Raw genomic sequence first — 170,370 nt, 5'->3', positions numbered from 1 at the left:
AGTTTTATCTTGCTCTCTAGTCAGAAATACCCTTAAACGGCTGCCCATATCGCTGTTACCTTTGTAGACACATTGTACGTATTTACTTATCTTTACATAGTTTGGTTTTTTCACCTTGTTCTACTTAGTGTTTAGTGAAGCGGTGTATTTAATTCACAGGCTTGTTTGTAATCGCAGTTTTCATGGCTTGAAAGATATGACTTTGGTCAACCACACCCCGAACACCAGGGACACTGTAAGTTCCAGAGCTATCTGTAATCTGGAAGCCTTGTCCTAGCAATCGAGTCAAAGCTGATGCGTAAGCACCTTGGTAGTAAACAGGTACAATCCGGCGGGTATGGCTACCCCAGAGGTACTTATAATTTGGATCAGACCCCCAGAAGTGACCAGCATCGGTAGTATTGTGCTTCACGAAAGTGATGTCTTTGGCGTTATATTTCAAGCCTCTAGACTGATTGGGGTCAGGATTGGGAGTTAATTTAGAGGCAAAGTCATTATTTAGAGTTAGGTAATGGTCATGGTCAGCAGTAACCAGTAGCAGGTTCTTGCTCCAACCACCATGATTATCTACCCAACTAATTACCTGCTGGACTGCCTTATCAAAATCATTCATGGTTCCGATGAGGTTATCCATGTTGTTGTCATGAGCAGCCCAATCGATATCGCCTCCTTCAACCATCAACCAGAAGCCATCTTTGTCTTTACCTAAAACCGTTAAAGCTGCTTTGGTCAGATCAGCTAAAGTCGGATTTTCGTTAATCTCTTTAGCAATAAAGCTGGCATCAGTCTCACCGGGAGCCAGAGGACGCACAGTATCGGGTGCAGGAGCATTAGGAGCGATGGGATTACCAGCTGCATCAATGACAGGAACACAATCCCCGGCTGTACCAGTTATTATCTGACCTGATGGACAGGTAGCCACAGTTCCAGCCTTGACAACAGAGCTATAGAGGGAGAAGCTGTCCAGACCTGTCAAACTATAGTCTCCCTTAGAAGAACTAACAGGAATGTTGCCATTTTGTCCACGCGCACCATACAGACCAAATAATCTGCCTCCCTTGTTGGGGTCAATTTTAGCAGCCGTGTTTAGCAGTGTCTTAGCTGCATTAGGGCCACGTTCCAAAAAGGTATAGCCGTAACGATTGGACGTAGGATTATTCTTCAGATGCTGGTAAGTGTCTTCTGTAATGTACGTATACTTAAAGACACCGTCTGCTGTACTTGTACTTTCTCTATTTTCAAAATCTTTGGGATGACCGCCACCCAACAAAATATTGGGTTTAAAGTTCAGCAATGTCTGTTGCAAAATGCTGTCTTGGTTGGTCTTGCTGGGGTCGTAAACACTGTCATACTTACTACGACGATTTACGAAAGAAGCCGCAGCACCAGGCGTTGCATGGCTAATAGGTACGGAAGTTACCAAGCCTGTAGACTTACCTTTTTCTTTGGCAATTTCTAGGATGGTTTTCAACTTCTTCTCGTAAATGTCTACCCCCATCGCATTGTTAAAGCTCTTTACTCCTGTATACAGAGTTGTAGCTGTGTTAGCAGAGTCGGGATAACTGTACTTGATGTAATCTTTGTCATACGTACCAGAATTACCAGGGGTCAAAGGAACCCAGGGAACAGCGCCGCCCTTACTGATCTCATAACCCGCCAGATTACCATCCTCTAGGCTATTGCCATCAGCTCGATTGCCAGGGTTAAAAGGAGTGGGCTGGAATGAGAAGTTAGGACGAACAGGACTTGCACCGGTCAGTACATTAGACCCATCTAAAGCAGAGTTACCTGTTAGATGGGGCTGGTCTATTGGATTTTCTGGTGTATTTCCCTGAATTGTTGTGCCGTAAGTGGTCACCAATCCATATCCACTTAGCTTTTGGAAGCTCAGACCAGAGCCTTTACCACTTGTGTAAAAAGGAGCGCCTTTGGCAACGGCTGCCGCCCGTGCCATTTCCCAACCCATACCATCGCCAATCATGATAATTACGTTAATTCCATTACCAGCAGCTAGGGTGGGCTGAAAAACAGAATTACCAAATACCAGCAGAACGGTACAGAGCAAGCCAGCCATTATAAGGGCTAGAAATCGCTTGTACTTTTGCAAAAATGAAATCATTGCAATGTGCCTTAAAGTTAATTGAGCAAGTGTTAGCTGTTAATACTGATAAAAATTTGGTTCTAGATGACTAGCACCGAAGTCTGAGTATGTAGCAGTCACATCTGACTGAGTGGATTCTGTGGTATGACTTTGAGCAGTTGCTGGTTGTTGAGTTGATGTTGCCAAGAACAACAAAGCTGCCATAACCAGACCAGATATAAACCAAGCCAAGGCGCGTTTGTACTGTTTCAGTAACGAAATCATTTTGGATTTTTGAATGAAACTCATCATCAGGAAACCTCTTAGTAAATAACCGAGTTGCAATCAACCTAGGCGTAGCTCGTCATAGACATCGCTATGCTTTGACAATTGCAATAATGCTAATAAGCATTATGTTTAAATAACCTTTAAAAACTAAATATAGGTAGGATAAATTAGTACAAATATTTTGCTATTTATAACGGTAATTAGTAAAATTATGTATTTAGCTATGTTCTAGGGGTAAATTCATTTTATTTGCAGACAACATGAAAGCTAAATCTTGCTTAAATAAAGGATGAATTGGCAGCACTGAAGGGTTTCTACAGCTAGTTAGCTGTAAAGTTATCTCAGCAATGTTGAAAGTTTTTCGGATGTGAGCTTCTAACTTATTGAGTAAGCGATCGCGTTCCTGGATAGTTGCAGATTCAACTGTCAAATTGGCACAAAGCATTACCTTATTTAAGCTAATTGTCCAGATGTGGAGTTTTTCTACTTGGACAACGCCAGGAAAAGATTTGAGAGATATTTCCACCTCAACAGGGTTAATTGCATCTGGTGCATACTCCAAAAAAATCTTTAAACTTTCTTGCACTAAAGGTAAGGCACTTAAACCCGTAAAAGTTGCAACGACTAAACTAATCGCAACATCTGCCCACCACCAATCCCAGAGATGAACTGCTAAAGCAGCTATAATTACGCCAACAGAACTAGCAGTATCAGCAATGACATGAAGCAAAGCTCCCCGCAGGTTTAAATCGTTGTGAATGTGGGGATGAAGCAAAGTAATGTTGAGCAAATTGACGATTAAACCTAACACAGCAATTCCTAACATTGGTAAGCCCAAAATAGTTGCTGGATGTTGCCAGCGTTGAATAGCTTCCCATGTGACAAAAGTAGCGATCGCTAGCAAACCTAATCCATTCAGCAAAGCTGCTAAAACTTCGATTCGCTGATGTCCAAATGTTGCCTTTTTTTTAGCTGGTTTTTGTGCTAAAAAACTGGCAATTAGCGATATTGCTAAAGCTGCAATATCAGATAAAATGTGTCCTGCATCCGCCTGTAGAGATAGACTTTGGCTCCATAAACCCACACTCCACTCAGCAACAAAAAAAACAGCAAGTAAACCTACTGTTACCCACAAAGTTTTTGCTTTTTGCTGATTATTAAATACTTTTACTGAATCATCTGCACATCCACACAATTGAAGTGAAACCATTACTCAAAAGCCTTGTTGCAGTACAGTAGTAGCTTCAAACATACTCAACATCCGTATCTGTGGTGAGTATGTTCTCAACTTTGAATGTATATCCTCAAATATTGTCTTTTAACAGCTTATGGTTCAAGACTTTTTTTCATGCCTCTTTTATAATATTACTCACCAATCTCTTCTTAAAATCTATTTTCTAGATTCAGAAATATATGAATAATACACAAAATATATGTCTATAAAAAACCTATCGTACTTAATTTAAGAAATGGTAATGCTTTTATTAAAAATCAAAAATTAAAGCATATTAATATTTACAATTTACAATAATCATTATATTAGTCATTGGTTACTAATTACACATGATTTTATTGGTAACTAAAACTTGGAATCGACCTATTATCCTCATTGAGAGGATGATAACCATTATCTTTTAAGCTCTTACTGATATAGACAATAAACACCTTTTGGACAGGCGATATACCTCAATAAATACATATTGAGAATAAGAATCTTTTTTACTGATTTTTCTAACTTTTGAATAAAATTTTAAAGATTATGAGCTTCCAATTTGCATATTCACTTACTAACAACACGGTTCGGTGAATTATTTTCACCTGATTTGATGACAATTTGACAGTAACAATACAAGGACTAAAGTCAGGGGCTTGAAACCTTTTGATACTGTGTGGATGGGTAAAATTGCCACTTTGTAGAAAATTTATATACACGTGACAAGCTTAAAGATTTTATGATAATAATCTTTTGTTTAATATTTCTTAACCTGTACGCAGTGGTTAAAAGCTTATTTAAGTGAAATTACAGGACTATTAATTTTTTCCCTTTGGAGTATTTTCTAATGAAATTAGCTAAGAATCTTGGTATTGCTACCGTTGCAGCTGCCATCTCTGTTGCTGCTGTTGGTACTAAACCGGTGCAAGCTGCCTTGGTTAATTACGGTTTCACTGTAAATGCCACATCTGGCGATAATCCCGGTCAGTATTTCGGCTCTTTTCAATACGATGACTCGACCTTAACCAATACAGGCCTTGAGACATTAGGAGTTGAGAATGGATTAGCAGTTACATTCAACTATTTAGGTACTAATTATACACAGGTAGATGATACTGATTTCGACAGTTTTCCTATAGCTAGCTTTAATAATGGCGAAGTTTTGGGACTAAGCTATTTTGTTGCAGACCAGTTTGCGATCGGGAGTGATCCAAATACTCCAAATGTAGGAGGGAACAATTTTTATCTAATTGACCAATCAGTAAACACAACACAGGTGGGTACTGTAAGCTACGCTAAAGTACCCGAACCGTTAGCTGTTGGTGGTACGGCTATTGCTGCTGTTATGGGATTGTGGATGCAACGTAAGAAGAGAGCAACAAAATTTGTGGGTTAATAACTTGACTTTTGAACGCCAATTGCTAAAGAGCGGGAACGCTAAGAGGGTAGCTTGCTTCCCCGTAGGGGTACAAGTCGGCAGAGCCGCCCAACGCACTAGCTCCTTTTAACTTCCCCATTCGCGTAGCGTCTCGCAGAGAAGGGGCTGACTGGTTTCCCAGCCTGGAGGCTGGGAAACCATGATTGGAGGCTCGGCCTCCAATGGCTTGACCAGAGGAAGCAGCCCTCTTGGAATACATTCCTTGTAAGTAAATCACCTTAATCCTTGCCCATGTTTAGAGTCAAGAATTAAGGTGATTTAAAACTATTTAAGATACTTCGCTAAATGAATCTGTTCCTATCGTTTTTAAAGACCACCAACAACGCCACCATCATTACGGGTAATTACTACCACTGATGAACGTGGGCGACCTGATGGGCCATAACCTTGACTGTGAGGCCAATTGCTAGCGATCGTGGGATTCGAGGCATCCCCGCGATCGCCTGGGTGCTGGATGTTGATAAACATCGCTTTGCCATCAGGTGTGCTAGTAATACCAGTTACCTCACAATCCGTAGGGCTGGTTAAGAAGCGCCTAACTTGTTTGGTGTTGGGGTCAGCACACGACATGGTGTTGCTACCGATGTTTACTAAATCACCGATACCATCGCCTGAGTGGTCGGTCTGAATCCAAAGGCGGCCGAAGTCGTCGAACCACAGACCATCTGGTGAACTTAAGTCGTCACCTTTAATGTTGCCTTTGAGATTTGGTTCGGGTCTAGTTTTGTCGCCAGCTTCAAAGAAGATATCCCATTTGAAGGTAGTTGCTGTAACACTACGTCCATCTTCGCGCCAGCGAATGATGTGACCGTAACGGTTGTCAGGACGTGGGTTGGGAGGATTCACGGGAGGACGCGCACCGCCTGCTGCTGTTGTGCCGTCTGGCTGGTTGGAGGAAACTGGAGTTGTGCCCCGACGATTATTGTTGGTCAATGTGCAGTAGACTTCAATCTCTTTATATCCGCCGATGCGAGGACGCACAGCTACCCACTCTGGGCGATCCATCATGGTTGCGCCGACTCTATCCGCAGCTTGTCTTGTCTTGACAAGCACCTCAGCTTGACTTCTGAAACCGTTATTTGGTGTCAAACCACGCTGACCGTAGACCAAAGGAATCCACTCACCAGTACCATTGTCATTGAATTTGGCAACGTACAGAACACCGTTGTCAAGCAAATCGCGGTTAGCAGAACGATTTCCAGGATTTAAAGGTTGGGCACAAACGAACTTGTAGATATATTCGTTGCGCTCGTCATCTCCCTGATAGAAAGCAACACGTTTATTGTCATCAACAACAACTTGAGCGCTCTCATGCTTGAACCGACCAAGAGCAGTGCGCTTGACTGGTTTGCTTTGCGGATCATAGGGATCAATCTCAACCACCCAGCCGAATAAATGGGGTTCGAGTGGGTTGGTGCTGGCATCGAAGCGTGGATCAACCTCCGGCCAGCGATAGCTAGATGATGTTGAAACGCCGTACCGATTTTGTCCTGCCAGGATATCGGACTTTTCGATGCCTGGAATTGCAACTACATCTCGTGTAGGGTTAGCAAAGTAGCCGTTCCAGTTCTCTTCGCAGGTCAAGTAAGTACCCCAAGGAGTGTAGCCATTAGCGCAGTTGTTGAGCGTACCATAAGCGGTATAGCCGTCGTTCAGTGTCCCGGTGTCAACAGAGCCAGTTGGCGTAATGTTAAACTTTTTCGACTTTAACAGTGCATTGCCAGCCGCAGGCCCTGATACTCGCATCTCGGTGTTCCCGGTAATGCGGCGACCATAAGGCGAATTGCGATTGAAACTCCACTCATTGCCCTTCTTGGAAATTTCCACAACAGACACGCCATGAGCAGCCTGAGATTTACGTACTTTGGCAATTGTGACTACATCCAAACCATCAGGATGCAAAATTGATTCCTGGGTATATTCATGGTTCACGCACAGCAGACCAGTATTGATGGGCTGATTTACAAAGCCTCTAAGTGATCTTGCTTGTGAACTTACTGTCCGACCAACAACATTCCCTGGCTGTAAAGGGAAGTAGTGCATTCCATCATTGTGCATACCAAACTGCTTTTCTTGAGCAGCAGCATCCTGAGAAACATCTGGTAGCCAAGTCGGACCACCAGGTGCGATCGGATCTCCCCAAGCAATCAGTACTTTAGCTGTATAACCTTCAGGAACACTGACAAGATCCTTTTCCAGCAGTCCTGTAGCTGGGTTGAGTAGATTCGGTGGGATGCTCTTAAAGCCTATGCCAGCAAATCCCGTTCCTTTGGGTATTGGAGCTGCATCAACACTTTGAAGAAAGCCTCCGATGGAAACATCGCCCAGAACAGTTAGCACCGACGTACCTACAGCCGTCATGATAAACCGCCGCCGACTGAGACTAACGCGGTCAATCACATCACGAATTGACTCGTTACCAGATGGATTGAGGGTCAAATTGTTTTTAGGGTGAAAGCGTCCTTTCATTCTCTGTTCTCCATTTAAGGCTTATGAGGTTGCTAGTCAGTTCATTTCTCAATGAACATGAGTAATTCAGTAAAAATAAACTCTAAATATTTACAGAAATTACTTAGATATTTATTGGTATTTGATGCATCTTTCACAGCTAATAAATAGCAGTGAATAACAGATTAAGGCTGGCTGATGCTGCTTACGCAAAGAAGAGTTATGAAGTTTCTATTAATTTATGTACTAAGTGTTAACATCAGGTTATATATTGATTAATTTGAATTTATCAGTTGTTATTTTTTACGTAAAGATAAGCTTTCAAAGCACAAATATCTATAAGTTTCAAAGCAAAATAATATTTAATAGATATGCAAAGATATGCAAGAATTTATATTTTCAGCTTTTAAACTTGGTAAGTTTATATAGCTATTTTTAAATGTCTAGCAAATATTGCATCATCAGCAGATTGACTACTTCGGTCGCTAGAACCAGATAAGGAACAGTGTCAGCGTCGCATCTGTCCTATGCTGAAGATGGATAGTGTTGTGGGTGAGACTGTGTTTTTCAGCGTTGTGATACCGACTTATAATCGCCAACCGATTTTAGAAAAGTGCCTCCGCGCCTTGGAGGTGCAGGAGTTGAGTAAGCCAAGTGTAGTTTCTGATTACGAAATTGTCTTAGTGGATGATGGTTCTACTGATGGCACATTGGAGTGGTTAGCAGGACACAAAGAAGATTTTCCCCATGTGCGCTGGTTTCAGCAAGATCATGCAGGCCCAGCTGCGGCTCGGAATCTGGGGGTAGAACGGGCGCTGGGAGACACAATTATCTTTATTGATAGCGATTTAGTGGTGCTGGAGAATTTCTTGCAAGCTCACGCAGATGCGCTAGTGCAGGGACAGGAGAAATTGGGGAGCGATCGCTTTTTTACTTACGGTGCAGTTATTAATACTTGTAATTTCGACAATCCAACTGCTGAACCCTATAAAGTAACAGATTTTTCAGCAGCTTTTTTTGCTACCGGAAATGTAGCAATCGCTAAACATTGGCTAGAGAAAGCGGGACTTTTTGATACCAGCTTTCAACTCTATGGCTGGGAAGATTTAGAACTAGGTGTAAGGCTGAAAAAACTAGGTTTGACACTAATTAAATGTCCAGAAGCCGTAGGATATCATTGGCATCCAGCATTTAACTTAGAGCAAATTCCCCGATTGATTGACCAGGAAATTCAACGCGGACGTATGGGAGTTTTGTTTTATCAAAAGCATCCAACATGGGAGGTGCGAATGATGATTCAAATGACTTGGTTGCATCGCTTACTTTGGGGTATTTTGTCACTCAATGGCTCACTTAATGAACGGACAATGGCTCCATTGTTGCAATGGCTAATTAACTTAGGTAAACCTCAACTTGCTTTAGAAATTGCCCGAATTTTTCTCAACTGGTACAACGTGAAAGGTGTTTATGAAGCCTATGCCGAAATGCAGCAAGCATCGTGACTTTTGGCTTCATTTGGTCATCTGGATAATCGCTTTTCTACAATCTTCGGCATTTTTAATCATCTACATTTGCTGATACAGATTAAAAGCTTTTTCATAAGCAGAAATAGCATCTGAATAATGGTGTATAGACTCTAGAGCCAATCCTAAATTAAAGCAACCTTTAGCTTCAAATTCATGATCATGACTATGGTGAGCAGCTTCTATTCCGCGTTGAAGGTAAGGAATAGCTTGTTCATACTTTTCTAGCTGGCAGTATGTGTTGCCTATATTAATGACCCTGCTACTCCTTGAGGATAATGTTGAAGGAATTTTTCACACGCTACTGTCTGTGAATTTCAAGCGACCGCTGAAGTTTGACCGTAACGCTTTCCTCGCCACTTCTGGCAATGTACCTACGTTCACCAGTAGTTGGACTGTGCTTATCTTTTTCCCAACTTGGTTGCACCGATTGCAAATTGTATTCCTGCTCCAACTTGCGAATTACGCTTCACTTCTGCGATCGTCCCAACTATCAGAAACTGTAGTGCCATCTATATCTAGTAGCTGTTCATCATCAAGACAAGATAAATTAAGTCAAAATCGCCCCACCCATTAACCGTTCATACCGATACTTCAACTCTTCTTTCATCAAATACCAACGCTCTAAAGTTGCATCCATCTCTATTATTCTCTCTGCTGCTTGCCGCGCTAAAAGTAAAACTTCTTCATCTTCAACCAAGCTAGCCAATGTAAAATCTGGCACTCCAGATTGACGAGTTCCCAGTACTTGCCCAGGCCCACGAAAACGCATATCCATCTCTGAGATAAAAAAGCCATCCTGAGATTGTTCCAACACCTTCAGGCGTTGTTGAGCATCAGGACTCCTAGAACTGCTCATCAACAGACAGTAAGATTGAGCCGCGCCACGACCAACGCGCCCCCGCAGTTGGTGGAGTTGCGATAAGCCAAATCGCTCTGCATTTTCGATGAGCATTACTGTAGCATTAGGTACGTCTACACCAACCTCGACAACGGTAGTAGAAACCAAAATTTGCGTTTGGTTATCACGAAATTTAGTAATCGCTTCATCCTTCTCGGCTGAACTCATCCGACCGTGCAACAGCCCCACTTGAAAGTCGGGAAAAACGCTTTCTTGTAGCTTTTGATGCTCATCTACAGCCGATCGCAAATCTAATTTTTCTGATTCTTCTACCAAGGGTAAAACCACGTAAACTTGTCTACCTTGGGCAATTTCTCGCCGGATGAGGTCATAAGCATGGTTGCGTTGCTGACCTGATAATACTGTTGTCTGAATTTTTTGTCGTCCTGGTGGTAACTCATCAATCTGGCTCACATCCAAATCCCCGTGTATTGTCAGTGCTAAGGTTCTGGGAATCGGAGTAGCCGTCATAGTTAACACATGGGGTTGTTCGCCTTTTTGCTGCAAACGCGCCCGTTGTTCTACCCCAAATCGATGCTGTTCATCTATCACCACTAACCCTAATTGCTGGAAGTTTACGGGGTCTTGAATTAAGGCATGGGTTCCCACTAACAAAGGTAATTCACCAGTTCCTAACTGAGAATGGATTTGTCTTCGTTTAGCTGTTTTTGTGGAACCTGTCAGCAATTCCACTGGTAAATGCAAGAGATTAAACCAACTAACTAACTTGCGATAATGTTGTTCTGCCAAAACTTCTGTAGGAGCCATCAGTGCCGCTTGGTAGCCAGATTGAATTGCTGCAAGGATAGCCAGCACGGCGACAACTGTTTTACCAGAACCGACATCGCCTTGCACCAAACGATTCATTGGTACAGGTTTTTGTAAGTCGTTGAGGATATCGTTGAGGACTCGTTGCTGTGCTACTGTGAGTTGAAAAGGCAGTATTTCGTGGAATTTCTCTACAAGTTGACCTCGTGGAACGAGGATAGCGCTGGTTTGAATCGCCCTTGCTTGCTGCTGACGTTGCAATAACCCAAGTTGTAGGTAGAAAAATTCATCAAAAACTAGGCGACGACGGGCAACTTGTAGGACGGCGCTATCGCTGGGAAAATGGATGTTAGCGATCGCATCTTTCAATTCCATCAAACCATATTTCTGTCGCAAACCACTTGGCAAAGGGTCTTTCAGGTTAGCCGCAGCAGGCAAAGCAGTTATTACCGCTTGTCGCACTGTATTCGCCACCACGCCTTCAGTCAGTCCATAAATTGGCACCACCCGCCCAATATTCAACGACTCAATCGTATCTCCTGGATTTGCCAAAACCTCTAGTTCTGGATTATCCAGTGTCAAGCCGTATTTGCTTTCTTTTACCAACCCACACGCCGCTAAAATACTACCTACTGGATAACGACGTTTTAAACTTTCTTGCCAAGCGCGACTGCTAAAACGTGTACCTGCGTAAAAACGACCAATTTTGATTTGACCACTGTTATCTTTAACAACCAGTTCCAAAATTGATAATTTCTGATTTTTAGGGCTAGTAAAGCAGTTGCAACGCTTCACTGTAGCCACTATTGTCACCGTTTCACCCGCCTGTAGCTCGCGGATATTCACCTGACGCGCGTAATCAATGTGGTCACGAGGATAGTAAAAAAGCAAGTCGCGGACGGTGTGTAAACCAAGCCGTGCTAAATTATCAGCTTTTTTGAAGCCTATTTCTGGTAAATCGCTAAGTTTTTGGTCAATATTTGGTGCAAGCCTCCGACTCACCTCAGAAACGATTTTTGATTTTTGATTTTTGATTTTTGATTGATAAATTTTCCCCTGTTCTCCTGCTCCTCTGCTCCTCTGCTCCCCCTGCTCCCCCTGCTGTAATTGGGAGAGATACCTACGAGTCTCTGCTACTAAATGTTGTCTTTCTTCCAGTGCCAGATGTGGATAACTAGCAAATTGCACCGCTAGTCCTTGCCAACGGCGGCGTTCAGTTTGGGGTAAGCCTGTTGGGAATTTGCCCAAAGTTAGGCTCAGAAATTCACTGAAGCGGTATTGTCTGCCCACTAAGTCTGTAAAGCCTCGTTCGGCTTCTATTGCCAAGGCTTTGTGCAATCTTATCCAATCTGGTTCTTCATTAGTCATTGGTCAATAGACATAGGAGTGAGGAGTTAGGAATAAATAACTCATAACTCATAATTCATAACTCATAACTTTATTCAAACCAACTAGCACGCCATGCAGCTTCAGCTTCTGCGATCGCTTTTTCTCGATGTTTCTTTTGATACTCTCGTCCTAGCTTGTTTAGCTGAACTAAAATATTGCGAATCTGCCTGCGCTCAGAGGAGAGTGCCACATCAGCAAATTCAATTTCTCCTAGCCGCAGGTTAATAGCCATGATTTGCGTCAGCCCAGAATCTTCTGACTGCTGCTCATTTTCAATTTCAATTACTAAGTTTAATAAATTGGGTGGTCCTGGCATAGCCTCGGCAGATGCTTCTGATGCCGCAGCCGCCGCAGCCGCTAAAATCGGTTCTGGTAATTTTTTGGGTAATACCTCAGATTTTTGTAATAAAAGATTAGCATCATGCGAAAGTTTTTTCAGTATCTCTTGCGTGACCTCTTCTAAGTTCTGCTGCCATTTTGCCAGTTCTATAGGATTAGAGGCGGCGCTCAGAGGCTGAAAATTTGAAGTGTCGAGAAGTTCAGAAGATGTTACTTCCTTATTGGCCTCATCTTCGTCATCTTCGTCATCTCCCTTATCTACTTCAGCTTCCTGACTTTTAATACAAGCGAGCAATTGCTCCGCTGCCTCTTGACCCAACTTGCGGATAGCTTGTTGCAATTGTTGGCGCTGATTTAATGATAAATGCAGAAAGTTTTCGGGATATCCCTGTGTACAGAGATGATAACTTGCCAGAATCAACTGTTTTCGTACAGATGATCCTAAGGTGTTTAGATAACTAGCATAAGCCCTTTGTAGTTCTACTGCGATCGCCCGAATCGCTTCTTTTAGTGCTGCAATATCCCGTTCAATTCGCTCGATTGCTCTTGCCATATCTTTTCGTTCTTGTCCATATGAACTATTACATAGTACAAATGTACGAATTTATTTTATGATAACTTCCCAAAGGATTTTAGATTTTAAATTAAATGCGAAATCTCGCATCTCTACTAAAAAAAACACAGGTCAGGCTATTTGCTTGACCTGTCCTTTAACCAGTTAGGAGTTAAGAATTATGAGTGATGAATTATGAAGCTAACTCGCTATTAACTCCTAACTCCTAACTCCTAACTCCTAGTTGATATTACTTGCTGCCAATTTGTGCAGCGACTTCATCAGCGAAGCTAATCTCTTGTTTGTCAATGCCTTCGCCCAATATATAGCGGACAAAGCGAGTCACTTGAATCTCTGTGCCTAATTGCGTTTTTGCTTGCTTCAAGAGGTCTTCTACGGAAATACTCTGATCGCGAATGTAAGGTTGATCGATCAAAGTCAATTCTTTCAGGCGTTTTTCAATCCGTCCCTGAACAATCTTTTCTTTGATGTTATCTGGCTTGTTAGCCAAATCATCCTTGCCCATTTCAATGTCTTTTTCCTTTTGGGCAATTTCGGCGGGGATTTGGTCTACGCTCACATACTCAACATTTGGACAAGCCGCAACTTGCATTGCAGTGTTCCGTGCCAAGCTTTGAAACTCTGGATTAGCAGCTACTGATTCCGCTTGAGAACCCAGTTCTACTAATACACCAACTCGACCGCCAGTGTGAATGTAGCTGTCTACTACACCTGGCGTGCCTTCTGCTAGTGCAAAATTTATAAAGCGACGCACTTGGATATTTTCACCAAGCGTAGCAATAGTTTGCTTGATAAATTCTTCTACAGTGGCGCTTGGACTATCAACATACTGTTGAGCCAATAAAGACTCAACACTATCAGCAGTTGCTGCTTGTTTTGCCAGGTTCTTAACTAAAGCTTTAAAAGCTTCGTTACGAGCAACAAAGTCAGTTTGACAGTTGACTTCGATAAGTACACCTACTCGACCACCGGGTTGAATGTAAGTGTCTACTAGACCTTCTGCCGCAATGCGATCGCTTTTTGCCCCTGCCTTAGAGATGCCCTTTTTCCGTAGCCAGTCTGCGGCTTCTTCTACATTGCCTTCAGTTTCTATCAGCGCCTTTTTGCAGTCCATCATGCCTGCACCAGTTTTTTGGCGTAGCTCTTGGACGAGTTTTGCAGATATTTCCGCCATGTTGCCTCAATTCCTAACTTGACCTCGAGTTGTAATTGCTCACCTAATTTAGTGCTGAGTGCTGAGTTTTGAGTGTTCAGTTATCAATTTTATTCTTCATTGACAAATCACAACTTACAACTTCAAAAATCAAGACTCAGCACTATCCAATTTGCTGAGTCTTTCTATCTTACTAAGCACTCAGCACTGTTCACGGGCTAAACCTTAGCTTTCCGCTAACAGCACTATTCTTCTGTTTCCTCGTCGGGAATTACGGCATCAGTATATTCGGTTTCTTCGTAGTCATCGTCATACTCACTACCGTCGTAATCTTCATAATCGTCTTCAACATCTAGCTGACCGTGACGGCCTTCATAAATGGCATCCGCCAATTTTCCGACTATCAGCTTAATGGATCTGATAGCATCATCGTTTGCTGGGATGGGGATATCTACTACATCTGGGTCACAGTTTGTATCCAGCATGGACACAATGGGAATATTCAGCTTTTGGCATTCTTGAACTGCGTTATATTCCCGCCGTTGGTCTACGATTACCACGATATCGGGTACTTTCCGCATTGTTTTAATGCCGCCCAAGTATTTCTGAAGCTTCGTCATTTCCCGACGTAGCATTGATGCTTCTTTTTTGGGTAATAAATCTAGTGCGCCAGTTTCTTCACGGCGTTCTAAATCTTTCAAACGATCTACCCGTGTTTTGATGGTTGCCCAGTTGGTCAACATTCCGCCCAACCAGCGTTGGTTAATATAGTGGGAACCACAACGGCTGGCTTCTTGGGCGATAATTCCAGCTGCTTGGCGCTTAGTGCCAACAAAAAGAAACTTTTTCCCTTGTTCAGCGTGCGATCGCATATAGTTATAAGCATTATCCATCAACTGGGCAGTTTGCACCAAGTCGATAATATGCACACCATTGCGGGAAGTATAAATGTAAGGAGACATTTTTGGGTTCCAGCGCCGGGTCTGATGCCCAAAGTGAACCCCTGACTCCATCATTTGAGCCAATGAAACTACTGGCATATATTTTCTAACTCCTATTCGGGTTAAACCTCCATCCAAGTGCATTTCCCAATTGGGAAACACCCGAATTCTCAGATGTGCGAGATTAGTTAACCATACTAGGTTAGCACACGTTAACACCCTATGTTAACCCAGTAAAAGAGTTGTATATTATGGGTGAAAAATCCAGATATAGCAAATTTTCAAACCGTCTTGCAAAAGACTACACATATATCAGTTTCATGCATGGTCTAAAATACTACTCATTTCTTGCTGATACCGCTTGGGAGTTGTATGTAGCATTCGTTGAAAGACAGATGTCATGTGACTTTGGTTACCAAATCCGGCTTCTGCGGCTACCTGTGCAAGCGATCGCTTTTGGTTTTGTAAAAGTTTTTGGGCAAGTTCTAGCCGACACCGAAGGACATACTGATAAGGTGATAGTCCAGTTGTTACCTTAAATGCTCGTGCGAAATGGTAGGGACTAAATCCTACTGTGGCAGCAATCTGGTTTAGGTTAAGTTCTTGGGATAGATTTGCTCTAATGTATTCCAAGACAAGCTTTAATAAATTTGGGTCTAAAAACTCTGGTGAACGTTTAAGCCGTCCAGATAGATTTGAACGTCGGTAAATTATCTGTGCCAACACCGCCGTTGCAACTGATTCTAAGTAGAATGCACCACCAGTTTGTCCATTATAAAAAAACTCTTGCATAGCGATCGCAGCACTCAAGCCCCAATGAGTCTTGGGAATTTGCCCTGGCTGTAATTCAATTGTCTGTCCCTCTGCTTCCACTTTGACTATGCGTTCTAGAAAAGATTGGGAATATCCAAACACTACAAAACAAGAAGCATCTTCCACCGAACTATAAGTACTGCCTTGAGGCACAATATCAAAACCTCCTGGTAGCGCTTGGTAAGGTTGCAGCCGATCGGCATTGAAGGCAGCAATCCCACGAGTTTCCCCAAAACTTGTTACCACAAGGTTAAGTGGCGAACGAATATTTACTTCCAAATGTCCTGGCGGAATTATTGCTACCATCAACTCTGATGTTTCTAGCCAGTGTCCCCACTGGGGTAGAGCCTCTAGTGGGGGCTGATTAAGGGGAATTTTACGTTCTGGGGGATTAAACAAAAACTCTTTTAGCAGATTCATAGGCAAAGACAGCGAATAAGCAGGGGAGCAAGGGGAGAAACCACCCATACTCTCAACCCTCATGAGAAAAGGAGTAGGTGTGCTTTCGCCAACAAGAGGTGAGGGTTTGTATCTTTTTCCCTGTTCCCTATCATCTCAAAAAGCAGATTTCGATATTCCGCAAGAATTGAAAAGACAGGAACAATTGCAGGCAAGTATTTTCAAAGTTAAGATTTTGATTCGAGTGATTGTCAATGCCTGTTCTGATTCCCATTTCAACTTTCTTTATTGGCTGTCATGGGCTAATTGCTCTGGGTTTATCCTATCGAGTGGCAATGGAACGCACCCGTACTCGGATTTGGCATGGTGCGTCTACATCTGAGGTTGCCTCACAGCCCAATTATCTAGATCATCCGAATGCTTGGGCAGAGTTTGTGGAAAAAATGACACAACAATCTTCTGTCACGAAAAATATCGAAGACGGGGTGTTGCAGCGTACTATCCGAGCGCATGGCAACTTTACAGAATACGTACCCCTTAGCCTTATATTCCTAATTGCCCTGGAGTGTATGCAGGCTGGGAGGGGACTGTTGTGGATGCTGGGGACTCTTTTGACACTAGCTAGGATTGCCCATGCCTGGGGATTGATACAGACCTATGGCCCATCACCGGGCAGGGCGATCGGTTTTTTCGGAACTTGGTTAGTTTATATCGTCGGCAGTCTGGCTTGTCTTTACTACAGCGTGCAGCAATTTTTATAGTCTAGCGACGGTTCTAACTCAAAAATTATAATGCTTAAAGCAATTGATACCGACCTTTGGGTTGCTGAACAACCTCTAAAATATTTTGGCTTGGAAGTAGGGACGAGGATGACTGTGATTCGTCTGACCAGTGGTAAATTAATGGTGATCTCGCCTATTGAGATGGATGACGCAACTATCAATGAGCTAAATCAATTGGGAGAAGTGATTTATATTGTCGCCCCCAATTTGTACCATCATCTATTTGTTGCTGACTTCAAGCTGTGTTACCCCCATGCCAAACTATGGGCAGTATCTGGTCTGGAGTGTAAACGACCAGATTTGCAAATTGACTATATTATTAGCGATCGCAGCATTCACCAAATTAATGGAGTTGAGTATTTATTAGTACAAGGATTCAACACATTAGATTCTAGCGGATGTTCACCACTGAATGAATGCGTCTTCTTTCATATCAAAAGCCGAACTTTGATTGTCACCGATACAGTTTTTCATTTTGATGATCAATGTTCACCAAGCACAAAGTTAATAGCCAAACTTCTGGGTGGTTACAACCAACTTCGTCCATCAATATTGGAGAAATTTGCAACTCAGGATAAAGTCAAAGTCAAATGCTCAATTAAACAGCTTCTTGCTTGGGATTTTGAACGAGTAATTATGGCGCATGGCAGCATAATTGAACAAAATGGTAAATCTCAGTTTAAAGCAGGTTATGAGTGGTTTTTAGAAACCTCTTTGTAGCAATACTTAATCTATAAGTAAGTCGGCGCGATAAAATCCATGTCTAATTACACCCTGCGTGTTACTGAATAGTATCGGGGTCTACATTGAGCGATCGCAACCTTGCCTTTAACTGCTCTATCTGCAATTCTGCCTGTTCTGCTCGTTGGCGTTCCTGTTCTGCTCGTTGACGTTCTTGTTCTGCCCGTTGGCGTTCTTGTTCTGCTCGTTGGCGTTCTTGTTCTGCCAGTCCTTCTGCTTGCTGTCTTGCTAAAACTTCCTGCCGTAAAGCCTCTGCCAGTTCATTAGGAATCAGTAATTTTTCCCCCGTATTCTCTCGATAAAACCCAATTAGCCTTCCCTCAACCACCAAACGCAGTTGTAATGGTTCACTGCGTCCATCTTGTATAGGTTCGTAGATTTCTCCTCGCAGGCGATAGCCACGTAACTGTTGTTCCACCCACTCGCCTTTAGGGTCAAATAGCCAGTATTCCTTGACACCTAGCTGCTCATAAAGGGTCTTTTTGAAGATTTCGTCTTGTCCCTTAGTACCAAAGGATGTCATTTCAAAAATAACTATAGGTACTTGACCCTCTTCCCAAATTTTATAGTTGTCCCGACCACCAAGTGCAACATCAAAAATCACCATCACATCTGGAGCTACCCGTAACTTAGGAAAGCCTTGTGCATAATAAAGAAATTGATTTGCCAATACTGTTGCCTGACGATTTGCCAAATACTGTTTCAGGACTTCCAAAGTAGTTAACAAGGCATAAAGGTGGTCGTAGGTTTCTGCCACTGGTTGACCATCAGCACTAGGGTAGAAGATTTCTGATTCGACATTAACAGGTACAGTAGCCGTCATGGTTGTAAAATCAGTGCTACGAGATAACAGGTACAGTAGCCGTCATGGTTGTAAAATCAGTGCTACGAGATTATTGTAAAACAACTTTACTTCTCCCTAACTTGAGATGTGCAAGCTTTTCAAAATATAACTAGATAACTCACAAAATCCTTCGCCTTCGGCAGCGTTAGTAATAAAAGTAGGGTGATATTTCAACTGATTCAGATATTCCAGCACGTTTGCCACGCCTACAGAAATAGGAAAATAACGCCGATCAAATAAACTTTCATCATTGGGACTATCGCCCACAGTAACAATTTGTTCTGGTGAGTATTGGGGCAAATATTCGCGCAATACCTGCAACAATCCCACAGCTTTATCTTGCCCTTGGGGTTTAATGTGACACTGCACGTTGCTATAGGTAAATCCCCAACCCATTTGTTGACAAAGACTATCTAGGGTTTGTAATTCGTCTTGACGCAAAGCAGCTACATCAAAAGTCCAGTCGGTGATGCGAAAGCGATTATCAGCAGATTCTTGGATTTGGGGAAATTTAGTTTGCAAATTCTCAAAAGTCATAGCCAAGTGCTGGCGATGTTTAGCTAAATCGGGAATGGGTGTTAAAACAACTGGTTTCTGGTTTCCAGGTGGAAAATACAAACCGCCATTTTCTGCCATAGCACCTGCCACTGGCATAATCGCACTCAATCCACTCACCCACCCAGCAGAACGTCCTGTGACAATCATTACTTTAATGTCAGCTGCGGCTAAATCCTCTAAAGCTTGCAGCAGTGCAGGAGTAAATTTTCCTCGTATAGTCAGAGTGCCATCCATATCTGTGGCTATCAGACGAATATTGCTAAAGCTTGTAGATGAAACCTCAGACAGGGCAAGGATACTCTGGTGTCTGGACATACGTGGTTTTAAAAGGATGTAAAAAATATTAATGATACAGCAAGATGGCATTGAAGATTTGGGCATCCTAAACATCAGGAGTCAAGTTTTTCAGTTTTCCAACCATGCCCACTTCGATGTTTCTTGCCCAATCCCCTGGGCCAAAGCCTAAAAAAGCATCCCAGGAAGTGCCAGCAAGTAATCCTCAACTACCACCATTATTGGTGATAACCTCTGGAGGACTGGCTTTAATAGTGATTGCTTTAATTGTGTATAGTAAACTCCAGATGAATAAGCTGGAGAAAAAACTTAAGTTTGAACAATTCCGTGCGCGAGAATTAGAAAAAAAGTTTAAGCTGGCGCTGGAAACAATTCGCAAAATGGAAACTAATCCCGATTTAGTCAACTCACGGGACTTTAATTTAGATTATCTGCGAATGCGGATGTCAGAGGAGGTGTTTCATTTTGCAATCCTCAATCAAGTGAAGATTCAAATCAAAGAGAAAGTTTCTCAAGCTCTGCGGCCAAATCAAGCTCAACAAGGAACAGTCGGAATTGCTAATAGTGCTGGACGGCAAGTAGATGAAATTTTTGATGTAGAGTATGAAACTGGTAATCCAGGTAACTCTGCCAAACGAGTGCTGTTTCGTATTCAAATCCGGTTAATGAAGTTACCGACGCAAGCAACTTCTGCGACTATTAGTCAAATTATTGACTGTATAGAAACTTATCTAAGCCCTATAGAAGACGAAGATAGTTGGCAACCAACAATTCAAGGTCGGATTGCTACTATGCATTGGGATCAAAAGGCTAAACCTACGCCTCTACTGGTGCTGGAGCAATCGAATGAAGGCGTAAATGTAACTTTTCGCACTAGTCGCCAACCAAATGCTCCAACGCCACCTGGAATGAAGAAATCAGGCTCGGCGAGACAATAAATTATGGCTGTCATTAGTCATTAGTCATTTGTCTTTTGTAGATACAAATGACCAATGACAAAGAATGACTTTTACGAGTAAATAGGCTATGTTTATTTGCGTTACAGCTTAGTTATCAGTTGTGATTTCTCACTTCGGAATCATGACTGAATAGTTGTATTGGGGGAATTACGAGTTAAAAGACCATCTTCCATTTCTACGATGCGATCGGCTATGTCTAAAATGCGGTTATCGTGTGTCACTAATAAGATAGTAGTTCCCTGATTTTTAGCCAGACTCTGCATTATTTCTACAACATCGCGTCCTGATTGTTTGTCTAATGCAGCTGTTGGTTCGTCTGCTAGTACCAGGGGGGGGCGATTCACCAATGCGCGAGCGATCGCAATTCTTTGTTTTTGTCCACCAGAAAGATTGTCTGGGTAGTAATCAACTCGTTCTTCTAGCCCAACAGAACCAAGCATGGCTTTTGATTTAGCCACTGCTTCTGTTTGAGAAATATTATCATTCAATTCTACCGCCATTTGTACATTTTGCTTCGCTGTCAAGAACCCTAGCAAATTGTGAGCTTGGAAAATATAACCAATGTTGCGTCGCATCTGCACCAATTTGTTCTGATTAACCCCAAAGAGTTCTTCACCTAAAAATTTTAAACTTCCTTCTTGTACTGAGCGCAAGCCACCAATTAAGCTCAGTAATGTTGTTTTACCTGAACCTGATGGCCCAGTCATAATTACAATTTCACCTGGATAAATTTCTAGGTTTATGTCAAACAATATCTGTTTTTTCAGTGCCCCTTTGCCATAGTAGTGATTGAGATTTTTAATGGCAATTACAGGTTCTTTTCCCATCATATTTTGGTTAGTTATAAGTTAGCAATTCTAAGACTTGTAGTGCTTGTTAGAAATTAATTTTTCTTAAACATTGATTATAGGATATAACTATCAATAATATCTTTTAATTAATTTTGAATTAGCTAAAAGATATCTGCTGGATCGGCAGAACGTAATTTTCTGACTGCGATCGCACCGGAGATAATACACATTAGTATAGTTAAAATCAACACCATTACGGCGCGATCAAAACTCATAAAAACTGGTAACAGGGTTGCTTCTCTGGCGCTTTTATACATAAATAAAGCAAAAACTATTCCAGGCAAATATCCTAACACTGCTAACAGCAAAGCTTCTTGAAGAATGACGGTTAATAAATAATTTTGTGTATAACCTATTGCCTTAAGAGTAGCGTATTCAGATAAATGATCTGCAACTTCCGTATAAAGAATTTGATAAACAATCACAGTCCCCACAATGAAACCCATGACAGTCCCTAATGTGAAAATAAATCCGATAGCTGTACTATTTGCCCAATAATTTCGCTCAAAATCAATAAATTCTTGCTTGGTTAAAACATTGACCTCGCTAGGTAAATATTTTCGTAATTCTTGTGCTACAACTGTAGAATTTGCTCCTGGCTTTAATCTAATCAAACCAATATCAATTAATCCTCGTTGACGATTGTTGAATATTCGCAAAAAGTTAATATCACTTGTAATTAAATTACCATCTGCACCAAATGATGCACCTAATGTAAATAGACCTTCTACTTTAATTCGCCGTCTTCGCACTTCTGCGGTTACAGTCTTTCCTTGGTCATAACTAGCAGCAATTGGGCCATATTCTACCCTAGAAGAACGGTCATATAAAACTACATCAGGCAGTTTAAGTTTATCTAAATTTTCCTGAACTCCAGGTAAGTTAACTATGTTAGTTTCTGGGTTCATTCCAAATATCAGGATACTACGAGGGCGGCCTGTTTCAGGGTTTTTCCAGGTTGTAAAGTCTAAATATATCGGATGTACTGATTGGACTGCGGGTAACTCTAAAGCTTTATATAACCGTCTTTGAGAAAAACTCCTCATAGCCAGAACAGCGCTGGATTGACTATTGATTAAAACAATATCGCCCTGCAAGCTGTTATGAAATCTAACGTTACTATAATATAAGGCATCTCGGAAACCGAGTTGCATAAACATTAAAATATCAGCAAAGGAAATTCCTGCTAAAGCCACAGCTAGGCGAGTTTTTTCTCTGGTCAGTTGTAGCCACGACAGAGGTATTTTTTGACTCATTTTATAGGCATCCAAGCACAGTTAAGATAATTCGTAATGGGCTACGCCCCGCTACGCTAACGTAATTCGTAATTACGCTCAGATCGAATTTATAAAATGCTTAAAATTGATTAGGCAGTTTAATTAAGAGCATTTGTAATCCAAGATATCAAATAATAAATTGGTATTACTGCTCGCCAATAACTTGATTAGTTATTAATATCGACAACAACTTTGGCGTAAGTTAAACCAGAAACTTTCTGGCTATCTTCTGGAGACAGAGCAATTTTCACTTCTACGACTCTGGCATCCACATCTGCTGCTGGATCTGTATTCAGCACATCTTTTTTACCAATTTTTCTGCCAATTTCAGTGACAGTTCCTTTTAATTCGCCGCTAAATGCTCCATTATCGCTGCTGATAGTGGCGTTTTGACCAATACGCACTTTACCAATACTGTCTTCGGCGACTTCAGCAATCACAAACATTTGGCTGGTTTGTCCAATTTCAGCAATGCCATTTGCACCGATCGCTTCGCCTGATTTGGTGTAAACTTTTAAAATCTCTCCAGCGATTGGTGCTTGAACGTAGCTTAACTTTAGTTCTGCTTCGGCTCTTCTGATATTTGCGATAGCATTACTAACTTGAGCTTGCGCTATTTGCACATCAGTAGGGCTAACGTCCACAATTCTGCTTAGTTTGGCCTTTTCTTCATCGATTTGTCTTTGCAAAGTTGCTATGGTTTTGTCACGGTTAACTTTGGCCTCGATTAGCTGCTGTTGCAAAATTGCTAAATTTTGTACTTGATTAGCTCTGGCTTCGGCAAGCTGCTGTCGTAGAGTTGCCAATGTTTGCTTTAGCGTAGCTTGGCTTTCAATAACCTGCTGATTAGAAGTTACTGCACTCAAACGTCTTCTGTCCCGCTCTTGCTGAGAAATAGCACCTTCTCTGTATAAATAATCATAGCGTCCGGCATCGACTTGAGCATTGCGCTGTTCGGCTCGAATACGTGCAACTGTTGCTCTTAGGGCATCTCTTTGCCCGCTGAGTTCAGCTTCTAGGCGATTCACGGTTGCTTGTTGGACAAGTTTATCCCCACTTAACTGGGCTGCAATCCGCGCGATCGTTGCTTGTCCTGCATTCCTTTCCCCAATTAACTGCGCTTGTAGGCGAGCAATAACTGCTCTTTGGGCTTGAATATCTCTTGGAGATCCGGCTCTGACTTGTGCTAAATTCGCACGAGCTTCTTGCACTTTGGCTTTTGCCTCTTCTAGTCCCGCTATTTGGGTATCGCGGTTGTCCAAAATTGCGATAATTTGGCCTTGTTTTACCTGCTCACCTTCTCTCACCAAAAGTTGCTGAATTCGTGACGATGGTGCTAATCCTGATGATGGGGCAGACAATTTAACAACTTCGCCTCGTGGTTCCAAACGCCCTACAGCACTAACGCTATTGGTAGATGGCATTACGGGGGCAGATGTAGTTAGTTTTCTCAGTTGCTCGATTTTTGCTGTACCTAGTATCCCAGCAGCGATTACTATTGGCACAGCTACAGCGATACCCCACCAAATCTTAGGTTGTTCTTGATTAAATGCCTGCTCACTTGGCTTTGGCTTTTCAGTCACCCTTGACATAGTATGTTGCCCATTTACCTGAATTGTGCTGATGGAAGTAAAAATAAAAGGGTTTTTAATCAACAGCCAGCCGCTTAGGACAAACAACAATGGTTTAAAGCTGGATAGGGCTTAAAATCCATTGCATGATCAACGCTTAACACTATGGCTTTACAAAATGGTGTTTTCTATAGTGCTTCTCGTTTGTATGCAATACACTGACCTCACTTCCATTCCTCTCTCCTTTTAGGAGAGAAGCTTTGAATATTACTCCCCAACGCTAGTTCATAAGGGGCTGGGGGTTAGGTCTGTATTGAAACCTAGAAACGCTATAGTAGCTGGCTATTCAATAACTCTGAGTATTATTGAGACATGAGTGCAATGAACGTTAGCAAAATTCACAAGCAGTATGAATCTAGATGTATAGACGCAATGTATTGTGTCTATACACAAAATCCTAAATTGGTATGATGCGGTACTTTACTGCTACATTCACTAGGGCTATAGTTAGCCACAAAATTGAAAAGAAACATCAAAAATAGATTGTTGCCTTTGCTGGATACAATCTTGGTACAAAAGTTAGTCTTCCTTAAGTGAATCAAGGATTAATTAACTAAAAAATATCTGTCAACTTGAGCATTTCTAACATTAGAGTTTCCTTAACTTTCTGGTCAATGACTTAGCACGGCTAGTTGCTTGCACCTACCAAGACAACAAACCATTTTGTGATATTGGCTTCAAAGACCTTACTATTCTTCCTGTTGCTGTTTTAGGACTCCATTAAACTCTCGTTGAATGAATTCTACATTTATCCGTTACGCGAAAACGTAACAGAGCCTACAGATGAGGGGGATAAGAGAGATGATTAAGTAGGGAGGTCGAATAGAACTGTGGTCATGTAATTTTCTGCCCAAGCTGGGCCAAAAGCTTTTTCTAGTACGCGGCGGGTTTTATCGTTTTGCTGCTGTTTGGTGCAGTAATTATGTTGTCCAGCGAGATTTTGTGTGACTTGTTCAGGTGAAACAGGATGTGAGGCGATCGCTTGGGTGCAATGAATGTCTAAAAATTCTCGCACACGCGAGAGAAACATTGTTTCTTCTTCAGGGGAACCAGGGCGCACAAAGAGACAAAAATCTGAAAAAATATCTCCCCATTCAGGTAATTCACGGGGTTGGGAAAAGTTAAGCACTGTTAGTTGTGTCAGTGCAGAAGTATAAGATTCTGGTAAGGTACGGTCTAATTGAATAGGAGAAAGGTCTGCGATCGCTGCACTAATTTGCCCTCTACCCCCAACTAAATCGCAACCAAACATTGGCAGGTTGTATTCTGGACGGGGAAACATGACGCAGTGCAAAATATCCAGCATATTTCCGATTTTCGCCAGTTCTAAGTGCATTTTCCGAAACTGGGGCGTTTGATAGCAACGATTTTCAATTGTCAGTTTTTCGCCTTCTAGTCTACCTTCCACATACCCCAACTCATCAGGCAAATGGTAGGGCGATAGATCCAGGTGCTGATGCCAAGCTGCTTCAATACAATCAGCTAGCTGACGAATTAGGGGATGTTGTTGCTCACGCAGCGAGGGTATAGAAGTAAATGACATATTCTAGTTGGGAATGCGATCTAGTGGCCAGTCTACAACCTGTTGTGCCATAGCTGTTGTGGTCTGCAATATAAGCAAACACTTGCACTTAGCCAACGTAAATTTATAAGACAGATGCTTTTCAGAAGGATTATTTATTTTGTAGTCTAGGTTACAGAATTAATTTTAGATTAGCCCATTAGTAAAGGCTAATAGAAAGCCATGAAACTAGATTCTCGTAGACCAGATTTTGCTGTACAACCAAGAAGACAGAATCTGGAAGGTTTGCAGCGCTTAAGAGCTTCTACTTGGGTGAAGCTTTTGCAACTTCCCAACCCCTTTAGTTTTGACGAAGCACTTTTATTGTGTCCAGTTTCAGAGGATGAATGGCTAACCTGGATTCCAGATCATGGAGAGGCAATACTTAATATCAGGCAATTTAGTTATTAGTCATTGGTCATTGGTCAATTACTTTGGTTGAAAGACTATTGCCAGAAATCTGTGGCATCGTATCCCAGTTCTGCGAGCATATGCCGTAATAGGGGTAAACTGAGTCCTATTACATTGGTATGACAGCCTTCGATTTTTTCTACGAAGAAACTACCAAAACCTTCAATTGCAAAGGCTCCAGCACATTTGAGGGGTTCACCTGTGGCAACATAAGCTTTAATGGCGTGATCGCTCATTTGAGTAAAGTAAACTCTTGTAACTTGAGACTTGACTATAGTGCGATTTTGCTCAAGATCAATTAAGACATGGCCTGTGTACAAGTCGCCAAAGTTACCTTGCATTATCTGCCAACGTGCGATCGCTTCAGAGAAGTCTGCTGGTTTGCCGTAAATTTCATCATTCATGGACAAAACCGAATCACAACCCATAATCAAAGCCGATTCAAACTGTGGGGCTACAGTTTCCGCCTTGTACTGGGCAAGAGTTTTAACCAATTCTGCTGGTTCACTTAATTCAATTTGCGACTCATCAAAATCACTTGCTCGAACTATCGGTTCAATACCAACAGTTTGTAGCAAGCGGCGTCGGGCTGGGGAAGCTGAAGCAAGTACAAAAGGTGGAATTTTCATGAGATTTCAGAAAAACTTCGTAATTGGGTATTGGGTATTAATCAATAATTAATAGTTCTTCTTCCCCTGCCTCCCCTGCCTCCTCTAATCGCTACTTCTCAATTAATAAACAGAAAAAGAATTTACAACCTCATCAATCATTCGTTTAACTTTCTGCCAGCGTTTTTCAGGAATTGAGGCGTTGAGGGTAAACAGTTTACCACGGCTAACAGCGACGCTGGCAATGTTATGTCGTTGCTGTTGATTAGGGAGTTTAACCTCATACTCTAAAAGGTAGTATGTTTTTCCGTCCACTTCTCGCTGTGCAGCATTGACTAATTCAGCCGAACGACCAGAGTCAGGAGGCGCAAGAGCAGCTTTTCCCAATTTATATCCTACTTCTGTTGGCGTTCCTAATTCTGACAAAGTTTTGCCTTCTGGAACTGGGCTAATCACAACAGAAACATTTTCAGACACCTCAATTAAATCGTGGAAAACCACATCTGGCCCATTGGCAACTTTAACTTGCAGCCAGCCGTTAGGATATAAAAACTGATAGCCATCATTAGAGTCTACAAAGCTTTTGAGTCCAGCCGCAGCCGCTACAGCAGAATTACTCAGGCTGAAACTCAACACCAGTAGCAAAATTAATACAATTCGTTTCCACATTTCTAAAGATTCCTTTGGGCTGGAGACAACACCAGGCTTGCATCATTTCTCGTTATTATTCTCCCATCAACAGGGACGCTTCGGATGAGGCATTAGATGTTGACAAATACTCTCTGGTGTATCACCTTACTGATGAAGCGGTGTGAAATTATCCCCTTTGCCTCTTTGTCAATCCATTTTGATTGTCTGGTAACTCTCTCAGGGTGAACTTGTATATACACAGTAGGATTCTTGGCGAGGGTTGGGGTGGTAGGGACTTTTGCAAAAGGTCTATTCTCTCAAATACAGCGCCTACATAGCTTTTACTATTATCTTATTTGGATGACAAAAGAGCGATATTCACTAATTATCCCTGAATATAAAACTCAAAGTTACGGTTATGTCATTGGCAAAATATTCTAGATTTAAACTACTTAGATACATTGGGATTTTTCTCATTACTACCTGTTTGCTATTTGCTTGTTCTGCTTCAGCACCACCTGAATTGAAACGCCCTCCCTTGAAAGTGGTATTTGGATCTTTTATTGGCGAGTATCCAGGCATAATTGCTCAAGAAAAAGGATTTTTCAAAGCCCAAGGGGTAGATGTGGAACTAATTTATAAACGCTATACCCAATTGGAAAGAGCAAATTTCAGTGCGGGTAAATATGATGGTATTACATCGTCCTTGGGAAGTTTTATAATTTTGACTGCCACAAATCCCGATATACAAGGCGTGGTCATTATAGATGAATCAATAGGAGCAGATGTAGTAGTTGCCCAATCACAAATTAAAACCGTTGCTGACTTGAAAGGGAAAAAGCTGGGTACAAATCTAGGCGGTTTTAGCGAAGTTTTTATGGCTGAGATGTTGAAAACTGCTAATTTAACTAGCGATGATGTTAACTTGGTTAAATTAGAGGCTTTAGAAATTCCTCAATACCTGAGCAATAATGTTATTCAAGCTGGACATACTTGGGAACCTCATCTTTCTGAAGCTATTAAATTAGGGGGACATATCCTATTTACCAGCAAACAAACTCCTGGCTTAGTTTTAGATATGATTATATTTCATAATAATGTAATCCGCGATCGCCCCGAAGATATTCGTGCATTTGTGCAAGGATGGCTGCAAGCCTCGACTTACTGGAAAGCAAATGTTCAGGAAGGAAACAGGATCATCAGTAAAGCGTTAAAAATTCCTAACAGCACACTCTCTCTGGAAGGAGTAAACCTAAGTGATTTAGGTGAAAATAAAAAATTATTTCAATCTAGCAACCCTAACTCTATCTACAAAACTGCGAAGATATATGCAGACTTTTTTATTCGCTCTGGAAACGTGACGCGCATTCCTGAGCTAAAAAGTTTGTTTAATTCTTCTTTCTTGAATCCTGCCTCTTAGTTTAAAGCCATGCAGCACTCTCTTTTGGGCAGTATCCGTACAAAGTTGATCGCCTCGTTTCTCATTGTTGCTTTGATTCCGTTGCTTTTATTGGCATTTATTAACAAACAGACAACTGAAAAAGCACTAACTGAGAACGCTCAACAAGCCCTATCTGCGGCGGCTAACGAAACTAGTAACAGAATAGATGCTTTTATTGATGGAAATCTCAATGCTGTGCGCGTAGAGGCGATTTTACCAGGTTTGGCACGCTACCTCAGCCTAACTCCAAAACAGCGAGATGACAGCCCCGAAATGCAATTGGCTACAGAAACATTAATCCGTCTCAGCCGCAAAGATATGCTCAATATTCTCTCCTATGCTTTGCTCGACTTAAACGGAAAAAATGTATTGGATACATATACATCGAATATTAGCCAAGATGAATCAGTTCAAGACTATTTTAAAGAACCACTACAAACTGGATTATCCTTTGTTTCTAGCATGAAGCGATCGCCGAGAATTCCTGACATTGTTACCCTCTTTTTTAGTAGTCCGGTTCGCAATGCCAAGGGAGATATATTAGGTGTATTGCGTGTTTCATACAATGCTACTGTTGTCCAGCAGTTAGTAACTCGACAAACTGAAAGGGCTGGGGCAAAATCTTTTGCTATTCTTTTAGATGAAAATAATATTTATTTGGCACATAGCACTGCACCACAACTACTTTTTAAATCAATTGTGCCTCTGTCATTAGATGTTGTAACTCAACTACAAAGTAAACGAGATTTACGTAATTATCCTATTAAAGAGTTGACAACTAATGAGTCAAAACTTAAGCAAGCATTAGATAATGAACAATCCTATTTAATTGCATCTTTGGAAGCAACAGGTAATCAGGTCAATATGATTGCGATCGCTCGTTTAAAATATAAACCTTGGTCTGTGTTGTTCGCACAGCCCCTTGCTGTTGCCCTAGCACCTGTAGAAAAGCAAATTCGTGACACAATGTTTCTGTTTGCAATTATCGCTTCAGTAGTGACATTCATCGCTTGTGTCATTGGACAACTGCTAACAAAGCCAATAATTTACCTTACTAATATAGTTTTCCAATTTACCGCAGGTAACTTAGATATCCGCGCCAAAATTATCTCAAAAGACGAAATAGGTCAACTGGCGAAATCGTTTAATAACATGGCACTTCAGTTACAAACATCTTTTGAAACTTTGGAACAACGGGTACAAGAGAGAACAGCAGAGTTAGTAATTGCTAAAGAAAAAGCAGAAGATGCAAATCAGAAATTAGAACAACTAGTAAATCTAGATGGTTTGACTCAGGTGGCTAACCGTCGCTGCTTCGATGAACGACTGCAAGCAGAATGGAAACGCCTTGCACGAGAACAACAACCCTTGTCATTGATTTTATTTGATGTTGATAAATTCAAACTTTACAACGACTACTATGGTCATCTTAAAGGTGATGATTGCCTAATCAAGATAGCGCAAACAATGCAACAGCTCCTTCATCATCGTCCTGCTGATTTAGTAGCGCGTTACGGAGGAGAAGAATTTTTGGTACTCCTCCCCAATACAGATTTAGTAGAAGCGATCAAAGTAGCACAAAGTATTCAACAAGCGATTCAAAATCAGGCCATTCCCCATGCAAAGTCTGATATTAAAAATATCGTCACACTGAGTTTGGGTATTACTTCTGTTATACCCACTTGCGACATCAAGCCAGATACACTCATCGCTTCAGCCGATAAAGCACTGTACAATGCCAAACAAAAAGGGCGCGATCGCTATTGTACTCATTAGATTGATCATGCTGTATGCGACTTTCTCTCAAATCTAACCGATCACTTGAAACAACAACTCTAGAGAGTTTAACGAGAACACAAAAAACCCCGACTTGATAGCCGAGGTAGATGGGAGAAGTCTAAATGTCGATGAGAGATACCGATACCGAAATCTGCTTTTCTTAGCTAACACCAATTAGATCGTTAAGTTTGGTCTTTGCTAAGTTATGTAAATAAATATAACAACAATATTACAAATAGTCAACTGGACTTGACAGAAAAAGGCTGATAGCCGTTATAAGACCTACTTATCAAGAAAGGCAGAGGGCAGAAGGCAGAAGGAATACTGTTTTCTGCTCTCTGCCCGTAACCAAGAGAACTTGAGTATAAGACCCCCATCAAATTTTCAATTTGGTGGCTCTTGTTTAGGAGGGGATTCTGACCCCTCCTAAACAAACCTTCTGCCCTCTGCCTCCTGCCTTCTTCAACAGGGATAGTATGGAGCTATTTTTGAAGATGTGGTAAGTGAAGTAGGGAGAATAAAACTGGTTACCAGCTAAGATAGTGGGATGAAAATGAGAACCGATCTGCTTTGGGGAGTAGAAAAACTGAGTAATTAGCTGCATAAATCAGGGTAGTCGGAATTAAGCCAGAGATTTGAAAAGCTAGCGACTAGATCACCAAAGTCTTTACAATTCCTTTGTTGGCTCAAAAAGTATTTCTCGACCTATGACGAATCAAGCTCCTATCCCGGTTATTGTCAACGGTGCTGCTGGTAAAATGGGCCGTGAGGTGATTAAGGCAGTGGCGCAAGCGCCTGACTTAAACCTAGTGGGTGCAATTGACCACAGTTTGGAACATCAAGATAAAGACGCTGGAGAATTGGCGGGTTTAAGCGAACCCCTAGAAGTGCCAATTACTAATCAATTAGAACCGATGTTGGGGTATGTAGCTGGCGACAGACAATCTCCTCCAGGGGTAATTGTAGACTTTACTCATCCCGATTCAGTTTATGACAATATTCGTAGTGCGATCGCTTACGGTATTCGTCCTGTAGTCGGCACCACTGGGTTAAGTCCAGAACAAATTCAAGACTTGGCAGACTTTGCCGACAAAGCAAGCACTGGTTGTCTAATTATTCCTAACTTTTCTATTGGTATGGTGCTATTGCAACAAGCCGCAGTCGCAGCCTCCAAATATTTTGACCATGTAGAAATTATTGAACTGCATCACAACCAAAAAGCTGATGCTCCCAGTGGTACTGCCATTCAAACGGCGCAGTTACTTGGAGAATTCGGTAAAACTTTTAACCCTGCTATTGTAGAAGAAACAGAGAAACTATCAGGAGCCAGAGGTAGTATCGCAGATGAAGGGATTAGAATTCATAGCGTGCGTTTGCCAGGATTGATTGCTCATCAAGAAGTTATTTTTGGCGCAGCAGGACAGATTTATACTTTACGACATGATACGAGCGATCGCGCTTGTTATATGCCAGGAGTGCTACTAGCGATTCGCAAAGTCTTAGCGCTAAAGTCGTTAGTATATGGATTAGAAAAGATACTTTAAACTTTAAACACACTATTGGGTATTCATCACTAAGCACTCATGTTAGTACCACTGACTCGCCAAAAATTTGAACAAGTTGTCCCTCTAATTGCCACTGGTTTACAGTACAAGTACTACTGGGGGAAGTTCTCAAATTTTTTGCAACGGCTGTTAATTTCCGTAGTTGCGGTAGTTGTGATTTTGCTTGTAACAGTCGTTTTCAGGCTTGAGTTTGCTTCAATAGAACTTGTGCTAGGCATAACTAGCGCTTTTTTTTGGTTGTGGTATCCAGTCTTTCAAGCAAGTATGCGGAATTTACAATGCCGCCGTTATAAGTACGGCGGCTTTTTCCGTGGTCGAGTGCTAGATTGGTGGATTACAGACCAGTTGGTAGGTAAAACCGAAACAGTCAACAACAAAGGCGAATTGGTGATTGTAGAAAACCGAGAAAAACAGATTAACTTAGAGGTGGGTGATGAAACAGGATTTAGCATTGAGTTTGTAGCACCATTACGTTCTGCCTACAAAGTTATTACTCGTGGTCAAATTGCAGAAATGGTAGTTATGTCAAATCGCCCAGATTTGAGCATGATTGAAGAATTCAGCGATATATATTTTCCTAGTAGTAACCTATGGGTTAGCGATTATCCTTATTTACGGCGAGATTTCTTTAACGAAGTTAGTCGCCGCTTGCGTGAAGACAAACAACAAAGACCGCGCCGACGGCGTCGTAGCGTGGAAGAGTAAACTACTCAGCAATCAAAAGACCAGATAAATTATTAGCAAATATTTGCCCATCTTTAATTTCTGGACTGTACCAAGCATTATCGAACACCACATTATTATCTATTGTCACATAATCCGATTCAATCGTTGCAATGCCTACTCCTCCACACTTATTAATAAAAATATCGGGATATTCGGTATTTTAAAATAGTATTTGGCATAAAGGTACGATAGGTCGGCGTTTCTAACTCGCCCGATTTCCATCTTGTCCATAGGCTTGCCAAGCTAAGTCTACCAATCCATCAACGATCGCAGCAGCTACAACTGCATTACCTTTGCGGCTGTCAATTGTAATGTGAGGCACTAGAGAATCTTGTAAGCGCCCCTTCGCTTCATCAACATTAACAAATCCGACTGGAGTTGCAATTATCAAAGCAGGTCTAATTTCCTCCGCTTCAATTAAATCCACCAGTGCTGTTAGTGCTGTTTGCGCTTGACCAACTACAAAAATGCCCTCTGGATAACGCTTTGCTAAGGTTTCTATTCCCCATGCTGCCCGAGTCTTTTCTTTTTGAGGGCGTGTTAGTGCGTCCATGCTGCAATACACCGGATTAGCAAAGGTATTTTGAATCTCGTAGGCAATACCTACTTGTACCATTGGGACATCTACCACAATCGTGGTACGCGCGGCTAGCGCTGCTGCCCCTGCTTGCAAGGCACGCTCAGAGAAACGAATCAAAGACTTATACTCAAAATCAGCTGTAGAGTATATTACCCGACGCACAATCTCATACTCTGCGGGTGAAAAGACATGATTTTCAATTTCACCATCAATGATTGCTAAACTTTGAGCATCAGTTACGTGCCATTCCATCTTCGTTGAGGTTCTCAAATATTAGCTTTCAGCTTATCAGCTTCAGGGAGTTAGGAGTTAAGAGTTAGGAGTTAATTAAAAACTCATAACTCAGCACTGGCTCAATGCCCCGCTACCGCTAACATAACTCAGCACTCATAACTCATTACTGGAAGAAGGCCGACTAAAAACAGGAGATAGGTAGGCAACTAAAACACCAATAAGAAACCCAGAGATATTGCGAACTAAAGGTAGCCAGTCGGTTGTACGTGTTACCACTGGCCCAATGCCAAAGGCAATAAACAAGATTCCCCACAAAGGTGAGAAAATTAAAGCCCATTGCCAAGCGAAAATTTGTCCTTCCTCGCGGGGTTGAGCTGCAAATCCACAAATTACCCCACCAATAACTGAGGTAATTAAGGTGAGAATCCACTGCTCTCGTGGCAGTCCGGGGACAACATTGCAACCACCCTTAAGTAAACAACCTTTCACTGATTCTAGGGCTTGCAAAATGGCTTGGTCTTCGCCTTGTTCGCGGACAAAGTACAAATTACCAAAGCGGGTTTGCAGTTCTATCCAGAACGTCCGGGGTAAAAGTTCATAAACAGCATCGCCGACGCTAAAACTGAGGATGTTACCGCCACGAGAATCGGCAACTAGTAAAATGCTTTTGTCATCCAAACCCCAATATTTTATGACTGCCCGACCTGGGGTGCGGTCATATTGGGTTAATACTCGCAATTTCCAGCCCGTATCGGCTTCAAACTGTTCTAAATCTTTGACAAGCTTTTCTTCTTGCAGCACAGGCAGAGATTTTGCTAAGTCTACAACGGGAGTAAAGGTGTTAGGGAGTAACTCAGGATTGTCATAAGCTAGGGCCGGGGGAGAATGCATCACCCAAATTGACCCAGCCAGGAAAAATACTGCAATAGATACTAGAATTCGTTGCCAAAAACAAGATTGCATGGACGTTTTTATACAAATATCAACGGTAGAAGTGAACAAGTTGTTTTAAAAGAGTAGTAGAAAAATGATATTTCTTTACACTTGTTTACTTTACTCTAATCTCAGGGATCAAAGCAAAGCGTTTTCGGGAATTGGGCATTGGGGAGCAGGGTTCCTGAGATTTTATGAAAAAGTGCATTTTGTCAATGAGTTAAAATACTCAAATTTGACTAAGCTATAACGAAATTCCCAATACAATAAATGGGGAATGATTAATGGTTAGAGATTACTAATATTAATTCTGTATGAAGATGCACATAATCAGTCCCCCCTTCACAAGGAGGGACGGGCGTAGTCGGGGGGGAAATATATGCAGCTTCACAAAGAAACGGAGAAACTTCTAGCGCTCAAGAACAAGTTACATATCGCCCTGTTTCGGGACGCTCTATCCATTAACTTTATGGTCAATCTTCGTCATCGAAATTGGTAGTAGCGTCGTTGTAATCGTCATTAACGCGGTATATTTCTGCTTTGCTCCGACGATTTTCTTGCCTGAACACTTCTCGTTCTCGCAAAGTTAATGGGGGTTTTTCATTGCTTGGCAAGCGATCGCTATTTCGCCTGGCGGGTTTTTGGCGCGTGAAGTTTCTCCAAGCAGCTTTCGCGCCAATCAAGACGCTGCGTGTACCTACTTGCAGATTTTGAGCCTGTTTTTTGGCACTATCAAGGCTTTGATCAACTTGTTTCACAACTTTATTAGCACTTTTTACACCTTCACTGACATCATCAGTTAAGTCAGTAATTTCCAAACCAGTCACACGGATAGCTTCTAGAGTGGGCGGTAACTCCCGCGAGAGTGTATCAAATAGCTTTTCTGCACTACGAGCAGCGCATGCTAACTCCTGCAAAGCCGGTATTGCCGCCACTAGAACCGCAGTCAAACTTGTGGCGACTAAGAGTAAGGAAAGTCCCAACCAAAACAGGGGATCAATCACGGTAATGTCATTTATGAGCGTTCTAATTGCTGGGGAAGAGAATCTGAGTCTTCAACAGATGTTTGCCGCTTCAAGACTTGGCTTTCCCTTTGACTGGCATCTACACCTGCTGCGATCGCTTCCCGTAACCTATCTAAAGTCTCATCCCAATTTCGTAATGCGCTAGCAGATAAACGATCTGCCTGGATTTGCACACTCGTTGATAAATCTTCTGCCAATTCTGGGATAGCACTGGCAGATTTTTTCAAAATTTTACGCGTTTCGCGCCCTGTGCGAGGAGCCGCAAGCAATCCGGTCAAAGCACCGATGGTAGCTCCCAGCATCAAACCGCCAAAAAATACTCCAGAACGGTTATTAGACATCTTGTTGTTTCTCTCCTTACACCCATTTTAAATGGGTTTACTCTCCTTGTAAGACTCCACCGATTTTATTCAGTTAATCTATCGTGACAACATATCAGCTAAAAATGTTGCTTTTATTCATGAAATATTAAAACTATCAATTATTCATAATTCAAAACTCACACCGTCTCCCTTGGTCCGTGTCACCGCGTCTCTATGTCAGCCCTAATTATAAATGTTCATGTGAACTTGACATAACTCATTTTGCAACAGTTTTTTTCCCGGATGTTAAATCTAGCCTACGAAAATAACGCTGCCAGATTTGCTGTCCTAGCAAAAGTAGACTGATAATTTGCTGCACTTGTAGGATTTGCATTTGTAGCACTTGATTTTTTTGCCGTAATTTATAAATATTATCCTGGCTGATATAAATATTTTCAGGTGCTTTATTCAGTGCTATGTGGGTACAACTTTCATAAGCGGTTAACCAATCTGCTATGTATGCTAGCTGCTGTTTGAGTTGCCACATCCGCCAAGCCACATAGAGTAGTATCAGTGAAATGAGAGTATTAACGAGAATAACTAAAATTACCATTGTTTATCTTGACAGATATCAACTTTGAGAAATTGTTCTATATACTTGACTTAGCTCTTAATTTAATAATGAAGAACTAAAGGATAAAAAGTATGGTACAAAGTACAGCCGAGATTATGGCAACAAAGAACAGTTAGATAATGCTCTAAACATTATTTAAAACCTTTACTCGGTGAAAATCAGTTTAACAAAGGCTGATGGCTAAAAAATCGCCAATTGCCAATTCTGTAACAACGATATGCCCCCACCTCGTAAAACCACAGCTACAATTGCCTTATGATTCACGACTCGGTTTGCGAAATCAACCCGTATGCTCAATAAGCCCCAGCATTACTACGTTCCGCTCCTTCACATGATAATCTTAGATAATTTGCAACCTTTGTGAAATGTAAGCACAATGGTGTAGCCCCTTCAACAGAGGGTAAGAGAACTACACTACACTCTTACCGCAGGCTCGCCAGCATCACTTTTATTATTGTGCTTTTACGTCTACCAGTTTTCCACTCTACCGCGTGAAGTTAACTAATATTTCGTCTGCAAAAACCTTACTAGTGGTTTATAAAGGCAACAATGCTTGGTTTATGGTAGGAAAATCAAGTTCTTTTTTTCCTCTGCTCCACGGCAGTTGCTCCACTAGGGGAAACCCCAGACGCTCTCTACGAGAGGCTTTACGCTGTGCTATCGCTTTTAGCGTCTCCCCTTCTCCCTTAGGGAGAAGACCGCACTGCCTCCCCTGCCTGTCTCCACACGTCAGTTTTGGGTTGCAATGTACTAGTCGTTTACCAAGCAAAAATTACTGTATGTGCTGTGGGTAAAGGGAAAGTGGGAAAAGAAAGAGTTCATTAATTCCTCTTCCCTTAACTTTTATAATTTTCTCAGCCGCAGCTTTACCTATCTTCCCTTAACCTTTAATTTCTTTCTTGTTGAAAGCTTCCCCCTGGTATTTCACTAATCTGTTACTGATAATGATTATTTTTTCTATACATTCAGTAGGAGGTGAGGATGTCAAAAAAATTACCATCAACTAATTCCTTTCGAGCCATTTTTGTTGCTTTGACAATTGGATTTGTTGGGTGTGGAAATCAAGCTGCAAGAACTACATTCATTCAAACTTCCACCCAGGTAAATGATAATCTTCCTCAAGTAGTAGCAACAACGAGTGTATTATGTGACTTAACCAAACAAATTGCCGGGAATACAATTAACCTCAACTGCTTAATTGATCCTAATGCCAATCCTCAATTTTATAAACCAAAGCCGGAAGATCGTAGAGCCATTGAGCAAGCTAATCTTATTCTCTATAGTGGTTATAATTTAGAACCAAATCTGATCAAATTAATTAAAGCGACTAAAAACACTGCACCTAAAATAGCTGTTGGACAACTTGCACTGTCTAAGCCACAACAATTTCAGAAAGACGGCAAGAAGGTAACTAATCCTCATCTTTGGCACAATACCAAGAATGCTATCAGGATGGTGGAGGTAATTAATAGTAACCTAAGAAAATTAGAATCTAGCGATGCAGAGGCTTATACTAACAATACCAAAAGAATCACAAATGAACTCACTCAACTAGATAGCTGGATTAAGTCAAGAATTGCCAGTATTCCTGCCAAAGAACGTAAGTTAGTTACAACCTCTAATGCACTGAGTTATTACGCCAAAGCATACGGTATTCCATTAGCAGGGGGATTACAAAGTATGAGTAATAACGAAAACTTGACACCTACAAGAGTAAAGAATTTGGTTACAAATATTAAACGAGCTAAAGTTTCAACAATTTTTCCTGAAGTGGCAATTAACCCTAATTTGCTTGAATCTGTAGCAAGAGTTGCTGAAGTTAAAATTTCTGACAGAAAGTTGTATGCTGAAGGGCTTACTGAAACAGGAAGCGAGGCGGACACTTATCAAAAAATGATGATTGCTAATACACGCACGATTGTAGAAGGTTTAGGAGGGACGTATTTAATGTTTAAAATTAAAGCTCCTAAATAATTATATTTTCAATTAATCTGATAAACCGAGTTTTTTAGATTAGAGAAAATTCGGTTTATCAGCCCATTTTTGAAGACTAAAATTAGAGTGCTATTTGTCTTTTAATCGAATATCAATAACAGTTGCATTGAAGTTGTAGTTAAAGCCTTCCAACTCAAATGGCATTCCAATTTTAATTTTACTGTTACCCAGAACTGGGCCATTTTCAGTTACCTGGGCTTTGCCATCTAAAGTCAAAAGCAAATCTGTACTAAAATTGTTGGTTTTTGGATCTGGTAATTCTTTAACACTGCCATCAGGCTGGAAAACATTGACTGTTCTAGGTAGTTGTTGAATGGATTTAATCTCAATCTGCCCGTGGGGTTGATTGCGGATAATCACATTAGTTTTCCCACCTTTTTTTAAGCCCTTGTCAAATAATTGTTCAGGGTCACGGACATTCAAACCACGAACTAATAAGTCTACTTCTATGGGTACTGTTTTTGAACCTATTTGGGCAACAGAACCAGAAGTGCCAGGAAAGACAAAGATGCCAAATATAACTAGCAGAATTACTAGGGCAGCACCTAAATCTAAGAGGTTGATTTTGCCGAACAAGCGACCTTTTGAATCTAAAATAGCCATAAAAACTTTTCCGAGGTAATAGCGAAGTAATTGATTGTAGCAAGAAGGTTTTCGATGGGAACGGCAATTTTACCTATTTGGTAATAACTTAAAGCGGCTTGGTGTTGCGGTTATGGGACATTTCACGTGTTAGTGCGGCAGCTAAAGCTTAAATTTTTGCCCGTTAAGACTGACACACCCAGAAAGTAATATCTAGTGTTTCAGCCTATCTGTAGAGGGAATCTTTTACTCTCCGAAATACGGTAGATTTGCGTAAACATTATCTGTATTACAACTCCTTTCGTCTTGAGTTAAGAATGCAACTTAGAATACTCTAAATCCGTCTCATAATTTGTCCCATAATTTTATGTTCTCCCGAAAGAATCTTCAGAGTGTATTATGTTCAATTGGAAAAGTTTTGTTGCGAATTACCGTGCGTGGCGGCGTCGCTGGTTTTATCCCCTAATTTCGGTGGTAGTCGCCCTGAGTCTGTGCCTGAGTACACCCCTGCCTGGAAGAACTTTAGACTTCTTGCCTCTTATATTGCAGGGAGTCCAGGTACTTCAGCTTTCTAATATATCCGATCGCCAGGAAACTGATATTGGTAAGCAGATTAATCAACAAATAGTGGGAGGTCAAGTCAAACTTTACCGGAATTCTGAAGTTAATCGCTATGTCGAAGAAATTGGTCGGCGTTTAGCAGCTAATAGCGATCGCCCCAAGCTTCCCTTTACCTTCCAAGTAGTTGATGATGATGCTATTAATGCCTTTGCGACTTTAGGAGGTTATGTATATGTCCACACAGGTTTGCTGAAAGCCGCAGATAATGAAGCGGAACTCGCAAGTGTAATTGCCCATGAAATTGGTCACATTGGCGGGAAACACTTGGTTAAACAGATGCGGCAAAGAGCGATCGCTAGTGGTTTAGCAACAGCAACTGGTTTAGATCGTAATATAGCCGTGGGCATTGGTGTAGACCTTGCCTTGAATCGTCCCCGCAGTCGTCAAGATGAATTTGATGCCGATCAAAGAGGACTACGAACTTTGACACGCGCTGGTTATGCCCAGTCTGGAATGGTTACTTTCATGCAAAAGCTACTGAAAAAGGGTGGTTCTACTCCGACATTTTTGAGTACGCACCCCGGAACTAGCGATCGCATTGATGGCCTCAGACGTGCAATTAACTCTCAACCTAGTAAGGGAAATTATGGCTTGGATAATGCTAGTTATAAAGCTAATATTCGACCATTAGTAAGGTCTTGAGGTATTAGGCATCGGGCATTGGGCATTGGTTATTCCCCTTGTCTCCCTCATCCCCCTCATCCTCCTCATCTTCCCCACCTCCCCATTGATCTCGAATATTGCTTAATTCTTATTGCGGCGATCGACTTTGATTTTGGCTGGATCGACTCTGATCACTGCATCTTCTAAGGGCATAGTACGGAGATAGTTTTTAAAGATGTTAACTTGATAAACCAGGTTATTCGTGACATCCAATCCAGTCAACCAGCCACTCCGGGGATGATAAGCGCCAGTATCTATATCTAGCCATCCCTGCCCTTGTGCTAGTTTGCCAGGAGAAACACCCGGCAAAGTAAAGGTAATGGTGTGACCGATGATAATAAGCTTATCTGGAAAGTAGGGTTTTTCAATGCTATGAAATTCCTCTCGTATCCAGCAAAGTTGATCGGCAGTTTGTTCTGTCACCAACTTGGAAGGGTCAACACCAGCATGAGTTAACCAAATATCCCCCAAGTCGAGATATGTAGGCAAACTCTTGAACCAATCCAGATGATCATCAGGGATTGAAGCTTCATGGTAACTGGCTACGGTAGCTTGCCCCCCACTGTACAGCCATGCTTGCATGGTCGGCGAGGAAGTTCTTTCATTGGTCAGAATGTTTAATAACATCTGCTCATGATTTCCCAGCAAACATGAGTAGTTATGCCGCTTGACAAAATTAACTACTTGTGAGCTATGAGGACCGCGATCAATTAAGTCTCCCAGAAAATAGATTTGATCGTCTGATGCGGGGGCGATCGCCTCCAGCAATGTCATCAAACCTTCATAGTGGCCATGCACATCCCCAATTACAATTCGTCTGGGGCTAATTTCGCTCATTGTCTCTTAGCTTCAATAGTTTGGCTAATACTTCTGCTACAGTTTAAGCTGTCTGGTTTCCGTAATGGAAGGTAAAAATACTGAATAAGTTTTATTTTAATTTAATTATTCTCTCATAAATAAAATTAATTTGTGATAGCAATCAGGTAAAGTCCAGGATCTTGAGTGCTAAGAAAGAAAATCAGCAAATTTCATTCGCGTAGTTAGCTTAAAATTTAAGCTGTTGCTGTATCGTTCATTTTCTATCTCAATAATGTCTAAAGCTTTTTCTGCTGATATTAGTTCGCGCATCTGTAAGCACATGAATGATGATCATGCTGATGCCATAGTTCTTTATGCTAAGGCTTTTGGTGGTATAACAGATGCGAGGGCAGCACAAATGCTGTCAATTGATTCACAGGGCATGGATTTAACAGCCCAAGTGAATGGGGAAGCTATACCAGTTCGCATTCAGTTTGATCATCTTTTAGCAGATGCGGAAGATGCCCATCAAACTTTAATTGCAATGGTAAAGCAGGCGCGGGTGAAGCCAAAGTAGAAATTGGGCTAATTATATGACTAAATTTTTGGCTATTTTTTAGACACGCCGTTTCGCTTTATATTAGCTATCAAGGATATTGGCTGCTGCGGCATAAACCTTTGGTTGTACAATTTCAAGCTTCCAGTCTGAAGAATACTCAGGCAACTCATAGCCAACACTCTTAACATGAGCCAACATCAACTCATCCCGTTGATGCCAAACTGCAAATATTTTCTCTCTGCCATCATAAAGCGTTTCTAGATCAATTTGATAAACCTCATTTACTCGCTTTAGTTTCAAGCCCAACAAATTTAGTAGTCGGCTGAGTATTTTTATTGCTGAAACCTGCTCTTTCTCCCCGACTAAGTTAATACCCAGCGCTCTTTTAATATGCTTACTGTGCTGAAAAACAATATTTTTCAGCAATATCAAATCTGGATTAACTTCAGTAAATTCTCGTTCTGGTTCAAGAAACTGAAGCATTCCCAAAGCTCTCATCGCCTCAACCTTGAGCGTGTAAGTTTTTAAATCCGGGAGAAAAACTTTCCCTTCACCCCAAGACAATTGCTGATGCCATTCTTGCTGATCTCTGACGTGAAAATACTCGCTTTCGTGAGTTAGATAATAATGAATTAACAGTTGACGATAATATCCTTGTTCATCCTGCAATTTCAGCCAAGGAGTAACTTCTATACCATACCTTTGCCTGAGAACATACTTATTGATTTGGTTACGTTCTCCATCAGTCAGGGAATGCTTCACTAATAGCTGCTCATATTCTACATAATCAATATCTTTAGCATTAGCCACAGCAGTTGCTACTGAGAGTTGATTTTGCTGCTTAATATCTTTAATTTTACGCTTAATTTCTTTAGCTTTTTGACGACTTTGCGCCCAATCTTTTTGAACTTTGACAATTTCTAAAATTAATCTTCTGCGGGTAGCTAAATCATCAGCGTCAGTTGCCAAAAACGCAAGGCGTAAATCTCGAATAATATTATTGTGAACAGCATTACTCCGCATCTGAATTTGATGCCCATCAGCAGTCAAACCATCTTGCATCGATTGACGGTAGAGGCGTATAGAGGCATTTACCCGTGCAGATAACTTAGCCCAAGTTCGCAAATGAATCGGGTCATGAACTAAAGGTAAATCCACATCTATTTTATGGAGTGGACTAAGCAAAGCTAAGTTTTCTTTTTGATTTTCTTGATACCAATCAGATAGCAAGCGATAATTTGTACTACCACTACCAATTAAGCCAATACCTCGTTTAGCGCACCAGACAACACGCGGCACATCATCCCGCACTCTTGCTAATGCTTGTCTTGCTTCCGAGTCAGGAATTACCCCTTGAAAAATGCCATAAACTCGGTCGAAATGTTGGACATCAATACTAATTCCTGTACCAAGACTAGGAGTAACAAAAACGCCGTCATATTCAGAGATTTTTTGATTGATTGCTGTGATAAAATCAACCGCTTCGTGGCCAGGTGTGTTTGTAGTGTGGCTACTAACTACCAAAGTTTTGGGAAATTGCCTTCGTAACTTTTGTAAGCGTTCTTTGAGATAACGTTCAATTGTTTCACAACTGTAACGCCCAGCGCGACTATCGGTAGTAACATAACATTTACGTCCAGCAAGTAAATCCAATTCCAGTTGGTGAATTAGCGGTGTTGGATTCGGCGAATCATAAAAAGTTACGTCCCAACCATGCTGAGGTTTCCACTGGTTGAGAACTACCCAGGGTGTTAATTTAATTCCTGCTAATCCCTGTAAATATTCAAGTGATACATCTGATAAATCAGCATCTTGGGCAATTACTAACCCCCCAGTTGTTAAAACTGTGGAAATTAGTTGCTGGAATAACTTTAATATCTTTACACGCTTATGTTTACAAGTATTACTATTTAATAGATGCCACAAAGACTGCTCTACTTCATCCAGAATTACTATTGCTCCCCGCCAATTTTCCGGGTTAAGTTTCCAAATAGAATCAACACACAATCCAAGAGATTGCTGAGGAGAGAGTGAGCGGAGAATGGGAGGAGCAGGGGTAAGTGGTTTATTAATCCCTTTATTTGCATTTTCTTTATGTGTTCCCCATTGAATACCAATTTTCTCACACAAAAATCTTCCTAGTAAGATTCTATGAGTAATTAATAAAACGGGTTGATTTCTAATTTTTGCTTGCTGAACAACAGCTTGCAGTGCTGTGGTTTTACCTGTTCCTTTTGCTGATTTGACTCCTACTAATCCAGAAGTGGGGAAAGGTATTTCACTTATATAAGGGCGATTCAATGTGAGAGCCGCAGGAATAGTTAACTCAGTGTGGGGTTTGGTTTGAGCTAAATAAATTTCTAAATCAACACTTTGGCGATAAACTTTATCAAAACTAGTTGCACCTTTCGCAACGATAAACTCATCAACTCCTTTTTCGATTCCTGGAAGTTCGATGACTTTAACAGTGCAATTTTTTTGCTGGAATAAACAACCAAGTTGAGAAATAGCATTATTTACAGCAGCAATTGTTTTAGGTTGAGTTTCAAAATCAAAGCAAATATAAAAACTACGCTTTGTGATTGCAAACGCTGCTAAATCAGGAACTAGCTGACGACGAGTAATTTTGCCAAATTCATCTTTAACAACCCGATAACCACTAGTAATTCCGGGAATGGCAATAGCTACATATCCTTGCGTTAAAAGTGTGGCTGCTTTTTTCACACCCTCGCAGAGAATCAGGGGAATGTTATGTTGCATCACCCATTGCCAAAAGCCTTTAGCTTCACCATCAGAAGTAATGGTGATATCTTCAGGCATGACCAGATTGTAACGTGCGGCGACTTGCTGCCAGACTTGCAGCGTTACGCGCAAACAAAATACCCGCGTTGGCGTGCTAGGGGGATGCTCGTATTTGATGGACTTAGCATTGTGATTCTGCCGGGGTTGGTTTGGTTTAAAGCATCCCCATTCCATCATTTGCCAATTATTCAAAGGGTCTAGTCCCGAACACCACCAACCCCCTTCAGTAATATGAGCATAACGCTGCAACCATCCAGCTTTCACCATTCCTGTATTGGTGCGGGGGAGTAGCTCAGAAATCAATAGGTACTCATAAGCTGTTACGCCTTGGAGTGACCTAAAATTGAGTTGCACTAGGTGTAAGTCTATACCACTACTCTTGACTAATTCTTCAAGGTGTTGGGGGTGTAAATAGTGCAGATGCATAGGGAAAGACCCGAAGAGAAGACGATGAGATTAAAAGATTAGCACGCATCTGTTTTTTTTCTATAAGGGAGATTGCGAGGGTTTTATGAGCTTTTTTTTACTTCGTAATGGGAGATACATCGGTTCGGACTCCAGTAGGTTATTCTGCCTATTAGATCCCCGAAGTAATAATTTTGTATTGTGATATTTGTTCGCTATTAATTTTTATTTATCAGTAAATTTCTGCGTTAAGGAGTGCGATCGCTAGAGGGGTTGCAGCAGCGATCGCTATAGGGTAACATCTTCATCAACTTGAGCAAAAATTTCACACTGAGCATTTACCTGTTACCACGCCTCATGTTTGGGGTGTGGCATCTCTGATGAATCAAGATAAAAACCTCACTCCAAAGTTGGCTAACAAAGGTTTGAGATAGCCTTAGCTGTTAATTTTTCTTTCGCAAACAAGACTAATACAGATACCTTGACGTAACACTTTTACTCAAGTAGCACGGTAACTTCAAATTTTAATTGGAGGTAAAATAGACAACAACTTTCCAAACAAGTTCAATCTGCTTATAAACCCTTTGCTTTTAGTTCCCAATGTAGGAAATATGGCTTTATACTTTTTGAGTATACCGTGTGCTTGTTTCATTACTGGCTATTTTTTATTAAAAAAAAATAATAATGAAATTTCGCATTTAGTAGCTGTATTTGCAGCTATCAGCCTAATTTTGGGTTTAATATTAGCTCCTTGGCAGATTTTACTTCTACTGTTAATTATTATTCTTATTAGTACAAGCTATGAATACTACACAAGCAAGGTGGTAAACAGGGAAATACAATATCCGCAACAGCCAATTCCCAAATCTGAACCAGATTATAAGTTAATCTACCGTGGGGCTTCCTATAGTGCTGACCTTAATACCAAACCAGATGTAGTAACCCTAGCATTAGTAAGCCATAAATTGAGCTTTAGGGGATCTACTTATTTTGTTTGCACTGATCCTAATGCCCAATCGACTGGAATAATTACATCACAAATAAATTATAAATTGAGCTTTAGGGGAAGCACCTATTCTATAAACAGAACTGCACATAGAGAAATTAAATAGCGAAGAATGTAACGAAAGTGGCTCAAATTATTTGTAAAGTCATACCTAATTCAAAGCTGGCAAAAAAGCCTACTCTGTAAGATAGGGGCTATAAGTTACACTATTCAGTCAAAAGCGTGGCTGTAAACATGGATTCTCTCAAAGACAAGATTTTAGAGAAACTAGAACACCTCCCAAAAAATGCACAGCAGGAAGTTCTAGATTTTGTTGAGTTTTTAGAGTGGAGTAAAGAGAATCGGCAAAAATTTCAGTTATCTATAGTTAGTGAAGAATCTGATGCGGGATGGCTAGAGACTGACTTATGAAATTTGGGTAACTATGAACCTTATGATTGGCAACCTGGCGAACTAGATAAGGGTGTACCTGTTAAGTACTCACATAACAATATCAGCAGTCAACCTTGGAAGTTGATTGCTAATATTGTTAAGCTCTGAAACTATGTCCTGACAGCTTCCTTCGCGGCGTATAAAACCTCAGTTTGGTTCTCTTTGATGCAGCGATCGCAATTAATTTTCTAGGTGCTGTACTAGCTCGTTGCTGAATAGGACGTAAAACTTCTAATTCACTAGGATGAGTTAAAACCTTGCCTAATGGTTCACTGAAATAAACAACTTGATAATTAGGAGCGAGTTCTGTTTGCAGTTGTTTCCATAGACTAATTCCTTGTTCTTCAAAAGCCGCTTCAGCTTCTGCACTCAAATCTGGTGAGTTAGCAGGATCTTGCCAATTTAATGTTTCATTGTAAACAGATGCCCATTTTCTCAAATGGCTAATGGTTTCTGGACTGAGGGGCAGTCTTGCTGGATCGATATTACCAACTTTATCAGCATCTGCCCACCATAAAGGATCGCACCCATAATCAGCCATTAGTTTTATCTTTACTGCCATAGCTATTCAGGTGAAATTATGGTAACGAGGTGGGATTAGCTCCGACTATATAACCATTATCACCTATTGTCACTGCTATGTATTGTGTTTGTCCATTAAAAATTACTTCATAGATTTCCCGGCGAGGTTCTATCGTTCCTTGATAACCAAGAAATTTTCCTCTTGTTACAGCAGCCATAACAGCATCCGGAATTTCATTTTCGGAGATTCCACGTCTGGCAAAGTCCTCTTGATGTCTCTCTAAGATGTGTGCTAGTCCCCTTCCTCCTCTACCAGCTTTACCCTTTTCTAAAAATACGATTTTACCATCAGCTTGCTTGGCAATCTGCACAACCTTTTCTGGACTGTGCTTAATACCAGCCTGACACAGTGCCGCAAACAATGCCGCTTTGTCATGGTTCATATTTAATTTATTTATTTTAAATAGTTATTGAGAGAAATAATATATAAAAATTAATATTAAATCTATGATATCTCATAATTTAATTTTTACTACTAAAGCAAAAAAATGAGGGTAAAGAGTATACAGAACTCCTCACCCATCAATCTTCTCAATTAAACTCTAAACTAAGCTCCAACAGCTTCCTTCGCGGCGTACAATACCTCAGCGTTGATTTCTTTGAAACCGCGATCGCGGGCAAATTTTTCAGTATTTCGCTTCACTTTACCGCGAACAAATCCAGGAATCTTATTCAATTCTGCTTGACCATCTTTTGTCCAATTCAAATCAGAATCAGCAGAAATTCCCCTAGTAATAACTTCTTTGGTATCGTGACCACCGAAGATTTCTAACAGGTGATCTTCCATTCCCAAAGTGAAGGAATTGTAGATCAAATCTGTAATCTGATTCGTGCCTTCGTAACCCATAAATGGTTTGTAACCAATCGGAAAGTTTTGAACGTGGATCGGTGCTGCAATTACGCCGCAGGGAATATCCAAACGCTTACCAACGTGGCGTTCCATTTGGGTGCCGAAAATGGCGGAGGGTTCAACGCGAGCGATCGCATCCCCAATTTCACCATGATCTTCGGAAATTAGCACTTCATCGCAATATTCGCTAACCTGTTCGCGGAACCAGTCGGCATCATATTTACAGTAGGTTCCAGCCCAAACAACATGAATCCCCATTTCTCGCGCCAAAATCTTGGTAATGGCGGCGGCGTGAGTGTTGTCACCAAAGACCACAGCTTTTTTGCCAGTCAAGTTTTGACAGTCAATTGAACGAGAGAACCAAGCAGCCTGAGATACATGCAAGGTTTGCTCATTGATGAAGTTTTCATAGTCAACTTCTGCACCTTGAGCGTTAATAACCTGCTGAATCTTGCGAATACAACGGGCAGTTTCCACTACGCCCATTGGAGTAATGTCTATATAAGGTGTACCAAATTGTCCTTCCAGGTAACGCGCTGTGGTCAAACCGAGTTCACGGTAAGGCACCAGGTTAAACCAGGCTTGGGACATCTTTTTCAAGTCATTCACCGAAGCACCTTCGGGAATTAAAGTATTTACCTCAATTCCCAAGTCAGCCATCAGTCGTTTCAGTTCGGTGCAGTCGTGATTGTTGTGGAAACCAAGGGTAGTAGTACCGATAATGTTCACCGAGGGTTTCGCAGTTTTGCCCTCAGCCAATTCGCCCCGCCTCCGGGCTTTTTCAATGTAGTATTGGACAATTTGGTCGAGAGTGCGATCGGCAGCTTGCAATTCGTTGTAGCGGTAGTGGTTAACATCCGCCAGCATTACGTCTCCTTTAGCTTCCAACTGCGCCCGTTCGACAAAGTTGTGCAAATCCTCCTGTAAAATGCTGGAGGTGCAGGTGGGAGTTAACACAATCAAATCTGGGTGTTCCTCGACATCCTTGCGGACGATGTTATCAACCACCTTCTCTTGGGAGCCGCGTGCCAAAACGTTGCGATCGACGACACTGGTTGTTACCGGAGTAAAATCCCTCTCCCGCGATAGCATGGAGCGCATGACGTTAAAGTAGTCATCGCCAATGGGGGCGTGCATGATCGCATGGACATTTTTAAAAGAGCTAGCGATTCGCAGAGTGCCGATGTGGGCTGGGCCTGCATACATCCAGTAAGCTAATTTCATGTTTGTGTTCTCCCTTTTCAATAGAAATAACACGGAGTCCGATAAGAGTGGACTATAAGTGCTTGATTATTATTAAATCGTTTCTGATTGTCTCAAAAGTTGTATCCCTGATGAAGTGAAGACTTGTAAGTATTTTAGCTGCGCTCTGTAGGCGTAGGCATCGCTCAAACCTTGTTCCTGATTGAAATCTAGCTTCTGAATTTAACAATATTACTGTTGCTTTTTTAAAATAAATCTTAATTTTTCAGCAAATTTGTTTTCAATCTGGGGCAGCATATTATACCAATTATGTATGAAGATGCGCTAAATCAGATTTAAGTACAAGAAAGAAGAAAGAAAAACGAACCGCAATCGCGCAGCGTCTCGTTAGAGAAGGACGCAAAGGACACGGAGAAAGAAAGAAAGAAGTTAAAAGGGTATTATGCAGTGTGACAAGGAAATAGTATTAACTATCACCAATAAATTCATAAAATTTATGTACAACTTCTCAAAGAATACAAATATATTCTGAGAGGATGTTTGTAAAGGATTAGGTTGTAGTATCAATATCCCCCCTAAGCTTCCTTAAACAAGGAAAAAAGGGGGAATAACACTAGTACAACACGGCGGAAATAAACATACCATTTCAAATGGCGTAAAAGCTTGGAATACAATTCTTTTGACTTTTAACTTCCGCCTTGCGGTACTACAGAGGTGTTAATTACTGCCGAAAAATTTCTACTTTTTCTAACACTACGTCTTGATTAGGACGATCTCTAGTTGTAGGCACATTGGCGATGCGGTTGACTATATCCATACCTTCGACAACTTTACCAAAAACACTGTGTTTGCGGTCAAGATGAGGCGTTGGGCCTTCTGTAATGAACCATTGCGAACCATTAGTACCGCGTCCTGCATTTGCCATTGAGAGAATACCGGCACTAGAGTGTTTCAATTCAGGATGAAACTCATCTTCAAATTGATATCCTGGGCCACCAGTACCCCAACGGTTGGCCATATCTGGATAACGAGCCAGGGGATCGCCACACTGAATCATAAAATCAGGGATGACTCGGTGAAAGCGGACTCCATCGTAGGCAGGAGTCCCTTTCTGAGATTGACCTGTCTTAGGGTCTTTCCAGTCGATTGTGCCGGTTGCTAAACCTACAAAATTTTTGACGGTGTTGGGGGTTTTGTCTTCCTCCAAACGAACTATAATTTGACCCAAGGAAGTAATTAAACGAGCGTGCAATGTGCCATCACCGGAAATATTAATTTCTGGAAAATCCATGAGCTATCCTATGAATGAAAACTGCTAGTATTTGACCTACGATAAGCTTATCAGCATTCAAGTTACAGGTTTACAGATTATGAAAAAACTGAACTAAGGAAACTTTAGAAAACGAATATTTTACTCTGGTAAATTAATCGCTGGATTACGGCTAAAGAATCCTCTAGGGATTAGCTTAAAGCCAACTCGGTGAACAGGCATCACAGGCCAATCTTCCGATCGCGGAACATGAGTTACGCCCATTGTGTACCACAGCACGACATCTTCACCCGTCAAGGATTCATCGTCTGCAATATATTTAGGTAAACCCTGTCCTGGTTGAGTCTGGTTGGGATAATCACCGCCAGCATAGAATTCAGCAGGTTTATATTTTGTTACCCAGAGGTGGTGAGTCGCAAATTCTGCCTTTTGACGGATGTTTGAGCCTTCCACAGGGAAAAAAATGGAGTTTCCACCAGGCATCAGCATATATCCAGGTGCAGCCCCTAGCATATTTTTCTTATCTGCACTAACAATCATCCATTCTCGACTGCTTTTCATATCTAAATCGCGGACAGCAGCCGTTTCTTTTGTGAGTGGGGTTTCTGTAACTGCGATCGCATTTCCTAAAGGATTTTTCTCATCCATCGGCAAAGCTTTGACATTCATTTCCATCACAGAATTAGCCTTACCATCAACATCGAAATCCAGGCGATAATTGAAAAAGTGCTGGTGATTTACCCCCACAATGTTTTTTGCAATTAATCGACCATAAGAATCCTCAGCAGATTGGTTTTCAGAAGCTGTTCCCTGCGCCAGTATAATACCCGTTAATTCATTTTGGACTTCTAAAGTCCCATCCTGGTGAAATATCCAATTAAGACTGTAATCATAGTTGTCAATGGCCGCAGTCATAGTCATGACTAATTCTCGACTGCGACGGACATCATTGCGCTGAGTGCCAAAGTCATAGTGCTTCCAGAGCATACTGTTATTTCGCTCGTATATGCCGATTACTCCTGGGATGACATAAGGTTCTCCATCGCCATTAGCAAACACAGCATCCTGCAAAAGACCGTTTTCAGGAATTTCTTTACCTAACTCCATCGTCGTTGCTAGGGAACCAAAATTGTATTCCCCAACATCAAATGCATTCCTAAACGACCAAGTGGGATCTGGAGCACCGTAAGGCACTACCGTTTCTGATAAGCTAGCGCGGTACAAAACTGGTCGGACATTTTCCCCGTCGCTGTGTGTCACTTGGTAAAGTACTAATCCACTGCGGGGATGCATTACGTAGCGAAACTTCCAACCTTGCCAGCTAATTTCATTGCCTTTAATCTGGAAACTTGCACCATTTGGTTGGAGAATTTTTAATGCTTTAAGTGGTGAAAGTAATTTACCCAAGGACTTTATATCGTAGTTCCAGTTTTCCTTGGAAAAAGGAACTATCCCTCTATCCACGAAACTGGAAATTTTACCTGTGTTCAAATTAACGGTTCCCAATATTCCTTCAATTGGACTGCCATAATAATTCCAGCGATCGCCCTTGTAGTAGAATAAACCCCGACAAAGACGGTTTTCTGCTGTTTCTTCCTGTTTACTCAGGATTCCTGGGGCCCAACAACTGATTTTGACTTGGTTGAAATCTGTAATTCCCCGCTTTTGCATGGCTGTTTGCCATCGGGCATCGGATTTAAAAGCTTCAGTTGCCAGTTCATATTCTGAAGCGATGATCGCAGGTTGAACAAAGGGTATTTCTTTCCAAGAACTTAAGGTTTTGCTTGTTAGATCAACAATTCCTTCATAGGTTTTGTTTAGCGATCGCTCATAGATTACCAAAAAAGCATTTCGCCCAAAAGCTTTACCAGGTGTAAAATTTAGAACTTCTTCTTTATCTGGTTCTTGTAAAGCAATAAGTGGAAAAGCTGCCATTTCGCTCAAAGTTTTTTCTCTTTTGATAACCGAAACAGCTGTACTAATTTCTACCTCAGTTAGCGAAGTGATAGGATGAGAAATCGAAGGCTGTTGAGCCGTTAATATTCCCATCAGTCTTAGTGAGATAGAAACGACGACAATAATGGCAATAGCTAGCCACAAAAAACGCTTTAGCCGCTTAATCATCTTTTACATTCTTACAAAAGACGTATAGTTATCTATTTCTAAGCCTAAGCTTGAAACCCGATAAATTAAGAAGCTAAAGCCAAATTAATCTGTTAACAATTAGGGGGGCTGGGGACTAGTGAAAAGTTTATTCCCCCATGCCTCATGCCTCATGCCCCATGCCCTTAATTTAAGCAGAAACTAAACGACGTAAAGATTCAGCGCGGCGTTTAGCAATAGGGTTATTTGGAGCAAGTTTTAGTGCTTCTTCGTAACTTTGTAACGCCTGAGCAGTTAACTTTTTCTTCTCGTAAGCATGACCAAGATTATTTAACCCTGTTACGTAGTCTGGTTTAGCTTTTAGAGCTTCTTTATACTGACGAATTGCTAGGTCATATTGCTCTTGGGTAAAATAAATATAACCCAGCCCGTTGTAAATGGGAGCAATATTTTCTTCTCCCTCTTCTTGGGCAGTTTTGATAGCTTTTTGAAACAGCACGATCGCTTGGGAATATATTTTTTTTTCTGAATAAATACTGGCTAACTCATAATATTCTTGAGTCGTACCCTTTTCTTTCTCTAACTTCTTTCGCAATCTTGCAAAGGAGCCTTCAATCTTGCGAGTTTTGAAAATCTGGCGAAAAACACTCACGGCTGCAAGTGTGAGTATAGTCACAAAAATTGAGAGATAAACTACGGCTAGATTGTTATCCATTGCTGCAAATACAAATATTATAAAGTTAGTTTTGTATGTATTATCAGCCTATTGTTATTTGCCCTTTATCCTTGATTGTTCACTAATGACAAATGACAAATGACTAATGACAACCTTACGGTAAACCCCAATATTGAGAACGTTGCTGGAGCCAACCTTCTGCTAAGTAACGAGCGATAGCTTCATTCACATTTCGTCTTAACTTATCGTACTGCAATCCCTTGGGCATGACTACAGACAAAGGTTCAGTTGATAGCTTGGTTGGCAGTAGCCGATATTGGGGATATTGTTGCACCCAACCGCTCAAAACGCTAGCATCTGCGGCAAAGGCTACGGCCGCATTACTTTCTATCTTCTTTCGCGCTTCTTCATAAGAATTTACTCCTACCAACTCGGCATTTGGCACATAGTACCGCACTTGAGCAATGGTGCTGGAATTATTCAGTACGGCAATTTTTTGTTTTGCCAAATCACTAAACTTCTGCACAGAGGGATCTTTTGTAACTAATACAGTGCCATCCAAATAGTAGGGAACACTTAAACTAACTATGCGGCTGCGAGATTCAGTTGCTGTTACCCTAGCGATCGCAAAATCAACTTTCTTGTCTAAGACTACAGACAAGCGATCGCGATTCGCTACAGGTTCCAATTTTACAGCCTCTGTTTTACCAAGCAAGTCAAGTGCCAATTGCCGTGCCAAGTCAATTTCTAAGCCTTGCAAATTACCATTAGCATCTCTAAATCCCAACGGACGCAAGTTATCTTTGACGGCAACAGTTAGATAGCCTCGCTGCTGAATTTCTGGCATTTCGGCGGCAGACGCAGTTAATCCTGTCCCCACTATGGAAAAACAAGATATCCAAAAAATAGTGGCGGATAATACCAGATGTAACCGAGTAATTATTTCCCATTTGTTACATCTGTTATACATCCCTTGCCACCTTTATCCTTTAGCTTGATTTGCGAGTTCAGCAACTTTACCGAAGCTAGCTGGATCGAGGACTGCTAATTGTGCCAACATCTTGCGATTTAGTTGGATATCAGCTTTTTTCAAGTTACCGATCAACTGGCTGTAGCTCAAACCGTGTTGCCTTGAAGCAGCGTTGATGCGGGTGATCCAGAGACGACGAAAATCGCGCTTTTTCTTTTTGCGATCGCGATAGGCACTCCGTAGCGCCTTCATTACTTGTTGGTTGGCAGTTCTAAACAGAGTTGAGTGAGAACCGCGAAAACCTTTAGCTAGTTTGAGAATTTTATTGCGGCGCTTCCGAGCTACATTACCGCGTTTTACCCTAGTCATAACTTATTTCCTAAAATACTTACAAATATGGGAGCATCAAGCGCACGTTAAGTTCATCGCGTTCATGTACAAGCGCACTCTGACGCATACTACGCTTTTTGTCAGAAGATTTGTGTTCTAAAAGGTGGCTTTTGAACGCTTTACGACGGACGATTTTGCCGGTGCCGGTGGCACGGAATCGCTTCGCTGCGGCTTTACGAGTCTTTAGTTTAGGCATTGTTTAGCTTTAATTCGACACGATCCATTATTATACTAATAAAATTGCTTGAATGGTAATTAAATAAACGATTTAACCAACTACCACTGTTATAGACAAAATTAATTTCACCGATGGATGAAGTAAATATAGTCGAATATGATCCACAGTGGCAGACTTTGTTTGCACAAGAAGCCGAGCATATTTGGCAGGTACTAGGCAATAACTTAGTTGTGGAAATTGAACATATTGGGAGTACGGCAGTACCAGGAATGGCAGCAAAACCAGTTATTGACATCATGGTAGGAGTCCGTTCCTTAGTAGGTGCGAAATCTACTATTCCGGCATTGGAATCGTTGGGATACGTTTATTGGCGTGAAAACCCAGATCCTGGACGGATGTTTTTTGTCAAAGGAATGCCACCATACGGAAAGCAGCGTACTCATCATGTTCACATAGTCGAGGTTAACAGCGAATTTTGGGAACGTAAGTTATTTTGCGACTATCTGAGGAGGCATCCTGAAGAAGCGAAACGATATGAAGCTTTAAAACGCGATTTGGCAGCAAGTTTTCGGAGCGATCGCGAGGCTTATACCAATGGTAAAAATGACTATATCCGGGCTGTGATGTCAAAAGCACAGTGTGAGGAGATGGAGAAAAAAGGGTGAGTGGGTTCAGTCACTACGAGTAGAATTCTGGCAAACAGTTCAAGTGATTCTTACCGAAAACCTTATATTCACTGACGAGTCTGGTGTAAATTTATCAGTAGTACAGCACGGCAAAAATGCAGCTACCATCTCAAATTAACCCAATAAGAGAAATGAAAATCTGTCCAAGAGAATGGCTTTGGTGAAAACAATTGTCCAGCAATATTTTTAGCTTACTTTGCCCCTAGTGACATGAACCCTTGTATTAACCATTATAGGCAAGTTTAGAGAGCAGAAAGTCGAACGTAAGTGCGATTGGTGTTTGTTGTTTCGTTCCAAATCAAATCAGTACGACCATTGCCATTAACGTCACCTGTCAAAACGTCATAATTACTCCATCCTCGTTCAGAGCGATCCTGTGCTCCCAGAAATGTAAAAGTTCCATTGCCGTTAGAAAGTCCGACGTAAGTGCGATTGGTGTCTGTTGTTTCGTTCCAAATCAAATCAGTACGACCATCGCCATTGACATCTCCTGTCAAAACCTCATAATCACTCCATCCTCGTTCAGAGCGATCCTGTGCTCCCAGAAATGTAAAAGTTCCATTGCCGTTAGAAAGCCCGACGTAAGTGCGATTGGTGTCTGTTGTTTCGTTCCAAATCAAATCAGTACGACCATCGCCATTGACATCTCCTGTCAAAACCTCATAATCACTCCATCCTCGTTCAGAGCGATCCTGTTTGGGTAAAAAAGTAAAGGTACTCATAGGTTCGGTTTTTCAGTTAACTAATTTTTTTAGTCTGAAACCTTTGTTGCTACGTTCCTAAATGCCGGATCAAATAACTTGGAGTTTTATTAGCACAGTCAAAATAAGCTTTTTCTCTGTTTTTTGGTGAAAAGAGCTATTTTATTTTTGTAACTCTTTCACAGCAATAATCTCAGCCATCGCGTGGCGGCAAAATGCGTCTTGGGGACTTTCACCCCAACTTATGGTTTCAGTTACACTTTTATCTTTTATCATTACTAAGAGACTTCCAAAGAATAAGTTAATCAAATTTGACATATTTGTTACAGAAAGCGATCGCTTACATCAAATGCAATTTTAAGGCCTCTGCTTGTTGCATTTGGGCTTCAGCGCGTCGGATATCTTCTTCAATTTCTGCAAAAACCTCTTCGCCATCGACTACTTCACCGCGCTCTGAGGCTTCTATTCCTTCTTGGATTTTAGCTTTCAATTCTGCTAGACGCTGATTTCGAGTGCGTTGGCGTAGCCCGCCGCAGGCATCGCGTTCTTCTAGCAATCTCAATGCTTCACCCATCACCTCACTAACTGAGTTGTATTTCCCACTACTAACCTTATCCTTAACCAACTGCTCCAGTTCTGGGGTCAAAGATATATTCACAACTATTACCTTATTCCATTTACCCTATATCCTAACCGACAGGGGTTTGAGCAAGATTAAAATAATTCGCAATTGATAATACTAGCCTCTGGCGAGTATTACAAATGACAAATGACAAATTAGTTAATTTGCTGCTGTTTGGGCTTCTTGATAAACTATTTCTTGAAACTGGATCATATCTTTTTGCGGATCGGCGTGGCTGACTTTCACCAATATCTGTTCGCCCAACTTCACAGAACGCTTGAAAACCATTGGCAACTGTAAGCCCAAATCTTCCAACAAAATTAAAGCCAAGTTGCTGTCTTCTCGCAGCCACATCAACACTGTTACCTCCCAAGTTTCCTCTGGATGACGGCGTAAATACTCTAAAGCATAATATCTATTAGTTTGCCGTTCTACCATTGTCACTTCTTGGGTGATGCTGGTAACTGTCATCATAACTTCTTTAAGTTGATCTGCCGTAAATGGCAGAACTTCACCCCGCAAATGGGCTTTCAATTGGAAGTGGGTAAGCAAATCACTGTAACGACGGATGGGAGAGGTTGCTTGGGTGTAAGTATCCAAACCCAAACCAGCATGGCGCAGAGGCGTAATGCTCATTTCGCTCTTGGGCATACAACGACGCATAGCGCAAGCGCGAACGAATCCGGCGGGAAGTTGCAGCAACTCTTCTTCTGGGGGTAATTCTGGTTGCGGCTGACCGCGAAAGGGCAAAGGTATATTATGAGCTTTACCATAACGAGCTGCAACTTCACCGGCAACAATCATCATTTCTGCCACTACTTGCCGCGATGGGGAATCGTCCAAAATATCAATATTGATCTCATCATCTTTGACTTTGATCATCGCTTCCGGCATGGTGATGCTAATTGCCCCCTGAGCGTAACGCCAAGCTTTGCGCTTCTGCGCCCAAGTTGCGATCGCAGCAATTTCCGGTTCTGCCTGTACCCGTAATTGCAGCATTTCATCTACATCTTCGTAGGTGAGGCGATAAGTCGGCTTAATCGAACTGGTATGAATGCTGTAATCTTCTACTCCCCCAGTTGTATCTAAAATAATCCCGAAACTTAGGGCGCAACAAACCCGTCCCTGGATTAGACTCATCGGCCCGGTCGCTAATACCTCTGGAAACATGGGAATCATCCCCGTAGGTAAATAGACTGTGCTACCCCGCTTTCTGGCTTCCAAATCTAATTCATCTTCTGGCACTAACCATCGAGTCGGATCGGCGATATGCACCCACAGGCGTTCCCGCCCATCGGGTAGTACTTCCCAACTCAGACCATCGTCGATCTCTGTGGTAGTTTCATCATCAATGGTGTAGACCTTCAGGTGAGTCAGATCAAGGCGGTTTGTATCTGAGTCAATCGGCGGGAAATCCAAACGTTGTTGCGCCACTTCTAATACCTTATTAGGAAATTGGATCGGAATTGAAGAACGACGCAGGAACAAGTTTTCATAAGGACTCCAGCAACCCAAATCCACCAACAGCTGAAAGGCTCCTTGGGGTGTTGTGGGTCGTCCCAGCATGGTCATAGTTTCTAATACTGGAGCGCTTGGCGGATAAGCACGAGCCAAGGAATCATAATTGACTCCTGTCCGCACGGTGTCAGCAAGCAGTGCTGCGTATTTTTCGAGTCCTTCTAAGCGCTGGCGATCGTGACGCTGCCACTCTACTGCTTCACCTTTGAGCGCCTGCTCTACACGAGTTAAAAATTCCTGCTGTCCCTTGGCTTTTAATGCCTCTACTTCCATCTGGTGCTTCCGTTCTGCCACCTGAGCAGCTGTTCGCGGCTCGTAAGCGTCTCCTTTTTGCTTGAAATAAAGTTTGTCGTCTGATAACAAGCAATGGGCGGCGTAACAAGGAGGCGCGTCTGATTCTGAAAATAGCAGATTCGCCATTTGGTCAGGGGTGACTGTTTCCCCATCCTCAACCAGTAATTCCCAAGCTATTTCTAAGCTAGATGGGTCTAAATAAGGCTTGATCTGCTCCAAAAAGCTGGCAATCTCAGAAGGCTTGTAGGTCTGCCCGGTAACTGTATAAGTTATTTGTCTAGGCGCGAGGCTGTGGGATTGACCACGTTCGTCTACCACAAACCAGCGGGTTTTACCGTCTGGGCGTTCTACGATGCCCAGACGGCGATCGCCTTGAACCCTAAATTCAACTAGCGTCCCCTTCTCCACAACTCTCGCACTTTAATTTGGTGAACAGTTTAAATAGTTTTAAGTTAAGAGTTAGGAGTTAGGAGTTTTGATTCTTAACTCATCACTCATCACTCATAACTCATCACTCTTTTTAGCCTTCCGCATTGATAAATGGCAACAAAGCCACAATCCGCGAACGTTTAATTGCTAATGTCAACTCTCGCTGTTGCTGAGATGTAAGCCCAGTAATCCGACGTGGCAGTATTTTACCTCGCTCGGTGACAAACTTACGCAGTAAATCAACATCTTTATAATCGATTGGTTCTCCTGGCTTGATCGGAGAAAGGCGACGACGGAAATAACTCATCTCTACTTAATTTCCTTGTGAACGGTATGTTTGTTGCAGTGGGTGCAGAACTTCTTCAGTTCTAGCCGGTTAGTGGTGTTGCGGCGATTCTTGGTACTGGTATAACGGTTAACACCAGCAGACCGCTTGTCTGAATTTGTCCGGCACTCAGTACACTCTAGTGTGATAATAATGCGGGCACCTTTACTCTTAGCCATAATCTTACAAACAGTGAAGCCTGAAGAGAATTAACACAAATGACTATCTTCTCACATTCCGCCGCATATTATCAACTAATCTTTTAATTTTTATGTCAAGAGAGTAGCCACGACGCGACGAAACTATGAAAGTTCCACAATAGCGATCATGTAAAGCCTGCCGCATCTGGGCATCAGATAAGGCAGTTCCACAATCAATTGCTAGGGGAAATACTAGCAGTATAACAGTGGGATTGGCTCTAATATTGCTCAGTGCAATTGACACTAAAAGGGCACCCAAGCCGACGATCGCCTCTCGCTTCACTAGTGAGAGCAAATCTGGAATTCTTCCCACTACTTCCCCATCTTCAACTTCCAAGACTTTTAAATCGAATGCCCAACGCCCTAAACTCTGCCCTTGATTGTTGTATACCACCAGCACCCGCAAAATCAGCCAAAGTATCACAAAAACTAGGATTTGCACAAATTGAATCCCGATATCGCCGCCTCCCAGTAGGGAACTGACTAACCAGACACCAAGGAAATCAAGCCCCAATGCCATACCTCGCCGCCCAATTTCAGCCTTGGGATAGTGTTTTTGGGGAAGTCGTTCGATAGTCATACAACACAGGTATTTTTATTTAGGGGTTGGGAAATAATTGCTCCTGTTTTTAATATTAAGGTGATGGCTTGGGTTTGGCGTTTAGGCTATAACCGGATTGGCAACAGTTAAGACAATCAATCCTAACTACTGAGGATTTTGAGGGGCTGTAGAGGATTACTCCTTGTCATATTGCTTCACATTTAAATGGATAGACAGGTGAACCGAAAAGTTCTACAATCTGACTGATTGCGGTAAATTTACCTATTGCCCAATCCCCATAAGCATAGTAAAGATTTTCTAGTGATTACGTTTGATTGCGGAAGCACTAAATTAATATAAGGAAGTCTTGAGTAAAGGGCAGCAAACAAATGGATGTAAAGCTGATTTTAGCTGGATTAACAGTTATATTTACGCTTTCGTGCTTGTTTTTTGGCACGAAAAATGGATTTTATGATTCAGATAACTATCACGGCAATGGCTCTGCACATTGAAAAAAGTCTGTAGACGCTTGAGCGACTTCCTATAGGATAAGTTGGCTCAGATAGCTCAGAACTTGCAAAGAGAAAATAAACAAGAAGCTTCCTTGAGCTAGTAATTTAATGGCTTCTCGTTAGTCCACCTTTCCGAACCAGTGCGGGTTCGGTGGAGGCGTCCTCCCCAATCAAAAATCTGTATTCTCAGGGTGTAGGGGCGCACGATAAAACTTACCCCTAAGTCACAAAACCAAAATTTGTGTAATTTTTGGCTTTTGGGATATGTCCATGATGATGAGATTTGTGGGGAGGACAGCATGAAGGATAATCTGTCGGCATCCTCTCGCGTAGATGCTGCGGAAGTGGGTACTGAATTAGAATGTTTGCCCTATAGTGTCCAGCATTACGATGAGGGTGTGTGTTTATTGGTGAAGATGGGCCCACACCGTATCCTGTTGGACTGTGGTTTGGAGGATATTTCATCGCTGGTTAAGGGGCTTACTAAGTCGGTAGGTGGAGCTAGTTCGTCCCTACCGGCAGATTTCGTTTTGATTAGTCATGCCCACCCAGATCACGCCAGAGGCTTACTGGCACTTCATAAAGCTTTTCCAAAGTTACCTATTTATGGTAGTGAAGTAACCAGCAAGTTACTGCCGTTGAATTGGCTAGACCAAGATGCTGAGAAAATTTCCGAATTTTGTCATGCCTTGCCGTTGCGATCGCCTGTGGAATTCCAAGATGGTTTGGTGGCAGAATTATTTCCCGCAGGGCATCTACCGGGGGCAGTGGCAATTCTCCTTACCTACACCACAAAGCAGCGTACTTACAAACTACTGTATACAGGAGATTTTTTCCTGTCAAACTCCCGGTTGGTAGAAGGTTTGCGTTTAGAGGAATTGCGAGGATTAGACTTGGATGTGCTAATTATTGAAGGCAGTTATGGCACATCCCGGCATCCTCACCGCCGCAACCAAGAAAATCAACTAGCAGAACGAATTAATCGGGCGATCGCTGACCATTGTTCCGTGATCCTTCCCACTCCTGCTTTAGGATTGGGTCAAGAATTATTAATGCTCTTACGCTCTCATCACCACTTCACCGGACGAGATATAGATATTTGGGTAGATGGTGCTGTCGCTACTGGGTGTGATGCCTATTTAGAGCTGCTAACCCACCTTCCCCCATCTGTACAAAACTTCGCCCGCCATCAACCCTTGTTTTGGGATGAACGGGTGCGTCCTCGCGTGCGTCGTTTACAAGCAGAACATCGTTCCACTGTGGGTAAGTCTCCTTGTATAGTCCTTACCGACTCTACAGATGATTTGGGTAAGCACTGTCAACTAGACACTGGTCCTTGGCTGATCCTTTTACCAGAAAAAATTGATATAAAAGTTAATAAAGAATATTTAGCACCCACCACTGTCGAAACTTATCTCTTGGCTCAACATAGTGATGGCCCTGGTACTACGCAGTTAATTCATAATTTGCGACCCCAGCACGTCATTTTTGTTCACGGTTCTCCTGCCTACTTGGCAGACCTGACTAGCTTAGAGGAGTTGCAAAACCGCTACCATATCCATTCCCCGGCGGCTGACATTTTAGTAGAATTGCCTATCGGCGATACATTTTTACAACCGGCAGCACCAGAAACTAACTACGAAGGCGAACTGACAGAGTTGGGAACAGTAATCACAATCACCTTAGCCGATGTGATTACTGCTGATCCTCGTTGGCGGCAATTTGCTGATACTGGTTTAATCGAAGCTCGTTGGCAAGGGGAAGAACTAGTATTGAGGGGATTGTCTCAACGAGAATTGCTCAACCAAAATAGCGATCGCTATACATGGACAGATGTAGACTGTTGCGGTACTTGCCGACACCAAAGGGGGCAGCGATGTTGGAATCCAGCTTCCCCGTTGTATAACTTTAAGGTAACTCTAGAAGGTTACTGTCCTGCTTTTGAAGGTTTAAATGATAGCCAATAGTCATTAATCCGGTGCCCTTGGTCATTTTTAATTAATGACAAATGACGAATGACTAATGACTAATGACTGATTATTCTGGATTCGAGTCAGTGTAACGGTTGTGGATGCGTTCGGCTTCGGGACAGTCTTCAGTCATCAAAGGTTCCACATTACCGCGTGGTACTGAAGCCAGTTTTTGCGTTACAGCACCAATGCTCTCGAGGCGAACCATTTCTTCCCAAGAACAAACTTCGTCCTCTTCTTCTGTTTCATAACGTAGGGTCACTAAATCTCCCTCTATGTCGATGATGCGGGCGCGTTCAATCCAGCGTTGCTGGTCCCGCAAGAAAACACATACCTCGCGCCCATCGCAACAGAGTTGATAAATCTTGCGGTGTAGCATGTATTGTTTCTGCCTTTTTAAACAACGTAGTTAAACCTGTCAAAATCTGGGTTCTACCCCATTACATTACACCTTTAAGAGGTTAATTTCACCTTTCAGAACAAGTATGCTTCATAACTTAATCCCAAGACTTGCTTGTAGTTGTCAAATATTAGGAAATTTTAAGTCATAAATCAATGGTTGCTCTAGCAATGAATTCAATCTCCCTTCGGCTCATTCTACCGAATGCGTGCTTCATAGAAGTCAAACAATTCGGAACCTGTTCTAACCAGGTTCATATTTGCTGGTGAGTCCTTTTTACCATTATGTAATAAAGAATACTCCAAAACAATCGTTGATTGCGGTTGTTTAACTTGCCTAGTTTTACTCATTGGCATTACTGGGAAGTCCGGGGATTTGGCTTTACTTTTACCCATGTGTATCTGATCTTAACTCATTCTCTTGCTGACCTTGATGGTTTTCAACAATAAGACTCAAAGAGTTTTAAGTTTTTAAGATTTTCGCCTGATGATGGCTAAGGAAAAGACAACCGAGTAGGTGAAAGAAGCAGAGAGGCAAAGGAGATAAGGGGCAGAAAGTAAAGACGATAAAAAAATTACCCTCTGCTTCTTTTGGAGTATCAGCAAGATTTATACGGTAACGGAAATTCCATAAGCACGTTCGACGAAGACGCTTCTCGTTTAATTTTACCTACGCGAACTGCATCGTATAGGGCTGCGAGGGCTGACAAATCCTCTTCCTTCCAGCATTTAGTGACCAGCACTTGATGAAGTAAACCCTCAGATTCAACACTAAGATATCCAGTTTGGAAAGCAGATTCAACGAGTGTGCGAATCATCTTGGTTAGGGCAGAGTAAATAAATTCCTTACCTCAAGTGTGAAACATTTCCCTTTGCTACTCGTTGATATGGAACATGAATATCAAGTGATTATAATTACACGTAATTAGTGATTCCAATCACAACAATGGGCTATAGCATGAAATTTCGATGCATCTATCTATAGATATACGCAAAGGTATGGTTATAAAAATGTTTAGTACCAATCTTGAGATGGCACATAATTTAAAAACATTAAAATATAGAAAAATTTTTAAGCAAATATCCAAAAAATAGCCTGAAACATACGCAATCAAGCAAAAAACTGGCGAAAATCTTCATCCTTTTGACTTAATTGCACCCAGTCTAAGTTTAAGGACTGGAATTTTTGCGCCAAGCGATCGCAAGCCGGACGTTCGGTAGCGTAATGTCCGGCATCGATTAAAATGAGATTGCGATCGCGGCTTTCTTGAAACTGATGAAATTTACAGTCAGAAGTCAGATAAGCTTGGGCACCACTTTTGACGACGCCTGAAATAAAACTAGCCCCCGAACCACCCAAAACAGCAACTCGTGAAATTGTTTGCTGTAAATCATTAGTTGGAGAAAAAATCAAATTAGGGGGAGCAAGTCGGGTTTGAATAGCTGCGAGTAATTCCTGTAATGTTAGAAATGGCTCTAGTAAACCAACACGACCATATCCTAATCCTGCTTGTGTCGGTACTATAGGAGTAACTTCTTTAAGTTCTAAAATCTGAGCTAGAACGTCAGCAGTACCATCCTGCACTTGATCGAAATTTGTGTGAGCAGTGTAAATACCAATATTGTGGGTGAAGGACAACCGTACCATTTCTGCGATCGCTTCACCAGTGCGTAAAGATTTGGGGGGAGTAAAAATTAAGGGATGATGAGCAAATATTAGATTAGCATTCAGAGCGATCGCTTCCTGCATTACTGCCAAAGTCGGTGTCAAACATACCAAAACCCGTGCTTTTTCCTGCAACACTCCTGGTTCAATCTGCCAGCCGCAATTATCCCAGCTTTCACACCAAGCGGGATTTGCCCATGCTTCAAACCAAGTAATTAAGTCAGCAATTTTCATAACTATTTTTTTCAGCAATTTTTAATTTTAATTGCTAATTAGTGTTTCTGTGGTTGAATATTTAATTCTAATGCTAATTGCTGTCGTATTTCTTGGAAAGGTTTGTTCCAGACAGGGCTGGCATTCCAGTTCCACACTGCGACTGGGATAAATTGCTCCTCAGCAAGACAAGTTAACAGACGATATTCATCTTCTGGCTCACGAGAAAATGTGAAGGGATTGCGGTAACCTGTGTCACATAATTTATAAGATGTGACCTGACCGTGATTAATCCGTTGTAAAATTTCTTTACCTTTAGCGAGCAAATAATCTAAATAAACCGGACTAAAAGGCTCTATATGTGCGCGTTTTTGTGGCTCTTTTTGTACCCATCTTGCCCAGTCAAACCCATACATAAAATCGTGAACGTAACGGAAGCGGATTTCTGTTTTACTTCCAAACATTTCGATCAGAGAAACCATCTTTTCACCAAAAACCTTTAAAAAAGTAATAGCACCCTCATCTGCTACTAAAGCCTGTCTAAGCATACTACTGACTAGAAAATCAAAATCCCAAAAGATGTTTTCTGGAAAGTTTTGTAACTGAGTATGAACTATATTTTCGAGAGTTTCCTGAATGGTTAAAATAATTTCAATTTCGGTGTTTTGTTCAGTAATCAAATTTCCCAATTCTGAAAAACTAGTAATTAATGTCTTTTGGGGATTAAGTGATAACAAATGAATAGACTGTTGGGCAAGTATTTCATCAATATATTGGAAAGTATGAGTTGGTGTCAGTTCTTGCTTCATAATAATTGAAATAGCCCAGACAGCTTGCACTAAATATTAGTTTATATCGAAATAACTAGGTTTCTAAATAATCACAAATAAACTTTACTTTTTAATTTACAAATTGACACGAATTATTTGGTGTATATCTAATTAATTTTCATAACAAAGCGATCGCGGCGAAATTTACTTAATGTATATCACCGCAAGTTTATGAGATTATAGCCAAAGGGTAAGTGGGATAACCAGAGTATTTAAACTCTACAGAACTCCATTTTAAATAAAACTTGAGAGTCGGCTATCCAGAAATATGGACAACCAATTCTCTTAAATGACTGCGTTGGCGGTGTTCCCAAATATAAATTCCCTGCCAAGTTCCCAGTACTAAATGACCACGATTAATAGGGATATGTTCAGAAGTTTTGGTAAGAACTGTACGGATATGTGCTGGCATATCATCAGGCCCTTCTGCATCGTGGATGTATTTGCCTGATTCTGGGACGAGTTTTGCCATAAAGTTAGCTAAATCCACAAGAACATCAGGATCGGCATTTTCTTGAATGACTAAACTGGCTGAAGTATGGCGTAAAAATAGAGTACAAAGACCAGTTTCAACTCCCGATTCTGCAACTGTGGCTTCAATTTTCGCAGTGATATTGTAAAAAGATTTACCCGTGGTGGAAATTTTTAGTAGTTTTTGGTAGTGAGTCATCTATAATTTAATTGATTATTTACTAATAACCGTTAATTTTTTAGTCTAGATGATTTGTCTCACCATATAAATAAAGTTTATAGTGGTTCTCGTTTGTATACAATACGCACTTTGAAGTTCAATTACTGCGAAAATAATTAATTACAGCATGAGCGATCGCTTCATTACCATCTTTAGCAATTGGTTCAGATTGCTTTGGCAATTGAGGTAACTCACGCAGAAAATCCCAAGTCCCTTGAAAAAACTCAGATGGGGTAATGATTTGATGCTGGTTATAATTTGTAATGCCTTCTATTAGAAAAGTTGCTTCGGCAAAGTCCTCACGGGGGATGGTAACAATAGGTACTCCTAATAGTGCGGCTTCAGCAAAAGTGCTGTAACCAGGTTTAGAAACGACTCGCCCACAAATAGGCATAAAATCTACAGGGCGGTATTTGCGGTCATTAATTTTTACTAAATTAGGTAAATCAGGAGCAGATTGATCAAAGACAATAAATTGCCAATCAGGAAATCGCCGCAGGTTATCGTAGGCAATTTGCTGTAAACCCAAGCCACCAAAAGTTAACAAAATAGTTTTTTCTATTGGTGCAGTTATTCCCCAAAGAGAACGTAAATCATCAGCAGAGTAACGGGGGGAACCGCCTGTTAAACCGACATCTGTGATATTGTGAAAAGCTTGCATTGGTTCGTGGAAGGGAAGACGAAATAAGCGATCGCACTTTGAATACCAATCACTAATCCAATCTGCAACTGCGGTAAATTCATCTCCCCAATCTCGGTAGATAAAGTCCCAGCCAAAGTTACTTATCATCCAGCAGGGAATGTTTGCACCTTTGGCAAACCCAGGAGTGAGGAAGGGAATATCTGCCAAAATGAGATTAACGCGATTCTGGCGGATAAAATTAACCTCTGAGGCAATGAGAGAATTTTGATGCTTTTTAATATCTAGCAACTTTTCTAAAGTCGCTACTTTATCCATTGTCAAACTATCGGTTTGCACCACACCCAAATCAAATGCACGGTGACGATAGATAAAATCGCCTTCTATATAGCACTCTAGCAACCAGCGCGGGGCAGTAGTTACCAGAATTAGCAGAACTTCTGGACATAATTTTTGAATTGTCGCAGCTACAGAAGCCATGCGAGTAGCATGACCAAAGCCGTGGTTAGTTATCGCTAAGTATAAGATTGGGCGTTCCATTTTAAGTTAGGAGTTAGGAGTTAAGAGTTACAAGTTAAAATCATAATTCCCAAACTGATAACTTATAACTCCTAATTTTTAACTATTTTTGCAAAAGCTTTGAATCGCCTCAATCAATTGGTCGATTTCTGATTCTAAAGTAAGGTAATGGACGGTGGCGCGTATACAGCCAGGATCGGCAATCGTCCGAGTTAATATTCTTTGTGACTCTAAGAATTGTACTAACTTGAGATTAGCTTGAGGCTGATTATTTGCAAGTTGGAAGGAGACTATACCGCTTTCTGGTGGGGAAGTTCGTAGACACTTGACATCGGGTAATGCTACCAAGCGCCGCCAGAGGTACTCACTGTTTTGACAAATTTGCTCGTAACGTTCCTGTGAGGTTCCCCATTGCTGATGGATTGCGATCGCTTCCTTTAACCCAACATACAATGGATAAGCTAATGTAGACACTTCATACCGTCGCCCATCTGGAAGCCAATCCACAGGCTGAGATTGGCTATCCACAATAATGCCATTTAAGCCAATAAATGTAGGTTTTAAGCTTTCTCGTGCTTCTGGTCGCACATACAAACCACCAGCACCCGCAGGGCCACATAGCCATTTATGACCAGTAAAAGCATAAAAATCTACACCCAATTCAGTCAAGTTTAAAGGCAATAAACCAACAGATTGGGCAGCATCTATCAATAGAAAAGAATGATTATTTCTGCATACTTCGGCAATTTTATCAAGAGGCAAAACTTGACCAGTATTCCAGAAAACATGACTTAGTATTACAAGACGGGTATTAGGACGCAAATGCTGGGCAATAACTTTTACAGGGTCGCCCTCATTTAAAGTAGCTTTGAGAGGACAGGTAGTAACTTCCACAGCGAATCTCCGCGCAATTTCCTGTGATGTGGCAATTACGCCTGGATGTTCGCAGTCCGAGAGCAGCATATGATCGCCAGCACGCCACTCGATGCCCCACATGGCGATATTACAGCCAACAGTGACATTTTGGGTGAGAGTAATTGTTTGACTTGGTATATGTAACTCCGAAGCGATCGCTTCTCTTGCGGCTTGAGTCTGCGGTGCTATCCAGCGATACGCCTCATTGCCAAAGGGACCTATTTGCTGAACATAAGCCTGAGTTTGAGTCATAGCATCCATTGCCCTTTGGGGCATCGGGCCTTGTCCTCCATAATTGAAATAAGTCTTATTCGCTAAAGCGGGAAATTGCTCTCGATGGCTATGCAACCTGGTTTGTGCAACAGAAGTACTAGTCATACCAATTTTAGATTTTAGATTGTAGATTTTGGATTAGTCATTAGTTTCTCATCTTCCTCATTCTCCCACTCCATTATTAATTGTCTGAGTTACTGCCAGATTGTGCTAATTCTTGTTAACTTAAAAGGATGCTAATTAATGCTGAACTCGTACTGCAATACCAACGCTGTAAACGCCGGACTTTTCTAGATATCCACGGTGACAAAAGTCAGCGCGATGCTCCCAATGAGTTGCTGCAAAAACTGCAACAGGACAAAATCGCTCATCAGCTGAGTGCTTTGGCACAGATGACTTATCACCAACCAGATTATTCATACGGAAACTGGGAAAAGGCAGAGGAAGCAACTTTAGAATTGATGCAGCTTGGGGTTGAATACATTTATAAAGGAGTGCTGTTAGCAACTTATTCTGAAGGATACACCTTACTGAGTCGTCCAAATTTACTTGTAAAACAACCAGGACAGTCCCATTTTGGAGATTGGATGTATGTCCCGGCTAGTATTGAACTGGGTAAACGCCCTAAGCAAGAATATCAAGTTGTCGCTGCATTTCATGCTCAAGTGTTGGCAACAGTCCAAGGAGTTTTACCAGAAACAGCTTTGCTCATATTGCGAACGAAAAATTCCAATTATGCAGTGGATCTGTTCAAATGGACACCACGGATGCAGCAGATTCTAGAGGAGTTTATTGAAGTTTTAGAGTTACCGAATCCTCCAGAAGTGTTTATTTCTCGGCAAAAGTGCAATCTTTGCCATTGGTATAGTCAATGTTATGCTGCTGCTCAATCTGAAAAACACCTTTCACTATTACCAGGCGTAACACCTCTTCGCTACACTCAACTCCAAGATATAGCCATCAGCACACTAGAATCTCTTGCTAACACCAGTCCCAGCATCTTAGAAAACCTAGTGGGTTTCGACCGTGAAGTAGCACCTAAGTTAGTAGTGCAAGCTCAATCTGCACTGGAAAGACGACCCCTAGTTTTACCCTACCCGCCACCAATAAAAGATATTACCTTCACAGCCCCCGTAGAGCTTTACTTTGATATTGAAGCACAGCCAGATTTGGATTTAAATTATCTTTTGGGAGTTTTGGTCGTTGATAGACTTGCTAATACAGAACAATTTTATTCGTTTTTAGCAGATAAACCAGAAGACGAAGGATTAGTTTGGCAGCAATTTTTGGATTTGGTTTGGCAATATCCCGAAGCGCCAATTTATCATTTTTGTGTCTACGAGTTTGATACAGTCAAACGGTTGGCAAGGCTTTACAACACTCCTTCCTCCTTAGTCCGTCCTGTACTGAATCGATTTGTGGATGTATATGAACAATTAACGCAAAGTGTAGCATTGCCCGTAGAAAGTTATGCCCTCAAAGCGATCGCTCGTTGGTTAGGATTTGAGTGGCGAGAAAAAGAAGCTAGTGGTGCTAAATGTATTTACTGGTATGAACAGTGGCTAGAAACAGGCGATCGCACCTTACTAGAAATTATCCAAAGTTATAACGAAGATGATTGCCGCGCAACCCGCGAAGTCAAAGATTGGCTTGTAAACTTTTTTCAGGATGAATATGGTTTGCGGCTAGCTTAAGTAATTTCGTATTATATCAAGGTTGTCAATTGGCTGTAATATATATCATCAGTGTCCAGATCCCCGACTTCTCAAAGAAGTCGGGGATCTAACTTTTCACGAATGATTTAGGAATGCTATATATCTTGTTTATAATTTTCACACTTCAACAAAATATCTATGCAGCTAATTAAAAATATCTTCGCAATTCCACGGATTATTTACTTCTTTATACCAATTATAATTATCATTATTTTACTCCACTTGTTACCCATAAATGGTGTTGAAGTTAGTAGCATAGAGTTTATTGGAGAAGCCACCTTAGCGAAAGGTTTAACTTTCCAAAAAGCTGAAGTTGGAGGTTTATCTGGAATCACCTTTGATGCAAAAAATAATCTTTATTATGCTATTTCTGATGACCGGGGACAAAAAGCTAATGCCCGTTTCTACACCCTAAAAATCGACTTAAGCAAGGATTATCTACAAAACGGTAGAGTTGCCCCTATTAGCGTTACCACATTTTTAAATAAAAATGGTCAAACATTTCGCTCTAGTGAAACTGATACAGAAGGTATTGCCTTAACTAATAAAGCAAGTGTATTTATTTCTTCTGAAGGGGATGCTGCAAAATTCATTAATCCTTTTATTAAAGAGTTTTCCCTAGCTTCTGGTAGAGAAATTGCAATACTTCCTATACCAAACAAATTCTTACCAGATAAAACTTCTCAACAAGGTATCCGCAACAATTTGGCTTTTGAAAGCCTCACCATCACACCCGATAAAAAGCATCTATTTACAGCCACCGAGAATGCTCTAATTCAAGATGGCGTAGCAGCTAAACCTAACATCGGTACTCCTTGCCGAATTTTGCAATATAACTTGCTCAACAACCAGCCAGAAAAGGAATTTCTTTACCAAACAGAAGCAGTTTCGCCCTTTTTAAATATCACTGGCAAATTCGCTAGTGGATTACCTGATTTACTTGCTCTCGATAATCAAGGACACTTTCTAAGTTTAGAACGGTCTTTTACTGGTTTAGGATTTGCTATTTCTCTGTTTCAGGTTTCTTTAGAAGGAGCTGATGATATTTATAAGATAGATAGCCTTTTAGCCATTGACATCAAAAATATTAAGCCAGTTCAGAAAAAACTTCTATTAGATTTAAGAACCCTAGATGTACTGCTAGACAACATCGAAGGCTTAACTATGGGCCCTAAACTACCCGATGGTCAGCAATCATTAATTCTCATCAGTGATAACAATTTTAACTCCCTGCAACGTACCCAGATACTAGCTTTTAAAATTAAAATTGAAACACCACTAATCAGATTATTACGCCGTTTGCTCCCGAATCTCAACCGTTAACGGTACAGACTGATCGCGTCTTTAGTGCCATTGACTTTTTCCTGTGTATTCACGGAATCTACTAGCCAGCTTTATCTAGCTTATTTATAGTTTCAGTGTAATTTCTCAACCGTATTCATTAATAAATATGTTACACAATATTATAAGAAAATGTTCAGAGAGATTAACCATAATTACAAGATATGATTAATTTTCTAGAAATTGTGATATTTTCTAAATTCAAATTTAATGGTTATCTAAAGTTGTTAGAGTGCTTTGCCAACAATATTTTTCATAAATGAGTTTTATGTTACCCAATAAAATTGAGAATATGGTAGGGCAAAAAGCAGAATTAGATTATTACATTGGGCAATTTTTAAATAATCGCTATTTAATCAGAGATTTAATTGGCAAAGGAGGGATGAGTAGAGTTTATTTAGCAGAAGACACTGCTAAAGGAAGTATGCTGATTGCAGTCAAAATATTATCATTTAATTTGGCTAATCAGCATATGTCTCAACGCTTTGCCAGAGAAATTTTTATTGGCGCTCAATTAGGTCGTAAAAGTAAAAATATTGTTCGTATCTTAAATTATGGGTTTACCGAGGATAAAACTCCATTTTATGTAATGGAATACCTGCAAGGAAAAAATCTAAAACAAATTCTCAAAATTCAGCCTTTAATAATATCGAAATTTGTGGAGATTTGTAATCAAATTTGTTTAGGCTTACAATGTGCCCACCAAGGTATCAGTCTCAAAGGAGAAATTTATCCTATTGTTCATAGGGATATTAAACCAGAAAATATATTCATTGTTGAAGATACTAAACAAAGAGAAATTGTCAAAATACTCGATTTTGGTATTGCTAAGTTTTTAACAGAGCGAAGTGGCATGACGCTGACAGATTCTTTTATTGGCAGTTTGCCTTACTGTTCTCCAGAACATATGGAAGGGCGCAAATTGCTAGATGTGCGTTCTGATATTTACAGTTTAGGAGTACTAATGTTTGAGATGCTGACAGGAAAGCATCCATTTCAAACAAAAAGTAACTCTTTTGGTACTTGGTATCAAGCGCATCGCTTTCAAATTCCACCTACGCTTGAGGAAGTAAATCCGCAAGTCAAAATTCCGCAGGTGTTAGAAAAAATGGTGATGAGTTGTTTAGCTAAAGAAGTAAGCGATCGCCCTCAAAATATTAACCAAATATTAGAAATATTAGAAAAAGTAAATACTCAGATTAATGAAATTACTCCTAGTAATAATAGTGATATTATTAAGCTTTCAATTCCCGTTCAACTAGTCCCTGCAACTTCATTATCAGAAAAAGAGTGTTTACAGAAAAATTGGCCTAAGAATAAACCAATTGCCCCAATTGGGTTTCCCCATTTATTACAAACAACTCATAGAGCTATACCTACTTTTTGGGCGATGTTACCCAAACAAGAAATTACACAATTTTTCGATAAGATACATAACACTGAATTTATTAGTAAAATGGATGTTTACCCGATGCTATTGTGGGTAACATTGCTATACGATTCCCAACCTTCAATGGCTAAGTGGCTACCTTATTTTTTGGATTTAAAAGATAGTAAAGGACAGAGTATAGCACGTAGTTTGGCAGAAGTGGGGTACTATCATCTACTATTTTTTACCCTAGAAGATCCAAATCGCTGCTCTCATGTAACGACTTTAACCCTCACGGCTAACCAGCGACAGCAACTTATAGATTGCTTAGAGATGAACCAAAATTCAAATGAATCAATTTTGTCTAATCAAGCCAAAAATCTTCTAAAAACAGATTACGAAAAGCTGAAATTAGAAATTTTACAAAAGTTAAGCGTACATTATAAAGCTGAAAAAGAAGGCTTAAAAAATTGGATAGCTAATTTATTGGAGGTTTTTTTTAAATTTTTATCACGTTCTTGAAAGTCTACGATTAAAATCAAAATCCTTGCTACCAATTACCTAGTGATATTTTTATGCGTGTATTGCTAATTTTAAATGAACTCATCAGCAGAGGTAAAGACAGTGAATCAGAGCTTATTTACATCTCCAAGTCGTACGGGCTTGCTTGCCAATCGTTATCAACTCAAGCAATTAATTGGCAGCGGTGGCATGGGTGAAGTTTTTTTAGCAAATGATATTTTGTTAGGAGGTATACCAGTTGCTATCAAGTTTTTGACTCAGACTGTAGTTGACAGCAAAATGCAACAAGATTTTGTTCGTGAAGCTTTAATGAGTGCAGCTTTGAGCCAAAAAAGCTTACATATAGTGCGGGCGTATGATTATGGTGTGAATGAAAAAGGAAAACCATACTATGTTATGGAATATCTGTGTGGTAAGAGTTTAAAGGATTTTATTCCGCTCTCCTTGCCCATGTTTTTGACTCTCTCCCGCCAAATTTGTTTGGGCTTACAGTGCGCCCACCAAGGCATTAATATTGATGGTAAAATTTGTCCCTTGGTTCATAGAGATATTAAGCCTGCCAATATATTAATTATTCCCGATCCAATATTGGGTCAGTTAGTTAAAATTCTCGATTTTGGGATTGCTAGATTTTTAGATTATGCATCAACGTCTAGTACAAGTAGGGGATTTAATGGCACTTTACCCTACTGTTCTCCAGAACAACTAGATGGGGAAAAGTTAGATAGCCGCTCTGATATTTATAGCCTGGGTGTGATGATGTTTGAAATGCTCACAGGCAAAAAACCCTGGCAACCAGAAACTGATTACTTTGGCGCTTGGTATAAAGCACATCACTTTGAGCAACCAAAAGCGATCGCAGATGTTAAACCCACCCTTAAAATACCTCAGAAGCTAAATAACTTAATCATGTCTTGCCTTGCAAAAAAATCTTGCGATCGCCCACAAACTATCGCTGAAATTTTGCAAGTCTTAAACAGCTTAGAACAGCTAAATTGTCCTACTTTACCTACAATACCCTCTAGCTCCATCCTTAGCCGTCCTTTAGATTCTGGATTATCAATCATAGTAGAACAAAGCTGCCGTCAACTTTTGTGGCCTGAAAATAAACCAATTCAAGAAATTGTTTTTCCCCAGGTTCTAAACGCTGCCCAGGGAGGGATGGCAGCATTATGGTTAATGTTGCCTAAACAAGAAATCAAAAACTATGCAGTTTCTACCCGTTACAACCAATTTATCTTCATAACATCCCCTCACCCAATGCTGTTGTGGGTGACTGTACTCTACAATCGAAAATTGGCTCCTAAGTGGCTACCGTGCTACTTAGATATGAAAAATCCCCAAAATCTTAGGCTGGTAAGTTTTCTGGCTGAAAATGAACACTATCCTTTGATTTTCTTTACTTTAGAAGTACCACATTCCTGCACCAACGTTCTCAGCAGTCGCATCGAGCCAACTCAGCGACAAATGTTGAGAAACTGGGTACAACAGAGTTATCGTCTACCACCCGCTTCTGCGCCCCAGGTGAGCAAACAGCTATTAAAGCAGCAGTATAAACAAATGCAATCCCGGATGTTGCAGCATCTTGAATCAGAGCCACAGGTCGTATTATCAGGATCTATTTAAGGAAAAATTTGCACATTGGAGAGGCAGGACAAGAATAATTTCTAATTTTCAACTCTAAAACACTTGACAAGCAGAAAAAAAATAGTGATAATAGCAAAGTTGCCAAACAAGGGACTGTAGTTCAATTGGTTAGAGCACCGCCCTGTCACGGCGGAAGTTGCGGGTTCGAGCCCCGTCAGTCCCGTTATAAATTTATGAAAAGTGAATCACCGAACTAAACTTCGGTAATTTTGAATTTTGAATTACCCAAAGGGATGACTCAGAATTCAGGGTTTGAATATAAGCTACATTTATCATGCTTTGCGAAAGAGAGAATCAACTGTGACCGTTAGAGTCCGTATTGCGCCGAGTCCAACTGGAAATTTACATATTGGTACAGCTAGAACGGCTGTATTTAACTGGCTATTTGCTCGTCACCACGGCGGTAAATTTATATTGCGAATAGAAGACACAGACCTAGAGCGATCGCGTCCCGAATACACCGACAATATTCTTGAAGGACTGCGCTGGCTAGGACTTAACTGGGATGAAGGACCATTTTTCCAATCCCAACGCCTGGATCTTTATAAAGAAGCAGTACAAAAACTGCTAGATCAAGGATTAGCCTATCGCTGCTACACTACTTCCGAAGAACTAGAAACTCTAAGAGAAGCTCAAAAAGCTAGAGGCGAAGCTCCTCGCTATGACAACCGTCATCGCAACCTTACGCCAGAACAACGCGCCGCATTTGAAGCAGAAGGTCGCTCCTCTGTGATTCGCTTCAAAATCGAAGATGGGCGGGAAATTGTCTGGAACGACCTAGTAAGGGGAAAGATGTCTTGGCGAGGTAGCGATTTAGGTGGTGATATGGTCATCGCCCGTGCCTCAGAAGAAGGTAGCGGTCAACCTCTATACAACTTTGTAGTTGTAGTGGATGACATCGATATGCAAATCACGCATGTCATCCGGGGAGAAGACCACATCGCTAACACTGCCAAACAGATTTTACTGTATGAAGCAATGGGTGCAAAAATTCCAGAGTTTTCTCACACACCGTTAATTTTGAACATGGAAGGGCGCAAGCTTTCTAAGCGGGATGGAGTTACTTCCATTTCTGACTTTAAGCAAATGGGCTTTGTTGCCGAAGGTTTGGTGAATTACATGACATTACTGGGTTGGTCGCCACCAGATTCAACTCAAGAAATATTTACCCTAGAAACAGCAGCCAAAGAGTTTGGTTTTGAGCGTGTAAATAAAGCGGGTGCAAAGTTTGACTGGGACAAGCTAGATTGGTTGAACAGTCAGTATATCCACAATACGCCAGTAGATAAACTGACAGATTTACTCATACCTTATTGGCAAGAGGCTGGGTATAACTTTGATGGTGGAAGAGATCGCCCCTGGTTAGAGCAACTAGTAACTTTAATTAGCCAAAGCTTGACTCGTTTGGTAGATGCAGTACCTCAAAGCCAATTATTTTTTACCGACATAGTTGAATTTAGCGAAGAAGGCAGTACACAGCTGAAGCAAGAAGGTTCTACTGCTGTCCTTGAGGGGATTGTCACAGCTTTAGAAAATCAGCCGCAACTGTCAGAAGCCGCCGCCCAGGACATCATTAAACAAGTGGTGAAAGAGCAAAAAGTCAAAAAAGGCTTGGTAATGCGATCGCTTAGAGCAGCTTTAACTGGAGATGTTCATGGCCCCGACCTGATCCAATCTTGGTTACTACTAAATCAGATTGGTTTAGACAAATCGCGCTTGAATCGGGCAATAGCAGAAGCTAATTAGCGATTAATTCCGGATTTTAGAAATCTTTGAGATTATAGGGGCGCACAAATGTGCGCCCCTATCCATAAAGTAAAGCAACTATAAGAACAAAAAATCATTGGTTAATTACTAATGAATTATTCCTAATTTCAAATCTAAAATAGGTAGTCAATTCTCCTCACTTTGGGAACTTGGTGTGTAAAATTCATGTCTTCAAAAATACTTAGAAGCGAACGTAATTATAATGCTGACAAAAGCGCTCAATAGAGGGATGAGATTATCGTTCATAATAGTTACACTCTTCATCACATCGACAGTTAATGCTGGCGTTGATGCTCAGGAAGCGCCAACAATATTTGGAGATGTCACCATTAGCCCTCAGTTTTCGCCAGACCCCCTGACAGTTCGCGGCATGAGCGGTGGTTCAATATCTGGCAATCAAGTAGGTGGGAGAAGCGAAACAGCCACTGGCCCTTGTACCGGATTTGTTGATGAAACACCAGACCATACATTAGCGCTAACAAGTAAATTTGACTACCTAAAGTTGCAAGTACAAAGTCCTGAAGACACCACCATCATTATCAAGGGACCCGGTGGTACTTGGTGCAATGATGATTTTGATGGCAAAAATGCTGGCATTAGTGGTGAATGGCTGCCTGGAAGTTACCAAATTTGGGTTGGTTCCTACGAAAAAGGTAAGTATCTTCCTTACACTCTACAAATTACAGAAGTTAAGTAGAGAATCGGGTATTGGGCATTGGGCATGGAAAAGAGGCAGAGGGGAAAACTCTTCTCCCCTGCCCCCTGCCCCCTGCCCCCTGCTCCCTGATGATGATTGTCAAGGGCTAAAACCACACGAGGAGCATTGTGAAGAAATTCTCCATAGCTTTGCATCCCGTTGCCTCCCTTTTCTCGTGCGATATTGTATTAAAATTAAGTTAACTTTGATTAAGATTCTTGTTGGCATTGCCATAATGCGTCAATCGCTCTATGGCAATGCATATAAGAGATCCAATTAAACAAAATGGATTTATAGACATCCGTTTAACAGCTTAAAGTGACAGAGTGATTCACATTCAGTTGCTAATGCTAACGATTTGTATAGGCATCTAGAGGCAAATTAAAATGAAATTCTCTTGGAAAGTTGTAGTACTCTGGACGTTGCCGGCTTTGGTAATTGGCTTTTTCTTCTGGCAAGGGGCCTTTGCAGGCGCTCCTACTGACATGAGTAAGAATGCAGCCAATACCCGCATGACTTATGGTCGATTTCTAGAATACTTGGATGGCGATCGCGTCACCAGCGTGGATCTGTACGAAGGTGGTAGGACAGCAATTATAGAAGCCCGCGATCCAGACATCGAAAATCGTGTCCAAAGGTGGCGTGTGGATTTGCCTGTTAACGCTCCTGAGTTAATTAGCAAGCTCAAAGAAAAAGACATTAGTTTTGATGCTCACCCGATGCGGAATGATGGCGCAATTTGGGGATTGTTGGGCAATCTGATATTCCCAGTTTTATTGATTACCGGACTGTTCTTTTTGTTCCGGCGTTCTAGCAACCTCCCTGGCGGGCCAGGTCAAGCGATGAACTTCGGCAAATCCAAGGCGCGTTTCCAAATGGAAGCGAAAACCGGGGTCAAATTTGATGATGTAGCCGGGATTGAAGAAGCTAAGGAAGAATTGCAAGAAGTTGTCACCTTCCTCAAGCAGCCAGAAAGATTTACTGCTGTAGGCGCAAGGATTCCCAAGGGAGTGCTGTTAGTTGGACCTCCTGGAACTGGTAAAACTTTACTAGCAAAAGCGATCGCTGGTGAAGCAGGCGTACCTTTCTTTAGTATTTCCGGTTCGGAATTCGTGGAAATGTTCGTTGGTGTGGGTGCATCCCGCGTCCGCGATTTATTTAAGAAAGCTAAAGACAATGCCCCCTGTATCATCTTCATCGATGAAATCGACGCTGTTGGACGGCAACGGGGCGCTGGTATCGGTGGCGGTAACGACGAGAGAGAGCAAACCCTTAACCAGTTGCTCACCGAAATGGACGGGTTTGAAGGTAACACTGGCATCATTATTATTGCTGCTACCAACCGTCCCGATGTACTAGATTCAGCATTGTTGCGTCCCGGTCGCTTTGACCGACAAGTAACAGTAGATGCACCCGATATCAAAGGGCGTTTGGAAATCTTACAAGTCCATTCACGCAACAAGAAACTAGACCCTAGTGTATCTTTAGATGCGATCGCTCGCCGCACCCCTGGATTCACTGGTGCTGACTTAGCCAACTTACTCAACGAAGCAGCAATTCTGACTGCTAGAAGACGCAAAGAAGCTATTACCCTCCGCGAAATTGATGATGCAGTGGATCGGGTCGTCGCTGGGATGGAAGGCACTCCTTTGGTGGATAGCAAGAGCAAGCGCTTAATTGCATACCACGAAATTGGACATGCTTTGGTTGGGACTTTATTAAAAGACCATGACCCAGTACAGAAAGTTACCTTAATCCCAAGAGGACAAGCGCAAGGTTTGACTTGGTTTACTCCCAATGAAGAACAAGGGTTAATTTCTCGTTCTCAGTTGAAAGCCCGGATTACTGGTGCTTTGGGCGGTCGCGCTGCTGAGGAAGTGATTTTTGGGGCTGCTGAAGTTACAACTGGCGCTGGTGGAGACTTGCAACAGTTATCGGGAATGGCGCGGCAGATGGTGACTCGTTTTGGAATGTCCGACTTAGGGCCACTATCCTTAGAAAGCCAGCAGGGTGAAGTATTCTTGGGTCGTGACTGGACAACTCGATCTGAATATTCCGAATCTATTGCCTCTCGCATTGATGGACAAGTCCGAGCGATCGTGGAAGAATGCTACGAAAACGCTAAGAAGATTGTCCGTGACCATCGCACTGTCACAGATCGCTTAGTCGATCTACTCATTGAAAAAGAAACCATTGACGGCGAAGAATTCCGCCAGATTGTGGCTGAGTACGCTGAAGTCCCTGAAAAGCAACAGTACGCACCGCAATTGTAAGCTGTGAAAGAAAAATCTTGAGCTATTGCTCAATTTAAATGGGGATAGTTAAAACTATCCCCATTATTCTATGTAAAAGTTATAATACAAAAATACTACCAAAATCTACGTATTGACAAAAAACACAAGATGTGAGCCAAGTTAAGAACCATATCTTTCGTAAGGGTACAGCATCGTCTATTTATGATCGCGGGATAATTAAGAAAAGCCTGAAAACTTCCTGAAGCTCGTTAATTCACATCACAATGCATTTGTACAGTGCGTAAGTCCTAACTACTAGCCCTTTCAAGGTGGTGAAATTTAGAAGGAGAATTGGTTATTTCAACCTTCAAAAAGCCCAAAATCTGAGCGGAGGATTCAAGATGGTAGCACTGAAACAACGTATCTTCGTTGGTCACCTTGAAAGGGCTAGTCCTAACTACATAACTTTTTAGTCTAGGAGTGAATTGTGCCAACAACAAAAGATCCTCGCCTCCTTTGCGCTCAACATTCCCTTGAAGGTTTATCGGTGGGTGATGCTTTTGGAGAGCGATTTTTTCTCCATCCAGATGTGGCAGAAAGTCTGATTGTCGCCCGTGCCATCCCAGCATCACCTTGGTACTATACCGATGACACCCAAATGGCGCTTTCGATTGTGGCAATTCTTCAAGAATATGGAGAAATTAACCAAGACAGGCTAGCAGAAAGCTTTGCCAAGCAATACGACAGCCAACGAGGTTATGGTGCAGCAATGCACAGGCTGTTAACACAAATACGCAATGGCGAATCTTGGCAGAAATTGGCAAGTAGTCTGTTTAACGGACAGGGTTCCTATGGAAATGGGGCGGCAATGAGGGTTGCACCCATAGGGGCATTCTTTGCTGAGGATCTGGATTTGGTTGTTAGTCAAGCTCGTTCTAGCGCCGAAGTAACTCACAGTCATCCAGAAGCGATCGCCGGTGCAATTGCCGTAGCAGTTGCTGCTGCTTGGGCGGCAAGATTACAAGGTTCTATACCTAGTAAACAAGAGTTTCTTAACCTTGTCTTACCTTATGTACCCGAAAGTGAGGTAAGTTCAAAAATCCGCCTTGCTTGTGATTTGTCGGAGAGAACACCAGTGCAATCAGCAGCTACTCTGCTGGGAAATGGCACTTATGTCTCAGCACAAGATACAGTCCCCTTTGCACTATGGTGTGCTGCCCAGCACCTTGATAACTACGAAGAAGCACTGTGGTTAACTGTAAGTGGCTTGGGAGATAGAGATACTACTTGTGCGATCGCGGGTGGTATTGTGGCGGTATCTACAGGTGTGTCAGGTATTCCCACGGCATGGCTGCAAGCACGAGAACCTTTGCCCAAAGGTGATAGAGAAACAATCACACTTTTCCGTCCTACTGGGCCAAAAGAACTGGCTTTGATTAAAAAAAGTGGCGATCGTGAATTTCCTCCTCGACTACCTGAACAGCCTATTTTCTACCCGGTACTTAACGAAGAATACGCCGCACAAATTGCCCGTAACTGGAATGCGGCAAGTACTGACACAGGATACATTGGCTATGTAACACGTTTTCAGGTGCGTGCAGAGTTTTTAAGCCGCTACTCCGTAAAAACTGTAGGCGGTTCCATACATCAGGAATATTGGATACCTGCGGAAGATTTACCTGAATTCAACCGCAATATCGTTGGTTTAATTGAAGTAATATCAGAATTTCGCCAATCACCAACTTGAAAATCCGAAACTGTTAGCCCAGGTGATGTATACAAAAATCTACCCACTTTTATTTGCACAATTTATGAATACTAAGTTATTGACTCTTGCTTCTTTAACGTTGGCGGTTTCTTCTCTAACTGTTAGTACAGTTGTAGCAAAGGCGAAACTGACAAATCAGGCAAAATTGTTTATCAATGGAATCGGCACAGTAAGAGTTGGGATGACTGTTTCCCAAGCGGCAAAGGCTGCTGGTACTAAGCTAGTGGGTGATTCACCCAATAACAATTGCTACTATGTTAAGCCACAAAATGAACCCAAAAATATTTCGTTCATGGTCACAAAAGGTCGCATTTCTAGAGTAGATGTGCGGCAGAATACCCAAATTACTACCCTCAAAGGTGCAAAAATTGGCGACACCGAAGCGCAAATTAAGTCTCTTTACCCAGAACAAATTCAAGTCACACCTCATAAATACGTCCAAGGCGGACACTACTTGACATTTATCCCCAAAGACCGTGCTGACCAGAACTATCGCGTTGTCTTTGAGACTGATGGTAAGTTTGTTACTCAGTTTCGCTCAGGTAAACTACCAGAAGTTGAATTTGTCGAGGGTTGTTCTTGATTTAATAACTTTCTGTTATTGCTCCTAGTGCCAAAAGTGATGATCGCACAGATTCCGTCAAACCAACGGCTCCTGTAATATTCATGCCTTCATAGGGTCTAGGAGTTCTGAGAATTTTCAAACATTCACCTGTTTCGATATTCCATAAGCGGATGGTTTGGTCTTCACTGCTGCTGGCAATAATCGGACTTTTAAGCGGAGAATGAATAAATGCGATCGCAAAAACCCATCTTGTATGACCTGTGAGTATTCTCAAGCACTCCCCAGTTTTCATATCCCAAATTCTCACGGTTTGGTCGGTTCCTCCACTTGCCAGTACACAACCATCGGGGCTGACAACACTAATTACAGCGCGAGTATGTCCTTCAAAGGTTCTCAGACATTGGCAAGTCTCGAAATCCCAAATTTTGATAGTTGCATCTTCACTGCTACTCACTAAAGTTTGCCCATCTGGAGTGAATTTAGCTGACCAAACTCCGTTCGTATGTCCACGAAAAGTTTTCAAGCATTCTCCTGTAACTACATCCCAAGCCCGAATTAGGGCATCTGCACAGCAACTAATTAGCATTTTGCCATCAGGACTATAGACAAGTGAGGAGACAATATTGGTGTGATTACACAACACACTTAGACATTCCCCAGTTTTGACATCCCAAATCCGTACCTGTTTGTCGCTACCACCACTGGCTAGAGTCTTTCCGTCTGGACTAAAGGTGACTGAAAGCAGCCAGTTCATGTGACTCCGTAAGATTTGCAAACATTCTCCTGTCTCTACGTCCCAAATTCTCACCGTTTCATCAGCACCAGCACTAGCAATAGTTTTACCTTGAGGATGGAAAGCCACAGTTCGTATCCAATTAGTATGACCAGTCAAGGTTTTAATGCACTTACCAGTTTGAATATCCCATAGTTTAACTGTTTGGTCTTCACCACTAGCTAAGATTTGATTGTTAGAGAAATCGTTAAGTGGAGAGGTAGCTAATGCCCACACACCGCTACCATGTCCGCGAAACGTTCTGAAACACTTTCCTGTGCGAATATCCCAGAATTTAACAGTTTGGTTGTCATCACTGGCAATCAAGGTTTGTCCATCTGGACTAAATGTTAATGAGCGAACAGTGTGGGTATGTCCTTGCAATGTTTTCAAACATTCTCCAGTGTGAATATCCCAAAAGCGAATTGTTGTGTCACCACTACCACTAGCTATTGTTTTACCATCGGCGCTACAAGCCACACACCAGACATGGGCTGTATGACCGTGGAGAGTATATAAACACTCCATTACTTCTAGATTCCAAATCCTAATGGTGTAATCAGCGCTACCGCTTACCAGTATTTTCTGATCTACGCTAAATGCTACAGACCAAACAATACCCGTGTGCCCTTGCAGGGTTTTTCGGCACTCTCCTGTATTGACATCCCAAATTTTGATAGTATGGTCAGCGCTGCCACTAGCTAAAGTTTGACCATTTTTACTCAGAGCGATCGCCCAGATCCAATCTGTGTGTCCTTCAAGACTTTTCAGACATTCCCCTGTCTGGATATCCCATAATTTTACCATTTGATCCATACCACCACTGGCAAGGACTGAATAGTTTTGTTGCCGAGCCTGAGCTACAGACCAAACAAAGCCTTTGTGCATACTGCTGAATACTTGTAAGCATCGACCTGTGAGATCCCATTGTTTAACAGTTTGGTCATCACTGCCACTAAATAAGGTTTGACCGTCACTACTAAACACAATGGAACGTACCCAACCTGCGTGTGCTTCCCAGGTTATGCGTTGCTGTCCGTCTGTTGTTTGCCACAAAGAGATTTTACCGAGGGTATCTCCAATTGCCAGAAGACTGCTATCTGGACTAACTGACAGTGTAAAAGTATAGCTGAGATTTGCAGTAAAGGTAGATTTAGTTAAATCTGAGTAGGCAAAGTTGGTTTGGTGTAAGTTTACACCTTTTAAATCAGCTTGCCAAATCGTCAAACTAGAAAAGTTGCGATCGCTTAAATCTACTTGCAGCTGATGAAGTAAATTAATCGTGTTTCCACCCACATAACCAGCATCCATTGGTTTTTTGCCACGAAGTGATGCCAGAATTTTCATCAGTTGAGCTTCAATCCGATTTGCAGTTCCAAACAAAGAAAGCAACTTTTTAATTACAGGGTGGAGAATTAGATAAATTTGAATTTCTTTGATATAGTCTTTCGCCGTCGCTTTCATCAGTGCATGGCTTTTGAAGAGAGAAATATTTTGAGTTTCGATTTCAACACAAACCTCTTGAATCAAACGACTGGTAATGTATTCCATCAACACAGGCTGTAGTGTGAATAAAGCACTACCTTTCTCAATCAGGCTGCGCCTTTCTAAAGCTGACAATGCTTCTAGGAGTTGAGAAGATGCAATCAAGGGTAATAAATCAGCCTGTATTTCGGCAAAACTTACAGGTTCGCGGTTGATTGCCAACCAGTACATGACTGATTTTTCTAAAACTGATAAACGTTGAAACTGTTGTTCTAGCAAATCTTGAATATCGCCGAAGACAACAGTGCCTTGAGCAAGAAAATTAGTAATATTACTATCAAATAAATCCCGGATGGTGGTTGCTACAATCTTCAGCGCCAGTGGATTACCTGCATAGGATTGAATTAGAGTTTGCCATTCATCAACCGATCCAATAAAGCTACCTTTGCAGCTAAAAATTGCTTGTCCATCAGCGATTGATAAACCAGATAATTGCAGAGTTCTAACAGGTAACTTTTCGCCCTCAAGTACCGCTACCTCTTTAGGCTTTTCTCTACTCGTCAGCACTAAACAGCTTTGATGGCGAAACTCACCAATTCGCTTAAAAAGCTCACCATACCCTTCGTAACCAGAGCGATATTGACCTGTTCGACCCTCATTGCTGGTTAAGATTGTCTCTGCATTATCGAGAATTAGCAGACAGCGATGTTCTTGGAGATAGGTAAGCAGCCGAGAAATGCGATCGCTGACAGATTCGGGTAAATCTCCCTGCTGTTGGTGAGAGAGAACTTGAATCAAGCTAGTGAGTAGCGCTTCAATAGTAGGGGCGTTATAGAGCGATCGCCAAATTACATACTCAAAGTTTCCCTGAATTTTCTCCCCCAACTTCACAGATAAAGAAGTTTTACCAATCCCCCCAATCCCCAATAGTGCCACTAACCGACAATGATCTTGGATAATCCACTGCTCTAAGGTGGCAATTTCTTGGAAACGTCCGTAAAAAATAGAAACGTCGAGCGCTTCACCCCAGTCTTGATAGGTTTTTGCTGGATTATCAGACTTGATTTCTCCAGTATTCTTTTGACGAGAACACCATCTTCTCAAAGACGAATGGAGGTTATCTTTAGTAACTTTCTCACCCATCGCCTTGGAAAGCATTTTCCAAAGTCGAAAGCCAACAATTTTGATGTAGTCGGCATCATAACCAAACTTTTCAGCAATCTCTGGATATGTTTTCTGTTCCCATGACTGTCGAAAAATAATTTCTTGCAAGTCATTTAGAGATGTCTTTTCCAGAATGATTTCAACAATGGCTAAGGCTTCTTCGACGGTCATTTGCCCAGAGGTTGCTTACTAAAGTTAACTTCAACTTGTAACTTTCAATAACTATTAGTTACTGCAAAGATTCAGCAACTTTTTTAAGATGCTATCAGTTGTTGATTCCCAACGAACAACAACTTTAAATCATCAACAAAATCATTGAAATTATTCTAAACTATGACTACTACCTTACAAAGACGCTCTAGCGCCAATGTCTGGGAGCAATTCTGTGAGTGGATTACAAGCACCGATAATCGTCTATACATCGGTTGGTTTGGTGTTCTGATGATTCCCACCCTGCTAACAGCTACCACCTGCTTCATCATCGCCTTTATTGCTGCGCCCCCCGTAGATATTGATGGTATCCGCGAGCCTGTTGCTGGTTCTTTAATTTATGGCAACAATATTATCTCTGGTGCGGTTGTTCCTTCTTCAAATGCGATCGGTTTACACTTCTACCCGATTTGGGAAGCAGCTTCCCTGGATGAGTGGCTTTATAACGGTGGGCCTTACCAGCTAGTAATTTTCCACTTTTTAATAGGTTGCGCTTGCTACATGGGACGGCAATGGGAGTTGAGCTACCGCTTGGGAATGCGCCCTTGGATCTGTGTAGCTTACAGCGCACCTTTAGCTTCTGCTACCGCAGTATTCTTGATTTACCCCATCGGTCAAGGCTCCTTTTCTGATGGCATGCCTTTGGGTATCTCTGGAACATTCAACTTCATGTTGGTGTTTCAAGCTGAACATAATATATTAATGCACCCTTTCCATCAGTTAGGAGTTGTGGGTGTATTTGGCGGTGCTTTAATTTCCGCAATGCACGGTTCTTTGGTGACCTCTTCTTTGGTGCGCGAAACCACAGAAAATGAATCTGCAAACTACGGTTACAAATTTGGTCAAGAACAAGAAACGTACAACATTGTTGCTGCTCATGGTTATTTGGGACGGCTATTCTGGCAATATGTCAGCTTCCAAAATTCTCGATCGCTGCACTTTGTCTTAGCAGCTTTGCCTGTGATTGGTATCTGGTTTACTGCTTTGGGTATCAGCACAATGGCATTTAACCTCAACGGATTCAACTTCAACCAGTCTGTCATTGATGCTCAAGGGCACGTAATTAACACTTGGGCAGATGTGATTAACCGTGCCAATTTAGGTATGGAAGTGATGCATGAGCGTAATGCTCACAACTTCCCTCTAGATTTGGCTGCTGGCGCTGCTTCACCGGCAGCTTTAACTGCCCCTGCTATCCAGGGCTAAGGTTTAACTGTCATTTTTTATAAGTGCTTACCCCGGCTTACTTTGTTGAAGCCGGGTTTTCTAACGTCTCCCTATCTGGGAGAGAGACTTTGAAATTAGCTCCCCTTCTCTCACTTTTTTATCGTGAATTCGATAAACCTCTCCCTGCCTTGAACTAAAGTTCAAGCCTGTCCCTCTCCGAGTCGGAGAGGGATGGTTTTACGTAGTAAAACCAGGGAGAGGTCTTTTTATCTTTCCACTTCATCTACTTCCTTGGGAACTCCCGCAGTTAACACCTCATGTCCATTAGATGTAACTAACACATCATCCTCAATGCGAATACCAATACCAACCCATCGAGGATCAGTCTCTGGTTGGTCTTCTGCTAGTTTGGTGTCAGGCACAATATATAGTCCTGGTTCCACTGTCAAAATTTGGCCTGGTTGCAAAATCTGCGGTTTGTCTTCACCGTGCTGATAAACACCCACATCGTGGACATCCAAACCTAACCAATGACTGGTGCGGTGCATATAATATGGCTTATATTTCTCTTCTTCAATTAACTTATCAATTTCACCTTTGAGGATGCCAAGTTCAACTAAACCTTCCGTGAGAACGCGCACTGCTGTATCATGAACTAATTTGAACGGATTACCTGGTTGCACTTGAGCGATCGCTTGTTTTTGTGCTTCTAATACAATCTCATACAGTGTCTTTTGTTCTGGCGTAAATTTACCCCCCACAGGAAATGTCCGCGTAATATCCGAGTTGTAATAACCGTAAGCACAGCCGGCATCAATTAGCAGTAATTCTCCATCCTGCATTTGACGATTATTTTCAATGTAGTGGAGTACGCAAGCATTCACACCGGAAGCCACAATCGAAGGATAAGCTGGCCCCATTCCACCCCGGACTCGAAAGATACGTTCCATCTCCGCCTGTATTTCGTACTCATAACATCCGGGTGCGGCGATTTCTTGGGCGTAATTGTGGGCTTCAGTGGCGATCGCAACTGCTTGACGCATCAACCCCAACTCAGGTTCACTTTTGATTAGTCTCATGCTGTTGAGGACAGGGCCAGTATCTTCAATAGCGATCGGTCCAGTACCGCGTTTAGGATAAGTCCGCAGTAAGCTTTGGTAATGTCCCAGGATTTGGTCATTGAAGGCGCGATCGCGTCCTAAGTGATAGTAAATGCGGCTAGCTTTTTCCAAATACTGCGGCAACTTTTCATCTAACTCGCTAATAGGGTAAGCTTCATCAGCACCATAAATTTCCTTCGCTGCATCTACTCCAGAAAGATAACCAGTCCATACTTCCTTTTCGCGATCCTTCGGTTGGACAAACAGCACAAACCGATGTTCTGAATGATGCGGTGCTAACACTGCTACTGCCTGTGGTTCGTTAAAACCAGTCAGGTAGAAAAAATCACTGTCTTGGCGATAAACATACTCGACATCGTTATGCATCACTGCCATTGGCGCACTGCGAAAAATGGCTGTGCCATCACCGATTTTTGCCATTAACTGCTCACGACGTTGCCGATATTCTGCTTGCATAGCTGATGTATTTATAAAAGTATTATGTTATTTTACACTTTATACAACTAGAGAATGCACAAATCATGCCTCTTAATAGTTGCCAATCTAAGTTATTCTAACCAATATTTGTTTCAACTCAAGTCGTAAATTATTGGAGAATAATCAATTTTCTTCAAAAGTTAAGATACCCTGCCTTTCAAAGAATCAAGGTATCTTATTATTCATCAATATTTTAGACTTGCTATACAAGTTACTATGTATTCACATTAGGGCTACATAGTGTAAATAGTTTCATGTAATCAAGTAAAAATTACAGGAATATGTATGTTTTAATCGAGAGTTTAAAATGTCAAAGAAAGCAGACAAGCTAACAAATTTTATCTATAAATTATATATAAAATACAAAATAATATTGGGTAATTGTTTGTATAGAGCTGAATTTTTCATAATCGTCGTTTAATGTCAACTGATATTTATCTTTAAAAAATATAGTTCTAAAAAAATATTGAAAACCTAGTAAATGTTATTTGGTTACAGAAAGAGGATTCCAAAAAACGTTAAAAAAATATGACAACCAATCATAAAAACGCACCATGTTTGGAAAGGCAAATTCCTCATCCTTATCTTTGAATACAGCTGCATGGGCAGAAGAATCTTTCAAAAAATCAGAAATTTTGACATCTTCTATTGAGAATTTAAATTCTGATTTTAGATTTGGGGGTAAAAGTTCCTCACTAACATTACAAAATGAACAGTCAACCCAGCCTATCAAAACGTCAGTAAATCCTAATCCTAATCCTTACTTAACCAGTGCAGCGATTGTTCCTGACTTTAATGCTGATGGCAAAACTGACAAACTTTGGGTTAATACTCAAACCGGTGAAATTATCGTTCGCCTGATGGATGGGACAAGAGTTATCGAACAAGGTTCCCTGGGTCAATTTGACCTAGCCGCCTATGATTACAAAATTGGCGAGTTCAACAATGATGGCAAAACCGACTTCTTATTACGCAATAAGACAACCGGTGAGAATAGCATTGTCCTCATGGATGGTACAAGAGTTGCTAATGCAGCTTCTCTAACTAGCGTTGATGCAGCCTGGAATTCTCAGATTGGCGATTTCAACGGCGATCGCAAAACCGATATCTTCTGGCATAATGCTCAAACTGGTGAGAATGCTATTTGGGAGATGGATGGCACAACGGTTGTCACTGCAACTGTTCTAGACACCACAGACGTAGCACTAACTCCTACCATTGTTGATTTCGACGGTAATGGCAGAAGTGATATCTTCTGGCGCAATCAGACAACTGGCGATAACAGCGTTTGGTTTATGGATGGTACGCAAAAGAGTGAATTTGCGTTGCAATCACAAGACGCAGCCTGGACTTATACCGTTGGCGATTTCAACGGCGATTTAAGCACAGACCTGCTGTGGAGAAACGCCGAAACAGGTGAAAACAAGATTTGGACGATGAATGGTATCTTAGTCACAGAAGGTGCTTTGGGTACACTTGACTCATCTTGGACTTCAAGCATTGGTGATTTCAACGGTGATGGCAAGACTGATATCTTCTGGCGCAATGGAACCACAGGTGCAAACACCGCTTGGTTGATGAATGGTACAACAGTTGCTACTGAAGCTTTTTTACCGGCTAATAACGCGGCTCTGACAGCATCCCTTGGCGATTACAACGGCGATGGCAAGACCGATATCTACTGGCGCGATCAGACAGGAAGTGCAGACAACATTTGGACTATAAATGAGACAACAGCTGTTGAAACTCCTATCAGCGAAGCAGATAAGCTTGGCCCAGAGTGGTATACATTTTAAAAGCTAGGAGTTAGGAGTTAGGAATTGTCTCTCCTCATCTCCCCCTGCTCCCCCTGCTCCCTCATCCTCTCATCCCCTGCTTCTCAGAACTTGTAAGTCAAAACCTGAATTTCGCTATTTTCCGGTAATTTACCAGGGTTAATGGACATACTATCTCCATTACTACGCCGCACTGTCATACCTTGCATCAAGGTCAAAAAATCATCCAGTGGCGAAATATCGCACGCAGCAGCATCAGCGGCCTGTGTGCGGTAATGGGTTGGAATCACCAACTTAGGATTTAAGATTTGAACAGCCTGCTTTGCTTCTTGAGCATTGTAGGCTTTTGCACTGCCTCCCACTGGAATGAATGCTACATCTGGCCGCCCCATCAAGATTTTTTGCTCAATGGAAATGGGTGCAGCGGCTCCGCCTAAGTGGAGGATATTAACTCCGCCTTGCTGCCAACTCCAAGCAGTATTTGAACCAAACTGTCTACCACCTTTGCGATCGTGGTCTATGGCAATTCCTTGAAACTTAATGCTCTTGAACTCGTAAACTCCTGGTTCGTAGATGAGTTTTGCATTTCCCGGTAGTACGTCCACAGCACCTTCATCCAGCAGTTGACTGCTAATCAGTACCAAATCTGCTGCAACTTTTGGTGGACGATACCCAGCAGTACAGCCGACCGACCGAAATGGATTGACGAGGATTTTCGTACCGCCACCAGTAAAAAGAAAGCAAGTATGACCCAACCACTGAACTGATAAACCGCTAGATTGTGCGTCAGCTTGAGATTCAGAACCCAAGGTAGTAACCAAAGCTGTGACCAAACCCGCCCCAGCATAGCCCATCAACTGTCGTCGTTTCATTAATTATGCTCTCGACTGTAACTGTTCCAGAAAATTTCGCAATAACTGTTTTCCTGAAGATGTCAGGACACTCTCTGGGTGAAATTGGACGCCCTGAATGTGAGGATAGTTCCGGTGTCGCACTCCCATGATGGTGTTATCATCAACCCAAGCGGTGATTTCTAACACATCTGGGCAAGTCTCACGTTCGATTACCAAACTATGATACCTGGTAGCGGTTAGAGGATTTTCTAATCCCCGGAACACCCCCACCCCAGTGTGAGACACCTGAGAGGTTTTGCCATGCATTAACTCTGGAGCAGAAATTATTTTACCACCGAATACTTGACCAATGCTTTGATGTCCCAAACAGACACCCAAAATTGGCAACTCTTGGCCTAGCTGTTTAATCAATTCTAGGGAAATGCCGGCATCTTCCGGGCGACCTGGGCCAGGAGAAATAACCACAGCTTCCGGCTTTAATGCCCGAATCTCATCTATGGATATCTTGTCGTTACGAAAAACTTTAATATCATCTGCTACTGGGAATTCTGCTGCTAATTCTCCCAGATATTGCACTAAATTATATGTAAAACTGTCGTAATTATCGATAACTATAATCAAAGCCTATCACTCCTGGTTTTTACCACTCATCAGTTGCAACAAAGCATAGACAGATATCCCATGCTATTTGTTCGCTAGGTGTAAAAATAAAGCTGGCATGGATGCCTAAAGATTACCAAGTAACCCTTCACCGAGGATGTTTAGCACGTTGGCGTAGCCCGTGGTAGACATCGCATTAGTTGAATTTTGAGTTGTTTTATAATGTGTTCTCTAGGGGATCGGACAGAGTGTGATTCTCTTATGGAGTCACTTAGCAATTGCAAACCACCTCTACAAAGCCGATATAATTAACTTTACCAGAGGAGGGAGCATCAGCGTACTAGCTACCAGCACCGCTACCAAAGCAGAGACAAGAACTGCACCAGCCGCACAATCTTTAGCAATTTTAGCCAAATCATGGTATGTCTGCTTAACGGTTAAGTCCACAAGAGACTCGATCGCTGTATTGAGTAACTCTAATGCCAAAACTAAACCACTAGTTACGCCAATTACCGCTATTTCCACGGCTTGCAGATGCAAAAAAACGCTTAAAGCGATCGCCATTGCACAAACACTTACGTGGATGCGAAAATTACGTTGAGTTTGAAAACTATAGCTGATTCCAGCCCAGGCATATTTAAAACTAACAAATAAATTAGAGGCTACTTTCCAGGAGAATTCCCGTTCGTTAGACACCAGTGTTTGTAACGAGGTAGGCGTTGGTGATGGAGAAATTTTTTGGGACATAGACTTAAAAACACAAGAATAGAGTTGCTACAGTGGGAATATTCGCCGATCTTAATGGCGAAATTAACTTTGAGGCAATCTTTAAGCAATTTTCCACAGAAGTATTATAAAAGTATTACCAAAAATTAACACTATAGGTATACACAAACTCTTGCTATTCTATGTCAATAGAAATACCTATTATGTTCAGCAATCTCACTTGCTGTTCTAACATTCGCCCCAAACTTTCTTCATCAGGATGATCCCAGCCCAACAGGTGCAATAAACCATGACTAGCTAACCAAGCTAGCTCAGTTGGTAAACTATGTTCCTGCTGTTGAGCTTGACGTTGTGCTGTATCTACAGACACGATGATATCACCTAAGTATAATGGTATAGAAGCAAGCATTTCTTTACTTTGAGGAAAATCCACCTCCAAAGCAGCAAAGGCTAAAACGTCTGTAGGCTTATTTTGTTGACGATACTGGGCATTCAGTTCTTGAATTTGCGCGTCATTTGTCAAACGCAGCCCTATTTCATAACTTGGCGCTGGCGGAATCTGAGGGTGAAGTATTTCCAACCAGCGATTAAACCAATTTTCCCAAGTTTCAGTAGGAATTCGGGGATCAGTGTCCCCAATTTTTACAGATATTGTCGGGGACAACTCGTAAAAATCATCCTCCACATATAGTTCAACGCTCAGGGGCACACAGTCTCCTAATCTGAGGTTTACGGTTTTTCGCTAAGGCTGTCCTTTGTCATTGGTCATCTGTCCTTTTAAATATAATTAATGACTAATGACTAATTTAGTGAGTTAGGTAAGCAAGACCAACAAGGAGAGCTAAAAGCCCTACGGCAGTCAATCCAAAATGCTTCAGGGAAGTTGCACCCTTACGCACCATGTTTCGCATGGCGAGTTTTACGTAGCTAGGTTGAGGTTCTGTTGAAGGGGAGTTACTCATAGTTATTTATCCACAGACTCTTTTATAACTGTAACAGTTGGTCTGGGATAGAGTGGCGATTGCCTGTATATTACTAAGGAATTTCTCTGAAAGCGACCAAATAAGAGATAATGCTACGCCTACGCGCCAATCTGAAAATCCTCAAAATAACAAGTGCTAAGTAATATTAAAAATAATTACTTAGCACTTGTAAATAATTCAAAATTATGCACTAGCACTTTCTACTAGTTTATTCTCTTGGCGCAGATAAGCTTGGATGAATGTATCAAGTTCGCCATTCATCACATCGCCAATCGCTGTTGTTTCTGTATTTGTACGCAAATCCTTCACCATCTGGTAAGGGTGAAACACATAGTTACGGATTTGGTTTCCCCAGGAGGCTTCCACCATATCGCCACGAATTTCGGCAATTTCTTGGGCGCGTTGCTCCTTGGCGATGACCAACAGCTTTGCTTTGAGGCGATTTAGGGCTTTTTCTTTATTTTGCAGTTGTGATCGCTCTTCTGTACAGCGCACGGCAAGACCAGTGGGAAGGTGAACAATCCGCACCGCAGTTTCTACTTTGTTGACGTTTTGCCCGCCTTTACCACCAGAGCGAGTTGTGGTGATTTCCAAATCTTTATCTGGAATATCCAATTGCACAGAGTTATCAATCTGTGGCATCACTTCCACCCCTGCAAAACTGGTTTGTCGCTTGCCGTTGGCATTAAAAGGTGAAATCCGCACTAAGCGATGTGTACCCATTTCCGATCGCAAGTAACCATAAGCATAGCGACCAGTAATTTCTAAGGTTGCCGATTTAATTCCGGCTTCATCACCCTCCGACTCTTCAGCTAAAGTTACCTTATAGCCATGAGCTTCGCCCCAACGGGTGTACATCCGCATCAGCATAAATGCCCAGTCTTGAGCATCTGTGCCACCAGCACCAGCACTAATCGTCAGTACAGCACCTTCTGCATCATAGGGGCCGGAAAGTAACTGTTGTAACTCCCACTGATCCAGGTCACGATTCAGTTTAGTGATCGTAGATTCTGCTTCTTGGAGTAGTGCCTCATCAGTTTCTAACTCCAACAATTCAACAACAGCCTTAGTATCTTCTAGGTTGGCGTGCCAGCGATCGTATTGCTGGAGGTGGGCTTTCAGGTCGTTGAGTTCTTGCAGGGTTTGTTGGGCCTGGGTTTGGTCATTCCAGAATTCTGGCTGTGCTGATATTTTTTCGAGGTCTTGAATTTTGGCTGTCAGTGCAGGTACGTCAAAGATAGTCCTGGGTTTTACCCAGGCGGCCAGACAACGTTTCGATTTCGCGTTTGAGTTCTAAAACTTCCATAGTGCTTACTGAATGATAGATAGAGCGCTAGTAGTGGAAAATTGCTCTTTATTCTACTTATGTTTCTTGATTTTAGCTGTAGTTGGGCAAATTTTCTCCGCACTACTTATTATAAGTTACAAAAGTTACTTGAAATTATCAAGCGCTTCTTGGGTCACTGAAGTAGTGTGATTTAGCTGTTGCAGATAGGCTTTGATAAAAAAATCAATTTTACCGTCTAATACCTCTCTGGCAGCAAGTGTTTCTACATTGGTACGTAAATCTTTCACCTTGGTGTAAGGATGCAAGATATATTCACGAATGAGCTTGTTGGATAGAGATTTTATCTGTCGGGGTTGAATTTTGTCAATCTGGACACCTTGGGCTAGTGCGTAGGCGTAGCCAGCCGTAGGCATCGCAAACAGTTTACTCTTGAGAATAGCTAAGGCTTTATCTTTGTTTTGCATCAGACTACGCTGTTGGTTACAAAATACACTAATCCCGGTAGGAATGTGAAACACCCGTACCCATGTTTCTGGGCGGTTGACACTCCCCCGATGGCGATGCCAAGTAATTTCTAAATGCTTCTCTGGAATCTCCCACTCAACGGACTCACCCAATATTGGAATAACTTCTACACTAGCCAAACTCGTCCGCAAGCTGTTAGTAACATCGAAGGGCGATATCTGTTGTAATTGATGTGTGCCTGTTTCTGATTTGAGGTAGCCGTATGCATAACGTGTTGTAATTTCTAAGGTTGCATACTTAATTCCGGCTTCATTTACCTCAGAAATCTCTACTACATCCAATGGATAATTGTGGCTTTTTCCCCAACGACAGTACATTTGCAGCAACATATATGCCCAGTATTGAGCATCTGCATTATCAACCTCAGCAGTAATAGTCAGAAATGCACCTTTTTTGTCTTCGGGGTCAGACAATAATTGTCGTATTTCTGCTGTTTCGAGTTCTTGTTGGAGTTGGGTAAGGTTGCTTTGCACCTCTTGCCACAATTGCTCATCGGCTGATGATTCCAACAATTCCAACGCAGCTTTGATATCTTCTAGAATCGAACACCAGCGCTGATATTGCTGATGCTTGTAGAATATCGAGTATTCAATTTCTTGAAGTACTTCATAAGCAGGGGTTGGATTATTCCAAAAGTCCGGTTGAGCAATTACTTGATCTAAATATTGAATTTTTGCAGTCAAATATTGGAGGTCAAAGACAGTCCTCAGCCTTACCCAAGATATTAGACAAATTTTCTACTTCAATTTTAATATTTAAGAGTTCAGGCATAGTTTTGCTCATTTGAGGCTTAACTTAATATTCTACTATTAAAACGATGAAAAAACCGTGGTTGCCAAAAATTTAACCACGGTTTTTACTTTATAAAACTCTACTTGTGTTAGTGCCTACAGACAATTAATCGCGGCCATTGATGGCAATTAACAACCGCAAGATAAAGACAAACAAGTTGATGTAAGTAAGGTACATCGACAAAGCAGCAGGTAAATATTGGTCATCGCTGTAAGTGCGGGGCAAGATGTAGAAATCGACAACAGAAACCCCAACAAACAGGAATACTCCTAAACCGGAGATGGCAATTTCTAACCAATTTGGCGTGTAAACACCAAACATGGCAAAGCCGAATTGGGCAAGGCACACAACTACCAAGGCGATAACGCCAAGATTGATGGTTTTCGTCAAAGCCATGCCATCTTGTTCAGAAAGATTTGAACCAATTTGACGGGCAGCAATAAAGGTGACACCACAACCAAGGGCAGCCAACCCAATGCCTTGAATGCCAACACCTTGGGATCTCAAAGCGACAAATACCAAGCCACTGAGAGTATATCCAGACAAAAGGCTGTAGGTTGCCAACAGTGGTAGTGCAAGCCCCTTATTACCTTTTTGGGCAACATTTTGGGCAACAAAGAACAAAATTAACTCTACAATCACCGCACCAATGAAGGTGGGAAAGAATATTTCGGGGTTACTACGGATAACTCCCAAACCGCCGTACGTTCCTAATGCCGTTAGCACCAAACCACCACCGACGTAGGGGAGGGCGTTGGCAATGACGTTAGGACCAACAAGGGCGTGAGATTTAGCCTCACGGATAGCTTCACGAAAATTACTGGTATTGCTCATATTGAAAAACTGTTTTTTAGGAAAACGTTGTGCTTATTCCTATTGTTACCAATCTTTGAGGTTAACAGCCAACGATTTAATATTGTTGCAAAATCTGAAACGTGGCTTTGTTGCTAAAAATCAGAATCTTTCGATTTCTCACCTTTATGAATGAGGGTGTGTACTAAGAGATAAAATTGCCCAGCCTCTTCCGCAATCAATTCAGTACGGATGCACGTTGCGCTCAGTATGAAATATGGCTATTAGGTCAGTGATGCATTTTTCAGCATAAATAGCTAGTTTTTGTTGCAAAAGCTAAAGATTATGTGCCATTCAAAATTTATCTAAAAAACAAACATAATCTGCAACCGAAAGAGTAGCAAAATCATGCGTACAAATACTGAATTGCGGAGTGCGACCCCTTACAAGTTCAGTGAAACGACGATGGCTTATTCAGCCCCAACTAAGGAAAATAATGACAGCTTAAAAGAAAATATACGCAACTCCATTTTCCCAGGAATAGGAGTCACAACAAAGGAATGTATATGGCAACAAGTGAGTCCTCTTTACGAACTGATGGTATAGAATTATTACACTTGTACCACCAGAATCCATCTATTAAACTTCGTAATAAACTTGTACAGTTACATACTGGCTTAGTACGGAAGATGGCTCATAAGTTCAGCCATCAATGTAATGAACCTTATGAAGATTTAGAACAAATCGGTTATTTTGGATTGATTAGGGCAATTGAACGCTTCGATCCTAGCCAAGGATATGCTTTTAGTTCCTTTGCTGTACCATATATTCGCGGTGAGATGCTGCACTTTTTGCGCGATCGCAGTACTCTATTAAAAATTCCCCGTCGTTGGCAAGAATTATATAATGAAGGGCAAAAGATTCGCAAGGACTTGGCAATGTCTTTAGGTCGTCAGCCCAAAGATGCTGAAATTGCTAGCCACCTGCGGGTATCTGTGCAAGAATGGCAAGAAACTAAGTTGGCTGCTCAAAATCGGATGCCTTTAAGTTTAGATGCAACCGCAGTTAATTATGTTGATTGCCAAATAACTTTGGGTGAAGCACTTCCTTGCCCTCGTTCTCATGTACTTCTGCAACAAGAAGAAGAACGCCAACAACTGCAAGGTGCAATCAATATGTTGGAAGAAAAGCCCCGCATGGCAGTTGAAATGGTATTTTTGAAGGAACTTTCTCGCAAGGATGCTGCTAAAAACATTGGTACTAGTCCAATGACAGTAACGCGGTATCTGCAAAAGGGAATCCAAGATTTAATTTGCTATTTGCAACCACAGGTAATGCCCACTGGATCGTAGTCATTGGTCAGTGGTTAGTAGAAAAGCAACTGACCAATGACAAATGACTAATTACCGAGATTTTAAATCAGCGATCGCACCTTTGGTCATAGCAGCAATAGCTTGATCTGTTGCTTTTGGCAAATGATAATATTTACCGCCTGCTGTTTGCGATAATTCTTTAGCAAAGCCAGTAGACACAAATTTACTTTCTGTATCAATTACTAATAGTTGCATCCCCAAAGCACGGATTCTGGCAGCAATTTCTAATAATTCTCCTTTAATATCTGGCTTTTCTCCTGGTTCTAGCTGTTCACCTAAAGAACGCGCTAAGGGAATATTACCCCGTCCATCGGTGATTGCTACAAGGACAACTTGCCCAATATCTCCACTCATCTGAGCATTTAAGCCGACGCGCACAGCTTGAGTTAAACCATGCGCTAAGGGCGAACCCCCACCACAGGGCAACCTTTCCAAACGGTTACGCGCTAAAGCAATAGAACGTGTTGGAGGCAATAATACCTCTGCCTGTTCTCCCCGGAAGGGAATTAATGCTATTTGGTCACGGTTTTGATAAGCTTCTGTCAAGAGTTGCATCACTGCACCTTTAGCCGATTGCATTCGATTCAAGGCCATTGAGCCAGAAGCATCTACTACAAATACTACCAACGCCCCGGCTTTACGTACCAGGCGTTTCGAGCGAATATCTGGCTGTTCGACAATAACTTTTCTATCTGGTTGTCTTTCTCTTCGTGCTTTTTGATAAGGAGCAGCTGCTCTTAGTGTTGCATCTACTGCAATGCGTCGCGCTTTTCCTTTGGGCAACATCGGCTTAATGTAGCGTCCCCTGTCATCGGAGAATATGACGCTGCGACTACCAGATTTACCTTGCCGCTTCGCCATTTGAGTAAAATACAGCACGTTGTCATCAAGGATTACCCCTTCTGGATCAAAGATAAATTCTTCCGGGATGTCGGGAGGTTCTTGCTCTTGATTTTCTTGCTGTTCTTCTTGTTCCTCTTGTTCCTCTTCTGATTCGTCCTGGGATTCTTCTTGATTCTGTTGTGGTGGGGGTGGAGGCGGTGGCGGTGCTTGTTCGGGTGGCGGTGTCTGCACAACTGTGGCGCGTGGTACAATCACCAATTCCACAGCACGGCGTAAATCTTCGGCATTAACTGTTGTTCGTCCCTCTAAAGCCGCAGCAGCTTTGGCAACGCGCGCGGCGAATAACTCGGCGCGATGTCCCTGAACTCCACCGCGAATGGCTTCATCGACTAAGTAGGCAATTTGTTCATGGGTGATGATTACTTCTTTCAACCATTCCCGCGCCAGAATGATTTGGGTTTTGAGGGAGTCTAAGTCTTCGTTGTACTGCTGAAGAAAGTCTTGGGGAGATTTAGAATAAGCGATCGCTTGTTCTACTGCTTCTACTCTTTGATCTAAGCCGAGTACACCGTCAGCAGACAGTGCGATCGCAATTCTATCTAATAAATGCTCCCGTAATCCGCCTTCTTCTGGATTGTAGGTGGCAATAAATAGGGATTTGCACGGATGCTGAAAACTAATCCCTTCTCGTTCAATCTGGTTGCGTCCCTCAGATAATACTGTTAAAAGTTGATTTGATATTTGGTCATCTAATAAATTAATTTCATCTACGTACAGTACACCCCGGTTTGCTGTAGCGAGTAATCCAGGCTGAAAAATGGTATCACCTTGTTTTACTGACTTTTCAACATCTACCGAACCTAATAGTCGGTCTTCAGTGATACCTAGAGGAATTTGCAAAAAAGGCGCGGGAATAATTTCAACGGGCACATCTTGAATATCTTTGTCTGCGTACTCCACTAACAATTGATCATCCCATTCTTCTGGATGGTTGGGATCACAATTACTGATTGAGCCTTTGACAACTTCAATGGGCGGTAGTAGAGCATGAATAGCACGAGCCATTACTGATTTTGCCGTACCGCGACGACCTGCGATCGCTACTCCTCCCAAACCAGGATCAACGGCTGCTAACAGCAAGGCTAATTTAATTGCTTCTTGACCGACTACAGCTGTCAAGGGAAAGGCAGTGATCGTGGGGTTGATAGTAGGCGCAGGCATTGTTTGCTTTCATAGCGAGTCTCGGCCTTTAGCATACCAATTTCTGACGCATTTAGAATAAGTATTATGTATGGCAAAGAGAGAAAGGTAAGGTTATGAGTATTGCTCAGGCTAAACGCTTCACACTGGATGAATATCACAGGCTTGGAGAATTGGGCTTTTTCCATGAAGATGACCATATTGAATTAATCAACGGGGAAATTATTGAAATGGCATTCAAAGGGAAAGCTCATGAAACTTGTTTAAGAAAACTGTGGAAGGAACTCCCCAAAATACTGGGAGACAAGGCTACTTTGCAATCTCAAGCCCCGATTGCTTTGCCACCTAACAGCGAACCTGAGCCAGATTTTGCGATTGTTCAAAACCGTGCTGATGATTATCTATCGGCTCACCCTAAACCGACTGATGTGTTATTGGTAATGGAGGTTGCAGATTCTTCTTTGGGCTATGACCAAGACGTTAAAATACCTCTCTATGCTAAAGGAGGTATTACTGATTATTGGATATTCAATTTATTCGATAATTATTTGGAAGCTTACAGTGAACCATATCAGGATAATCAAGGCAGATATGGTTATTCAAATAAGCGAATTTTCCTGTCAGATGAGATAATAACTTTTCCCTGCTTCCCTGATTTATCTCTTGATTTAGCTAGGGTGTTTCCGCCAAAGCTGAATTTTTAAACTTTGTTATAGAATTCAGTCATAAGACAAAGGATTAAGTTTTATGGCTTATAGTGATTTTAAACTTATTGAAGTTATTGATTCTTTTGGGTTAGTGATCCACGAATCATCTGGACTATTCGCAAATGTGCAGGAGCAAGAATGTAGTGATTTATTATCTACTATTCTTAGGGAAAATGTTGATTTAGCAGTAGCGATAAGTTCAGAAAAAGCTCGAAGTGAAATGATAATAAGTCCAATTTTATTAGAAATTAGACGCAAATTTAATTATGAAATAAGCTTTTTTTCTGGCGTGGATTTTACTGTTGATAGTCAGCGAGGATTAAACGGCTTTTGTGATTTTATTTTGAGTCTTTCTTCGGAGCAGTTGCTTGTCCGCAGCCCGATAATTGTCTTAGTAGAAAGTAAAAATGAGAATTTGAGGTCTGGTTTAGCCCAATGTATTGCCGAAATGGTAGCGGCTCAGTTATTTAACGACAGAGGTGGAAATCAAATCAAAGCTATATATGGTGCTGTTACTATTGGTACTATATGGCAATTTATGAAACTTGAAGGCAATGTAGTTTCGATTGATTTGAGTGAATATTATATTAAGGATATTAAGAAAATTTTAGGTATTTTATATGGTGCGATTCGCAATGCGATAGCTTCGCTTCACGCGCAAAATAAACCGTAAATTATTTATTCACTATCATATGATTTAACTATAAATATCAAAATGTACAAACTTCCAATATTCGAGGATGAAAAATTACTCCGTCAAGCACTTACCCACCGTTCTTATGTCAACGAACACCCAGAAGAAGGTGAACACAACGAACGTCTAGAGTTTCTTGGTGATGCTATCCTAAATTTTTTAAGTGGTGAATATCTCTATAAGCGTCATCCAGAAAGAGGAGAAGATGAATTAACTCGTCGTCGTTCTGCACTAGTAGATGAAAAGCAATTGGCAAAGTTTGCTGAGGATTTAAGACTAAATTCTAAAATGCTACTAGGGAAAGGTGCTATTCAAGATGGAGGCCGTAAAAACCGTAATTTACTAAGTAGTACCTTTGAAGCAATCATTGGTGCTTATTATGAAGATAAAAAGTTTGATATTAAACCAGTTCGTGATTTTGTAGAACCCTTCTTTGATTCTGTACATGAGAATATTACTGTGTCTCGCTCTAATGTAGACTCAAAAAATCGCTTTCAGGAATGGGTGCAAAGCAAAGGGATCACTACTCCCCCGATATATAATACAAGACAAATAGGTGGTGAACCTCACGCACCAAAGTTCCAATCTGATGTATTTGCTGTATTTGTGGATGAACAAAAAGCATTTGGAACGGGTAACGGACGCAATAAAAAAGATGCAGAAAAAGCTGCTGCTGAAGATGCGCTAGCTAAGTTGGAAAAACAAGGTTTATTGTAATAATGTTTTTTGATTTCACGCAGGGGTGTAGACAATAATTGTACATCTTGGCGCGAAATCAACTCTCTATTTGCAAGGGAAAAATTACAGTGAAAGTAGAACCAACTCCCACCTCAGAAACTAAGTTAATTGTACCTTGTAGTAGTTTTACTAAGCGGGAGACGATCGCTAATCCCAATCCTGTACTATCAGGGAGATAGGGACGATCGCTAGAACTCACGCGAAAATAAGGTTCAAATATCTGGGCTTGGTTTTCGGGTGCAATGCCAATTCCTGTGTCAGAAACTGCGATCGCCCATTTCTGATTCTCCAACACCTGACACATTATAATAATAGTCCCCGACTCTGTATAGCGAATCGCATTACTAATAAGATTTGTAATAATTTGTTGGCATTGAAAAGGATCTGTGATTAATTTCTTGGGAGTGTGATCGCAATCCACTACGATTTTTAAATTTTTACCAGCAGCTAAGGGTTCCAACATTTCGCATACATTATTAATTAATTCACGCACATCGGTAGGTGCTAGTTGGAGTTTTATCTGCCCTGCCTCATACCGCGAAAGTTCTAATACATCATTGATCAGATGGAGTAACTGTCTACCGTTGCGTAGCACCCGTTCAATATGTTCTAAATTGTTATAGTTGTCTTTTATCTCAGTCTTTCGTCGTTGTTGGCGTAAAAACAAATCAGAGTAACCAATAATGGAAGTTAGAGGATGTTTCAATTCGTGCGCCAATTGCGAAAGATACTCTTGATTTGCGCTAATCAAGCGCGTAAGTTCATCATTATGAAGCGTTAGTGCTGAGTGCAACTGCTGTAATTCTCGAAACCGCTCCTCAACATAACTCTTAAAACACCGAGCGATCGCTTCGTCTATGATAGCGTCAATCAAACGCATGGAACGAATTATCTCTACAGGTGTTCCATTCAATAAATCTGCTTGTAGAGCATCAAATATTACTGTTCGCAGCAGATGATATTCTCTGGCAATTTCTGCTGGATCAAAGCCTTGTTCAGCTCTAATAGCTCCATGTTGGAAACTAGCAGTAACTATTGACTGAATATCATTATCCTGAGATTTTGAAAGCACTGTTACCATTGCTTGTAAGACATCAGGGATATGATCTTTTACCGCTGTATAAGATAAATCATCAGCACTTTCAATCCGTCTATCCTTGCGAACTGCTGTAATCCATTTATCTATGATGGTGTCCGTTTTTTCAGCCAGTACTTGACTAAAATCCATTTTGTTAAATTTAGCTACAAAGATAGATGAATAAACTTCCATATCCAATTAGTTTAGCGAGTGGAGTGAGTTTTTACCAAAATTAATAATTTAGTTCACCTACCAAAAGGAATATATTATAATATTATGTTTACTGGTTAATGATTAATTGTCTGTGTATCTAAAACTACCAGTAAGCCTAAAATATATTCAGAAATATTAATCAAGCACATAACAATATTGATGCTTGACTCGACTATATTGTTTAGCTGTCTGTGCAAGACTTTACTCACAACACAACTAAAAATATAAATTTTGTTTATTACCAAAAAACAAATAGAGGTAATTGATCTCAGTATTCAAGTAAACAATATTTATCATAAGATAGATAGCTTTTACTGAGCGTCAATGTTATATTGTGCATAATTTAGTATCCATTAGAGTAAGTCAGCCTAATCCAGCGTGTCACAGTGCATAACGCTGGAGCGGAGGAACCAAATTGTGGGGCGTATCTCATAGAAAGTCAGGAGTTGACAGTGAGGAGTTGGAAGTTAGTTTACTAAACACTTAACTTATAACTTATAACTCATAACTTTCTTCAGAAGGGCATCTCTCAGCTCTAGCCCGTCAGCTAACTTCGTAGGCATTGAGAGGAGACTGAAGAGACAGCATTTTTATAATGTTCTGATCTCATCGGTGTCCAAGGCTGGTACTGCTCGGATTCTTTGTACCTGCACTTAAATCTGTTGAGGTCGTAAATGATATTTCAACTAAATTTGGCCGCGATCGCAGCGATCGCCGGGCAAGCCGCGTGGAAAAAGACAAAACCTGTCATCCAAAGAGATGTCTTCTTTTTACCTGTATTGGGCTTCTTCGGAATAATTGTGCTGTGGTGGATTGTTGCACTTGCTAACCATGAATTGATGCCCACCCCGCCAGAAGCGTTAATCGCTAATCTAGACTACATCTTAAATCCCTTCTACCAGCGAGGCCCCGGTAACTTGGGAATTGGTTGGCTGTTAATCGCAAGTCTGCGCCGGGTATTAATAGGATTCTTGTTAGGTGCAGTAGTAGCGATTCCTCTGGGGTTTCTAATTGGGATGTCCAGACCTGCAATGCTAGCACTCAATCCCATCATTCAAATTTTTAAACCTGTATCGCCCTTAGCTTGGTTGCCCATCGCCTTAGCAATTTTCAATTTGGCAGATCCTTCAGCCATATTTGTAATTTTTATTACCTCCCTATGGCCAACAATTATTAATACCGCATTAGGAGTTTCTAGCGTTCCCAAAGATTATTTAGACGTAGCACGAGTGCTGGAAATGCCCCGTTGGCGACGGATTACAAAAATTATTTGGCCCGCAAGTTTGCCATATATTTTTACAGGTTTGAGAATTAGTTTAGGGATAGCTTGGCTAGTAATCGTTGCCGTAGAAATGCTCACAGGCGGTATTGGGATCGGCTTTTTTGTCTGGGATGAATGGAGTCGCTTAAACCTGAGTTCAGTCTTTTTAGCTGTATTGGTAATTGGTGTAACTGGGTTAATCCTGGATTACGCCGTGGACAAAATCCAAGAATTAGTAACCCATCGCCCTAAAACTTCCAACTAACAAAATTTGGCTGCTATCGAAACAGCAAGATTCGAAGAAGAATTCATAATATTCTTTATGGGAGATTTAAACCCGCCACTGTCTTCTTAACTACATTTACGCCTTGCTTAGTAACCACAAAACTATAGATTTGCTGGGATGCAAAGACGCTGTTTATTCATTCGCTTTTTCGGTCAGAATACCCAACTAAATCCTGACTATTAAATTCTGTTTGAGAACGAAACTCTGCGCCTGAACCCTGAGCAATTAATCACCAATGGAGCTACAAAAATGGGTGATATTAACTGGACTCGACGAGATATTATCAAGGGAATAGGAGCAACAACGGTGGGAATGGCGCTGTCCTCCTGTGGAATTTCAGGAGATAGATCAGCCAAAGGATTGACCGAAGAAGCTTTAGCTGTGCAACCAGTAGTTAAAAGCGGCGACTTAGAAAAAGCCGATCTTACAGTTGGTTACGTTCCCGTTAATGATTGTGCGCCATTTGCGATCGCCTGGAAAAAAGGCTTCTTCCGTAAGTATGGTTTGAACGTTACACTCAACCGCGAAGCCAGTTGGGCCACCTCACGCGACGGTGTAATTTTTGGTCGCTTGGATGCTTCACCTGTGGTATCTGGTGCAGTTACCAACGCCAGAATTGGTGCTGAAGGCGCACGCCACGCTCCCTTGTGTGCAGCCATGACCATCCACCGCCACGGTAACGCCATGACAATGAACAAAGCCATGTGGGATTTTGGGCTGCGTCCGTGGTACGAGTATCAAGAAAAATATGGAGATGGTGCTTTAGAAGCCTTTGGGCGCGATTTCCGAAACTACTTTGAGAAGCAACCAGCAGAAAACAAAGTCTGGGCAGTTGTTCTAAGTTCCTCCATTTACGAATACTTTATCCGTTACTTATCCGCTGCCGCAGGTGTTGATCCCCTTAAAGAGTTTCGCGTCATCATCGTTCCGCCTCCCCAAATGGTAACAAACGTGCGGATTGGGGCAATGCAAGCTTATATGGTTGCGGAACCTTGGAATACACGAGCAATAACAGGTAATGAAAACATTGGTTTTACCTTTGCACAAGGCAAAGAAGTCTGGTTGGGACACCCAGATCGACTTTTGGGTGTGATGGAATCTTTCATCGAAAAATATCCCAAAACCTATCGTTCTTTAGTCAAGGCGATGATTGAAGCTTGTCAGTATTGCAGCAAAGTAGAAAACCGCCAAGAAGTCGCCGAACTGATCACAGACCGTTCCTTTACAGGTGCTAGACCTAAAAAGAAAGATGCCCCAATTGCGAAATTTACAAGTCCGGGAATTCTCGGCAACTACAACTATGGCGGCTTTGACGGCAAAGACCGCACCATCAAAGCCGCTGACACCACGATTTTCTTCGATATTCCTGACAACCTTCCCAAACAGCCAGCAGAACACTCCACATTTCTATGGAGATCAAGAAGTATCTGGATGATGACACAAGCAGCACGGTGGGGACAAATTAAGGAATTCCCCAAAAATGCCGAGAAACTAGCAGAACTTGGTTGGAGAACAGATTTATATCGGGAGATAGCATCTGAAATAGGCATCGAGTGCCCCAAGGATGATTACAAGGTCGAACCACCAGAAGTATTTATAGATAAAAAAGGCTTCGACCCCAGCGATCCTGTGGGTTATCTAAATAGTTTTGCCATCAGGGCTAACGCTCCCACTAACTTTTTCATATCTTAAATCCCAAGTTCAACTATTGACTGATGACTTAATTATTTCGGGAGCATTTGATGATGGAATATACTTCATTACCTATTAATACCCAGACCGGAGTTATGCCCCGCCCTGGATTTTTAGAAATTGAAAATTTAGTCAAGTCTTATCCGACACCTGATAAAGATAACTTTGTCGTTTTAGATGGAGTTAATCTGACAATTGGTGAAGATGAATATATTTCTGTAATTGGTCACTCTGGTTGTGGAAAATCAACCTTACTAAAGATAGTAGCTGGTTTAGAAAAAGCAACTTCAGGCTCAGTAAGGCTAGATGGAAAAGAAATTCATAAGCCAGGAGCCGAGCGGATGATGGTATTTCAGAATTATTCGCTGTTACCTTGGTTAACTGTGCGCGAAAATATCCGTTTAGCTGTGGATGAAGTGCTAAAAAATGCTAATCGGGCTGAAAAAATTAGCATTGTAAATGAACACTTGGCAATGGTAAACTTGACGGCGGCGGCTGACAAATATCCTGATGAGATTTCTGGAGGTATGAAACAACGAGTAGGGATTGCCAGAGCTTTAGCAATTCGTCCTAAAATGTTACTGATGGATGAACCTTTTGGGGCATTGGATGCGCTAACTCGTGGCAAATTGCAACGGCAGGTATTGGATATTTGGGAAAATAATCGTCAAGCAGTGATGATGATTACCCACGATGTAGACGAAGCAATCTATATGTCCGATCGCATCGTCTTGATGACCAATGGCCCAGCTGCTAGTATAGGAGAGATATTAGAAGTTCCTTTTGAGCATCCACGCGATCGCGCCGCCATGCGAAACTCAAAAGAATATTTTGAACTCCGTAACCACGCTCTGAATTTCCTTGATCGATATTTTGCCCAAGACGAGTAAATTAGATTATCATCTTTTTTAGTGGGTAGCCTAATTCAAATTCATCAAAGCTGAATTTGGAACGGAGGAACCAATGTTTGGGGCTAATCTAACGAGAGACACCTTCCAGTCTTAGCCCGTCAGCTAACTCCGTAGGCAATGGAAGGAACCCCCAAGAGTTTGGCTGTAATACAGTTATTATTGGGGTTTCCTCGACTAATTTAAGATTTGAACTTTTGGTTATCGTTACTCAATCTAAAATCCAAAATCGTTCGACTGAGTCTAGCCAAAGTCCAAAATCTAAAATTAATCACCCTGCCTCTCATTACTAAATCATTTCATTGGGAGAAGTAAAGCTGTGCAAATTAAGCCAATGTTAGCACGTCTGCAAAGTGCCGTAGGTCGAGATGACTTAATTGAACAAATGGTACTATTGCCAGAACCAAAAGAACCTTTTTCTAAAAAACCTCAAAGAGAAAAGGCAGTTAATTTAATTGTTGCCTATGACGCATCTCCTAACAGTCATACGGCGCTAGATATTGCTTTTTGGATTGCTCATCAAACCCGTTTAGCGACTAATGCAGAAGTCACAGTTCAAGCCGTTTATGTGATAGAAGATAATCAAAGCAGCCAGTATTCAAATATCTTAACCTTTCCAGAACAACAACCTCAATTGGAACGTCAAGTCACTGAAACATCAAAGTCTGCCACACAGGTATTAACTCAACCCCAATTGCAGACAGTGGTAACTCCTCTGCAACAAGCAGACATAATTCTCTGGCAAGCCCGAAGTCTAGCTGAAGAATGGCAGGGTTCCTTCAAGTCTCATTTGCGGTTTGGCATCATTTCCACAGAACTTAACAGAGTTGTTGAATCAGAAACTGCCGATATTTTGTTTCTCGGTTGCAAATCTGTTGATCATCCGATGATTGAGGCTCTAGGTTCTAATTTTCCCTGCGCCGTTTTGGGTATTCCCAGTTGTATTGATGAATAATCACTGTTCAGAATTTCAGTAATTTTTATCTAATTGGAATCATAGATAAGTCACCTAAAATTAGGTGGCTTTTTTCGCTATTATGCAACAAATTAGACTTTGGGAGGTAGGATGTGGAAAACTGGCAAGCAATCCTCAGTGTGATTACCTTTATAAGCGTCATTATCTTAGTGATGACAGAATGGATACATCTCACAATTGCAGCATTATTAGGAGCATTGTTATTAGTTTTTACCAACGTTATGACTTTACAAGAAGCTGTTAGTTACATCGGCAAAAGTCATGGAACACTCGGTTTATTCTTTGGAGTTATGGTGTTAGTGCGGGCTTTTGAACCTACCAAAATATTTGATTATTTAGCTACTCAAATAGTACTCATAGCTAAGGGACAAGGCAAGCGTCTATTGCTCGGCATTGTGGCTATTGTTACACCCGTCTGTGCAGTTTTACCAAATGCCACAACAGTAATGCTGCTAGCACCTTTAATTCCCCCAATGGCGCAGGAAGTTGGGATAAATTTCGTACCCTTGTTGATTTTAATGGTGTTCGTTGCTAATAGTGCCGGACTACTGACTTTAGTTGGAGATCCAGCTACATTTATTGTTGGTGATGCTGTGAATATCAGCTTTACAGATTATTTATTGAAATTGAGTTTAGGAGGAGTAATTGCTGTTGCCGTAGTAATTGCAACACTACCATTTTTATTCCGTAAAATTTGGAATACAAAGTTAGATAATCTTGAAGAACTGCCACACCCACAAATAAATCACCCACGAGCTTTAAGCATCGGTGCAGTGATTGTATTTTTCGTATTGCTATTTTTTGTAATTGGAGAATCTCTACCAGTTCCCATCTCGCCTGCTGCCGTAGCTTTGTTAGGAGCAGCTTTAGCTTTGCTTTTATCTCATCATAGCAAAATCGATTCGGTTAACAACATTTTGCGGGATGTAGATTGGAGTACATTAATATTTTTTATGAGTATTTTTGTGCTAATTGGAGGGTTAGAAAAAACAGGTGTGATTAATGGTTTATCAGGAGTATTGGCAGCAATTTTAGGAAAAAATATTATGCTAGGTTCCTTAGTTTTATTATTTTTTGTGGGAATATTATCTAGCGTAGTGCCTAATATCCCTTTAGTGGTAGGGATGGTGCCCTTACTCAAACAATATATTGTTACTGTTGGATTAGCACCCGCAGAAGTTTTAGCACAAGACTTTCAAGGACAGTTTCCGCCAGAAGTATTACCACTGTTTTATGCGATGATGTTTGGTGCAACTTTAGGAGGTAATGGCACACTAGTAGGTGCATCATCTAATATCGTAGCCGCCGGGATTTCTGAGCAGCATGGACGCCGCATCTCATTTAAAACCTTTCTCCACTACGGTATTCCAGTAATGGTATTGCAACTATTAACTTCAGCTTTGTATGTGTTGGTTCGCTTTTTGCTCTAGATAGGCAAGGGTGAACCTAATTAAATGTAAAATGCTCAGGAGATAAATCCCGACTTTTGGTAAGAAGCCGGGTTACTGAGTACTATCTTTATTTATACTCAGACACTTATCAATCCTGAGCTATTGCTAATAACTAATTAGGTGTAGCACGTCCCTTAAGACGCTATAACCTGCTAAATCCCAAAGCAAATAGGCTAGAAAACCAATTGCTGCCAAGCGACCGTTCCAAAGTTCGGCTTGAGGTGTCCAGCCAAACAGAAATGCATTGCGATCTACGCCGTTGTATTCTGCTGCAACAGGTGGTAAATCTGTAGAAGGACGAGTTCCTTGAGTTGCCATTTTTTTTCTCCAATATCTAGTAATTTTTCAGGTGTTTAATGCTCTAGTAGCCAACTAAGTGCAAAACGTCCCGAACAACGCTATAGCCAGCTAAATCCCAAAGCAAATAGGCTAGAAAACCAATTGCTGCCAAGCGACCGTTCCAAAGTTCGGCTTGAGGTGTCCAGCCAAACAGAAATGCGTTGCGATCTACGCCGTTGTATTCTGCTGCAACAGGTGGTAAATCTGTAGAAGGACGAGTTTCTTGAGTTGCCATTTTTTTTCTCCAATATTTAGTGATTTTTCAAGTGTTTATAAGTGTTTAATGTTCTAGTAGCCAACTATGCGTAGAACGTCACGAACAACGCTATAGCCGGCCAAATCCCACAATAAATAGGCTAGAAAGCCAATTGCTGCAAAGCGACCGTTCCAAAGTTCGGCTTGAGGTGTCCAGCCAAACAGAAATTCATTGCGATCGCGACCGTTGTATTCTGCTGCAACAGGTGGTAAATCAGTAGAAGGACGAGTCTCTTGAGTTGCCATTTTTTTTCTCCGATATCTAGTAATTTTTCAAGTGTTTAATGTTCTAGTAGCCAACTATGCGTAAAACGTCACTCAGAAGGCTATAATCGGCTACATCCCAAAGGTAAATAGGCAAGAAGCCAATAATTGCAAAACGAACGTTCCAAATTTTGGTTTGAGGAGTTTAGCCAAATAGAATTCATTGCTATCTTTGCGATTCATTCTGTTGGAAATTGTGGCAAATATATAGAAGAAAGAGTTGCCATTTTTTCGTCCTCAACGTTTCGTTTGATTTGTTAACTTTAATGTAGCTGTTTATCACTAGACATATTTATGCCTATGGGTACAAACCACAGGCACTTCTTCTGGACGATTATCAGAAACGTATTTTTTTAGACAAATCCACCTTGAGAGGGTGACTAAAAACAAATATGTAAATAAATGTAAATAACTTCCAAAAAACTATAACTCAAACAGAATCAATCGCTACAAATAAGCAATTAAAAAGTAAAAATTAGCTATACATAATTAAGAGCAGGTGGTAATTTGATTAAAATTCCCACCGAGGGATAATAAAAGTTATATCTTTCGCTGGATACACTTTTCAATCTTTAGAGAGATGCTTTAAATAGCCAAATTCCAGGATTCTGAGCTAATGAGTTAGGTATTGCCATAGGTACAAACATACATAAATACTAAGAGTTGCTTCTCAAGAAAATCTTAATTCCCCAAATTTAAACCTTAGAAGAAGGAAATACAATGTTCCAAAGTACGGAAATCATGCTGGGACTCTACAAACCACTATTGTGGGTGGCACAGGTTCTAGTAGATCCCCCAAACGTCACACCATCACAGGCATCGGTTCTCACTTCCGGGCCGCGCTTTTTTGTGGCTTTAATCTCCGGCGTGATTTTAGCCTTTGCTTTCCAATTAGTTTTAACTAATCTCTCCCTTGCAGCCGGTATTTCCTATCTGGGGCACTCATCTGACTCGGATTCAGATAACACTGGGGAAGCCGGAAGTTTGGGCGGTAACATTCGCAAAATTGGCACCGCAGTGGGGATTTGGACATTAGTCACTGTGACGATCGCCTTATTAATTGCTTCTTTTCTTGCGGTTAAATTGAGCCTTGTAATCTTAGACCCAGCATTGGGGGCGATTCTCGGTTTGGTGATTTGGGGCGCTTACTTTTTGCTCCTCGTCTGGGTAAGTTCCACCACCGTAGGTTCCTTAATTGGTTCAGTCGTCAATACGGCAACTTCAGGTTTTCAGGCGATTATGGGGACAGCCACCGCCGCACTGGGCGCAAAAGCTGTCAATAACCAAGTTGTAGCAACAGCTGAAGCCGCCGCCGCCGCCGTCCGTCGAGAACTAGGAAGCGCCATTGACCCTGGAAGTATCCGTGAGAATATAGAAGATTACTTAGATAGGTTACGTCCTCCAGAGCTAGATTTGTCAAAGATTCGGAGTGACTTTGAAAATCTACTCAACGATCCGCAATTAAAAGCGATCGCAGGGACTCCAGATATTCGCAACATCGACCGCCAAAAGTTTATCGAGTTAGTTAGCAGCCGCACCGACCTTTCCAAAAAAGACGTTAGCCGCATTGCTGATACCTTGTATAAAGTGTGGCAACAGGTAGTGAGCCAGCAATCACCCACCCAAGACCGCCTAGGTGAGTTGATGGATTATCTGAAGTCACTTCCAGCAGGACAAAACAAAACAGATGAACTCAACGCCAAACTGGATCGGTTATTAGCAGAACAGGGCGGTTCCAAAGAAGCTGACCAAAACCAAAAAGCAGGCGTTGGCCCAATGCAAAGTACAATCCAGCAAGCACTATCCGCCTTAACCGCCACTGTGTTGGGACGGGCAGATTTGCCTGATTTGGATGTGGAAAAAATCTTGCGTAGTCTCACCACCGCCAAAGATAAAGTCACCCAACAAGCAGATAAGCTAGGTCTGCCAACACCATCACAACCCTATAGTCCAATTCGGGCTGATGTCGAAAACTACCTGCACAACACTTATGCTTGGCAACTAAGCCAGGAAAGAATCGCCCAGGAATTTCGTGATGTTATCTACGACCCAGCAGCTGACCCTGGAATAGTCCGCAGGGAACTAGAAAGTTTATCCCGCAACGATTTCGCTAATATTCTGCAACAACGCGGACTGCTTACCCAAGCCCAAATTCAGCGTATCGCAGATCAGTTAGAAGCTGTCCGCCAAGATGTGATAGTGACAGTTAGAGGTATCGAAGAAAGAGAAATAGTACAAGACTTGCAACGTGCAGTGGAAAGTTATCTGCTGGTTACCCCAAAAGCAGATTTGACACCCGTTGGCATTGAGCAGAATTTTAAACCACTGTTGCAAGATCCAGATGCAGATTATGAAACTCTGACATTGCGACTAGCGCACCTTGATCGTCAGGAAATTCGGGCGATATTACTGGAACGGAATGATGTTCAACTATATGAAGTAGACAGCATTCTGGACGAGTTGGAAAAACAACGCGATCGCGTCTTGGTAGAATCTAAAGGACTAGCAGAACAGGCACAATATCAAGCAGAAACCTTGTGGCTGAATGTAGAATCATATCTGCGTAATACAGGAAAAGAAGAACTTAATCCTGATGCTATCCGCGCAGAGTTTAAAAGGTTACTGGAAGATCCCCAAGCTGGAATTAGCTCAATTCGGGCGAGGTTGTCTCGCTTTGACCGCGATACCTTGGTGCAATTGTTGGGTCAACGGCAAGATTTGAGTGAAGATCAAGTTAATCAAATCATCAATTCTGCTGAGGAGTCGTGGCATAGTATTCGCCACACACCCCAAGCTGTAGCGGATAAAGCCAAAGAGCAATACGACTCTGTTACCACCACGATCGCAGATTATCTGCGGAATACTGGTAAACAAGAATTGAACCCAGAAGGTATTCAACGGGATTTGACCCGATTGTTTGAAAATCCCAAAGAGGGAGCCGTAGCACTGCGCCGCCGATTATCCCAGATCGACCGGGATACGCTGGTGAAGTTGGTAAGTCAACGTCAAGACTTGAATGAAGAACAAATCAATCAAATCATTGATTCCACGCAAAGTTCGATTCGCAACTTTGTGCGTGCGCCTCGTCGTTTAGCTACCCGCACACAGCAAAGAGCGCAAACATTCAAAACTTATTTGGAAGAGTATTTGCGTCAAACTGGCAAGGAAGAACTTAATCCAGAAGGTATTAAACGCGACTTGCAACTACTGTTACACGATCCGCGAGTTGGGGTAGAAACTTTTAGCGATCGCCTTTCCCATTTTGATCGTTCTACCATCATCGCCTTGCTGAAAATTCGGGAAGATATGTCCGATGAAGAAGCGGCGCGGATTGCCGATAGCATTGTGTCCGTAAGGGATCAATTTGTAGAACAAGTGCGGAACATCCAACGAGGCATTCAAGATGCGATTGACGGGGTTTTTGCCCGAATTCGTAACTATCTCAACTCCTTGGATCGCCCGGAACTTAACTATGATAGTATCAAGCGCGATGTCCGCACATTTTTTGACGATCCCCAAGCTGGGTTTGATGCCCTGCGCGATCGCCTATCTTCTTTTGACCGTGATACCCTAGTAGCAATTATGAGTTCTCGTGAGGACATCTCTGAGGAAGATGCCAACCGGGTCATCGACCAAATTGAACGGGCCCGCAACACAGTATTGCAACGTGCAGAACGCATACAGCATGAAGCGCAACGCCGTCTCGAAGAAGTGAAGCATCAAGCACAGCGTCAAGCAGAAGAAACCCGCAAAGCCGCAGCTTCAGCATCTTGGTGGCTGTTTGCCACAGCAACCGTCTCTGCGATTTTCTCTGCATTAGGAGGAGTGATCGCTGTAGCTACACAGTAGTAGATTGATAAATTTTCTCCGCTAACTTTTAAGCCTCCTGATATGGGAGGCTTTTTTTGTTTTGCAGACTTACCAAAGAGGCAGGGGAGCAGGGGGAAGGGGGCAGGGAGAAAGATACTGAAATTAGCCTGCCACAAGAGTTAGAGAGCAACTACATTCATGTATGGGGATTCCCCCCCTGCTCCCCGCCCCCTGCCCCTTTTCCTCTTTTTTACACGCCATACTGCTTAAACCATGCCAAAAGACGTTTCCAACCGTCCTTTGCTTCTTCCTCGCGGTAGGAGGGGCGATAATCGGCAAAAAAAGCGTGTGGTGCGTCGGGATAGACAATAATTTCAGATTTGCTGCTACTGGACTTCAAGCGATCGCGCATCTGCTCTACTGTATCAAGGGGAATACCTGTATCCTTCCCACCATAGAGTCCGAGAACGGGGACTGTCAGTTTTGATGCAATATCAACAGGATATTGGGGCTGAAGCTCGGTAGCATCACCTACGAGTCGCCCGTACCAAGCCACACCAGCCTTCACCTTGGGATTGTGCGCCGCGTATAACCAGGTAATGCGACCGCCCCAGCAAAAGCCTGTAACAGCCAATTTATCAGCATTACCCTTAGCTGATTTCACTGCCCAGTTTACCGTCGCATCAAGATCGGATAACACTTGGGCATCTGGTACTTTGGCAACAATTGGGCGAATTTCGTCTATACTGCTTAACTTAGTGACATCGCCTTGACGGATAAATAATTCAGGTGCGATCGCCAAGTATCCCAATTGAGCAAAGCGACGAGTGACATCCTGAATATGCTCATGTACACCAAATATTTCCTGGAGTACTAGAACAATTGGGAAATTTTCACCATTTGCAGGTACTGCTCTGTAGGCAAGAATTTCGCCATCTTTGACAGGAATTTTCACTGCACCAGCTATTAAACCCTTAGCCTCAGTGCTGACGACTTGAGCCGAAATGGGTTGCACTGCCAGGGCAAAACCCGTTGCCAAGGTGGCAGTTGCGATAAATTTGCGGCGTGTTATCTCTTTCATCATCCTACCTTGAATTGGGAATTGGCGAAAACTTTATTGTTGGTTATCAGTACAGTAAGAAGTATGACAACAAATATTACAATTTATGAATTAGTTTACCGTAATATTAGCTTTGTTTGGTGTCGAAGCGTTCTTGGTCTGTGGCTATTGTCAGGCAAAAGCAGTGCTGAGTGCCCAGACTTTTAAAATCGTGCTACTTGCAATTCATGAAAACCCCTATTAGGGATTGAAACGGAAAGCGTATGAAGCGGCAACAAAATCAATAAATTGCAATTCATGAAAAACCCTATTGCATATAAAGTTGACTCACCCACTTCAAAGCCAGTCTTAGTTAATAACTCAGCTAAATCAGTTTTTAGTGATTCCCAAGCTGTTTCTGTTTTAAACAACAACAAAAATACTGATACTCCAGTCCAAAATATCTGATTTGTAGGAGCGTGGAAATCCACCAGCCTAAACGCTCCTCTTGGCTTTAACACGCAATAAACTTCATTAATAACTTTTCGCAATTGCTGAGGCTGCATTTGATGTAATGCAACATGGGTATGCACTACATCAAATAGATTATCTGCAAATAGCATCTCCTCAGCAAAAGCTTTAACATAGGTGCTTCAGGTAAATTTTGCCGCGCCCGTTGTAAAGACTTGGGTGAGGCATCCAATCCTGTTACATTTTGTGAAATCTTTACCAAAAATTGCGTCGTTTGACCACTGCCGCAACATCAATCTAAAACCTGAGTATCTGAGTGAATTGTTAAGCCTTGCAAAGCAAGTCGCCGAAAACGGGCTTCACCACCTACACTTAAGGGTGCTAAACGAGAGATAGCATCATACAGCCACTGATAACGGTAACTCCAATCCCTTAAAATTGTTGCCATTGCATATTTCCTTGCTATTAAGCTTTATTATTTAATAAAGATATATTGTTAACATTAGTAAAAAACCTGAAAAGATCGGGGGAAAGTAACTGCTATGGGTCGTGTAGGCGTCTTATTACTCAATCTCGGTGGCCCCGATAAGCTAGAGGATGTCGGGCCGTTCTTGTACAACCTATTTTCCGATCCGGAAATTATTCGCCTACCATTTCGCTGGTTGCAAAAGCCCCTAGCCTGGTTTATTGCCTCGCGGCGAACCAGAACATCTCAAGAAAATTATAAGCAAATCGGTGGTGGTTCCCCACTGCGGCGGATCACAGAAGCCCAAGGGGAAGCTTTAAAAGAACAGTTGGGTTATTTGGGGCAAGAAGCCAATATCTACGTTGGAATGCGTTATTGGCATCCCTATACAGAAGAAGCGATCGCACAGATCACCCAAGATAAAATAGAACACTTGGTAATCTTACCACTGTATCCCCAGTTTTCTATCAGTACCAGTGGTTCTAGCTTCCGGCTTTTGGATAAACTTTGGCAAGAAGACCCAAAGCTTCAACCCATTGATTATACCGTCATTCCTTCCTGGTACAAAGAACCAGGTTACCTCCAAGCAATGTCGGAACTTATAGCCCAAGAACTTAAGCAGTTCCCTAATCCAGACGAGGTTCATATATTCTTCAGTGCTCACGGTGTCCCTAAAAGCTACGTTGAAGAGGCTGGCGACCCTTACCAGCAAGAAATTGAGGAATGCACTGCACTAATTATGCAGACCCTCAATCGTCCCAATGCCCACACCTTAGCTTACCAAAGTCGCGTTGGCCCAGTAGAATGGCTCCAACCTTATACTGAAGATGCCCTCAAAGAACTAGGCGCACAAGGTGTGAAAGATTTGGTTGTTGTGCCAATCAGTTTTGTCTCAGAACACATCGAGACCCTGCAAGAAATTGATATTGAGTATCGAGAAGTAGCAGAAGAAGCAGGAATTCACAACTTCCGTCGTGTTCCTGCTCCCAATACCCATCCAGTATTTATTAATGCACTTGCAGACTTAGTGATTAATGCGCTGAAAAATCCCAGTTTCAAGCTTTCGCAAGCTGCCCAAATGAAAAAAAGGGTGAAAATGTACCCTCAAGAGCGTTGGGAATGGGGTCTGACTACTAGTGCTGAAGTATGGAATGGTCGGATTGCCATGCTGGGCTTCATTGCCTTAATCATCGAGCTGATTACTGGTCACGGTTTCTTGCACATGATTGGGCTTTTGCAGTAAAGGGGATTGGGGATTGGACATTGGGCATTGGGTATTGGAAAGCTCTTCTTCCTTTGTTCCAACGTTTGTGTATCTTCTCTTTTAGAAAAAGTTCTCTACCACTTTGGGGGTAGCGTAGCCTCATCTAAGCCTGATATTTAAACTTCTCCCCATGCCCCATGCCCCATCCCCTATGCCCTTTTGTGATACCACTCATACCACTCCTTCGCGCTACGAACTGCAAACCAAAGCAGTATTAAAGCAATTACTCCTCCTTGCCAGGGAGCATCAAAGGCAAAAAGTACTAAAGCAACACACAAGGTATCTTGAAGAAAGACTGCCCACAAGGGTAAGCCGCGTAAGCGATAGAACCAACCAACTTGAACTAGCTGGAGTACTAAAGCTAATAAACCTCCAATACACGCAATCAGCCAGTGTGGTGCTGTTGTTGCACTAGCTACTGCTAACCCCATAATTGCCCCCACGAGGGGAGACATGAATAACTGAACCAGTTGTAGCAATCTTTGCCCCCATAACTTTTTTGAGGCTAATAATTCAACTAAAGACCAACAGGTGAGACAGCCTAATAAGATTGGTGGAGAAATGTGAGATAAAACTGGGATTTGTGACCACAAGTTACTACCCTGCAATAACCCAATAATCAGCAGAGGTGTACCTATTCTCATCCCTGCTGCCGCAGAGGCAGAAAGTGTGGCTAAGATTTCAATCATTAAAGCACTTGAACCACTAATAAAGAAATAAATATCTGTTATTTATACTACCCAGGGCTGGCAAGAATTCCAGCACCAAACTTACAGTCTTCAATAAGGGAATACTAAATATTTTTGGTATCTTAATATATCTTCTTTGATCAAATTTGCGTATTGTTTGGGTAACAAGTTAGTAGTGAGCGCTTAAACGCTCACTACAAGCAAATTAATCCTAAATTCCCAACCGTTGATAAACCTCTTCTAAATGCTGGAGATGCTGCTGGGGGTCGAAACAGACTTCTAATTCTGCTGGGGATAACTTTTCGGTAACACGAGGGTCTTTGCTAATTAAGTCCTGGAAATTCCCTTCTGGCTTGTTCCAAGCGGCGTGAGCGCTTTCTTGAACGATCGCATAAGCTTCTTCACGACTGCTTCCCTTGTCTATTAAGGCAAGTAGAACTTTTTGGCTGAACACAACGCCGCCGTAGCAGTTGAGATTTCGTTCCATATTTTCAGGATAGACCAACAGGTTTTTCACCAAATCGGTTATTTCTGACAACATGAAATGTGTCAGAGTACAAGCATCTGGCAAAATTACCCGCTCTACAGAACTATGGGAAATATCCCTCTCATGCCAAAGAGCAACGTTTTCTAAAGCTGCACCAGCATGACTTCTGACGAGTCGCGCCATTCCCGTCAGCCGTTCCGAACGGATGGGATTGCGCTTGTGTGGCATTGCCGAGGAGCCTTTTTGACCTTTTGAGAAGAATTCTTCAACTTCCAGAACGTCTGTTTTTTGTAGATTGCGAATTTCTACAGCAAAACGTTCGATGGATGCTGCTACCAAAGCTAATTGTTGCACATAGTCGGCGTGGCGATCGCGGGAAATAACTTGTGTTGATGCCGTGTCGGGTTTGAGTCCGAGTTTTTGGCAAGCGATCGCTTCCACACGCGGTTCAACATTTGCATAAGTTCCCACCGCACCAGAAATCTTACCCACGGCAATAGTGTCGCGGAGAATTCTCAGGCGGTCTTGATGCCGCAACACTTCTGCTAACCAGCCAGCTAGCTTGAAACCAAAAGTGATCGGTTCAGCGTGAATACCATGTGATCGACCAGCCATCACCGTATGACGATGCTCTCCTGCTTTTTGACGAATTACCTGAATCAAATCTTCCAGACGTTGCAATAATATATCTAGACTAGCAACCAATTGCAGTGCTAAAGCTGTATCCAAAACATCCGAACTAGTTAAACCCAGGTGAATGTAGCGTCCAGCTTCACCAACATATTCGTTGACATTTGTTAGGAAAGCGATCACATCATGGCGGACTACAGCCTCGATTTCCAGCACCCGCTTCGGGTCAAAATCTGCCTTGGCTTTAATTTCTTCAACCGCCTGAGATGGAATGTAACCCAGTTCAGCTTGAGCCTCGCAAACAGCAATTTCGACTTGCAGCCAAGTTTTTAGCTTATAGGCTTCACTCCATAGATTAGCCATTTCGGGCAAAGTATAACGCTCAATCACAGTTCGGCACAGAATACAACCGTCATATTTTACAGTTTAATTAATGTAGATCGCTTTTTACTACTGCTTTTTGCTCAGGGGCGGGATTAGTTTTTGAATCAAAGGTGATGATACTAATCCTACCGTCAGCCTCCATATATGCAAACTTCACATCTGCTAAAAATTCCACACCTTGCTGGCGTAACTTGCTCATCAACTCATCGTCTGTAATTAACTCTCGTTGCAAATGACGCTGAATTATCCGACCATTTTTTACCAGTAAAAGCGGTGGCTGATTCATAAAACGTTGGAACTGGGGTATTTTGTAGCCCAACCAATTCAGCAAATAGCTCCAGAAAATCACAGTTCCTACCAGGATAGCGCCCTCAGTAATCGACGTATAATTACTAGCCATAGCATTTTGGGCAGCTTCAGCAAATAGCACAACTACGAGTAAATCTGTAATTCCTAATGTTCCTAGTTGTCGGCTGGGAAGCACGCGTAACACTGAGAATAAGGCCAAGTATACCAGCGAACCACGGATAATCAACTCAAAGATGCTGATGCTAGGAATAAAGATTGCCTGCCAATCGATAAAAAACAATTTTTCCATTAGCATTGATTTTCTTCTTTTTTCAATAGACTTCTGGAAAAATCCAGTATCAGGTTATTTATCTGTGGTCTTATTTCATAAGACTAACTTTTATTAGAGGTTAAATACTTCAACATTTATCAAAGTTACAAACGTAGAATTCCAGTATTCAGAGATTAAAACCTCTGATTTTTTCTTCTCTGTTTTAAACGCTTGGGCTTCTTGAAAGACTGAAATAAGCGATTAATAAAATTAGGAGAGGACTTTTTATTAGTAGACGATTGTCCCCTTTGAGCCTTGCCATTAGATTCCGTGTTATCAGATAAAGGTATGGCATGTTTAGATGGGGTTATGCCGCTACCGTACCTTCTGGAATAAACTTGGGTAAACTCCGCACCGAAAAAAAGAATCTGTGCGGCATAGTTAACCCAAGCTAAGATTACTACAAGTGAGCCAGCTGCACCATAGGCTGAACCAAAACTGCCATTACCTAAGTATTGTCCTAACAAAAATCTACCGATAGAAAACAAAAAGGAGGTGAGCATAGCTCCAATTAAAACATCACCCCAACCAATTTCGACATCTGGTAGGACTTTAAAAATGAGTCCAAATAGAAACGTAGTAATGGCAAAAGAGAGGATAAAATTGAGAATTTGCCAAAGAAAATCTATGCCTGGTACCAAGTTACTAAAATACGTTAATAATGCTGATAACGCTGTACTAATTACCAAAGAAACTAAAAGTAAAAAACCAATACCTATCACCATTGCAAAAGACAAAATTCGTAGGCGAATAATGTTAGTTACGCCGCGTCCGGGTTTCGGTTTCACTTCCCAAATCGTGTTGAGGGCATCTTGTAACTCAGTAAATAAGCCAGTAGCACCCAATAGTAGAACTGCGACACTAATAATTGAAGCGATCGCTCCTGTTTGTGGTTTATTAGCATTTTGAATGGCTGTTTGGATAAATTCTGCACCGTCTGGGCCGACTAAACCTTGAATTTGTCCAACGATTTGCCCCCTTGCCGCCTCTTCTCCAAATACTGCCCCTGCGATCGCAATTACAATAATTAGCAATGGTGCAATAGAAAAAATCGTGTAATAAGCTAGCGCCGCCGCTAACCGTGAGGCTTTATCCTCACTCCATTCTTTGAATGTCTCTTGTAATAACTTCCAAATCGCCTGCAAATTCATCCAATCAGTCTCCTTAGGGAATGTCGCTTACTTCCTGATATATTGGATACTGATTTCATAAGTAGAGGCATCCCCCCAAGGGTGTTTGTGAAGCTTTCTTGGGGAGGAATTTAAAATTTGAAGAATTCAGCTATTCTGAATTCAGGAGCGGAGCCGGAGACGCTCCGCCGAGGCCTCAGAATCAATGAGTGGGGGATTCAAACCCGCCACTCATTGTAGACCGCTAAATTGTTCGCGCAGCGTCTCTGAAAGAGAAGATTTAGCGGGGATCTTAAACCCACTTAATTCATTCGCTTTTTCATTCAGAATTCAATTCTGTTAGCGGTAGCAGGGCGTTTAGCCCATTCTGGCGACTGACGCATATATTCTATTTGATAATAGATCAAGTCGAACTTGAGGATGCCTACTTAGATGTAACGGCTAAACCGAGGAAGTTACCTTTAGGTACATCGGCGATTTTAGTTGCAGTGCCAGTAGATAGGTCAATAGTGTAAAGAACTGAACCAGACAGTGCATAGGCAGTATTTTTGCTTTGTGCATCTGTAAAGATGTCGAACCCACTTATCGGCGCAAAGTTAACACCAAGTTTGCCGATTGTTCTGAGAGTGCCATCATTGGGTGGGTTTTGCAGTACTAACACGTCAAGATCGTAATCAATGCCAAAAAGTTGAGTTGTCGTGGCTCCAGCAACCGAATTTGTGTAAGCGACACCGGTAACGTTGGGGTCAACTGTGGCGTTAACATCATCAGTAGCATACGCTAGGGTTTTATCAACAGTGACTGCACCAGTATCTACATTGGTACGAAAATTTTGGTCATTGCTACCTACTGTCCGTAAGCGGTCTGGTACGGGATTGAAGTCAAACCCTGACTGAAATCCTCCATTAAAGCTGCTAGATAGTTTGCTCACAAAGGTCGCCTGACCAGTTCTAGAGTTGATCGTGTATATGTTGTCAGTATCTGTAACACCATAAAGCAGACCGTTTGCTGGACGGAAGTCAATACCTTGTAAGTTGCCGTCAATTCCTTTGACTTTAACTGTGAAAGCAAACCCACTCGGATCTATATTTACGAGAATATTATTTGAGGTTAAGCCAATGAATCTTAAAGGAGACCAGTTGCCTGTAACATTGATTTGAAGGATATCAGCTAGGTTGTTGATGCCAACGTCAGCTGAAATTTTGTTAGCACTCAAGCCAATAGTTGCAGTGACTAGAGTAACTACAAGGGCAATTTTACGTGTGATAAAACCTTTCATCCTACACTCCAAAATAAGGTTTTCTGATTTTGATTCAGCAACGACTTGTCCTTTATAAAAGGATTTATGTTTAAAGCTTACTAATGACTATACATTACACTTAAATAATGTTTTGCAGGTTAAGACAAAATTAATTTTGTTAATAGTAGTTACGCTTAAATAAGAGTTTATTTAATGTTTTATAGAAAATCTCCTACTTTTCCTACTTTTCCTACTTTTAAGTTTTGACTTCAATACATACTGTGGAAGTTATAAAATAGATGTGATCGCGCTACCATATTCTCTATTTTTCAGGAAAATATTGACTTTTAAATTTGCGATCTGTGATTCTCATAAAGTATTGATTATGATAAAGTTTGAACTTTCACTCGTTTATTAGAAACATAGCTTTAGCCTTGCTGTTCTGGCTGCTGGGAAAACGAATTATCTGCGTCAAAGCTTAATAAATGTAAGCCATGATCACAAGATTCCTACTGCATTCTATCGATTGTGCGATACTGAATTGCTTCCGCCACATGATTGGTTTTTAGCTCATCCTCTCCCGCTAAATCTGCAATAGTCCGCCCTACTTTGAGAATGCGATCGCTTGCTCTTGCTGATAAACCTAATTTTCTAATTGCTACTTCTAATAAACTACGACTAGCATCATCTAGCTTGCACCATTTTTGGAGATGACGACTTTGCATATGGGCGTTGCAACGCAGATTTGCTTCTCCTTGGAAGCGGGTAATTGCGCGATCGCTTGCTTGTTGCACTCGTTCCCGCACTGATATTGATGTTTCTCCCGTAGGTTGTTGGGTAATCTCCTCTGGTTTTAAGCGATTCACCGCAACTTGTAAATCAATTCGATCCATCAACGGCCCAGAAAGTTTTGCCCAATATTGCTCGCGTTGACGGGGAGAACAAGTACATTGTTGGATGGTATCGCCATAATAACCGCAAGGACAGGGATTGGTACTCGCCACTAAAGTAAACTGTGCGGGAAACATTACCGATAGTTTGGTGCGGGAAATTGTTACATAGCCATCTTCTAGAGGTTGGCGCAGAAATTCCAGCACATCACGTTTAAACTCAGTTAATTCGTCTAAAAACAGTACGCCCCTGTGAGATAATGAGATTTCCCCAGGACGAGGGAAGCTACCACCACCAACAAGAGATGGCCCGGATGCTGAGTGGTGGGGACTGCGAAAAGGGCGATCGCGTACTAATGAACCGCGATTTTTCAATAAACCAGCCACCGAATGGATGCGAGTCACTTCTAAAGATTCGGTAAAACTCAGGGGCGGTAAAATTCCTGGTAAGCGCCGTGCCAACATAGTTTTTCCACTACCCGGTGGTCCGACAAAAATCAGATTATGCCCACCAGCAGCAGCAATTTCTAAGGCACGACGCGCATGAGCTTGTCCTTTCACCTCATGTAAATCTGCGCCAGGGTAAGATACTGTTGCTATCTTTGTCGTGTCATCTATCTGCACAGGTTTGTAACGCCCTGGATTATTTAAAAAATCTACTACCTCAGACAGATGTTTGCAGCCGTAAACAGCCAAATCTTGAACTACTGCTGCTTCTTGGGCATTATCAGCAGGGATAACTAAACCTGCGATTCCCATCTTTTGGGCTGCTGCTGCGATCGGCAAAACACCAGCCACCGGGCGCAAACTACCATCTAGAGAGACTTCTCCTAAGAATAAATAATCCCCTAATAAATCAGCGCTAACTTGCTCAGAAGCCGCCAAAATGCCTATACTAATAGGCAAATCGAAACAGGGGCCTTCTTTCCGTAAATCTGCTGGAGTTAAATTGATCACAATTTTCCGCATGGGAAAGGCGAAACCTGCATTCTTCAGCGTTGCTTTAACTCTTTCTCTTGATTCTTGAATCGCTGAATCTGGCAATCCCAAAACAACAATTCCCGGTAATCCCCCTGACACATCGACTTCTACGCCGACTTTGACGGCATCGATGCCGACAATTGATGCACTCCAAACTCTGGCAAGCATTTCTTATATAACAGTAAACCTTTCAAATCTCTAGCAGATGCGTGGGTAGATTGGCATTAGTGAAACCACAGAGACGATTTCTGATCAAATATAGTGAATAGGACTTACTCGCTGGCGTTTGGGGAGAACGAGCCTAACTGGCTGCAACAACAGCACCGTCATTTACTAACTTGCCATCTTCCATGTAAACGATGCGATCAGCAATATCGAGAATGCGATTGTCATGAGTCACCAAGAGAATGGTACAATTCTGCTCTTTAGCTAGTTTTTGCATGAGGTTTACCACATCTCGTCCCGATTTACTGTCAAGGGCGGCGGTAGGTTCATCCGCTAAGACAATTTTAGGACGACCGACCAAAGCACGAGCGATCGCTACTCTTTGTTTTTGTCCCCCTGATAAATCATCAGGATAGTAATTGAGGCGCTCTCCTAATCCTACCTCCTCCAACATTTGGGCTGACCGAGTTTTCATTTCTGGCTGCGAAATATTTTTGTGCAATTCCAAGCCCATTCTGACGTTTTGCAGCGCAGTCAAGCTACCGTGCAGATTGTGCGCTTGGAAAATATAGCCATTACTACGTCGCGCCTGGGTGAGTCGTGCTGCGTTAGCGCCACAAAGTTCTTGTTCCAAAACCTGCAAACTGCCAGATTGGGCAGAACGCAAGCCGCCTACTAAGGTGAGAAGTGTAGTTTTACCGGAACCAGAAGGCCCGGTCATGATAATAATTTCCCCAGCGTTAATATCCAGATTAATATCAAAAAGAACTTGCTTGCGAAGTTGACCATGACCGAAGTAGTGGTCAAGATTTTTAACAGAAATAACAGGAAACATACTAATTTTAGATTTTAAATTTGGATTGGGAATTGTTGATTATCCCCATGCCCCATGCCCATCTCTAAAACATATCCGCCGGGTCAGCAGACTGTAATTTACGAGTAGCGATCGCACCAGAAATTATACACATAATCATAGTCAGCACTAACACTGTCAAGGCTCGTGCTAAGGTCATATATACGGGTAAATTCGTAGCATTACGAGTCAGATGGTAAAGTCCTAAGGGCACAATTGCCCCTGGAATAAAGCCCAATACTGCCAAAATTATTGCCTCTTCAAACACTACGCTTAGTAGATAAAAATTGTTATAACCCATTGCTTTGAAGGTGGCATATTCTTTGATATGGGCATTTACATCAGTAGAAAGAACTTGATAGACAATAATTACCCCTACCAAAAACCCCATCGTTACACCCAAGCTGAAAATAAATCCGATGGCGGTGTTTTCCTGCCAATATTTTCTTTCAAAGGCGATAAATTCATCGTGGGTAAGAACTTTGACATCGTTACCTAAATAAGATTTCAAGTTTTTTGCCACTTGCTCTGGATCATTTCCTGGTTCGAGCTGAATCAAACCCAAACTTACACTGCTTGCGTCTTGCCTAGGAAATAATCGCAAAAAGTTCTGATCGCTGGTAATCAAGCTACCATCTGCAATAAAAGAAGCTCCAACCTTAAATAAGCCATTAATACTAATCGTGCGCCGTTGTATTTCGGTTGTAACAGTTTTACCCTGTTCAATTTGAGCGATCGCCTCTGTATAATTTCCTCTAGAAGCGCTGTCGAATAAAACGGTATCTGGTAACTTAATTACGTCCAAGTTGCGATTAACTTCCGGTAAGTCAAAAAGTTGCTTGTCAGGATTGAACCCTATAACTAGTACCGCCGTTTCCTGCCGCGTTTGGGGATTTTTCCAATCGATAAAGTTGAGATACATTGGTTCAGCCGACTTCACCCCCGGCATATCCATTGCCTGGTACAATCGCCGCCGAGGAAATGTAGACATATTTGCCAGGTTACGAGCTTGGGGACTAACTAACATGATGTCTCCCTGCATACTCGCATGTAGCCTAGTGTTACTGTCAAACAGGGCATTCTGAAACCCTAGCTGCATGAACATGAGAACATCGGCAAAGGCAATGCCTGACAATGCCACCAAAAAACGCCCTTTTTCATGACTTAATTGCAGCCATCCTAAAGGCGTTCGCCGCCGTAGTTGCTGGATAAATCCAATCACAATTCAATCACCGCCTTGACTTGCAGATTAGTTAAGCTAGTAGCTTCTAGACTAGATAGCCGATTCAGTTGGACATGCACTTCCACTACTCTGGCATCAATATTGCTAGAGGGGTCGGCATTGATGACATTCTGTCGCTTTATCTGCATACCAACCCTATCTACCCTTCCTAGTAATTCATTAGGTAGAGAATCGCTACTGACCCGCACTCGTTGCCCCGGACGCACTTTGTTGATATCACTTTGGTAGACTTCTGCTACGGTATACATTTGGTCGGTTTGACCTAAATCCACAATTCCGTCATTACTAACAATTTCTCCCGATCGCGTATTAATCTCCAAAATTCGACCAGCTTTAGGAGCTAGAACGTATGCCTGCGCCAGTTCTGCTTTAATTTTCTCAGCAGTAGCTTGAGCGCTGTCTATTTCTGCTTCTGCGGTTGCTATATCTGTTGGACGCACTTCAGCAGTTTGGTTCAGTGTGGCTTTTGCCTCATTAATTTGCTCTTGAAGAGTGGCTAGAGTTTTATTCCGGTTGGCTTTTGCCTCATTAATTTGCTGTTCTAGGGTGGCGATAGTTGTTCTCTGGGTAGCTTGACTTTCCAGCAACTGCTGAGTGGAAGTTTCTGCACTCAAGCGTCTCCTATCAACTTCCTGGCTGGAAATTGCTCCTTGTTGGTATAAAGTTTCATAGCGTTGGGCATCAGCTTGAGCATTAGCTTTCTCGGCTTCTAAACGAGCCACTGTTGCGTTTAACTGCTGTTTTTGACCTTCTAGTTCCGCTTCTAGACGATTAATTGTGGCTTGCTGAGTTTTAGCATTTCCCTCTAATTCAGCTTGTAGACGGCTCACAGTTGCTTGCCGTGCCTCAATTTCTCCCTGTTTCGCTCCCGCTTTTACTTGGGCAAGACGGAGTTTCGCTACTTGGACTTGTTTTTGTGCTTCACGCAAACTTCCTTGTAAGCGATCGCGACTGTCCATAACCGCAATTACCTGCCCAGCTCTTACTTTATCCCCCTCCTTAACCAACAGTTGTTGAACGCGATTCTCTTGATTCGAGGTAGGTGCAGAAAGTTTTATTACCTCGCCATTTGGTTCTAACCGCCCTAATGCTGTTACTGTTTTTACCACTGGCTTGGGTGATGCTGATGCTTCTTGCGGCTTATTAACTGCACCCTGAAACTTTTGTATCGTATAAACACTTAATGCACCCATCATAAAAGATGCTAGCATTGCTAACAAAACAGGCAATTTAAAGAGATTTTGGGAAGGACGCGATTCATCCAGCTTTAAGTTTTGCTCCATAGCACCCACCTTAACTAGCGGACAATAAAACTAAACCGTCTAGTTTTAAAATGCTAAACTAAACGGAGTAGTTTAGTCAATATCGCGTAGCTCAAGTTGTCATTAATTTGTCCTAATTGCAAATTTAGGGGCTTCCAAATAAAAAATATCCTATCGCTTTAAGGGTAGGGGGCGGGGGCAGGGAGCACGGGGAGGGAAAGTCGTAGTGAAGTTTAGAAATTGGAGAATTTATTTTATAGCAATTTTAAATGAGCCGTAAAAATCTCCGATTCCTCTCTCTGGGTTCTCTGCGCCTCTGCGGTTAATTTATTTTTACAAATGATTTAGGACTGCTATAATACCAATTCTCTTATTGAGATTGATTACAAAGGAGAAAGTATTTTTAATTTCAATTCTTTTTAAGATGGTTTTACAGCACAGGATAATAAAAAAATGACCCGCATAAGAATTAACGAAGTTGAGCGGGAGAGTTCAAGCGATAAAGTCGAAAAGATTTTGCAAGGGGCGATGCAAGAGTTTTTAGCACATGGCTATGCTGGCGCAAGCATGGATAGGGTAGCGGTAGCAGCAAGTGTTTCTAAAGCGACAGTTTACAGCCACTTTCAAGATAAAGAAGGACTTTTTAAAGCATTAGTAGAGCAACTAGCACGAAAGCGGTTTGAGTCAGTTTTTGGCACAGAACCTCTTGAGGGAGAACCGCGTATCGTCCTAAGACATTTGTTAACAAAAGCATTAACACAGATGCTCAATGACAAAGAATTTCAGGGATTTCAGCGAGTGCTGATTGGGGAGTCTGCTCGTTTTCCTGAATTATCTCAGCTTTTCCTGAGTTGTATCGCTAAACCGGGGAGCGAGATTATCACTCAATACTTAGTTTCTCGCCCTGAACTTAATATCCCTGATCCACAGGCAATGGTATGGATTTTAATGGGGTCAATAGTGCATTTAGTGATTGCTCAGGAGATTATGCATGGCAAAGATATTTTACCAATGGAAAGCGATCGCCTGATTAATGCCTTGATACACCTAATCACTAATTGCGCCAATTGATTGGCTATGTCCCAGTGCTTGTTCGGTCTACCTGTAGGAACTAGGCGTACACACAAGTTATCCGATTACCCAAAAGTCCTCCAAAACCTCACCCTGTCCTATCGGACATCCCTCTCCTTAATAAGGAGAGGGACAGGTTTTATGTAGTAAAACCAGGGTGAGGTATCTCAGTGGCTCTGAGACTTAACCGTAAATTGCCTTCAAAAAGACTTGTGTATACACCGTAGTCCCGACTGTAGGAAGGGAAGACAAAGTACAGTTTGACGGGGTGGTATACAATAAGCAAAGGATACCCTTACTTAATATAGTACGGTTTGCAAAAGCTTACTTTGCGTGAAAAACCTGAAATACTTAGCATCAAATAATTCTTAAAAAACTGCTGTTCGGCAAACATCTTTTCAAAATCGGCGAACCTACCATACTTATACTTATAGGTTTTTAGATGGCATAAACTTAACAATAGTTTAAAAACAAGCTTTAACAAAAAGATGACTAACGAAAACCTTCTACTTACCGCTTTGCCACGCGATCTGTACAAGCGGATAGAAAACAAAATGGAACAGGTAGAGCTTTCATACGGCGAGATACTCAACAGACCCGGCGAACCTATAGAAGAAGTCTACTTCCCCCTCACCTGCTTAATCTCAGTCACCATCACAATGATGGACGGTAGCACCGTTGAAGCCGGAGTGGTTGGAAGCCGCGAGATGGTAGGGATCAACGCCTTCATGGGCGGTCAGGAGACGACGCAGACCCAGTACATCGCTCAGGTTCCTGGCAAAGCGGTGAAAATGAAGGCACATTTGTTGCTCCATGAGTTCGACACCAATAAGTCGCTGCGGGACGTAATGCTCAAATACACACAGGCTTACATAGCACAAATCTCGCAAAATGTTGCCTGCAACCGCACTCATACTATAGAAAAACGCATGGCCCGTTGGTTGCTTGAGTCGAGTGACCGTCTCTACTCGGATGAACTCATTTTGTCTCATGAGTTCCTCTCCCATATGCTGGGCGTGCGCCGTTCTAGCGTCACCGAAACCGCCCATATTCTAGAAAAGAAAGGTCTCATCGAATGCAGCCGAAAGAAAATCAAAACCATTAATCGGCAGGGACTAGAAGAGGTTTCCTGCGAGTGTTATGGAGTAATCAAAGAGGAATACAATCGCCTGCTAAGTTTTAAAAGACAACATTCAGTGGTATAATTTCCATCCTCCCGTAATCAAAGAGGAATTATGATCGCCTGCTAAGTTTTAATCTAAAGAGATAACGGATAAAGCTTTTCTGACCTTAAGAGCGGTAATTGAGGCTGTTGCCAGACGTGAGTGATGTCATGCACCATCCAGCGCAAGCCTGTTAACTTACCTTTAACATCGCGTATAAGAGCTACAGTCATAGCAGCCTCAAAAGGCTCACAGTAACGAGGCTGTATACGTAATATCCACTCTTTTACATAGTCACACTCAGACTCGTGCATCTGGTTTAGTTGCCAACGAAATGCTTGACGTTCTTCTACTGGAATGAAACAGACTAACGGTTTGTTTAGCAAAAATCGCTGTTGAAGATTGAACAGTGTGGCAGTGGCAAGATTAGCTGACAGAATTTTCCCTTGTGTGTCACTCACAAAGTAAGCATTTGGTATGAACTCCAACAGGTCTTGGTAGCGCTTGCATTGCTCTCTAAGGCGTGCTTGCGCATTTCCCAATTTTTGAGTTTGCTCGAACAGCCTCTCTGTAACGATCTCTAATGTTTTTGAAACAGTATCAAGTTCTTTTAAGGCAGCTTGCAGCAAATCGCCTTCTGGCTCTACTCCGGTGTTCGCATTTTGGTACAAGTTTAAACACCTTTGCAGCGACTGTAACTGCTGGGCAAATATATTTAGATTCATTTTCAATTCAGGTGACATTTAAGTTTCAATCCCTGAATAAAAAGAGACTGTTAACCAATTCCTAATGAGTTTTATCCCACAAATCATTCATTACTGGGTTTTAGCTAGTAACGAGAAGTTAAGAGATATTGCCATCCATGAATTTGTTCCCAAATTTTTTATAACTTTGGGATTGCCTATATTTAAGTATATTTAAAGACTAAAGCCTTCAGTCGCTGCCAGTCAGTACGATTCCGTACAATATTATGAAAATCCGTTGCAAGATTCCCTACGAGTTCTTACGCCCTGGCTTTGAACAAACCGGAAGTTAAGAGTTCGCTCCTGCCTATAACCTTTATAAATAAGGCTTTTCGACAAGTATAGGATTTCCATTTCCTACTTAGTTTTCTTAAAAGCACCCCTAACCATAGATAAAATATTCATCTGGGTGGAAAAAGGCTTTAACTCATCCCACGCATTTCAAGTCATTACTCATTAGTACCGATGACCAAATCGGCGAACGTTTATCTCTCCTACCCCTTAAAGAAATGGGATTCGCACCGATTTTTTTGAGGTTATTTCAACAACTATGCCGTAATCCTGGCACTATTGCGTTGTATCCCTTATTGCAAGCGAACTTAACATTGAACTATACTTTGTCTGCCTTAATTTATTCACCAGATGGAAGAACAAATTTTGTAAAAAGAGTAATTTTTTTTTTAGACAACATTAAGCACAGCTTATTCTCTAGTTTATTTACAGACTAGAGGGTTTTTCATAGCTCAAAGTAATTAGGAAGAATTACTGAAAGAGCTTGTTATACAATAATTATTCCATCTACATAATACGGATTTTTAGCCAACCCTATACAAAAGGTCTAGAAATTATATGGATGATTTAAAACAATTAGACAAGTATGCCTTTCAAGTCTTAACGATGTTCAGGGAGGGGTATTCTAGTCGCCAGATTGCCCAGCAGTTTCATCTAAGTTATAAGACAGTAAAGGATATTGTGGAACGGTTTTCTGACTAACGATAAAATGAAGAGAATTTTTAATCCTCCAGTGCCTCTGATTATAGGTAAAACTCTCTTGCTTTGAATTTAATAATAAATCCAAAAGCCGCACCTTTAAATTTCGGTGCGGCTTTGAGTTTCACAGAGATGGGGTTAGCTCTATCAATATTCGTAGAAAGGATGTGAGATTTTTCGATGTCTCAGTACTTGGGGCTATAGCACCCCCTACTGGTTTAAGGTTCCATCCTCATTTGAGTGTAGCTCTGTACAAGCATGACTCAAATACACAGTGAAAAAATCCCCTTGCTGTCTTCAGTGGGGAGAATCTCAATGTTTTTTCCATAGAAGCTACAGTGTTGCCTCCAGATTTTTTTGTTCCTAACAGGCTCTCACCAATATATCCTCAAGCGATCGCAAGATTAACTAGGCAGGAATCACTTGAACAACTAGTGCGCGTTTATCCAGTGACTGGATTTTACCTACTTGACTGAGATCATTTGCAATTCGGTCTAGCAGTTCTCCTGCTTTGTCACGATATTGATGTTCTCGGCCTCGTAAACGGATGGCAAACTTGACTGAATCGCCTTTACTCAACCATTCACCTGCTTGTTGGATGCGTAAATTGTAATCAGCCACGCCCACGTTTAGGCCAAATCGAACTTCCTTTACCGTGGGTCTAGCACTCTGGCTCTGACGTTTTTTCTTTTGATACTGAAGCTTGCCGTAGTTCAAAATCTTGGCGATTGGAGCCTCTTTACCTTGGGAGACTACAACTAAGTCAAGCTCTAAGCTCTCGGCTAGCTGTAGCGCCTCATTGGTGTCGATCAGACCACGATTGTTATTCTCATGGTCAATCAAGAAGACGCTAGGTGACTTGATTTGTGAATTAATCAGTTGCTTTTGGATTGCGATAACGAATTTCTCCTAATTGTTCAACATTTTACATTCCAAGTAATGCTAATTTAACACAACGCTGAATTAGAGCAACTTTAACGACACAATGGACTACAATCTGTTAAAATGTAGAATTGCGGCACTCGCTCTTCAGTCTTTGCGCTATTGCCCATCAGCCTTTCAACGCTTTTTTATCCGTCCGCCTAAGACTGACGCCGCCATTGGCGACAGGCCGATGTTATTTTTGGAGTTTTATGTCTTTTTCTACTCTCGGCTTGTCCAATGAAATTATCCGGGCGGTTACAGAACGCGGGTACACTGAACCCACGCCAATTCAGATACAGGCGATTCCTGCTGTATTGTCGGGTAGCGATTTACTAGCTGGGGCACAAACTGGCACTGGAAAAACCGCTAGTTTTACCCTACCGCTTCTGCATCGGTTGTCGTCTGATAAGAGCGTCAAAGGTACATATAAGGGATACCCGCCGATCCGGGCGCTGATTCTTACTCCGACTCGTGAACTCGCCGCACAGGTAGAAGAAAGCGTGCGCGAGTATGGTAAGTACTTGCAGCTAAACTCGATGGTGATGTTCGGCGGAGTCGGTATTAGTCTGCAAAAGCAGCGTTTGAAGAACCGAGTGGATATTTTGGTCGCTACTCCAGGGCGACTATTAGACCATGTACAGCAGGGCACGCTGAACCTATCGCATATTGAGGTTTTGGTGCTAGATGAAGCAGATCGGATGCTGGACATGGGCTTTATTCATGATATCCGCCGCATCCTCTCACTATTGCCCAAACAGCGACAAAATTTGCTATTCTTCGCTACTTTCTCGGACAAAATTAAGGCACTCGCCGCCGGGCTGCTTAATAACCCGACGATGATTGAGGTAGCACGCCGCAACGTTACCGCCGAGACGATCGCACAAAAAATTTACCACGTAGACCGTGACAAGAAACGCCAATTACTTGCTCACCTGATTCGCCGAGATAATTGGTATCAAGTGCTAGTGTTTACTCGCACTAAGTATGGCGCTGATCGTTTGGTTAAGCAATTGGGTGAAGACCGCATTCAAGCACTGGCAATCCACGGGAATAAGAGCCAGCCGGTGCGTACCAATGCTCTGGCAAAATTCAAAAATGGCAGCTTACAGGTATTGGTTGCGACAGATATTGCTGCTAGGGGTCTTGATATCAGCGACCTGCCCCATGTCGTCAACTTCGATCTACCCAATGTACCGGAGGATTATGTTCATCGCATTGGCCGTACTGGCCGCGCTGGCGCGTCAGGTGAAGCCGTATCGCTGGTGTCTGTTGATGAATACCCTTTATTGACAGATATTGAAAAACTGATTCAGCAGCGCTTACCAAGGGAAGTAGTGGCTGGTTTTGCGCTCAATCCCGATACCAAGCCAGAAGCAATCCCAAATGGACGGCAACACAGAGCCAAGCCTGTAGGTGATAAGCGTCCGGCTGGTACTCCTAAACCGTTACCACAGAAATCGGCTAAACGTAAGGCAGCGCCACCTGCCACAAATGGCGATAAGCCTGGTGCGCGTTCGTCGGCATCGCGCCGTTCTGCTAAACGCGATCGCTGATCTTCGTTCTTAAGGATTACTCTTTCAGCAACGCCCCTAAGCGGTTAAATTCACTTTCAACCTGCTCTTGAACTTGACTTTATAGCCAGGACTTACGCACAAACTATGATTTTACGTCATTACGAGCGTTCGTGGAGTACACCCGTAGGGGCACGGCACTGCCGTGCCCCTACACCTTGCAATATAATCTTGTACCGTATCTGAATGGGAACCGCTATAGCTTAGATATTGAAACTAAGAATGAAAAATAGCACAACGCCCGATGCTCAATTACAAAATTCCCAAAAAATGGTTAATTTTGGTTACAGTGGCTTTGATATCTGCCTTGTTGCTGGCGATCGCATCTACAGCCTCAAGTATTTACTTATATGGCAGCAGTACTAATAATATCAAGGCAGATGCAGCAATTGTTTTAGGAGCGGCAGTTTGGGGACAAGAACCATCTCCTGTTTTCAGAGAGCGAATCAACCACGCCATTAATTTATATAAAAATGGATCTGTTAAGAGGATTATTTTTACTGGCGGAGTTGGCGAAAGTAATGAACCAGCCGAAGCTATAGTTGGAAAAAATTACGCGATCGCGCAACAGGTAAAAGCTGCTGACATTTTCACTGAAACTGAATCTCGCACAACTCACCAGAACCTCAAAAATGCTTTAGAGGTAGCGAATGCTCACCAATTAACCAAGTTTCTTATTGTTAGCGATCCATTGCATATGAAGCGAGCCGTATTAATGGCACGAGGCTTAGGAATGGATGCACATTCGTCTCCCACACCTACTACCCGCTATCGCAGTTTTCAGAGTCAGATAGAGTTTTTAAGCCGAGAAACTTATTTTTACTTTATCTATTTAGTGTTTAAAATCTAGCTGTAGGTTCCGAAACTACAATAACTCTGTGATGGAAAATAATCGTTGTCGGTCTATTTGTTGCAGCTTGATTTTTTCAGCGTAAAAAGCCTGATAATAGGATTGATATCGCTCTGGTTCAGCTTCGGGATCAGTTTGTTGCCATAGTTCCAAAAAGTGGCGATAGCGTTTTTCAAGCATCACTAAATCCATGCAAGCGATCGCAGCTTGAACTACTTGCGGAGTCCGAAGTATCTCTTTCTGGTTTTTTTCATCTACATGGAATAAATGGGAAATTAACCCCATCTCAGTGCTAAATTCTAAAAAATGGTCTTGCAAGCGGGAAATTAAATCTGGTTGAGACGCAACATTTCTCGTTTCTACATCAACGGATGAGATTTCTAAAATCTGTTGCCATAAAAATCGGTGGTGAGAAAGGCTAAATTGCAAATCTCGCTCCTCTAGTTCGGCAATAATCGCTTGACGCTGTTCAGGACAATGTAAGTAAATTCGCAGTAATAAGGCTTCTGCGTGTTCTAAAAGGTTGCGTTCTGTCGGAAGTGGAGCGTGAGAAACTTTGCTATCTCCCCATGCCTTCCTGGCTGACACGGGCTTGGAATATGTAGCTGTAGCCGGGGCAATTTGAGTTAGGAGATTTTCGACTCTTAAGGGTATAAGTCTGGTATCTCCCAAGCTGAGTATTTCTGCACAGTAGGAAACGTAATAGTTGCGTGTATCGCTGTTAGCTATATTTTTAAGCAATTTGACTATTTGCTGAGTTACTTGCTGAAAATCAGTAGCCTGTTTCAAATCACGATCTTGAATAATTTGCTGAATCTGCCAGTCTAACCAAAGTGGCGCATTCTTTAGCAGTTCTGCATAATCTTCTGGGGTGTGGCTATGCAAGTATTCATCAGCATCTTTACCATCGGGTAAATTGAGAACCTTTAGCTGAACTTCGCCTTTATATGCTAGTTCGGCAATTTCACCGATCGCACGTTCGGCGGCATTGGTTCCGGCTTTATCAGCATCGAAGTTGAGTACTAATTGTTTCGATTCGGTGTAGCGTAATATTAACCGTACCTGTTCTAAGCTTAAGGCTGTACCAAGGGAGGCGACTGTGTTATTAATACCAGCCGCGTGGAGAGCGATCGCATCAAAATATCCCTCTACTACCACCGCTTGATCGAGTTGAGAAATCCCACCCTTGGCTTGATCGAGGGCAAATAATGTTTTACCTTTACTAAAAAGTTCGGTTTCTGGTGAATTGAGATATTTAGGCTGTTCATCCGTGAGAGTTCTACCACCAAAGGCAATGACACGCCCTTGGAAATCGCGGATGGGAATCATCAAGCGATCGCGGAATACATCATAATAACCGCCTCCTTGCCGCCGTGGCTTAATCAATCCCGCTTTTTCTAGTATCTGCGCTGGATAGTGTTTATCTTCCACTAGATAACGATAGAGAGTTTCCCAACCTGCGGGAGCATAACCTAAGCCAAATTGCTGTATAGTTTCTTCTTTGAGTTGGCGGTTAGATTGCAAATATTCAAGTGCCTTTTGCCCTTGTGATTGTCTTAAGGCGTGTTGATAAAACTGGGCGGACGTTGCCAGAACTTCATACAACTGCTCACGCAAAGATAGCTGACGCTGTAATTCTTGACGTTGTTCGGGTTCTAGGGTTTGTACAGGTACTTGGTAACGCCGTGCTAAATCTAGCACCACATCAGCAAAAGAGCGCTTCCCCAACTCCATAACAAACTTAATGGCGTTTCCCCCAGCTTGACAGCCAAAGCAATAGTACATTTGCTTAGTCTGGCTGACGGTGAAACTAGGAGATTTTTCATCGTGGAAGGGGCACAAACCGACAAAATCCTTTCCGCGTTTGCGTAAAACTACGTATTCGGATACAACATCTACAATATCAGCCCGTAGTTTAACTTCTTCAATTGTGTCTGGGTGCAAGCGGGGAATTTGCATTCTAGTCTATTTATCAATTCATGGGTTAGTAGTTAACACTGCGGTGCGTTTCCCAACTGATAGCTATTATATTCTTGTTGCTAGACCAAGAATGATTTATAGAATTGCTTACACTTAATTTTATCAGAGGAAATACTTAAAATGGGGCGTATTTTTATTTCAGCAGCTCACGGAGGTAAAGAAGCCAGAGGAGTCGATCCAGGTGCGATCGCAGGTGGTACAAGTGAAGCGAAAGAAATGATTCTGCTGCGCGATTTGATTGTCACGGAACTGAGAGCGCGGAATGTGGAAATTTTGGCGGTTCCTGATGACTTAAGTGCCGCCCAAACTATCACCTGGATCAATTCTCGCGGCCGCCGGGGTGATGTTGCCCTAGAAATTGAATCTGATGCAGCTAGCAGCCCTTCTGTGCGTGGGGCTAGCGTCTTCTACATTGCTAATAATAGCGATCGCAGAAGCAATGCTGAACAGTTACTAGTGGCGTTGTTGCGCCGTGTACCCCAATTACCGAATCGGGGAGTTAAGCCAGATACAAACAGTGGTTTAGGTAGTTTAGCATTCTGTCGCCAGACAACGCTTCCAGCTTTGGTGATGCAAGTGGGGTTTCTCAGCAATCCAGAAGATCGGGCTTTGCTGCAAAGTCGTCGCCGCGATTTTGCTTTGGGGATTGCCGATGGATTGGTAACTTGGAGTCGTGTAATTGACCCAACTCCTGGAACTCCGACCGAAGCAAATTATCCGCCAATTAATATTAATATTAATGGTCAAAGTTACTCAGAGCAAGGAGTTTTAGTTAATGGAAATGCTTACATTCCCATTGATTTAGTAGATCGTCTACGGATTGACCTTACAAAAGCGGCTAATGTTAATCGAATTACCTATCGCAAAATAGTTTATGTTAAAGCGATTGAACTGCGAGATTTTAATGTTGCAGTCAGTTGGGATGCTGCAACTCGGACTGCCAGTTTGCGCTCAAATTTGATGGTTTGCTCTGGTCAATTTGACCGGGTGATGTCGAACGGTAATACTTCTGAAGTACAGTTACAATTATTCTTGAGAAACAATAATCAAAATGCTTTGGTAAGGTTTCCTGACATCCCAAAACTTTATCGGGAAGAGGCAGGGGTAGAAGGAGTTAACTATGATATTGCCTTTTGCCAAATGTGTGTAGAAACTGGATTTTTACAGTTTGGTGGTGATATTAGACCTGAGCAAAATAACTTTGCAGGCTTAGGTGCGATCGGTGGTGGTTCAGAGGCTGCGTCTTTTCCAAGTGCCAGAATTGGAGTGAGAGCGCACGTCCAACATTTGAAAGCTTACGCTAGTTTAGAACCTTTGGTACAGGAAGTCGTAGATCCACGGTTTCGCTTTGTCACACGCGGGATTGCGCCATTAATTGATCAGTTATCAGGGCGGTGGTCAGCAGATTTAGATTATGGTGCAAGGATTTCAGCAATGGTTAAACGATTATATGAATCAGCAGGACTTCTTTGAGCGTTGATTAAAAAAGCTTAGACTAGTACACCACGGCGTAAATACAGCAACCCCTTAAAACTCTAAAAAGCTTATTCAATTAGGACTTACGCAAAATATCTCTCAAACTCTGATTTCTCCGTGCCCTCTGTGCCTCTGCGGTTCGTTATTCCGTAACTCATGCGTAAGTCTTATTCAATAACACTTTTGATTTTATGTCAAGTTGTTATAGCAATCCTATCTGGGTTATGAAAATTGTTTTCTTTAACGAACCGCCAAGAACGCAAAGTGTAGAAAGAGAAGATTTTACAAATGGTTTAGGATTGCTATATAAACTTGATAGCAATTAAGAAGATAGACTGTGATCGTCCCATCAAGCAGTAGACCGTTCGTAGCAAATCATAATAATAGTTTGAGGTTTACCAGCCTCGCAGAACTATCAAGTGGAAACTTGCTTGCACAAGTGGATCTTCATCGGGCTGTAGTAAGTTTAAAGCTAAGGCAAGACAAAAAAAAAGCATCAATGGGTCAATTTCTGACTCCTGCTTCAGTAGCACAATTGATGGCTGGGATGTTTAATAGGCTGGATTTGCTTGAAATATCTTTGCTTGATGCTGGAGCAGGAATTGGTTCATTAATCGCTGCTTTTGTAGCAAAAGTATGTCAGCATACACAACACACATCAAGTTTGCGCGTTGTAGCTTATGAAATTGACCCTTTTCTAATTGGATATTTGCATCAAACTCTAGAGCTTTGTAACAAGGAATGTCAACGTGTGGGTATTTCCTTCAATTACGAAATTCGTGAGACTGATTTTATCGAAGATGCAGTTAGGTTGCTTCAGGTTGGTTTAATGAATAGTGCCAACACAGCAGAATTTACCCATGCTATTCTCAACCCGCCTTATTTAAAAATCAATGCTAATTCCAAGGTGCGCGAATTGCTGCGTTCCATTGGTTTGGAAACTAGCAATCTTTATACTGGTTTTATGGCTGCTACAGCGCAACTTCTAAAACCAAGTGGGGAGTTTGTAGCGATTACCCCGCGCAGTTTTTGTAATGGCCCCTATTTTTGCAGCTTCCGCAAGATGTTTTTAGAGATGATGGCTTTACAACAAGTACATCTTTTTGAGTCGCGGCAAGAAGCATTTAGTGACGATGATATTTTGCAGGAAACTATCATAATCCAAGCTACAAAACAAAAGCAAAAGTCTAGCAACGTCATCATCAATACCAGTTCTGGTGCTAATGATGACTTAATCAGGTCACACTCTGTACCATATACAGCTTTAGTTCAGCCCGATGATCTAGAGCAGTTTATTCATATTCTCCCAGACAAGATTAGCCAGCAAATCGTTCGGCGGATGGCACTTTTCAGTTGGACGTTGAAAGATTTAGGGCTAACAGTTTCAACCGGACGGGTAGTAGATTTCCGGGCAAAAGACTATTTAAGAGCGAATCCAGAAAACAATACCGTTCCTTTAATTTATCCGGTAAATTTATCGGATGGATATGTAGAATACCCAAAAATAACTAAAAAGCCCCAAGCTATAGTTTTTGTAGAAGAAACAGCGAATCTTCTAATACCAAATGAGCATTACGTTATCACCAAAAGATTCTCATCAAAAGAAGAGAAAAGGCGTGTTGTTGCGGTGGTTTATGATGCTAGCCAATTTAATTACGCTTATGTTGGCTTTGAAAATCACTTGAATTACTTTCATAAAAATGGGCATGGACTTAGCCCTACCTTGGCTCGTGGGCTTGCTGTTTATTTAAATTCAACCCTAGTTGATGCTTTTTTTCGGTTGTTTAATGGGCATACTCAGATCAATGCAACAGATTTACGAAAATTAAAGTACCCTAACTTGGAACAGCTATTGTTATTAGGGACAGCGATTAAAGGGCAGTTTCCTTCTTTGCGGGAAATTGATGAACTTATAGAAAATAAGCTATTGAGTATGTCGAATCTGTCAGAGAATAATCCAATTGCTACTAAATCTCGAATTGATGAAGCGCTGCAAATATTGACGCGATTGGGCTTTCCACGGGCACAGCTTAATGAACGGTCAGCTTTAACTCTTCTGGCGTTACTTAACTTAAAACCGATAGACTCTTGGCAATTAGCAACTTCCCCTTTGATGGGGATTACACCGATGATGGACTTTATGGCTCAACATTATGGCAAAACTTATAAGCCCAACACACGGGAAACAGTTCGCCGCCAGACAGTGCATCAATTTTTGGATGCAGCTTTGATAGTTGCAAATCCAGATGATTTAAGCCGCCCTATCAACAGTCCCAAAACTGTATATCAGATTGAAGAAAGTGCGCTCGATCTATTACGAACCTACGGTACTGATGAATGGGAAAAGAGTATTCGCACCTATCTAGCTTCGGTTGAAACTTTGAAAAAGCAGTATGCTCAAGAACGTGAAATATCCCGTATTCCAATAGTGATTGCAGGGGAAATTAAAACTTTATCACCAGGTGGCCAGAATATTCTCATTGAGAAAATTATTAATGATTTTGCCTCTCGTTTTACTCCAGGTGGGAAGCTCATCTATATTGGCGATACAGATGAAAAGTTCGTCCACTTCGATGAAGCAGCATTGGTCGATGTGGGCGTTAATATTGATTCCCACGGCAAAATGCCAGATGTGATTATTCACTTCACAAAAAATAATTGGTTGGTACTGATTGAAGCTGTAACGTCACATGGCCCAATTAATCCTAAACGGAAGAAGGAACTTGAATTCTTATTCAGAAGTGCCAAAATACCTCTGGTGATGATAACAACATTTCTCAGCCGTAAGGCAATGGTGGCATATCTGGCAGAGATTGCTTGGGAAACAGATGTTTGGGTTGCTGAAGATTCAACTCACCTGATTCATTTCAATGGTGAATATCTGTTGCAGGCTTACCAAATAGAAAAGAAGGAACCTTCCTGAGTAAACAGCAGAATTCAGGTGTACTTAGTAAAGCTTTGCGTAAGAATGAACTACTCCAAAGCTACAGAGGATACACAAAGGTTTAATACGGGGCAATTTTTTTTGTAACGAACTTATGCAAAGCTGTAAGAGAAAATGCCTTGTTAAACGTTAAACACGATCTATGAACATTCGTAAAGTCTCTACTACTCCCTTCAGCGACCAAAAGCCCGGTACTTCTGGTCTGCGGAAAGCAGTTAAGGCTTTTCAGCAGCCCCACTACCTGGAAAATTTCATTCAATCCACCTTCGATTCTGTAAGGGAATTACAGGGGCAAACCCTAGTTCTGGGTGGTGATGGTCGTTATTACAATCGCCAAGCCATTCAAATCATTTTAAAAATGGCTGCGGCCAATGGCATTGGGCAGATTAAAGTTGGTCAGGGGGGGATTTTGTCTACTCCTGCAACTTCCGCTATTATTCGCAAGTACCAGGCCATTGGCGGCATCATCTTGTCTGCTAGTCATAATCCGGGCGGGCCAAATGGTGACTTTGGTGTGAAATATAACATTGGCAACGGTGGCCCAGCGCCGGAAAAGGTGACAGAGGCTATCTATGATCGCAGTAAAGTGATTGATAGCTACCAAATTCTGGAAGCACCAGATGTAGATATAGAAACCTTGGGTGAATCACATTTGGGAAACACGGTAGTTGAGGTGATTGACTCCGTACAAGATTATCAAGAGTTAATGGAGTCTTTGTTTGATTTTGATCGCATTCACCAACTGTTGACTTCTGGAAATTTTCGGATCAGCATCGATGCCTTACATGCGGTAGCTGGTCCTTATGCTCATGCCATTTTTGAGAAACGTTTGGGCGCGCCAGTGGGAACTGTGCGTAATGGTACACCTCTAGAAGACTTTGGGGGCGGACACCCTGATCCAAATCTGGTTTATGCCCATGAGTTGGTAGATATTTTGTACGGAGACAATGCGCCAGACTTTGGGGCAGCTTTTGATGGAGATGGCGATCGCAATATGATCTTAGGGCGTAAGTTCTTTGTCACTCCTAGCGATAGCCTTGCAGTCTTAGCCGCAAACGCCAAGCTAGTCCCTGGTTATAGTTCCGGTTTAGCTGGGGTAGCGCGATCGATGCCTACTAGTCAAGCTGTGGATCGAGTTGCCGCTCAGATTGGAATTGAATCCTATGAAACGCCCACTGGTTGGAAGTTTTTCGGCAACCTCTTAGACGCGGGTAAAGCTACCCTCTGCGGTGAAGAAAGCTTTGGTACTAGTTCTAACCATATCCGCGAAAAAGATGGGCTTTGGGCTGTTCTGTTCTGGCTGAATATCCTAGCAGTCCGACAACAGTCTGTTGAGCAGATTGTCCGGGAACACTGGCAGACTTATGGACGCAATTATTACTCTCGCCATGACTATGAAGGGATAGAAATAGAATCAGCAAACACCTTAATCGCAAAACTGCATTCTTTATTACCAACTCTTAAAGGTAAGCAATTCGGTAACTATCAAGTTGAATACAGCGATGACTTTAGTTATACCGACCCTGTTGATGGTAGCGTTAGCCAAAAACAGGGTATTCGCATTGGCTTTACCGATGGCTCCCGCATTGTGGTGCGACTTTCTGGTACGGGAACTCAAGGTGCAACCCTAAGAGTTTACATAGAAAGCTATGAGGCAGATCCAGCCAAACATGACCTTGATCCACAGCAAGCACTTGCTTCTTTAATTAGCCTTGTTGAGGAGATAGCCCAGATCCGCGAACTGACAGGACGGGAAAAACCAACTGTAATCACTTAGTAAAAAGTTAGGAGTTAGGAGTTAGGAGTGAGGAGTTATTTTCTTCTTTAATTTCTATCTTCTGTCTCCTAACTTTTGCCTCGCGTCTCCTTACATATCTTGTTTGTATACTTCTAATAATTGGGGAATGTGATCATACCCATCTACACCGATAACTGCAATGATTTTAGGGCGATGTTGCTGTAGGAACTTTTGGAAAGCTTCTACACCGATTTGTCCCTGCAAAATTGTTAGTAAACCTGCCGCTTGTCGCCATTCATTAGAAGCAATTTGCTCCAAAAGATACATTCCCAAGCAGCCTGTGTAAACAGTTTTTTCAGAATTTTGGAGATGGTAATAAGCCTCTGCTAAATAAGCTAAGTTTCGCCCTTGCAGATATAAATCACCGGAAACTTGCGCTGTTTTAAAACCATCTTCAAGATATTTAATTGCAGTTTGGTGTTCTCCAATTACTAAATAGGCAATTCCTAAGCTGCTGACACATAAGGCTTTACTTTGAAGATCGCCTAATTTTTCTGATAATTTTAAACCTTGTTCCAAATAGTTAATTGCAGTTTCATAAGTTTCAGGTTCTAGGTTTTCTAGTTCTTGAGCCTGCATGACTTCGCTGTAACCTAAATTTACTAGCGCGTTTGCCTCGCCTGTTCTATCGCCTGCTTGCCGGCTCAATATTAATGCTCGTTGGCTGTAGTTAATTGCCTCAGCATAATTTTGCTGTTGCACGTAGGTGCGGCTGAGGTGGTTGAGATTGGCAATTTCACAGGCGCGATCGCCTGCATTTCTGGCAATCTCCAGCGCTTGCTGATGAAAATCAATTGAGCGCTGGTATTGCCCTAAAGCACGCTGAGAATAGCCTAATAGCGTCAAAATACGCGCTTTTTCTTGGGTTCCCTCACCCCTCCGCAATGGTTCATCCAAATAATCAAGGGCATCTCGCAAATAAGTGCCTGTAAAAGAGGCGAAAATCCCACCATAAAAGGGAAAATACGGACGCTGGGCAAAGGTTCGCAAAATCTGGAGCATAATTTGAGAACAGGCATCGCCGTACACTGTCCCAATGCTCCCAAAACCACTTGCTAATTGACTCCAAATCACTGCAAAGGTCAAAAAAGTGGAAATGGACAACTTTGGCCCCGCCTTAACATCGTAAGCTTGTTGGTCAAACCAGTTAATTAGTCCCCGTTGCAAGAACTGTAAAATCAATGCCATTTCCACCCAATCTCTCAGGGTGATACCCCGTTGTCGCTCGGCAAACTCAATTGCCGATTCTTCCATCGCTAAGGTGCGAAGTAGTGCTTTGGGTAACTCACTATTGAGTTGTTTCGCCCAACTTGCCCAAGGGCCACGTTCTCCTGGTACGCCGCCAAATCCTAAAGCTTCTTTTTGCTCGTACATCCAACTGAGCAAGTTATCTTGCAATCGCTGCCAAGAGTCTAAACCACGGGTAATCCCTTCAGAAAATTGTTGTAAATCAGCATCTGCCTGGGCAAATTGCTGTAATCCTTTTGACAATTGCTGTAGCTGTTGCAAATTTAGCGGATACTTCTGATTGGGGTCAGTAACCCGTAAAAATGTCGCCAGACGCTCGTCAGCCTCGGCTGTGGTAATTTCTGTAACTGCTGAGGCGATCGCTTCTGTGGCTTTGTTTTGCTCTTGCCAGCGTTGCCATTGACTTTGAATGGTTTTAATCGCTCTCAAACTGCGAGTAGCTTTAGCTTTTTTGAGTTCGTCTTTTTCACTATCTACTTGGCTTTGGAGGGCATTGAGGCGATCGCTCAAAGCTAGCTCAAAGACTTCCCCTGTACCGGAAGTAATTCCTTTAAGCAGCATTTGATACACCATCTCAACAGAGCTAATTTTGCCCTTGAGGGTGGTTTCGACAATTTCATCGATTAAGGCAAGATAGCGATCGCGCAATGGCAAAGAGTCTGGCACTTTAGCTACTAGAGAACGTCACGTCCATTCTAATTCTAGTCTGAGTTTGACCGAGTGGATTGGACGGTTGTAGGGCTTGAGAGCATTCAAGTCCGTCCGGTGAGATTGGCAACTACAGCTGCTAACTCGACCGGATTGACTGGCTTGGGGACATGGAGTTGAAAGCCTGCCAACAGCGCCTGCGTGCGGTCTTCTGCCCTAGCATAGGCTGTCAGCGCCACTGCTGGAATCCGCCCACCTTGGTCTGTTGGTAGTGCCCTCACACGGCGAATTAGTGTGTAGCCGTCTTCTTGTGGCATACTAATATCGCTCACCAGTATATGGGGGCGAAATTCTTGCAGGGCAAGTAGTGCATCACTTGCAGATGGAGCAGCCATGACTTGGGCCCCATACTGTCCCAGAATCGTGGTGAGCAAATGACGCGCGTCTGCCTCATCATCGACAATCAGCACCCGCAAGCCATCTAGGTTTGGCAGGTAATTATTAACTTCTTGGGCATCCACATAAGATGAAAGCTGCTCTGCGGTATTAGCCTCTACATAAACGGCTTTCATTGGCAGATTAACAATGAATGTTGCCCCCTTTCCAATCCCTAGACTTTCGGCAGAGACTGTGCCGCCGTGCAATTCTACCAAGTGGCGGACGATCGCTAACCCTAATCCTAGTCCACCATGCGATCGCGTGATCGAACTGTCTTCTTGACGGAAGCGTTCAAATACATGGGACAAAAATTCGGCAGCAATTCCCACTCCCGTATCGCTCACCCGAATTTGCACATGGGATTCAATGCTCTCCAATTGCACATCAACTCTTCCCCCTTTGGGTGTAAACTTAACGGCGTTGGAGAGCAAATTCCACACAACCTGTTGCAAGCGGTTGGCATCACCCACAACTACCCCTAATTCCGGGTCGAATTTACAGTTGATGCTAATCTCTTTGGCTTGGGCTGCTGGGTAGACAGTATCGATTGCTGCCTCTACAAGTGGTACAAGTTTTACCTGATGAATATTTAAATGGAGTGTGCCTCTAATAATCCGGGAGACATCTAAGACATCTTCGATTAGTTGAGCTAGGGATTTGGTGTTACGCTCGATTGTCTCTAGCGCTCGGCTAGTAGTAGTCTCATCAAACTTGCGGCTCCTAAGTAGCTGCGTCCAACCCAATATGGCGTTTAGGGGTGTACGAAGCTCATGGGAAAGTGTGGCGAGAAATTCATCTTTCATGCGGTTTGCAGCTTCTGCATCGGCGCGTGCTGCTTGTTCGCGCTCAAGCAGTTGTTCCCGTTCTTGCTCTGCTTGCTTGCGATCGGTGATATCAATCATGAATCCATGTAGTAGCTGCGGCCCATTCTCATCCCGCACCACATTAACAATCTCATATAACCACACAACTCTGCCATCAGCAGTCAACATTCTGTATTCAAATTCATAATTATTCTGTGAGAAAGAAGATTCTTGGCAATACTGGATGGCCCACTCTTGATCTTCTGGATGCATATGTTTTTCCCAGAAATTATCGCTGTACCAGTCTGATAATTGATAGCCAAGAATCTCAACGGTTTGTGGTCCTACATAAGTAAAATTTCCGGTAGTAGCATTTACCTCCCAAGGAATCACGCGGGCTTTTTCTGTGAGTGTCTTTAACCGTTTTTCGCTTTGTTTGAGAGCTGCTTCTGCTAATTTGTGAAGTGTAATATCTGTGATTAAGGCAACAAATCCTTCAACTTTTCCCTGCTGACTGAACTGGGGGACGTAAGTAACATTCACGTAATGGTTTGTACCATCTTTATCGGGAACTTCAGTTTCGTAAGTTACTTGCTCTCCTGAAAGTACCGCTTCTACATAAGGAAGAATTGACTGATAAACAGATTCTCCAACAACTTCTCTAATATGTTTACCATAAATTTCTGAAGTAGGAATTCCAAACCAGTCTTCATATCCTTTATTATTAAAGCGATAACGCTGCTCGGCATCAACATAGGAAATCTGGACGGGCACAGCATTTGTAATCAGGCGCAGTTGATCTTCTCGTTGACGCAGTGCTACTTCTGCTAGCTTGTGTTCTGTGATGTCGCGTTGAGTTCCCCACGCTCTGACTAAAAAGCCATTTTCGACAATTCCCACTAGATTATTTAAAAAATATTTGGAATTACCTTGCTTATCTATTTCATGGGACTCTGCATCGATTAATCGATAATTAGAACAAATAAAATTACGCAGGTATGCAATATTCTGTGGAGATGAGCGAACAAAAAAGTCTGTTAACCTAGCGCCGATAATTTCTTGTGGATAAGAATAGCCATACATTTGCGCCATGACATGGTTGCATTCTGCTAAATAACCATACTGATAAAAATGCTGAATTTGCTCCTCTTCTGGACACTCTGGCGAAATCGGCACTTCCAGTTCCATGCACCAAATACCTTCCGAACTCTGCTCTAAAAAGGCACGATAACGTTCTTCACTTTTGCAAAGAGCAACCTCTACTTGTTTGCTGTTACTTAAATTAAGTACAAAACTGATAATATCGTCTGGATTATTTTCTAATAAGGCAGAAGCTAATAAGATGGGAACGCGACTGTTATCTTTACGGATGTATTCGTTCTCAAAAGGCTGACACACACCGTTGGTTTTGAGTTCTGCGATCGCACTGTTGTTTGCTTCAATATATTCTGGTGGGATCATATCGCGCCATCGAATTTGCCCTGCTAACAAATCTTCTTGCGAATAACCTACCATTGTTAAAAAGGCATCGTTAGCTTCTGCGATCGCCCCGTCCATTTTGGCTACAATTACCCCAATGATGTTGGAATCTACCAACCTTCTAAACTTTGCCTCGCTCACCTGTAGCTTCTGCAAACTCATTTGAAGATGTTGTTTAGCAGTGCGTAACTCTGAGTTCAGCAAGCTGATGAGTGTTGTCACCAACACAAACAAGCCTAACCGCGATATGCTGTCTCCACTCGCAACGAACAGCGAAAACACTGGCTCTAAGAAAAAGTAACTGACGGCTAAAGTAGACAAAGCAGTAGCCAGCAACCCTGTTTTCATGCCGCTAAACCAGGCACTAACCGCCACAGCAGCAAAAAACAGCAGGAAAATAGTTGGTTTCAGTAGTGGCTGTAGTAATAGTGTTAGTAGCAATGCGCTACCAACAGTCAACAATGCCACAGCATAAGGTGTTAGAAGGGAACGGATTCCTTTCAATGTAACTTCTCCTTTTATGCAGCTAGCTAAAGGATTATTCCCAAAATCAGCTAGACAATGCGATTGCTCAACACCTATTATGCATTGGAAAAATACATAACTAAGCAGTTAATTGCTGTGAATCTATCTAAAGTAGTAAAACTTAGTTTTAGTAAAGGTTTAATAACCTGATAAGCGTCGCTCTAATTATATATTTATGCTTTTTAACTATCCGCCAATAAGTATAATTATATAGATTTTAAACTAATCAATTTTAGCATATTAGTTAGAAATTATCCTTTGCCTTTAACCTTAATTAAACTTAGTTTAACCAGCAGTAAGCATTTACATTTATCCTTTAAGTACCGATAAATTACTTCGTAAGCCTTGATAATAGCTGCTATATGATGTGAGTTAACACTAATTTTTAAAGCTTATATATGACTCATATTTGATTTGTGAAAAAACTTCGTACAACTCGAAAAGGCTGATTCCTTACTTCCTGCCTATCGCGCTTGCGCTGCGCTTCTGTGCGAGACTGCGAACCCGCACCATGCAAATAACTATGGCTACGCCACGCTGCGCGAAGAGAAATCAACTCAGATTTTTATAGATAGAAAGTTTTACAATGCCGATGGGACGTTACATTCATTAACAAATGAGCGCATTTAGTTAAGCTTTGTCCGAGTTACTTAGATGAATTATGCACTTTTTGCGTTATTAGTAATCAAGGGACTAAAGAAGGGAATAGGGTACAAGTTACAGGGTATAGATTATTCCCTGTCACTTGTCACCTGTCACCTCTCCCCTAATCCCAATTCCCAATCCCCAAAATGGCTCGTACCCCTACACTAAATTTTGATCGTGGCACATTAATTTTGCATCCACCACCACGCGGCAAAGGTTGGATGGATTATGCTACATGGGATGATAGAGTTGAAAAATTCCGCATTCCCGCAATTAGATACCGATCGCTAGTGGAAGCACTACAAGCGGAAGATGTGAATTTTATAGATGAGGCAAAGCAATTTTATCCTGTAGATTTGGTTCCCAGTCTGGAAATGGAACCCTATCCCCACCAAACTGAAGCGCTAGCGGCTTGGAAACTGGCGGGTAGACAAGGGGTGGTTGTGCTGCCTACGGCGGCGGGAAAGACTTATTTGGCGCAAATGGCGATGCAGTCAACGCCGCGCACGACGCTAATTGTTGTACCAACTTTGGATTTAATGCATCAGTGGTATGCACATTTAGTAGCGGCTTTCCCCGATGCTGAAGTGGGATTGTTGGGCGGTGGTTCGCGGGATAGAACGGCAATTCTAGTCGCAACTTACGATAGTGCAGCAATTCACGCTGAAACGTTGGGAAATCAATATGGTTTAATTGTTTTTGATGAATGTCATCATTTACCAACAGATTTTAATCGGGTGATTGCAGAATATGCGATCGCACCTTATCGTCTTGGACTCTCCGCTACACCAGAACGCACTGATGGTAAACACGCTGACTTAAATATCCTCATTGGTCAAGAAGTATATCGCAAACGCGCCGAGGATTTGGCGGGGAAGGCGTTAGCAGAGCATGAAATTGTCCAAATTAAGGTAAAGTTATCGCAATTTGAGCGGGAAAGATATAACCAGTTAATTCAAACTCGCAATGACTTTTTAAAGCAATCAAAGATTTCTTTGGGGAGTCTTCAAGGTTGGCAAATGTTCGTGCAAATGAGCGCTAGATCGCAATCGGGACGTAGGGCGATGTTAGCGCACCGAGAAGCGAAAGATATCGCTTTGGGTACTGATGGTAAATTGCGAATTTTGATTGATTTATTGGCAGAACATTATCCAGCAAGAATTTTGATTTTTACTGCTGATAATGCGACGGTTTATCGCATTTCTCAAGAGTTGCTAATTCCGGCAATCACTCATCAAACTCCTGTGAAAGAACGGCATGAGATATTAACAAAGTTTCGGGAGGGTAAATATAATACTTTGGTTGCTTCTCATGTATTGAATGAAGGGGTTGATGTGCCGGCGGCAACTGTTGCGATTATTTTATCGGGAACGGGTTCGGCTAGGGAGTACACTCAGCGTTTGGGGAGGGTTTTACGGAAGGGGAATATAGAGAATAAGCAGGCAATTTTGTATGAGGTGGTGGCTGAGGATACAAGTGAGGAAGGGACTTCGGCTAGGCGGAGAGGGGAGAGGAGAGCAGGGGGAGCAGGGGAAGAAAAAGAGAGGAAAGGGAAGTTACAGGTTGTGTATGGGAGTGGGAAGGAAAGGAGTTTGAAGGCTGCGGAACAGTTAGAAATTAATTATTCAACCGGAAGTTCAAAATCTAAAATCCAAAATTCAGATGTTACCGACAGATTTACTGATGCATCGCCAAAATGGGGAGGAGATTATCCCGAAGAGACTGAAGATTGATCAGAAAACTTCAGATTTGGCGATTGAGTTAATTAATTATTTTAAATCAGCAGTAGGGAAAACTCAAGGTGTGCTTGAGCGACAACTGACTGATTTTGAAGGAGATTCTACAGATTATCGTGTGAAGCGAGGATTAGCTTATATTCTCAAAAGCAGTTTTTGCACTTTTGAGGTAGTTAGTCCTCTAGAACCACAGATGTTAAGAGAACGGGTGTTTTCGTTGGCTGCAAAATCGGTTTCTAGCCGAGAATCTACACAAATTACTCTGAGTAAAATTGCTGATGAGTTAACTCAAGAACTTGAACGGGAAGTTTTATTGGAACAGGTTCGTAATGGGTTATATGCTGATTTATCTGAAAATAAGATTTTGACAGTATTTGATGCACCAACAGCGCCAGATTTGATAAATCGATATAACTTATCTCAGGTACAGGGTGTATTTTATAAAGCCAGTCAACTTGTATTAAATGCTCACCGCAATGTTCCGGGAGAATATAAGTTGTTATTTCGCTATCTTAAGTTGTTTCAATTAATGGCTTATATTGAGGGTGATGCTGACCACGGGTTTACAATTACGATAGATGGGCCAACGAGTTTGTTTAATCCTAGTACACGATATGGGTTAGCGATCGCTAAACTTATTCCGGCTTTACTTCACGTTACTAAATGGAGTCTTTCGTCGATTCTCCAAACCCGTGATGCTTATACAAATAGTTGGAAAACTGGACGTTTTACTCTCAATTCCGAATGTGGTTTAGTATCCCACTATCCACCAGGTAAACCCTACGATAGTATGCTAGAAGCATCCTTTGCTGATAAATGGGATGCGTTGAAAAGTGGTTGGGCGTTAGAGCGAGAAGTTGATTTGATACCGATTCCTGGTAGTGTGATGATTCCCGATTTTCGCTTAGTTCATGCTGATGGACGCACTTTCTTATTAGAGATTGTTGGTTATTGGCGACCAGAATATTTACAAAAGAAGTTTTCTCAAGTGCGACGGGCTGGACGTGATGACTTAATTTTAGCAATTTCCGAGCGACTTAATTTAGAAAAGGCAGGAGTAAAATTAAATGATGTCCCCGCCAGAATTGTTTGGTTTAAAGATAAGTTATTGCCGAAAGCTGTGTTAGCTGTAATGGATTGATTAAGGAGGAATGAGATGAAAACTATAGAAACAATTGCCACAGTTAGTAAAGATGGTAAGATTACAGCGCAATTACCATTGGATATTCCAGAGGGTGAACATCAGGTGGTAATAGTAATTGATGAAAAGCCTTTGGCAGAGGAAGCAGAGAGAAAACAAAAGCGTCCTCCTCTAAACTTCCCTGTACATAATTATGGGCCTTGTCCTGAGAATCTTTCTTTAAGACGTGAGGATATGTATGGTGATTGGGGTCGCTAACTCTGTATTTCTGGACACGAACATTTTAGTGTATGCAAATGTGTCCGAATCTCCTTTTTACCAACCAGTGATGTATTAATCGAATAGAAATACTATGAAAAGTATAGAAACAATTGCCACAGTTACCAAAGATGGTAAGATTACAGCGCAGTTACCATTGGATATTGCAGAGGGTGAGCATCAAGTGATAATAGTAATTGATGAAAAGCTTTTAACTGAGGAAACAGAGAATAAAGAAAAGAAAGCGCCTCTCAAATTTTCCGCCTATCCTGTAGGATTAGTCTCGGAAAGTTTAACTTTCCGTAGAGAAGACCTTTATGCAAACGACTAATAGCTCTGTTTTCGTTGATACGAATATTTTAGTTTATGCAAATTTAGCCTTGTCGCCATTTCATATACAAGCGACAGAACGAATGCAAGCACTTACAGAACAAGATATTGATTTATGGATTAGTCGCCAAACTTTAAGAGAATATTTGGCAGCAATGACAAGACGAGGCGACTTAACCGGGAATATTCCTATTACATCTTTAGTGGCTGATGTAAGGTATTTTGCTAGTTATTTTCGTTTGGTTGAAGATAATTTGCTAGTGACAGAAAGGTTACTGGCACTTATGGAGGAAATTCCTAGCGGTGGTAAGCAAGTTCATGATGCAAATATTGTTGCCACAATGCTAGTTTATGGCATTCCTCAGTTACTCACTCACAACCCAAGTGATTTTGCTAGATTTTCTGGGTTAATTACTGTCTTGCCATTACAAGGTTAGATTGCTTATTGTTACTACTCGTGAAAATTTACTTCACGTTACGAAATGCAGTCTTTCGGTAATTATGCAATCCTACTGATTAACCCCAAACGCTTCTGCGTTCCCAATATTCAGCAACTCTTTTTTCCCACTGCTCCCAGTAATCTTTCATGACTCCTGATTCAAACCAAAATACCTCTGCTGGCATTTCTGGAATCGCTACTACCAAGAGAGCGTGCTTTAGCTGAATACCATAATCTTGATAATATTCGTTAGCTGCTCCTATGTACGCGGTAAGTTGCAGGGGATGTTCATATAAATGCTCAATTGAACCTTTGGGTTTGTCTGCTGTTTTCCACTCGCAAATACAGGGAATACCTTGATAGCTGGCAATACAATCAACTTTGCCAGAATAAGCCAAATTATGATGAAAAACAGAGCCTTCTACAAGTCTAACTGTGTCAATTTGTTGTAAAACTGGCTGGATACTTTCCCAATAAGGGCGACTCGCTTCGGGACAAACAGGGTTTTGTCCAAGAAGGTAGCGCTCAATTTGTTTGTGTGTTTGGGTTCCCCGACGACTAGCACTTGTAGTAATGCGAGTAGCTTCTTCTGTACCAACACGCGTTTTCCAGTTTAATAATCTGTCTCTGTCTGCTTGTGATTTGGTGGCGTTAAGTATTGTAGTAACGCTGGGAAAGCGGTTTCCGTTGGCATCTACATAATATTGTTTACCATTTTCTCGCTTGGCTGTGGCATTAATGCGTGGTAGCAGTTGGGTATCAAATTGCATTATTAATTCGTGGTTCGTAATTACGAAAGTAGAGATTATAAATTATAAATTGCAGTTCATATTGCACACAGGCAAAACTTGCTTTTGCAGGTTTTAAAACTTTAATTGTTATTAGTCCGCGTAGGTACACTACCCTGTGGTAAGCTGCAAAGCATCTATGTTTGTATGGGCGCGAATTCTATTCGCCAAATCATTGAAAATGGTTTTATTTGGGAAAATAACGATAAATATCTTTCCGGTGTAGTACTCGCTGAAATAAGACTGTTTCTCCATTAAAAAAAATTCCAATACGATAATCACCAACGCGGATGCGATAAGCATTTTCATAACCCTGAAGTTTTTTGAGGTTATTAATTTCTTCAAAAGTTAATATTTGTGGTACTTCTTCAAAAGCAAGGGTTTTAATAGTCTCATAGTAAGGTGTACTTTTCAGAGCCTTAAGATCCTTGATAAAGCTGGGTAGATATTGGGTAATCACTCTTGTTCTAGTTGTGCTAATGCTTCATCAATATTCAGAGGTTTTTCATGTTCTACTGCCTTCATTGCTAAGATAAGTCCTTCATCCTCAATAGCTTCTAGCAAGCGTAGATAGTCATCAAAATCTATGACTACTTTGCGGATATTACCTTCCATATCAGTAATCAGTTCTTGAGCAAAAGGGTATTTGTCAGCTTGCATTTAGGTTGTGATTTTAGTAGTCTTACTATGACTTTAGCGTTAATAGATATAGTATGGCTTTAGTAAATATATTTGTGAGATTTAACTCAAGAGAAAAACGCAGCCGTTAGATTATGGCAAAGCAGTGCTGGAGTTAAAAGCAGCAGCAGACGCAGATACCGAAATTGCTCAATCTGTGCGAGAAGTCGAAGCAGCCGCAAATGCTGATCCCCAAGCGCCGAAAGTCCAGGCGTTAGCGAATGGACTAAACTCGCAACCAGCAACCGTCATCAATTCTACAAAGTTAGCTGACTCTATTAAAAACGTCTTTCAGAGAGAGGTGGGAGAGGAACACCCAGATGTCGCCACTAGCCTCAACAACCTAGCGTCACTATACAAATCCCAAGGCGGATGCAGCGAAGCTGAACCCCTATACATCCAAGCTTTAGATATTTTAGAACGACGCTTAGGAGTAAATCATCCCAATACTCTTGCTTGCCGTAAAAACTTAGCAGATTTGCGCGTAGGCTAGCCCGCCGCAGGCATCGCCTCTCCTCCAATCAAGAATAGGCAAGTTTTGTGCAAAGCGTACCATGTTAAAAAATAGATTTGCGATCGCTTTAACTCGGCTTTTCCTGTTCTAAACTCTGAGGTAAAATGAGGTTTCCCAACCTACGCCAGTTTTAGTTTTTAGCCTTAACCCAAGCCTATTTTTATATAGGCAATCGCCTCACTCGGAAAGTTTCATTACTTACAGAAATAATTGCCCCTAACTCTAAATCTTCCTGGCATTCACTCAAAACTTGAGTCAACCGTTCATTAATTGCATCATAATTTTCGTTCCCCAACCTAAACAAAATCACACTGGGTAAACTATCCCCACTCACGGCTAAAAGTTGGGCAAAATCTAAATCTATAGTTAATAAAATTCTTCCTTCTGCACAAGCTTTAATTAAAATCTCATTATCTGGTAATCTTTGCAAACCTTCATCGCGCAAATGCACCACATCATAACCAGCACCACGCAACCAAATTACAGTGCGTAGTGAAATTCCCATATCTGCCAAAAACTTCATTATTACTTGTTAAGCACTTTTGAAGGTATAAACCCGTTCTTGAGTCAACCATGCTGCATAAAGAAGAGATTGACGAATATCTTCTGCTTCTAAATCAGGATATTCTTCTAAAATTTCTTCTCTAGGCTTTCCATTAGCTACCAAATTTACCACTAAAGAAACCGGAATCCGCATCCCCCGAATGCAAGCTTGTCCAGCCATAATGCTAGGGTCAAATGTAATTCTTTCCAGACCTAACATAAACGATCGCTCCAAAATCTTTTTCATCGCTCTGAGGTGCAATGATGATATTGTAAAGCCTAGCGCTCTCTTTTTGATTGTAAACCCATAAGCGATCGCCTCCCTCAAAATCCAGAATAAGCTAGTCTTGTGCAAAGCACACCGTAATAAAACTGAAAAGCGCGATCGCCTAGACTAAAATTCATATTGAACTAAGTAAAAATGTCATTCGACTTACTAAAAATCAGCTTTTACTTACTCAAAACGAGCTTTTGCTTTCTCAAACCTGAGTTTGCTTTCTCATTTCGGTGTTTTCCGCAAGCAAAATAAGCTTTTACTTATTCAAACCCCAGTTTGCTTTCTCATTTTAGTGTTTTCCGCAAGCAAAATGAGCTTTGACTTACTCAAAAGAAGCTTTTGCTTTCTCAAACCTGAGTTTGCTTTCTCATTTTGGTGTTTTCCGCAACTAAAATCAGCTTTTACTTACTCAAACCCAAGTTTGCTTTCTCATTTGAGTAATTCACGTATTCATTTTGGTATATCATTGAGCCGAAAGCTGGCGTAGGCGTAGCCCGTCGCAGACATCGCTCTACTTTAAAGTGTAAATCAACAAGCGATCGCTGTTGTCGTCAAACATCACTTCTAGGCAAATCTTAAAGGCTATTCCATTCTTCTAGCGTGATTTCCCGCTCTAGAATCACCTCAACTTCCCGAATCATCAGCCGCAATTGTGGTACAGAATACTCATCATTAGAGGGAATAGTTAGACGATGTTGCGCGTAAACTATAAATTGATGCCTTGTTCCAAAATACGGTTCCTCAAACCCAATCTGTCGTAATTTCTTTACAAAATCCCAACGCTTACAGGGTATCCATCGGCTCAAGAGTCGGCTTCTTGTTGAGGTCAATATTATCAATTATTGGTAGAGAATGTCCTAGCTTTAATCCAAGCAAAATCCAGTCTTCCAGTGTTGAGCGTAATTCATCCTCACATTCGCGCAAAGTCGATGCAAAGGCTATCAATCCTTTGCAAACAGGAATTCTACCTACAAATGTACCATCTTCTAACTTGTCATAAATTGCCTGGGCAAGCGCTCGGTCAACATAGTCGCTCAGAATAAACTTTATGGTCATGAAATCTTGCGTTATGCTACCAATTTAATCTTATGTTAAAACAATCGTTCAATACAATTATTATTTAAACTCTCACTTTTTTTCAGATATTGTCGGAAATATAAACGATATAATTCACACGCAGGAGTACTGCGTAGGCATAGCCCGTCGTAGACATCGCCTTCTAAATTAATTAGCCCTATACTTTGTAATTTATATGCCAATGCTGGCTCTAATTTTATATAACTTGTAGCCTTAATTACTTCATAAAAAGCATCTCCCAATTCTGGCTCATCTTGTAGCGCTAACAGATACTGCCTTAAATACTCGTGATAAATTCCTGTTTCTGTGGGTGCTTGTTGCAATAGCTGTTCTAAATCCCCTTCCAATCCCCCTTTACCCACAAGGTGATATAAAGCCAATCGCACTAAATAAGGATATCCTCCCACCATTGCCATCAAATTATCGGCATTTTTACTATTTGTCCAATCCAAGCCGTGACGTAGTGCCAAATCCACCACCTGCTCTTTCGTAAAGGGAGGTAACTTAATGAGCAAACCAATATTAAGAAATGATTGATTCAGTTTTATTGGAACAAGAATTTCTCTTGAATAAACCAGAACTAGACGCAGTTTTTGCCAAATTTCTAACCCCTTGCCTCGTTCATACCACGATCGGACTAATGCTAACAATTCTTCAACAATTTCCTGATGCTCAAATACCCAGTCCACCTCATCCAATATCAAAACAAGAGGGCTTTCCAGCGCAGATAGTAAATACTCTTGGAAATAGATAGAGAAACTGATTTTGCTATCTATATCTTCATTCCAATAATCATTGAATTTCGGTTCTAGCTGTAACTCCCGACTCACATTTGTACAGAACCAGCGCAAAAATGTCTCCAAACTGGCAAATACTGCTTTATCTGCTTGCTGAAAGTTCAACGTCACAGTGCGAAAGCCTTGATTATTAGCACGTGTAAGCAACCGCAAAATCAGAGAGCTTTTCCCCATCTTCTTCGGTGCTTTGATGCAAATGAGGCTCCCAGGTTTAGCCATTTCTGCGTAGGCGAGTTCTTCAATTGGTGGGCGAGGGATGTAGAATCTGGAATTGAGGGATACCGCTCCACTAAGAAATTCTAAGGATATAGCCGTAGCTGCTTTGTTGAATTCTTTAACTAACTGCTGATGTGCTTTGCTAAGGCGGTGATTTTCTAAAGTCTGGCGGAAGTTTGATTGATTTATAGGTTCTTTGCAAAAAGCACTCAGTAATTGCCATAGATTAGCAGCAATTTTCTTGACACGTTCCTCGTCATAGTGAGCTTCACTGGCTATATTTGTGTAGGTTTTTCCTGCCCATGAAGAACGCAATATAATCTCTTGAAGTGTCGTTAAACCGGTTGCTTGACTGGCTTTTAGTAGCAATACTATTTCATTTATAGTCATTACTCATCGGCTCTAATTAAGTATGAAATTTTCTCACACCATTATTGTTTGGAACTCAATATAGTCTGCGTTGTATAGACAGCAGCCAGCCCTTTCCCAAAAAGCTACAAACAAAGCTTGACAATTTTTTTGTATCCTGAAACATTTGACTTGACTCAAGCATAGAAATTTTTTTACAAAATTTTTTGAGTTTTTAGGTAATTATATGTGATTTGAACTACTTTTTTTAGACATATCTTAGAATGTAGATGCACACAATGTAGCTATTTTTTTCTAAAAATGGCCAAGGCGATCGCATTAAAAATACCAGAGTGTGATAGATTTGTAACCCTACAGCAACGCTATGCAAACGTGATCGTTTCAACTACATTTGCATAGCGAATCAGTTACTACTCAACTACAGGTAATCCTGCTAGTGCCATCGCCACTTCATTTGCACTATATTCAGTATCAACAAGCCGTCCAGCTTCATAGTCAATATAAGCTTGCATATCAAAATGCCCATGACCGCAAAGATTGAATAAGATAGTTTTGCTTTTACCTTCTTTCTTACAGAGCAAAGCCTCATCGATTGTTGCTTTGACTGCATGGTTAGCTTCTGGTGCCGGTAAAATTCCTTCTGCGCGGGCAAAAGTTAATCCAGCAGCAAAGCAACCAAGTTGGTATTCAGCACGCGATTGAACTAATCCCAAATTGACAATATGGCTAACAAGCGGGGCCATACCGTGATAACGTAAGCCTCCAGCATGAATTCCTTCTGGCACAAACTTACTGCCCAAAGTATGCATCTTAGTAAGTGGAGTCAAGTGGGCAGTATCACCAAAATCGTAAGCATATTTACCACGAGTTAATGATGGACAAGCAGCAGGTTCTACAGCTATTACTTGTACATCTCGTTCTCCTCGCAGTTTAGCGCCAATAAATGGAAAGGCAATTCCAGCAAAGTTGCTACCGCCACCTGTGCAGCCAATGACAATATCAGGGTAATCTCCTGCCATCTCTAACTGAGTAAGTGCTTCCAGCCCAATCACGGTTTGATGTAGCAGTACGTGATTGAGAACACTACCTAAAGCATACTTAGTTTGTTCATCAGCAGCAGCTACTTCCACAGCTTCACTAATAGCAATTCCCAAACTGCCGGTGCTATTGGGATGTTGTGCAAGAATTTTACGTCCGGCTTGGGTTTCAGCACTTGGGCTAGCAACTACCCTCGCGCCGTAGGTTTCCATTAAAGCTCGGCGGTAAGGCTTTTGCTGGTAGCTGACCTTTACCATGTAAACTAAGACTTCTAAACCAAATAGTGTACCAGCAAAGGCGAGGGATGATCCCCACTGTCCGGCTCCTGTTTCAGTAGTAAGCTTTTTTACTCCAGCTTGTTTGTTATAAAATGCTTGAGCAACCGCAGTATTGGGTTTGTGGCTTCCAGAGGGACTAACACCCTCATACTTGTAATAAATTTTGGCAGGCGTATCTAAGGCTTGTTCTAAACGACGGGCGCGATAAAGAGGAGTTGGCCGCCACTGGCAATAAATAGAACGGACTGGATCTGGTATTTCAATCCATTTTTGTTGACTAACTTCTTGCTCAATCAGCGCCAATGGAAACAGAGGTAATAATTCATCTGGTGTAATTGGCTTTCCAGTACCAGGATTTAAAACTGGTGGTAAGGCTTGTGGCAAGTCAGCCTGGATATTATACCAAGCTTTGGGCATCTGTTTTTCAGTCAAAATGTATTTAATCGTGTCCATGTAATTAATTGACAATAAAAGGTTATTTATACAGTAAATCTTAAATAGGGGAGGCAGGATGAACGGCAATACTGCTCGGTTAAGGGAAAATAGAGGGTAAGTAATAACTACCTCGAAACTTGCGGTGTCATTTACCCAAGATAGATAAACAGCAAATTTTATCAGTCAAAACCTATGACTTTGACCCCCTCTGAAACTCGAAAGCTACCTACTCAAGCGATCGCAGCCAAAATTTTCCACTGGTGTAACATCATTAGTCTATTTATCATGCTCACCAGTGGGTTACAAATTTACAACGCCAACCCTGTTTTTGGTGGACGTGCAGGTTTGCACATTCCTCCAATATTTACTTTGGGAGGTTGGCTTGCAGGAGGAAGACACTGGCATTTTGCCGCAATGTGGTTATTTTCGCTGAATCTACTTTGGTATGGAATTTACGTTGTAATTACTCGGCGCTGGCGACATCGGTTTGTAGGTGCTAATGATTTCAAAGCATTACAAAAAAGTCAAAATTCTAAACGCCTAATTTATGCTTGGCATCGAATTGCATATACAGCAATTATTCCTATCTTGCTGCTGGCTTTATTTACAGGCATAGGAATGTATAAACCTGCTCAATTTCCCTGGATTGTGGATTTTTTTGGCGATTGGCAAGCATTGCGAATTGTTCACTTTGCCTCAGTGCCGATGGTTATCTTATTTGTAATAATTCACTCTCGATTAGGGCGCAAGGCTGGTGGTACTGAATTAACAGAATCAATGTTTTGGTAAACAAACTATGGTCATGGGGATAGGAAGACGTAGAAACTAATAACTAATGACCAATGACTCTTTTTTAAGCTAAAAAAATGAACTTTTTTGATAAATTGAATCGTAATATCTTGCAAAATCAAAGCTTACTATTTGTAGGACTTGATCCAAATCCAGAGATGATGCCTGTGCGTTATGAATCTGAAGAACTCATCGCTGGTTTAGAGAAGTGGTTACAATTCATTATTGCTGAAACTTCTGATTTTGTTTGTGCCTATAAACCGACACTTGGCTTTTACGAAGCATTAGGTATTCCCGGTTTAGAATTGCTGTACAAAACTTTAGCAGCTATTCCAGCCCACATCCCAGTTATTTTAGATGCCAAACACAGTGACTTAAATACTAGTACAATCTTTGCCCAAACTGTGTTTACAGAATGGCAGGTGGATGCAATCACCCTTACTCCGTATACAGGACAAGATCATGTAGCACCTTTTTTGGTCTATCCTGATAAAGCGGTGTTTATTTTATGTTGTACTTCTAATCCAGGTGCAGAAGCTTTACAGCAATATCCTACAAACGAATCGCCCCTTTATTTACAGGTGGTAAAAGAATCAAAAACCTGGGGAACTCCAGAGCAATTGGGTTTGGAGGTAGGAACTACAAATCCTGAAGTTTTAGCACTTATTCAAGCGATCGCACCTGAACGAATTATTATGGCGCGTAGCATCTGGGCACAGGGTGGAAACCTGAAGCAATTTTTAGAAGCAGGTTTGAATGCTAACGGCGATGGTTTGCTGATTCCTGTTCCTCAAGATATGTTGGGACAGCAAAAATTATCTGAGGAAATTCAGCTTTTACGCACAGAAATTAATCAAATAAAAACTGAAATAATTCATGAAAATTCCACTTGTTCTGTGTGGTTACCTGATGTTTGTTTCCTAAATCAGCACCCCCACCAGGATTTGATTTTACAACTTTATGATATTGACTGCATTATGTTTGGCAGCTTTGTCCAAGCATCAGGAGCTATATTTCCTTATTACATTGACTTACGCAAAATTATTTCTAATCCCCAAGTTTTTAATCAAGTTCTCACAGCCTATGAGGATATTTTGAAAAATCTGAATTTTGATAGGTTAGCAGGTATTCCTTATGGTTCTTTGCCTACAGCTACTGGTTTAGCTTTGCGCCTTCATTGTCCAATGATTTTCCCTCGCAAAGAGGTGAAGGCTCACGGAACTCGGAGAGTAATTGAGGGTAACTTTCATCCTGGTGAAACAGTTGTAGTGGTTGACGATATTCTCATCAGTGGAAAAAGTGTCATGGAAGGGGCAGGAAAATTAGAATCAGCAGGATTAAATGTTAATGATATTGTGGTACTTATCGATCATGAACAAGGGGTGAAAGATAGGTTACAGCAAAATGGTTATCGCAGTCATGCGGTTTTAACTATTTCGGAAATTACTAATACTATGTATCAAGCAGGGCGAATAAATGAGGAGCAATTTTTAGCTTTCTCTGAAAGTTAGTAATCGAAATGATAGAAAGTAGGGAATGGACAATGGGGAAGATTTTTCTTGTCTACTTCCTCTTGAGCAGATTTTATTACTCGCTTCAATCTAGTAAATAGAATAATTTTAATTTTTAACTTAATTATGAATTTTACACTCAATCAAGTACTGAAATGGTTAATTTTTACGCTGCTATTTCCTCTAGTCTTTCTCAATGGTTGGCTAGCATTTTTGCTGGTTAAAAATTTTCAACCTGTTGTAACAATTCTTGTTTTGGCGACTTTACTCGCATTCGTTTTAAACTATCCTGTCTCGGTTCTCCAACAGCGAGGAGTGAAACGTGGCTATGCAGTAGCGTTAGTTTTTATATTAGCATTGGTAATTATCGTTGGTCTGGGTATCACTTTACTTCCCATTGTTTTAGAACAATTTAATGAGATGGTGAAAGTCCTTCCCCGATGGATTGATTCTAGCGAAGAAAAACTTCATATTTTAAATGATTGGTTTTTAACGCACAATTTAAATGTGAACTTAATTCAGTTATTAAACCGATTAACTGAGCAATTACCCAATGAATTAGAGTTTCTTTCAGATAAACTTCTAAGCATTATCATAGATACGATTGATAGTATCTCTGAGGCATTAATCATAATAGTACTGACTTTCTATTTGTTGTTAGATGGGCCAAGGGTTTGGGAGGGGATATTTAAAAAGCTACCTGGAAGTTTTGCTCCGAAGGTAAGCCAATCTATTCAACAAAACTTTCAAAATTACTTGATTGGTCAGGGAAGTTTGGCTTTGCTGATGGGAGTTTCATTAACATTATTATTTTTAGCTTTTCAAGTCCAGTTTGCTTTACTTTTTGGTTTGGGGGCTGGGCTTTTGAGTTTAATTCCCTTTGGCGATGTCGTCAGTCTTGTTGTAATAACTTTAATAATAGCCACACATGACTTTTGGCTAGCAGTGAAGATTTTTGCAGTAGCTGTTGTTATTGACCAGTTAATTGATCAGGCGATCGCACCACGGCTTTTAGGCAAATTTACTGGTATCAGACCAATATGGGTGTTAATTGCTTTACTTATAGGAACCAATGTTGGTGGAGTCTTGGGTTTGTTAATCGCGGTCCCTGTAGCTGGTTTTATCAAAGATGTAGCAGATGGTTTTTCTAAATCTGGCGATTCTGAGAATGTAGTTGAGAGTGAAGTAGCATCAGAATTGTTGCCAGAGGAATCAATATCGCCATGAGTTGTGGATAAAAATAATATGCCCCATTTATACCGTTAACAAGAAGTTCAACGGTGTTATTAAGGATGGGGTGTAATCGTTAGTATAGTTATAACTCCTTGTTCAGAACCGTAATACCAAAAAACTCGAAAAGCAGCAGGTGTTTTGTTTTCTACATAGGCTTCAAAAATTTCTTCTCCATTGGGCCCTGATAAAGATTCATATTTGTGAGTATTCAAACTAGGGTGTCGTAGGTTTACTTCCATTAAACCCAGTGTTTTTAAAACTTTCTGGTACTTCTTAGAGTCGGTTTGTTGTAGTTTAGCTAATGCTGTACTAGCCTCGGTTGAAAATATTATCTTAAAATTCAGTATTGTTTAGTGCGAAAGATTAACCTTGTGACAAGGATTATATTTTGAGATCAGTGTCCAGGGCTAGTATCCTTGTGACATCTTGGTGTCGTAGAGACATCCTATTCATCAATTTCTAGATCCGCATACTGGGTAAATGAGCCTAAGTCGTGAAGTTCACCAGAACTTGCCTGTTTTACACCAACTTCTAACGAGGTACGAGCTACAGAATTTTCCCATATCCAAAGTTCTCTTTCTGGAATGTTTACAACTGGGTCTAGCAAAATTTGTCCTGCGTCATTGATGAGGACTCGGTAGCTCTTTGCTTTGGCAACAGTACCCAAGTTTAATCGTCCTTTTTCATCAGTTATGACAGTATCTTTAACTATGTGAAAGTTCTGATTTTCAATCATATTGCTGCTATGTTCTAAACTCATTATAATCATCTGTGGGTAGGTGGATATTGCCCACTAAAAACGAAATCGCATAAAAAAAGCCCCCAGCATTTCTACTAGGGGTAAAAGATATAATACCATTTCACTTTATGTTTGTCGGAGATGCCCCTGCGATTGCCTCTACTGAGATGAGAGGCTAGAGTATTTCTCAAATATTACAACAAAAAGTAATCGGGTATGAAATTAGCCAACATTTGCCAAAAGCAATTCTCGTTTTTCTGATTTTTGTACTCTCACTTGAGAGTCATCATCAACATCGATAAGCGCTGTGTCTCCATCTGTAATTTCACCAGACAGCATTGCTTCGGCGAGAGAATCTTCTAAAAGGCGCATAATCGCTCGGCGTAATGGTCTAGCACCGTAGCTGGGGTTATAGCCTTCTTGAACTACAAGTTCTTTGAAGCGATCGCTAACTTCCAAGATAATTCCCTTTTCCGTCAAGCGCTTAGAAACTTCACGAAGCATAATCTCAGCGATTTGCTTCACTTCATTCCTAGAAAGCTGGGTGAAGACGATAATCTCATCAAGACGGTTCAGGAACTCAGGACGGAAGTAAGCTTTCAATTCCTCATTTACTAAGGTGCGGATGCGGTTATAACTAGCGTCGGCTTGAGTGTCGAAGTCAAAGCCTAAACCACTACCACCTTTTTCAATCACCTTAGAACCGATGTTGGAAGTCAAAATGATCAGCGTGTTTTTGAAGTCTACTTTCCGACCTTTAGCATCGGTAAGATGACCGTCATCCAACATTTGCAGCAGCATATTGAATACATCGGGGTGTGCTTTTTCGATTTCGTCGAATAGCAACACTGTGTAAGGTTTCCGCCGCACGGCTTCTGTAAGTTGTCCGCCTTCATCGTATCCTACATAACCAGGAGGCGAACCAATTAGCTTGGCGACGGTGTGGCTTTCCATGTATTCGGACATATCTAGGCGAATCATGGAGTCTTCCGCACCGAAGAAGTAGGAAGCTAGTGCCTTCGCCAATTCTGTTTTACCAACTCCGGTAGGGCCAGAGAAGATAAAGCTAGCAATGGGACGATTGGGATTTTTCAAGCCAACACGGGCGCGACGGATACCGCGAGATACAGCCGAAACTGCTTGCTCTTGACCGATGAGCCGTTGATGCAGAGTGTCTTCTAGGTGCAGAAGCAATTCTGACTCAGATTCAGTCAGCTTGTTAACTGGTACGCCAGTCCAAGAGGCAACGATTTGGGCGATGTCTTCTTCGTCAACTACAGTCGAGTTGACAGGTTGATCGTTTTGTGCAAAGGTTGCTTGCAGTTGTTCTGCGAGTTTTAACTCTTGGTCGCGCAGTTGTGTAGCTTTGTCAAAATCTTGGACTCTGACTGCTGCTTCTTTTTCTTTGGTAACGCCAGCAAGTTCACGCTTGAGTTCTTTATTAGGAGAACTTTGAGAGTTCCGCAGACGAACGCGAGAACCAGCTTCATCAATTAAGTCTATTGCCTTATCTGGCAAGAAGCGATCGCTAATATAGCGGTCTGATAATTCTGCTGCTGCTACAAGTGCCGCATCCAAAATTGTGACTTTGTGATGCTGTTCGTAAGCGCCGCGCAAGCCGTAAAGAATTTGTACGGTTTCTTCTACTGAGGGTTCCCCGACCATAATTGGTTGGAAACGACGCTCTAAGGCGGCATCGCGTTCGATGTGCTTACGATACTCATCAAGGGTAGTTGCACCGATGCACTGGAGTTCACCGCGTGCTAAGGCAGGTTTGAGGATGTTTGCTGCATCCAAACCACCTTCTGTACCACCAGCGCCAACCAAAGTGTGAATTTCGTCAATCACCAAGATGATATTGCCTACAGTGCGGACTTCTTCTACGACTTTTTTGATGCGTTCTTCAAAATCGCCACGGAAGCGAGTTCCAGCTACCAATGACCCCATATCGAGGCTGATAACTTGCTTATCCTGTAAGGTTTCGGGTACATCTTGGTTGATGATCCGTTGAGCTAGACCTTCTGCGATCGCAGTTTTACCAACCCCTGGTTCTCCAATCAACACTGGGTTATTCTTAGTGCGGCGACCAAGAATTTGGATAGCCCGCTCAATTTCCTTCTCACGACCAACTACGGGGTCGAGTCTGCCTTCTTGTGCTAGTTTGGTCAAATTTCTGCCAAACTCTTCCATACTTAGCGGTTGGGTGCGTTTTTGACTACCACCACCAGCTAAAGCTGGTGCATTTTCACCCAAACGGCGAACTATAGCACTGCGGACACTCTTAAAGTCAACTCCAAGATTTTGCAGGACTTTGGCGGCGACACCTTCACCAGCCTCGGTCAATCCCAAAAGTAAGTGTTCAGTGTTGATGTAATTCTGTCCCAGACTATGAGCTTCTTTAAACGATTGCTCGAACAGGCTTTTTACTTTAGGAGTAAAAGGAATTTCTGGTGGTACAAAGCCAGAACCCCTACCAATAATTTTTTCTACCTCGCGACGTGCATCTTTGAGGGTAACGCCTAATTCGGCCAGCACTTTAGCAGCAACCCCAGTTCCTTCTCCCATCAAACCCAGGAGAATTTGTTCAGTTCCTACAAAATTGTGTCCCAGGCGACGGGCTTCCTCCTGAGCTAACATAATTACTCTAATGGCTTCGGAAGTGAAGTGTTCAAACATAATGGGTTCTTGCTCCCTCGCTGCTTGGACTTTGGGTGAGATAAAATTCACCCTCATCTAAAGTTTTTTGTATTTTCTTAATGACTAATGTAACTTTATTTAAACTTTCGCGGCAGTGGTGAGAGCCGTAAGCCTCAGGTGTAGTTGCCGTCTGTAAGAGTTTTGAGTGCGGTTAGCGATAGCAGGGCGTTTAGCCCGTGCTGTGTAGAGTAATTAGGAAGTCAGTAGTCGTATATTTAACAATTAAGGTTTCAGTGTTTAGTGATTTACCTTTGCCTTATATACTCCTGTGCTCTGGGCTAAACTAAAAACTCAGGATTTAACACTTAACACTCAAGACTCATCATGACTCAACCAACGGGAGGTAAAGATCAACAACACCCTCTTTATAACCGCGATCGCACCCTTATTGATATTTTACTCGCTCAAGAGGCGACAGACTATAACTTAGCAGAATTAGCTAGATTGCGAATGCGTTATCAAGGGTTTCCAGGGGCAAGAGACATCCAAAAAGACCTAGATAAAGCCTTGCAGCAGTGGGGTTTGACCGAAGCCGAGCTTTTTGAGAAAACTCGTCAAATTCACAACTTGGGGGGAATTTACAAAAGTCGCGGGAAGAAAGAGGAACAGGATTGGAATTAGGGGAGGAGGTAGGAGGCAGGAGGGTTTTCCGGTTTTTGTACAGATGTGGAAATCAGAATTACCTTGCCCCGTAGCTTTTTCTTGAGCAATGCGTTCTTGTGCGATCGCTATTTCTGCTGGAGTTGGATTCAGGGCAGTTTGTAGGTTTTGCAATTTGACTTTAGTAGCAGAGAGTCAGCAATTCTCACAAGAAAATAAATATTTTTTGTCAGTTAAAATTTCCTACAAGACCTTACACTGCCCATGATGCCGTAACAGATGGTCACACAGCACCAATGCCACCATTGCCTCAACCATTGGAACTGCACGTGGTAATACACAAGGATCATGGCGTCCTTTCGCTGCTAATAGCGTTTCTTCGCCTTCACGAGTTACAGTTTTCTGCTCTTTTCTAATTGTTGCTGTCGGCTTAAATGCAACTCGTAAAATGATATTTTCGCCATTAGAAATCCCCCCTTGAATACCACCAGAACGGTTTGTTAGGGTGCGGATTTGATCATTTTGATCAATATAAAATTCGTCGTTATGTTCAATTCCCGTTAGCAGGGTTCCCCCAAAACCGGAACCAATTTCAAAGCCTTTGCTAGCAGGAAGAGACATGACACCCTTAGCGATATCAGCTTCCAATTTATCGAATACTGGTTCGCCCAAACCTTTCGGCACATTTCGCGCCACACATTCTACTACACCGCCGATTGAATCACCTTGTCTGCCTATTTGCTCAATTAATTCAATCATGCGATCGCTGCAATCAGCATCGGGACAACGGACGATATTGCTTTCCACTTGTTCTAAGGTGACAGTATTTGGATCAACTACACCTTCCAAGTCTTTGATGCGCTTAACGTAAGCGATAACTTCGACATTGGCGACTTGACGAAGAATTTTTTTAGCGATCGCACCTGCTGCTACTCTTCCGATTGTCTCACGCGCTGAGGATCTACCCCCACCTTGCCAATTGCGAATGCCATATTTGGCATCATAAGTTGCATCTGCGTGAGAAGGCCGATACTTCTCGGCCATCTCGTCGTAGTCTTGGGGACGAGTATCTTTGTTCCGCACCAAAATTGTTATAGGCGTTCCTAGTGTTTTGCCTTCAAATACTCCTGATAAAATCTCGCAGGTATCTGCTTCTTTGCGAGGCGTAGTAATTTTACTTTGTCCGGGACGCCTTCTATCTAGCTCTACTTGAATTTCTTCTGCCGAAATTTCTAGTTGTGGAGGACAACCATCAATCACAACCCCCACACCGCCGCCGTGAGACTCGCCAAAAGTACTGATGCGAAATAGATGACCAAAAATATTGCCCATGATTTTGAGAAAAAAGGTGAGGCTTATGTATTCTACCTAGAGTTTTTACAAAGTTTGTCTTTGTTTTTTGTATAATTTTTCGCTATTTTTTAGTAATTATCAACAATGTTTCTGAGTTTTTATCTAACTCCATAACAGTATCTGTTACTAACTTAAATTAAAAGCGCCCTCCTTGGTGGGAGAGCGCTTTTAATTTAAGTTAGAGCTTAGAATAATTAACCGTTGATAGCAGGAGCGCTCAGAGCGACAGGAGCAACATCAGAAGCCGCCAAATCTAAGGGGAAGTTATGAGCGTTACGCTCGTGCATTACTTCCATACCCAGGTTAGCCCGGTTGATTA

At 41.8% G+C, this 170,370-nt stretch carries 146 protein-coding genes, 1 tRNA gene, 4 pseudogenes and 2 riboswitches; of the genes and pseudogenes, 57 read left to right on the top strand and 94 right to left on the bottom strand.

Going from position 1 to position 170,370, the window contains the following annotated elements; genetic code table 11:
* Positions 1-148: 148 nt before the first annotated feature.
* From H6G96_RS21300 to H6G96_RS21290, 3 genes are all read right to left on the bottom strand, one after another.
* Positions 149-2,119, bottom strand: coding sequence for an alkaline phosphatase (locus tag H6G96_RS21300; RefSeq protein WP_190913296.1), 1,971 nt, complete (start codon positions 2,117-2,119; stop codon positions 149-151).
* A gap of 39 nt (positions 2,120-2,158) precedes the next feature.
* Positions 2,159-2,392, bottom strand: coding sequence for a hypothetical protein (locus tag H6G96_RS21295; protein ID WP_242063354.1), 234 nt, complete (start codon positions 2,390-2,392; stop codon positions 2,159-2,161).
* 193 nt (positions 2,393-2,585) lie between these two features.
* Positions 2,586-3,578, bottom strand: a complete 993-nt coding sequence (locus H6G96_RS21290) for a cation diffusion facilitator family transporter (RefSeq protein WP_190913294.1) — start codon at positions 3,576-3,578, stop codon at positions 2,586-2,588.
* A gap of 850 nt (positions 3,579-4,428) precedes the next feature.
* Here H6G96_RS21290 and H6G96_RS21285 point away from each other — a divergent pair.
* The gene (locus H6G96_RS21285; RefSeq protein WP_190913293.1) at positions 4,429-4,977 is read left to right on the top strand and encodes a PEP-CTERM sorting domain-containing protein; all 549 of its coding nucleotides are present in this window, start codon (positions 4,429-4,431) and stop codon (positions 4,975-4,977) included.
* Positions 4,978-5,325: 348 nt separating this feature from the next.
* Here H6G96_RS21285 and H6G96_RS21280 read toward each other — a convergent pair whose 3' ends face one another.
* Entirely contained in the window at positions 5,326-7,488 is a 2,163-nt protein-coding gene (locus tag H6G96_RS21280; protein WP_190913292.1) for a PhoX family phosphatase, read from the bottom strand.
* A gap of 515 nt (positions 7,489-8,003) precedes the next feature.
* Here H6G96_RS21280 and H6G96_RS21275 point away from each other — a divergent pair.
* Complete coding sequence (locus tag H6G96_RS21275) at positions 8,004-8,969, top strand: glycosyltransferase (protein WP_190913309.1); 966 nt, start codon at positions 8,004-8,006, stop codon at positions 8,967-8,969.
* Between the two features lie 571 nt (positions 8,970-9,540).
* Here the strand turns inward: H6G96_RS21275 and recG are convergent.
* The 5 genes from recG to H6G96_RS21245 all read right to left on the bottom strand — a co-directional run bounded on the left by recG (position 9,541) and on the right by H6G96_RS21245 (position 16,288).
* The gene (recG, locus tag H6G96_RS21265; RefSeq protein WP_190913291.1) at positions 9,541-12,027 is read right to left on the bottom strand and encodes an ATP-dependent DNA helicase RecG; all 2,487 of its coding nucleotides are present in this window, start codon (positions 12,025-12,027) and stop codon (positions 9,541-9,543) included.
* A 70-nt stretch (positions 12,028-12,097) separates the two neighbouring features.
* Complete coding sequence (locus tag H6G96_RS21260) at positions 12,098-12,940, bottom strand: hypothetical protein (protein WP_190913290.1); 843 nt, start codon at positions 12,938-12,940, stop codon at positions 12,098-12,100.
* A 250-nt stretch (positions 12,941-13,190) separates the two neighbouring features.
* Positions 13,191-14,135, bottom strand: coding sequence for a translation elongation factor Ts (gene tsf, locus H6G96_RS21255; protein WP_190913289.1), 945 nt, complete (start codon positions 14,133-14,135; stop codon positions 13,191-13,193).
* Positions 14,136-14,359: 224 nt separating this feature from the next.
* A complete protein-coding gene (rpsB, locus tag H6G96_RS21250) occupies positions 14,360-15,154 on the bottom strand; it encodes a 30S ribosomal protein S2 (RefSeq protein ID WP_190913288.1) in 795 nt (264 codons plus the stop codon).
* Between the two features lie 219 nt (positions 15,155-15,373).
* The gene (locus H6G96_RS21245) at positions 15,374-16,288 is read right to left on the bottom strand and encodes an AraC family transcriptional regulator (RefSeq protein WP_190913287.1); all 915 of its coding nucleotides are present in this window, start codon (positions 16,286-16,288) and stop codon (positions 15,374-15,376) included.
* Positions 16,289-16,521: 233 nt separating this feature from the next.
* On the opposite strand from H6G96_RS21245, the gene H6G96_RS21240 reads away from it, so the two are divergent.
* Both H6G96_RS21240 and H6G96_RS21235 read left to right on the top strand, forming a co-directional pair.
* Positions 16,522-17,028: an MAPEG family protein gene (locus H6G96_RS21240; RefSeq protein WP_190913286.1), complete on the top strand. Its 507-nt coding sequence runs from the start codon at positions 16,522-16,524 to the stop codon at positions 17,026-17,028.
* 30 nt (positions 17,029-17,058) lie between these two features.
* Entirely contained in the window at positions 17,059-17,769 is a 711-nt protein-coding gene (locus H6G96_RS21235; protein ID WP_190913285.1) for a DUF4336 domain-containing protein, read from the top strand.
* A gap of 61 nt (positions 17,770-17,830) precedes the next feature.
* On the opposite strand, the gene H6G96_RS21230 is transcribed toward H6G96_RS21235, so the two are convergent.
* Together H6G96_RS21230 and H6G96_RS21225 are read right to left on the bottom strand one after the other, a co-directional pair.
* Complete coding sequence (locus H6G96_RS21230; protein WP_190913284.1) at positions 17,831-18,613, bottom strand: Uma2 family endonuclease; 783 nt, start codon at positions 18,611-18,613, stop codon at positions 17,831-17,833.
* 96 nt (positions 18,614-18,709) lie between these two features.
* The gene (locus H6G96_RS21225; protein WP_190913283.1) at positions 18,710-19,507 is read right to left on the bottom strand and encodes an HAD family hydrolase; all 798 of its coding nucleotides are present in this window, start codon (positions 19,505-19,507) and stop codon (positions 18,710-18,712) included.
* Positions 19,508-19,611: 104 nt separating this feature from the next.
* Between H6G96_RS21225 and H6G96_RS21220 the strand changes: the two genes are divergently transcribed.
* Positions 19,612-20,424, top strand: a complete 813-nt coding sequence (locus H6G96_RS21220; RefSeq protein ID WP_190913282.1) for a hypothetical protein — start codon at positions 19,612-19,614, stop codon at positions 20,422-20,424.
* A 140-nt stretch (positions 20,425-20,564) separates the two neighbouring features.
* On the opposite strand, the gene H6G96_RS21215 is transcribed toward H6G96_RS21220, so the two are convergent.
* The 4 genes from H6G96_RS21215 to H6G96_RS21200 form a co-directional block, all read right to left on the bottom strand.
* Entirely contained in the window at positions 20,565-21,275 is a 711-nt protein-coding gene (locus H6G96_RS21215; RefSeq protein WP_190913281.1) for a DevA family ABC transporter ATP-binding protein, read from the bottom strand.
* A gap of 122 nt (positions 21,276-21,397) precedes the next feature.
* Positions 21,398-22,552, bottom strand: a complete 1,155-nt coding sequence (gene devC / locus H6G96_RS21210; protein ID WP_190913280.1) for an ABC transporter permease DevC — start codon at positions 22,550-22,552, stop codon at positions 21,398-21,400.
* A gap of 188 nt (positions 22,553-22,740) precedes the next feature.
* Positions 22,741-24,165: an HlyD family efflux transporter periplasmic adaptor subunit gene (locus H6G96_RS21205; protein WP_190913279.1), complete on the bottom strand. Its 1,425-nt coding sequence runs from the start codon at positions 24,163-24,165 to the stop codon at positions 22,741-22,743.
* Between the two features lie 844 nt (positions 24,166-25,009).
* Positions 25,010-25,747 carry a phycocyanobilin:ferredoxin oxidoreductase gene (locus H6G96_RS21200; protein ID WP_190913278.1) on the bottom strand — a complete coding sequence of 246 codons (738 nt, stop codon included), beginning with the start codon at positions 25,745-25,747 and terminating at the stop codon, positions 25,010-25,012.
* 201 nt (positions 25,748-25,948) lie between these two features.
* On the opposite strand from H6G96_RS21200, the gene H6G96_RS21195 reads away from it, so the two are divergent.
* Positions 25,949-26,176, top strand: a complete 228-nt coding sequence (locus tag H6G96_RS21195) for a hypothetical protein (protein ID WP_190913277.1) — start codon at positions 25,949-25,951, stop codon at positions 26,174-26,176.
* A gap of 35 nt (positions 26,177-26,211) precedes the next feature.
* Here H6G96_RS21195 and H6G96_RS21190 read toward each other — a convergent pair whose 3' ends face one another.
* Both H6G96_RS21190 and psbP read right to left on the bottom strand, forming a co-directional pair.
* Positions 26,212-26,805, bottom strand: coding sequence for a nucleoside triphosphate pyrophosphatase (locus H6G96_RS21190; RefSeq protein WP_190913276.1), 594 nt, complete (start codon positions 26,803-26,805; stop codon positions 26,212-26,214).
* Between the two features lie 102 nt (positions 26,806-26,907).
* Positions 26,908-27,453, bottom strand: coding sequence for a photosystem II reaction center PsbP (gene psbP, locus H6G96_RS21185; protein ID WP_190913275.1), 546 nt, complete (start codon positions 27,451-27,453; stop codon positions 26,908-26,910).
* 379 nt (positions 27,454-27,832) lie between these two features.
* Here psbP and H6G96_RS21180 point away from each other — a divergent pair, with 379 nt between their 5' ends.
* The 4 genes from H6G96_RS21180 to H6G96_RS21165 all read left to right on the top strand — a co-directional run bounded on the left by H6G96_RS21180 (position 27,833) and on the right by H6G96_RS21165 (position 32,904).
* Entirely contained in the window at positions 27,833-28,834 is a 1,002-nt protein-coding gene (locus H6G96_RS21180) for an ABC transporter substrate-binding protein (RefSeq protein ID WP_190913274.1), read from the top strand.
* A gap of 9 nt (positions 28,835-28,843) precedes the next feature.
* A complete protein-coding gene (locus H6G96_RS21175) occupies positions 28,844-30,631 on the top strand; it encodes a diguanylate cyclase (RefSeq protein ID WP_190913273.1) in 1,788 nt (595 codons plus the stop codon).
* A gap of 710 nt (positions 30,632-31,341) precedes the next feature.
* A complete protein-coding gene (gene dapB / locus H6G96_RS21170; protein WP_190913272.1) occupies positions 31,342-32,178 on the top strand; it encodes a 4-hydroxy-tetrahydrodipicolinate reductase in 837 nt (278 codons plus the stop codon).
* A gap of 39 nt (positions 32,179-32,217) precedes the next feature.
* Positions 32,218-32,904 (top strand): phosphate ABC transporter permease, encoded by a 687-nt coding sequence (locus tag H6G96_RS21165; protein WP_190913271.1) that lies wholly within the window; start codon positions 32,218-32,220, stop codon positions 32,902-32,904.
* Positions 32,905-33,127: 223 nt separating this feature from the next.
* Here the strand turns inward: H6G96_RS21165 and H6G96_RS21160 are convergent, their stop codons facing one another.
* The 5 genes from H6G96_RS21160 to H6G96_RS21140 form a co-directional block, all read right to left on the bottom strand.
* Positions 33,128-33,757 carry a precorrin-8X methylmutase gene (locus H6G96_RS21160; protein WP_190913270.1) on the bottom strand — a complete coding sequence of 210 codons (630 nt, stop codon included), beginning with the start codon at positions 33,755-33,757 and terminating at the stop codon, positions 33,128-33,130.
* Between the two features lie 135 nt (positions 33,758-33,892).
* Positions 33,893-34,702 (bottom strand): TPM domain-containing protein, encoded by an 810-nt coding sequence (locus H6G96_RS21155; protein ID WP_190913269.1) that lies wholly within the window; start codon positions 34,700-34,702, stop codon positions 33,893-33,895.
* Positions 34,703-35,145: 443 nt separating this feature from the next.
* Entirely contained in the window at positions 35,146-35,676 is a 531-nt protein-coding gene (locus tag H6G96_RS21150) for a DUF948 domain-containing protein (protein WP_190913268.1), read from the bottom strand.
* An 11-nt stretch (positions 35,677-35,687) separates the two neighbouring features.
* Positions 35,688-36,038 carry a YtxH domain-containing protein gene (locus H6G96_RS21145; RefSeq protein ID WP_190729126.1) on the bottom strand — a complete coding sequence of 117 codons (351 nt, stop codon included), beginning with the start codon at positions 36,036-36,038 and terminating at the stop codon, positions 35,688-35,690.
* 238 nt (positions 36,039-36,276) lie between these two features.
* Positions 36,277-36,612: a hypothetical protein gene (locus tag H6G96_RS21140; RefSeq protein WP_190913267.1), complete on the bottom strand. Its 336-nt coding sequence runs from the start codon at positions 36,610-36,612 to the stop codon at positions 36,277-36,279.
* A gap of 1,002 nt (positions 36,613-37,614) precedes the next feature.
* On the opposite strand from H6G96_RS21140, the gene H6G96_RS21135 reads away from it, so the two are divergent.
* Entirely contained in the window at positions 37,615-38,607 is a 993-nt protein-coding gene (locus tag H6G96_RS21135; RefSeq protein WP_190913266.1) for a zinc ABC transporter substrate-binding protein, read from the top strand.
* A gap of 90 nt (positions 38,608-38,697) precedes the next feature.
* Here H6G96_RS21135 and H6G96_RS21130 read toward each other — a convergent pair whose 3' ends face one another.
* Positions 38,698-39,231 carry a DUF4330 domain-containing protein gene (locus H6G96_RS21130; protein WP_190913265.1) on the bottom strand — a complete coding sequence of 178 codons (534 nt, stop codon included), beginning with the start codon at positions 39,229-39,231 and terminating at the stop codon, positions 38,698-38,700.
* Between the two features lie 378 nt (positions 39,232-39,609).
* Between H6G96_RS21130 and H6G96_RS21125 the strand changes: the two genes are divergently transcribed.
* Positions 39,610-40,473 (top strand): M48 family metalloprotease, encoded by an 864-nt coding sequence (locus tag H6G96_RS21125; RefSeq protein WP_190913264.1) that lies wholly within the window; start codon positions 39,610-39,612, stop codon positions 40,471-40,473.
* Between the two features lie 102 nt (positions 40,474-40,575).
* Here the strand turns inward: H6G96_RS21125 and H6G96_RS21120 are convergent, their stop codons facing one another.
* Positions 40,576-41,331 (bottom strand): metallophosphoesterase family protein, encoded by a 756-nt coding sequence (locus H6G96_RS21120; RefSeq protein WP_190913263.1) that lies wholly within the window; start codon positions 41,329-41,331, stop codon positions 40,576-40,578.
* A 253-nt stretch (positions 41,332-41,584) separates the two neighbouring features.
* Between H6G96_RS21120 and H6G96_RS21115 the strand changes: the two genes are divergently transcribed.
* A complete protein-coding gene (locus H6G96_RS21115) occupies positions 41,585-41,869 on the top strand; it encodes a DUF2470 domain-containing protein (RefSeq protein ID WP_190913262.1) in 285 nt (94 codons plus the stop codon).
* A 63-nt stretch (positions 41,870-41,932) separates the two neighbouring features.
* On the opposite strand, the gene H6G96_RS21110 is transcribed toward H6G96_RS21115, so the two are convergent.
* Complete coding sequence (locus H6G96_RS21110; RefSeq protein WP_190913261.1) at positions 41,933-45,079, bottom strand: plasmid replication protein, CyRepA1 family; 3,147 nt, start codon at positions 45,077-45,079, stop codon at positions 41,933-41,935.
* Positions 45,080-45,669: 590 nt separating this feature from the next.
* On the opposite strand from H6G96_RS21110, the gene H6G96_RS21105 reads away from it, so the two are divergent.
* Complete coding sequence (locus H6G96_RS21105) at positions 45,670-46,170, top strand: hypothetical protein (RefSeq protein ID WP_190913260.1); 501 nt, start codon at positions 45,670-45,672, stop codon at positions 46,168-46,170.
* A 128-nt stretch (positions 46,171-46,298) separates the two neighbouring features.
* Positions 46,299-46,475: a DUF2281 domain-containing protein gene (locus H6G96_RS21100; RefSeq protein ID WP_190913259.1), complete on the top strand. Its 177-nt coding sequence runs from the start codon at positions 46,299-46,301 to the stop codon at positions 46,473-46,475.
* 118 nt (positions 46,476-46,593) lie between these two features.
* Here H6G96_RS21100 and H6G96_RS21095 read toward each other — a convergent pair whose 3' ends face one another.
* From H6G96_RS21095 to rpmI, 9 genes are all read right to left on the bottom strand, one after another.
* Entirely contained in the window at positions 46,594-47,058 is a 465-nt protein-coding gene (locus H6G96_RS21095) for a hypothetical protein (protein WP_242063353.1), read from the bottom strand.
* Between the two features lie 16 nt (positions 47,059-47,074).
* A complete protein-coding gene (locus H6G96_RS21090; RefSeq protein ID WP_190913258.1) occupies positions 47,075-47,461 on the bottom strand; it encodes a hypothetical protein in 387 nt (128 codons plus the stop codon).
* 164 nt (positions 47,462-47,625) lie between these two features.
* A complete protein-coding gene (gene bchB, locus H6G96_RS21085; protein ID WP_190913257.1) occupies positions 47,626-49,152 on the bottom strand; it encodes a ferredoxin:protochlorophyllide reductase (ATP-dependent) subunit B in 1,527 nt (508 codons plus the stop codon).
* 700 nt (positions 49,153-49,852) lie between these two features.
* Positions 49,853-50,422, bottom strand: a complete 570-nt coding sequence (locus H6G96_RS21080; RefSeq protein WP_190913256.1) for a peptidylprolyl isomerase — start codon at positions 50,420-50,422, stop codon at positions 49,853-49,855.
* A gap of 120 nt (positions 50,423-50,542) precedes the next feature.
* Positions 50,543-52,525, bottom strand: a complete 1,983-nt coding sequence (locus H6G96_RS21075) for a primary-amine oxidase (RefSeq protein WP_190913255.1) — start codon at positions 52,523-52,525, stop codon at positions 50,543-50,545.
* A 169-nt stretch (positions 52,526-52,694) separates the two neighbouring features.
* Positions 52,695-53,219 carry a tetratricopeptide repeat protein gene (locus H6G96_RS21070; RefSeq protein WP_190913254.1) on the bottom strand — a complete coding sequence of 175 codons (525 nt, stop codon included), beginning with the start codon at positions 53,217-53,219 and terminating at the stop codon, positions 52,695-52,697.
* Between the two features lie 115 nt (positions 53,220-53,334).
* Positions 53,335-54,150: a transporter substrate-binding domain-containing protein gene (locus tag H6G96_RS21065; RefSeq protein ID WP_190913253.1), complete on the bottom strand. Its 816-nt coding sequence runs from the start codon at positions 54,148-54,150 to the stop codon at positions 53,335-53,337.
* A gap of 12 nt (positions 54,151-54,162) precedes the next feature.
* Positions 54,163-54,519: a 50S ribosomal protein L20 gene (gene rplT / locus H6G96_RS21060; protein WP_069069781.1), complete on the bottom strand. Its 357-nt coding sequence runs from the start codon at positions 54,517-54,519 to the stop codon at positions 54,163-54,165.
* A gap of 19 nt (positions 54,520-54,538) precedes the next feature.
* Positions 54,539-54,736 (bottom strand): 50S ribosomal protein L35, encoded by a 198-nt coding sequence (gene rpmI, locus H6G96_RS21055; RefSeq protein ID WP_109007939.1) that lies wholly within the window; start codon positions 54,734-54,736, stop codon positions 54,539-54,541.
* A gap of 113 nt (positions 54,737-54,849) precedes the next feature.
* Here rpmI and H6G96_RS21050 point away from each other — a divergent pair, with 113 nt between their 5' ends.
* Complete coding sequence (locus tag H6G96_RS21050; protein ID WP_190913252.1) at positions 54,850-55,383, top strand: GrpB family protein; 534 nt, start codon at positions 54,850-54,852, stop codon at positions 55,381-55,383.
* A 263-nt stretch (positions 55,384-55,646) separates the two neighbouring features.
* Here H6G96_RS21050 and H6G96_RS21045 read toward each other — a convergent pair whose 3' ends face one another.
* From H6G96_RS21045 to H6G96_RS21020, 6 genes are all read right to left on the bottom strand, one after another.
* Positions 55,647-56,126 (bottom strand): VCBS repeat-containing protein, encoded by a 480-nt coding sequence (locus H6G96_RS21045; protein ID WP_190913251.1) that lies wholly within the window; start codon positions 56,124-56,126, stop codon positions 55,647-55,649.
* Between the two features lie 319 nt (positions 56,127-56,445).
* Positions 56,446-56,763, bottom strand: coding sequence for a type II toxin-antitoxin system ParD family antitoxin (locus H6G96_RS21040; protein WP_190913250.1), 318 nt, complete (start codon positions 56,761-56,763; stop codon positions 56,446-56,448).
* Positions 56,764-56,886: 123 nt separating this feature from the next.
* Positions 56,887-58,947, bottom strand: a complete 2,061-nt coding sequence (locus H6G96_RS21035; protein WP_190913249.1) for an RNB domain-containing ribonuclease — start codon at positions 58,945-58,947, stop codon at positions 56,887-56,889.
* A 112-nt stretch (positions 58,948-59,059) separates the two neighbouring features.
* Positions 59,060-59,275: a 30S ribosomal protein S18 gene (rpsR, locus tag H6G96_RS21030; RefSeq protein ID WP_012411240.1), complete on the bottom strand. Its 216-nt coding sequence runs from the start codon at positions 59,273-59,275 to the stop codon at positions 59,060-59,062.
* A gap of 2 nt (positions 59,276-59,277) precedes the next feature.
* Positions 59,278-59,472, bottom strand: a complete 195-nt coding sequence (gene rpmG / locus H6G96_RS21025; RefSeq protein ID WP_094351774.1) for a 50S ribosomal protein L33 — start codon at positions 59,470-59,472, stop codon at positions 59,278-59,280.
* A 43-nt stretch (positions 59,473-59,515) separates the two neighbouring features.
* Positions 59,516-60,073 (bottom strand): RDD family protein, encoded by a 558-nt coding sequence (locus H6G96_RS21020; RefSeq protein ID WP_190913248.1) that lies wholly within the window; start codon positions 60,071-60,073, stop codon positions 59,516-59,518.
* A 772-nt stretch (positions 60,074-60,845) separates the two neighbouring features.
* Here H6G96_RS21020 and H6G96_RS21015 point away from each other — a divergent pair.
* Positions 60,846-62,513 carry an MBL fold metallo-hydrolase gene (locus H6G96_RS21015; protein ID WP_190913247.1) on the top strand — a complete coding sequence of 556 codons (1,668 nt, stop codon included), beginning with the start codon at positions 60,846-60,848 and terminating at the stop codon, positions 62,511-62,513.
* A 70-nt stretch (positions 62,514-62,583) separates the two neighbouring features.
* On the opposite strand, the gene H6G96_RS21010 is transcribed toward H6G96_RS21015, so the two are convergent.
* The 8 genes from H6G96_RS21010 to H6G96_RS20980 form a co-directional block, all read right to left on the bottom strand.
* Complete coding sequence (locus tag H6G96_RS21010) at positions 62,584-62,895, bottom strand: DUF6679 family protein (RefSeq protein WP_012408115.1); 312 nt, start codon at positions 62,893-62,895, stop codon at positions 62,584-62,586.
* A gap of 218 nt (positions 62,896-63,113) precedes the next feature.
* A complete protein-coding gene (locus H6G96_RS40925; protein ID WP_206757672.1) occupies positions 63,114-63,266 on the bottom strand; it encodes a hypothetical protein in 153 nt (50 codons plus the stop codon).
* 248 nt (positions 63,267-63,514) lie between these two features.
* Entirely contained in the window at positions 63,515-63,733 is a 219-nt protein-coding gene (locus H6G96_RS21005) for a hypothetical protein (protein ID WP_190913246.1), read from the bottom strand.
* A gap of 293 nt (positions 63,734-64,026) precedes the next feature.
* Positions 64,027-64,815, bottom strand: a complete 789-nt coding sequence (locus H6G96_RS21000; RefSeq protein ID WP_190913245.1) for a Nif3-like dinuclear metal center hexameric protein — start codon at positions 64,813-64,815, stop codon at positions 64,027-64,029.
* A gap of 38 nt (positions 64,816-64,853) precedes the next feature.
* Entirely contained in the window at positions 64,854-65,603 is a 750-nt protein-coding gene (locus H6G96_RS20995) for a hypothetical protein (protein ID WP_190913244.1), read from the bottom strand.
* A 277-nt stretch (positions 65,604-65,880) separates the two neighbouring features.
* Positions 65,881-66,294, bottom strand: a complete 414-nt coding sequence (locus tag H6G96_RS20990) for a secondary thiamine-phosphate synthase enzyme YjbQ (RefSeq protein WP_190913243.1) — start codon at positions 66,292-66,294, stop codon at positions 65,881-65,883.
* 118 nt (positions 66,295-66,412) lie between these two features.
* A complete protein-coding gene (locus tag H6G96_RS20985) occupies positions 66,413-67,495 on the bottom strand; it encodes a glycosyl transferase (RefSeq protein ID WP_190913242.1) in 1,083 nt (360 codons plus the stop codon).
* Positions 67,496-67,573: 78 nt separating this feature from the next.
* Entirely contained in the window at positions 67,574-68,767 is a 1,194-nt protein-coding gene (locus H6G96_RS20980) for an aminotransferase class V-fold PLP-dependent enzyme (protein WP_190913241.1), read from the bottom strand.
* A gap of 128 nt (positions 68,768-68,895) precedes the next feature.
* On the opposite strand from H6G96_RS20980, the gene H6G96_RS20975 reads away from it, so the two are divergent.
* The 10 genes from H6G96_RS20975 to H6G96_RS20930 all read left to right on the top strand — a co-directional run bounded on the left by H6G96_RS20975 (position 68,896) and on the right by H6G96_RS20930 (position 82,305).
* Positions 68,896-70,356, top strand: a complete 1,461-nt coding sequence (locus tag H6G96_RS20975; RefSeq protein ID WP_190913240.1) for a TM0106 family RecB-like putative nuclease — start codon at positions 68,896-68,898, stop codon at positions 70,354-70,356.
* A gap of 159 nt (positions 70,357-70,515) precedes the next feature.
* On the top strand, positions 70,516-71,700 hold the full coding sequence (locus H6G96_RS20970; protein WP_190913239.1) for an esterase-like activity of phytase family protein: 1,185 nt from the start codon (positions 70,516-70,518) through the stop codon (positions 71,698-71,700).
* Positions 71,701-71,986: 286 nt separating this feature from the next.
* The gene (locus H6G96_RS20965) at positions 71,987-73,609 is read left to right on the top strand and encodes a serine/threonine-protein kinase (RefSeq protein WP_242063352.1); all 1,623 of its coding nucleotides are present in this window, start codon (positions 71,987-71,989) and stop codon (positions 73,607-73,609) included.
* A 102-nt stretch (positions 73,610-73,711) separates the two neighbouring features.
* A complete protein-coding gene (locus H6G96_RS20960; protein ID WP_190913238.1) occupies positions 73,712-75,235 on the top strand; it encodes a protein kinase in 1,524 nt (507 codons plus the stop codon).
* A gap of 110 nt (positions 75,236-75,345) precedes the next feature.
* Positions 75,346-75,419: transfer RNA gene (locus H6G96_RS20955), tRNA-Asp, on the top strand.
* Between the two features lie 137 nt (positions 75,420-75,556).
* A complete protein-coding gene (gene gltX / locus H6G96_RS20950) occupies positions 75,557-77,002 on the top strand; it encodes a glutamate--tRNA ligase (protein ID WP_190913237.1) in 1,446 nt (481 codons plus the stop codon).
* 223 nt (positions 77,003-77,225) lie between these two features.
* Positions 77,226-77,720 carry a hypothetical protein gene (locus tag H6G96_RS20945; protein ID WP_190913236.1) on the top strand — a complete coding sequence of 165 codons (495 nt, stop codon included), beginning with the start codon at positions 77,226-77,228 and terminating at the stop codon, positions 77,718-77,720.
* A 386-nt stretch (positions 77,721-78,106) separates the two neighbouring features.
* Positions 78,107-79,993 carry an ATP-dependent zinc metalloprotease FtsH2 gene (ftsH2, locus tag H6G96_RS20940; protein ID WP_190913235.1) on the top strand — a complete coding sequence of 629 codons (1,887 nt, stop codon included), beginning with the start codon at positions 78,107-78,109 and terminating at the stop codon, positions 79,991-79,993.
* 448 nt (positions 79,994-80,441) lie between these two features.
* A complete protein-coding gene (locus tag H6G96_RS41485; RefSeq protein WP_347242259.1) occupies positions 80,442-81,701 on the top strand; it encodes an ADP-ribosylglycohydrolase family protein in 1,260 nt (419 codons plus the stop codon).
* Between the two features lie 64 nt (positions 81,702-81,765).
* Positions 81,766-82,305 (top strand): hypothetical protein, encoded by a 540-nt coding sequence (locus H6G96_RS20930; RefSeq protein ID WP_190913234.1) that lies wholly within the window; start codon positions 81,766-81,768, stop codon positions 82,303-82,305.
* Between the two features lies 1 nt (position 82,306).
* Here H6G96_RS20930 and H6G96_RS20925 read toward each other — a convergent pair whose 3' ends face one another.
* The gene (locus H6G96_RS20925) at positions 82,307-85,879 is read right to left on the bottom strand and encodes an NB-ARC domain-containing protein (RefSeq protein WP_190913233.1); all 3,573 of its coding nucleotides are present in this window, start codon (positions 85,877-85,879) and stop codon (positions 82,307-82,309) included.
* Positions 85,880-86,041: 162 nt separating this feature from the next.
* Here H6G96_RS20925 and psbA point away from each other — a divergent pair, with 162 nt between their 5' ends.
* Positions 86,042-87,124, top strand: coding sequence for a photosystem II q(b) protein (gene psbA / locus H6G96_RS20920; RefSeq protein WP_190913232.1), 1,083 nt, complete (start codon positions 86,042-86,044; stop codon positions 87,122-87,124).
* A gap of 227 nt (positions 87,125-87,351) precedes the next feature.
* On the opposite strand, the gene H6G96_RS20915 is transcribed toward psbA, so the two are convergent.
* Entirely contained in the window at positions 87,352-88,662 is a 1,311-nt protein-coding gene (locus tag H6G96_RS20915) for an aminopeptidase P N-terminal domain-containing protein (RefSeq protein WP_190913231.1), read from the bottom strand.
* Between the two features lie 575 nt (positions 88,663-89,237).
* On the opposite strand from H6G96_RS20915, the gene H6G96_RS20910 reads away from it, so the two are divergent.
* Positions 89,238-90,479: a VCBS repeat-containing protein gene (locus H6G96_RS20910; protein ID WP_190913230.1), complete on the top strand. Its 1,242-nt coding sequence runs from the start codon at positions 89,238-89,240 to the stop codon at positions 90,477-90,479.
* An 83-nt stretch (positions 90,480-90,562) separates the two neighbouring features.
* Here the strand turns inward: H6G96_RS20910 and H6G96_RS20905 are convergent, their stop codons facing one another.
* The 8 genes from H6G96_RS20905 to H6G96_RS20870 form a co-directional block, all read right to left on the bottom strand.
* Complete coding sequence (locus H6G96_RS20905; RefSeq protein ID WP_190913229.1) at positions 90,563-91,330, bottom strand: MBL fold metallo-hydrolase; 768 nt, start codon at positions 91,328-91,330, stop codon at positions 90,563-90,565.
* A 3-nt stretch (positions 91,331-91,333) separates the two neighbouring features.
* On the bottom strand, positions 91,334-91,933 hold the full coding sequence (locus H6G96_RS20900; protein WP_190913228.1) for an aminodeoxychorismate/anthranilate synthase component II: 600 nt from the start codon (positions 91,931-91,933) through the stop codon (positions 91,334-91,336).
* Between the two features lie 270 nt (positions 91,934-92,203).
* Complete coding sequence (locus H6G96_RS20895; protein WP_190913227.1) at positions 92,204-92,659, bottom strand: diacylglycerol kinase family protein; 456 nt, start codon at positions 92,657-92,659, stop codon at positions 92,204-92,206.
* A gap of 154 nt (positions 92,660-92,813) precedes the next feature.
* The gene (gene ybeY / locus H6G96_RS20890; protein WP_190913305.1) at positions 92,814-93,341 is read right to left on the bottom strand and encodes an rRNA maturation RNase YbeY; all 528 of its coding nucleotides are present in this window, start codon (positions 93,339-93,341) and stop codon (positions 92,814-92,816) included.
* A gap of 103 nt (positions 93,342-93,444) precedes the next feature.
* Positions 93,445-93,600, bottom strand: coding sequence for a DUF3285 domain-containing protein (locus H6G96_RS20885; RefSeq protein ID WP_094329633.1), 156 nt, complete (start codon positions 93,598-93,600; stop codon positions 93,445-93,447).
* Between the two features lie 204 nt (positions 93,601-93,804).
* A protein-coding gene (gene prfB / locus H6G96_RS20880; protein ID WP_190913226.1) for a peptide chain release factor 2 occupies positions 93,805-94,927 on the bottom strand; the annotation gives its coding sequence in 2 pieces (ribosomal slippage) (positions 93,805-94,854 and positions 94,856-94,927; 1,122 coding nt in all).
* Between the two features lie 125 nt (positions 94,928-95,052).
* A protein-coding gene (locus tag H6G96_RS20875; protein WP_190913225.1) for a PCRF domain-containing protein occupies positions 95,053-96,205 on the bottom strand; the annotation gives its coding sequence in 2 pieces (ribosomal slippage) (positions 95,053-96,129 and positions 96,131-96,205; 1,152 coding nt in all).
* Positions 96,206-96,331: 126 nt separating this feature from the next.
* Entirely contained in the window at positions 96,332-97,060 is a 729-nt protein-coding gene (locus tag H6G96_RS20870) for a Bax inhibitor-1 family protein (RefSeq protein WP_190913224.1), read from the bottom strand.
* Positions 97,061-97,584: 524 nt separating this feature from the next.
* Here H6G96_RS20870 and H6G96_RS20865 point away from each other — a divergent pair.
* Positions 97,585-98,370 (top strand): RNA polymerase sigma factor SigF, encoded by a 786-nt coding sequence (locus H6G96_RS20865; protein ID WP_094329630.1) that lies wholly within the window; start codon positions 97,585-97,587, stop codon positions 98,368-98,370.
* Between the two features lie 51 nt (positions 98,371-98,421).
* Here H6G96_RS20865 and bchD read toward each other — a convergent pair whose 3' ends face one another.
* Positions 98,422-100,455 (bottom strand): magnesium chelatase ATPase subunit D, encoded by a 2,034-nt coding sequence (bchD, locus tag H6G96_RS20860; protein ID WP_190913223.1) that lies wholly within the window; start codon positions 100,453-100,455, stop codon positions 98,422-98,424.
* Positions 100,456-100,550: 95 nt separating this feature from the next.
* Here bchD and H6G96_RS20855 point away from each other — a divergent pair, with 95 nt between their 5' ends.
* From H6G96_RS20855 to rnc, 3 genes are read left to right on the top strand one after another with little or no spacing between them, the layout of a single operon-like run.
* Entirely contained in the window at positions 100,551-101,138 is a 588-nt protein-coding gene (locus tag H6G96_RS20855) for a Uma2 family endonuclease (RefSeq protein WP_190913222.1), read from the top strand.
* A gap of 43 nt (positions 101,139-101,181) precedes the next feature.
* Positions 101,182-101,814, top strand: coding sequence for a hypothetical protein (locus H6G96_RS20850; RefSeq protein ID WP_190913221.1), 633 nt, complete (start codon positions 101,182-101,184; stop codon positions 101,812-101,814).
* Between the two features lie 42 nt (positions 101,815-101,856).
* Positions 101,857-102,552 (top strand): ribonuclease III, encoded by a 696-nt coding sequence (rnc, locus tag H6G96_RS20845; protein WP_190913220.1) that lies wholly within the window; start codon positions 101,857-101,859, stop codon positions 102,550-102,552.
* A gap of 58 nt (positions 102,553-102,610) precedes the next feature.
* Here rnc and H6G96_RS20840 read toward each other — a convergent pair whose 3' ends face one another.
* A complete protein-coding gene (locus tag H6G96_RS20840; RefSeq protein ID WP_190913304.1) occupies positions 102,611-103,801 on the bottom strand; it encodes a HAMP domain-containing sensor histidine kinase in 1,191 nt (396 codons plus the stop codon).
* 418 nt (positions 103,802-104,219) lie between these two features.
* Positions 104,220-104,441: riboswitch (cyclic di-AMP (ydaO/yuaA leader) on the top strand.
* A gap of 97 nt (positions 104,442-104,538) precedes the next feature.
* Here H6G96_RS20840 and ntrB point away from each other — a divergent pair.
* The 5 genes from ntrB (at position 104,539) to H6G96_RS20815 (ending at position 110,417) form a co-directional block, all read left to right on the top strand.
* Positions 104,539-105,390: a nitrate ABC transporter permease gene (gene ntrB, locus H6G96_RS20835; protein ID WP_190913219.1), complete on the top strand. Its 852-nt coding sequence runs from the start codon at positions 104,539-104,541 to the stop codon at positions 105,388-105,390.
* Between the two features lie 270 nt (positions 105,391-105,660).
* Positions 105,661-107,103: an ABC transporter substrate-binding protein gene (locus tag H6G96_RS20830; protein ID WP_190913218.1), complete on the top strand. Its 1,443-nt coding sequence runs from the start codon at positions 105,661-105,663 to the stop codon at positions 107,101-107,103.
* A 53-nt stretch (positions 107,104-107,156) separates the two neighbouring features.
* Positions 107,157-107,993: a nitrate ABC transporter ATP-binding protein gene (locus tag H6G96_RS20825; RefSeq protein ID WP_190913303.1), complete on the top strand. Its 837-nt coding sequence runs from the start codon at positions 107,157-107,159 to the stop codon at positions 107,991-107,993.
* Positions 107,994-108,031: 38 nt separating this feature from the next.
* A riboswitch (cyclic di-AMP (ydaO/yuaA leader) is annotated at positions 108,032-108,143 on the top strand.
* 202 nt (positions 108,144-108,345) lie between these two features.
* Positions 108,346-108,966 carry a universal stress protein gene (locus H6G96_RS20820; RefSeq protein WP_190913302.1) on the top strand — a complete coding sequence of 207 codons (621 nt, stop codon included), beginning with the start codon at positions 108,346-108,348 and terminating at the stop codon, positions 108,964-108,966.
* A gap of 113 nt (positions 108,967-109,079) precedes the next feature.
* Positions 109,080-110,417: an SLC13 family permease gene (locus tag H6G96_RS20815; RefSeq protein ID WP_190913217.1), complete on the top strand. Its 1,338-nt coding sequence runs from the start codon at positions 109,080-109,082 to the stop codon at positions 110,415-110,417.
* Between the two features lie 126 nt (positions 110,418-110,543).
* Here H6G96_RS20815 and H6G96_RS20810 read toward each other — a convergent pair whose 3' ends face one another.
* The 4 genes and pseudogenes from H6G96_RS20810 to H6G96_RS41480 all read right to left on the bottom strand — a co-directional run.
* Positions 110,544-110,756, bottom strand: a complete 213-nt coding sequence (locus H6G96_RS20810; RefSeq protein ID WP_190729182.1) for a high light inducible protein — start codon at positions 110,754-110,756, stop codon at positions 110,544-110,546.
* 43 nt (positions 110,757-110,799) lie between these two features.
* Positions 110,800-111,012, bottom strand: a complete 213-nt coding sequence (locus tag H6G96_RS20805; protein WP_190913216.1) for a high light inducible protein — start codon at positions 111,010-111,012, stop codon at positions 110,800-110,802.
* A gap of 53 nt (positions 111,013-111,065) precedes the next feature.
* Complete coding sequence (locus H6G96_RS20800; RefSeq protein ID WP_190913215.1) at positions 111,066-111,278, bottom strand: high light inducible protein; 213 nt, start codon at positions 111,276-111,278, stop codon at positions 111,066-111,068.
* A 43-nt stretch (positions 111,279-111,321) separates the two neighbouring features.
* A pseudogene (locus H6G96_RS41480) lies at positions 111,322-111,453 on the bottom strand (high light inducible protein); the annotation flags it as partial.
* Positions 111,454-112,016: 563 nt separating this feature from the next.
* Between H6G96_RS41480 and H6G96_RS20795 the strand changes: the two are divergent.
* Positions 112,017-115,145, top strand: coding sequence for an MFS transporter (locus H6G96_RS20795; protein ID WP_190913214.1), 3,129 nt, complete (start codon positions 112,017-112,019; stop codon positions 115,143-115,145).
* Positions 115,146-115,356: 211 nt separating this feature from the next.
* Here H6G96_RS20795 and H6G96_RS20790 read toward each other — a convergent pair whose 3' ends face one another.
* Together H6G96_RS20790 and H6G96_RS20785 are read right to left on the bottom strand one after the other, a co-directional pair.
* Complete coding sequence (locus tag H6G96_RS20790; RefSeq protein ID WP_190913301.1) at positions 115,357-116,187, bottom strand: dienelactone hydrolase family protein; 831 nt, start codon at positions 116,185-116,187, stop codon at positions 115,357-115,359.
* Positions 116,188-116,369: 182 nt separating this feature from the next.
* Positions 116,370-117,064, bottom strand: a pseudogene (locus tag H6G96_RS20785) (class I SAM-dependent methyltransferase).
* Positions 117,065-117,158: 94 nt separating this feature from the next.
* Between H6G96_RS20785 and hemH the strand changes: the two are divergent.
* Positions 117,159-118,325, top strand: coding sequence for a ferrochelatase (gene hemH, locus H6G96_RS20780; protein WP_190913213.1), 1,167 nt, complete (start codon positions 117,159-117,161; stop codon positions 118,323-118,325).
* Between the two features lie 170 nt (positions 118,326-118,495).
* On the opposite strand, the gene H6G96_RS20775 is transcribed toward hemH, so the two are convergent.
* The 9 genes from H6G96_RS20775 to H6G96_RS20735 all read right to left on the bottom strand — a co-directional run bounded on the left by H6G96_RS20775 (position 118,496) and on the right by H6G96_RS20735 (position 128,940).
* Positions 118,496-119,035 carry a DUF4126 domain-containing protein gene (locus tag H6G96_RS20775; protein WP_190913212.1) on the bottom strand — a complete coding sequence of 180 codons (540 nt, stop codon included), beginning with the start codon at positions 119,033-119,035 and terminating at the stop codon, positions 118,496-118,498.
* Positions 119,036-119,246: 211 nt separating this feature from the next.
* Positions 119,247-120,542, bottom strand: coding sequence for an adenylosuccinate lyase (purB, locus tag H6G96_RS20770; RefSeq protein WP_190913211.1), 1,296 nt, complete (start codon positions 120,540-120,542; stop codon positions 119,247-119,249).
* A gap of 40 nt (positions 120,543-120,582) precedes the next feature.
* Entirely contained in the window at positions 120,583-121,134 is a 552-nt protein-coding gene (locus tag H6G96_RS20765) for a DUF421 domain-containing protein (protein WP_190913210.1), read from the bottom strand.
* 155 nt (positions 121,135-121,289) lie between these two features.
* The gene (locus tag H6G96_RS20760) at positions 121,290-122,306 is read right to left on the bottom strand and encodes a YihY/virulence factor BrkB family protein (RefSeq protein WP_190913209.1); all 1,017 of its coding nucleotides are present in this window, start codon (positions 122,304-122,306) and stop codon (positions 121,290-121,292) included.
* A gap of 403 nt (positions 122,307-122,709) precedes the next feature.
* Complete coding sequence (locus H6G96_RS20755; protein ID WP_190913208.1) at positions 122,710-123,564, bottom strand: DUF4394 domain-containing protein; 855 nt, start codon at positions 123,562-123,564, stop codon at positions 122,710-122,712.
* A gap of 470 nt (positions 123,565-124,034) precedes the next feature.
* Positions 124,035-125,564 (bottom strand): YifB family Mg chelatase-like AAA ATPase, encoded by a 1,530-nt coding sequence (locus H6G96_RS20750; protein WP_190913207.1) that lies wholly within the window; start codon positions 125,562-125,564, stop codon positions 124,035-124,037.
* Positions 125,565-125,697: 133 nt separating this feature from the next.
* Complete coding sequence (locus tag H6G96_RS20745; RefSeq protein ID WP_190913206.1) at positions 125,698-126,396, bottom strand: DevA family ABC transporter ATP-binding protein; 699 nt, start codon at positions 126,394-126,396, stop codon at positions 125,698-125,700.
* Between the two features lie 64 nt (positions 126,397-126,460).
* The gene (gene devC / locus H6G96_RS20740) at positions 126,461-127,636 is read right to left on the bottom strand and encodes an ABC transporter permease DevC (RefSeq protein ID WP_190913205.1); all 1,176 of its coding nucleotides are present in this window, start codon (positions 127,634-127,636) and stop codon (positions 126,461-126,463) included.
* Positions 127,633-128,940: an HlyD family efflux transporter periplasmic adaptor subunit gene (locus tag H6G96_RS20735; protein ID WP_190913204.1), complete on the bottom strand. Its 1,308-nt coding sequence runs from the start codon at positions 128,938-128,940 to the stop codon at positions 127,633-127,635. The genes devC (H6G96_RS20740) and H6G96_RS20735 overlap by 4 nt, the downstream gene beginning before the upstream one ends.
* A gap of 432 nt (positions 128,941-129,372) precedes the next feature.
* Here H6G96_RS20735 and H6G96_RS20730 point away from each other — a divergent pair, with 432 nt between their 5' ends.
* A complete protein-coding gene (locus H6G96_RS20730; protein WP_190913203.1) occupies positions 129,373-129,990 on the top strand; it encodes a TetR/AcrR family transcriptional regulator in 618 nt (205 codons plus the stop codon).
* A 488-nt stretch (positions 129,991-130,478) separates the two neighbouring features.
* Positions 130,479-131,195, top strand: coding sequence for a Crp/Fnr family transcriptional regulator (locus H6G96_RS20725; protein ID WP_190913202.1), 717 nt, complete (start codon positions 130,479-130,481; stop codon positions 131,193-131,195).
* A gap of 53 nt (positions 131,196-131,248) precedes the next feature.
* Here H6G96_RS20725 and H6G96_RS20720 read toward each other — a convergent pair whose 3' ends face one another.
* Positions 131,249-131,896, bottom strand: coding sequence for a PAS domain-containing protein (locus tag H6G96_RS20720; protein ID WP_190913201.1), 648 nt, complete (start codon positions 131,894-131,896; stop codon positions 131,249-131,251).
* A 1,398-nt stretch (positions 131,897-133,294) separates the two neighbouring features.
* Positions 133,295-133,762 carry a translation initiation factor IF-3 gene (gene infC / locus H6G96_RS20710; RefSeq protein WP_225892454.1) on the bottom strand — a complete coding sequence of 156 codons (468 nt, stop codon included), beginning with the start codon at positions 133,760-133,762 and terminating at the stop codon, positions 133,295-133,297.
* 257 nt (positions 133,763-134,019) lie between these two features.
* On the opposite strand from infC, the gene H6G96_RS20705 reads away from it, so the two are divergent.
* The gene (locus tag H6G96_RS20705; RefSeq protein ID WP_190913199.1) at positions 134,020-135,363 is read left to right on the top strand and encodes a DEAD/DEAH box helicase; all 1,344 of its coding nucleotides are present in this window, start codon (positions 134,020-134,022) and stop codon (positions 135,361-135,363) included.
* A gap of 262 nt (positions 135,364-135,625) precedes the next feature.
* Positions 135,626-136,231 carry a YdcF family protein gene (locus tag H6G96_RS20700; protein ID WP_190913198.1) on the top strand — a complete coding sequence of 202 codons (606 nt, stop codon included), beginning with the start codon at positions 135,626-135,628 and terminating at the stop codon, positions 136,229-136,231.
* Between the two features lie 15 nt (positions 136,232-136,246).
* Here the strand turns inward: H6G96_RS20700 and dnaG are convergent, their stop codons facing one another.
* Positions 136,247-138,190: a DNA primase gene (gene dnaG, locus H6G96_RS20695; protein WP_190913197.1), complete on the bottom strand. Its 1,944-nt coding sequence runs from the start codon at positions 138,188-138,190 to the stop codon at positions 136,247-136,249.
* A 141-nt stretch (positions 138,191-138,331) separates the two neighbouring features.
* Here dnaG and H6G96_RS20690 point away from each other — a divergent pair, with 141 nt between their 5' ends.
* From H6G96_RS20690 to H6G96_RS20680, 3 genes are all read left to right on the top strand, one after another.
* Complete coding sequence (locus H6G96_RS20690) at positions 138,332-139,684, top strand: N-acetylmuramoyl-L-alanine amidase (RefSeq protein WP_190913196.1); 1,353 nt, start codon at positions 138,332-138,334, stop codon at positions 139,682-139,684.
* A 391-nt stretch (positions 139,685-140,075) separates the two neighbouring features.
* On the top strand, positions 140,076-142,610 hold the full coding sequence (locus H6G96_RS20685; protein WP_199339669.1) for a BsuBI/PstI family type II restriction endonuclease: 2,535 nt from the start codon (positions 140,076-140,078) through the stop codon (positions 142,608-142,610).
* 163 nt (positions 142,611-142,773) lie between these two features.
* Entirely contained in the window at positions 142,774-144,408 is a 1,635-nt protein-coding gene (locus tag H6G96_RS20680; protein WP_190913195.1) for an alpha-D-glucose phosphate-specific phosphoglucomutase, read from the top strand.
* Positions 144,409-144,498: 90 nt separating this feature from the next.
* Here the strand turns inward: H6G96_RS20680 and H6G96_RS20675 are convergent, their stop codons facing one another.
* A complete protein-coding gene (locus H6G96_RS20675; protein ID WP_190913194.1) occupies positions 144,499-146,343 on the bottom strand; it encodes a tetratricopeptide repeat protein in 1,845 nt (614 codons plus the stop codon).
* A gap of 86 nt (positions 146,344-146,429) precedes the next feature.
* Positions 146,430-149,549 (bottom strand): PAS domain S-box protein, encoded by a 3,120-nt coding sequence (locus H6G96_RS20670; protein WP_190913193.1) that lies wholly within the window; start codon positions 149,547-149,549, stop codon positions 146,430-146,432.
* A gap of 812 nt (positions 149,550-150,361) precedes the next feature.
* Here H6G96_RS20670 and H6G96_RS20665 point away from each other — a divergent pair.
* From H6G96_RS20665 to H6G96_RS20645, 5 genes are all read left to right on the top strand, one after another.
* The gene (locus tag H6G96_RS20665; protein ID WP_190913192.1) at positions 150,362-151,948 is read left to right on the top strand and encodes a DEAD/DEAH box helicase family protein; all 1,587 of its coding nucleotides are present in this window, start codon (positions 150,362-150,364) and stop codon (positions 151,946-151,948) included.
* Complete coding sequence (locus tag H6G96_RS20660) at positions 151,878-153,092, top strand: DUF790 family protein (protein WP_190913191.1); 1,215 nt, start codon at positions 151,878-151,880, stop codon at positions 153,090-153,092. Before H6G96_RS20665 ends, H6G96_RS20660 begins: the two co-directional genes overlap by 71 nt.
* Before the next feature lie 15 nt (positions 153,093-153,107).
* Positions 153,108-153,350 (top strand): hypothetical protein, encoded by a 243-nt coding sequence (locus H6G96_RS20655; RefSeq protein ID WP_190913190.1) that lies wholly within the window; start codon positions 153,108-153,110, stop codon positions 153,348-153,350.
* A 94-nt stretch (positions 153,351-153,444) separates the two neighbouring features.
* Positions 153,445-153,681, top strand: coding sequence for a hypothetical protein (locus tag H6G96_RS20650; protein ID WP_190732750.1), 237 nt, complete (start codon positions 153,445-153,447; stop codon positions 153,679-153,681).
* Entirely contained in the window at positions 153,668-154,117 is a 450-nt protein-coding gene (locus H6G96_RS20645) for a type II toxin-antitoxin system VapC family toxin (protein ID WP_190913189.1), read from the top strand. The genes H6G96_RS20650 and H6G96_RS20645 overlap by 14 nt, the downstream gene beginning before the upstream one ends.
* A gap of 79 nt (positions 154,118-154,196) precedes the next feature.
* On the opposite strand, the gene H6G96_RS20640 is transcribed toward H6G96_RS20645, so the two are convergent.
* The 3 genes from H6G96_RS20640 to H6G96_RS20630 form a co-directional block, all read right to left on the bottom strand.
* A complete protein-coding gene (locus tag H6G96_RS20640; protein ID WP_190913188.1) occupies positions 154,197-154,889 on the bottom strand; it encodes a PD-(D/E)XK nuclease family protein in 693 nt (230 codons plus the stop codon).
* Positions 154,890-155,094: 205 nt separating this feature from the next.
* Positions 155,095-155,367, bottom strand: coding sequence for a type II toxin-antitoxin system RelE/ParE family toxin (locus tag H6G96_RS20635; RefSeq protein ID WP_190913187.1), 273 nt, complete (start codon positions 155,365-155,367; stop codon positions 155,095-155,097).
* A complete protein-coding gene (locus H6G96_RS20630; protein WP_190913186.1) occupies positions 155,364-155,567 on the bottom strand; it encodes a hypothetical protein in 204 nt (67 codons plus the stop codon). The genes H6G96_RS20635 and H6G96_RS20630 overlap by 4 nt, the downstream gene beginning before the upstream one ends.
* 304 nt (positions 155,568-155,871) lie before the next feature.
* Between H6G96_RS20630 and H6G96_RS41475 the strand changes: the two are divergent.
* A pseudogene (locus H6G96_RS41475) lies at positions 155,872-156,078 on the top strand (tetratricopeptide repeat protein); the annotation flags it as partial.
* 181 nt (positions 156,079-156,259) lie between these two features.
* On the opposite strand, the gene H6G96_RS20620 reads toward H6G96_RS41475, so the two are convergent.
* The 6 genes from H6G96_RS20620 to H6G96_RS20595 form a co-directional block, all read right to left on the bottom strand.
* Positions 156,260-156,622 (bottom strand): DUF5615 family PIN-like protein, encoded by a 363-nt coding sequence (locus H6G96_RS20620; RefSeq protein WP_190913184.1) that lies wholly within the window; start codon positions 156,620-156,622, stop codon positions 156,260-156,262.
* Positions 156,623-156,631: 9 nt separating this feature from the next.
* Positions 156,632-156,862, bottom strand: coding sequence for a DUF433 domain-containing protein (locus H6G96_RS20615; protein WP_190913299.1), 231 nt, complete (start codon positions 156,860-156,862; stop codon positions 156,632-156,634).
* A gap of 632 nt (positions 156,863-157,494) precedes the next feature.
* Positions 157,495-157,725 (bottom strand): type II toxin-antitoxin system HicA family toxin, encoded by a 231-nt coding sequence (locus tag H6G96_RS20610; RefSeq protein WP_190913183.1) that lies wholly within the window; start codon positions 157,723-157,725, stop codon positions 157,495-157,497.
* Positions 157,703-157,975: a type II toxin-antitoxin system HicB family antitoxin gene (locus tag H6G96_RS20605; RefSeq protein ID WP_190913182.1), complete on the bottom strand. Its 273-nt coding sequence runs from the start codon at positions 157,973-157,975 to the stop codon at positions 157,703-157,705. The genes H6G96_RS20610 and H6G96_RS20605 overlap by 23 nt, the downstream gene beginning before the upstream one ends.
* A 35-nt stretch (positions 157,976-158,010) precedes the next feature.
* The gene (locus H6G96_RS20600; RefSeq protein ID WP_190913181.1) at positions 158,011-159,399 is read right to left on the bottom strand and encodes an AAA-like domain-containing protein; all 1,389 of its coding nucleotides are present in this window, start codon (positions 159,397-159,399) and stop codon (positions 158,011-158,013) included.
* A 389-nt stretch (positions 159,400-159,788) separates the two neighbouring features.
* Entirely contained in the window at positions 159,789-161,147 is a 1,359-nt protein-coding gene (locus H6G96_RS20595; RefSeq protein ID WP_190913180.1) for a TrpB-like pyridoxal phosphate-dependent enzyme, read from the bottom strand.
* Positions 161,148-161,321: 174 nt separating this feature from the next.
* On the opposite strand from H6G96_RS20595, the gene H6G96_RS20590 reads away from it, so the two are divergent.
* From H6G96_RS20590 to H6G96_RS20580, 3 genes are all read left to right on the top strand, one after another.
* Positions 161,322-161,918, top strand: coding sequence for a cytochrome b/b6 domain-containing protein (locus H6G96_RS20590; RefSeq protein WP_190913179.1), 597 nt, complete (start codon positions 161,322-161,324; stop codon positions 161,916-161,918).
* 77 nt (positions 161,919-161,995) lie between these two features.
* Positions 161,996-163,429: a bifunctional orotidine-5'-phosphate decarboxylase/orotate phosphoribosyltransferase gene (locus H6G96_RS20585; protein ID WP_190913178.1), complete on the top strand. Its 1,434-nt coding sequence runs from the start codon at positions 161,996-161,998 to the stop codon at positions 163,427-163,429.
* Positions 163,430-163,555: 126 nt separating this feature from the next.
* Complete coding sequence (locus tag H6G96_RS20580) at positions 163,556-164,656, top strand: AI-2E family transporter (protein WP_190913177.1); 1,101 nt, start codon at positions 163,556-163,558, stop codon at positions 164,654-164,656.
* Positions 164,657-164,715: 59 nt separating this feature from the next.
* On the opposite strand, the gene H6G96_RS41470 is transcribed toward H6G96_RS20580, so the two are convergent.
* From H6G96_RS41470 to H6G96_RS20565, 3 genes are all read right to left on the bottom strand, one after another.
* The gene (locus H6G96_RS41470; RefSeq protein WP_242063349.1) at positions 164,716-164,901 is read right to left on the bottom strand and encodes a hypothetical protein; all 186 of its coding nucleotides are present in this window, start codon (positions 164,899-164,901) and stop codon (positions 164,716-164,718) included.
* 206 nt (positions 164,902-165,107) lie between these two features.
* The gene (locus H6G96_RS20570) at positions 165,108-165,422 is read right to left on the bottom strand and encodes a hypothetical protein (RefSeq protein ID WP_242063348.1); all 315 of its coding nucleotides are present in this window, start codon (positions 165,420-165,422) and stop codon (positions 165,108-165,110) included.
* Positions 165,423-165,623: 201 nt separating this feature from the next.
* On the bottom strand, positions 165,624-168,077 hold the full coding sequence (locus H6G96_RS20565; RefSeq protein ID WP_190732731.1) for an ATP-dependent Clp protease ATP-binding subunit: 2,454 nt from the start codon (positions 168,075-168,077) through the stop codon (positions 165,624-165,626).
* A gap of 345 nt (positions 168,078-168,422) precedes the next feature.
* On the opposite strand from H6G96_RS20565, the gene H6G96_RS20560 reads away from it, so the two are divergent.
* Positions 168,423-168,719, top strand: a complete 297-nt coding sequence (locus tag H6G96_RS20560; protein ID WP_190913176.1) for a DUF3288 family protein — start codon at positions 168,423-168,425, stop codon at positions 168,717-168,719.
* 222 nt (positions 168,720-168,941) lie between these two features.
* Here H6G96_RS20560 and aroC read toward each other — a convergent pair whose 3' ends face one another.
* Together aroC and H6G96_RS20550 are read right to left on the bottom strand one after the other, a co-directional pair.
* Complete coding sequence (aroC, locus tag H6G96_RS20555) at positions 168,942-170,030, bottom strand: chorismate synthase (protein ID WP_190732727.1); 1,089 nt, start codon at positions 170,028-170,030, stop codon at positions 168,942-168,944.
* A 215-nt stretch (positions 170,031-170,245) separates the two neighbouring features.
* A pseudogene (locus H6G96_RS20550) lies at positions 170,246-170,370 on the bottom strand (photosystem II q(b) protein); the annotation flags it as partial.

This window comes from Nostoc sp. FACHB-892 (genome assembly GCF_014698795.1).
Lineage (GTDB): Bacteria > Cyanobacteriota > Cyanobacteriia > Cyanobacteriales > Nostocaceae > Nostoc.
Note: the sequence above shows the minus strand (reverse complement) of the source record. Positions and strands in the feature narration are given on the sequence as shown.

Excerpts from the sequence above, each read along its gene's own strand:
- H6G96_RS20745 (WP_190913206.1), bottom strand. The coding sequence starts at position 126,396 with ATGTTTCCTGTTATTTCTGTTAAAAATCTTGACCACTACTTCGGTCAT.
- bchB (WP_190913257.1), bottom strand. The coding sequence starts at position 49,152 with ATGAAATTAGCTTACTGGATGTATGCAGGCCCAGCCCACATCGGCACT.
- H6G96_RS21300 (WP_190913296.1), bottom strand. The coding sequence starts at position 2,119 with ATGATTTCATTTTTGCAAAAGTACAAGCGATTTCTAGCCCTTATAATG.
- H6G96_RS20750 (WP_190913207.1), bottom strand. The coding sequence starts at position 125,564 with ATGCTTGCCAGAGTTTGGAGTGCATCAATTGTCGGCATCGATGCCGTC.
- tsf (WP_190913289.1), bottom strand. The coding sequence starts at position 14,135 with ATGGCGGAAATATCTGCAAAACTCGTCCAAGAGCTACGCCAAAAAACT.
- H6G96_RS20870 (WP_190913224.1), bottom strand. The coding sequence starts at position 97,060 with ATGAGCAATACCAGTAATTTTCGTGAAGCTATCCGTGAGGCTAAATCT.
- H6G96_RS21290 (WP_190913294.1), bottom strand. The coding sequence starts at position 3,578 with ATGGTTTCACTTCAATTGTGTGGATGTGCAGATGATTCAGTAAAAGTA.
- H6G96_RS21020 (WP_190913248.1), bottom strand. The coding sequence starts at position 60,073 with ATGACTATCGAACGACTTCCCCAAAAACACTATCCCAAGGCTGAAATT.
- H6G96_RS20580 (WP_190913177.1), top strand. The coding sequence starts at position 163,556 with ATGAATTTTACACTCAATCAAGTACTGAAATGGTTAATTTTTACGCTG.
- H6G96_RS21130 (WP_190913265.1), bottom strand. The coding sequence starts at position 39,231 with ATGGCTATTTTAGATTCAAAAGGTCGCTTGTTCGGCAAAATCAACCTC.
- H6G96_RS20730 (WP_190913203.1), top strand. The coding sequence starts at position 129,373 with ATGACCCGCATAAGAATTAACGAAGTTGAGCGGGAGAGTTCAAGCGAT.
- H6G96_RS21235 (WP_190913285.1), top strand. The coding sequence starts at position 17,059 with ATGCTTAAAGCAATTGATACCGACCTTTGGGTTGCTGAACAACCTCTA.
- H6G96_RS21280 (WP_190913292.1), bottom strand. The coding sequence starts at position 7,488 with ATGAAAGGACGCTTTCACCCTAAAAACAATTTGACCCTCAATCCATCT.
- H6G96_RS21015 (WP_190913247.1), top strand. The coding sequence starts at position 60,846 with ATGAAGGATAATCTGTCGGCATCCTCTCGCGTAGATGCTGCGGAAGTG.
- H6G96_RS21120 (WP_190913263.1), bottom strand. The coding sequence starts at position 41,331 with ATGAGCGAAATTAGCCCCAGACGAATTGTAATTGGGGATGTGCATGGC.
- H6G96_RS20885 (WP_094329633.1), bottom strand. The coding sequence starts at position 93,600 with ATGAGTAACTCCCCTTCAACAGAACCTCAACCTAGCTACGTAAAACTC.
- H6G96_RS20915 (WP_190913231.1), bottom strand. The coding sequence starts at position 88,662 with ATGCAAGCAGAATATCGGCAACGTCGTGAGCAGTTAATGGCAAAAATC.
- H6G96_RS20975 (WP_190913240.1), top strand. The coding sequence starts at position 68,896 with ATGCTAATTAATGCTGAACTCGTACTGCAATACCAACGCTGTAAACGC.
- H6G96_RS20660 (WP_190913191.1), top strand. The coding sequence starts at position 151,878 with ATGTTACCGACAGATTTACTGATGCATCGCCAAAATGGGGAGGAGATT.
- bchD (WP_190913223.1), bottom strand. The coding sequence starts at position 100,455 with ATGCCTGCGCCTACTATCAACCCCACGATCACTGCCTTTCCCTTGACA.
- H6G96_RS21190 (WP_190913276.1), bottom strand. The coding sequence starts at position 26,805 with ATGAAAATTCCACCTTTTGTACTTGCTTCAGCTTCCCCAGCCCGACGC.
- H6G96_RS20990 (WP_190913243.1), bottom strand. The coding sequence starts at position 66,294 with ATGACTCACTACCAAAAACTACTAAAAATTTCCACCACGGGTAAATCT.
- H6G96_RS20595 (WP_190913180.1), bottom strand. The coding sequence starts at position 161,147 with ATGGACACGATTAAATACATTTTGACTGAAAAACAGATGCCCAAAGCT.
- H6G96_RS20605 (WP_190913182.1), bottom strand. The coding sequence starts at position 157,975 with ATGACCATAAAGTTTATTCTGAGCGACTATGTTGACCGAGCGCTTGCC.
- H6G96_RS21010 (WP_012408115.1), bottom strand. The coding sequence starts at position 62,895 with ATGCTACACCGCAAGATTTATCAACTCTGTTGCGATGGGCGCGAGGTA.
- H6G96_RS20985 (WP_190913242.1), bottom strand. The coding sequence starts at position 67,495 with ATGGAACGCCCAATCTTATACTTAGCGATAACTAACCACGGCTTTGGT.
- H6G96_RS20565 (WP_190732731.1), bottom strand. The coding sequence starts at position 168,077 with ATGTTTGAACACTTCACTTCCGAAGCCATTAGAGTAATTATGTTAGCT.
- H6G96_RS21140 (WP_190913267.1), bottom strand. The coding sequence starts at position 36,612 with ATGGTAATTTTAGTTATTCTCGTTAATACTCTCATTTCACTGATACTA.
- H6G96_RS21230 (WP_190913284.1), bottom strand. The coding sequence starts at position 18,613 with ATGACGGCTACTGTACCTGTTAATGTCGAATCAGAAATCTTCTACCCT.
- H6G96_RS21070 (WP_190913254.1), bottom strand. The coding sequence starts at position 53,219 with ATGGATAACAATCTAGCCGTAGTTTATCTCTCAATTTTTGTGACTATA.
- H6G96_RS20725 (WP_190913202.1), top strand. The coding sequence starts at position 130,479 with ATGACTAACGAAAACCTTCTACTTACCGCTTTGCCACGCGATCTGTAC.
- H6G96_RS21200 (WP_190913278.1), bottom strand. The coding sequence starts at position 25,747 with ATGTCATTTACTTCTATACCCTCGCTGCGTGAGCAACAACATCCCCTA.
- H6G96_RS20680 (WP_190913195.1), top strand. The coding sequence starts at position 142,774 with ATGAACATTCGTAAAGTCTCTACTACTCCCTTCAGCGACCAAAAGCCC.
- H6G96_RS20840 (WP_190913304.1), bottom strand. The coding sequence starts at position 103,801 with ATGGATTTTAGTCAAGTACTGGCTGAAAAAACGGACACCATCATAGAT.
- H6G96_RS21005 (WP_190913246.1), bottom strand. The coding sequence starts at position 63,733 with ATGATTCGCACACTCGTTGAATCTGCTTTCCAAACTGGATATCTTAGT.
- H6G96_RS20720 (WP_190913201.1), bottom strand. The coding sequence starts at position 131,896 with ATGTCACCTGAATTGAAAATGAATCTAAATATATTTGCCCAGCAGTTA.
- H6G96_RS20865 (WP_094329630.1), top strand. The coding sequence starts at position 97,585 with ATGGCAACAAGTGAGTCCTCTTTACGAACTGATGGTATAGAATTATTA.
- H6G96_RS20980 (WP_190913241.1), bottom strand. The coding sequence starts at position 68,767 with ATGACTAGTACTTCTGTTGCACAAACCAGGTTGCATAGCCATCGAGAG.
- H6G96_RS20615 (WP_190913299.1), bottom strand. The coding sequence starts at position 156,862 with ATGTTAGGTCTGGAAAGAATTACATTTGACCCTAGCATTATGGCTGGA.
- H6G96_RS20640 (WP_190913188.1), bottom strand. The coding sequence starts at position 154,889 with ATGCAATTTGATACCCAACTGCTACCACGCATTAATGCCACAGCCAAG.
- H6G96_RS21145 (WP_190729126.1), bottom strand. The coding sequence starts at position 36,038 with ATGTCTAATAACCGTTCTGGAGTATTTTTTGGCGGTTTGATGCTGGGA.
- H6G96_RS21165 (WP_190913271.1), top strand. The coding sequence starts at position 32,218 with ATGTTAGTACCACTGACTCGCCAAAAATTTGAACAAGTTGTCCCTCTA.
- dapB (WP_190913272.1), top strand. The coding sequence starts at position 31,342 with ATGACGAATCAAGCTCCTATCCCGGTTATTGTCAACGGTGCTGCTGGT.
- H6G96_RS20805 (WP_190913216.1), bottom strand. The coding sequence starts at position 111,012 with ATGGCAACTCAAGAAACTCGTCCTTCTACAGATTTACCACCTGTTGCA.
- dnaG (WP_190913197.1), bottom strand. The coding sequence starts at position 138,190 with ATGCAAATTCCCCGCTTGCACCCAGACACAATTGAAGAAGTTAAACTA.
- H6G96_RS40925 (WP_206757672.1), bottom strand. The coding sequence starts at position 63,266 with ATGAGTAAAACTAGGCAAGTTAAACAACCGCAATCAACGATTGTTTTG.
- H6G96_RS20735 (WP_190913204.1), bottom strand. The coding sequence starts at position 128,940 with ATGGAGCAAAACTTAAAGCTGGATGAATCGCGTCCTTCCCAAAATCTC.
- H6G96_RS21125 (WP_190913264.1), top strand. The coding sequence starts at position 39,610 with ATGTTCAATTGGAAAAGTTTTGTTGCGAATTACCGTGCGTGGCGGCGT.
- H6G96_RS21100 (WP_190913259.1), top strand. The coding sequence starts at position 46,299 with ATGGATTCTCTCAAAGACAAGATTTTAGAGAAACTAGAACACCTCCCA.
- H6G96_RS41470 (WP_242063349.1), bottom strand. The coding sequence starts at position 164,901 with ATGGAAGTAAACCTACGACACCCTAGTTTGAATACTCACAAATATGAA.
- H6G96_RS20690 (WP_190913196.1), top strand. The coding sequence starts at position 138,332 with ATGGGGCGTATTTTTATTTCAGCAGCTCACGGAGGTAAAGAAGCCAGA.
- H6G96_RS20850 (WP_190913221.1), top strand. The coding sequence starts at position 101,182 with ATGGCTTATAGTGATTTTAAACTTATTGAAGTTATTGATTCTTTTGGG.
- H6G96_RS20700 (WP_190913198.1), top strand. The coding sequence starts at position 135,626 with ATGCTCAATTACAAAATTCCCAAAAAATGGTTAATTTTGGTTACAGTG.
- H6G96_RS20970 (WP_190913239.1), top strand. The coding sequence starts at position 70,516 with ATGCAGCTAATTAAAAATATCTTCGCAATTCCACGGATTATTTACTTC.
- H6G96_RS21225 (WP_190913283.1), bottom strand. The coding sequence starts at position 19,507 with ATGTCCAGACACCAGAGTATCCTTGCCCTGTCTGAGGTTTCATCTACA.
- H6G96_RS21000 (WP_190913245.1), bottom strand. The coding sequence starts at position 64,815 with ATGAAAATTGCTGACTTAATTACTTGGTTTGAAGCATGGGCAAATCCC.
- H6G96_RS21135 (WP_190913266.1), top strand. The coding sequence starts at position 37,615 with ATGTCAAAAAAATTACCATCAACTAATTCCTTTCGAGCCATTTTTGTT.
- H6G96_RS21050 (WP_190913252.1), top strand. The coding sequence starts at position 54,850 with ATGGATGAAGTAAATATAGTCGAATATGATCCACAGTGGCAGACTTTG.
- H6G96_RS21175 (WP_190913273.1), top strand. The coding sequence starts at position 28,844 with ATGCAGCACTCTCTTTTGGGCAGTATCCGTACAAAGTTGATCGCCTCG.
- H6G96_RS21075 (WP_190913255.1), bottom strand. The coding sequence starts at position 52,525 with ATGATTAAGCGGCTAAAGCGTTTTTTGTGGCTAGCTATTGCCATTATT.
- H6G96_RS21065 (WP_190913253.1), bottom strand. The coding sequence starts at position 54,150 with ATGTATAACAGATGTAACAAATGGGAAATAATTACTCGGTTACATCTG.
- devC (WP_190913280.1), bottom strand. The coding sequence starts at position 22,552 with ATGAGTCAAAAAATACCTCTGTCGTGGCTACAACTGACCAGAGAAAAA.
- H6G96_RS21295 (WP_242063354.1), bottom strand. The coding sequence starts at position 2,392 with ATGATGAGTTTCATTCAAAAATCCAAAATGATTTCGTTACTGAAACAG.
- H6G96_RS21220 (WP_190913282.1), top strand. The coding sequence starts at position 19,612 with ATGCCCACTTCGATGTTTCTTGCCCAATCCCCTGGGCCAAAGCCTAAA.
- H6G96_RS20705 (WP_190913199.1), top strand. The coding sequence starts at position 134,020 with ATGTCTTTTTCTACTCTCGGCTTGTCCAATGAAATTATCCGGGCGGTT.
- H6G96_RS20820 (WP_190913302.1), top strand. The coding sequence starts at position 108,346 with ATGTTAGCACGTCTGCAAAGTGCCGTAGGTCGAGATGACTTAATTGAA.
- H6G96_RS20585 (WP_190913178.1), top strand. The coding sequence starts at position 161,996 with ATGAACTTTTTTGATAAATTGAATCGTAATATCTTGCAAAATCAAAGC.
- H6G96_RS21205 (WP_190913279.1), bottom strand. The coding sequence starts at position 24,165 with ATGTCAAGGGTGACTGAAAAGCCAAAGCCAAGTGAGCAGGCATTTAAT.
- H6G96_RS20655 (WP_190913190.1), top strand. The coding sequence starts at position 153,108 with ATGAAAACTATAGAAACAATTGCCACAGTTAGTAAAGATGGTAAGATT.
- rpsR (WP_012411240.1), bottom strand. The coding sequence starts at position 59,275 with ATGAGTTATTTCCGTCGTCGCCTTTCTCCGATCAAGCCAGGAGAACCA.
- H6G96_RS21095 (WP_242063353.1), bottom strand. The coding sequence starts at position 47,058 with ATGGCAGTAAAGATAAAACTAATGGCTGATTATGGGTGCGATCCTTTA.
- H6G96_RS20630 (WP_190913186.1), bottom strand. The coding sequence starts at position 155,567 with ATGCAAGCTGACAAATACCCTTTTGCTCAAGAACTGATTACTGATATG.
- H6G96_RS20925 (WP_190913233.1), bottom strand. The coding sequence starts at position 85,879 with ATGACCGTCGAAGAAGCCTTAGCCATTGTTGAAATCATTCTGGAAAAG.
- rplT (WP_069069781.1), bottom strand. The coding sequence starts at position 54,519 with ATGACTAGGGTAAAACGCGGTAATGTAGCTCGGAAGCGCCGCAATAAA.
- H6G96_RS21240 (WP_190913286.1), top strand. The coding sequence starts at position 16,522 with ATGCCTGTTCTGATTCCCATTTCAACTTTCTTTATTGGCTGTCATGGG.
- H6G96_RS20810 (WP_190729182.1), bottom strand. The coding sequence starts at position 110,756 with ATGGCAACTCAAGGAACTCGTCCTTCTACAGATTTACCACCTGTTGCA.
- H6G96_RS20765 (WP_190913210.1), bottom strand. The coding sequence starts at position 121,134 with ATGGAAAAATTGTTTTTTATCGATTGGCAGGCAATCTTTATTCCTAGC.
- rpmG (WP_094351774.1), bottom strand. The coding sequence starts at position 59,472 with ATGGCTAAGAGTAAAGGTGCCCGCATTATTATCACACTAGAGTGTACT.
- psbP (WP_190913275.1), bottom strand. The coding sequence starts at position 27,453 with ATGTGGAAACGAATTGTATTAATTTTGCTACTGGTGTTGAGTTTCAGC.
- H6G96_RS20650 (WP_190732750.1), top strand. The coding sequence starts at position 153,445 with ATGAAAAGTATAGAAACAATTGCCACAGTTACCAAAGATGGTAAGATT.
- H6G96_RS21160 (WP_190913270.1), bottom strand. The coding sequence starts at position 33,757 with ATGGAATGGCACGTAACTGATGCTCAAAGTTTAGCAATCATTGATGGT.
- H6G96_RS20825 (WP_190913303.1), top strand. The coding sequence starts at position 107,157 with ATGGAATATACTTCATTACCTATTAATACCCAGACCGGAGTTATGCCC.
- H6G96_RS21090 (WP_190913258.1), bottom strand. The coding sequence starts at position 47,461 with ATGAACCATGACAAAGCGGCATTGTTTGCGGCACTGTGTCAGGCTGGT.
- H6G96_RS20945 (WP_190913236.1), top strand. The coding sequence starts at position 77,226 with ATGCTGACAAAAGCGCTCAATAGAGGGATGAGATTATCGTTCATAATA.
- H6G96_RS20800 (WP_190913215.1), bottom strand. The coding sequence starts at position 111,278 with ATGGCAACTCAAGAGACTCGTCCTTCTACTGATTTACCACCTGTTGCA.
- H6G96_RS20995 (WP_190913244.1), bottom strand. The coding sequence starts at position 65,603 with ATGAAGCAAGAACTGACACCAACTCATACTTTCCAATATATTGATGAA.
- H6G96_RS20790 (WP_190913301.1), bottom strand. The coding sequence starts at position 116,187 with ATGAAAGAGATAACACGCCGCAAATTTATCGCAACTGCCACCTTGGCA.
- H6G96_RS21195 (WP_190913277.1), top strand. The coding sequence starts at position 25,949 with ATGAAACTAGATTCTCGTAGACCAGATTTTGCTGTACAACCAAGAAGA.
- ftsH2 (WP_190913235.1), top strand. The coding sequence starts at position 78,107 with ATGAAATTCTCTTGGAAAGTTGTAGTACTCTGGACGTTGCCGGCTTTG.
- H6G96_RS20965 (WP_242063352.1), top strand. The coding sequence starts at position 71,987 with ATGTTACCCAATAAAATTGAGAATATGGTAGGGCAAAAAGCAGAATTA.
- H6G96_RS20910 (WP_190913230.1), top strand. The coding sequence starts at position 89,238 with ATGTTTGGAAAGGCAAATTCCTCATCCTTATCTTTGAATACAGCTGCA.
- recG (WP_190913291.1), bottom strand. The coding sequence starts at position 12,027 with ATGACTAATGAAGAACCAGATTGGATAAGATTGCACAAAGCCTTGGCA.
- H6G96_RS20620 (WP_190913184.1), bottom strand. The coding sequence starts at position 156,622 with ATGAAGTTTTTGGCAGATATGGGAATTTCACTACGCACTGTAATTTGG.
- psbA (WP_190913232.1), top strand. The coding sequence starts at position 86,042 with ATGACTACTACCTTACAAAGACGCTCTAGCGCCAATGTCTGGGAGCAA.
- H6G96_RS21245 (WP_190913287.1), bottom strand. The coding sequence starts at position 16,288 with ATGAATCTGCTAAAAGAGTTTTTGTTTAATCCCCCAGAACGTAAAATT.
- H6G96_RS20755 (WP_190913208.1), bottom strand. The coding sequence starts at position 123,564 with ATGAAAGGTTTTATCACACGTAAAATTGCCCTTGTAGTTACTCTAGTC.
- H6G96_RS21110 (WP_190913261.1), bottom strand. The coding sequence starts at position 45,079 with ATGCATCTGCACTATTTACACCCCCAACACCTTGAAGAATTAGTCAAG.
- rnc (WP_190913220.1), top strand. The coding sequence starts at position 101,857 with ATGTACAAACTTCCAATATTCGAGGATGAAAAATTACTCCGTCAAGCA.
- H6G96_RS21180 (WP_190913274.1), top strand. The coding sequence starts at position 27,833 with ATGTCATTGGCAAAATATTCTAGATTTAAACTACTTAGATACATTGGG.
- rpsB (WP_190913288.1), bottom strand. The coding sequence starts at position 15,154 with ATGCCAGTAGTTTCATTGGCTCAAATGATGGAGTCAGGGGTTCACTTT.
- rpmI (WP_109007939.1), bottom strand. The coding sequence starts at position 54,736 with ATGCCTAAACTAAAGACTCGTAAAGCCGCAGCGAAGCGATTCCGTGCC.
- H6G96_RS20590 (WP_190913179.1), top strand. The coding sequence starts at position 161,322 with ATGACTTTGACCCCCTCTGAAACTCGAAAGCTACCTACTCAAGCGATC.
- H6G96_RS21045 (WP_190913251.1), bottom strand. The coding sequence starts at position 56,126 with ATGAGTACCTTTACTTTTTTACCCAAACAGGATCGCTCTGAACGAGGA.
- H6G96_RS21275 (WP_190913309.1), top strand. The coding sequence starts at position 8,004 with ATGGATAGTGTTGTGGGTGAGACTGTGTTTTTCAGCGTTGTGATACCG.
- H6G96_RS21105 (WP_190913260.1), top strand. The coding sequence starts at position 45,670 with ATGGCTTTATACTTTTTGAGTATACCGTGTGCTTGTTTCATTACTGGC.
- H6G96_RS21260 (WP_190913290.1), bottom strand. The coding sequence starts at position 12,940 with ATGGCAAGAGCAATCGAGCGAATTGAACGGGATATTGCAGCACTAAAA.
- H6G96_RS21115 (WP_190913262.1), top strand. The coding sequence starts at position 41,585 with ATGTCTAAAGCTTTTTCTGCTGATATTAGTTCGCGCATCTGTAAGCAC.
- aroC (WP_190732727.1), bottom strand. The coding sequence starts at position 170,030 with ATGGGCAATATTTTTGGTCATCTATTTCGCATCAGTACTTTTGGCGAG.
- H6G96_RS21285 (WP_190913293.1), top strand. The coding sequence starts at position 4,429 with ATGAAATTAGCTAAGAATCTTGGTATTGCTACCGTTGCAGCTGCCATC.
- H6G96_RS20760 (WP_190913209.1), bottom strand. The coding sequence starts at position 122,306 with ATGAATTTGCAGGCGATTTGGAAGTTATTACAAGAGACATTCAAAGAA.
- H6G96_RS20830 (WP_190913218.1), top strand. The coding sequence starts at position 105,661 with ATGGGTGATATTAACTGGACTCGACGAGATATTATCAAGGGAATAGGA.
- H6G96_RS20560 (WP_190913176.1), top strand. The coding sequence starts at position 168,423 with ATGACTCAACCAACGGGAGGTAAAGATCAACAACACCCTCTTTATAAC.
- H6G96_RS20895 (WP_190913227.1), bottom strand. The coding sequence starts at position 92,659 with ATGTCCCAAAAAATTTCTCCATCACCAACGCCTACCTCGTTACAAACA.
- ntrB (WP_190913219.1), top strand. The coding sequence starts at position 104,539 with ATGATATTTCAACTAAATTTGGCCGCGATCGCAGCGATCGCCGGGCAA.
- H6G96_RS20600 (WP_190913181.1), bottom strand. The coding sequence starts at position 159,399 with ATGACTATAAATGAAATAGTATTGCTACTAAAAGCCAGTCAAGCAACC.
- H6G96_RS21155 (WP_190913269.1), bottom strand. The coding sequence starts at position 34,702 with ATGCAATCTTGTTTTTGGCAACGAATTCTAGTATCTATTGCAGTATTT.
- H6G96_RS20645 (WP_190913189.1), top strand. The coding sequence starts at position 153,668 with ATGCAAACGACTAATAGCTCTGTTTTCGTTGATACGAATATTTTAGTT.
- H6G96_RS20930 (WP_190913234.1), top strand. The coding sequence starts at position 81,766 with ATGAATACTAAGTTATTGACTCTTGCTTCTTTAACGTTGGCGGTTTCT.
- H6G96_RS20855 (WP_190913222.1), top strand. The coding sequence starts at position 100,551 with ATGAGTATTGCTCAGGCTAAACGCTTCACACTGGATGAATATCACAGG.
- H6G96_RS20795 (WP_190913214.1), top strand. The coding sequence starts at position 112,017 with ATGTTCCAAAGTACGGAAATCATGCTGGGACTCTACAAACCACTATTG.
- hemH (WP_190913213.1), top strand. The coding sequence starts at position 117,159 with ATGGGTCGTGTAGGCGTCTTATTACTCAATCTCGGTGGCCCCGATAAG.
- H6G96_RS20905 (WP_190913229.1), bottom strand. The coding sequence starts at position 91,330 with ATGAAACGACGACAGTTGATGGGCTATGCTGGGGCGGGTTTGGTCACA.
- H6G96_RS21215 (WP_190913281.1), bottom strand. The coding sequence starts at position 21,275 with ATGATGGGAAAAGAACCTGTAATTGCCATTAAAAATCTCAATCACTAC.
- H6G96_RS20570 (WP_242063348.1), bottom strand. The coding sequence starts at position 165,422 with ATGAGTTTAGAACATAGCAGCAATATGATTGAAAATCAGAACTTTCAC.
- H6G96_RS20665 (WP_190913192.1), top strand. The coding sequence starts at position 150,362 with ATGGCTCGTACCCCTACACTAAATTTTGATCGTGGCACATTAATTTTG.
- H6G96_RS20775 (WP_190913212.1), bottom strand. The coding sequence starts at position 119,035 with ATGATTGAAATCTTAGCCACACTTTCTGCCTCTGCGGCAGCAGGGATG.
- H6G96_RS21080 (WP_190913256.1), bottom strand. The coding sequence starts at position 50,422 with ATGGATTTTCCAGAAATTAATATTTCCGGTGATGGCACATTGCACGCT.